Source organism: Pseudonocardia wallangbongensis, assembly GCF_054486945.1.
Window position 1 is genome coordinate 54,763 of sequence record NZ_JBRERS010000011.1, and the last position, 207,539, is coordinate 262,301.

Consider the following 207,539-nt stretch of genomic DNA (forward strand, 5'->3'; position numbering starts at 1 on the left):
CACCTCGTCGCCCACCACCTCCCGGGCCCACCGGACGGGCAGGTCGTCCTGGCCGAGGTGCAGGACGTCGGCGCCGGAGGCGAGGGCGATGTCGGCGCGGTCGTTCACGGCGAGCAGCGCCCCGTGGCGGGCGCACGCCTCGGCGAGCACCTCCAGCGCCGCGAGCTCGTCGCGGGCCTCCAGCGGCCCGTCGGGACCCTTGTCCCGCAGCTGGATGATGTCGACGCCACCGGCGAGGGCCGCGTCGGCGAACTCCGCGAGATCGCCGGTACGGCGGCGGGCCCCGGTGCAGAGGTAGAGGCGGGCGTCGTCCAGTCGCTTGCGCACGGTGGCGCCGTCGAGGGCAGGCACGGTGGCCGACGCTACGCGCCGACTGCGGGTCGGGGGAGCCGCAGCGGAGCGGAGGCAATCGATACGGCGTAGGGTGAATCGAAGGTGACGCACGGGAGCCCGTACTGCGGGCTGAGAGGGGATCCAACAGATCCCGACCGTCGAACCTGATCCGGGTCATGCCGGCGCAGGGAGCGGAGATGATGTCGAACTCAGTCACGGTGATCGGGGCAGGCGTGATCGGCCTGTCGTGTGCCTGGCGCGCGGCCGAGGCCGGCGTGGCGGTCACGGTGCTGGATCCGGCACCGGCGTCCGGGGCGTCGTGGGTGGCGGGCGGCATGCTCGCGCCCGTCACGGAGGCGTGGCCGGGCGAGGAGGCGTTGCTGGAGCTCGGCGAAGCGGCGGTGCGGCGCTGGCCCGCGTTCGTCGCCGAGCTGGAGGCCGTGGCGGGGCGCCCCGCCGGGCTGCGGAGCGACGGCACGGTCGTCGCGGCCACCGGCTCCGGCGACCGCGCCGAGCTGGAGTCGCTGGCGAACTTCCTGAGTCGCCTCGGCCGCGACGTCGAGCGGCTCTCGGGCCGGGAGCTGCGGCGCCTCGAACCCGCGCTCGGGCCGGACGTGCGCGGCGGCCTGTCCGTGCCCGGCGACCTCGCCGTCGACAACCGCGTGCTGCTCACCGCCCTGCGCGCCGCCGCCGAGCGGGCCGGCGTCACGGTCGTGGAACGCCCCGCCCGGGCCGTCCTCGACGACGGCGAGCGGGTCACCGGCGTGCGCACGGACGGCGGTGACGTCGATGCCGGCGTCGTGCTCGTGGCCGCCGGCGCGCACTCGGCTTCCCTGCACCCGGCGCTCGACGGGCTGGTGCGCCCGGTCAAGGGCGAGATCCTGCGGATCGCGCACCGCGCGGGCGCGTTCCCGCCGCCGCGGCGCACGGTGCGCGCGCTCGTGGACGGCCGCCCCGTCTACGTCGTCCCCCGCGACGACGGCGGCCTCGTCATCGGGGCCACCCAGGCGGAGCTGGGCTTCGACACCGAGGTCACGGTCGGCGGGGTGCGCGACCTGCTGCGCGACGCCGAGCGGATCCTGCCGGGCATCGCCGAGTACGCGCTGCTGGAGAGCGCCGCGGCGCTGCGGCCCGGCAGCCCGGACAACCTGCCGCTGATCGGCGCGCTCGGCCCCGACGGCCTGCTCGTGGCCACCGGCCACCACCGCAACGGCATGCTGCTCGCGCCCGTCACCGCCGACGCCGTGCTGGCCCTGCTGCGCGGCGACCCCGTCCCCGACCCGGTGCGCGCCGCTGACCCCGCCCGGCACCGAGTGGCAAGGAGGTAGCACGTGCAGGTGTGGATCAACGGAGAGGAGCGCGAGCTCGCGGACGGCGCGTCCGTCCGCGACGCGCTCACCGTGCTCGGGGCTCCCGGGAACGGGATCGCGGTCGCGGTGGACGGTGAGGTCGTGCCGCGAGCCGACTGGCCGTCCGTCGCGCTCGCCGACGGGGCGCGCGTCGAGGTGCTGACGGCGGTGCAGGGAGGATGACCATGGACGAGTCGCTGCTGGTGGGGGACCGCAAGATCCCGTCCCGGCTGATCATGGGGACGGGCGGGGCCTCGAACCTGGAGATCCTCGAGCGCGCCCTGGTGGCCTCCGGCACCGCGCTCACCACCGTCGCGATGCGCCGGATCGACGCGGTCACCGGCACCGGCGTGATCGACCTGCTGCGGCGCCTCGGCATCGAGGTCCTGCCCAACACCGCGGGCTGCCGCACGGCCGCCGAGGCCGTCCTCACCGCCCGGCTCGCGCGGGAGGCGCTGGAGACCGACCTCGTCAAGCTCGAGGTGGTGGCCGACGAGCGCACCCTGCTGCCCGACCCGATCGAGCTGATCGACGCCGCCGAACAGCTGGTGGACGACGGGTTCACCGTGCTGCCCTACACCAACGACGACCCGGTGCTCGCGCGCAAGCTCGAAGCTGTCGGGTGCGCGGCGGTCATGCCGCTCGGCTCGCCGATCGGCACCGGTCTGGGCATCCGCAACCCGCACAACATCGAGATGATCGTCGAGCAGGCCGGCGTGCCGGTGGTGCTGGACGCCGGCATCGGTACGGCGTCCGAGGCCGCCCAGGCGATGGAGCTGGGGTGTGACGCGGTGCTGCTCGCCACCGCCGTCACGCGCGCGGGCGATCCGGAGCGGATGGCCCACGCGATGCGCCTCGCGGTGGACGCGGGCCGGGCGGCCCGCCTCGCAGGCCGCATCCCCCGCCGGTACTGGGCGCAGGCCTCGTCCCCCGCGCTCGACACCTGAGCCCGTCCCCCGTCCGACGAACGGCACTCTCGTCGCGTACGTGCCGACGGACGTGCCGTCCGTCGCGGCCCAGGGCACCCGAGTGGGTTCGGCGTGCCGACCGGATGCCACGACCCGGACGCGGGAACCTGCGCTCCGAGGGGGTGGTCGGATGGCTCGGCGACAGGGGTGGGCGCTCGTCCTCCTGGTGCTGCTCGTGAGCGGGTGCGGCGGGTCGACACCCGGGCACGTGGTGCCGTCGGCCGGTACGCCGGCCACCGCCGCGGACCCCACCGCCGCCACGCCGGCGCCGCAACCCACGCCGCAACCCACCCCGCAACCCACGCCGGCACCGGCACGCTCGGCCGAGCCGGACCGCGGGGAGCGGGTCGCGGTGCCCGTGTACTACGTCGCGGACACCCCGGCGGGCCCGCGGCTGCAGCGGGAGTTCCACTCCGTGGTCACGAGCGACCCGGCGAGCACCGCCGTGCGCGAGATGCTCGCGACGCCCACCGGCACCGACCCCGACTACCGCAGCCACTGGCCGCGCGGCACCACTCTGCGGGAGCCCGTCCACCGCGACGGCGGGGCCATCGTCGTCGACCTCGCCGGGATCGGGTCCGCGCAGGTGGGCGGGGAGCTCGCCGAGCTGACCGTGCAGCAGCTGGTGTACACGGTGCAGGGGGCGATGGGGTCGACGGACCCGGTCCGGGTCGTCGTGGACGGAGCGACCGAGTCCGACCTGTGGGGCGCCGTGAACACGTCCGTCCCCGTCCCCCGCGGCGACCCGTACTCGCTGCGCTCACTCGTGCAGATCGACTCGCCTGCCGACGGCACGCAGGTCGGCCGGCAGGTCGAGGTGCGCGGCGAGGCGGCGGTGTTCGAGGCCACCGTGCTCTGGGAGGTGCTGCGCGACGGTGCGACCGTCCGGAAGGGGTTCACGAGCACGGCGGAAGGCCAGCGGTTCGCGCCGTTCGCCTTCACCGTGGCCCTCGAACCCGGCGACTACACCGTGCGCATCCGCGAGACCGACCCGTCGGACGGAGAGGGTCGCCCGCCCCTGTCCGACGACAAGCGGATCACGGTGGCGGGCTGAGGCCAAAGTTCAGGAAAGCCACATTCCTGTCCTGCAGGTTCAGGAATGTGGCTTTCCTGAACCCCTACCGCCCTCAGTCCGGGGGCGTCCGCGGCGCCCGTAGGCCCAGGCTGCGCAGTTCAAGGGCCGCGAGGCCGTGCACCACGGTCCGCTCGTCCCGCCGCCACGCCGCCGCCGGGTCCGGCGAGACCTCCAGCAGCGAGCGCACCGGCCGGCGGGTGATGGCGCGCAGCGCGAGCAGGTCGGAGTCGACGGCGCGGGCCGTGACGGCGGAGCGCGCCAGCCGCGCGTATCGCAGCCGCAGCGGCAGCCAGAGGAACAGCACCGGCATCGCGCCGAGCAGCACGGTGGCGACGGTGGTCCCGAAGGCGACGCGGGCGATCGCCGCGATCTGTTCCTGTCCCGCGGCGACCAGCGAGTCACCGGCCCCGGTCCCGGTGCCCAGCGCCCGTGCGAGGTCCTCGCCGACGAACGGCACCGTCGAGGCGGTGCGCGCCGCGTTGTCGAACGCGCTGCGGACGGACTCGCCCGCTCCGGCCAGCGTCCGGGCCGGTCCTTGCAGCGCGAGCACGAAGTCGTGGACGATGCGCGCGACGAACACGGTGAGCCAGATCCACCCGACGGCCAGCAGGTCGGCCAGCAGTTGGAGGCAGGCCCGGCCCGGCCGCTCGGCGTAGAACCGCATGCGACCGGAGCGTACGGCTAGGGCCGAAGATCGTGACATTCCTTCGGGTCCCGCCGCTGGTTGGGGGTCAGGGCGGCCGCCTTCGGCGCTGGGGCTGCCGGGCCGGTTGACCAGGGCCTTCGCTGGCTGGCGCCGGTTGACGAGGGGCCTTCGGTGGCGCCGCGCATCGTGCGGGGCCGCCCCTCACGCGTCAAGGGCGCCTTCGGCGTCGCTTCGCGATCGCGGCGCGACCCTTGACCCGCGAGCCTCTGCGGCCCCTCTCGGGCAGCACGACACGGGCAGGCCACGGGCCTGCCCTTCGGGCGCGCGGTGCCACCGAAGGCGGTCCCGCCGACCCGATCGAGGCTTCGGTGCAAACCGGGCGGGTTTGCGCTGATCAAGGGCAGATGGTCGCTAGTTGATCTCTCGGGGCGACCATCTGCCCTTGGTCAACAAGCGGGAGCGCGTCGAGGCCACCATGATCGGCGCGAGATGCACCTCAGGGTCCTCGTGCGGGCGGTGGTGCGCTTCTCGGAATGATCTCCGCAGCTCACGCGCCCCGGAATCCGGACCGCGAGCACCAAACTTGACTCGATCACGCCGGGCTCTTCGGCCCTATCAAGCTAGGCGTCCTCGGCGTGCTGCGTGGCGGGATCCCAGGACAGCCCGGGCACACCCCAGCCGTTGCGCTTGAGCGCCTTCTTCGCGGCCCGCTGGTTGCGGCCCACGAGGCGGTCGACGTACAGCAGGCCGTCGAGGTGGTCGGTCTCGTGTTGGAGGCAGCGGGCGAGGAACCCCCGGCCCTCCACCTCCACCGGCTTGCCGTCGGCGTCGACACCCGTGACGCGCGCCCAGTCGGCGCGTCCGGTGGGGAACTGCTCGCCGGGCACCGAGAGGCAGCCCTCGTCGTCGTCCTCGGGGTCCGGCATGGATTCGGGCCGCTCGGACGTCTCGAGCACCGGGTTGACGACGACACCGCGCACGCGTGTCCGGGTCTCCTCGTCCGGGCAGTCGTAGACGAACAGCCGCAGGTCGACCCCGATCTGGTTCGCGGCGAGCCCGACCCCGTCGGCGGCGGCCATGGTCTCGAACATGTCCTCGACCAGCGTCTTCAGTGCGTCGTCGAACGTGTCGACGGGGCGGGTCGGCCGGTGCAGGACGGGATCGCCGATGATGCGGATGGGGCGGACGGGCACCATGCGACCTTACGTGGTCGCCGCGTCTCCCGATCGGGCAGCGCGTGCCTCCCCGGTTTCCGTCCGGTTCCCGTGGTTCAATGGCCGACGCGAATGACAGGCGTGTCATTCGCGCGAGCGAGGCCATCGAGGAGCGTGATGGAGTCGGCCACGGAACCCAGCGGGCGTGCTCCCGCCGGCCGCGCGGCAGGCGCACTGGACCGCAGGGAGCGCGAGATGCTCGCCTTCGAGGCCCAGTGGTGGAAGTACGCGGGTGCCAAGGAACAGGCGGTCCGTGAGCTCTTCGACATGTCCGCAACTCGCTACTACCAGGTGCTCAACGCCCTCATCGACAAGCCCGAGGCGATTGCCGTCGACCCACTGCTCGTGAAGCGGCTCCGCCGGTTGCGCGCCAGCCGGCAACGCACCCGTGCGGCGCGCCGCCTGGGAATCGAGCCGTGGTGACGGCAGCATGATCGACCACCGGTTCACCCCGGCGACCAGTCACTGACGGAACACCCACGCACTCGGAGGCCAGCGTGATCGAGCCCGCGACCGTCGTCGAGGTCCGGTCATGACCACGCCAGGTGGGGGTGGCGGTCCCTCCCCGTTGCGGCTCGGTGGACTCGGGCTGATCGGCGTCGCGGTGATCGCTGCGATCATCGGTCTGGCCAGCATGGCCACCAACGGCGGCCCGTCCACGGCGGTGTCCCCGTCGGCCGACGCGTCGAGGGCCACCACGCCGTCCGTCACGGTGCCACCGCCCGCGCTGCCACCGGCGGAGCCCGTACCGACCGACGCGGCCGGCGTGCCGATCCCGTCGTTCACCGAGCCGGCGCCCGGGGTGCCCGCGCCGGGCGCGGTTCCGCCCGGTGAGGCGGCGCCCGCGCCGGGGGCACCCGGAGCCGAGGCACCGCCCGGGGCGCCGGCCCCGGCTCCGCAGGCCGCACCGGAGCCCGGGGCACCGGCCCCGCAGGCCGCACCGGAGCCCGGAGCCCCGGCCCCGCAGGCCGCACCGGCACCGGGCGCTCCGGCACCCGATGCATCCGCGCCGGGTGGGCCTGCGCAGGAGCCCGCCCCGGCCCCCGGCCCGGCTCCGGAACCGCAGGCAGCGGCCCCGCCTCGGGCCCCATCGGCCGGGGGCAACGAGCCCAGGGCCGCGGCGCCCGCGCCGAGCGGCGGCGGCAGTGGCGCCCGCACCGGTGACACCGGCGACACGCGGGCCGGGCGGAGCGGCGGCGGAGGCGGAGGCGGAGGCTCGACCGTCGCGCACATCCCCCTGCGCGTCTACAACAACAGCACGATCAGCGGTCTGGCCACGCGCGCCGCGGAGGACTTCCGCAGCGCGGGCTGGCCGATCGACGAGATCGGCAACTACCCGCAGGGCGTCATCCCGACCACCACGGTCTACTACCGGCCGGGCACCGAGGAGGAGGCGGCCGCGAAGGCGCTGGCCGAGCGGTTCGGGATGCGGGCCAACCCCCGCTTCGAGGGGATCCAGCACGCCTCGCCGGGCATCATCGTGATCGTCACGAACGACTACGGGCAGCGCTGACGCCGTCGTCCCGGCGGTGCGGCAGGACTACGACCGGCGGCGGTCCGCGTAGGCCTGCAGCTCGGCGAGCTGCAGCGGGTCGAGCGACGGCGGCACCGCGGCCCGGGCCGCCGCGATGTGGGCGGCCGTCACCTCGGTCGCTTCCAGGGACTCCCGCATCGCCGTGAGCGCGGCCTCGCGCAGCACGGCGGCGCAGTCGGCGGCGGAGTAGCCGTCCAGCTCGGCGCCGAGCGCCCCGAGGTCGACGTCGGGAGCCAGCGGTGTGTGCCGGCCCGCCGCCCGCAGGATCTCGGTGCGGGCCGCGCCGTCCGGCGGCGGCACGTACACGAGCCGCTCCAGCCGGCCCGGGCGCAGCAGCGCGGGGTCGATCAGCTCGGGCCGGTTGGTGGCGCCGACCACGATGACGTCGCGCCGGGGCTCGGCGCCGTCGAGCTCGGTGAGCAGCGCGGCGACCACGCGGTCGGCCACCCCCGAGTCGGACGACTGCCCGCGGCGCGGCGCCAGCGCGTCCACCTCGTCGAGGAAGACGAGCGCCGGTGCGGCGTCGGCGGCCTTGCGGAAGAGCTCCCGGACCGCGCGCTCGGACTCGCCGACGTACTTGTCGAGGAGCTCGGCCCCCTTCACGGCGAAGACGTTGAGCTGCCCGGTGCCGGCGAGCGCGCGCAGCAGGAACGTCTTGCCGCACCCGGGCGGGCCGTAGACGAGCACGCCGCGCGGGGCGGCGACGCCGAGCCGGGCGAACGAGTCGGGGTACTGCAGCGGCCACAGCACCGACTCGGTGAGCGCCTGCTTGACCTCGGCCATGTCGCCGACCTGGTCGAGCGTGATGCCCCCGGTCTGCAGCGTGTCCGACGAGGACATCGAGATCGGGCGGACCGAGCCGACGGCGTCGAGCAGGTCCTCCTGCGTGATCCGCGGTTCGCCGTCTCCCGCGTGCCGCAATGCGGCCTGCACGGCCGCTTCCCGCCGCACCGCGACGAGGTCGGCGGCCACGAACCCGGGGGCCCGCTCGGCCACCGCCTTGAGATCCGCGTCGTCGGCGAGCGGGACGGCGGCCAGCAGGCGGCGCAGCAGCTCGGCGCGGGTGCGCAGGTCGGGAAGGGCGAGCCCGAGCTCGCGGTCGACGAGGTCGGGCGCCCGCAGCCGCGGATCGACCGACTCCGGCGCCGATGTGGTCGCGACGAGCGCGAGCCCCGGCGTGGCCAGCGCGGCACGGAGCGCGTCCAGCACGACCGTGGCGAGCGGCGGCGGGGACGTCGCCGGCAGCAGCGCCTCGACGTCGGTGAGGACGAGGACCGTGCGGTTGCCGGCACGGGCCTTGCCGATGGTCTCGTGCACCCGCTGGGACGCCGTGGCTGCTTCGAGCGCGGCCACGCCCGGTGCGGAGAGCTCGACCGTGGTGGCCGCGACGGCGGCGGCCGTGCTGCGTGCGAGCGTCAGCTTCCCGACGCCCTCCGGCCCGACGAGCAGCACCCCGAGGCGCGCGGCGCCGCCGAGGCGGGTGAGCAGTTCGGGGCGGTCGAGGGTGAGCTCGAGCCATTCCACCAGCTTCCGCGCGGCATCGGTGTGGCCGACGAGCTCCTCGACGGGCACGGCCGGCTCCGCCGGCGGGCTCGTCGAGGCGGCGCTCGCGGGTGCGGCGGCGCTCGCGGTGGGCCGGGGTGCCTGGGTGAGGGCCGCGCCGGTGGCTGCGCCGCCCTCCCAGCCCACCACGGTGCTCGGCCGCACCGCGACGGCGCCTGCCGGCTCGACGGACGCGACGGTGAGCAGCTCCGTCGTCCACGCGCTCCCCAGCGCTCCGGCGACCCGCTGCCGGGCGGCGGGTGCGTCCAGCCCCGGGGCCGGTTCGATGTCCTGGGGCAGCAGGGACACCGCGTCGCCGCCCGCCACGACCTTGCCCACCAGTGCCAGCCGGATCGTCTCCGGGGTGAGTGCGGCCCGGGCCAGCCGCGACCCGGTGAGCAGGACCCGCCGTGCGGGCTCCACGTTGGCCGGCGCCACGACGACGGCGGCGCCGTCGGAGAGCCCGGCGTTGGAGAGCGTCACGTCGTCGAGGGTGGCCTGGCCCGCCGGCCCGTCCGCGGGTGCGACGAGGGCGGTGGTCACCCGCGCCCCCGTCAGCGTCACCGCGCTCCAGGAGCGCAGGCCGAGCGCGTCGATGACCTCGGGGTGCAGCCGGACGACGCCGCGCCGCGCGTCCGCCGCCGAGGCGGCGAGCCGGGCGACCAGGGTGATGGAGGGAGCCACGCCGAAGACGCTATAGGGGAAGGGGAGCACGGTCCCGCACCCGGCCACCACCCTCGCTCACACACCAACCTCGGCGCTCGCACACCAACTGCAGTTCGTGTGTCGGCACCAAAGTTGGTGTGTGACCGGCTTCGGAACGCGGGGTCAGCGGCGGCGGGCGCGGCGGAGGCCCAGGCGGAGGCGGTTGCGCGCGGACTGGGCCGCGGGTCCGGGCGCCCGGCCGTTGCCGGGGCGGGCGGCCCGCTGCATGACGCCCGCCGGGTCGTCCCCGAACCGGCGGACGGCGCGGGCGACCGCGCTGGCCCGCCCGGCAACGCGGTGGCGCAGTGGCGACCGGAGCCCGAGCCGCTGGGCCGAGCGCGCCGCCCTCGCGATCGCCCGCCGCTCCCGGACCGGCACGCCCCAGGCCTCCGGGTGCTGGGTGAGCCAGCGGTGCCGGTGCACCGTGTAGGGGACCGAGCCGAGGTAGACGAGCGCGACGATGCCCAGCCCGAGGAACGGCACCGTGATGAGCACGGCCGCGGCGATGGCGACGAGCACGAGCAGCGGCGCGATGTAGTTCGGCGACACGCGCACGCTCTTGAACGACAGCGAGGGCAGCCGGCTCACCATGAGTGCCGCCACGACCAGCGCCCACCCGGCGACCAGCGGTGGTGCCGACCACCAGCCGGGCCCGAAGTGCAGCGTGGCGTAGAGCGGGATACCGGCCGACATCGCGGCCGCGGGGGCGGGCACACCGACGAAGAACTCCCCGGCGAACGGGAACTCGTCGACCTCGTCGAGGAGGGTGTTGAAGCGGGCGAGCCGCAGCATCATGCAGACGGCGAAGACGAGCGCGACGATCCAGCCGTACCGGCTGCCCTCCAGCGCCCAGATGTAGAGGACGAGCGCGGGGGCGACGCCGAAGGAGACGAGGTCGGCGAGCGAGTCGAGCTCGGCCCCGATCCGCGTGGTGGCGTCGAGGAGGCGGGCGAGCCTGCCGTCCAGTGCGTCGCACAGCGCCGCCGCCCCGACGGCCGCGACGCACAGCTCGAACCGCCCGCCGATCGCGAAGTACACCGCCGAGAGGCCGGAGCACAGCGCGAGGACGGTGACGGCGTTCGGCAGCAGCCGCACTCCGGCGCGATAGTTGGGGGCGGTCATCAGGTGCTCCTGGGGAGTTCGGCCAGCACCGTCTCGCCGCCGATCGTGCGCTGCCCCGGCGCGACCGTGACGCGCGACCCGGGCGGTAGGTAGACGTCGACGCGCGAGCCGAAGCGGATGAGCCCGAACGTCTCGCCCGCGGCGACCTCGTCGCCGGGTGCGATGTCGCAGACGATGCGGCGGGCCAGCAGCCCGGCGATCTGGACGACGCCGAGCCGGGTGCCGTCGGCCGTCTCGAACAGCACGGCGTTGCGCTCGTTGTCCTCGCTGGCCTTGTCGAGGTCGGCGGAGAGGAAGGTGCCCGGGCGGTAGGCGACGTCGAGGACGCGGCCGTCGACCGGCACCCGTTGCACGTGCACGTCGAGCACGGACAGGAACACGCTGATGCGGGGGGCCGGTTCGCGCGGGAGGTCCAGCTCGGCGGGCGGTACGACGTCGGAGACGGTGGCCACCGTGCCGTCGGCCGCAGCGAGCGCGACGCCGGTGAGCGGGGGACGCACCCGGCGGGGGTTGCGGAAGAACAACGCCGTGGCGGCCGTGGCGAGTACCCCGGCGACGCCGCCGCGACCGGTGGCGACCCGGACGACGGCGGCCGCGCCGGCGACGGCCGCGACGAGCGGGCGGCCCCCGGGGTGCATCGGCGGGACGGCGGCCCGGATCAGCCCGGCGACGTGCGGCAGGGACAGGCCCGGGGCCGGCCGGTCGGTCGCTGGTGGCGGCGGGTCGTGCATGGAAGCGGATCGGCTCCTCCGGCGTGGCGACCCGGTCGGGCCGCAGTGGCGGCGGTTACGGTACGCCAAGGAGGGCGGCTGCCCGCTGTTGTGGTCACGTAGTGCCACGTTTGGCCGGGGGACGGAAGGGCCGACGGAGGAGGCCCGGGGTGGGTGCACACAGTGATGACGTCGGAACGACCCGCGCATACGCAAAGGGCCGGGGCCGCCATCCCCCGAGACGACGACCCCGGCCGTGGAACCGCTCGTCCGCTCCCCAGCGACGGGCGGTAGGTCCAGTGCGATGTGGCCCGGTTACCCGCTCCACTCCGAAAGTATCCCCGAGCCCCCGTTCGATCGTCCAGGTCACAGGGTGAGGAACCCCGTGATGTGCACCGATCGGCCGAACGCTCACCAGTAAGACGCTCCGAGATCTCTGATCGTTGCCTGCTTTGATTGTGATCTCGACCACAATCTACTGGACCGGTCACCCATCGAGCAACCACGTCTCGACGCGCGCTCCCTCCGGCAGCTCGGTGACGTCCTCCGGAACGACGACGAAGCAGTCGGCCTGAGCGAGCGCGCCGAGCAGGTGCGACGCCGGTCCGCCGAGCTCCCGGACGGTGCCGGAGACCGCGTCGAGGACGCCGCGGCGGAACTGGCGGCGTCCCGGTGGGGAGCTCCAGCGCTCACCGAGCGTGGCGGTCACGACCGGACGGTCGGGTTGCGGATGCCCGAGCGCGGCGCGCAGCGCGGGCCGGACGAAGACCTCGAACGACACGTGCGAGCTCACCGGGTTTCCGGGCAGCGTCACGACGCCGATGTCACCCAGCTCGGCGACGCGACCGGCGCCCTGGGGGCCACCGGGCTGCATCGCGACCTTGACGAACTCGACGCCGCGGCCGGTGAAGGCGTCCTTCACCACCTCGTACGCACCGGCGCTCACGCCGCCCGAGGTGACGAGCAGGTCCACGGCGCCCCCGGCGATCCGCTCGCGCAGCCGCCCGAGGAACTGTTCGACGTCGTCGGGGACGAAGCGCAGCAGCTCCGCACTGCCACCGGCGTCCTCGACGGCGGCGGCGAGCATCGGGCCGTTCGACTCGTAGATCTGGCCGGGGTGCAGCGGCGTGCCGGGCGCCACCAGCTCCGACCCGGTGGAGAGGACGAGCACGCGGGGCTTGCGCCGGACGGGGAGGGTGGCGGAGCCGACCGCGGACGCCACACCGATCTGCGGTGCCGACAGCACGGTGCCGGCGCGGAGCACGACGTCGCCGACGCGCACGTCCTCGCCGGCGCGCCGGATGTGCTCGCCCGGGGCGGGTGCCGTCGAGAGTCGTACACGGCCGAGGCCGCCGTCGGTCCGCTCCACGGGCACCACGGCATCGGCGCCGGCCGGCACCGCCGCCCCGGTCATGATCCGGTGTGCCGAGCCGGGCAGCAGCGGGGGGACGTCGGTGCGGCCCGCCGGGATGTCCGCCTCGACGGGCAGCTCGACGGGGGCGTCCGCCACATCGGCGGCCCGCACGGCGTAGCCGTCCATCGCGGAGTTGTCGAAGGAGGGGAGCGCGACCCCGGCGATGACGTCGGCCGCGAGCACGCGCCCTCGTGCCTGCATGACCGGGACGTCCTCGGCGGGCATCGGGCCCAGTAGCGCGGCCACGACCGCACGGTGCTCGTCGACGTTTCTCGGGGAGCTCGTCACGGGGGCAATCCTGCCGGACGGCGCTGCTTCGTCCCGGACGAGAGGGTGGATCTGGGGTAGCGTCGGCGAGGTCAGATCAGCACGATGCGCAAGCGCAACATTGCAACATGGAGGTGCCGTGGCCCAGGGCACGGTCAAGTGGTTCAACGCGGAGAAGGGCTTCGGCTTCATCGCCACCGATGGCGGGCCGGACGTCTTCGTCCACTACAGCGCGATCCAGTCCGAGGGTTTCCGCACCCTGGACGAGGGCGACCGCGTCGAGTTCGAGACGACGGCGGGCCGCGACGGCCGTAGCCAGGCCGACGCCGTTCGTCGCCTCGGGTAGGCGACGCTCCAGCAGCGCGGGGGGGCCGGCGGCCGGCCGGTCCCCCCGACTCGTTCGTGCACCGCCGGTCGCCTTGCACTCGCATGCGGTGAGTGCTAGAACCGGGGCTGGCACTCGGCACGGTAGAGTGCCAATAGTCGGGCCGGTGAGATCGGCGCAGGGTTGTCGGTCGTCCGTCGCGGGCGCCGCGTTCGACACGAGACTTCAGGGTCATCCCAATCGGAGGACTACACCCCCATGGCGAAGCAGATCGCGTTCGACGAGGAGGCGCGCCGCGGGCTCGAGCGTGGCATGAACACCCTCGCCGACGCCGTCAAGGTGACGCTCGGCCCGCGTGGCCGCAACGTCGTGTTGGAGAAGAAGTGGGGCGCTCCCACCATCACGAATGATGGTGTGTCGATCGCCAAGGAGATCGAGCTCGAGGACCCGTGGGAGAAGATCGGGGCGGAGCTGGTCAAGGAGGTCGCGAAGAAGACCGACGACATCGCGGGTGACGGCACCACGACCGCCACCGTGCTCGCGCAGGCGCTGGTTCGTGAGGGGCTGCGCAATGTCGCGGCCGGTGCGAACCCGATGGGGTTGAAGCGGGGTATCGAGAAGGCCACCGAGGCGGTCTCGGAGGCGCTGCTCAAGAGCGCCAAGGAGGTCGAGACCAAGGAGCAGATCGCGGCCACGGCGTCGATCTCGGCTGCGGACTCGACGATCGGTGATCTGATCGCCGAGGCGATGGACAAGGTCGGCAAGGAAGGCGTGATCACGGTCGAGGAGTCCCAGACCTTCGGTCTGGAGCTCGAGCTGACCGAGGGCATGCGCTTCGACAAGGGCTACATCTCGCCCTACTTCGTCACCGACGCCGAGCGCATGGAGGCCGAGCTCGAGGACCCGTACGTCCTCCTCGTCTCCTCCAAGATCTCGACGGTCAAGGACCTGCTCCCGCTGCTGGAGAAGGTCATGCAGGGTGGCAAGCCGCTGGCGATCATCGCCGAGGACGTCGAGGGCGAGGCCCTGGCCACCCTGGTCGTCAACAAGATCCGCGGCACCTTCAAGTCCATCGCCGTCAAGGCCCCGGGCTTCGGTGACCGTCGTGAGGCGATGCTGGCCGACATGGCCATCCTCACCGGTGGTGAGGTCATCTCGGAGAAGGTCGGCCTCAAGCTGGAGAACGCCGACCTGGCCCTGCTCGGGCGCGCCCGCAAGGTCGTGGTCACCAAGGACGAGACCACGATCGTCGACGGTGCCGGCGATGCGGACCAGATCGCGGGGCGGGTCAACCAGATCCGTTCGGAGATCGACCGCACCGACTCCGACTACGACCGGGAGAAGCTGCAGGAGCGCCTGGCCAAGCTGGCCGGCGGGGTTGCGGTCATCAAGGCGGGTGCGGCCACCGAGGTGGAGCTCAAGGAGCGCAAGCACCGCATCGAGGACGCGGTGCGCAACGCCAAGGCCGCGGTCGAGGAGGGCATCGTCGCCGGTGGTGGCGTCGCGCTGATCCAGGCCGGTGCCGGGCTGTTCGAGGGCCTCGGGCTGGACGGTGACGAGGCCACCGGCGCGAACATCGTGAAGGTGGCGCTGGAGGCCCCGCTCAAGCAGATCGCGATCAACGCGGGTCTCGAGGGCGGTGTGGTGGCGGAGAAGGTCCGCGGCCTCAACGCCGGCGAGGGCCTGGACGCTGCGACGGGTGAGTACAAGGACCTGATCAAGGCCGGGATCATCGACCCGGCCAAGGTCACCCGCTCGGCGCTGCAGAACGCGGCGTCGATCGCGGCGCTGTTCCTGACCACCGAGGCCGTCATCGCCGACAAGCCGGAGAAGAACCCGGCCCCGGCCGGCGGTGACCCGACCGGCGGCATGGGCGGCATGGACTTCTGAGTCCAGCCACTCGCAGTACCGCACGTCCCGCAGGGGCGGCACCCGCACCGGGTGCCGCCCCTGCGGCGTTCCGACCGCGACCGCCACCCCTCGAGGACGGCCGCCGCCCGGTGGAGACGGCGAGGACGGTGGGGAGGCGACCCGGGAGGGCTCCCGGGCTCGGTCAGCCGTACCGGGCGGCGGTGGCGGCCGCGCGCTCGGCCAGCGCCACGCGCAGCGGCTGCGGGCTCACCACCTCCGCGTCGGGGCCCAGTGCCCAGGTCATGGCCAGCGCGTGGTCGAAGCCGCCGAAGTCGATCTCGACGAGCAGCCATCCGGGCTCGTCCGGGCGTTCGGAGTGCACCCGCCGTGCACGGGCGACCAACCTCGCGCGCACCGCCTCCCGCACCCGGACGACGGCGGCGAATTCCGGGAAGCCCGCCGAGAAGCGGGCGCGCCGCTCCTCCCACACCCGTTCCAGGTCGACGCCCGCAGGCCGGTCGGCCTGCTCCGGCAGCTCCTCGACCTCCTGCATCCGCGAGACGCGGTAGGTGCGGTCGGCTCCCTCGCGGGTGGCGAGCAGGTACCACTGGCCCCGAGCGCTCACGAGCCCGATCGGGTCGACCGTGCGCCACCTCGGCTCCGTGTCGCCCGCCGCGTACCGGATGCGCAGCCTGCGCCCGGCGAAGACGGCCTGCCGCACGACGCCGAGCAGCGCGCACTCGTCCTGGGCGTCCGCCCGCTGCTGGACCATGCCTTCGGGGCGCACCAGGATGCGGCCCGCCGCTTCCGTGGCGCTGTCGCGCTGCCGCTCCGGCAGTGCCGCCACGACCTTGCGCATCGCGGACGCGAGCGCCGGGGCCATCCCGGGGGCCGATGCCTTGGCCCGGGACCCGGCGACGACCAGGGCGAGCGCCTCCTCGGAGGTGAGCCCCGTGAGGTCCGTGCTGTAGCCGGGCAGGAGCGCGAAGCCGCCGTGCCGGCCGCGCTCGGCGTACACCGGCACGCCCGCGGTGGACAGCGCCTCCACGTCGCGCAGCACCGTGCGCGTGGAGACCTCGAGCTCGCGGGCCAGCTCCGTGGCCGACATCCGCCCACGGTGCTGCAGCAGCAGGACCAGCGACAGCAGGCGATCGGCGCGCACATGCCGAGAATGCCAGAGATACACGACAGCTGATGTCGTGAATCGACGGCAGGGTTACCGGCATGACGACCACCGAGACCACCGACCCCCGCCCCCGCTACGACGGCGCTCTCACCTGGGCGCTCGGCCTGGTGCGCGGCGTCCGACCCGATCAGCTCACCCTGCCCACCCCCTGCTCCGAGCTGGACGTGCGGGCGCTGCTCGCCCACCTCGTCGCCACCGTGCACCGCGCCGCCGCCGTCGGGAAGGGTGTCGACGCCACCACCGTGCCGTGGAGCGTGCCCCAGGTTCCGGGCGACGACTGGGGGAGCGCCTACGCGGAGGCGATCGACGCGGTGTGGGCGGTCTGGCGCGACGGCACCGACCGGCTCGACCGGCCCGTCCGCGCGCCGTTCGGTGAGGTGCCCGGGCGCGCCGCGCTGATGGCGTACACGTCGGAGACGCTCGTGCACGGCTGGGACCTCGCCGTCGCCACCGGGCAGGACGCCGAGGCCGACCCCGCCCTCGCCGCCCCCGTCCTCGCGGTGATGGAGCGGTTCCTGCCCGCGGATCCCCGCGGCGGGCACGTGCCGTTCGCGGCGCCCGTCCCGCCGAGGGCCGGGGCCGGACCGACGGAGCGCCTCGCCAACTGGTGCGGCCGCTCCTGCCCGTGACCACCGTCTCCCTTGACTCCGTGCACGGCGGCGATGAAGGTCGGAAAGCGCATGCCAGCGCCCGTGTGCGGAGGTGGACCGGGACGCGGACGGCCGACACCGCACCAGAGGAGTCCCATGCCCGACGGTACGAACCCCCACCGCGTCGCGATCGTCGGCGCGGGCGGCATCGCCGGGCACCGCCACGTGCCCGCCATCCGCGCCCAGGGCGACCGGGTCGAGGTGGTGGCGGTCGTCGACGTCGACGGCGATCGGGCCGCGGCGTTCGCCGCCGAGCACGGCGTCGCCCACCACCACACCGACCTCGACGCGATGCTCGCCGCCGACCGGCCGGACCTGGTGGTCGTCTGCACGCCCCCGATCGCGCACCGCGCCGGGGTGCGGGCGTGCCTGGAGGCGGGGGCCTGGGTGTGGTGCGAGAAGCCGCCGGTGCTCTCGCTCGCCGAGTACGACGAGCTCGCGGCGCTGGAGCGGGACGGCGGCCCGTACGCCGGGTACGTGTTCCAGCACCGCTTCGGTTCGGCCGCGCGGACGCTGCGGCGCCAGATCGCCGACGGCACGCTCGGTCGGCCGCTCGTCGGTGTCTGCCACACGCTCTGGTACCGCGACCACGCCTACTTCGAGGTGCCGTGGCGCGGGAAGTGGGCCACCGAGGGCGGCGGGCCGACGATGGGCCACGGCATCCACCAGATGGACCTGATGCTGTCGCTGCTCGGCGACTGGCGGGAGGTCCGCGCCATGATGGGCACCCTCGACCGGCGCGTCGAGACCGAGGACGTGTCGCTCGCGGCCGTGCAGTTCGAGTCGGGGGCGCTCGTCTCCGTCGTCAACAGCGTGCTGTCCCCGCGCGAGGAGAGCTACCTGCGCTTCGACTTCACCGACGCCACCGTCGAGGTCTCGCACCTCTACGGCTACGGCAACTCCGACTGGCGGTGGACGCCCCGCAAGGGCGTGGTCGACTCGGGCTGGCTGCCCACCGACGACGTCGACAGCTCGCACACCGCCCAGCTCACCCATTACCTCGACGCCATGGACCGGCGCGAGCGCCCACCGGCGAGCGGCGCGGACGGGCGCCGCGCCATGGAGCTGATCACGGGGCTGTACCAGTCGGCGATCACCGGCCGCCCGCTGCTGCGCTCCGAGCTGGCACCCGGCAACCCGTTCTACGACCGGCTCGCGGGTGCACCCGAGACCGCGGAGGCGGCCCGATGAACGCCCTGACCGTCACCCACGAGCACGGCCTGCGCATCGGCATCGCCGTCGGCTCCGTCGAGATCGCCGCCTACGTCTACGGCGAGGACATCCCCGCCTTCGAGTCGTCGAAGCCCTACCTGCACCCGATGCGGACGCTGTCCGGCGCGCTCGTCTCCGCCTACCGGCCGCACGACCACCGCTGGCACAAGGGCCTGCAGATGACGTGGTCGCACGTGTCGGGGCAGAACTTCTGGGGTGGCAACACCTACGTCCACGGGCAGGGCTACACGCCGAAGGACAACGTCGGCGCGATGCGGCACAACGCGTTCGACGTCGTCGACCTCACCGGGGACGAGCTCACGCTCGCGGAGCGGCTCACCTGGGTGGCCTCCACCGGGGAGGAGTGGGTGTCCGAGCACCGCAGGCTGCGCTTCCACGGCGTCGACCCCGGCCGCGGCACCTGGATGCTCGACTTCGCCACGGAACTGACCAACATCCGCGGCGAGGCCCTCGAACTGGGCAGCCCCACCACGCACGGCCGGGACAACGCCGGCTACACCGGGTTCTTCTGGCGCGGCCCGCGCGGCTTCACCGGCGGCGAGATCATCACGGCCGACGGCGGTGGCGGCCCGGAGACGATGGGCACCTCCGCGTCGCCGTGGCTGGCCTACACCGGCAGGAACGACGAGGTCGACGGCGGCGCCACGGTGCTGGCGTTCGCCGGCTCCACCAGCCGGGGCGAGAACACCTGGTTCGTGCGCAACGACCCGTTCCCGGCGATCAACCCGTCGCCCGCGTTCCACGAGGAGATCACGCTCGACGACGGCGACTCGCTCGCGCTGGAGCACCGGGTGGTCGTCGCCGACCGGATCTGGACGCGGGAGGAGATCGAGGCGTTCGCCGCGGAGCACGCGCCGTGACCGGCGTGCCCGAGCTCCCGGGCGCCGTCGGCATCACGGCGCTGCGGGTCTACGACTGGGAGGCCGCCGACGGGCTGTGCGGCGGATCCCCGCACATGCACCTGACGCGCTCGCGGCGGGCGATCACGGCTACCTCCGCGATGCCACGGTGGCCCGGATGGAGCGGCCCGCGCCGGACATCCTCGGCATGTGCGGGCGCCTGTCGCCGTACGATCCGGCGAGGCTCGCCCTCGGCCCGTAGCGGAAGGGCAGGACCATGCGGGGGAATGCGCATTCCTGCAGGACTGCGGCGGGGTAGGCTCGCTCGACGCGAACCGGGCCCACCCGGGTGCCCTGGGAGGGAGGTCCGAGATGAGCGAGCGCGGCGAGCGGCCTCCCGGTGGGTCCGTCACCCTGCTCGACGTGGCCAAGGCCGCGGGCGTGTCCCTCGCGACGGCATCGAGAGCCCTCAACGGCAGCACCCGCCGGGTGCGTCCCGACCTGCACGAGCGCGTGCTCGCCGCCGCGGAGTCGCTGCACTACTCGGCCAACGCCCAGGCGCAGGCCATGGCGCGGGGCCGCACCAACATCGTGGGGCTCGTGCTCAGCGACGTGGCCGATCCCTACTTCTCCTCGATCGCGGCCGGTGCCATCCGGGCCGCCGAGGACGAGCAGCTCGTGGTCACGATGGCCTGCACGTTCGGGCGCGAGGAGCGTGAGCTCGAGTACCTCGCGGCGCTGCGCGGCCAGCGTGCCCGGGCGGTGATCGTCGTCGGGAGCCGGGTGCAGGACCGCGGCCTGATCGACCGGCTGGGTGCCGAGGTGCGGGCGTTCGAGCAGGTCGGCGGCCGGGTGGCGTTCGTCAGCCAGCGCAAGATCCCCGCCGACACGGTGGTCGTGGAGAACCGGGGTGGCGCCCGGGCACTGGCCGAGGCGCTCTGCGGGCTGGGCCACCGGCGCTTCGCGGTGCTCGCCGGCCGGTCCGAGCTCCTCACCGCCCGCGACCGCAGCGCCGGGTTCCGCGAGGGTGCCGCTCGCGCCGGTGTGCGGATCGACCCCGGCGACGTCGTGTACGGCGGTTTCACCCGCGACGGCGGCTACGCCGCGATGGACGAGCTGCTCGACCGCGGCACCGGCGCCACCTGCGTGTTCGCCGTCAACGACGTGATGGCCGTGGGTGCCATGGCGGCGCTGCGCGACCGCGGGGTGGCGCTGCCGTCCGGGATGGCCGTGGCCGGGTTCGACGACATCGCCACCCTGCGCGACGTCACGCCCGCCCTCACCACGGTGCGGCTGCCGCTGGAGGAGCTCGGAGCGGGCGCGTTGGCGATGGTCGTGCAGGAGCCGGCCGAGCATCCGCGCGTCCGCCGGGTGCGCGGGGAGGTCGTGCTGCGGGAGAGCACCCCGCCGCTCGCGTAGACGTCGAAAGCTGCGCCATCAGCACTATGGATCCGTACTGCTGTTCTCACGGCCTGCAGATCGCGTTATGGCTCCACAACGCTCCCTCGGCGTAGCGACCCGGTGTCGTCCCCACCAGGCGGGTGAAGTGGCGGTGCAGGTGCGCCTGGTCGTGGAACCCGACGCCCGCGGCCACCTGCGCGGGTGGCTCGCCGGTGAGCAGGCGCCTGCGCGCCGCCTCCACCCGCCGGCCGGTGAGGTAGCGGTGCGGCGGCAGCCCGTACGCCCGGGTGAAGGAGCGCACCAGGTGGGCGGGATGGCTGTGCAGCAGTGCGGCGGCCTCGCGCAGGGCCAGCCCGTCCACCAGGCGGGCGTCGAGCAGGTCGCGCAGGTCGGCGGCCAGCCGGTCGGGCGCGGGCGGCGGTGCGGGCCCGCGCAGGTGCCGGCGGATCCGGTCGCCGATCAGGGCGAGCCTGCTCTCGGCCTCCAGGCCGGCGTCGAAGGTCTCGAGGACGCGGTGCAGCTGGTGGACGCGCGTGCGCAGCAGGGGGTCCGCGAGGGCGGGTGCGTCGACCGACGGGCCGATGAGCGCGGTGTCGAGCACGTCGGCGTCGAGGTAGAGCACCCGCTTGCGGAACCCGTGCGGGGTGGCGGATCGCCCGGTGTGGGAGACGTGCGGTGGTAGCAGCGTGACGCCGGGGCGCAGCGCGCCGTGCTCGTGCCGGTCGAGGTCGTAGCGGATCGCGCCCTCGTCGACGACGAGCAACGTCCAGGTGTCGTGGGTGTGCTCGGGGTACGCGTGGTCGGTGAACCACGCGTGGAAGACCTCGGCGATCCCGGGCACCCGCGGCGCCCACGCCCGCACGGCAGGCACGTGAAGAACGTACAAGACCGGGGGCGTCCCGCGCGGGCATGCTCGCCGGGTGCGTTTCGACACCAAGATCGCTGTGCTGCTGCGCGACGACCTGCAGGTCTGGCAGCGGTTGAACGTCACCGCGTTCCTGGCCAGCGGGATCGCGGCGAACACCGAGCTGCTCGGCGAGCCGTACACCGATGCGGACGGCACGCTCTACACGCCGATGTTCCGCCAGCCCGTCCTCGTCTTCATCGGCGACTCGGACCTGATGGCAGCGGCCCACGAGCGGGCCGTGCGCCGCGGGCTGCCGGCGGCCGTCTACACCGAGGAGATGTTCACGACCGGTCACGACGAGGCGAACCGGGAGGTCGTCCGGGCGGTGGCCCGCGACGACCTCAAGCTGGTCGGGCTCGCCGTGCACGGGCCCCGCAACGCCGTGGACAAGGTGCTCAAGGGCGCGACGCTGCACCCCTGAACGCGACCGCCTCGCGTACGGCCGGGACGATCTCCCGCCCCCAGCGGGCGAGCGAGCCGGTGTCCGGCGTGCCGCCGCTCGGCGAGAACAGCATGAAGCCCGCCGCGCCGTGCTCCAGCACGGCGCCGGCCAGCTCGTCGACCCACTGCCGCGGCGAGCCGCCGACCCAGCGGCCGTCGCGGTCGCGGGTGGCGGCCAGCGGGCGGTCGGTGATGCGGCCGGGGAAGTTGAAGATCGTGCGGATCTCCCGCGGGTCGCGGCCCGCGGCCGCGGCCGCGTCGTCGATGATCGGCCGCGACGTGCGGTAGCGCTCGCTCAGCCAGTCGGCCGCGTGGCCGGGGAGCCAGCCGTCGGCGACGCGTCCGGTGGCGGCGAGCGACTTGCGCCCGACCGATCCGGTCCACACCGGCGGCGCGGCCACGGGGGCCGGCTCGATCCGGCGCACCCGGTGGTGGCTTCCCTCGAAGGTGACCGGAGGGCCGCCGCCCGACAGCTCCTTCACCAGGACGATCGCCTCCTCGAAGGCGCGCACGGCCTCGTCGGGCGAGACCCGCGGCACGCCCATGTCGGTGATCCGGTCCCACAGCCCGCCGGCGCCCATGCCGAGCACGACCCGGCCGCCGGAGAGCGCCGACAGGGACGTGACCGTCCGCGCCAGCATCGGAGCGGGCCGGGTCGGCAGGTTGGTGACGTTGGCGAAGCCCGAGATCCGCTGCGTGCGCCCGAGGACGAACCCGACGGCGGCGTACGCGTCCAGGCGCTCGCCGATGTAGGGGTGGTCGGACAGCGAGAAGAGGTCGAGGCCGTCCCGGTCGGCCTGCTCGGCCATCCGCAGCAGCTCCGGCCCGTCGGCGATGCCGCTGTGGGCGCCGAACCCGAAGACGGCGTCGTGCTCATGCATCGACCTTCTCCTTCCCCGCGGTGCCGAACAGCTCGGCGTACCTGCCGATGCCCAGGTCGGCGCCCTTGTACTCGGAGACCGTCGCCGCCGGCGCCGCGACCGGCCCGTCCGGCGAGGGGAACTGGCCGACCCCGCCGCGCGGCCCGAGCGGGAGCAGGATCACCGGGTCGGGAGAGGGCAGGTAGGTGGCGGTGGGCCGTTCGCCACGCAGCTGCGCCCCGATGTTCCGGGCGACGACCTCGGCGTGCTGCGTCGCGTAGAGCGCCATCTTGGCCTCGGCGACGTCGGTGAGGTCGCCGATCGCGTAGACGTGGTCGTACCCGTCGACGGCGAGGGTCTCGGTGACGCGGACCTGCCCGCGCGGCGTGCGGGCCGTCAGCCGGCCGTCCGCGAGGTAGTCGCTGTTGACGCGCACGCCGTGGGCGCGGAACCAGATGTCGGCGGTGATGTCCGCGCCGTCGGCGGTGCGGACGGTGAACGTCCCGACCCGGCCGGGCTCGGTCGGCGGCGGCGCGGTGAGCCGGCTGCCCAGCCGCAGCCGGATGCCCAGATCGTCGAGCTGGCGGTGCAGGTCCTCGCGCACGTCCGCGCGGAACCCGGGCAGCAGCCGGTCCCGGGGGTCGAGCACGGTCACCGGCTTGTGCGGCCAGGCATCCTTGATCTCCCCGGCCAGCTCGAGGCCGACCGGCCCGGCGCCGGTGATCAGCACGTGCTCGGCGCCGGCCAGCTCCACGTGGGTCCGGCGGATGTCGTCGAGCGCCTCGCTGCGCGCGTCGGCGGCGGGCTTGCCCGGGTACGAGTAGCTGGAGCCGGTGGCGAGGACCAGGTGGTCGGCCTCCACCCGCCGGCCCGAGGCCAGGGTGACGCCGCCGGGGTCGGCCGAGACCGCGCGGTCGCGGACCACCGTGCCCCTGGTCAGCAGCGTGTCGTAGGGGAAGAAGATGTTGCCCGCCCAGTCCGGCTGCGCGAGCGCGCGCAGCGACCCGGCCGAGTGGACGAACGCGTCCCGCGGGTCGACGAGTACCACGTCGGCCTCGGCGTCCAGCGCCTTGGCGACCGCCGAGCCCCCGTACCCCCCGCCGATGACGACGACGGTGCGACTCATGTTCCACACTCCATCGGTTGAAGTTCGTGCCACGAACTGTATTAGTTCGTGGCACGAACTTCAGCGTGATGCGGGCCACTAACGCGATTCGGGTGGCTCCAGGAAGACCATCGGGGCCTCGTTGTCCAGGACGATGCGGCCGAGCAGCGCGGCGAGCGCGCCGCGCTCCTCGGCGCTCAGCTCTCCCGGGAGCCCCGCGACCCGCCGGCAGGTCTCGACGTAGAACTCCTCGGCGAGCCGGGCCCCTTCGGCCGTGAGCGCGACCCGCACCGCCCGCATGTCCTGCGGATCCGGCTCGCGCCGGACCAGGCCGTTGCGCTCGCTGCGGTCGATGAGGCCGGTGAGGCTCGACTTGGCCAGCCGGAGCGTGGCGCCCAGCTCGCCCATGCCGTACGGCCTGCCCATCAGCACGCACAGCAGCTGCCCCTGCTGCGGCGTGATCCCGTACTCCCGGGCCGACTCGGCGTACACGGCATTCACCAGGAACGCGGACCGCACGAGCGCGCTCACGACGCCGATCTCATCACCCGGTACGACCACGAGGCCATTTTACCGACAGTTCGTGGGACGAACTGCCCCGCTTCGAGCGATCCGGGTGGTGGCTCGGCCCCCGCTGGTGCACGATCTGCCGCATGAGCCCATCCCGTCGTGGACGGCGCCTCGAGGCCGTCGCCGAACGCGACACGGCGACACCGCTCGAGCTGTTCTTCGACCTGGTGTTCGTGTTCGCCCTCACGCAGGTCACGGAGTTCATGTCCGAGCACGTGAGCGCCGTCGACGTCCTGCGCGGCGTGCTGGTGATCACCGTGATGTGGTGGTGCTGGATCGCCTACGCGTGGCTCTGCAACGTGCTCCGGGCCGAGCAGGGGATCATGCGCGTCGGGTTGTTCGCCGCGATGGCGGCCGTGTTCGTGCAGGCGATCACGATCCCGGAAGCGTTCGAGGACCTGCCGGGCGGCCTGCACGGGCCGATGGTCTTCGCGATCTGCTACTTCGTGGTGCGGGCCGTGCACATCGTGATGTTCTGGCTGGCCAGCGTGGAGGACCCGCAGCTGCGCGGTCAGGTCCTGCGCTTCCTGCCCTCGATGCTCGCCGGCACGATCCTGCTGCTGATCGCCTCGCAGACCACCGGCGCCACCCAGACCTGGCTCTGGTTCGCCGCGATCGCGGCCGACTACCTCGGCACGCTCCTGGCGGGCAGCAAGTGGCGGATGCGTTCGGCGAGCCACTTCGCCGAACGGCACGGTCTGATCATCATCGTGGCGCTCGGCGAGTCGATCGTGGCGATCGGCGTGGGCGTCGCCCACCTCCCGATCTCCTGGCCGATCATCGCGGCCTCCGCGTTGGGGCTCGTCGTGGCGGGCGCGATGTGGTGGGCGTACTTCGACGTCACCGCGCTGGTCATCGAGCGTGCGCTCGCCGCGGCCGACGGCGAGCGGCAGATCAAGCTCGGCCGGGGCGGCTACACGTTCCTGCACCTGCCGATGATCGCCGGCATCATCCTCATGTCCCTCGGGCTGAAGAAGGTGCTGGGCTACGTCGGCGGCGAGGAGGGCCACACGGTGGCGGACCCGATCTACGGCCTCCCGCTGGCCGCGCTGTACGGCGGCGCGGCGCTGTACCTGCTGGGACACGTCGGTTTCAAGTGGTACCTCACCAGGTCCGTGAACCTGGAACGGCTCGTCGTCGCGGTGGTGCTGCTCGTGCTGATCCCGCTGGTGTCGATGCTGCCGGCGCTCGTCTCCCTCGCCGTGCTCGCGGCCGTGCTCACCGCGCTGATCGGCTTCGAGACCTTCCGCTATGCCGAGCAGCGCCGCGAGATCCGCGGCGCCGCGCACGAGCACTGAGCGCGGATCACGGCTCGTCGGTCTCCGGGGCCAGCATCCAGACCGCGGCGTAGAGCACGATCCCCATCCCGAAGCCGAGCACGGTCAGGGTCACGAGGCCGATGCGGATCACCGCCGCGTCCACGCCGAGGCTCTCGGCGAGCCCGCCGCAGACCCCGGCGATCATGCGGTCGTCGCGGCTGCGGCGGAGCCGGAACTTCGGCCGGTCCGCGGGCTCGGGGGCCGGACCCGGCTGGGGCGGCAGGTCGCTGGACGGGGCCGTGCCGGCGTCGGTTGTCAGGCGGGTGGTCGCTTCGGTGCTCGAGTCCATGCCGTAGAGCCTGCCGCCCGAGGCCACCCCGGACCTCCGGGTCCGCCCTGGCCCCACCCTGATCCGGCCCCTGAAGTACCCGCGGCCGAAATCCTGTCGGCGAGCGGCCTGGTGGCGCTCAGGCCCCCTGCTGGTGCGGGGCCTTGTACGAGTCGGCCTCCGGCGCCGTGAACGGCTCGACGACCTGGCGCAGCCCACCCTCCTGGCTCGGGTCGGCCTGGGCGATGTAGACGGAACGGCTCGGCGGCGACCCGGCCTGCGAGAAGTCGAGCTCGCTCGCGACGAGGTCGTCGGTGGTGATGTTCCGGCTGGCCAGGAAGGCGTCGTGCACGCCCTTGCGGGTGAGGTCGCCGTTGTCGCAGGCCTGGGTGAGGATCTGCTCCCAGATCAGCCCGCCCGCGTAGCCGTAGGGCACGCCGTAGTTCTTCGAGGCGTCCGGGAACTTCGCCTCGAACGCCTGCGTCACCTCCTTGGCCTTCGGCAGGTCCGCGGAGTACGGGACGCTGCTGGCCACCACGTACAGGTTGCCGACGGACGCGGCCGCGGGGCCCGCGAGGTTGGTGGCCGGGTCGAACACCGGGTTGTTCCCGACGACCGGCACGTCCAGGCCGAGCGCGCTCGCCGCGTTGAGGGCGGAGGCGGTCTGGGCGGGCGTGGTGGTCAGCAGGATCGCCTTGACGCCGGCGCCCTGGAAGCCGGTGACGATGTTCGTCATGTCGGTGTCGGCGGCGGCGATCTTCGCCGGTTGCAGGGTCATCCCGTGCTGCTGCGCGTAGTACTGGGCGCCGAGGAACCCGTTGTCGCCGTACTCGCCGCCGATGTAGATGTGGCCGAGTGTGTCGCCGTCGGCGATCAGGCCCTGCTGCTGCAGGTAGGCGAGCCCGTTGATCATCTCCAGGTCGTACGTGGTGCCGGGGATGATCTGGTACGGGTTGTCGAGGATGAACGACGACCAGGACAGGGCCAGCGAGGTCACCTCGTCGGTCTCCAGGTTGCCGCGCAGCGCCGCATTGATCGGGGAGCCGAGCAGCTGGAGGTAGCCGAGCACGCCCGGCTGTTGCTGCCGGTACACCGTGGTGGCCGTGTCGGCCTTGTAGCCGCTGTCGGCGATCTCCAGCTGGACCTGCCGCCCGCAGATGCCGCCACGGGCGTTCAGCTCGTCGGCCCACAGCTGGTTGCCCTGCGTGATACCGGTTCCGAGGTTGCGGAACGGCCCCGACGTGTCGGTGAGCACCCCGAGCGTGATGGCCTCCGCGTCCACGCCGACGTCGGTGGCCACCTCGCCACCCCCGCCGCCCGTTCCCGGCTCGGGGGCCTGTGTGGTGCAGCCCGCGAGCGCCAGGGCCGCGACGATCGCCGCAGCGCCGCCCGCGCGGCGCCAAGTCCGCCGAAGGGTCATGATCGGTCCTCTCCTGGGGGTGCCGGCCGCGGCGCCGTTGCCGCGGTCGCGTCGGTACGGCGCCGCGCGAACCCGGCGATCCGGCGGCCGATCGCCGCCAGCCCGCCCGGCTCGAACAGCACGACGAGGATCACGGCGATGCCGTAGACGTAGAGGCTGATCACCGTGGGGGAGAGCCCGGCGAGGGTGTCGCCGAGGCCGAGCTCGTCGGCGAACAGCGTGAGCACCTGCGGGGTGCCGTAGACGACCAGCGCGCCGACGACGGCGCCCGGGATCGAGCCGAGCCCACCGATGATCGCCATCGCGAGGAAGGCGATCGAGGTGTTGAGGCCGTACGTGCCGAACTCGCTCTCGTCCGGCTTGAGCAACCCCAGCCAGAGCGTCACCATCACGCCGGCCAGCCCGGCGTAGGCGGCGCTCACCGCGAACGCCCCGGCCTTGGCCCCCAGCACGTTGACGCCCATCACCGCCGCAGCGGCCTCGTTGTCGCGGACCGCCCGCCACGACCGGCCCACCCTGCTGCGCACGGCGCCGCGGGCCAGCAGGAACGCGATGGCGGTGAACGCCAGGAACAGGTACCAGAGCCGTTCGGGCTGCCGGAACGGTACGCCCAGCACCGCGAGGTAGCCCTCGTTGGTGAACGGGAATCCGAACAGCGCGAACGGTTCGGGGTTGCGCCCGCTCGCCGCCCCGCCGGTGAGCGCGGGCAGCGCCTGGCCGAGGTAGAAGCCGAGGAACACCAGTGCCAGCGAGGCGACGCCCAGGTAGATGCCCTTGAGCCGGCCGGCGACCGGCGCGAACGCGAACCCGGCCAGCGCGGAGATCAGCACCGCTCCGACGAGCGCGAGCAGCGGGGGCAGGCCGAGCCCCACGATGTGCTCACTGCCGGCCTGCTCGGTCTCGCCTGCCAGCACCGCGTAGGCCGTGCCGCCGACGAGCAGGAAGAACGCGTGCGCCAGGGAGAGCTGTCCGGCCTGGCCGATCACCAGCGTGAGCCCGATCGCCCCGACAGCGCCGACCATCACGTACTGGCCCGCGGAGAGCAGGCCCGGCCCGACGTAGAGCGGCAGCGCGAGCAGGGCCAGCAGCAGCGCCACCCACGCGAGGCCGCGCAGCAGCGTTCCGGTCCGCGGCCGGCGGGCGGGCGGCGCGGGCGTCCGCCCGGGCGTGAGCACGTCAGACACGGCTCATCTCCCTCGTGCCGAAGAGCCCGGACGGCCGCACGACCAGCACCAGGAGCATCACCAGGAAGACGGCCACCTTCGCGAACGGGATGGACACGTACACCTCGGTGAGCGCCTGCGTCAGGCCCACGATCAGGCCGCCCACCACGGCGCCGGCCGTCGAGTCGAGCCCGCCGATGATCGCGGCGGGGAACGCCGCGAACGCGATCGCGTGGGTGGTGCGCGAGAGGCCGGTGCCGGAGAAGTCCTGGGTGACGATGAACATCACGGCCACCCCCGCGAGCACCCCCGCCACCAGCCACGCGCTCGCCGTCACCCGGGAGCTGCGGATGCCCATCAGCGCCGCCGCCTCGCGGTTCTCCGCCTGCGCTCGCATCGCGATGCCCCAGTTCGTGAACCGGAACGCCAGGAAGAACGCCGTGATCAGCACCAGCCCGACGACCAGGGCCACCAGGTGCGTGCTGAACAGCGTGACGCCGCCGAGCTGGATCGGCCGGGCGTCCCACGGCGCGCCGAGGTAGGGCACGGTCGTGCCGAGCCGTCGGAAGATGTCCTCGACGACCACCACGTCCACGCCGATCGTCAGCAGCGCGAGGCTGTCCGGGCTCGCGAACCGGCTGCGTGAGAGCAGCAGCCGCTCCATCAGCAGCGCCGCGAGGCCCGCGCCGAGGACCCCGAGCGTCGCGGCGAGCGGGAAGCCGAGCGTGTCGACGGTGACCGAGATGAGGTAGCCGCCGATCAGCGCGAGCGACCCGTGCGCGAAGTTGATCACTTCGGTGGCCTTGTAGATGACCACGAAGCCGAGCGCGAGGAGCGCGTACACGGCGCCCTTGCCCAGGCCGTTCACCAGGAGCTGGACGAACGTGCTCATCGCTCGGCCCCGCTGCGCTCGGCCGGCGCTTCGCGCAGGCGCAGTGACACTGGTTCCCTCGCAAGCTCGCTCACCGCTCGGCCCCGCTGCGCTCGGCCGGCGCTTCGCGCAGGCGCAGTGACACTGGTTCCCTCGCAAGCTCGCTCACCGCTCGGCCGGCGCTTCGCACAGGCGCAGTGACACTGGTTCGCTCGCAAGCTCGCTCACCGCGTCTCCTCCTCGTCGGCCGCACCCAGGTACGCGCGGACGACCTCCGGGTCGCGCTGCACGGCCGCCGGCTCGCCGTCGGCGATGAGCCGGCCGAAGTCGAGCACGCTGACCCGGTCGGCGATGCCCATGACCAGCCCCATGTCGTGCTCGACCAGGAGCACCGAGATGCCCAGCGCGTCGCGCAGCGCGCGGATCGTGCTCGCCATCACCGCGGTCTCCACCGCGTTGAGCCCGGCGGCCGGCTCGTCGAGCAAAAGCACACGTGGTTCGACGGCCAGCGCGCGGGCCACGTCCACGAGCTTCGCCACGCCGTACGGGAGGGCCGACACGGGCGTGTGCAGCCGATCGGCGATGCCGAGGAACTCGCAGATCGCCTCCACCCGCCGGGTGTGCACGCGTTCCTGCCGGACGGCCCACGGCAAGCGCAGGCCGCCCGACAGGAATCCGCCGCGGGTGAGCACATGGCGTCCCAGCAGGACGTTGTCCAGCACCGTCGAATGCTCCGAGAGCGCGATGTTCTGGAACGAGCGGCCGACGCCGAGCCGGGCGAGCCGGTGCGGCCGCATCCCGGTCAGGACGGTGTCACCGAGCCGGACCCGTCCCGCCGTCGGCCGGTAGACGCCGCAGATCACGTTGAAGCAGCTCGACTTGCCCGCACCGTTCGGCCCGATGAGCGCGTGGACGGTGCCCGGGCGCACCGTGAACGACACGTCGTCGAGGGCACTGACGCCGGCGAAGCGCAGGCCCACCCCCTCGACCCGCAGCTCCGGGACGCCGGCGCTGTCGTTCCGGGCATCGGCGCCTGCCCGGGCGGTCTCGGCCGTCATGGCGCCGCCTCCAGGGCCCGCGAGCCCGCCGGAGCGGAGCGGAGGCAATCAGACACTGCTCCACCTCGCCAGCGTCCGACCGCTCAGCTGCCGCTCCGCCGCGCGCGCCTCGGCGGCGGCCTGCTCCGCGGACTCGGCGTGCCCGCCCAGGTAGAGCCGCTGCACCTCGTCGCTCGCCGCGAGCTCCGAGGCCGGCCCGGCGAGCGCGACGCGGCCCACCTCGAGCGCCACGGCGTGGTCGGCCACCTGCAGGGCCATCGTCGCGTTCTGCTCCACGAGCACGACCGCGGTGCCCTGGCCGTGGATCTCGCGGATGATCGCCGCGATCCGCCCGACCATCTGCGGCGCGAGGCCCAGCGACGGCTCGTCGAGCAGGAGCAGCCGGGGCCCGGACATCAAGGCCCTGCCGATCGCCAGCATCTGCTGCTCGCCGCCGGACAGCAGGCCCGCGCGCTGGCGCGCCCGGTCCACGAGCACGGGGAAGAGCTCGTGCACGCGTTCCCGCGCGGCCGCCCGCGCCGTCGCCGACCGGGCGCCGAGGCCACCGGCCCGCAGGTTCTCCTCCACCGTCATCCGGCTGAAGACCTGCCTGCCCTCCGGCACCGCGACGACCCCGCGGCGCACCACGGCGGCCGGGTCCATGCGGTCGACGCGGGCGCCGTCGACGAGGACCTGTCCGGCGGTGACGGCGCCCCCGTGCATCCGGACGGTGCCGGAAACGGTCCGCAGCAGGGTCGACTTCCCGGCCCCGTTGCCACCCAGCACCGCGAGTACACCCTCGCCGACCTCGACGTCGACGTCCTCCAGCGCTCGCACCGAGCGCCCGTAGCGCACGGACAACCCGCGCACGCTCAGCATCGCGACCACGACGGTCGCGCGTGTGCCGTACCTCGTCGTACCGCCACCAAGGCCCCTTCGCCTCTCGCCGCCCCATGGCGGCCGCCACATCGTGGTGGGGGCGATCCGGGCGAACCACCCCCACGTGGAGAGGGGTGGCCGGATGTTGACGGCCCCGTTATCGAGGTATCGCGCACCGTGCGCGATGTGCCACGCACAGTCGTGGATCGTGCCGTTCCCGGCTGGCCGGTTCTGCGCCGCGCCCGGGCCCCGCGCGGAAGTCGGCCGGGATCGCCACCAGCCTCCGACGGTCTGGCACGCCCGTTCTCGATGGGACCCGCCCTCGGGTGCCACGCAACTGGCTGTGGTGACGTACCCGAGCCTTTGGGCATCACCTGGCCGTTCATGATCAGCGTAGCCGGGACACGAGCTGCACCCCTGCAGCTGATGTCCCGTTCCCACTGATCAGGACCTGGCTGTTGGTCGGGCGGTCACAGTGCTGGGAAGCCATGGGGTGCGGGGCGGATCGGGACCACAGCCGGTGGAGTGGGCACCCAACGGGGACGGTCTCGTCCAGACCGGCGTGCCAGACAGACCCCATTAGTCGGGGACGGCCGCCGGAGCGACCACCGGGTTCGGTAGTTGTGCCCACCCGGCCACCGCACACACGGGCAGGAGCGAGGGAAGACCGGTGACCGCACGCGGGACCGGGTCGAGGTTGCGGGGCAGCCGGTCACCGGCCGGGTACGGCGCGCCCACCGCAACGTTTCATGGTCACATCGACACCTCGCGTTTCCGATCAAGGAGGGTGTTGCCGAATCGGCCGCGCCGGCGTCCGGCGATCAAGGCGAAATGGTCGTTAATCGATCTTCAACAGCGACCATCAGCCCTTGATCGACGCCCTGGCCTGCTGTTATCGGGTGCGCATCGTCGTTGCTACGACCATGGACGACCGATACCGCCGATCACGGGCCGGCGCCCGGCGGCTGGATCGGGTCAGCCTCCATTCGCGGCGCTGGAACCGCACCCGGCGATCATCGGAGGGACGGCCGGGTTGACTCAACTCATCTCGGAACCGGGGCGGGGCTCACAGCAGACCCGCCTCGCTCGCCTTGCCGATGGCCTCCACGCGGTTGCGGGCGCCCAGCTTGTGCAGGGCCGACTGCAGGTAGGTCTTCACCGTGTTGCGCGCCAGGCCGGTGGTCTCGGCGATCTCCGGGTTCGTCCGGCCCTGTGCGGCGAGGCGCAGCACCTCGTACTCGCGACGGGTCAGCCCGCTGCGGGCGAGGGCGGAGCGACCGGGCGCCTCGTCCGGCGCCATCCGCGGATCGCGCACCCGCTCGCCGCGCAGCACGCGGCGCAGCGCGGCCACGAGGTCGGTGACGGCGGCGTCCTTGAGCAGCGCGCCGTGCGCGCCCGCGTCGAGCGCGGCCTGCACGCCGTGGTGGTCGCCGTGGGCGGTGAAGACGACCACCCGCGCGGCCGGCACCACGGCGCGCAGCCCGGACACCACCTCGGGCGCGAGCATGTCGGGCAGTCGCAGGTCGAGCAGCACCAGGTCGGGACGCAACGCCGCCGCCCGTTCGAGCGCCGCCCGCCCGCTCTCCGCCGATCCGACGACGACCAGCGCCGGCTCGTTCCGCAGCAGCAGCGCCACGCCGTCGCGGACGACCGGGTGGTCGTCCACCACCATGACCCGGGCCGGGGTCATCTGGGCGGACCCGGCACCAGCAGCCGGAGGGTCGTGCCGCCGTCCTCGTCGTGCACGAGGCTGGCCCGGCCGCCGAGCCGGGAGGCCTTCTCCGCGAGCAGCCGGACGCCCAGCCCGCTGCCGTCGCCGGGCTCGTCGTCGTCGGACCGGTGCGCGCCGCCGTCGTCGGCCACCGCGACCTGCACCCCGCCGTCCACCTCACCGAGGCTGACGACGACGGCGGCGGCGTCGGCGTGCTTCTCGACGTTGAGCAGGCCTTCCCGCACCGCGCTGATCAGTAAGGTCGTGCGCTCGGCGTCCAGCGGTGGTACCCGCCCGAGCTGTACGAACCGCGCCGGCACCCTGGTGCGCGCCTCGAAGCTGCGGCAGTGCTCGGCGATCTCGATCGGAAGGGCTCGCTCCGGGCTCGACTCGGACAGGGCGAGCAGCGCCTCGCGCAGGGCGAGCGAGGCCGCCGAGATGTCGGACTCCAGCCGGCCCAGCCGCGACCGCAGGACGGGGTTGTCCGGCAGCGTCGAGCGCAGGTCGCGGACCTGCGCACCGATCGAGAACAGCATGGCGCCGACCGAGTCGTGCAGCGCAGCCTGCATCCGCTGGCGTTCCGCGGCCACCGCGGTGGCCCGGCCGAGGGTGGCCCGGTCCGCGAGGCGCAACGCGCGGGCCGTGTCGGCGGCCACCCGCTCGACCGCCCGCACCGAGTCGTCGCCGAACCGGCCGGGCCCGCGCAGGGCGGCGTAGGCCACGGCGAGGGTCCGGGTGCCGCCGGTCCGGTCCTCGAGGACCGGGACCGCGATCATGGCCGACATGTCCTCGCGGCTCACCAGCCCGTCGAACTGGTGGGTGATGCTGCGGGCGGTGACGTAGTCGCTCACCCGGACGGGCCGGCCCAGCGCCAGCACCCGCCCGCCGACGCCCTGGCCGCTGGGCACCGCGAGGTCCTGCAACGAGTTCGTGCGGTTGCCGGCCAGCCACCTGATGACCGCTTGGGACGCACCATCGACCTCGGCGACGAACCCGGCATCGGCGCCCGCGGCCTCGCGGATCAGCCGTGCGGTGCCGTGCAGCGCCAGCACCCGGTCGAGCACCGACAGCAGCCCGTCGCGCTCGGCCAGCAGCGTGTTGAGCAGGTGCTCCTGCCCGAGGGCCCGCTGCGCCGCGGCCTCCTCACTCGACGCCATCCGCGGACGATGGCACAGGTCGCGGGCGTGCGACAGCCCCGGATGCAGAGGGTGCACCGGGCGCCGTCACGAGCGTCGCTGCCGGCCCCAGCCGGGCACGCGGTGCCTCGGGACGTCCTTCTCCCGGCCGGTCGCCGTCGGCGGATCGGGGGCCGGGGGCACCTGGCGGTCGCGTTCCCGGATCATCCGGCCGACGAGCACGCCGACGACCGCGGCGACGACCACCCAGGCCGCCGCTACCACGATGATCCAAGCGATGGTGCTGATGACCGCTCCCTGGTCGCGGGCGCCGCCAGTGTCCTACCTGCCTCGGACTCCTGCACAGCAAGGACACCGGGACGGGTGACCGAAATACATGGAGTCCGCCCGTTCAGCTCACGTCGGGCACAGCGGGTCCGAGCAAATCGTCGGCGTCGACGATCCGGTAGGCGTAACCCTGCTCCGCGAGGAATCGCTGCCGATGCGCCGCGTAGTCGGTGTCGAGGGTGTCGCGCGAGACGATGGAGTAGAAATGCGCCTGCCGGCCGTCGGTCTTGGGCCGCAAGAGCCTGCCGAGTCGCTGTGCCTCCTCCTGCCGCGACCCGAATGTGCCGGACACCTGAATGGCGACGCTCGCCTCCGGCAGGTCGATGGAGAAGTTGGCCACCTTGCTCACCACGAGTACCGGCACTTCGCCGCGCCGGAACGAGTCGTACAGCGCCTCCCGCTCGCGGTTCTTCGTCGAGCCCTGGATGATGGGCGCGTCGAGCGCCTCCCCCAGCTCCTCCAGCTGCTCCAGGTAAGCCCCGATGACGAGCGCGGGCTCGCCCGGGTGCCGCGCGAGGACCCCCTTCACGACGGCGAGCTTCGTGTGGGCCGTGGACGCGACGCGGTAGCGCTCCTCGGGTTCGGCGACCGCGTAGCCCATCCGCTCGCTGTCGGTGAGCGTGACCCGCACCTCGGTGCACTCGGCCGGGGCGATCCAGCCCTGCTGCTCGATGTCGCGCCACGGCGCGTCGTAGCGCTTCGGGCCGATGAGGGAGAAGACGTCGCCCTCGCGGCCGTCCTCGCGCACGAGCGTGGCCGTGAGGCCGAGGCGGCGGCGCGACTGCAGGTCGGCCGTCATCCGGAAGACCGGCGCCGGGAGCAGGTGGACCTCGTCGTAGATGACCAGGCCCCAGTCCCGGGAGTCGAACAGGTCGAGGTGCTTGTACTCGCCCTTGCTCTTGCGCGTCATCACCTGGTAAGTCGCGATCGTGACCGGGCGGATCTCCTTGCGCTCGCCGGAGTACTCGCCGATCTCGTCCTCCGTGAGGCTGGTGCGCGCCACGAGCTCGCGCTTCCACTGCCGGCCCGCCACCGTGTTGGTCACCAGGATGAGCGTGGTGGCCTGGGCCTGCGCCATCGCGGCCGCGCCCACGAGCGTCTTGCCGGCCCCGCAGGGCAGCACCACCACGCCGGAACCGCCGGCCCAGAAGCCCTCGACGGCCTCCCGCTGGTAGCTGCGCAGCGACCAGCCGTCCTCGGCCAGTGCGATGGCGTGGGCCTCCCCGTCGACGTAGCCCGCGAGGTCCTCGGCGGGCCAGCCGATCTTGAGCAGCGCCTGCTTGAGGTGGCCGCGCTCAGAGGGGTGCACGACCACGGTGTCTTCGTCGATGCGGGCGCCCAGCAGCGGGGCGATCTTCTTCTGGCGGAGCACCTCCTCCAGGACCGCGCGGTCGAGCGCGACCATGACCAGCCCGTCGACCGGGGAGTTGGTGAGGCGCAGGCGCCCGTAGCGGCCCATGGTGTCGACGACGTCGACGAGCAGCGGCTGCGGCACGGCGTAGCGGGAGTAGCGGACGAGCGCGTCGACCACCTGCTCGGCGTCGTGGCCCGCGGCGCGGGCGTTCCAGAGCGCCAGCGGGGTGACCCGGTAGGTGTGGACGTGTTCCGGCGCGCGTTCGAGCTCGGCGAACGGCGCGATCGCGGCCCGCGCGGCCGGGGCGTCGGCGTGGTCGACCTCGAGCAGCAGCGTCTTGTCGGATTGGACGATGAGCGGCCCGTCGGTCATGAGCGGATCTACTCCTTGCAGGCGAATGGTGCCATGAGGGACGCTACACAGCGTGATTCGTAGGTCCATTCGGGGGAACGAATCCGCAATGGCGGACCTCGGCGGATGGGGGCCCTCTGAGCACGGGCTATACTTCCCGGGCTCTGTCCGAGAGCGCACGTGTGCCACCGCGATCGTACCGGGTCCGGGAGGCCAACGTCCTTCCCCAGAGGGCGCGTGTCGGATCGGAGCGCGCACGATGCGGGCCGGGACACCCGACCGGTTCGCCCCCGACAGAAGGCGCGACGGATCGACCCGATGCTCTTGTCACCCGGGCATCAAGCCCGAACCCGGCCACCCACCGACCAGGGGCCGCAGCTCGTCCGGCCCGCACTCGCAAAAGGTTGCGTGTGCGTGCCAGAGTGCGGCAGATCGTCGCCGGCAATCCTCAGGGGGACGTTGACGTGACCAGCACCGAGGCCAGGCAATCCTGGTCCGAGCGGCTGAACCCGCGTAACTGGACGCTGACGGTCAAGCTGGTGGTGGTCGGGATAGTTCCCGCCCTGCTGGCTCTGGTCCTCGGCGTCCTGCGTGTCTCCGATCAGGCGGGCGCGGCGGCCGAGCTCGGCCAGAGCACCCAGCTGCTCGAGGTACAGGAGCAGGTCGCCGGCGCCGCCGACGCCCTGCGCCAGGAGCGGGACGAGGCCACCCTCTACGTGGCGAGCGGGCGCGCGGGTGACCGCGGCGTCCTCGAGATCGGCTTCAACCAGAGCGAGGCCGACGCCGAGGAGATGCTCACCGCGCTGGAGGGCGCCGAGGGGCTCGAGCCCACGAGCGTCGCCGCCGTGGCGCAGACCAAGGGGCAGATCGGCCAGCTGCAGAACCTGCGCGCCGACGTCACCGACAACCCCGGCATCGGCGCCCCGCAGATCCTCAGCCGCTACAGCGAGGTGGTCGCGAGCCTCGACGTCCTCGACCGCGCCCTGCTGCGCCAGCTCCGCACGCCGGAGGTCTCGGGACTGTCGGACGCCCTGTCCGCCTCCACGAGCGCGGCGGAGCAGCTCGCCGTGCAGCACACGATCCTCGGCGCCGGCATCCGCGCAGGCTCGCTGCAGCCCGGCGACGCCAACGCCGTCGTGGCCACCGACGATCGCCTCCGGGCGGAGTTGGCCGAGTACCAGGTGTCGCTCACGCCGCAGCAGCTCATCCGCTTCGGCAACTTCCTCGACGACGCCGCCAACTCCGGGCGCGAGCGGCTCAAGGCGGCGATCCTCGCCACCCCGCAGGACCAGCCGATCGCCATCCCGTCCTACGAGTGGGACACGGCCTACAACGGTTCGCGTGCAGCCGTGGACCGTTCGGCCGACCTGCTGCGCAACGAGCTCGTCTCCACCAGCCAGGCCCGGGAGGAGCAGGCGAGCAACCTCGCAGGCGTCAACGCCGTCGTCCTGATGCTGGGCCTCCTGGCCGGCATCGCGGTGGCCGTTCTCCTCGCCCGCGCCCTGATCCGGTCGCTGCGCGTGCTGCGTTCCTCCGCGCTCGACGTGGCCGACCGGCGCCTCCCCGACGCGGTCGAGCGCATGCGCGCCGGGCACACCCCGGACGTCGCGGTCGACCCGGTGCCCCTCATCGGCCGCGACGAGGTCGGCCAGGTGGCCCGCGCGTTCGACGCGGTGCACGGGCAGGCCGTCCGCCTCGCGGCCGAGCAGGCCGCCCTGCAGGCGGGCGTCAGCGCGATGTTCGTCAACCTGTCCCGCCGCAGCCAGGCGCTCGTCGAACGCCAGCTGCAGCTGATCGAGCAGCTGGAGAGCAACGAGCAGGACGCCGACCAGCTGGCCAACCTCTTCCAGCTCGACCACCTCGCCACCCGTATGCGGCGCAACAGCGAGAACCTGCTGGTCCTCGCGGGCACCGACCTGGCCAAGCGCAACATCGCGCCGGTGCCGATGGTCGACGTGCTGCGGGCCGCGGTCTCGGAGGTCGAGTCCTACCAGCGGATCGTCGTGCAGACCCCGCCCACGGCCACGGTCGCCGGGCGTGCGGCCTCCGACGTCGTGCACCTGCTCGCCGAGCTGCTGGACAACGCCACCAACTTCTCCCCGCCCGACTCCCAGGTGGTCATGAGCACCGCCCGGGCCGGCGACGGGTCGGTCGTGGTCGAGATCGCCGACCGCGGCGTCGGCATGGCCGAGCACGAGCTGGCCGACGCCAACACCCGCCTGGGCGGGCCGTCGTCGGTCGACGTGTCGGCGTCGCGGCGGATGGGTCTGTTCGTGGTCGGTCGCCTCGCGGCCCGGCACGGCATCAACGTCCGCCTGACCTCCTCGGCGGGCGGCCACGGGGCGGGTCTCACCGCCTCCGTCACCGTTCCGGCGCACCTCATCCCGTCCATCGAGCCGGTCGAGGTGAGCCGCACCGCGAGCCTCCCGCTCGTCACGGGCGCCGGTCGTCCCACGGTGCCGCCGCAGCGCGGTGTCAACGGTGCTGCGCGGAGCGGTGGTCTCTCTGCGCTGATCGCCGGGAACGACGGCACCGCCAACCCCACCAACGTCTTCGATTCGCCGTTGGGCGGCGACGGGCAGCTGTTCACCCCGCCCGCTGGTCCGGCAGGCCCGCCACCGCCCGCCCTGCCCAGCAGGCGACCGGGCTCCAGCCTCCGGCCGGGTGGCCCGCCCGGGCCCCCTGAGGAGGGTGGCGACGGTCCCGAGCAGGGCGGTGCCGACCCCGCGGAGGAGCAGGCCCGCGAGGTCGCCGCGCAAGCCCGTCGCGACCAGGAGGCCGCGGCACGCGCTGCGGCCGCGCGAGCCGACGAGGCCGCCGGCGAAGCCCGCAACGGTCATGCCGTCGGCTTCGCCGGTGGCCCGGACCAGCAGGGCACGGACCAGCAGGGCACGGACCCGCAGGGTCCCGGCGGCGAGGGCGACGCGCAGGCCGCGCCGCCGTCCAACAACGGCCGGGTCACGCCCGCCGGTCCGCCGAACACCGCGTCCGGCCTGCCACGGCGCACGCCGGGCCGGCTCGGGATGCCGCCGAAGGCGGAGCAGACCCCGCAGCCGGCCGCCGAGCCGGGCCCCTCGCTCTGGGAGGAGTCCCAGCCGAGGCAGCGGCCCGCCGACCGGGTCGAGCCGGCGCAGCAGGAGCCGGAGCAGACGGAGCAGCCGCCGGGTCCCGAGCAGAGCATCGCCGACGCGGCCACCGCGGTGTCGCCGCCCACGATGCCGATGCCCGCGGTGCGGCGCACGCCCGCGGAGGCGCCGCGGCAGCCCGACGCCCAGCCGGCCGAGCCGCAGCAGGCGGCGGCACCCGAGCCGGAGGCCCGGCAGGCGCCGCAGCCGTCCGTGCCGGATCCGGCACCACAGGAGCCGGACACCGCGCAGCCCGCGGCCCAGGAGCCGGCTCCGCGTCCCACCCCGCGTCCCTCCCCGCGGCCGTTCCCGCTCGCGGGCGCCGCGCCGGCCGCCGAGCAGGCCCAGCCGGAACGCCGGCCGGAGCCACCGTCCGATGCCGACACGCTGTTCGCGCCGAACGTGCCGGTGATCTCCGAACCCACCGCCGGTCGTGGGATCGGTAGCCGTCCGGCCAGCGGGTTCGACCTCGGTGAGACCACACCGATCTTCGAGGAGATCGCGTCGGCCTGGTTCCGTTCGAACCGGCAGATCCCGGTCGACTACGAGACGGGGCAGCGGAACGGCGCCTCCAAGCCCGACGCGGGCCCGGGCGCACCACCGGCGGCCCCACCGGCCGCGGCTCGGCAGCCCACCCCGCAGCCCAAGCCGACGCCCCGGCCTGCGCCGTCCCCGCGGCCCAGCCCGGTCCCGGCATCGCCGCCCACCGCGGAGATCCCGATCACGCCGGCGCCGCGGCCCACGCCGCAGCCGCCCACGCCGCAGCCGGAGCCGGAGCCCGCGCCGGTCGAGCAGGAATTCGCGAGCATGGCGGACGAGGGTTGGCGTGCCGCGAGCGCGGTCGAGGAGCGTCAGGACGAGCTCACGGCGGCCGGGCTGCCCAAGCGCCGTCCACGTGCGCGGCTGGTTCCCGGCAGTGCAGGATCGTCCGTACTGGCAGCGCCGACTGGTTCCACGCGAAGCGCGGAGAGCATCCGCGGCAGGCTCGCGAGCTATCAGCAGGGCGTTCGCCAGGGCCGCGAGAGCAGGGTTCACAGCCCTCAGCAGCACAATGGTGGTACGGATCCCGCCAACGCGGGTGGTAATCACGACGAGGAGTCCTCATGACGGCGCCACAGGTCCAGCCGAGCCGGTTCGGATGGCTGGTCACGAACTTCGCGGAGCGGGTGCCCGGCGTGGCCCACGCCATCGTCGTGTCCGCAGACGGCCTGCTGCTCACCGCATCGGACCGGCTCCCGCGCGACCGGGCCGACCAGCTCGCCGCGGTCGCGTCGGGTCTGGTCAGCCTCACCCAGGGTGCGGCGCGGTGCTTCGACGCCGGCGGTGTGGTCCAGACGGTGGTCGAGATGGACCGCGGCATCGTGCTCCTGATGTCGATCAGCGACGGTTCCTGCCTCGCGGTGCTGGCGTCACCGAGCTGTGACATCGGCCTGATCGGATACGAGATGACGCTGCTGGTCGACCGGGTCGGCCAGCTGCTCACGCCCGAGTTGCGCGCCGAACTGCAGGGTACGTTCGGCCGCTGAACGGTCACTGCCTGACCACCACTTACCGCAGCCACCGATCGGCAGGAAGCAGGTGAATGTCTCCGTGAGCGAGCTTGCGAACGAACCAACGTCACTGCGCCTGCGCGAGGCGATGGCCGAGCGAAGCGAGGCCATGCGATGAGCGAGCTTGCGAGCGAATCATCGACACAGCGCCCGCGCGAAGCGCCGGCCGAGCGAAGCGAGGCCGTGCGATGAGCGAGCTTGCGAGCGAATCATCGACACAGCGCCCGCGCGAAGCGCCGGCCGAGCGAAGCGAGGCCGTGCGATGAGCTCCGGTCCCGACGACGAGCGCCGGCAGGCCGCCGAGCCGACTTTCGCCGACGTCATGAACGGCTTCAGCTTCGACGCCGGTCGTTCGTCGCGTCGCCGGCGGTGGGGGCGCAGGCGGGGAGCCGAGGCCGAGGGTCCGCCCGAGAGCGTCGACGCCCCTGCACCGATGCCGGCGCCTCCGCCCGCACCGGCGCCGCAGGCGCCGCCGGGTCCTCCGGCACCCACCTCGCCGCTCGACCTGCGCGGCGTACCGGCGGACCAGGGCGGGGTGGAGTCCGGCGCTTCGGCCGTGCGGCCGTACGCGTGGACCCGTGGACGCACGAAGTCGGGCCTCGACCTGGCCATCGAGGCGCTCGTCTCCACGAGCCAACGCGCCAAGGACCAGATGGGTCTGCTGCAGGTGGAGCACCGGGCCGTCGCCGAGCTCTGCGAGCAGACACGATCGGTCGCCGAGGTGGCGGCCCTCCTGTCGATCCCGCTCGGGGTGGCCCGAGTGGTGCTGGGTGACATGGTGGGGCTCAACCTGGTGACCGTGCACCAGACAGCGAGCAGTACCGGCAAGGAGCCGGATCTCGCATTGATGGAAAGGGTGTTGAGTGGACTCCGTCGGCTCTAGTTACCCCGGCCGGCCTCCGGCGGTCGCCACCGCGGCCACGATCTCCGCCAAGATCGTGGTGGCCGGCGGCTTCGGTGTCGGCAAGACGACGTTCGTCGGGTCGGTGTCCGAGATCATGCCGCTCACCACCGAGGCCGTGATGACCGAGGCCAGCGCGGGCGTGGACGACCTCGCTGCCACGCCGAACAAGCAGACCACCACGGTGGCGATGGACTTCGGCCGGGTGTCGCTCGACGCCGACCTGATCCTGTACCTGTTCGGCACCCCCGGGCAGCACCGCTTCTGGTTCATGTGGGACGACCTGGTGCGCGGGGCGATCGGTGCGGTCGTGCTGGTGGACACCCGCCGGCTCGCCGACTCGTTCGCGGCGATCGACTTCTTCGAGGACCGCGGGCTGCCGTACATCGTCGGGCTGAACTGCTTCGACGGGCTGCTGCAGCACCGCATCGAGGACGTGCGCGAGGCGATGTCGATCGACCCGAACATCCCGATCATCAGCTGCGACGCGCGCAACCGGCAGTCCACCAAGCAGACCCTGATCGCGTTGGTGGAGCACGCCATGCACCACCGCATGACCGCCGGGGCGCGTTGAGTTAGATCGGCTCTCGTAATCGAGAGCACTGCTCTTGACCGGCGACACTGGATGGGCCACACTGCTCTCATTCGAGAGCGTCGCTCTCCTTTGCGTCGGAGGAATTCGCATGACCGTCCCCGCAACCGTCGACCGCCGGCCCGCGACCGCACGGGCCGCATGGTCCTTCGCCGTCGCGGGGGCTCTGCTGGTGCTCTACCCGGCACTGCGTCCGTGGTCCGACACAACCCCGGAGGGGGCGCCTGCCGCGTTCACCTCGCCCGCCTGGATCCCGGCCCACCTCTCGGCCGTCGCCGCGTTCGTCCTCGTCGCCTTCGGCCTCCTCGGCCTCCGCGACGCGCTGGTGCGTACCGGCGGCGCACGGCCGGCGCGGGTCGCCGCGCTGCTCTGGGCCGTCGGCGCCGCGCTCGTGCTCCCCTACTACGGGGCGGAGGCGTTCGCGCTGCCCGTCATCGGCGAGCGCATCCTCCAGACCGGTGACACCAGCCTGCTCGAGGTGGTCGAGGCGTTCCGGATGGGAGTCTGGCCCGCCACCATCTTCGCGGCGGGCCTGGTGCTCTTCGCCGTCGCAGGGGTGCTGGCGGCCGTGGCGGTGGCGCGGTCGGGCGTGCTCCCGGGCTGGGCAGGCGTCACGTTCGCGGTCGGCTTCGCGCTGTACCTCCCGCAGTTCTTCGGGCCGCCGGCACTGCGGATCGCGCACGGCGTCCTCGTTGCGGCCGGTTGCCTGGTGCTCGCGGCCGCGGTGCGCGGCTCAGGCGTCCTCCACCAGCGCGATGCTGGTGATCCGGTGTAGCGGCACGCGATGCACGTCGCCGTTGACGGTGTCCTGGCCCTCCACGACGCCACCGCCCACGGAGCGCGGCGCCAGCACGCGCTCACCCGCCACGCCGTGGGCGTCCACGAACCCGATCCAGACGCTGCGGTTGGCCGCGGCGGCCGAGCGGAGCATGTCGAGCGTGGAACCGTTCGCCGTGACCGGGGCGGCCGCCCCGCGCCGGACCCCGGCCATCGCGTCGCCCGCGCGCATGCGTGACACGAGCGCGGCGAGCTGCGCGGCGTCCTGCTCGGGAGGGCCGCTGCGGGTGGCGTTGCGGCGGCGGGGGGACGTGCGGCGGCCGCGGTCGGACAGGTCGAGCACGGCCCCGCCGGTGTCCTCCGCGGCCGGGGTGAAGCCCGCCGTCCGCAGCCCGTTCAGCACCTCGACGAGCGGCAGCGGGGAGACGAGCACGGTGGGGGCGATGCGCCGCAACTCGAGCGCGGCGGTGCCGGGGTGGGCGAGCACCTCGGCGACGAGCACCTCGTCGTCGGAGCGCAGGAACGAGGCCGCGACGCCGCCGCGCAGCTGCCCGTGCCGGCGCGCCACGTCGTCGACGAGATAGGTGAGCCCCTGCGGGACGGGGGTGGCCGAGCGCTTCGCGAAGAGCTCGTGCAGGTCGGTGGCCGAGCGCCCGGCGTCGAGCGCCCGGCGGACCGTGGCCTCGGTGAAGCGGTACACGGTGGCCCCGCCTGCGGACTCGACGTCGGCCACCAGGTCCAGCTCGCGGGCCAGCGCGGTCTCCAGCGGGCCCGGAGCCACCGCGGTGAGGTCGGCCTGCAGGAGCACGTGGTCGACCGGCTCCGGCAGCGTGACGCGGAGGGCGGCCACGATCCGGTCCGGGTCCGTGAGCAGCGCGTGCCCCGGCCCGGTGAGGGCGTCGAGGGCCACCACGCCCAGCACGGTGGCCTCCGCGAGCACCCAGGTGACGAGCTCGTCGCGCAGCCGCCCGCCGCGTCGCGGGGCGCGCCAGGCGAGGAGGTCGGCGAGAGTCGCGGCCGACGCGGGGGCGGTGCCGGCCGGCAGCTCCGCGAGACCGGCCAGCACCCGTCGCCGGTCCCGCGGCGCGAGGGGGCGGCGGACGCCGTCGGAGAGCGCGGAGATCGGGCGGCCGGCGTCGTCCTTGCGGCCGATGAGGCCGGGCAGGCGGGGCAGGTCGAGCCATGCGCGCGCGATCGTGGTCCAGCGGATCTCCGGTCCGCCGGCCGCCCACACGTCCGCGGTGGTGGTGGGCACCCAGTCCGGCACCACGCCGTCGCTCTCGGCCACGAGGTCGGCGGCGAGGGCGAGCTCGACGAGCAGGGCGCCGGTGGCCTCGTCGGTGTCCATCTCCCGCGCCGCCCGGCGCAGCTCGCGGACGCCGAGGCCGCCGGAACGCAGCACCGGCGGCGGGGTGTGGGCCCAGAACGCGATGAGCAGGTCGAGGCGGCGCAGCACCTCGAGCGCGGCGCCACCGGCCGTCCGGTCGACGGCCCCCGAGCCGCGGTCCACCGCCCCGACGTCCGGCGGCGCGACCGGGACGTTGCCCATCGGCCGGTCGCCGCGCAGCGCGAGGCCGACCTGGCGGGGCAGCTCGACGGTCTCGGAGTCGACGCGCAGCAGGAGCCCGCGGGCGAGCAGGCGCCCGACGGGGCTGTCCGGATCGGCCCCGGAGCGGCTGCGCCCGATCGGCGGACCCGCGGCCAGGGCCTCGAGGACGCGGCGCTCCTCGGGCGTGGCGGCGGCGAGCAGTTCCGGCAGCGCGGACGAGCCGGCCGGGCCGGTGGCCGGTCGGCCGAGCCCGCCGGGGTGCCGAGGCACCACGTCGCGGGCGGCCGGTACGAGCGAGAGCGCGTCGTCGGCGCCCCAGAGCAGGGCTCGGTCCCGCAGGGCCCGAAGCGTCGTGTCGAGGGTGCCGGCCGGCAGGTCCGGTCCGAGGAGCCGGGCCAGCTCGGTGACGGCGACGGGTGCGGTGTCGGCGTCGGCGACGACGGCGGCCTCCAGCACGGCGAGCGTGACGCTGTCGAGGTCGTCGCAGGCACGGTGCACGGAGGCGCGGACGCCCGCCCGGGTGGCCAGCACGACGAGATCCGCCGGCGGCGGCACGCCCAGGTCGGGGCGCAGCCGCAGCAGCGTGGCGAGCATCTCGTCGTCCTGGGCGCGGAGCCAGTCGATGAGTGTCCCGCCCGGCGGAACTGGTGCGTTCATCGGCGGATCCGGCCGTCCGCTGGCAAGGCGGAGGGACACCCTCGTACCGGGCGTACCCGGGCGCCCCGACGACGCAGCCAGCGGGCGGCTGGGCGGTCGAGGGACGTTCCGAGTCCCGCCGGGCGGGACACTGACGGAGTCGGCATCGCTTCCACGGTAGCCCGCGACGTCGCGCCGGCCCGTGCGGGATACTGCTGGTGACCACCGAGAACGAGGAGGACATCGTGGCCGAGCGCTCCCGCCGGATCGACCCGACGTGGCCGGACCTTCCCGACGGCGAGCACCCCGTCACCGAGCTCGCGAGCCCGGTACAGGGCTCGCTCTCCCCGTTCGGGGACGTGGAGTTCCCGGTCGACGAGGTGCCTTACGTCCACCCCACCACGGAGATCAACCGATAGCCCCCGCGGGACTGCTGCTCGCGGCCGGCGCCGGCAGGCGGATGGGCCGGCCCAAGGCGCTCGTGCGGTTCGACGGCGAGCCGTTGGTGCGGCGGGCCGTCCGGGTGCTCGCCGACGGCGGCTGCGCGCCGCTCGTGGTCGTCGTCGGTGCGGCGGCGGAGGAGGTCGAGCCGCTGCTGCCGGCCGGCGTGCGGGCCGTCGTGGCCGACGACTGGAACGAGGGCATGGGCGCGTCGCTACGCGCCGGGTTGGCCGCGCTCGACGGGCTGGATCCGGTTCCGGACGCCGCGCTCGTGCACCTGGTGGATCTGCCGGGGGTCACCGCCGCGGCAGTCGCCCGCCTCGCGGCGCTGGCGTCCCCCCATGTCCTCGCCCGGGCGGCGTACGACGCCCACCCGGCCCATCCGGTTCTGCTCGGGCGGGCTCACTGGCCCGGTGTGCGCGCGGCGGCCGCCGGCGACGCCGGCGCACGCGCCTACCTGTCGGGCCACCCCGACCTGGAGCTGGTCGAATGCGGCGACCTGGCTGTACCGGACGACGTGGACACCCCGGAGCAGCTGGCGCGCTTCCACCACCCCTAGTCGCACGAACGGCACTCTCGTACGCATCTAGCGTGCGAAAGTGCCGTTCGTACCGCGGGACGGGGTCAGAGAGTGAGGCGCTGGCCCACCTTGAGGGAGTCCGGGTTGCTCTTCAGCGCCGGGTTCTTCTCGACCAGAGCCTTCCAGCCGCCGGAGATGTTGTTGGCGGAGGCGATCCGGCCGAGCGTGTCGCCGCCCTTCACCACGTAGTCGCCGCTCGTGCTGGTCTCCTGCGCGGCCAGGCGCACCTGGTCGCCGGAGCTGCCCGACTTGCGTTCCGGGGCGTCACGCTGGGTGGAGGACTCGCCGCGGACGCCCGTCTTGCGCGAGCAGACCGGCCAGGCGTTCCAGCCCTGCTTGGCGAGCACCCGCTCGGCGACGACGATCTGCTCCGCACGGCTGGCCTTGTAGGCCACGGAGGCGAACTCCTTGCCGCCGAAGCCGGACCACGTCGTCGGCGTGAACTGCAGGCCACCGTGGAAGCCGTTGCCGGTGTTGATGTCCCACCGGCCTCCGCTCTCGCACTTGGCGAGCTTGTCCCACGCCGAGTCGGGGGCGGCGTTGGCGGGGACCGCGATGAGCAGTGGGGCGCCTGCCACGGCACCCGCGACGGCGGTACGGGCAATGGTCCGACCGGTCCTGCTCGGGGCACGGTGACGGCCGCGATAGCGGGCCATGGGGGCAACTCCGCGCGCTGCGCATCCGGACGACGACCGCCGGGGAGCTGGCGGTGCGGCCCGGTCGGGCCGCGGTCCGTTCCTGTCCCGCACTTCGTGAGGGGGCGGGGGCCGGGAACGCCGGACAGGGGAGCGCTGCGATTCCCGGGGTCCTTCCGGATCTGGGGCACCCGGTCGGACCGAGGAGGGACGCTACGGCCGGATCGGTCGATCGGGAACCCCTGCCGCTCGGGGCGCAACCCCCGGCGCCGCGTGCGCGCGGCTTCTCGGTGCCCGATTCGCGCAGCTCAGTGCGACGTCGGACCCAACGATCAAGATTACTTTCAGGTTGCTAAGTAGTGACTCAGATCACGTTTCGAACGCGTCGCGGAACCCCGTACGCCGAGGTCGTAGGGTTTCCCCGTGGAGCTGACCCACGTCGACGACGCCGGCGCGGCCCGCATGGTCGACGTCACCGGCAAGGACGCCACCGCGCGCACCGCGGTGGCCACTGGACGATTGCGCACCACCGCCGAGGTGGTGGACCTGTTGCACCGGGACGGGCTGCCCAAGGGCGATGCGCTCGCCACGGCCCGGATCGCCGGGATCATGGGCGCCAAGCGCACGCCCGACCTCGTTCCGCTGTGCCACCCGATCGCGCTGAGCGGCGTCGTGGTCGATCTCGACGCCGAGGGTGACGAGATCCGGATCCGAGCCACGGTGCGCACCACCGATCGCACGGGCGTGGAGATGGAGGCGCTCACCGCGGTCGCGGTCGCCGGGCTCACGCTGCACGACATGGTGAAGGCCGTCGACCCGGCCGCCGTGCTCGAGGAGGTGCGCGTGGAGCGCAAGGAGGGCGGCAAGTCCGGTACCTGGACGCGCCCCGAGGACCGTTCATGAGCGAGCGTCGGGCCAGGGTGGTCACGGCCTCGAACCGCGCCGCGGCGGGTGTCTACGCCGACCGCGGCGGACCCATCATCGTGGGTTGGCTGCGCGATCGCGGGTACACCACGCCCGACCCCACGGTCGTGCCGGACGGCGAGCCGGTGGGTGCGGCGCTGCGGGCGGCGGTCGCCGACGGCGTCGACGTCGCGATCACGACCGGCGGCACCGGCATCTCGCCGACCGATGCCACCCCCGAGGTCACCCGGGGCGTGCTCGACTACGAGGTGCCCGGCCTGGCCGACGCGATCCGTGCCGCGGGTGCGCCGACCGTGCCGACGGCGGTGCTGTCGCGCGGCCTGAGCGGCGTCGCCGGGCGCACACTGGTCGTGAACCTGCCCGGATCGACAGGTGGAGTTCGAGACGGTCTGGCCGTGCTGGCCGACGTCCTCGATCACGCCGTCGACCAGCTGCGAGGAGGGGACCACCGATGATCGGAACGGGAACCGGTGCCGCCGTGCTGCGCGCCGAGGTCGGCAAGACTCCACTCGACGTCGCGGAGCACGCCGCGCTCGTGGACCACGCCGCCGCGGGCGCGGTGGTCACGTTCGCGGGGGTCGTTCGAGACCACGATGGCGGTCGAGCCGTGCGCGGTCTCGAGTACAGCGCCCACCCGACCGCGGAGAAGATCGTGGCCGAGGTCGCGGCGGACGTCGCGGCCAGGGCCACCGGGGTGCGGGCGATCGCGGTGAGCCACCGGATCGGCCCGCTCGGGATCGGCGACGTGGCGCTGGCCTGCGCCGTCGCCGCCGATCACCGGAAGGAGGCCTTCGCGGCCTGTGCCGAGCTGGTGGACGAGGTCAAGCGGTTGCTGCCCGTCTGGAAGCACCAGCTGTTCGCCGACGGCTCCGACGAGTGGGTCGGCTCCGCCTGATCGGCACCGGGACGTGATCAGTCGCGGCCGAGGCCCAGCTTCTTCGAGCAGGACGGCCAGGCCTTCCAGCCCTGGTTCGCCTGGATGCGCTCCGCGACCTTGATCTGCTGCGCCTTGCTGGCCTGGTGGGGCATGCCCTTGCCGCCGTGGGCGCGCCAGGTGCGCGGGCTGAACTGCAGGCCACCGTAGTAGCCGTTACCCGTGTTGGTCTTCCAGTTACCGCCGCTCTCGCACTTGGCGAGCTTGTCCCAGGTCGAGGTCGAGGCCGCGTCAGCGGTCCCGGCGACGGCGAAGGGGGCGCCGACCGCAACTGCACCGACGATAGCCAGGCGCACCAGCTTTCGGCCCAGGTGGGAATCCGGTCGTGAAGTCATTTCGGTGTCTCCTGATCGCACCGGCGAGGCGAACGTGCTCGTCAGCGGGCCGTGAAGGGCCGGGCGAACACGTTCAGGCGATCATGAATGGCCCGGGGGTAAGGACCGCCATGAATGCCGCACTCGACCCAGTCCCGTCTTCTGCTCGACGGACCGGAACCGCGGGACTGGGGATGGTGCGACGGTTCCGGATGCATTTCGGTCGAACCTTCTGGCGCGACCGGACGTTGACGCTACGAGTCGTATCGGGCGAATCGTCAAACTAGGCTGACGTGAGCAACGTCACGTTAACGACGCGATTGACTTGGAGGTAAGCGGATACGCCCAGGTCAGGAGTCTCGTGATCACATTCTGATCACGAGGAAAGTAATATCTTCAAACCGGAAGTATTACCGATTGTGACGCGTTCTGAAGATAACGCACAGTGATAGGTCCGTCGCTCGACGTACATGACGGGGCTCACCAGTAGTGGCTGGCCGGCTTCCGGTCCGTCATGCTGGAACCGTGACAGAACGCCCCTCGAATGCCGCGGGGTCGCCCGCGGAGCTGGCGGCGGCCCTCCGCTCCACCGGCTACCTCGCCGACGACGGACTCACCACCGCCGCCTACCTCGCGATGGAGATGAACCGTCCCCTGTTCTGCGAGGGCGAACCGGGCACCGGCAAGACGGCGCTGGCGCAGGCGCTCGCCCAGGTGCTGGGTGCCGAGCTGATCCGGCTGCAGTGCCACGACGGCATCGACGCCTCCCAGGCGCTCTACGACTGGGACTTCCCCCGGCAACTGCTGCACCTGCGTGCCCTGGAGGCGGCGGCGTCCGCCACCGGGGAGACCCTCGACGCCGTCGCGGTCGAAGCCTCGCTCTACGACCCCCGCTTCCTGCTCGCCCGCCCCATCCTGCGCGCTCTGCAGACGAGCCCGAGCGTGCTGCTGATCGACGAGGTCGACCGCGCCGACGACGAGTTCGAGGCGTTCCTCCTCGAGGTCCTCACCGAGCACGCCGTCTCGATCCCGGAGATCGGCGAGATCAGGGCGAAGGAGCCGCCGGTCGTGGTCCTGACCTCCAACCGCACCCGTGAGGTCCACGACGCGCTCAAGCGGCGCTGCCTCTACCTCTGGCTGGACCACCCGGACCTGCAGCGGGAGATCGAGATCCTGCACTCGCGGCTGCCCGGCATCCCCGAGCGGCTCGCCGCCCAGGTCGCGGGGGCGGTGCGGAAGCTGCGGCAGTCGGACCTGCTCAAGCCGCCCGGCGTCGCCGAGACGATCGACTGGGCCCGGGCGTTGCAGCTGGTCGGCGCGCGGCACCTCGACGTCGGCGCCGCGGCCGCCACGCTGGGTGCCGTCCTCAAGTACCGCGAGGACGCCGATCGGATCCGCGCCCAGCTGGACACCCTCCTCGCCTCCTGACGCCGGATGGGACCGACGCTCACGCCGCCGACCACGGACCCGATCCCCGGGCTCGTGGGGTTCACGGTCGTGCTCCGCAACGCGGGGCTCGCCATCACCACCGACCGGGTGGCGGCCTTCCTCTCGGCGCTCGACGCGCTCGACGTCACCGACCGCACGCAGACCTACTGGGCCGGCCGGCTCACGCTCTGCTCCGACCCCGACGACCTGCCGCGCTACGACCAGGCGTTCGCCGGGTGGTTCGAGCCGGGCCAGGGTGGCGGCACCCAGGTGCGCGACGAGCGGCCGCCACCGCCACCGCGGCTCGCCGCGCTCACCCCGGCGGATGCGGAGGGCGGTGAGGACGACGACTCGGACTCCCCGCAGATCCACGCGCGGGCGAGCGGCACCGAGATCCTGCGCCACCGCGACCTCGGCGAGCTCACCCCGGTCGAGCGGGAACACCTGCGCCGGCTGATGGCCCTGCTGCGCCCCGAGCTGCCCACCCGGGTGTCCCGGCGGCTGCGCCCGTCCACACACGGTGGCACCGACCCCGGGCGAACGTTGCGGGCGGCCCTGCGCAACCACGGTGAGCTGCGCGAGCTGCTCAGGCGTGACCGGTCCCGGCGGCCTCGCCGGGTGGTGCTGCTGGTCGACGTCTCCGGTTCGATGGAGCCGTACGCCGACGCCCTCCTGCGGTTCGCGCACGTCGTGGTCCGCCGGTCGCCGGGAGCGGTGGAGGCGTTCACCCTCGGCACCCGCCTCACCCGCGTCACCCGCGAGCTGCGGATGCGCGACCCGGAGCGCGCGCTCACGGCCGCGGCCAAGGCGATCCCGGACTGGTCGGGTGGCACCCGGCTGGGCGAGGTGCTGCGCGCGTTCGTCGACCGGTGGGGACAACGCGGCGCCGCCAGGCAGGCCGTGATCGTCGTGTTCTCGGACGGCTGGGAGCGCGGCGAGACCGACGTGCTGCGCGAACAGATGAGCCGGCTGCGCCGACTGGCCCACCGCGTGGTCTGGGTGAACCCGCACGTCGGCAAGGACGGCTACGCGCCCGTGCAGGGTGGAATAGTCGCGGCCCTCCCGTTCTTGGACGACCTGTTGGCCGGCCACAGCCTGGCCACGCTGGAACGACTGCTCGAGGTGGTGCGCGATGCGTGATGTTGTCGATCAGCTCGAGGGCTGGTGGAAGAACGGGCAGACCGCCGCCCTCGCCACGGTGGTCGGAACCTACAGCTCCGCGCCGCGCCAGCCCGGCGCGTCGATGCTCGTCGGACCGGGCGGCGAGGCCGTCGGGAGCGTGTCCGGCGGGTGCGTCGAGGGAGCGGTGTACGAGCTCGGGCAGCAGGTGCTCGCCGCCGACCGGCCGGTGTTCCAGCGCTACGGCGTGTCCGACGACGACGCGTTCGCCGTGGGCCTCACCTGCGGCGGCATCATCGACATCTTCGTCGAGAAGGTCGACCAGGCCACCTACGAGCAGCTCGGCACCGTGACGGACGCGATCCGCTCCGGTTCGCCGGTGGCGGTCGCCACCGTCGTCGCCGGGCCCGTCGAGCGCCTCGGGAAGCGGCTGGTGATCTGGCCGGACCGCGTCGACGGCGGCACCGGCTCCAGCCGCCTCGACGACGCCGTGCGCGACGACGCCCGTGGCCTGCTCGACGCGGGCCGCAACGCGATGCTGCACTACGGGGTCGACGGCCAGCGCCGAGGCGAGGGGCTCGACGTGTTCGTCGAGTCGTTCGCGCCGCCACCCCGGATGATCGTGTTCGGCGCCATCGACTTCGCCGCCGCCGTGGCCAAGATCGGCAGCTTCCTCGGGTTCCGGGTCACCGTGTGCGACGCCCGCCCGGTCTTCGCCACGGCGACCCGCTTCCCCGGCGCCAACGAGGTGGTCGTCGAGTGGCCGCACCGGTACCTCGCGGCCGAGGCCGAGGCGGGCCGGATCGACCGGCGCACCGCCCTGTGCGTGCTCACCCACGACCCGAAGTTCGACGTCCCGCTGCTGGAGGTCGCGCTGCGGCTGCCCCAGGTGGGCTACATCGGGGCGATGGGCTCGCGCCGCACCCATGACGACCGGATCGAGCGGTTGCGCGAGGTCGGGGTCACGGAGGCGGAGATCGCGCGGATGTCCTCCCCGATCGGCCTCGACCTCGGTGCCCGCACCCCGGAGGAGACGGCCGTCTCGATCGCCGCCGAGATGATCGCGCTGCACTGGGGTGGCGAGGGTTCGCGGCTCGCCGAGCGCGAGGGCCCCATCCACACCGGCTGAGGTTCAGCCGAATTCGTCCCCGACCCCAACCAGGACCGGGTGGCGTGAGTCTCTCGGAGTGTCACGGACATCTCCAACCACGGAGGCTCATCATGAACCCGATCCCGCTCATGATCGTGGGGGTCCTGCTCGCCGTCGTCATCGCGGTGCCGATCGGCCTGGCCGTGCGGGTGTGGGGCGGCAAACGGGCCCTGGGCGAGGGTGGTTGGACAAGCGGGCAGCAGACGGCACGGACGCTGCGCCCGCGTGATCGGTGGACGGTTCACTGGGCGAACACGCGGGGCCTGCCGGTGCGCGATCCGCGGCTGGCCGCGTTCGCCGTCCGCCGCGGTGAGAGCGTCTCCGCCACCACCGCACGCATGATGAACGGGCTGCGCTGGCTGTTCTGGCTCGGCGCCGCCCTCAGCCTCGCCGTCGCCGTCACGCCCCCCATGACGACGACGGCCGTCCTCTCCTTCTTCTACGTCGTGCAGGCCTGCCTGCTCGCCTTCATGCCGGCCTGGATCCAGGCGGGTGGGCGGATGGCGAAGCGCAGTGCCGACGCGACCCGCGCCTTCCTCGCCGAGCACGGGGGCTCCATCCACACCGGCTGACCGGGACAGCGGTTCACCCGCGGCCGACCGTGACGTCGCCGCCGTCGGACGCCACCCGGATCGGCACCCCGGCGGGATCCTGCGGAACGTCGACGGTGGCCTCGCCGTCGTGCGACTCGGCGGACACGGCGTAGCCGGTGTCGCCGGCCGGGACGGTGACGGTGATGTCGCCGTCGTTCGACCGCAGGTCCACCGCGCCGCGGGTGTCCTGCGCGGTCAGGGAGCCGTTGTCGTTCGCCGCCGCACCGACGTGCCGTACGGCACCCGGATCTCGTAGGTGGCGTGGCACGTCGGCGTCCCGACGGCCAGCGTGTCGGGGCAGCTCGCGGTGATCATCAGGGTGTCGCCCGCCTGCTCGATGCGCTCCTCGGGGCGGTCGCCGTCGGTGTACTCCATCGTGCGGTCCACCTGCACCCCCTCCCGGTCGCCGCCGAGGACGCGCACGTCGATGGCGGCGGACGTGCTGCCGACCCGCCACGCGCCGGTGTCGTCGAGGTCGAGCACCACGTTCGTCACCGCGCTGCGCCAGGTCGTCGACGGCGGTGCCGTGGTCGACCCCGAGGTGGTGCGGCGGCTCCTGCGCCGCCACCACGACCCGCAGTCCCGGCTGTCCGCCAAGGAACGTGAGGTGCTCGCCCTCGTCGCCGAAGGCCACTCCAACGCCGCCATCGCCAGGAGGCTCGTCGTCTCCGAGCCCGCGGTGGGCAAGCACGTCGGCAACATCCTCACCAAGCTCGACCTCCCGCCGCACGACGACACCAACCGCAGGGTGCTGGCGGTGCTCGCGTTCCTCGGGAGCGGTTGATCCGGCCGCACACCTTCGCGGTCGGTGATGCACGTCGAGCTGTGGAGCGATCGGTGCCCTCGGCGCCGTGGCCGTCCGGGCATCAGGAACACCTGTGTCGAGATCGACGTTCTTCATCTGTAACGCTGTAATCGCGAGGAGGTCGTCATGGACGAGCTCGACTCCTACTCCCGCACCGTGAGCGCCGTGGCGGCCGAGCTCACCGGGCGCGTCGCCGCCGTCCGCACCTGTCGCGGCGGCGGGTCGGCCGTGGTGGTGCCGGTCGACGGGATCCTCGTCACGAACGCCCATGTCGTCGGCGAGGCGCGTACCGGCCGCGCCGAGTTCGTCGACGGCACCCAGACCGGCGTCACCGTCGTCGGCACCGACCCGCTCTCCGACCTGGCCGTCCTCCGCGCCGACCGGGCGGGCGACCTGCCGCCGCCGGTCGGGCTGGGCGACGCCGACGCGCTCGTGGTGGGCCAGCTCGTCGTGGCCGTCGGCAATCCGCTCGGCCTCGCCGGCTCGGTGACGGCCGGGGTCGTGAGCGCGCTGGGCAGGGCGCTGCCCACCCGCAGCGGCCGCGCGGGACGGGTCGTCGAGGACGTGATCCAGACCGACGCCGCGCTGAACCCCGGCAACTCCGGCGGCGCGCTGGCCGACTCGCACGCCCGGGTGGTGGGCATCAACACCGCCGTGGCGGGGATCGGGCTGGGCCTCGCGGTCCCGGTCAACGCCACCACCCGCCGGATCGTGGAGACGCTGCTCGCCGACGGCCGGGTGCGACGGGCCTACCTCGGCGTGGTCGGGAGCCCGGCGCCGGTGCCCGCGGTCGTCGCGGAGAAGTACGGGCGCAAGAACGGGCTGCGGCTCGCCGAGGTGATCGGCGGGAGCCCCGCGGCGCGGGCCGGCCTGCGTGCGGGCGACCTCCTGCTCGACGTCGGCCGCAGGCCCGTGCAGGACGCCCAGGGCATCCAGCGCCAGCTGTTCGGCGACGCGATCGGCGTGCCCCTCCCGGTCACGGTGCTGCGCAACGGGGCGATGGTCGACGTCGTCGCGGTGCCGACGGAGCTCGGTTGAAGCGGCCGTATCTCAGAGGTCGAACTCGCCCGCCGTCGTGCCGTGGAGGAAGGCCCTCCACTCGGCGCGGGTGAAGGTCAGGATCGGGCCGACCGGGTCCTTGCTGTCGCGGACGAGCACGACCCCGCGTTCGCCCAAGAGGTCGTCGGCGACCTCGACGCAGTTGCCACCGTTCCCGCTGTAGCTGCTCTTGCGCCATGCGACGCGGCTGCGGTCAGGTACCACGGAAATCCTCCATAGCTTTGGTGATCACCTCTCGCGACTTGACCTTGTCGAGCGCCCGCCGCTCCAGATCAGCCCAGACCAGGCGGTATGCGCTCACCTCGTCAGCCTTGTTCAGGTACATCGCGCCGGTCAGCGTGTCGACGTACACGAGGGGCGGCTCCATCGGCTCCCTGGCCAGAGGGTCTTCCGGGAAGTCAAGCAGCGCGAACGAGTTCGCTGCTCCCAGTCCACCGTGCGCGCCAGCGGCCCAGGGCAGGATGCGGACCGATACCCCGGCCTGCTGGGTGACCGCGAGCAGGTGGCCCAGTTGCTCCGCCATCACCGAGGCGCCACCGACCGGGCGCCGGAGCACTGCCTCATTGAGGATGGTGATCAGGTGCGGCGCCCGCGGGCGAGTCAGGAGAGTCTGTCGTTCCAGACGTACTTCGACGCGCCGTTGGATCTCGTCGTCATCGGTGTAGCCCGGCGGCATGCTGTTGATCTGTTCGGCATAGGCCCGGGTCTGCAGCAGGCCGGGGACCAGCTCCGACTCGTACTGAGAGATCGTCCGGGCCGAGTCTTCCAATGACACGAAGAGCCCGAACCACGTGGGCAGGGCGCTCTCCGTGTAGTCGTGCCACCAGGACTTCTTCCGGCCGTTGCGGGTCTCCGCGGTGAGAGCCATGAGCATCTTGCTCTCCTCGGGCCCCGCACCGTAGAGCTCCAGCATCGCCCGGACATCGACGTCGCGGAACCGTACGCGCTCGTCGCCGTCCTCGATGCGGCCGAGAGTCGCCCGCGCGCGCTGGAGCTCGATCGCGGCCTGCTCCTGCGTGATCCCGGCCTGCGTGCGCAGTGCGACGAAGCGCCTGCCGATGTGGCGACGGATCAACGCCGACCCGACCATGTCGGTCACTCGACCACCTCCGGTCCCTGGGCGGTGTGTCGCCCAAATTTAGCAGTCATCGGTAAGACACCGATGAGCGCATCAAGACATCTATAAGACAGTACACATGGTTCTGTTGTTCTTTAGTCCGACTCATAGTTCACTGATCTGCGTCGTCACAGCCCATCACCGATGAGGGGGCAATTCACCGTGAGTACGTGGCCCTGGGGGCGGTCGACCGCCGTACGCATCGTCGTGACCGCCACCGGCATCGACGGCTCCGTCAGCCGCTGGTACCCGGAGATACGGCAGGGGCAGGGGGCCCAGACGATCGCGCTTCCCGCCTACACGCGGAGTGTCACGATCGAGCGGCCCCGCCGCGTCCGGGTCCACCTCGGACAGCTCCGAGCCGCTCAGCGGCCCCGATGAACGACACCCTCGCCCTGATCGTCGCGCTCCTCCGGGACAACCCGGCAAGGATGGAGAAGCTCCTCGCCGAGCACGTCGACGACGGCACCGGCCACTGCCGCCGCTGCACCCTCCCCGGCCAGCGTGGGTTCGAGTCCTGGCCGTGCCTGCACCACACCGCCGCCACCCTCGCGCGGCGCCCGGCAGACGGATGAACTGTCGGTGCCCGTCCGTAGCGTCCCACCCATGCCGGATGGTCCCGATCAGCCCGGCTCGCCGAGTGGAGCCGTCGCGCAGCCGCACGACGCGTTGTTCAAGTTCGTGTTCGGCAAGCCCGTGCACGCGGCCTCGGAACTCCGCGCGGTCCTCCCCACGGCGCTGATCGACCGGCTGGATCTGGCGAACCTGCACCCGGTCAACGGCAGCTTCATCGACGAGGAACTCCACAACCGGCACTGCGACGTGCTCATGCGCACCCGCCTGGACGGCCGCCCGGCCTACGTCTACGTGCTGATCGAACACCAGAGCAGCCCGGACCCGATGATGCCCCTGCGGATGCTGCGCTATCTGATGCGGATCTGGGACCGCCACCTGGAACAGCACCCCAAGACCAGACGACTTCCGATGATCATTCCGCTGGTGGTCTACCAGGGCCCGCGACCCTGGACCCACCCCGCCGAGCTGAGCGAGCTGCTCTACCTCGACCCGCAGACCCGCGACCTGGCCTGCGAGTTCCTGCCACGGTTCCGATTCCTGCTCGACGACCTCACGAAGCTGGACCAGCCGGCGTTGCGGGCCCGCCCTGTCACCGCCCCGGTCCGGCTCACCATGCGGCTGCTGCGGATCGTGCCCACCCACACCGGCGACGCCGTCGCCGGGATCGACCCCTACGACCTGGCCGACTTCCGGGACCTGCTGCGGCGTTATCCCGATTGGCCCGAGTTGATGGGCGCCTTGCTGAAGTACATTCAAGTAGCCAGTGAGACACCACCCCACCGGCTCGCCTGGCTGGCGGCGCAGATCGGTCCCGAGGCCGAGGAGGTTTACATGACCACCGCAGACATGCTCCGTGCCGAGGGTGAGGCCAAGGGACTGGCCAAGGGTGAGGCCAAGGGCCGGGCCGAGCATGCGGCCGGAGTGCTCGTTCGACTGCTCACTCGCAAGTTCGGGACGATTCCCGGAGAGGTGTACACGCGGATCGACGCTGCCTCGCTGGAGCAGCTCGACCTCTGGACCGAGCGGGTGCTCGACGCCGCGACGCCTGCTGACGTGTTCCGCTGACCCGTCAGCGCACCTGGCCGTGCTCCCACGCCCACGCGGCGATCTCGACGCGGTTGCGGGCCGAGAGCTTGGTCTGGATGTTCGTGAGGTGCGTCTTCACCGTCGAGAGGGAGACGAACAGCTCCGCGGCGATCTCGGCGTTGGTGCGGCCGCGGGCCACGGCGCGGACGACCTCCAGCTCGCGCGGCGAGAGCGGGTCGGGCAGCTGTGGCGTGCGCGCGACCGGGCGTGCGGCCAGGTGCTCGAGCAGCCGCACCGTGACCGACGGGGAGACGAGCGCGTCGCCCGCCGCCGCGGCGCGCACGGCCTCGACGAGCAGCCGCGGGCCCGCGTCCTTCAGCAGGAAGCCGCACGCCCCCGCGCGGAGCGCGCCGTAGACGTACTCGTCGAGGTCGAACGTCGTGACGACGACGATGCGCGGCGGCTCCGGGTCGGCGGTCAGCACGCGCGTGGCCTCCAGGCCGTCGAGCTGGGGCATCCGGATGTCCATCAGCACGACGTCGGGGCGCAGCTCGCGGGCGAGGGTGACGGCGTCGACGCCCGTGCCGGCCTCGCCCACGACGTCGACGCCCGGCTCGGCGGAGAGGATCAGCCGGAAGCCGGTCCGCACCATCTCCTGGTCGTCGGCGAGCAGTACCCGGATCATCGGGTGCCCCGCAGCGGGAGCCGGGCCGACACCGTCCACACCCCGGGCGCGGTCGGGCCTGCGGCGAGCATGCCGTCCAGCGCGGTCACCCGCTCGCCCATCCCCACGAGGCCGAACCCGCCTCCCGCTCGCGCGCCCACGGGGGCCGTGGGAACGCCGTCGTTGCGCACCGACACCAGCAGGGCCTCCTCGCGGATCCGGACGTCCACCTCGACCGCGGTGACGTGCGGCGCGTGCCGGCGGACGTTGGTGAGAGCTTCCTGCACCACCCGGTAGCCGGTTGCGGCCACCCCCGGTGGAAGCACGGCGTGCTCCAGTCCCGGGTCCCCGGTGAGCCGCACGAGGCGGGCGTCGGGGTCGAACCGATGCACGAGGGTGGTCACCTCGGCCAGCTCCGCGCCGGGGGTGCGGGCGCCCTCGGTGTCCTGCCCGCGCAGGACGCCGACCATCCGCCGCATCGCGGTGAGGGCGTCGGTGCCGGCGGTCTCGATGGCGGCGAGCGCGCGGTCGACGTCGTCCGGGGACGTGCGGGCGACGACGGCGGCGGCCTGGGCGGCCACGACGATGCCCGTGACGTGGTGGGCCACGACGTCGTGCAGCTCGCGGGCGAGCTCCATCCGCTCGGCGGATCGGGTGTCGTCCACCGCGGCGCGCCTGCGGGTGTCGATCTCGCGCAGCACGAGCCCGATCGCAACGGCGCCGCCCCAGCCGAGAGCCGACAGGACGCTGAAATCGCTCCCATCGGGGTCGGGCATCCGCATGATCGGTGAGCCGACGATGGCCACCGCGGCGGCCGCGGTGAGCGCGAGCGCCGGGCGCAGCGGGCGGCGGTGCAGCACCGTGACGACGACGACGGCGAGCGCGAGCTGCTCGGTGAACGCCATCCCCGACATCGGCGTCACCGGGAGCACCGCCGTCCGCACCGTCGCGAACGCCGAGATCGCGACGGACAGGCCGATGGCTGCGGCGGCGGTCGGCACCAGCCGGTCACCCGGCCGCCTGCGCAGCAGCACGACCAGCGGGATGGCCACAGCGGGTACGAGGGTCGCGAGCGAACCGGTGGATGCGGCCATGGCGAGGTCGACCAGCAGCCAGAAGCCGTACGCGGCCAGCTCGGCCACCAGTCCCAGGTGCCGCCGGACCCAGCGGAGCAGGCCGATCACGGCACGAGCCTATGTGCGGACGCCGGTGATCTCCCTCGGCCGGAAGTACGAGCCACCCGTGCGTGGTTCCGCCCTGCGGCCGAGGCGGACGAGCGTGCCGTCCCGGGATCGTGGTCGGCATGGCACAGATGATCGTGGCGTTCCTCGGAACGGCGGCGTGGATCGCCGGGGTGCTCCTCCTCGTGGTGATGGCGGCGGTCCCGTTCCTCGAGCACCTCGCCGACGCGGATCACCGGTGACGGTCGGCCCCCCGGCGCTGCGGGGTATCGGTCTGGAGCACTGGTTCGGTGCCACACCGGTGCTGCGTGGCGCCGGCCTCGTGGTGCACCGCGGCGAGGCCGTGGCCGTGACCGGCCCGTCCGGATCCGGCAAGTCGACCCTCCTGCACTGCCTGGCCGGGATCCTGCGCCCGGACGATGGCGAGGTGTGGCTGGGCGCGGACCGGATCGACGGGTGGTCGGAGGCGCGCCGCACGGCCCTGCGGGGGTCACGCCTTGGCTTCGTGTTCCAGTTCGGGCAGCTCCTACCCGAACTGCCGGCCGTCGAGAACGTGGCGCTGCCGCTGATGCTCGCCGGGGTGCGCCGCGCGACGGCGGTGGCGCGGGCGGCGTCCTGGTTCCCCGCGCTCGGCCTCGACGGGCTCGAGCACCGCAGGCCGGGCCAGCTGTCCGGCGGCCAGGAGCAGCGGGTGGCGATCGCCCGGGCGCTCGTGGCCGAGCCGGACGTCGTGTTCGCCGACGAGCCGACGGGGGCGCTCGACACCGACACGGGGCGCAGGCTGACCGACCTCCTCACCGGGCTCGCCGCGCGCACCGGCATCGGGCTGGTGATCGTCACCCACGACGCCGACGTCGCCGCCCGGTGCCACCGGGTGATCGTCCTGCGGGACGGTCGCACCGACCCGGTGGGTGCTCCCGCGGTCGCGCACGGCGGTCCGCGATGATCGCTTCGACCACGGCCCTGTCCCTACGGCTGCTCCGGCTGGGCGGACGCCGTGCGGCCACGTCGGCGGCCCTGGTCGGGACCGGGATCGCGATCGGCACCGCACTGCTCGCCGTCGCGCTCGGTGCCGTGCACGGCTGGGACGCCCGCGAGGATCGTGCGGGGTGGCGCAGCGGAGACGTCGTGGCCGCCGCGGGCACGCCCGTCGCGCTGGTGCGGACGAGCGTCGACTCGGCGGCCGGCCAGGTCGTGCACCGCGTGGACGTCGCGGCCGTGGTTCCGGACGCACCGGCCCCGCCGGGTCTGCTCCGGATGCCCGCGCCGGGCGAGGTGTGGCTCTCGCCCGCGCTCGGCGCACTGGCCCGCGACCTCCCGCCGGGCGAGCTCGCGGACCGGTTCCCGGCGCCGGTGGGGATCATCGGTGACGACGGCCTGACGGGGCCCGGCGAGCTGGTCGTCGTGGTCGGCCACGTACCGGCGGAGATGCCGGACGCCGTGCCCGTCGCCGGGTTCGACGCGGGCACGCCCGACCTCCTGATGATCTACCGCCAGCTCACGTACGTCGCGGCGGCGCTGCTCGTCTTCCCGGTGGCGAGCCTGCTGGGTGCTTCGGCCCGGTTGACGGCGGCGCGGCGGGCCGAGCGGCTGGCGACGCTGCGCCTGCTGGGCGCGTCCACGGGGCAGGTCACGGTGGCGGCGGTCGCCGAGGTCACGCTGGTCGCCGTAGCCGCGGCGGCGGCGGGTGTCGCGCTCCAATGGACGATTGCGCCCGCCCTCGCCGCGATCGAACTCGGGGGGAGCGCGTGGTTCGCGGCCGACCTGCGTCCCGGACCGGCGACGGCCACCGGGATCGTGGCCGGCGTGTCGGTCCTCGCGATGCTGTCCGCGCTGGGCGGCATGCGCGAGGCCGTGATCGGGCCGCTCGGCGTCGCGCGCCGGCAGCGGGCCGGTTCGGCGCGACTCCTGCGGTTGCTCGGCCTCGCCTGCGGCGTCGTCGTCTTCGCGGCCGCGAACGGTGCGCGTCAGGTGGCGCCCGCAGCGGTCGTCGGGCTCGTCTTCGGCGTCGGTGTCCTCGCGATGTTCGGTGCGGTCTCGCTGATCGGGCCGCTCGTGGTGCGGCTGCTGGGCTCCGGGATGGCGCGCTCCGCGCGCACGCCGGCCGCGCTCCTCGCGGGCCGCAGGCTGCTCGACGACCCGCGCGGTGCCTTCCGGCCGCTCGCCGGTCTCACGCTGGCGGTCTTCGTGGCCGGGTTCCTCGCGCCGCTGACGGCAGCGGTGCCGGAAGCGGCCTACGGGGACGACACGGCCCTGCGCGTCGTCTCGCCGGGACCGGTCGCCGACCTCGAGAGCGCGGTTCGCGAGCGGCTCGCCGAACGCCGGATCGGCGCCGAGGTCGCGCTGGCCGACGTGCACGGGGAGCTGGGCCTCGCCGTCACACCGACGCTCGCCGCCGAGCGAGACGTCGTGCGGACGGCGCTGGCGCCGATCGCGGACGGGCCGGTGCTGACCGAGCGCGAGTCGGATGCCGAGGGCGCGCAGCTCGTGGCCGATCTGCGGACGGGCGCGCTCGTCGTGCTCGTCGGCACGTTCCTCATCGCGGCCACGGCCACCGGCACCACCGCGGCCGCCCGCGTGCTCGACGACCGCCGCACACTGCGTCTGCTCCGACTCGCCGGCACCCCGCTCGCGGTGCTCGACGCCGCCCGCCGGACGGAGACGCTGCGCCCGCTGCTCGTGCTCGGAGCCATCGGGCTCGCGATGGGCCTGCTCTGCGCTTCCCCGTTCGCGGCCGCGACGGGCGTACTGGATCCGTCCGGGCTCGCCGTGCTCGCCGGCACGCTCGCCGGGGGTGTCGGGCTCGTGCTCGCGGCGTCGGCCCTGACCCGGCCGCTGCTACGGACAGTGACGGCCGACGGTGCGCGGGAGGATTGATCAGTCGCGGTCGCGGCGGCTCTCGCCCGCCATCCGGCCGATCGCGAAGAACCACGAGCGGTCGTCCGCGTGGGCCAGATCGGTGAAGAGGGCCTCGGTCTCCGGATGCCCCCGGCCGAGGAGCGCGGCCGCATCGGTGGCGGCCCGCTGGAGCTCGGCGGTGGCGTCCGCCGGCCGCCCGAGGAGCGCGAGGCAGCCCGCCAGGTTCGCGCGCAGGGCGATGACGTGTTCGTGGCGCGGACCGTGCATCTGCTCCGCGTCACCCAACGCCGCGCCGAGAAGGGCGAGCGCCGCCTCGATGTCCCCGAACGCCGCGCGCGCCAGCGCCGCCCCGAGCCGTGAGGTCAAGGTGTCGGAATGGCCCGGACCGAGCGTCCGCGAGCGCTCGGCCGCCACCCGCTCCGAAAGCGCGACCGCCTCGTCGATCCGGCCGACGAGCCGGTAGGCCGTGGCGAGGGCGTCGACGGCCGTCAACGTGCGGGGGTCGGACGGGCCGAACACGCGCGTGCGGTCGGCGACGCTCGCCGACAGCAGATCGAGGCCCTGCTGCCACGCGCCCGCGGTGAAGCAGACCACGCCGAGGTTCCCGGCCACCGCCAGCGTCGTGGGGTCGTCGTGGCCCAGTTCCGCGTCGCAGCCCGACAGCGCCTCCTCGAGCAGATGCACCGCATCTTCGGCGCGTCCCGCATGCCAGAGATCGATGCCGGCGGCGTGGAGCGCGGCGAAATCCCGGGCGGCTTCGCGCGCCCGGCCTGCGCCTCGGCGACTGCGCGTCCACTGCGGCATCCGTCGTCCTCCTCTCCTATGCACCCGATCACGCCCCGAACGTCCGCGCAACGTCGGAGGGTATCCGTTCACCATTCTTCGAAGGGCGTTCGGCGGGATCGGGTATCCGGCCCGGAGACGGCGGACGTTCACCGGTTCTTCGCCATCCCGCCGACCCCGCATCGCCGCCCGCCCTCGTCCCTCCCGTACCGCGTCGCCTTCGATGATCACCGCCGCGGGCCGGCGATCAGGTGCCGGGCCGGCCTGACGAGCGTGCCGCCGGCGGCGTCGAGCCCGCCGTGGCCGGCGGATCGCGGGGGCATCGGCGGCGAAGTCAAGACTGGGTCTCGACGAAGTTGATGAACGTCTGGTAGCGTCCGCATGGCTTCCTCCTATGGGGGAGGTTGCGATCCAAGGTCTGCTGGTTGCTGAAGTGGCGCGACGGGCAGGGGCGGGTTCGCAGGACTGCTGGGTGTGAGTTCACCGCCTGGCTGTGGGTCGCTGCCGCAGGCGCGACGCGCGTGATTTGGTCTGTTTCGCATTTCCTCTCCGATTCGTGGCCTCGTGTCATCGGGCCCGGGTCGTTCCGGTAGTCATCCACCCCGATCCGTGGGAGTTGCAGCTCATGTCCCGGTACTTCGCGTATGACGGTGAGGCCGCCGGCCTCTCCGCGTGCGCTGGTGCCGTGCGGTTGCGGCTGTCGGCGATGGATCGCCTGCTGTGGGTGATCCGGTGGGTGTTCGGGTTGGCCGGTGCTGTGGTGGTGCTGTGGGTCGGGGCGGCGTTCCTGGCGACGCCTGCGTCCGCGGCGGCTGTGGTGCCGGCGGCGGCCGTTCAGCAGAGCCTGATGAAGGGGGGTGCAAGCAGCAGGCAGAGCGGTGACGGCGGCGGGGACTCGGGCGACGGGGACTCGGGCGGGGACGACGGCGGCTCGGACAAGAAGGAGAAGAAGTCCGAGAAGAAAGAAAAGAAGTCGGACAAGAAGAAGGACAAGAAGTCCGATAAGAAGGATAAGAAGGATAAGAAGGAAGACAAGTCCGACAAGAAGGAGAAGAAGTCCGAGAAGAAGTCGGAGAAGAAGTCCGAGAAGAAGGACCACGAGGACTCCGACGACTCGGACGACCGGGAGAAGAAGACGCGGGAGCGGCACGCCCGGGAGAGCGACGACAGCGCCGACGAGAGCGAGAAGAGCCGCGAGCGGGACGACGCGGACGATCGCGAGCAGGCGAAGCACGACGAGCGCGGTGACCGCGAATCCGTGCGGCGCGAGTCCGGGCAGCGTGAGTCCGAGGGGAGTGACTCCGCGCGGGACGACTCCGATGGCGAGCGCGCTGAGACACGGCGGGCCGCTCGCGGCGACAAGGCCGACGAGCGCGGCTCGAAGGACGACTCGGACGACTCGGCTCGCGAGGACGGCGACGGCAAGCGGGTGCGCGACGCCGTTCGGGAGCGGGTGCGCGACGCGCTGGGCGAGGCGCGGGAGCGCACGAAGCATGCCCGGGACGCGGCGGAGGATGCCGACGAAGGCGGGGACGACGACCGGCGGGCCCCGCGTGCGGACGGGACGCAGGCGCGCACCGCGGACCGGGACGACGACGGCAAGAAGGACGACGCCCACGACAAGAAGAAGGGCGCGCGCGACGCTGCCGCGAAGTCGGTCGAGGACGGTGACGTCGAGGGTGACGTGCGCCGCTGGGCGAAGGAGTTGGCCGACGAGGCCGATGGCGCTCGGTCGGAGCGGAACGACGACGGGAAGCGCTCCCGCAAGAAGAGCGACAGCGACAGCGACCTACGGAGAGTAGTCGACAAGCTGTCCGAGCGGGCCGAAGGGAAGCGGTCCGAGCGCGAGGACGACGACGGGAAGACCGGGCGTCGCGCGTTGGCCGAGCGCGTGGCCGATGCCGTCGACTCCGCGGATCGGGAGGACGGCTCCAACAAGAAGCTGGCGAAGCTGGCCGATCGGGTGTCCGGGGAGCGGTCGGACGAGAAGACGCAGGACAAGAAGACGGGGTCCGACTCGGGCGAGCATGCGAAGTCGTGGGCGAAGCTGGCCCGTGACATCGCCGAGGCCGTCGGGTCGCGGGAGCGGGACGAGGACTCCGGCGAGAAGGAGAAGGGCCGGTCCGGGGACGTCCGGAAGCTGGTCGAGCGGGCCGGCGAGATCGTGCGGGATGTGTCGGACGGCAAGGTCGACGGGGATGTCGGCAAGTCCGTGAAGGGTCTGGTCCGGGATGCCGCCCGGGTGGCCGGCGAGCACGGGGACGTCTCGAAGGAGGACGTCGAGCGGGTCAGGGGTGAGGTCCGCAAGGCGGTCGGCCGGGACAAGAAGAAGTCGGCGGCCAAGGATGAGAAGGCGCTCGCCAAGCTGCTCTCCGCCGGTAAGGGCGGCAAGTCGGCGAAGCTGGGCGGGCTGGACCGCGGGGATCGTGAGCGGTTGTGCGGTGACGGTGGTTGTTCCGGGCTGAGTTCGGATGAGGTCTCGGCGTTGTCGTCGCGGGAGTTCTCGGATGCGCGGTCTCGTGGGCCGCCGCGTGGCGGGGATGGCGACGAGGACGACGACGAGGACGAGGACGGGTCCGAGGATTCGTCGGAGCAGACGGAGAAGGTGCTCGAGGGCCGGATCAGCGTCGACAAGAGTGAGAAGAAGCTGGCGCAGGCGAAGAAGGATGTTGCGTCGGGTAAGGCCACCAAGGCCGAGTACGACAAGCAGGTGAGCGCGCACAAGAAGCTCGAGACGCGGTACGAGGCGGATCGGGCGGAGCTGTCGCAGGACCGGGCCGGGTTGGTCGATGAGGTTGTCGACGGGCACGAGAAGCTCGACAAGAGCGAGAAGAAGCTGGCGGCGGAGGAGAAGAGGGTCTCCTCCGGTGCGGTGACCGCGGCCGCGCACAGGAAGAACGTGAAGGCGTTCGAGGAGCAGCGTGATGAGGTCTACGAGGCTACCGACGAGTTGATGGATGTGACCGACCGGCACGTGGAGACGGTGTCGGAGGACGATCTGGATGGTGAGGGTTCGGCGGCCGGGTGTGGTTCGGATGGGGCGTTCACGGGGTGTGGGTCGGCGTCGGAGTCTGCGGATGGGGAGCGGGACTCGGAGCGGTCGTTGTGTCTGTCGGGGGTGTCGTCGGGGTGTGGTGCGTCCTCTGAGGCTGGGGGTTCGAAGGCCGAGGCGTCGTGTGACGGTTCGGGTTGTGGGAGTAGTGCGTCCAGTCGTGGTCGCGATGGTGGGGTGACGAAGGCCTCCGCGAGATGTGATGGCAGTGGGTGTGATCAGTCCAGTCGGGCCGATCGGGAGGGTGCGTCGGCCGAGTGCGAGTCCGGCGGCGGAGGTTGTCGCACGGATTCGTCCGGGCCGAGCCGGGATGGCGCGCCACCGGGCGGGGCGGACCGGAAGACGGCCGCGCAGGCGGCGTGCACCGGGGCGTGCGGCACCGACTCGGCCGCCGACCGGGAGGGTGCGGAGGCCGGCTGCGACACCGACGGCGGGGCCTGCGACAGCAGCAGCACCGGGTCGGGCAGCGAGCGTCCGGCGACGCGGCTGGCGAGCACCTCCGGGGCGGGCGACGCCACCGGGGCGGACGGCGGCCAGACGCGCCGGCAGGGCAGCAGCACCGCGCACTGCGAGGGCGCCGGCGGGTGCGGCACCTCCAGCCGGGTGGACCTGGGCGACGAGGACTCGGCCGACGAGGTCGTCGCCGACGCCGATGTCGACTGCGCCGCCACGTGCACGGGTTCGGCGAGCAGCGGCACGAACGCCGGCCACAAGGCGAGCACCGACGCGGCGGGTGCCGCGAAGGCGCCCGCGGGTGGGCCGGAGTCGGCCACCAACGGCAAGGCGGCGTGCACGGTCTCCGGTGGCGGGTGCTCGACCCGCAGCCAGTCCGGTGCCGACGACGAGGACGCGGCCGGCAGCGGCGGCAGCAGCGACGCGGTCGTCGAGGTCGACTGCGGCGCAGGCTGCACGGGCACCGGCACCACGAGCACCGCCGGCAGCGGCCGTGGCGTCACCGCGGCGGAGCGCAAGAGCAACGGCCAGGCCTCGTGCGAGTCCGCGGGCAGCGGCTGCCAGGCCTACAGCAGCACCCGGGTCGACAGCCAGGTCGACGACCGGTGGGCCGCCCTGTCGGGCGACGGCGTCGTCCGGCCCGCATCGCTGACGGACGGGGACACCACCGCGTCCAGCTCGGCGGGCGCGAACGTGGACTGCGACGCCGCACTGTGCGGTGGGAAGGCGTCCAGCGCCACCACCGGCGCCGCAACCGGCAGCCCGGCGAAGGCAGGTGCGGCCGCGCCGGTGCGCACCACCAAGGCATCCTCGCGGTGCGAGGCGAACGCCGGCGGCTGCGGGGCGCAGTCCGACTCGCAGGTGTCCGACCGGGCGGCGGAGCCGTCCTGGGACGAGCGGGTGACGGCGGTGGCAACCGGCAGGACGCTCGCCACCCGTGAGCTGTCGGCCTCCAGCACCGCCGGCACCGAGGTCGAGTGCGCGACCGCCGGCTGCGTGGCTTCCGGGTCGAGCACCACCTCCGGCGGTGCCTCCGGCGACGTCAAGGGGGTTCGCGACAGCACCGGCACCTCCAGCTGCTCCGCGCACGGCGCCGGCGGCGGCTGCACGACCGCGGCCGACACCACGGTGGCCGACCGCGACGCAGCCGAGAACCCGGCGGCGACCGGGGTGGCGGCGGTGTCCGGCCCGGTCAGCGTGTCGCACGCGACGGGCTCGGTGGAGTGCTCGGGTGCGTCGACCGAGTGCGGAGGCCGCGCCACCAGCTCGACCAGCGCGCGCGACACCGGGGTGTCCCCGCACGCCCGGGGCACGTCGGCCACCACCGAGTGCACGGTGACCGGCGGCGGCTGCTCGGGTGAGACCAGCTCGTCCGCCTCCAGCGCGCCGGACTTCCTGGCCACCGACCCGAACACGGGGCTGCCGCTGGCCGGCCAGTCGCTGGCGGGCCCGTCGTCGACATCGACGTCGTCGGCGAGCCTCGCCTGCGAGGCGGGCACCGCCTGCTCCGGCTCGGTGCGCACCTCCACCACCGCGTGGGACGGCGCGATCGCGAACGGCACGCCGCGCACCTCCGAGGGCACGGCGTCCTGCACGGGCGGCACCGGTGGGTGCGAGGTGCAGTCGACCTCGACCGCGTCCACCGGTCCGGGTTCGGCGCTCGCGCTGTCCGGCCCGCAGGCGGAGGGGCAGGCCCAGCAGGTCAACGCGGCGCGGCTGGTTGCCGGCCCGTCGGCGGCCTCGGCGGCCGGCGCGACGCTGGTCTGCGCGGGCGAGGCGGCCTGCACCGGCAAGGTCACCAGCTCCGCCACGGCCACCGACCCCTCGGTCTCCCCAGAGCCGCGTGGTTCCCGCAGCGAGGGCTCCTGCGAGGGGGTCTCGGGTGGGGTGTGCCAGGCGGTCACCAACTCCGGCGCCTCGAGCGAGCCGAACGCGAACATCATCAGCCCGCTGGTGCAGGAGCGGTCGACGGCGAACGCGACCGTCGCCTCCGAGACCACCGGCGATGCGCCGGCTGACGAGCAGCAGCAGGCCCCGGCCGACGGCCAGGACCAGCCCGCGGTGCCGCCGGCGCCGACCGCGCCGGGGTCGTCCGCGAACTCGGGTGGCCCGACGGTGCCGGGCGCGTCCAGCTGGACGATGGCCTCGGCCACGATGGACTGCGCAGGCGGCAGCGTCTGCTCCGGCACCGCGCGGACGTCGGCCACCGGGAACGACGGGCCGAGCGCGATGAACGGTGAAGGTGGGGCGCGTGGTCCTCCGGGGACCGGAACGTCCACTTCCAGCGGTAGCTGCGCCAGCTCCGAGAGCGGCTGCCATGCCCAGACCGATTCTTCGGCGGGGTCCGGCCAGGTCGTGGCCGACATCGTCGCCGAGCAGCAGAACAGCCAGGCCGAGCAGGCTGAGCAGCAGGCCGATGAGGCCGAGCAGCTCGCCGCGAAGGCAGCGAAGGTCGCCGCTCGCAAGGGTGCGACCGCAGCACAACGCAAGGCCGCCACCGACGCCGCAGCCACGGCGAAGGAAGCGCGCAAGACCGCAGGCGAGGCCGCCGAGCTGGCCGCGAAGCCGGTCACCGATGCGCCTGCCACCCTTTCGCAGTCGAACGCGATCGGGCAGTGCGCCGGTGCGGGCTGCACCGCCACGACGACGGGCAGCACGAGCGGTACGCCCGGCCGGGCGGAGACGACGGCCGGCTGCACAGCCGCCGCGAGCGGGTGCACGGTGGCCAGCGACGTGGTCGCGTCCACCGAGCGCGACTCCGGCCAGACCACAGGCAAGGGCGAGAAGGCCGAGCGGATCCCCGGCTACTCCGGCAGTGCGCAGGCCAGCTCACAGATCGACTGCCCCGAGGCCGGGTGCACCGGCCGGCTCACCGGCGATGTCAAGGCGACGGCAGGGCCGGACGGCCGGCGCAGCACCAGTACCGCCACCGGTTCGACCGGCTGTGACGGCACGACCGCGTGCAGGGCGCAGATCAGCGCGAACACCTCGACCGCCGCCACCGCCGAGGACGTCCCGGCCGAGCAGCGGTTCGCCACCACCACCGCGTCGGTGAGCGCCGCGTGCGAGAACGGCACCAAGGCGGGCTGTGCCACCCGCGCCTCCTCCGAGTCGAACGCCGTCGGCGCGCCCGAAGTGAAGGGGCACGCCACCGCCACCTGCGCGGCCGCCGGTGGCTGCCAGGCGGGGACCGGCGGGTTCGCCTCCGAGGACATCGCCGAGGTGACCGGCAACTGCACCGGCACCGGCTGCCGCACCCACACCGACGGCGCCGCCCGTGCCGCCGCGCCCGGCGGGGTGAACAAGGCGGCGTCCCGCACCGACTGCACAGCCGGGGCGAACGGCCAGTGCGCGGGGTCGAGCCGGGTGGGCGCGAACGAGGGCGGAACCCAGGTCTCCGCGGCCTGCCAGGCCGGCGACGGCTCGACCTGCCGGCACAGCTTCTCGGCGAGCAGCGAGGCGCAGTCGGCTGCCGGCGGCAACCGCGCGACCGCGAGCGCCTCCTGCGGATCGAGTGGCGGCGCGGGCGGTGGCTGGTGCGGCACGAGCGCCGCCGCCAAGGCGACCTCCGAGTACGCGATGGCCGGAGCCTCCTGCCAGGGCAGCAAGGGTTCGGGGTGCCGCTACTCCTACCGGGCGGAGAGCCACGCATCCGCTCCCGGCGCCGAGGCCGACGCGGTCGGCTTCGGCAAGGGCACCACCGGTACCGGTCAGGTCCAGACCACGGCCGCCGCCTCCGGCGACGCGAGCTCGGCGCAGGCCTCGGCGTCCTGCGCGGGCAGCGACGGCACGCACTGCAGTCACTCGTACTCCGCGTCCCGGTCCGCCTCGGCCAGCGACCCCGCGACCGGGTCGTCCGCATGGGCGCGCGCGTCCGGCTCCGGCGGCGGCGGCATGGGCGGCGGTGGCGTCGCGGTGTCGGTGAGCGCGAGCGCGACGGGCAACCACGCGTCGGCGTCGGCCAGCTGCACGGGGGCGGCGAACTGCGATGCACCCTTCTCCGCGACGGCCAAGGACTCCAAGAAGGGCGAGGAGAAGTCGGCCACCTGGCACGAGGACGGCGGCTACCACACGGCGTGGAAGACGGCCACCTGCTCGGGCAACAACGGGGGCTGCGGCGTCACCGCCATCGCAATCCCGGGCCAGAAGGACGGCGGCGACGCCTTCTGCAGCGGGTACTGCGCCAAGTTCACGCAGGACGGTGCCAGCAAGTGGCACAAGACGGCCGACGCCGGCTGGAAGCGCGCCCAGGCCGCGGGCGTCGAGATCGACCCCAAGACCCACGAGCCGGTCATCGACCCGAAGACGGGCCGGCCGAAGATGCGCGGGATCGGCAACAACAAGTACGGCGCCGAGTTCGAGTGCAAGGGCGACGAGTGCAGGTACCGGTACCGCAACCTGGGCGAGAAGAAGGACGGTGACTGGAAGAGCTGCACCAAGACCGACTGCGTCGAGAAGGCCGGCGTCGGTCCGAGCGGGCAGAAGCTCACCGTCGGCGGCAACGGCGATCTCGTCGTCAACAACCCGACGGCGCCCGGCGGCAGCAAGTACGACACGGCCACCGACCCGAAGGGGGCCGGCAGCTACCGGGACGACAAGGGGCACGGCCAGGGCTGGGCGGCGACGACCGGTTCGATCAAGGACGCCTTCACCGGCAGCACCGTCTCGGCCAGGGGCAGCGGTGGCGTCACCGCGAGCTACGGGGACAAGGACGGCAACGCGTTCGCGGTCGCCTGCCCGACCGGCTGCCACGGCACGCTGATGAACGGCAAGACCAAGAACGGCAAGCCGGTCGCCGACAAGTTCGACGTCGGTGGCCCGAAGGGCACGAAGGGCGCGGACGCCTGGTTCGTCGCCCGGGACGGGTTCGGCAACTCGGCGGCGGGTGCCTGGAACGGGCAGGGCGAGTTCACCTCGTTCGAGGGCGTCAAGATGGTCGCCAAGGGTGACGGCCCGCTCCACCTCGGCGACGGTCCGGGCGAGGTGGGCAAGTGGAAGCCCAACACGGCGTTCGTGGTGACGGCCGGCCGGGGCAACCCCCACGGGCGGTTCGAGATGTACGGCCAGTCCGGCTACGTGGAGCTCGCGGACGGCCGCAGGATCGAGAACACCTACGGCAAGGTGCCCGGTTGCAGGACCGACCAGTGCGCCAAGGCCGTGAAGGGTGAGCCGACCGCCGCCGACCGGCTGATCGCGATCACGCCGGACGCCGAGGGCAAGGGCGGCAGCTTCGACTGCGTGGGCCGGTGCGCCGAGACGGTGCCGGGCAACTCCAAGGTGCAGTGGACCGTCGGCACGGCCGACTCCATGTGCTCGAACCGCTGCACGCACAGCGGGCTGTTCTACACCGACCCGACCCTGCGGGTGTGCTCGGCGCGGTGCGGGATGCACGACGAGTTCGCCGGCAACGAGGACAGCAAGACGCCCAACGGCTACTTCCAGGTCGACATGCTCGAGGACGGCGACGTCGCCAGCTACACCCCGCAGGGCGACGCGCAGTACTGCACGGGCAAGGGCTGCGGCTTCGTCCAGGGCTACCGGGACTCCAAGGGCAACGGCGGCTTCGGCGTCTGCTACGGCAGCGGCACCTGCCTGGGCGTCACCAGCGGTCGCGACGGGATGCCCCGTGAGCTGCAATGCGACAAGGGCAGCTGCAAGCCGACGGTGCTGCTCTACCCGAACCGGACCGACATCGACAAGTACGGCCCGAACGACGGGTGGTACTGCGGCAAGGGGGCCAGCGCCAACGGCTGTGCCGGTGGTGACCCGGACACGATGGTCATGGGTCGCGGCGAGGCGGAGCCGAGCTGGATGCCGCTGTTCGACCCGGACTACAAGCGTCCGGCGATGGACACCAAGGTCGACAAGCAGCTGGCGAAGGATCTGGCGAAGTTCGGGGTCAAGGAGGGTGACCCGCTGCCGCCGCTGAGCCCGGCCGCCTACAACTCCCTGTCCAAGGAGGAGAAGGCGCGCTACGACGCCAAGCTGCCGAAGCTGACCACCGTCGAGAAGGCCTTCACCGAGGCCCGCGCGGCCGCGGCCGAGTCCAACGCGCAGTACGTCAAGGACCAGGGCAAGAAGGAGCTGCCCGGGCTGGAGCGGGTCCTCGACGAGATCAGCCGCACCGGTGGCACCTCGACGCTGAGCCCGCACGAGAAGCACCTCTTCGCGACCGCCCAGAAGCGGTTCCCGCTCCTGGACGTGGACCGGGGGATCGTCAACGGGCTGGACTCGATCCAGGCCCAGGAGCTGTACATCGATCGGCAGGCCCGCGGCGCCGGCGCCGGCACCCCCGACCCCGACGGCGTCCGGAAGGACCTCCAGGAGCGGCTGCACGTCGACTCCAAGGGCCGGCCGCTCGACGCCGCGGGACGGATCATCGTCTCGTCGGACGCCGAGGCGGCTCAGCTGGCGATCGAGGGCAAGACCGCGGGTAGAGACTTCATCCAGCTCACCGCGGGCCAGCAGGCGCAGTCCAACGCGCGGGCGATCACCGAGATGGCCATGGTCGGCCACAAGGAGGACCTGCGCCTGCGCACGAACGCGTACGAGGAGCAGTCCACCGCGTACGACGCGGCCAAGAAGGCCTACAACGAGAAGCTGGCGAGGGGCGACGTCACCCAGGCCGACGCCGACCGGCTCAACGCGGAGGCCGACCGGCTCAACGGGCTGCGCAAGGGGATCCTGGGCGACTGGGACAAGATCGACGCGACGAAGACCCTCCTCGAGGATCAGGCGAAGGAGTCGCCGCTGCCGTTCCAGGCGCCCGCGTCGGACCTGCGCGACTTCGACATCCGCCTGGCTCGCGAGAACGGCGAGCCCGACATGGCGGACCAGATGACGGCCTGGGACAAGTTCCAGGGCAAGGCGGCGAACGTCGCGAATGACCTGATGAAGGCGGGGAAGAAGGATCTCGCGGTCCAGGTCATGCGGTTGTCCACCACGGCTGGGCTGAACTACGAGACGGTGGCGCGGGACTACGGCTCACGGTCGGAGGACTCGAAGCTCTTCGCGTACGCCGTGGACCCGGAGACCGGCGGCCCGGACAAGTCGAACCGCCGGGTGATCCAGCTGCCGTCCACCGGGCGTGCGGACATGCTCTTCGTGCTCAACTCGGTGGTCAACTCGCCCGAGTACAAGGACTTCGAGGGTCCCGACGGCAAGGTGTTCTCCACGTTCGACGAGGACGCCATCGCGCACATGGCCTCCCGGTCGACCGCGGGGGAGCAGGCGGGCCAGCTCGCCGCGCTGCACAAGTCCACCAGCCGCGACGATCTGAAGAAGCTGTTCGAGAACGCGAACAAGGACCCGGACACGGGCGAGGTCGACGACGAGAATGTGAATCGCGCCCTGAAGGTCGTCGACGACATGCTGGGCGAGAGCTGGAAGGACGGCAAGGAAGAGGTTGCCGTCATCAACGGCTATGCCATCGACACGAACGACAGCTCCAAGGTCGGCCAGATGGTCCTGTTCCGGGTCACGGACGCCGACGGCAAGGTCAAGCTGGTCGACGCCACCGGCGCGACCTTCGACGACTACGGGGACTACAAGGAGCACAACGAGCTCGCCGACGACCAGGTCCTGATCCTCCCCGACGACTTCATGTCGGTGAAGGTGGGCGCACCCGGCCGGTTCGAAGAGGTCGACGGGCACCAGGACCCCGGCTGGAAGACGACCCTGAAGTGGGTCGGTCGAGGCGCCCTCATCATCGGCGGTGCGGCGCTGATCGTCTCCGGTGTCGGCTCGGCCTTCGGCGCGGGTGCGATCGCGACCGCGGTGGCCAGTACCGCGGGAACGGTGGCGTCGGTGGCCTTCGTGTCGAGCGGGGTGGCATTCGGCATCTCCGCCGGGATCGACCAGTACCAGCGGTCGGAGCACAACCAGAGCCTCACCGACGGCGTCGGCCTGCAGAACTGGATCACGATCGGGTCCGCGGGGCTGATCGGGGTGGGCTCCGTCGTCAGAGCCGTCGGCGGGGTGGGGCGAATAGCCGCCGCCGCGCCCAGGACGGCGGCCGGCATGCGGGTCGCCGGCACCGGGGGCAGCCTGGCCGGTGGTGCGGGGTTCGCCTACCAGATGACCAGCTCCACGATCGACGCGATCAGCAACTGGGACGAGATGAGCCCGGCGCAGCGCGACGAGTTCTGGACCGATGCCAAGATCGGCGCCTTCACGCTCGGCGCGGGTGCGCTCAGGGGTGTGGGTCGCACGATCGGCAGCATCCGGCAGGGCAACGGCATCCGTGGTGCCTGGGCGACGTCGCCCTTCAACGTGCGGGCCCAGTGGAACGTCATCCGCAACGACGTGTCGATCATGCGGGGCCGTGGTCCGGACGTGGGTCCGTTGGTCGCACCGCCCCCCGCGGTCGGGGACGTCGACGGGGTGCCTGCCCGCAACACCGTCCGAACGCCACCGGTGCGCTCCGGTACCACCCGGCAGGGGGCGCCGACCCCGCCGCGTCGCGCCGCGCAGGGCGAGGCACCGCGGCCCGGCCGGCAGACCCCGCGGCCGCCGCGGACCCAGCGGATCGGGGAGAACAAGACGCAGCGCGTCCAGGAGAACCGGACGCAGCGTGGCGCCACGCAGAACCGCGTGCAGCGGACGGTGCAGCGGGTCGCGGAGTCGGTGCAGCGGACGGTGCAGCGGGTCGCGCAGTCGGTGCAGCGGACGGTGCAGCGGGTCGCGCAGTCGGTGCAGCGGACGGCGCAGCGGGTCGCGCAGTCGGTGCAGCGGACGGCGCAGCGGGTCGCGCAGTCGATGCAGCGCACCTACCAGCGCATCGCGCCGCAGTCGGTGCAGCGGTCCGTGCAGCGGGCTGCGGAGTCGGTGCAGCGGTTGGCCCGGTCGGCCCAGCGGTCGGTGCAGCGGGCGGCGGGAGCGGTTCAGCGGATCCTGCCGACGCAGCTGCGGACCCAGCAGCAGACCCCCGGTGGCCAGCTCCAGCGCGGTGCCCAGACGCAGAACACGCAGACGCAGGCGCCGGGCAGCCAGGTCAGCCGCGGCAGCCTGGCCCAGCGGATCCTGGACCGGCTGTTCGGCGGCGGACGCCAGCGCACCGGGTCGCAGGGCCAGGGTGGCGGCCAGCTCCAGCGCGGCAACCCGATGCAGAACGGCCAGAACGGCAACGGCGCACCGGGCGGCGGTGGCCAGGGTGCCGGTTCGCAGGGCGGCGGAGGTTCACAGGTCGGGGGCTCGCAGGGCGGGGGCTCGCGCGGCGCCGGCTCGGAAGCCGGCGGCCAGCGCGGCGGCACCGGGGAGGGCCCGATCCGCGGTCAGGGCGGACACCAGTCCGATCGGAACGGGTCGCAGCAGAACGGGTCGCGGCAGTCCGAACCGAGCGGTCCCCAGCGCGGTCCGGCGCGCGGCAGCTCGGACGGCCTGCTCCCGGGCCAGAACCGCGGGGTGCAGGCCAACCGCGGTAACGACCGGGGTACCGGCGGCGGCGACCCCCCCGGGAGCGGGCCGGACCCGAAGAACACCGATCCCCGCGCGTACGTCGATCAGACCGGCGTCAAGTCGGATCCGGACGGGACACCCGAGTACGCCCCGGGCGACCCGCGGGGTCCTCCGGGCCAGCGGAACACCTCGACCTCCGACAGCGGTGCGCACGGCGCCGATGTCGATGCCGGCACCACCAGCGTGCCGGAGCACGGCGAGTCCACCCCGCAGGTGGGTGCCGCCGTTGACGGAACGAGCACGGCCAAGCAGGAGGGCGTTCGGGGAACCGAGCAGCGCCCGGAGACCGAGCAGAAGGAGAACGGCGGACCGCAACCCGTCCGTACCGAGCCCGACCAGAACGCGAAGGAGGACCCGCAAGGCACAGGACCCGACACCGATGGATCTCTCGACCGCAACCCCGAGGGGGGAACGGCACACCCGGCGGGTGAGCAGAAGCTCGCCGGTACCCAGGTAGGCAAGACCGAATCCGGTCACGAGCGCTCGTCGGATGCCGAGGCGTCCGGTCAGCCGAGCGAGCAGGGCGGCTGGTTGAGCCGGCTCCGCGCCAAGGTCGGCGCGAAGTTCGGTCGAGTGCCCGGAGGCAACTGCGCTGCGGTCGCATGCGCCCGCGAGCAGGCCGAGCACCCGGAGCAGGTCGACCCGAGCCAGATCAAGGCCACGCGCAAGTGGCAGCGATCGAAGTGGGTCCACCGGGCGTTCGAGCGCTGGCACCGCACTCGGTTCGTGCCGACGAACGATGTGTGGCTCGCGCGCGACACGGACCTCGCCGCGACCGGTGCCGAGGTGTTCGTCTGGACATGGGCGAAGGACGGCAAGTCCTCGCACATGCTGTACGGCGTCAAGACCAAGGAGGGGATGCGCTACTACGACAACCGACGCAGCGGACATCTGACGGACGCAGAGGCGGCGGCTGCACTCAAGGACGCCAAGGCGGTCATGTTCATCGGTGCCGGCAAGGGCACCAAGGCCGCGGTGGCGCCCCCGCACCGTGTCGGCGCCACGTCGGCACAGCCGCACACGAGCGATCCGGGTGATCGGCCCGGCGTCGTCACACCGCGCCCGGATGCGGAGGGCGGCACCTCCACCGACACCTCGGTCGGCGGCGGGCAGAGCACGCCCACCGGCAAGGACCGGACCCGGCGAGCGGCACCCGAGACCACCTCGGACCAGCTCGAGGACATGGTCGCGCGGGCCGAGGAGCTCCACGCCGCCGAGCTGCAGCACATGAACCTCGAGCGGCTGAGGGAGTGGCTGCGCGAGGCGGAGAAGCCGGACTCGCCGTACAGCGCGGAGGTCGCCGGGCTCGCGGTGACCAAGCAGAACATCATCCTGCACGACGTCGCGGTCGGACGGGACACGGTCCGGAGCCTGCGAGCGAGCCAGATGGCGACCGGCGCTGCGGCATCCCGGGAGATGATCGTCGGGCTGCCGCCGAGCGGGGGCAAGAGCCTCGCGCTCGAGGCTGCGGCGCTGATCGAGCTCATCCGGCAGGCCCGGTCGGGCAAGCACGACGGCGTCGAGGTGTGGACGCACACGGCGGACGCGGCGCTGCGGGACAGCGCCGCGGCGGCGAAGAGGCTGGAGCGGCTCGGCAAGTCGGTCGGTCACGACTACGCCGGCCTGACGGAGGCGAAGGGCAAGCGCGCGGAGTACGACGCCGCGGTCACCTACGTCCACTACGTGGAGGCCGGGCACAACGTCCTGCGCGACCGCACCGGGACGGTGGACACGCGGGTCCGCGGGGACCGTGACCCGCTCACGCTCGTCGACGAGGCCGACAAGATCGTCGCCCAGCGCGCGCGGGAGCCGCTGAAGCTGAGCCGGTCCGGGCGTGGCGTGTGGAAGCACGACCAGAACATGCGCCGGTTGCGCAAGGTGGCGTTCGAGCTGCGGCGCGACGAGGGCCAGGCCGATCCGCATGTGAAGGTCGTGGAGGGGGAGTACGCGGAGGTCACCCCGGCCGGCCGGGAGCGGGTCAAGGAGCTGACCGGCGGTCGCATCGATCTGACCGGCCGCAAGGGCAAGCGGGACGAGGCCCTGCTGAACGCGGTGCTGACCGCGGAGTACGCGATGCGGCCCAAGCACGACTACCGGCCCGGCGTCGACGAGATCCACCCGTTGGACGGGGACGACACGGTGCGCCCGGGCACGCACTACGACACGTTGCTGGACAACGCGCTGCGGATCAAGCACGGCATGAAGACGCGGCCGACGTCCCGGACCATCGACCAGAGCAGCCCGTTCGAGATCCTGGCCGGACGCCGGTTCGGCGGTGTCACCGGGACCCTGGACGCGACGGCCTTCGAGCGGCTCTACGGCAAGAAGAGCCTGGAGGTCACGCCAGAGGTCGAGTCCCAGCTGAAGCGGAACGAGACGCTGCGGACCGAGACCGTCGCGGAGCGCGACGAGCTCGGCGTGCAAGCGGCGGCCGAGGGCGCGAAGAAGGGCCGGCCTCAGCAGATCTTCGGGGACTCGGAGGCGACGCTCGAGGAGGCGGCCGCCCACCTGCCCGAGGGCACCGAGTACCTGATGCTGCACTCCGGCACCCCGGACGCGGACGTCCCGCTGATCATGGCAAAGGCCGGCAGGCGCGGGGCGATCATCTTCATCTCGCCGCGCGGTACCCGGGCGTTCAACTACCGCCTCGGTGGCCAGCCGGACGTGCTGGCCGCCGCCGAGATCAGCCGTCGCGGGCTCGCGGAGGACAGCCCCGAGGCCCAGATCATCCGGAAGGCCTTCGAGAAGCGTGCCGCCCAGGAACGCAAGGAGATCATCGCGCAGGGCGGGTTCCAGCAGTGGCGGCTGGGCAAGCGCGGGCACCCGAACGACGATGTGCAGGAACAGCTGCGGGTGGCCCGCAACGGGGAGCCCGGCGAGACGACCGACGTGCTGTCCAACGCCGATCCGCTGCTGCGCAAGGGGCAGCCGACGGTCTACACCTCGACCGAGGCGACTACGACGCACCGCGGTGAGCTGACCGCCGAGCGGGGCAACACCACGATGCACGACCTCGCGCAGCAGCGGATCGTGCGACGCGCGCTGGCGGCTCTCATGACCGGCACGACGGCGGACCCCGAGCAGGACCTCCCGGCCGGCTCCGAGATCCCCGCCGACGCGACGGGGAAGGTCGACGTCGACGGCGAGTTCGTCGATCAGTTCGACATCCCGTCGCTGGCCACCCTGCGCCTCGGCCAGAACCCGGGCATCAGCGAGGAGGACTTCGAGAAGGCGAAGCTCGTCGCGGGCCTGCCGGTGGAGCACTACCGCGACGCGGCGAAGATCCTCGAGGCCGCCGGCGCGATGCCCGACGGCCAGAAGACGGCCTACGTCCAGAAGGTGGTCGACGCCGGTGTCCTGCTGGCGAAGGTGATCCCCGCTCGGAACCTGCGGCCGCGGGAGCTCACCGCCGAGGACTTCGCCAAGGTGGCCGAACGGCAGCGGGCGTTCGAGGCCGAGCTGCGCGCGTTCGAGGAGCGCGACGCCGAGATGCGCGGCCGGCTGGAGATGGACGATGCCGACTTCGACGCGACGGTCGCCGTGGTTGCCGTGCTCGTCGAGGAGCAGCGGAAGAAGGAAGCGGCAGAGAAGAAGGCGGCCGAGGAGAAGGCAGCCGGGGGCAAGGCCGATGGCGCCCCGGCCACCGTTGTCGACGGCACCGTCGACGGTGCCGAGGGCGAGGTCGCCGAGAGGGAGCCGGCCGCGACGCCGGGACCGGGGCTCGCCGAGATCCCCGTCGACCAGCTCGCGATCTTCCTCGCTTACCTGCGCGGCGCCACGGCCGAGGACATCGCCGCCGATGCGAGGTTCTCGGCCACCGGGGCCGACGCGGTCAGGGACGTCGTCGAGCAGGTCGTCGAGCAGCTGCGGCAGCTCCCCGACGCCGCCGACCCGACAGGCGTGCTCACCGAGGCCGAGGCCCGCAACGCGATCATCGATCTGTTCCTCGAGTTGAACGGCTCGAACACCTACGGGATGTGGAACCACGTCCGGGACGAGCTGCGCGGCGTGCGGAAGAACGGGGTGACCGCCGCCGAGCGCACGACCTCGTGGAACGAGGAGTCCGACTGGATCGAGACGTTCATCGGGCAGCTGCCGGACCGGGCCGCCGACCGCGTCTACCGGGCACTGCTCGATGCGGAGATCACCTCCATCTCCCAGCTCGCCGGCCTGTCCCGGATCGAGCTCGCCGGCCTCGGGCTGCCGGCGCGAACGACGCGTCTCATCCGCCGGAAGCTGGCGGCGATGGACACGGCGTCCCGCCCGGGTGCGGACGTGCGCGGCGCGGCCGCGGAGCTCGCCGCGCAGCCCGACTGGACCCACGACGACCTGCTGGCCGCCCTGCGGCTCGCGCTCGGCATGCGCCCGGACCGGACGACCCCGGCCACCGAGGCGGAGCTCGAGGCCTGGCTGTCGCTGCACGGGCTCACCGAGCTGGGCGCGCTCGCCGACGTGATGGCGATCGACGACATCACGCTGCTGGCTCGTGCTCGTGCCGGGGAGCTCACCGGCACCGAGGTGCTGGGTGTGCTGGCCGCACACGCAGCCGGACACCTGCGCCGGCCCACCGACGGTGTCCACGCCCAGCGGGTGGCGCTGCTGGTGATGGCCGCCCACGTCGAGGCGGTACGGGGGCATGCGCCCCCGGCCCGGTCCGCGCCGTCGCGGGGCCGCGGCCGCATGGTCCGGGTGGCGGTCGTCGGTGCCGTCGGTATCGGCGGTGGCCTCGCCGTTCTGGCCGGGGTCGGCGCTCTCACGTCGGCGGCCGGTGCGATCGGAGCGCTGGCGGCGGTCGGCGTCGTGGCCCAGACGGTCCGGATCATCCGCAACCGCGGTCCGCCGGCCGCCGCGAGCACTCCTCTCGCCGGTCGCGCCGCAGAGCGCAACCGGATCGCCCGGATGCTCATCCAGGCGCCCCTTCTCACCGTCCCGGTGCGGTCGCGTCCCGCCGCGGTGGTGCTGGTCGGTGCCGCGGCCCTCGGTACCGCGCTCGTCGCACTCGCGGTGCCCGTCGCGCCGCTGGCGGCGACCGGTGCGGCGGCTGCTGCCGCGGTCCTGCTGTTCGGTGACGCGCTGCGGCCCGTCATAGCGCGCTCCTCCAGGGTGGCCAAGACGGGACTGGGCCTGCCCCGAGGCCAGGACGAGAAGCTGGCCCGCGCAGGCGTGATCGGCGTGCTGGCCACGGCGCGCCCGGCGCTGGGTCTGATCGGGCTCACGGCCTGGTTCGGGACCGGGATCGTCGGTGCCCTGCCCTTCGCGGGCGGCATCCTGCTCGCGGCGACCGCCGTGCAGGCCCTTGCCCGGCGGTCGGAGCCCGAGCTGCGTACGCGCGCTGATCTGGTGGCGACCACCGCACTCGGGCTCGGGCTCGCCGCCGCCCCGGTCGGAGCGGGCGCGGCCCTCGTCGTGGCGGGCGCGATCGTCGTCGCTGCGATCGTGGTCACCGCGCTGCGTGCCGGGAACCGGCCCGGGTTCGCCCGCGTGCTGGGGCGGACGGCGCTCGTGCTCGGTGGAGCCGCAGTCCTGGTGTTCCTCGGTGCCATACCCGCCGCAGCCGTCGGCGGCGGCACCGGAGGCGCGATGTCGGCCACCCAGTGGATCTTCAGCTCGGCCGGGCTGACGATCGCGGGCGTGGTCGGGGCTGCGTTGGCGGCGATCGGGATCTGGCGCGTGGGTGCCCAGGCCCGCGCGCATCTCGTCCGGCACGTCGCCCGCCTGGGCGGCCTGGCGTTGATCGGTGCGGCGGTGGCGGGCGTGCTACTCGGCGCCACCGCCCTCGTCGACGTGGTCTTCGGTGTCGGTCTGCTGCCGGTGTCGTGGGGCCTGCACATGACGTTCTGGGGTGGGTTGCTCCTGAAGGCCACCGGCGGGCTGGTGGCGCTCAACGTGCTGCTGTGGACCGCGCGGAAGCTCGCGGCCCGGCGCGGCGCAGCGCGGGACGAGCTGATGGCCGGCCACCGGTGGGTGGTGCTGGAGCGACTGGCCGCCGGCCTGGGCTCCGATGACGGGCGCGCCGCCGTCGACCAGCTGGTGGCGGCCGAGGCGTTGGTGCGCGACCTGGAGGCCTCGGCGGGGCCGGCGGCTACGGTCGATGCCGCGAAGCACGGGCGGGGCGCGGCCCGCCGGGCCGTCGACGACCTCGTCGGTGGCGCGCTGATGGACGCGGCGCGGCTGGGCCTGTCCGACCGGGCGGTGGCGCGGGTGCTGCGCCGACCGGTCGGGGTCGCCGGACTGTTGCTCTCCCCCGCACGGGCGGTGTGGGGCTCGGCTTCCGGCCTGAACGGGGTGGTGGAGGAGCTGGCCCGGCGCCGGACCCGGTTCGGCGCGGCGGACGCCGCGGTCGGGGAGCTGCTGTCGACCGGGGTGCGGTGGCTGCTCAACCCGGTCGACGGTGCGGCGCTGCCGACGAACGCGATCTTCCGGATCGCTGCGACGTTGGACCTGCCGGACGCGCAGATCGTGTCGTGGGGCATGGACGAGGACGTCTCCACAGACGTGCCGGTGGCGGTCGGTGCGGATCCGGACCTGCGGATCGACCGGTTCGGCGACTTCGACACGCGCCTGGCGCTGGTGCGTGCCGCCCTGGACGACCTGATCGCCTCCAGGGCCGTGGCCGACGCTGCCGTGACGGAGGCGTTCGAGATGCTGGACGCCGCGACCGGTGGGGTGGCGTCGGCGGGTGCGGCGGCCTCGGGCGGGTCGGCGGGGGATCTCGCCGGCCGTGCACCGGTGCCGTCGCCGGTGTCGCTGGGTGTGCGGGCGACGGTCCGGGTCGCGGGCTCACTGCGCAGCGTGTGGGGCGGCGTGATCCGTGGCCCGCCCGGTCTGGGCTACGCCGGCTGGGTCGCCGGCCGGCACGGCGCCGGGCGTCGGCTGCGGCTGACCGCCGGGCTGCACACCCCCACCCGCAACCGGCGGGTGCGGGAGGCCGCTGCGGCGCTGGGCGCGAACCGGGCCGCGCGGGAGCAGGCGGTCCGCGCCGCCGGTGGTCTGATGGCGGTCTTGGCAGCAGGACGCAACGCGCCCGGGTTCCACGCGCTCGCCGCCGCCAACCTGCGTGCGCAGACGCTCGTGGTCGATCGGGACGACGCGCTGGTGACCTACGAGCAGGACGTGTCGAAGGCGGTCGAGGACGCGGAGCGGGCCGGGGTGCCCCTGCTGAGGATCGTGCAGCTGTCCGGGCTGACGTGGGAGCAGGTCAGCGGGATCACCCGCCGGTTCGCTCCGGACCCCGGCGAGCGCACGCGGTGGGTCGACCCGCTGACCGAGTGGTGGATCGGCTTCTGGGGCCGGCGGCACCCCGTGAAGGAGAAGCTGACGCTGGCGAACGGTGACGAGGTCACCGTGGCGGAACTGCGTCGGAGGCTCGAGGAGATCGACCGGGGTCGTGGTGGTTACCAGCTGAAGATGCTCGTCGATGGCCGGGTGGCGGGCATGATCGGCCGGGAGCGGATGGCGCTCTACGACCTGTCGGACGGGCATTTCCACCACATCGGTTACGACGATCCGCGCAACACGAGGCTGGAGGGTTTCCTGCAGAAGCTGCGGGATGCCGGGCACCAGGGTGTGATCACGTTCCACCCGATCCCGCAGCGCGGTATGGGCCTGGCGACGTTGGGCGGGGCGTTCTACTACGGCCTGGCGAACGTGCTGACCCTGGGGTTGTTGTTCGAGCAGCCGATGTTGCAGATGTGGGGCAAGTTCCCCGATGTCCGGTTGCTGGACGCGGCGCGGGCGTTGCCGGCGGAGCTGCGGTGGCGGGCCGTGGTCGGTGTGGTGGGCGCTCGGATGGACGTGCCGGGTGCGCTCGGTTACCTGCGGGCGTTGGCCCTGTTGAACCCGGACGAGGCGGCGATGGTCGGGGAGACGACGATCGCGAAGGAGGCGGTCACCGACCTGCTGGGCGACCAGGCGATCCACACCATCAACCCGCAGTGGGCCAACCTGGTGCAGCGGCTGGTCGCCGCACTGGGCCTGCTGCGCCAGGAGTGGGCCGCCGGCAGCCTGGCCCCGGCTCGGCTGGCCGGGCTGCCCGGTGAGCTGACCGACCTGGTCAAGACCGACCCCGGCGACCCGACGGGGACCGCGGCCCGCCTGGTCGACGTCCTCGTGGGCAACATCGGTGCGATCGCGGATCTGCTGGGTGCGGCGGGGCATCCGAGGGCGTCGGCGGAGTTGCACACGGCGCAGCGGCAGGTCGATTCGGGTTTGTTGCCGATGTACAACCCGTACCTGCGGGAGTTGTTGCAGGCGTCGGCGGAGGTCGGTTACCTGGTGGTGTTGCACAACGACTTCGGGTTGGCGCGGGTGGCGGGGAATGGCCGGTTCGCGGATGTGACTCCGGATGAGCGGTTCGGTGCTCCGTTGTTGGGGTTGTTGGCGCAGTACCCGGAGGCGAAGGTCATTTTGGCGCATCTGGGTGTCGGGAAGTTCACGACGATGTCGGTGGGGCACCTGGATCTGATCGACGAGATCCTTTCGAACCGTCGGTTCGACCATGTGAGTTTCGACGTCTCGTGGAACGAGGTGACGCGGCACCTGCTGGCGAAGGAGCAGGACGGGTCGACGCCGATCCTGGACCGGTTCATGGAGATGGTCGCGAAGGACGATGCCGGCGGGTACGGGGTGCGGGGTCGGTTCGTGTTCGGTTCGGATGCGGTGAAGCCGGAGTCGAACGGTCAGTACTTCCGTCAGCATCGCGATTTTGAGCCGATCTTCGAGCGGATCCGGGCGGAGGTGGGTCAGCGGGCGTTCGAGAACATTCGGTACCGGGCGTTGGAGTCGCGGTTGGGTGATGCGCGGCGGGATGTGCGGCAGTGGGTGTTCAACGAGCTGTCGGATCCGACGAGCCGGGCGCAGTGGGACGAGCTGCTCGGTGCGATGACCGCCGAGCGGCGGCGGATCCCGCTGGAGTGGTTCGAGACGCAGCAGCGGCTCGGCAAGCTCGCGGTGACCCGGCCGGGCGCCGGCCCGGACTACCAGCTGCCCGACGACACGGTGGTCGACGGGTCGCCGATGATGCACTGGCGCAGCAACCGGCAGGTGCAGAGCCTGATCCGCTGGCACAACGCCGTCAACCAGGCCGTCGTCTCCGGGCGCAGGCTCTCGATCCGGCTGATCGTCTCCGCGTTGAAGGCGTCCTGGGTCGACCTCCAGAACGAGCGCGACGACCGGCGTGCCGCCGGCGCGGCCCGCAAGCGCGCACGCGCGTTCGAACTGGACGCCGCGACCGACACCGGCGCGCTGGGCCTGCTGGACGCCGGGGGCACGCCGTACACGGTGCAGGCGCTCATCGCGGCCGGCCAGACCGGCCGGGCGACGTCCCCGGCGTGGGCGCGCCGCGTGCTGGAGCTGACCCAGGAGTCGGAGCTGCGCCGCGTCGACGACACCACCGAGCGCCGCGGTACCCGCACCCGGCTGCTGCTGCACACCGGCATCGCCGCCGCCGTGTTCGCCGGGGTGGTGGCCGTCGGCGGTTGGGCGATGTGGCCGCTGCTGACCACGACCACCGCGGGGTACATCCAGTTCGCGATCCGCGGCGGGCTGGGTCTGCACCGGGGTGCCTACAGCCAGCAGATGCGGGTGCTGGTGGAGTCCATCCTGGAGCGCGGGCAGTTCAACGTGTCGACGGTCCGGCGGTTGATCGGGACGATGCGCAAGTACGCGATCTTCGATCGGGCGACGCCGCGGCAGATCGAGAACTTCGACCGAATCGCGAACGAGTTCCTGGTCATCGCGCAGGTGCTCGAGCACGCGCCGCTGCGACCGGGCGACGGCGAGACGGCCCGGATCCGGCACGAGACGGCGTTGGAGCTGTTCTCGATCTTCCTGGACAAGGCGGGCAACGCGCTCGGGACCCAGGCCCAGTCCTTCCACGGGTTGAACCCGCACGGCGGTCTGCTGGGCCGGGTGTTGAACACCGCGCTGGCGTTGACGTTCGTGATCAACGCGTTCGGTCACGTCAACGGGGTGTTCACGCTGGGTGGGTTCGTGTTGGCGGTGAACGCGGCGTACGCGGTGGCGGATCTGTTGTTCCTGGGGCAGGCCGGCCCGTCGGCCGTCACCGGGCTGGCCGGTTGGGACGTGGGTGGGCATCCGTTGGTGCGCAAGCTGGTGCACCGGTTGGCGTTGCCGATGATCACGGTGGCGAACGTGTTGTTGACGTTGCAGTTGGCGTTCATCGACGACTCGGCGATGGTGGTCCCGGCGTTGGCGCTGACGTTGTCGTCGGGTTACCTGACGGTCCTGGGTTTGATCAGTGAGGGCAAGCTGGGTCGGTTGGCGCCGCGGCGGGGTGCGTTGGCGAACGGGGTGCTCAACGGCGCTCTGATGGCGTTCGGGGTCTTCACCCTGCTGCCGGGTGGCTGGCTCCCGCTGACCCTGGCCGCCGTCGGGGCGCCGTTGCTGCTCACCGGCATTTCGAAGATCGACCTGTGGCTGTCCCGGCGTACCCGCGCTCCGCCCGCCGATGTCGTGCGGCTCTCCGAGCTGGCGGCGCTGATCAGTGCGGCGCGGGTCCAGCTCGAGAAAACGCCCCGATTCGCCCGGAACCACAACCAGCGGCTGTTGGAAGGCGACCTCGCCGAGGTCGAGGTCCGCCTCGCCGGCCTGGATCGGGCCGCGGAGACCGGACCGGTTCCGGCGCACCAGCTCGAGCGCGCCGCACGGCACGCGGCCGAGGTCGTCGAGCGGCAGTCCGCCCTCGCCGGCGGTGGCGGGGCGCTGGCGGTCGAGCCGCTCGGTGCGGCCCGGGACGGCTACGAGGCCGCGCTGCGGGCCGTCCGGCCGACCGGGGTCGTGCCCGGTGCCGGTGGAGCCGGTGCTCTGGTCGTTCCGGCGGCGGAGCTGCGCGCGCTCGGTGTCAGCGACCGGACGCTGCGCAACGTGATCGCCTACACCCTCGACGGACGGGTGTTCGTGACCGACGAGCAGCTGGCCCGGATCCGCGGGCTGCAGGCCGCGGGCGAGCTGCCGGCCGGGTGGCTGGAGCGGGTGCTCGAGCACGAGCACACCTACCGCGTCAACCGTCCTCGCGCCGCAACGGAGCTGGAGGCGTGGCGGGAGCAGCGCCGGCACAACGCCCGCGGGCTGATCACCGAGTGGTCGGCCGCGCTCGGTGCCGAGCGCGCGTCGGAACCGGCGGCCGGGGCGCAGCCGGCCACGCTGCGGCGCGTGCTGGCCCGGGTGGCGGCGGTGCTCGGGCTCCCCGCGTTCTCGGTGTTCGGGGTGGCAACTCCCGCCGCGGCGGCCGGCCCCACGTTCGAGGTGACGGGTGCCGGGTCGGTGCTGCAGTGGCTGGGCACCCCGGTCGGCGCGGTCGTCGCGGCCGTCGTCGCGGTCGGGCTGGTCGGCGTCGTGCTCTGGCGTGCCGGTCCCCAGGCGCGGGCCCGCGTCGCCCAGTTCGTGCTCCGGGTGACCGGCGTGGCCGTGCTCGGGGTCGCCGCAGGCGGGATGTTGCTCGCGGTCGCCGCTCTCGCCCAGGTGACGACCGGTGCCGCGCTGCTGCCGTCGGCGTGGGGTCTGCACATGACGGCCTGGGGCGGGCTGTTGCTGAAGGCCGCGGGCGGGTTGGTGGCCTTCAACGTGGTGCTGTGGACCGGACGCAAGGTGGCCGGCCGGCGCGCCGCCGCCCGCGGCCGGCTGGCGGCGGCGCACCGGTGGGCGGCGCTGGAGCGGTTGACCGCCGGGCTGGGCTCGGGCCAGGGCCGGGCCGCGGTGGACGAGCTCGTGGCCGCCGAGGCCCGGCTGCGTGATCTGGTGGCCTCGGGTGCGCCGGCCGGTGCGCTCACCGCCGCCGAGCGGGATCGGGCCACGGCGCAGCGGGCGGTCGAGGAGTTCGCGGGTGGCGCGCTGGTCGACGCGGCGCGCCTGGGTGTGCCGGATCGGGCGGTCGCGCGGGTGCTGCGCCGGCCGGTCGGAGTGGCCGGGATGTTGCTGGCCCCCGCGCGGGCGGCGTGGGGCTCGGCGGCCGGCCCGGACGGGGCGTGGGAGGAGCTCGCCCGGCGGCGGTCGCGGTTCGCCGCGGCGGACACGGCGGTCGCCGAGCTCCTGTCCACCGGTGCGCGGTGGCTGTTGAACCCGGTCGACGGGTCGGCGTTGCCGCCGAACGCCCTGGGTCGGATCGCCGACGTGCTGGACGTGCCGGAGGCGCTGGTCGGGTCGTGGGCCCTGGACGCGGACGTCTCCACGGATGTGCCGGTCGCGGTCGGTGCGGACCCGGATCTGCGGATCGATCGGTTCGGAGACTTCGAGACCCGACTGGGGCTGGTCCGCTCCGCTCTCGACGACCTGAGGGCCACCCGTGCGGTCGCCGAGGCATCGGTGACGGAGGCGTTCGAGGCGTTCGACGCCGGAACCGGCGGTCTGGCGTCGGGGAACCCGTCGAGGCCGGGCGGCTCGACGCTCGACCTGACCGGGCGGGTGCCGTTCCGGTCGCCGGTGTCGCTGGGCGTGCGGGCATCGGTCTCGTTCGCAGGGCTGCTGCGGCGGACGTGGACCGGCGTCAAGCGGGGCCCGCCGGGGCTGGGCTACGCGGGTTGGCTCGCCGGCCGGTACGGCGCCGGGCGGGCGCTGCGGCGGACCACCGGGCTGTACGGCCCGGTCCGCGATCGGCACGAGGGGGTCGCCGAGAAGGCGCTGGCCGGGAACCGGGCGGCGCGGGATCGGGCGATCGCCGCGGCCGGCGGCCTCGCCGGGGTGCTGGCGGCCGGGTCGGGTGCGACCGGGTTCGGTGAGCTGGCAGCGGACAACACCGCCACGCAGGCGGCGCGCACCCGACGCGACGACGCGTTGCGGAACTACGCCGACTGGGCGACGCCCGCGGTCGAGCGTGCAGCGGATGCCGGCCTGCCGTTGCGCAGGATCGTGCAGCTGTCCGGGCTGACCTGGGAGCAGGTCAGCGGGATCACCCGCCGGTTCGCTCCGGACCCCGGCGAGCGCACGCGTTGGGTCGACCCGCTGACCGAGCGGTGGATCGGCTTCTGGGGCCGGCGGCACCCGGCGAAGGACAAGCTGATGACGCTGGCCAACGGCGACCAGGTCACCGCGCACGAGCTGCGGGCGATCCTCGAGGACATCGACGGGGGCCGGGGTGGCTACCAGCTGGCGATGCTGGTGGGCGGCCGGGTCGCGGGCATGATCGGCCGGGAGCGGATGGCGCTCTACGACCTGTCGGACGGGCATTTCCACCACGTCGGCTACGACGATCCCCGTAACAACGGCATCGGGAAGTTCCTGGAGAAGCTGCGCGACGCGGGGCACCAGGGTGTGATCACGTTCCACCCGATCCCGCAGCGCGGCATGGGCCTGGCGACGTTGGGGGCGACGTTCTACTACGGCATCGCCGGCGTGCTGACGCTCGGGCTGCTGTTCAACCAGCCGATGTTGCAGATGTGGGGCAAGTTCCCCGATGTCCGGCTGCTGGACGCGGTGCGGGCGTTGCCCGAGGAGTTGCGGTGGCGGGCCGTGGTCGGTGTGGTGGGCGCCCGGATGGACGTGCCGGGTGCGCTGGGCTACCTGCGGCTGCTCGCGTTGCTGAACCCGGACGAGGCGATGTTGGTCGGGGAGACGACGATCGCGAAGGAGGCGGTCACCGATCTGCTCGGTGACCAGGCCATCCACACGGTCAACCCGGACTGGGCGAACCTGGTGCAGCGGCTGGTGGCGGGCGTCGGGCTGCTGCGTGAGGCGTGGACCGCCGGTGCGCTCGCCCCGGAGCGGTTGGACGGGCTGCAGCAACAGCTGGTCGACCTGATCACGCTGGATGCTCACGCCGACCCGGTGGGCGTAGCCGCCGGGCTGGCCGATCTGCTGATCGACAACATCGGTGCGATCGCGGACCTGCTGGGTGCGGCGGGGCATCCGAGGGCGTCGGCGGAGTTGCACACGGCGCAGCGGCAGGTCGATTCGGGTTTGTTGCCGATGTACAACCCGTACCTGCGGGAGTTGTTGCAGGCCTCGGCGGAGGTCGGCTACCTGGTGGTGTTGCACAACGACTTCGGGTTGGCGCGGGTGGCGGGGAACGGCCGGTTCGCGGATGTGACTCCGGACGAGCGGTTCGGTGCTCCGTTGTTGGGGTTGTTGGCGCAGTACCCGGAGGCGAAGATCATTTTGGCGCATCTGGGTGTCGGGAAGTTCACGACGATGTCGGTGGGGCACCTGGATCTGATCGGGCAGGTGTTGTCGGACCCGCGGTATGACCACGTGAGTTTCGACATCTCGTGGAACGAAGTGACGCGGCACCTGCTGGCCGTGGAGCCGGACGGGTCGACCCCGATCCTCGACCGGTTCGTCGAGCTCGTGGCGCAGCACCCGGATCGGTTCGTGTTCGGTTCGGATGCGGTGAAGCCGGAGTCGAACGGCCAGTACTTCCGCCAGCACCACGATCTCGAGCCGATCTTCGAGCGGATCCGGGACGAGGTCGGGGCGGCGGCGCTGGCGAACGTCCGGTACCGGGTGCTGGAGTCGCGGTTGGCGGATGCGCGGCGGGATGTGCAGCAGTGGGTGTTCAACGAGCTGTCGGATCGCACCAGCCGGACGCAGTGGGACCCGGTGCTGCGGGCGATGAGCCCCGAGCGTCGCCGGATCCCACTGGAGTGGTTCGAGACGCAGCAGCGGCTCGGCAAGCTCGCGGTGACCGGGCGGGGCGTCGGCCCGGACTACCGGCTGCCGGACAAGACGGTGGTCGACGGGTCGCCGATGATGCACTGGCGCAACAACCGGCAGGTGCAGAGCCTGATCCGCTGGCACAATGCGGTCACACCGGCGGTGGTGGAGGGCCGCAGGCTGTCCCTGCGACTGATCGTGTCCGCGTTGAAGGCGTCCTGGGTCGACCTCCAGAACGAGCGCGACGACCGGCGTGCCGCCCGCGCGGCCCGCAAGCAGGCCAAGCACTTCGAGCTGGACGCCGCCACGCACACCGGCGAGCTCGGGCTGCTGGACGCCGAGGGCACGCCGTACACGGTGCAGGCGCTCATCTCCGCCGGCCAGACCGGCCGGGCGACGTCCCCGGCGTGGGCGCGCCGCGTGCTGGAGCTGACCCAGGAGTCGGAGCTGCGCCGCGTCGACGACACCGCGGAGCGCGGCCGCACGGCGCGCCGGATGCTGGTGCACACGGGTATCGCCGCGGTGGTGTTCGCCGCCGTGGTCGCGGTGGGCGGCTGGGCGATGTGGCCGCTGTTGACCACGACCACCGCGGGGTACGTCCAGTTCGCGATCCGGGGCGGGCTCGGGCTGCAGCGGGGTGGTTACAGCCAGCAGATGCGGGTGCTGGTGGAGTCGATCCTGGAGCGGGGCCAGTTCAACGTGTCGACGGTCCGGCGGCTGATCGTCACGATGCGCAAGTACGCGATCTTCGATCGGGCGACGCCGCGGCAGATCGCCAACTTCGACCGGGTCGCCAACGAGTTCCTGGTGATCGCCCACGCGTTGGAGCGGAAGATCCAGTCTGCGGACGGGGAGACCGCCCGGATCCGGCACGAGACCGCGTTGGAGCTGTTCTCGATCTTCCTGGACAAGGCCGGTAACGCGTTGGGGGCGCAGGCACAGTCGTTCCACGGGCTCAACCCGCACGGCGGGTTGCTGGGCCGGATGCTCAACACCGCGCTCGCGCTGACCTTCGTGATCAACGCGTTCGGTCACATCAACGGGGTGTTCACGCTCGGCGGGTTCGTGCTGGCGGTGAACGCCGCGTACGCGGTGGCGGACCTGCTGTTCCTCGGCCAGGCGGCTCCCTCGGCCGTCACGGGGTGGGCCGGTTGGGACGTGGGTGGCCACTCGCTGGTGCGCAAGCTGGTGCACCGGTTGGCCCTGCCGGTGATCACGGTGGCGAACGTGTTGTTGACGTTGCAGTTGGCGTTCATCGACAACTCGATGATGGTGATCCCGGCGTTGGCGCTGACGTTGTCGTCGGGTTACCTGACGATCCTGGGGCTGATCAGTGAGGGCAAGCTGGGCAGGCTCGCGCCGCGGCGGGGTGCGCTCGCGAACGCGGTGCTCAACGGCAGCCTGATGGCGTTCGGGGTGTTCACGCTGCTGCCCGGTGGCTGGCTCCCGCTGATCCTGGCCGCGATCGGGGCGCCACTGCTCGTCGCCGCCATCTCCAAGATCGACCTGTGGCTGTCCCTGCGCACCCGCGCTCCGCCCCCCGACGTCGTGCGGCTGTCGGAGCTGGCGAGCGGGCTGGCCGGGGCGCGTGCCCGCTTGGCGGCGACGCCGCAGTTCCGCTGGGACGCGGTGCGCATCCGCGAGCGCAACCGGCTGCTGCCGCAGCTCGACCGCATCGATGCCCGGGTTGCCGCACTGCAGCGCGCGAGCGAGACGGGACCGGTCCCGAGCCACCAGCTCGAGCGCGCGACCGGCCACGTCGACCGGGTCGTCGAGGAGCTGGAGGCCCTGCTCGCCGGCGCGCCCGCAGGCGGCCCGGCCCGGCTGTCCGGCCAGGGCATGCCCGGCGACCCACGCGCGGCGATCGCCCGCAGCCCGGTGCGTGCGACCGTCGCCGCCGAGGCGCTGGCCGTGTTCGGGGCCGGTGTCGGCCTGCCGCGCAGCGAGTTCGTCGCCGCGGGCCTGCCGGTGCTGGTCGTCCGGGACGGCCTCAACCGCAACGTCGCAGCCGACACCGGCATCGACGACCTCGTCCTCTACTCCGACGGCGCCCTGCACGTCGACCCGCGGACGTGGGCAGTGCTGAAGGCGCTCGCCCGCACGCACCCGGACGTTGTGCGCATGCTGCTCGCGCACGAGCTGACCCACCTGCGTCACCCGGACCGGTCCGAGGAGCAGGTGCTGGCGGTGGCGCCGCTACCGCAGCGTTGGCCCTCCGAGCTGCGCGCGGCCGTCGAAGCGGCCGGCCGGCCCTACTCGCTGTCGGAGCTGCTCGGCCAGATCGTGGACGAGCCGGGGATCAGCTCGGTCGTGCTGACCCGGCGATCCCCGCACGGCGGCACGGCGATGAACCGGAAGCTGGGGTGGCTGGTCGGCGAAGGCCTCGTGGCGGTGCGCAGGGACGGCCGGACGAACGCCTACACCCCGGCCCCCGGGATCGCGGAGCTGCTCGCCGGGCAGACTGCCCGGGCACAGGCGGCCCGGGCTGTGCTCGAGCCCTGGTTGACCGTCGACCCCGGGCTGTCGGCGTCGCAGGCCACCCGCGAGCTCGAGCAGGCGCTGGCGCACGCCCGCCGCGTCTCCGACGGCCTGCTGGGAGAGCGTCCGGCCGCACCGGGAACCTCGACGGAGAGCCATCCGCACTCGGCCGCTGCGATGCTGGACGCGATCGGCTCCCGGCCGGACGGGATCAAACTGGACGAGCTGGCGCGGGCGCTGGGGCTGTCGTACGCGACGGTGCGGGACCGGATGTCCCGCATGGAGTCGCCGTGGGGGCTGGTCACGGTGATCCGCCCGCAGGGCCGGGGGAAGAACCGGTACGAGCTGAGCCCGACCGGGTTGGAGCTGCTGGCGGACCTGGTCGGACTCGGCCAGATCACCGTCGGGCCGGAGACGGGGCGGCGGCTGACCGAGCTGGACCGCGCCCCGGTCACCAGTCCTGTTCGCGGGGCCGTGCTGGAACGGTTGGCTTCCGCGCTGCGGCCGGACCTGGGTGCCGGGCCCGGAGCGAGCCGCGACATCACACACGCCCTCGAACAGCTGGACGTGCCGCGCGTCGAGCGCGACCACGCGCCGCGCGTCCAGGGACCGCGGGCCGCTCCGGCGCCCAGCCCTGCGCCCGCCGCCCCGCGGGCGCCGATCCGGCCGAGCGGTGTCCCGGCCGGCTTCGGCGAGGTCGTCGCGGAGTGGCGGTTCCTGAAGTCGCGGGACAACGGGCTGGTCCGTTCGCAGCGCCGGGTCCGGTTCACCCGGCTCAGCGCGGAGCTGACCAGGAGGCTCAGCGCGGTGCCGCCCGCCGAACGCGGATCCGTCGTCGGTGCCCTGCAGCAGGTGGCACCGGGCATCACCCAGCTCGTCGGGCCGCTGCGCGGCGACGCGGGCCCCGCCGCGACCGGGCCGCAGGAACCGGGTAGGCGGTCCCCGTCGACCGGGCCGGGAACGACCCGCACGGGCGGCCGGGAGCGCGACCCGAAGCGGTACCCGGGCCAGGCGCGCGAACCCCCGGCGTCGCACGCGTTCGCCGTGACGCGTGACGGTGCGCAGGCCGAGCTCGGTGATCTCGAGTCGGCGGTGCTGGCCGACCTGCGCCGGATGGGCGCGGTGCGGCCGGCGGACGCCGAGGAGCTCGATGTGGCGAGCCCGGGTCGGTCGTGGTCGGGAGCGCAGATGTCGCTGCACCTGGTCGACGGCCTCCACCAGCGGCTGGCCGAGGCCGGGTCGCGGCTGCTGGTCGTCTACGTCGTCGACCGCTCCACCCGGGAAGTCTTCGTCGACGCCGCCTTCTTCGAGGACCGGCTGCGGTCGCTGTCGCCGGACACGCGCCGGTTCATGGAGGACCACGAGCTCGCGCACGTCACCCACCCCGACCCGACCCACCACGAGCGCGACGTCTGGGGTGGCTACCCGCGTCCGGTGCGCCGCGAGCTCGCGGCCGTGGCGCGACAGGTGCTGGGCGGCCGGCCGCGGTGGCAGGAGACGATCTCGACACTGGCCGGCTCGGTCCGCCGCATCACCATGCTCGAGCCGGGCCGTCCGCAGAGCCTGCGCGCAGTGCTGGACGAGGTGGCCGCGCATTCCGGTGGAACCGTCGACCAGTTCGACGTCGGGTTGTCGGCGCGCGACGCCCGCGCCTGGCTCCACGCGCTCGCCGGGTCCGGCCTGGTCACGGTCGATGTCACGGGGCGTACGCCGCGCTTCGCCGTGAGCGCGGAGGGCGTCGCGCTGCTCAAGCGGCTGGACCGGCGCGACGCCGTGGCCGACCCGGCCAGGCGCGACCGGTTGAATCGGGTGGCGGAGCTGCTGGACGCCGCCCCGCCCGCCGGGCCCACGCAGATCGTCGACACGCTCTCCCCCCTGCTCGCCGGGGTGGGCACCGCGCAGGCGGCGACCGCCCGGTGGTGGCGCGCCCTCAGCCCGGTCACCCGGGTCGAGGAGCAGATCAGGCGTCCCGCCGAGTTCGGGAACCTGGACGGGATTCCGGCGTTCGACCGGCACCTGGTCAACGTGCAGGAGCTGCGGCGCGACGAGCGGACGCTGGAGCAGCAGCTCCTGCTCGTCCAGACGGGCCTGCTCAACGTGCTGCGCACCCGCAGGGCGACGACGATCCTGCGCGCCAAGCTCGCGGGTGTCCGCACGCTGCTGGCCGAGCTGGAGGCGGACCGGTCCCTGCTGCTGCTCGGCTACGACATCAGCCAGACGCGGGGTCACGCGACCATCGCGGTCGGCAACCCCGACCTCGCCGACCATGTGGCGGTGTTCGTGCCGGGGATGCGCTACCGCTTCGCCAGGATCGACGTCCCGCTGACGCGGGCGAGGGCCATGCACCGTGCCGCGGTCGACGCGGGTGCGCACACCCCGTCCGTCATCGTCTGGGGCCACCTGCACGACTGGCCGCAGACCATCCCCGACGCCGGCCGGGAAGCGGCCGCCCACCGCGCCGCGCCGCGGCTGCACAGCTTCCTGGAGGGGTTGCACGCCACCCACCAGGGCCTCCCGCCCCACGTGACGCTGGTGGCGCACAGCTACGGCACGGTGCTCGCCGGCATCACGGCCGCCGCGTTCGGCCTGCCGATCGACGACCTGGTGCTGCTGGGCAGCCCCGGCACCACACTCGACGTGGCCGCGCACTTCCACCTGCCCGAGGGCCACGTCTGGGCCGGCACCGCCACCAGGGACCCGATCTTGACCACCCCCCGGCGCTGGCACAACCTGCTGCCCACCGACCCGCGGTTCGGCGCGACGGTGTTCGACGCCGGCAGTGGCGGCAGCTACGGCCTGATGGGGCCGCACGCCAGCTACTGGGAGGCGGACTCGCCCGCGCTGCGCAACACCGGGTTCGTCATCGCCGCCCGGCCGGACGAGGTCGTGCTCGCGCCGATCAAACCCGCGGGCGGCAAGCGGGCGAACGGCGAGGAGGGCCCCGGCCCGAACAACGGGGCGCTGGCGGTCCACGCGCACAACATCGGCGATGCGGAAGGTCGGCAGCTGGAGAAGGCGGTGCGGCGTGCGCGCAAGGCACGCGGTCCGCTCCAGCCGCTGCCCCCGACGTCGGCGCGGGTGCAGGTCGTCGACCAGCACAGCGTCATCCGGAACGTCAGCCAGCGGGCGCACCTGATCTCCAGCGCCGCCGAGGTGGTGGACCTCGTCATCGCCTACACCGTGGATGGGACGGTGTACATCACCGACCAGCGGCTCGCCGAGATCGCCGCGCACGTCGATGCCGGCCTGCTGCCGCCGGACTTCCTCCAGCGGGTGCTGGAGTACGAGGTGGTCTTCCGGGTCAACGGCCTCCCGACGCTGGACGGGCGCACCCGGAAGGAGGTCGAGGCCGAGCTCGCAAGGCTCTTCGACCGGGCCCGCATCGCGGCGGAGGCCGGCATCGGCGCAGACCCCGGCGACGTCCTGAGCGCTGCGGCCCAGCGCACCGCACCGGCGTCCACAGCGGCCATCGAGGGGCTGCCGGCCGCGGCCCGGCGGCCCGGCATCCGGGTGATCTCGACCGACGACCTGGCCATCCAGCTGCAGGCGCACTGGTTGCACCGCGCGGGGATCGACGCCTACGGCACCGCAGACCCCGACCACATGCCCGGCCGGTTCAAAGACCGGATCCTCCGCAACAACAACCGGACCTATGCCTCCTACCGGGTTGCCGGGATCGTCCGCACCGCTCGGGCGAAGGCGGCCGAGCTGGCCCGCCGGGCGGACCCCGTCACGGTCACGGGGGACGACGGCACCGCTGCCGTGTACGTCACGGACCGGCGGATGGCGGAGTTCGCCGCGCACATCGCGTCCGGCCGGCTCGACGCGGGGTGGCCGGTCGAGCTGGGCGGCGCGCCGGACGCGCGGGCCCACGAGGTCACGGAACCGCTGGCCCTGGCCCGCAGACTGACCGGCGACGCCATCGTCGCGGCCATGTTCCGCGGCGGTCCCGAGGAGTCAGCGACCGATGTGCTCGACACGACGATCGTGGTCCAGCAACTGCTCCCGCCCGGTGCCCCCGACACCGTCCGCGACGGCACGCGCATCGCGGTGGAGGACGAGGTGCGTCGATCGGACTCGCTGTTGTTCGGTGCGGACGAGGAGCAGATCGCGCTCGTCCACCCGGAGTGGACGGGCCGGACCGGGGCGCGGGGCGCCTTCGCCGGTGACGGCATCGCGCTCGAACTACCGTGGAGCAAGGCCCGAAGCCGCGTGCGCATCAGCGGGAGGTTCCTGGAGGGCGACTCGCGACACACCCCGCTCAGCGCCAAGATGCGGCTGCTCACGGACGCGGTCGAGCACTGGTACGGGCATCCGGTCGGCGAGGAGCGGTTGCTGACCGCGCTGGCCACCGCGTTGGCCGAGCAGCGGGATGCATGGGTGGCCGGTGTGGAGGGCGAGTACCGCCGGGAGGCGGTGGAGCTGCACCGGACGGTGCTTTCCGGCCTGTCGCCGGACGGGGCGGACATCGAGTGGGAGCTGGTCGTCCACCGGGAGCGCGGCGACGGCTACGGCACCTACGGCGACGGGGAGCTGCTCAACCTCTACCCGGTCCTCGCGGGCTCCGACGGGACGGTGAGCCACGCCGACCTGAGGCGGGCGGCGGAGCGTCACGGGCTCCTGCGCACCGACGAGCAGGAGCGGCCGACGGCCAGTTTCCGGTTCGACACGCGGGCCGACCTCACCGTGGGTGACCCCGCCGAGGTGAAGCACGCGGACGGGAGGCACGCGAGCGTCTGGATCGCACCTTCCGAGGGCGGTGACGGCGGTTGGGTGGTCACCGAGGACGCGGACTCGAGCCCGGATGCCGTCCGGGTGTCGGCGGTGCGCTGGACGTCGGTGGGAGAGTCGAGGGATACGATCACGACCCGGGCGGCGCTGGCCGAGACGGTGCGACCGAACCAGCGCGTGTGGATGCGGGTCTTCCACCCCGCGCCGAACCGGCGGGGCGGGCGCAGCGGGAGGTACCGTGCGATCTGGGTGCCCGGCCTGGTCCAGGAGGTCCGCGGCGCCGAGGTGCTCGTCGGGTTCGCGGGCGTGACCAGCCCCCTCGGTGCGTTCGTGGTCACCGAGGACGGCGAGCTGGTCGGGGTGGTCACCGGTGACGCGGACCCGTGGACCGGCCAGACGGCCACCCGCGTGCTGGCGCCCGAGCCGCTGCGGCATGCGCTGGCCCACCTGGTGGGCATGGTGGGCATGAAGCCGCTGCGTGCCGCGCTGGCCGGCCTGGCGGATCGGGCGGGGCTGACGTCGGTGCACCGCAAGCTGGAGCGACCGGCCCTGGCACCGGTGCCCGGCCGGGTCCTGCCGTACCTCGCCGTCGGAACGCTCACCGACACGCAGGAGGCCCTGCTGCAGCGGGTCCTGCCCGAGACCGAGCAGGGTCAGGACCTGCTGCCTCCGGAGTGGCAGGCGTTGGAGCGCGACTCGAAGGTCGAGTCCGCCTGGGCCCTCGACCTCGTCGAACGGCTCGTCGCGGCGGGCATGGACGGCGACGAGGCCCGGAACGTCGCCCACCGCCTGGTCTTCTACCCGATCGGAACCACCTTCTACATCACAGACCAGCGGCTGCACGAGATGGCGGGCCACGTCGCCGCCGGTCGGCTCACCGGCGACTGGCCCCTCGCAGTACTGTCCCTGCTGCGCAACCCCCAGCACCGCCGCGAGGGCCTGCTCGGCGACCGGATGGACGAGTTGGAGCAGGCACAGGACTGGGCCGCCGAGCAGATCGTCACGATCATGGCGGAGCAGCGCGGCGTCGAGACGATGACCGTCGACGCCCTCGCCGACGAGCTGGTCGCGCTCACCGAGGTCCCGTCCGACGAGACGGCCCGCCACGCGCGCCGGGTCCACATGCACTCGGTCCTGCGGGCGGCGGTGCACGGCGCGGCGACCCTGGTCGCGGGCGACAGCTACCCCGCCCAGGTCGGGCTGGTCCACCCGTCGTGGTTGCGCGGCGGGCACGCCCACGCGAGGTTCGACGGCCGCGAGCTGATCCTGGAGCTGCCCGGTGCGCCGGACGACGCGGCCGTCATCAGCGGAGCGGGGCAGACCGGCCGCAACCGGCTGTCGTCCGCCGTGCGGTCACTGGCCCGGGCGGCCGAGGCCGCGATCGGCGCGCCGGTCGGCGACGAGCTCCTCCTGCGCGCACTGGCCAACCGAACCCTGCTGTCCCGCCAGGAGCAGCTCCCCGGCACCGGGGTCCGGGTGGACCGGGTCACGATGCCCGACCTCCGGCCGGGCACGACGTTCGAGCTCACCTTCGTCCGCGGGTCGGCCGACCGGTGGACGCTGGTGGGCCTGCACGAGCCCGGCCCGGGTCCCGTCGCCGCTCCGACGGCGTTCGACGCGCCCCTCGAGCGCGTCGTCACCGTCACCACCGCCGACGGACAGGTGCTCGGCACCGGCTACGTCGTGGACTTCGACACCGGCCTCGTCCTCACCTCCGCTCCGGGCGCGACCCTGCACCTGGCCGAGGAGCTGCGGGTGCGGCGGGAGGCCGCTGTCGTCGAGGTCACCGAGCTGGCCGCGCCGACCTGGGCCGACGTGGCCGGGACCGGCACGGCCACCGCACCGGTCGGCGTGGTGGCGCTGTACGCCCCGGGCCTGCACTATCTGGCCGGCACCGGCACCCCTTCGGCCGCGCGCCTGGCCGGGCCGGCCTCACCGGGCGACCGGCTGTGGCCCGTGAGCCGGCTCGAACCCGGCCAGGATCCCGCCATCGGGGTGGGGACCGTAGCCGACGTGGCACCCACCGAACTCACGCTCACCACCACGGGCACCGGCGAGGCCGGGCCGGTCCTGATCACCGACTCCGGGGAGCTCGGAGGGCTCGGGAACGGCGTCCTCACCGGGCCCCGGCAACGCGCCCACCCGTCCGAGCTGCTCCGCGGCGTGCTGCGCTGGCTCGGCGGGGGAGCGGCGGGCCGGACGTCCGACGGCGCCGGCGGGCTCGTTGCGATCGGGCGGCAGGAGCCGGCTCGGCGCGCGATGTCGGACGCGGCGCAGGCGCTGTACGACGCGGCCGTGCCGGTCGACCGGGAACGGTTCCCGCACCTGCCGCGCGGCCCGCCCGGCGTCACGGTCTTGGTGGTACCGGCCGGCCTGCGCCCCCCGGGGGCGGAGGGCGTGGTCGCGTTCGGTTGGCAGGAGCACGGCGGTGTCGTGCTCGTCTTCGAGGAGAGCCTCGCCGAGATCGACGCGCACATCGCCGCCGGCCGGCTGCCGGCGAGCTGGTGGATGTCGTTGTTGGCGCACGAGCACGGCTTCCACCTGGCCGGTGACCGGCACACCGGGTTCGCGCACGACCTGCACGCCGCACGGGTGGTCGCCGGGTTGCTGTGGGCGCGGATCAAGGCGTGGGCGGCCGGCCGGCTGCCGGGACTGCGCAGGCTGGTGGTCGCGTCGGGCGTGGCCGTGGTGCTCGGACTGAGCATCCCCGTGGCGGCGGCCGCAGAGCCCGGCCCGAGCGCTGCCGCGGCCCAGGTCACGGCCGCGGCGAACCCGCCGTCCGCCGTGGAGCCGGTTCGGCCCGACCCGTCCGCACCGGCCGTCGCCGACGGCCGGGACGTGGTGTCGCGCCGGGGTGACTCCGTGGCGCGGTTGGCGGAGGGTCTCGGCACCACGCCCGCCGCGGTGCGGGCGGCCCTGCAGGCGCGCAACCCCGACCTGGAGCTGCCGGCCGACGACGACACGCCGCTGCCGGCGGGGACCGGGTTCGCGGCCCCGGCCGGGACCGGTTCGACCTGGACGGTCCTGCCGGAGTCCCGGTACGGCACGTCGGACAACCTTGCCCGGATCGCGGCCCGCTTCGGCCTGGACGGCTGGACCGTCGTCGAGGACGCCAACCAGGAGCTGCTGGCCGGCCGGGACCCGAACCTGGTCCACCCCGGTGAGACCTTCACCATCCCCGGCGGCCGCCACGTGCCCGGTGACGAGGGCAAGCCGGGCGAGGGCAAGCCGGGCGAGGGCAAGCCGGGCGAGGGCAAGCCGGGCGAGGGCAAGCCGGGCGAGGGCAAGCCGGGCGAGGGCAAGCCGGGCGAGGGCAAGCCGGGCGAGGGCAAGCCGGGTACGCCGACCTCGACGCCGACCTCGACTCCGACGCCCACCCAGCCGGCCCCGACCACGACCGCGCCGTCGAGCCCGGCCCCGGGCACGCCGGCGCCGAGCACGACGACGCCGGTCCCCTCGCTGTCGCCGGGTACGTCCGCTCCGGAGGAGCAGCCCGACACGTCGACGAGCTCGCCGTCGTCGGGCCTGCGGATGACGTTGTGGGGCGGGCTGCTACTGGCCGGGCTCGGCAGCGTCGTCGCCTGGGCTGCGGTGCTGTGGGTGGCGCGCTGGATCAAGGCCGTGTTGAAGGCCGGCCGGGAGGAGCTCGCCCCGCGACGCGGCCGGGTCGTGCTCGCGCGACTGGCGGCGACCCTCGGCTCGCCGGCCGGCCGGGCGGCGGTGCAGGAGCTGGTCAGCGCCGAGGCGCAGGTGCGTGAGTCGGCGACGGGTGTGCCGGCGGGTGCGGTGGCGGCTCGGGACGCGGCGCGGGCGCGGGTCGACGAGCTCGCCGGCGATGTCCTCGTGGATGCGGCGCGGCTGGGGCTGTCCGACCGGGCGGTGGCGCGGGTGCTGCGCGTGTCGGTGGCGGTCGCCGGCTTGTTGCTCGGCCCGGCGCGGGCGGTGTGGGCCTCGGCGGACGGCCTGGGCGGGCTGTGGGAGGAGCTGCAGCGCCGCCGGAAGCGGTTCGTGGAGGCGGACGCTGCGGTCGGTGAACTGCTGTCGACCGGGGTGCGGTGGTTGGTGAACCCGGTGGACGGTGCGGCGCTGCCGACGGATGCGGTGGCGCGGATCGCCGAGGAGCTGGACGTGCCGCCGTCGCTGGTCCTGTCGTGGGCCGTGGACGAGGACGTGTTCGTGGACGTGCCGGTGGCGGTCGGTTCGGACGTCGATCTGTGGTCGGACCGGTTCGGGTCGTTCGACACGCGGTTGGAGCTGGTCCGGATCGCGCTGGGCAACGTGCGGGCGGCGCGGTCGGTCGCCGAGGCCGCGATGACCGAGGCGTTCGAGGCGTTCGACGCCGCTACCGGTGGGGTGGCGTCGGCCGGGTCGCCCGCGTCGGGTGGGTCGGCGTCGGATCTGGCGGGCCGGGCTCCGTTGCCGTCGCCGGTGGCGTGGGGTGTGCGGGGCGCGGTGTGGTTCGCGACGTTGCTGCGACGGGTCTGGTCGGGTCTGGTCCGGGGCCCGCCGGGGCTGGGTTACGCAACCTGGTGGGCCGGCCGGCATGGAGCGGGCAGGCGGTTGCGGCTGACGGTCGGGCTGCACCTCGCGGTTCGCGACCGGCGGGTGGACGAGGCGCGGGCCGCTATCGCCGCGAACCGCGCGACGCGGGAACAGGCGATCGCTGCGGCCGGTGGTCTGGTGGCAGTGCTGGCGGCCGGCCGGAACGCCACCGGCTTCGACGCGCTGGCTGCGGCCAATCTGCGGACGAAGACCGCGGTCAGCGGGCGGGATGTTGCGCTGGCGGACTACGTCCATGCCGTGACACCTGCGGTGGAGCGCGCGGCCCGCGCCGGCCTGCCGCTGCGCGTGGTCGTGCAGCTGACGGCCCTGACGTGGGAGCAGGTCAGCGCGATCACACGCCGGTTCGTCCCGGATCCGGGGGAGCGGACGCGTTGGGTGGATCCGTTGACGGAGTGGTGGATCGGCTTCTGGGGCCGGCGGCACCCGGTGAAGGAGTCGTTGACGCTGGCGAACGGTGACGAGGTCACCGTGGCGGAACTGCGTCGGAGGCTCGAGGAGATCGACCGGGGTCGTGGTGGTTACCAGCTGAAGATGCTCGTCGATGGCCGGGTGGCGGGCATGATCGGCCGGGAGCGGATGGCGCTCTACGACCTGTCGGACGGGCATTTCCACCACATCGGTTACGACGATCCGCGCAACACGAGGCTGGAGGGTTTCCTGCAGAAGCTGCGGGATGCCGGGCACCAGGGTGTGATCACGTTCCACCCGATCCCGCAGCGCGGTATGGGCCTGGCGACGTTGGGGGCGACGTTCTACTACGGCATCGCTTCGGTGTTGACGCTCGGGTTGCTCTTCCAGCAGCCGATGTTGCAGATGTGGGGCAAGTTTCCCGATGTCCGGTTGCTGGACGCGGTGCGGGCGTTGCCGGCGGAGTTGCGGTGGCGGGCCGTGGTCGGGGTGGTGGGCGCTCGGATGGATGTGCCGGGTGCGCTCGGTTACCTGCGGGCGTTGGCGGTCCTGAACCCGGATCTGGCGACGATGGTCGGGGAGACGACGATCGCGAAGGAGGCGGTCACCGACCTACTGGGCGACCAGGCGATCCACACGGTCAACCCGGACTGGGCGAACCTGGTGCAGCGGCTGGTGTCGGCGGTCGGGCTGCTGCGTCAGGCGCTGCGTGACGGCGACCTGGCCGCCGCGCGTCTGGTCGGGTTGCCCGGCGAGCTGACCGAGCTGATCACCGCGGACGCCCACACCGATCCGGTCGGGGTGGCAGCCGGGCTGGTCGACGTGCTGGTGGGCAACATCGGTGCGATTGCGGACCTGCTGGGTGCGGCCCGGCACCCGAGGGCAGCGGCGGAGCTGTACACGGCGCGGAAGCGGATCGATTCGGGTTTGTTGCCGATGTACAACCCGTACCTGCGGGAGTTGTTGCAGGCGTCGGCGGAGGTCGGTTACCTGGTGGTGTTGCACAACGACTTCGGGTTGGCGCGGGTGGCGGGGAACGGCCGGTTCGCGGATGTGACTCCGGATGAGCGGTTCGGTGCTCCGTTGTTGGGGTTGTTGGCGCAGTACCCGGAGGCGAAGGTCATTTTGGCGCATCTGGGTGTCGGGAAGTTCACGACGATGTCGGTGGGGCACCTGGATCTGATCGACGAGATCCTTTCGAACCGTCGGTTCGACCATGTGAGTTTCGACGTCTCGTGGAACGAGGTGACGCGGCACCTGCTGGCGAAGGAGCAGGACGGGTCGACGCCGATCCTGGACCGGTTCATGGAGATGGTCGCGAAGGACGATGCCGGCGGGTATGGGGTGCGGGGTCGGTTCGTGTTCGGTTCGGATGCGGTGAAGCCGGAGTCGAACGGTCAGTACTTCCGTCAGCATCGCGATTTTGAGCCGATCTTCGAGCGGATCCGGGCGGAGGTGGGTCAGCGGGCGTTCGAGAACATTCGGTACCGGGCGTTGGAGTCGCGGTTGGGTGATGCGCGGCGGGATGTGCGGCAGTGGGTGTTCAACGAGCTGTCGGATCCGACGAGCCGGGCCCAGTGGAACCAGCTGTTGCGGATGATGTCGGACGAGCGGAAGCGGATTCCGCTGGAGTGGTTCGAGACGCAGCAGCGCCTCGGGAAGCTCGCGGTCACGGCACCGGGCGTCGGTCCGGACTACCAGCTGCCGGACAGGACGCTGCTGAACGGGTCGCCGTCGATGCACTGGCGCAGCAACCGGCAGGTGCAGAGCCTGATCCGCTGGCACAACGCGGTCACCACGGCCGTGGTGACCGGTCGGCGGCTCTCGGTGCGGTTGATCCTGTCGGCGCTGCGTGCGTCCTGGGTGGACCACCAGAACGAGCGGGACGACCGGCGCGCGGCATGGACCGCCCACAAGCAGGGGAAGCGGTTCGAGCTGGAGGTGGCCCAGCACACGGGCGCCCTCGGCCTCCTGGACGCCGAGGGTGACCCGTTCACCGTGCAGGCGCTCATCGCCGCCGGCCAGACCGGGCGGGCCGTCGACCGGCAGTGGGCACGGCGGGTGCTCGCGCTGACCCAGGAGTCCGAACTCCGCCAGATCGACGACCGGGCCGAGCGGCGGCACACGGCCCGGCGGCTCCTGGTGCACACGGTGATCGCCGGTGCGGCCTTGGCCGGGGTGGTGGCCGTCGGCGGTTGGGCGATGTGGCCGCTGCTGACGACGACCACGGCGGGGTATGTCCAGTTCGCGATCCGGGGTGGGCTGGGTCTGCACCGGGGTGCCTACAGCCAGCAGATGCGGGTGTTGGTGGAGTCGATCCTGGAGCGTGGGCAGTTCAACGTGTCGACGGTGCGGCGGTTGATCGGGACGATGCGCAAGTACGCGATCTTCGATCGGGCGGCGCCGCGGCAGATCGAGAACTTCGACCGGGTGGCGAACGAGTTCCTGGTGATCGCGTACGTGTTGGAGCGGGACCTGCAGGTCGCGAACGGGGAGACGGCGCGGATCCGGCACGAGACGGCGTTGGAGCTGTTCTCGATCTTCCTGGACAAGGCCGGTAACGCGTTGGGGGCGCAGGCCCAGTCGTTCCACGGGTTGAACCCGCATGGCGGTCTGTTGGGCCGGGTGTTGAACACGACGTTGGCGTTGACGTTCGTGGTCAACGCGTTCGGTCACGTCAACGGGGTGTTCACGCTGGGTGGGTTCGTGTTGGCGGTGAACGCGGCGTACGCGGTGGCGGATCTGTTGTTCCTGGGGCAGGCCGGCCCGTCGGCGGTGACGGGGCTGGCTGGTTGGGACGTGGGTGGGCATCCGTTGGTGCGCAAGTTGGTGCACCGGTTGGCGTTGCCGATGATCACGGTGGCGAACGTGTTGTTGACGTTGCAGTTGGCGTTCATCGACGACTCGGCGATGGTGGTCCCGGCGTTGGCGCTGACGTTGTCGTCGGGTTACCTGACGGTCCTGGGTTTGATCAGTGAGGGCAAGCTGGGTCGGTTGGCGCCGCGGCGGGGTGCGTTGGCGAACGGGGTGCTCAACGGCGCTCTGATGGCGTTCGGGGTGTTCACCCTGCTGCCGGACCACTGGCTGCAGCTGGGTATCGGGCTAGGCGCGGCGATCTTGGGGCTCCTCGGCGTCTCCAAGATCGACCTGCGGCTCTCGCGGCGCACCAGGGCCCCGCCGGCGGACGTCCGGCGGCTCACGGAGCTGGACGGACTGCTGGCCGACGCACGTGCGCGGTTGGCCTCGGCGCCGCAGTTCCGCCGGGACGCGGTGCGCAACCGCTTGCTGCCCGAGCTCGACCGGGCCGAGACCCTGGTCGCGCAGCTCCGGGACGCGAGCGAGACCGGGCCCGTCCCGAACCACCGGCTCGAGCGCGCCGGCCGCCGGGTCGACGGCGTGGTCGAGACGCTCGACCGCCTACTCACCGCGGCCGGCTCCGGCGGACTGGTGGCGTTGGGCCCGCAGGAACGCGCCCGGCAGGCGATGCTCGGCGCGGCGGGACGGCTGCATTCGGTCTCCGTGGAGCTGGACCGCGAGCGGTTCCGGCACCTGCCCCGGGGCCCGCCCGGCGTGGAGGTCCGGGTGATCGCCGCCAACGACCGTCCGGCCGGTGCGGAAGGCGTGATCGCGTTCGGCTGGGGTCAGCGCAGGGTGGTGCTGGTCTTCGAGGACACGGTTGCCGAGATCGACGCGCACATCGCCGCGGGCCGGCTGCCCGCCCGGTGGTGGCAGGCGCTGCTGGCCCACGAGCGCGACTTCCACCTGGACTCCGGCCGGCACACGGGGGTGCGGCACGCGCTGCACGCGGCCCGGCCGCTCGCAGCCCTGTTGCGGGCCCGGGCGTCGGCCTGGCTGGCGCGGGTTCGGGCGGCGAATCCGGTGACCTGGCTGCTGGCCGGGCGCGGCCTGATGCCGGACAGCGGCCGGATCGCGGTCGCCGAGGCGCTGGTGGGATGGGTGCGGCAGGCGCCCGGTGCCGCGGCGGACCGGCGCGCCGTGCGGCTGTACGAGGCGACGGTGGCTGTGGCTCCGGTCATCGAACGGGTCCGGGCGGGTGCGGACACGCTCGATGCGCCGGCGCTGGCCCGGTTGCACGCTGCCCTGGCCGGCATCGCCGAGCTGCGGCCCCGGTACGGCGACGGCACCGCGCGGTGGTCCTGGCTGCCCGCGGTCTTCGGACCGTTGCTCGGGCCGGGCGTGCTCGCCGCCGTCGGGATGGCTGCCGGTACGGGCCTCGCAGCGCTCGGTGTCGGCTGGGTCGCGGTCGTGGCCGGGGCGGCGGTCGCAGCGGGGGCCGAGGCCCTGCGGGGAGTCGCTTCGGCGACGAGCCCGAGAACGGCCGCGCCGCTGCGGGGCCGGACCCGTGCTCTGCTGCGGTGGGCGGGCAGCGAGCGCGGCCGGGCCGTGCTGCTGCGGGTTGCTGCCGGTGCCGCGGGCGTCGCGCTCGGCGCGGCCTTCGTGGCGGCGGCGCTCACCGCGGTCGGAGGGCTCGCCGTGGCGTTGCCGCCGACCGGTGGGTTCGCGCGTCCCGGCGGCGACGGGCCCCGCGCTGCCGGGCCGCGCGGCGAGCTGCTCCCGGAGGCCGGGGCCGACGCCGGCGTGCTCGCGCCGATCCCCGGGATCGGGATGCGGTCGAGCAGCGGGCGCGGGCCCGAGGGTGGGCTGCTCACGTACGGCCGGTGGGACGACGGGGCCATGCCGCAGCTGCCCGGCGACGCTCCCGCCCCGGTACTGGAGTGGGTCGGGCTGTGGCGCGCGGCCACCGACGAGCTGCTCGCCGGGCGGACCGACGGCCCGGCTGTCGTCGAGCTGCTGGAGCGGGCCGGCCGGACCGTGGCCGACCTGCCGGTGCTGGTCCGGCACTACGCCGACAACGAGTTGGTCAGCGACCAGTTCAAGTACTTGGGCGCGGTGGGCGAATACCGGGTGGAGGTCGCACCCGACGGTGCGCGCACCCTGAACCTCTTCGGGGCGAACGACGATTTCGAGGTCTACGCACTGGTCGCCAGCCATTTCGCGGCGTGGGCGGGGTTCAGCCCGGCCCAGGTGCCGTGGGTGGCGCGGCTGGCGGTCAGCGGCGGCGCGAGCTCGGGGTGGATCTCCTCGGCGTGGGTGCCGCTGCGGGTCCTGGCCGGCGTCCGGATGGCCGTCGGCCCGCTCGTGGACCGGTTGATCGAGGAATTCGACGCCGACTCCGGCGCGACCGTCGCGCGGATCCGGGAGGCCTTCGGCTACTCGCGCACCGAGCTCCAGGACGCGTTCCTGCGGGCGGCGCTCGACTACGCCGCCGAGTTCCGCGTCAAGGCCGACGAGGTGCGGCGCGCGCCGACGGAGCCGGAGCAGCCGGTCGAGCTGGTCGAGGGCACGGTGCTGGCCTTCCACCGCAGGGGTGAGACCGACGAGGAGGCCTTCCGCGGCGCGCCCGGCGTCGGCCAGTACCGGGTGGCCGAGATCGACGCGCTGGCGGCGGTGCTGCCCACGCTCGGACCGCTGCGGTCGCGCCGCCTGCTGCGGCTGCTCCCGAAGGAGGACACCGATCTGGTCGTGGTGTCCGAACGAGACCTGGCCCGCGCCCTCGAGGAGTCCGGGCTGGCGGAGGTGCCCGGGCTGCTGTACCGGCTGACGGTCATCGAGGTCGCCGGGCGCCGCTACACGACCGACGCGAGGGTCGACGAGCGCCGGCGGCTCGTCGAGAAGGACCGGTGGTCCCGGTACGGGTTCGAGGTCGGCCGGTTCACCGGATGGCGCGACACCCGGCGCGAGCCCGACGGCACGTGGAAGGAGGCGCGGCAGGCAGCGTCCGGCGATTGGCGGTGGCTCGCCCGGCAGGGGTGGGTGCGGGTGCCACACGGTGCCCGTCGCGGGGCGTCGGGATCCGACCGGCTGCGGGACCCCGACCTGGTGGCCGGCCTGCGCGGTGCGGAGCTGACCGACCCCGGCGCCGTCGCAGAGCTGGCCGCGAGGATGCGTGGGGCGCGCGGGTTCTCCCTGCCGGCACTGCTGGCCCGCGCCACCGCCGACCTGCTGGAAGGCCGCTACCGCGGTCCGGCGGTGTTGGTGCTGCGGGCCCGTGCGGCCTGGCGTTCCGGGCTGCGGCCGCTGCCCGCGATCCGGTTCCACCTCGGCGACGGTGCTGTCGTCGAGCCGGACACCGGGCTGCCGATCGACGCCGGAGCGCGGTGGAACCCGGCCACCGGTGCGCTGGAGATCTACGGCGCCGACGCATCGGGTCTGGCCGGGACGACGGCGATGCTGCTGCTGATGCACTGGTTCGGCATCGCACCCGGGTACGCGGCGTCGCTGGCGTTGCCGACCGAGGCCGCGCTGGATCCGGCCGGTGTCCCGACCCGGGCCCGCCGGGAGATCGACGCCCTGGTCGCGGGTGGTCACCACGCGGGGCTGGCAGCCCTGTACTCATGGGCGGGTCTGGAGTCGCGGTACCGCTTCTCCCAGATCCACCACTCGGAGCACCGGCAGTTCGCCGTGCGCCCCCTGAGCGCGCTGTGGGGCGACCTGATGGCGCGGGTGCGGCCGCACGCGCCGCTGGGGCGCCACCTCGGGCGCTACATCGGCAGCGTCAACGCCTACCTGCCCGCCGGCTTCGTCCAGGGGCGGGACGAGAACGGCGGCGAGGTGCTGCGGCTGCCGCAGCGGACCGAACCGTCCCGGGTGCTCACGGTGCGCCTGTCCTCGGCGGCGGTCGTCCTCGACGGCCGGCGCGCGTGGAACGCCCGCTCGGTGCGGGAGACCGGTGGGCTGCCATGGCGGTCGTGGCCCGCCGTCCGGCGCATCCGGCTGCTTCGGCTCGCCGAGGCCTGGCATGCCGCGGGTGCTCCCGCCGCGCGGGTCGACGGCCTGGAGGTCCACCAGGCGCCTGCGGGTGAGGGGCGCACGCTGCTGATGACCCGGCCCGGTGGCGAGCTCGTCGGGGTGGTCGCCATCGAGGCGCCGCCTGCGGAGCCCCGCGACCGGATGCGCGCGGGGATCCGGGTGTGGGGCAACCTCCTCGAACGGATCGCCGCCGCGCAGCGGGGGAACGAAGGCGGGCTGGCGTGGCTGTTCGACCGGCTGACGCTCACGATCGACGGGTTGGAGCGCCTGCCCGACGGCGGGGTGACGGCGAACGGCAGGCGCTGGATCACCGCCGAGGACCTCGAGCTGGTGCAACTGCTCGTACCGGATGCGTTGCGGTTGCTGGTGGCGGTGGTCGGGCCCGCCGGCGAGCAGAGCCGGGCCGTCGAGCACGCCCGGACGCTGGTCACCCGGTGGGCCGACGGGCCCGATGGCGCCGAGGTGGGCCGGGAGCAGCGTGCTCACGTCGAGGCGGCGCTGGCCGGCACCGGGAGGATCGCCCTCGACGTCCTGTCGGTGCCGCTGCTGTCGGACGCGCTGGCGACGGTGGTGGCGGAGCTCCTCGACGCGGCCGGGCGCCGGCTCGAGAGCGCCTACCCGGACTTCGAGCTGGTCAGCCGGCAGCTCGAGCTCGCCGGTGCCGTGGAGGAGCTGACGGGGGGCCACCCCGGCGAGCGCACCGAGCGCGCGCGGTTCCACACGGCGCTGGCCCGGCTGTACCGGATGCTCGACGTCGAGCACCCCGACGCCGAGCACCGGGTACGGCTGGCGGAAACCCTGGGCGAGCTCGCCGGAACTTCGGCCGAGAACCGGGACGGGCTGGACCGCGCCGCGTTCGGCAGGCTCGTCGACGCGGTGGGCGACCCGGCGGTCGACCGGGAAGCGGCGGGCTCCCTCCCCGTCCCGCCGCCGTGGCTCGGTGACCTCCTCGCGGGGGCGACCCCCGATGGAGCCGTTCCGGGCTGGCTGGCCGGGTACTGGCAGCAGGCGTCCCCCCGGCGTCGGCTGCTGCTGCTGATCCTGGCCGCGATGGCCGGACCCCGGGTCCCGCCGGGTCTCGCCGAGGACCCCCGGGATCACGCTCCCGCCGCGCAGGTGAACGGCTTCCTCGTGCACCACGTGCAGCTCGGCGACCAACAGGTCCTCCAGCTCACCCGCGAGGACGGCGAGCTGGTCAAGGTCGTGCTCGACGACGTCGTCGAGCACGCCGGACGTCCGCGCACACCGGAGCCGCTCGTCGAGCAGCTGCGCTCGGGGGTGTCCGCGTTGCGGGACGCGTTCCGTTCCGGGGCGGCGGGGCCCGGGCCGGCGTGGCTCCTGGACCGGCTCGCGCTGATGCTCGACGAGCTGGAGCGCACGCTCGCCCACGTCGAACCGTCCCCCGGGGGCGCCGACCGGCGTGCGCAGAGGTCGGTGCGGCGCACGCTGCGGCTGCTGGTCACCGTGGCTGCCTACCGGGACGCCGCGATGCTGCTGGCCGCGGAGTCCGGGATCGACGTTCCGGGGACCGGGCTGCCCGACCCGTTCGACCCGGGCACCGCCGCCGGGCCCGGCTCGGCGAGCCTGCTGGAGCACGTGCTGGCCCAGGATCCCGCCGGTCGGCGCGCACGCACGTGGGACCGCCACCACACGATGCGGTCGGTGCTCGCCCAGAGCCGGGCGGGCGACCGACCCGCCCCGGGCGCCACCGGTCTGCCCGATCACCTCGCCGATGTGCGCCACACCCGTCCGCGTACGGCGGCGGGGCTGTCGGCGGGCTGGTGGCCGTGGGTCGAACGCCACGTGGGCCTGCGGGACGCGCTCCAGCAGTTCCGCAGGGAGAACCGTGCCGTCCAGGCGTACCTCCGGCGGCTCAAGTGGTGGGGGGCCGATCTCCCCGCGGAGGAGCGGTCCGAGCGGTTCGACGGCCAGGTCGTCGGCGTGCAGAGCGCGCTGCTCCTCGCGGGGCGCGGCCCCGTCCAGCGGGTGTCGCGGGGCATGGGGTGGAGCGCCGCCCTGCCTCCCCTGCCGTCCGACCCGGCGGCTGCGGCCACGATCGTCGTCGAGAGCGAGTCGACGAGGGCGGCCCCGTTCGCGCCGGGCGACGTCCTGGAGAACTCGACGATCGAGTTCGTGACCAACGAGCCCGACACCGCGGCGTCCTACGCGAGGACGAGCTGGGGGACCCAGCGGATCGTCATCGACTACATCACGACCGCCCCCGTCTGGCTGGGGGCCAGCGGCTACTACCCGGCGAGCGAGGCACTGCTGCCGTTCGGGCACCGGGCGGTGGTCGTCGACGTCGTCCGGGCGCCGTCCGAGGGGATCGACTACCTGGTCGTCGCCGTCGAGGAGCACCTGATGGACCCCTCGGCGCAGCCCGCGCACGGGCTGGGCCTCGCCGAGCGGTTCGACCCGGTCGACACCGACGACTGGATCCGGGTCGGGCCGGCGATGGGGCACGGTCGGGGTGGCACCTTCCTCAGCCCCGACGGTGGGCTCCACTACCTCAAGCACCAGCCGAGCCCGGACCACGCCAAGGTCGAGGTGCTGGGCGGCTGGTTCTACGCGCTGGCCGGGATCGCCGCCGGCGAGCTCCGGCTCGTGATGCACGAGGGAGCCCTCGCGACCGCGTCGAGGATCGTCCCGGGCGCCACCACGGACCTGCTCGGCAGGCTGGCCGACACCGAGCTCCTGGCCGAGATCCAGGACGGGTTCGCGGTCGACGCCTGGCTGGCGAACCGGGACGTGGTCGGAGAGGCCTGGGCCAACATCCTCGTCACCCACGGGGAGCCGGGCGCCGACCGCCGTGGCGCGGTGCGCATCGACCAGGGCGGGACGCTGATGTTCCGCGCCCGCGGTGAGTCGAAGGGCGCCGAGTTCGGCGACTCGGTGACCGAGTGGGAGACCCTGCGCAGCCCGGAGGACAACGAGGAGACGGCAGCGGTCTTCGGCGCCATGACCGACGAGCAGCTCAGGGCGTCGGGTGAGCGCGTCGCCGGCATCACGACCGACCAGGTCGCCGCCGCCGTCGCCGCCGCCGGGTTCGCACCGGAGACGGCGCACATGCTCAGGACCCGGCTGGCGGGGCGCCGCCGCGACATCGCCCGCCGGGCCGGCATCACGCTCCCGTCGGAGGCGCCGAGCGCGGCGGTGCCGGCCGAACCGGACTTCTCCGCGGTACCGGACGTGGACGTCGCCGAGCCGCCTCTGCCGTCCGAGGGATCGATCTCGGCCGGGATCGTGGTCGTCGAGCGGGGCCGCCTGTGGCTGATCGAGCCGAAGGGCCACTACGGCGGCTACCGCTTCACCTTCCCCAAGGGGCGGGTCGACGCCGGGCTCACGGCCCAGCAGAACGCCCACCGCGAGGTGTGGGAGGAGACGGGGCTCCGCGCGCAGATCGTCGGGTACCTCGGCGACCACCGCGGCAACAGCACGACCACCCGGTACTACCTGGGTGTCCGCACCGGTGGCACCGCGCTGCCGCCCGACCCCAGTCCCTACGTGCAGGGAGGGCGGGAGACGGCGTCGGTCCGGCTCGTCAGCCCCGCCGAGGCGGCGCAGATGCTCGACCGGGACCGGGATCGGCGCGTTCTCGCCGAGGCCGAGGCCGCGATGCAAGCCGGTCACGGTGACGGCGGTCTGGTGGCGCTGAACCCGTTCGGCGGGGCCCGGCGCGTGATGCAGGACGCGGCGCAACGGCTGTACGAGGCCGCTGCGGCGCTGGACCGGGAGCGGTTCCCGCACCTGCCCCGCGGGCCGCCGGGGGTGCGGGTCATGGTGGTACCGGGCGGGTTGCGACCCGCGGGGGCCGAGGGCGTCATCGCGTTCGGGTGGGGCGCGCACGGCGGAGTGGTGCTGGTGTTCGAGGACACCGTGGCCGAGATCGACGCGCACATCGCCGCCGGCCGGCTGGATGCGCGGTGGTGGCTGGGGCTGCTGGCCCACGAGCACGGGTTCCACCTGGTCGGCGACCGGCACACCGGCCTGTGGCACGACCTGCACGCAGCGTGGGTGGCTGCCGCACTGCTGTGGGCGCGGGCGCGGATCGCCGGCCTGGGGGCGGCGACCTCCCTGCACGCAGGCCCGGCGGGTGCCACGAGGCGCGACGGCGCGGCGATGCGGCACGGATTCCTGTTCGGTGAGGAGTCCTCGCTGAACGAGGCGCTGCGAACGGCGCTCCGGAGGGGGCCGGCCGAGACGGTCGACCCGTTCGAGCTGCCCGGGGCACCGCCGGCCCGGGTCGTGCGCGTACCCGGCGAGTACCTGCGGGCCGCGGGTCTCGGCCGCGTCGTGGACCGCCTCGGGGCCTACACCCTGCACACCCCCGACGGTCCGGTGATCGTCTTCACCGACGAGATGTTCGCGCGGCTGCGCGCTGCCGGGCTCCTCAGGGGCATCCTGAGGATCGAGATCGAGGACCGGGTGCTCCCGGGGACCGCCACCGAGGCGGCCCACCAGCTCCGGGTGGACGCGGTGATGGACCGGTTGCCACCGCCGCCCGGTTTCGTCCAGGTGGTCGACGGGCACGGCCGGCAGGCGTGGCAGGCCCCTGAGCTGGGGGACCAGGCACCCGCCCTCCTCGACCGGGCCGTCCGGATCACCACGCGCACGATGAGCGCGTTCGGGAGCTCGCTCGGCCGGGGATCGGGGACGATCCTGTGGACGGACGGTCAGGTCGCGTACGTCCTGACGAACCAGCACGTCGTCGAGGGATCGCATGTCCTCGCCGTCGAGGTGTCCGCCCCGTCCGGCGGGGTCACCGCCGCAGGCGACGTCCTGCCGCGGCCGTCGCCGGACGCCATCGTCCACCAGCTGGTGGCGGCGGGCGCCACGCAGGGGCTCGACCGGGCCTGGCTCCGCGCCGCGGTCGGTGCCGTCGATCTCGCCGTCGTGCGCATCGAGCACCCCGCCCTCGCCCGGCTCCGGCTCGCCCCGATCCGCTTCCGCGGCCGGTCCGGATCGCCGGCCCGGGTGCGGGTGCTGGGATACCCGGACAGGACGATCCCGGTCGGCGTCGGCGCCGATCCGGCGCCCCGGGGAGACGCCCTGGTGGTCGGCGGCGGCCGCACGCTGGCGCGTCGACAGGGTCTCGATCTGGTCATCGTGGAGCAGGGGACCGCCGACCACGGCAGCTCTGGCGGTCCGGTCGTCGCGGAGGGCGAGGACGCCCTGGAGGGCGTTGTCCGCGGCGGCGCCGAGGACGTCAGCGGGGTGGTCGTCGCCGTCGGCGGCGACATCGCCGGCGCGTTCGTGCGTGCCAACGGGCTGCCTGAACCGGCGTCGGTGGGCGCGGCATCGGCGGTGTTGCACCGGAGCGACGGCGGTGAGATCCCACTGGTGCCCGGGCAGCGGGTGCGTATCGGACGGGGGCGGGACAACGATGTCCGCTTCGCGGGACGCGTGGTGGCGGACCGGCACGCCGAGATCCGCTACGACGCGCACCGGGGTGTGTGGATCATCCGTGACCTCGGTACGGATGGCGGCACGTACGTCAGAGGCGAGCGGTCGGGGTCTCGGCTCGGTGGCGGTGAGAGGCAGCTGCGTGACGGCGACTTCATCGGTCTCGGCCGGTTGGGGGGCCAGGACCTGCGGTTCGTCGAGAGCGCCGCCCGCTCCCCCCGGCGGGGTTGGCCGGGCACGGCGCTGACGGTCATCGGGATCGCCCTCGCCGGGATGCTGTTCCCCGAGGTGTGGGGTGGGGCGGGCACCGCGCACGCCGCGACCCGCACCGGTCACGCCGCCGCCGAGCCGGGCGGAGTCTGGGCGCTGCTGGGCACGGGGCACCTCGGCGTGGTCGTGCTGGCGGTGGCGGGGCTCGGCCTGCCGCTGGCCGCCGACGCGTGGGCGGCCCGTGCCGGGATCGGTCCGCGCGGGCCGCCGGTCGTGCGCTGGGCCCGGATGGCCACCGGCGAGGCGCTCGGCCCGGAGGTCTCCGACACCCGGTCGCCCGGCCGGCACGCCCTGGGGCGGGCGAAGGCCCGGGTCGTCGAGCGCGGGCCCGCGGTGCGCGCGCTCCTCGCGGCCTCGGGCGTCGCGGTGGTGCTCGGGCTGGTTGCGCCGGTGGCCGCTGCCCAGCCCGGCGAGGCCGGCGAACCGGTCGCCCACAGCCAGGTCGCCGCCCAGGGCCCGGTGGACCAACGGGTTCGGCTCCAGCTGCCGCCGCCGGTCGGAACCGGGCGGCAGGTCCGGACCCAGCCGGCGGACACGGTCGCGCGGCTGGCGGACGGGCTGGGCACGGCCCCGGCCGCCGTGCGCTCGGCGCTGCAGGCGGCGAACCCCGGCCTGGTGCTGCCGCCGAGCGACGAAACGCCGCTGCCGGTCCACACCGCGTTCGAGGCTCCGGAGGGAACCGGCACGACGTGGCGGACCCAGCCCGAGCTGGATGGCGTCCACGACAGCCTGTCCCGGATCGCTGCCCGCTTCGAGCTGCGCGACTGGATCGACGTCGCCGATCACAACCGCGAGGAGCTGACCGGTCGGGACCCGAACCTGATCCGCCCGGGCGAGACGTTCGCCGTCCCCGGGACGCCCGCTGCGCCGCCGACGGAGCCGCGGCCGACGGAGCCGCGGCCGACCGAGCAGCAGCCGACCGAGCAGCAGCCGACCGAGCGGCCCACGGAGCCGCAGCCCGGCCGCACCGACGAGCCCAGCCCGTCGGCCTCGACCGCGCCGCACGCGCGTACCTCGCCGCTGGTCCTGGTGGCGGCGTGGTCGGCCGCCGCCGTGGCGGTGCTGGTCGCCGGGTTCGGGGCGCTCGCCTGGTGGCGCCATCGGTACCCGCCGGCCGATCCGAGGGGTCCCGCAGGCCCGTCCGGTCCACCGGGCGGCGGCCCGGCCGACGGGGGTGCGGCGGCACCCGGTTCCACCGGTCCGCGGGCCCGGATCGGGATCGGGATCGGGATCGGGATCGGGAGGACGGTGCTCGGCCTGCTCGCCCTGGCCGGCGGGGTGGCCGTGGCAGCGGTCGGGGCGAACGTTCTCGGGTTGGCCGCCGGGCTCGTGGTCGGGCTGGTGACGGGCGTGTTCGGGGCCGGGGGCGCGCTGGTCGCGATCCCCACCCTGACCGGCCCCTTCCACCTGGCCGCGGATCCGGCGTCCGCGGCGAGCCTGGTGATCGTCGGGGCGACCGCATTGATCAACACCTTGCACGGGCTGCTCCGGAAGGAGAAGGACCTCGACCGTCGCACCGGCCTCGCGCTCGGCGCGGCCGGGTTCCCGCTGTCGTTGCTCGGCGGCGTCGTCGCAGGTCTGGTCGGCCCGCACCCGCTGGCGCTGGTGCTGGCCGGGCTGATGGTCCTCGCCGCGGTGCGGACGTGGCGCGGGGACGCCGGCAGCGATGTCACCGCGGTGGCCGGGTGGAGGCGATGGGTCGCCATCGGTGCCATCGGACTCGGAGCCGGTTTCCTCACCGGCCTGCTCGGCATCGGCGGGGCGTTCCTGCTGATCCCGGCGCTCGTGCTGGCGAAGGTCACCGACTTCGGAACGGCCAAGGCGACCGTCGTCATGGTCACCGCGATGAACTCCGTCGCCGGCCTGGTGGTGCGCCACGGCGAGCTGGCGGCGCTGGACTGGGGGCTGATCACCCCGTTCGCCGCCGCGGCGGTCGTCGCCGGCCTGGTGGGCAAGCAGCTCATGGCCAACAAGAAGATCAAGGCGAAGCTGGGTGCCCACGGTCTGCAGCGCGCCTTCGCCGTGGGCTTGATCGGCCTGGCCGGCTCCACCGGCTACGGCGCGCTCGCCGCGCTCACCGGATCCACCACGGTCTCCGCCGCGGTCGCCGCGCTGCTGGTCGCCGGGTTGACCGCCGCTGCCCTGCTGGGGCCGCGCGCGGTGAGGTGGCTGCGCGACCGGCGGAGCCCCGCCAACGGCGTGGCCGGTTGGGCGCGGGCGCACCAGGGCCTGCTCGTGGGCGCGCACCAGGGCGTCGGGATGACCGCCGCGATGGTGGCCACCTACGCCACGTTCGCGATCGCTCAGACCTACGGGGTGCCGGCGGCGTCGACGCTGCTGCTCGCGTTCGCCGGGTGGGGTGTGGGCGGGGCGGCGCTGCTGCTGGTGAACGCGCTCTTCGGCAAGCGGCTGGGCCCCTCCGCGGGGCTGGCCGCCGGACTGGCCTCCTCGGTGGCGCTGGCGTCGGTCGCGGTGGCGCCGCCGGTGTTCGGGGTGCTGGTCGTGCTCTACGGGCTGTCCGGCGTGCTGATCTCCGCATCCGCGATCTTCCAGGCCGGCATGGCGCACCACCCGCTGCCCAGGGAGGCCGACGCCGCCCGGACGACCACGTCCCAGACGTGGGCGGCGATCTCCCGGGCCTGGCTGCCGCTGGCGGTGGCCGGAGCGGTGGCCGCGTTCGGCTGGAGGGGGGCGACGGTCGCGCTGGGCGTGGCCTTCGCCGGCCTGACCGCGCTTACCTGGATGGCGCTGCGCGGCGGCGAGCGACCCGCGGCCACGACCGGTTCGGTCCGGCGCTCGGTGACGGCCGCCGCCCGGCGGGCGGCGGCGTCGCCGAAGGCGCTGATGCGGTTCGTCATGGCGGCCCCGCTGCTCGGGTTCCTGCTCGGCTTCCCGATCGGCTGGATGCTCGGAGCGCTGTCGTCGTTGCTGAAGGTGCACCTGCCGTGGCTCGCCCCGGAGCACGTCGTGTGGGCCTCCGCGCTCGTCACCTTCGTGCACCGCTACGCGGCGGCGTGGGCGAACGCGCGCTGGGCGAAGGCGGCGGGCACGAGGCGCTGGATGAACACGCCGGTGGCGACGACCGCCACCATGTTCTCGGTTCCGCCGCTGGTCGGCGTGCTGCTCCTGTGGCCGCACGCGGCCCCGCTGGTGCTGATGCTGGTGGCGGTCAGCGTCGCGTTCCAGCTGCCGATGGCCCCGGCCATGGCCCGCACGCGGGGCGTCGGCGGCGTCAGCCGGTTCTTCGTCGGAACCCAGCTCGGCGCCGCCGCGGGGGTGGGCCTCGCCCAGCTGGCCGTGCAGACCCTCGCGCCCGGTGGCCTGACCGCGGCCACGGCCGGCCCGGTCGAGCTGGCGCTCGGCATCGGCTACACCGTGGTCGCGGCGGCCGCCGTGGCCGTGGCGCACCTCGTCACGAGGATCAAGGGCCGCTCGCTCGGTGAGCTGGAGGCCACGCTCGCCCCCGAGGTCCGCGCCGAGATCATGGGCGCCCTCGAGGGCCACGGCATCCTCAACCTCGGCGACCTGATCGTCCACACCGCCGACGAGCTGCGGGCCCTCGGCCTGACCGGCGACCAGGTCGTGCTGATCGAGCGCGGCCTGGCCGAGCTCGGTCACACCCTGCGCGGCCCACCACCGTCCGATCCGGGCGCCCGTGCCCCGCTGCCGGTGCGTTCCCCGCTCCGGTCGGTGGCAGCGGCCGTCGATCGGCTGTTCGAACTGCGTTCCGGGTGGTTCACCGATCTCGCGGCCCTCGCGCTCCTCGTCGACCCGAGGGCGGTCCGCGGCGAGGACTGGCACACCGCCGTCGTCCAGCTGCGCAGCGCGCTGGAGCGGCTGTTCGCCGATCCCACCGCCGGCCCCGACGTCGCCGAGCTGCGGGCCGCCCACCTGCGGCTGCGCGATTCCCTGACCGACATTCCCGGGCTGGGCACCCCGACGCCGGCCGAGGAGGCCCTCCGGGACGCGATCAGCGAAGCCGTCACCGACGAGCTCGCCGCGGTGCGCGCGGCGGACGTCCCGGAGCCACTGGTCACGGTGACGATGGAGTTCCGCTTGAAGTGGCAGCTGTGGCTGATCGCCTACCAGGACCTGTACGACGTGAACATCGCCCAGTACCTGGGGCGCGACACCGATCAACTGATCGCGCGGTGGCGGGAGTACGAGACGGCGCTGAAGGAGGCGCTCGCCGATCCGGGCCCGCTCACCGAGCCGTGGCGATCCCTGCTGGGCCACGCCCGCCGGCAGCACGACGAGATGACCGCGCGCCAGCGTGCCGCGGGCGAGCGGATCGCCGTCGAGCTCGAGCGGGTGGTGAACCCGCGTCGGGGGCCGACGAGTGGCGCCGTGCTCGACGGCGAGTGGCGCACGGGGCAGGAGGATCGCTGGGAGGAGCTGCTGCCCCGGCTCGAGCACCTCGGGACCAGGCACGAGCACGATCCCGCGGACCCGCGCGCGCCGCCGGACGTGTTGGAGATCCCGCTGAACGTGGCGGTGTTCGACCTCCTGCAGGCGGCCGGACTGGCCGACCTGCCGGGGCGCCTGGTCGGCTATTACTGGGCGGACCGCGACGTGGTCGTCGTCTTCGCGCCCACGTTGTACCGGCTGGGCGTGACCGGGCTGCTCGGGCGGTTGCTGGCGCACGAGGACTTCTTCCACCGCCAGGGCCGGATCGCTGAGCGCAATGAGGCCGGCCTGACCCACGACGAGGACGAAGCCGAGATCATCGAGCTGTTGGCCGAGCAGTTCCCGCTGGTCGACGCGGCCGCCTACGACCGGACCGGACGCCGGGTCGCCCTGACCCCGCTCCAGGTGGAGCTGGTGCGCGCGGCGCTCGCCGAGCGGGCCGCGGCGAACGCCGTCGAGCGGCGCACCGACGAGATGACGCTGCACACCGCGAGCCCGGTCGACCGCCCGGCCGAGGGGACCACGCTGGCGCTGGTCGACCAGCTGAACGAGCGGCTGTCCGAGATGCTCGCCGCCGCCGGTGCGGAACAGGTCGCGGTCCTCTACCTGTCCTTCGGCGGATCGGAGGTCGTCACCGACCGGGCGCTGTTCCTCGACCGGATCATGAACCTGCCCGCCGAGGTCCGCCAGGCTCTGTGGGCGGGCGATCCGCTGGTCGAGCTCGACGAAGGGCTGTCCGCGGTCGTGCGGGAGATCCCCGGCGCGATCGAGCGCTCCCTGCGGGTGCGGCGGCTGATCCGGTCCGCGGTGGCGCGGGTCGAGTCGGCGGCCGCGTCGTGGGAGCTCGGCAGGATCGACCGCGCCCTGGCCCTGATGACGCCGGCGGGTGACGCGTTCGCCGCGGCCCGCGCGGGGCTGGCCGAGCCCGCGGCCTGGCCGCTGCGGGCCGACGACCGGGCCGCCCGCGCGCTGGACGATGCCGAGGGGCGGGCCGCGGAGCTGCTCGCCGAGATGGGCACCCCGGCCGCGCTGCACCGGCTCGGGCAGCGCGCCTTCGACGTGATGGACCGCGACGGCGCCGAGAGGCGCCTGACGGCACTGGCCGCCCAGGTCCGCGCGCCTGCCGAGCTGGTGCGTGCCGGGGTGGCGGCCCATCCCGGCCTGTCGATCGGCGACCACGACCTGGTGAGCATCGGTGCCCCGCGGGGCGTGCCGTCCGCGCCGCGTACGCCGGCCGGGATCGGGCTGGAGGTGCCGGGCGCACTCGCTCCGGGCGGCGCGCTGACCACGCTGGCCGGGGAATGGCTGGTCGGTACTTACCGCCCGCTCACCCCGTTCGAACGCGCGAGCTGGCTGATCGCGCTGATCGCCGAGGCATGGCAGGCCTCGCCCGGCCCCGTCGCGGTGGTCGGCCGGTTGGAGGTCCACCGGGTGCCGGTCGCCGTCCCGGACGGGCTGCGGCTGCTCGGCCGGGACGCCACCGACGCCACCGGGCTGGTGCTCGTGGTCCGGCGGATCCGCGGCGGCAGGCGGCGGGTGGTCAACGCCTTCCCCGCGGGCGCCGACGACGTGGCGGTCCGAGCGCCACGCCTGGCGGACTCCGTACTGCCCGTCCGCGCCGGCCGCGAGCTCCTCGGCACGGGGTGGGCGATCGCACCGGACCTCGTCCTCGTGCCGTTGCACCTGTTCGGTGATCGGGAGCTGTGGGACGTCACGGTCGGCGGGGTGGCTCCGGACGCCGTGATCGCGGTCGCCCCGGAGTCGTTCGGGGTGGCCTCCCCGCTCGCGGAGCGGGCCCGCCGGCTCGGGCGGATGCTCTTCGACGTCGATCCGGGAACCGCCGACGTGGCGGTGCTGCACGTCCCGGGGCTGCACGCCGATCCGCTGACCGTCGGCACCGAGCCGATCGCGATCGGCCGGCCGCTGCTGGTCGCGGGCCAGGACGCCGGAGGGGTGCTGCGGCTGACCCTCGCCCCGGTCGTCGCCGCGGGCCCGGCGACCGTCACCCTGGCCGCCCCGCTCGACCCGGCCGCGCTCGGCGGCCCGGTGCTCGCAGGCGACGGCCGGGTCGTCGGGATGGTCGTCCACGTCGACCGCGCCGGGCGGGCCACCGCGCTCGTCGCGCCGCTGCTGGTCGCCGCGGGAACGGCGGGCCGGGCCGAGGCCCGCGCCGCGGGCGAGACCCCGGACCGGTTGCTCGACCACGTCGAGTTGCGGCTGGAGCTGGCTCGAACGGTGCACGCCACCGGCCGGCGTCACGAGGCCCACCGCCACCTGCGCAAGGCCGAGATCGCCCTGGACCACGTCGCGGCCGAGCTCGGCCGCCGCCGGGACAGCGCCCTCGCCGACGCCGAGTTCACCGCGGCGTTCGCGCGGCTCGTGCGGCTCGCCCGGCAGTGGTGGAAGCTGCTGCACGAGGCGCGGGGCCCGCCGGCCGACATCGCCGCGGCCGATGTCGCGCTCGGCCACGCAGCGGTGCTGTTCGCCGCCGAGAGCGTGCGGGGGCCGCAGCAGGGCGCCGAGGGTGCCCGGATCGCTGCCGCCGCCCTCGCCCTCGGGCAGCCGGCGGCCTGGCGCCTGCACGTGCAGTACCGGGTGCACCGCGCGAGCATCGCGGTGCTCCGGCGCGCGCTCGCCCCGACCTCGCCCGGCCACCGGCCCACCCGTGGCGACCTCGAGCGGGCGCACGACGCCGTGGCTGTGCTCATCGACCAGCTCCCGGCCGGCGTCGGTGACCCGCCGGCCGCGCTGCTGGCGCGCTGGGCGATCCCCGGTGAGCCGCCCGCCGGACTGCCCGCCTACCTCGAAGGCGAGCTGCCCGAGCACGTCCCCGGACTGGCCGGTGCCGCCCTGGCCGCCGCTCGCTACCACCTGCGGCAGGCCCGGCCCGGCACCGGACGGACCGGCGGGTTCGGCGCCGGGCCCGCCTTGGCGATCGTCGGGGCCGGCACCGCCGCGTGGTGGGGGCTGGCGACGGTGCTCGGTGGGGCCAGAGCCGAGGCAGCGCCCTCGCACGACGCCGCACCGGTCGACGCCGGTTCGGACCCCACCGTCCTGAAGGCGCTCGTGCTCCTCGTCGCCGCGTACGTCGGCTACCGCTTGCTGCGGGCGGCGGGCCGGTGGGTCGGGCGCGCGCTCCGGTCGATCGGCGAGGCGATCGTCAGCGCGCTGCGGCGGCCGCTGGACGCCGCCCTCGCCTGGGTCGGTGCGCGGCTGGTCCGGCTGCGGTGGGTGCTGCTGGGCACGGCGATCGGCTGGGTGGCGTCGGCGGGCGGGCACAGCCTGCCCACGGCGGGCGCCGGTCTGCTGCTCGTCGCGGTGGTGCCCGGGCTCGCGGGGCTGTTCCTCGTGGGGCTCGCCACGCTGCTCGGGCGCCCGACCACCGGGCTGATGCGCGACGTCGCAACGGCCTGGTACCGCGCCCGGCCGCCCTGGCAGGTGGGCGCGGGCCTCCTCCTCGGCGTCGCGCTGTGGGTGTTCGTGGGCGGCGACGCCGGTGCCGCGGCGATGGCGGCGGTGATCCCGGGCCCGGCCGGCGGCTCCGGGCGGATGGGGGCGCCCGAACCCCGCGCCGTGATGATCGCCGAATCGGACCGCGGACTCGTCCTCGTCACCGATCCGGCGGCGGTCGCGAGTGCACTGGCGGAGCTCCCCGGGCTGTGGGACCGCGGCGGGATCACCCAAGGCGACCGGGAGGGGCTCAGCCCGAGCGGGTTGTGGGAGGCGGTCCACCTCTGGCCGTTCCTGGCCGATGACCTCGACGCGGCGGACGGGGTCGCGGTCCCCGGCCTGCGTCAGGTCCGCGTCCTCTACGTGCTCGACGTCGCGCGCAGCGCGGTGGTCGTGCCGCGCACCGCTTTCGACGCCGTGATCAGCGGGCTCGACGCCCGGACGAGGACGGCGCTGGAGCACGACGTCGTTCGAGGGCTGTACGGCGGGAACGCCGGGCCCGGATGGCGGCCCGTGGCGGAGGACGTCGACCCGCCGGCGGGGCGGCTGCCGGCTGCGGGCCCGCCGCCGCTGCCCGCCGTCGAGTACGTGGGGACGTTGGGTCAGAAGCGCGGCCGGGCGACCGCCGTGCTGGTGGGCGCCGGTCGGGACTGGCTGGTGGTGCACCCGCGCGGCGACGACCTGGATCGCACCCTCGACACCGCCGCCGCGTACCGGGTACTGGGAGCGCCGTCGATGTCCACGTGGCCGGCCGTCGTGGCCGAGGACGTGCGGGCCGGCAACGAGAAGGTTGTACTGCGTGCAGGCGAGCGGGTCGAGGTCGCTCGCTACCGCGGGGGCCGGCAGGTCGACCTCGACGACCCGGTCCAGCGGGCCCAGGTGGCGCGCCTCCTCGCGGCTGCCGCAGTGCTCGGGGACATCGACGTCCGCGGCGTGAAGGTGGCCAACCTCGTTCGGGATCGCGCCGGGAACGTCGGGCTGGTCGACTTCGACGCCGGCATGAGGCTGGACTCCCTCCCCGCCGAAGCCCAGTTCCGGATCGTCATCGACGGGGCGCCGCACGAGACGCTGGCGGCGCGGAAGGTGTTCGGCGCGCTCACCGAGGCCGACCTGCTCGCCGGGTACCGGTACGTCGTCGAGCGGCGTGCCGAGCTGCTCGCGGTGATCGGTGACCCGGTGCGGCGCCTGGTGATCGGAGCCCGGCTGGACTGGTTGGGCGAGGTCGTGCGGGACGGGCGGCTACCGGACTGGTTGCGTGAGGAGCTCGAAGAAGCCCGGCGGGTCGCGGCCCGGGCACATCCCGGCGAGCGGCTGCCCGACCACGCCTACCGGCTGGGTTTCAGCCCGGAGCAGACGGTCCTGGTTTCGGGTGGGTTGGCCCGGATCCTGCAGGAGAACCCGGCGCCACGGCCGGACGGTTCCGCCGGCAACCGGGACCCGCCGGTGGAGGGCCTGCGCGAAGGCGAGACGTTGCTGGTCTTCCGCAGGGAGCGGCTGGTCGCCGAACTGGGCGGCCACCTGCCGGACGGGGAGGCGGCGGACGTCGTCGAGCGGCTGGTGACGTTCGCGTTCCACCACGCGGACGGCCTGGTCGTCGCGATCGAGGAGGAACGGCTCGCCGAGCTGGTCCGGCTGGGCGCGCTCGTGCAGGTGATCGACGGTGCGCGCAGCCGTGCGTCGCGGATCCCGCCGTCGGAGCTGCTGGAGCGCCCGCGCTCCCCGGCCCGGCCGAGACCTGGAACGAACCGATGAGGGAGTTCCTCGGGAGGTTCGCTTGACGATTTCTCATTCACCGAAAGGAGAGGTGGCACCGATGATGGTCGAGATCACGCGGCCCGTGGAGGAACCCGGGACGGAACGCGTGCTGCGCGTCGAGCCGGAGGAGATCCCGGAGCAGCGGCTCCCGCACCTGCGCACGGTGCTGTGGTGGGTCTGGCCCGCCACCGCGATGCTCACGGGCAGCTGGATCGCGGCGATGGTGCTGGTCGCCGCCTGGAGGACGGCCGACCCCGCCGCGGTGATCACGTGCGGCGTGGCGACCGCCGTGGCGGTCTTCGGCGGGATGGGCCTGTTCGAGCGGCTGGTCGGCACGCCGGGCGCCGCGCTGGGGGCGGGCGTCACCGTCCAGCTGATCCTCTCGCCGTTCGTGGAGAACGGCGTGGTCCCGGGGTGGTCGGCGTCGGCGGGCTGGGTCCTCACCGCGCTCGTGACGGGAGTGCTGATCTGGCGGGCTCACACGCGCCGACCGCCGCTGATACGCACGGCCGACGCCGTGGTGACCTCGTGGGACGCGCTGGCCGAGCTGGCGGGCGCCGCGCGTCCGAGCGGGTCGGGCCCGCTCACCGTCTCCGGGAGGTTCCGGCTGTCGGGGTGGCCGCGCACGGCGCTGCAGGCGGTGGAGCTGCCTGCGAACCCGCCGACCGCGATCGACGCCGTGGTGAGCGTCGAGACCCGGGCGAGCCGGGGCAGCGCGTTCCTGATCCGCAACGACGGCCGGCACGCCGACCTGGTCACCAACGACCACGTCATCGGCACGGCCCGGTCGGCGCGGGTCAGCATCGCCGGCACGGTCCGCAGCGCCCGCCTGCTGCCGCGCCCGGACCCCGACCGGTTCGCCCGGCTCCTCGGCGAGCACGTCCCGCACCTCGACGACGCGCAGCGGCGACGGTTGGCCGAGCAGGCGGATCTGCGCGTCCTCCGGATCGACTCCTCGGGGCTCCACGTGGCGCCGCTCGAGATCTCGACGGCCGGCACACGCGACGCGCTCGCGCTCTCCGTGGGCTACCCGCACGGCGGCGTGCCCCGGTTCGTGTGGCCGGCCAGCCCGGTGCCGCTCCCGGCCATCGGGGTCGGCCGCCTCGTCCTGCGGCACGGGACCGCCGAGCTGTGGACGCCGTGGCGGGTGCAGAGCGGCAACTCCGGCGGACCGGTGCTCGTCCGGGAGGGTGGCCGGCTGCGCGTCGCGGCCGTCACGTACGTGCAGCACGACGGGCGCCGGTCCCTGGGGAACTCGTCCCACATCCCGGCGCCCGTGCTGCGGGCCTACGTCGCTGCCGTCGACGGGTACGAGCCGTGACGGGTTCAGGCCGCGACCGGCTCCAGCACGAAGACCGGGATCTGCCGGGTGGTCTTCTTCTGGTAGTCGGCGTAGTCCGGGTAGGCCGCGACGGCCCGTTCCCACCAGACCGCCTTCTCCTCGCCGGTGACCTCACGGGCGCGGAAGTCCTTCGTCTCCGTGCCGTCCTGGAGCTCGACGTGCGGCTCGGCCCGGACGTTGTGGTACCAGACCGGGTTCTTCGGCGCCCCGCCCAGGGAGGCGACGATGGCGTAGCGGCCCTCGTGCTCGACGCGCATCAGCGGCACCTTGCGCAGCTTGCCGCTCTTGACGCCGCGCGTGGTCAGCAACACGACGGAGCGGCCCTTGATGTCGACGCTCTTCGTCGTCCCGGTCTCGAAGATCTTCTCGGTCTGGTCCCGAACCCATCCGGTCGGGCTGATCTCGTACTCACCGTCGAGTGGCATGCCTGCGCCAACACCGGCGTGGCGACGGATCTTCCCCTCGTCGGCCCGAAAGGGTTACGGTCGGGGGCGACGGGAGCTCGCAGCAGCGGGCTGAGAGGGCGGCTACGGCGCCGCCGACCGCACGAACCTGTCCGGGTAATGCCGGCGTAGGGAGGAAAACATGGCCGAGCCCACGGTGGGCACCACACCCCCGACCGTCATGACGATCGCGGGCACCGACTCCGGCGGCGGGGCCGGCGTCGCGGCCGACCTGCGGGCCATGGCTGCCTGTGGGACGCACGGCTGCGTGGCCGTCACGGCGGTCACGGTGCAGAACACGCTGGGCGTCACCGGCGTCCACCGGATCCCGCCGGAGACGGTGGCCGCGCAGATCGAGTCCGTGGCCACGGACATCGCGCTGGGTGCGGTGAAGACCGGCATGCTGGCCGACACGCCGATCATCGAGGCGATCGTCGACGCGTGCGACCGCGTGGGGATCGGCGGCGCCGGCGTCCCGCTGGTGATCGACCCGGTCGCGGCGTCGATGCACGGCGACCCGCTGCTCGCCGACACCGCCCTCGACTCCTACCGCACCCTGCTCTTCCCCCGGGCCGCGCTGGCCACGCCCAACCTCGACGAGGTGCGGCTGCTCGCGGGCGTCGACGTGCACGACCGCGCGGCCCAGTACGAGGCGGCCAAGGTGATGCACGCCTACGGCCCGCAGTACGTGCTGGTCAAGGGCGGGCACCTGCGCGAGGACACCGACGTGTGCATCGACCTGCTCTACGACGGCCACACCTTCACCGAGCTGCCGGGGCCCCGCTTCGCCACCGGGAACACCCACGGCGGCGGGGACAACATGGCATCGGCCATCGCTTCCGGGCTCGCCCGTGGCATGGCCGTGCCCGAGGCCGTCGCGTTCGGCAAGCGCTACGTGGTCGAGGCCGTGCGGCACTCGTACCCGCTCGGCGGGGGCCACGGCCCGATCTCGCCGCTGTGGACGGTCCGGCCCTGGTGGGAGCAGACCGTCTGAAATCCCGAGAACACAACTGAACACACCGCGGGAGCTCGTGCGCAACGGGCTGAGAGGGCATGTGCAGCCGACCGCAGAACCTGTCCGGGTAATGCCGACGTAGGGAGAAGATCAGCGATGAGCGCTGTCGCGCCGTCCGTCACGACCGGGCCCATCCGGGGCTCGCGCAAGGCGTATCTCGAGGGACCGGACGGGCTGCGGGTCCCGGTCCGCCGCATCGAGCTGTCCACCGGCGAGCACCACGACGTCTACGACACGTCCGGCCCCTACACCGACGACACCGTCGCGGTCGATCTCGCGGCCGGCCTGCCCCGGCTGCGCGAGCCGTGGATCGCCACCCGGGAGCCGGGCACCCAGCTGTCGTACGCGCGGGCAGGCGTGATCACGCCGGAGATGCGCTTCGCGGCCATCCGCGAAGGTGTCGACGCGGAGCTGGTGCGGTCCGAGGTCGCCGCGGGCCGTGCTGTGATCCCGGCCAACCGGCGGCACCCGGAGTCCGAGCCGATGGTGATCGGCAAGAGGTTCCTGGTGAAGGTCAACGCCAACATCGGCAACTCGGCCGTGACCTCGTCCGTCGAGGAGGAGGTGGAGAAGATGGTGTGGGCGACCCGGTGGGGTGCCGACACCGTCATGGACCTCTCCACCGGACGGCGCATCTCCGAGACGCGGGAGCAGATCCTGCGCAACTCGCCGGTGCCGATCGGCACCGTGCCCATCTACCAGGCGCTGGAGAAGGCCGGGGGCGACCCGACCGCCCTGTCCTGGGACCTCTACCGCCGCACCGTGATCGAACAGTGCGAGCAGGGCGTCGACTACATGACGGTGCACGCCGGGGTGCTGCTGCGCTACGTGCCGCTCACGGCGAAGCGCGTCACCGGGATCGTGTCGCGAGGTGGGTCGATCATGGCGGCCTGGTGCCTGGCGCACCACCGCGAGTCGTTCCTCCACACGCACTTCGAGGAGCTGTGCGACATCCTGCGCTCCTACGACGTCACGTTCTCCCTCGGCGACGGGCTGCGGCCCGGTTCGATCGCCGACGCCAACGACGAGGCGCAGCTCGCCGAGCTGCGGATGCTCGGCGAGCTCACCGCGATCGCCCGGGCGAAGGACGTCCAGGTGATGATCGAGGGGCCGGGGCACGTGCCGCTGCACAAGGTCGACGAGAACGTGCGGCTCGAGGAGGAGTGGTGCGGCGGGGCGCCGTTCTACACGCTCGGCCCGCTCGCCACCGACATCGCGCCCGGCTACGACCACATCACGAGCGCGATCGGTGCGGCGCGCATCGCGCAGGTCGGCACGGCGATGCTCTGTTACGTCACGCCCAAGGAACACCTCGGCCTGCCGGACCGTGACGACGTGAAGACCGGCGTGATCACGTACAAGATCGCTGCGCACGCCGCCGACCTGGCCAAGGAGCACCCACGGGCCCAGGCCCGCGACGACGCGCTCTCCGCGGCCCGGTTCGAGTTCCGCTGGCTCGACCAGTTCCACCTGTCCCTCGACCCGGACACCGCGCTCGCCTTCCACGACCAGACCCTGCCCGCCGAACCGGCCAAGACCGCCCACTTCTGCTCCATGTGCGGGCCCAAGTTCTGCTCGATGCGCATCACGCAGGACGTCCGCGACTACGCCGAGGCCCACGGCCTGACGACCGTGGCCGCCATCGAGGCCGGCATGGCGGAGAAGGCGACGGAGTTCACCGAGGGGGGCGGGAGGATCAACCTGCCGCTGGCCTGAGCCGGCGCAACGGGTCAGGCGTAGATGTCGGCCGGTGACACGAGGGGCCACGTTCGGTGGTTTGCCGGGCGCCCTCTTCGTGATCAGGTGTGGCTGGGCGCCCTCGGGTGGGCGCTGCGGCGAATCTCGGACCGATCATGACGGGTTGATCGTTGCGAGATCCCGCTAATGGTCCTCCCGGGGGCGGTCGCAGGCATGTGATCAAGGGGAACCGCTACCCGCGCGGGTGCACCCACCGGCTGATCAAGCGCCCGCGGCCCGCCGACCATGATCGGCCGCCTGGCGTGGAAGCGGCCACATACGGCCGTGGATGCACCGATCCGCGGATCGAACCCCGGCGGCCGGACCGGGGTGCGTCGGGTGCCCCGGTGTGCGTCCGTGCGTGAGCGCCCCGGCGCGGGGGGTGAGCAGCTGGGTGACCGGGACTTCCGCCGTGTGATTGCCGTGCGCGCGGTCGCGGGAATCGCGAGCTAGCATCCCGGTCGATGAGCGAGCCTGCTAGCGAATCAATGTCACAGCGCCTGCGCGGAGCGCCGGCTGAGCGGAGCGAGGCCGAACGATGAGCATCATGGGTACCCGGGTGGTCCGCACAGAGGACCCGGTGTTCCTCTCCCGGGGCGCGACCTACACCGACGACCTGACCGACGAACGGCTGACCGGTGCGCTGCACGTGACGTTCGTGCGGTCCCCGCTGGCCCACGGCCGGATCACCGGGATCGACGTCGAGGCGGCCAAGGCCGCGCCCGGCGTCGTCGGGGTGTTCACCGGCGCCGACCTCGACCTCCCGCCCACGCTGATGTTCCCGGCGGCGAACAGGGCGATGGTCCGGCCGTTCCTCGCCACCGACCGGGTGCGCTTCGTGGGCGAGCCGGTCGCGGCCGTTCTCGCCGAGGACCCGTACCAGGGGCAGGACGCGGCCGACCTCGTGGAGGTCGACTACGACCCGTTGCCGGCGGTGATCGGGCTGAAGGAGTCGCTCGCCGGCGGGACCGTCCTGTTCGAGGATGCGGGCACCAACCTCGCCCTGGCCTTCGACGACCAGGAGTTCGACGAGCACGTGTTCGACGGCTGCGACGTCGTGGTGACGCGCGAGATCGTCAACCAGCGCCTGGCGGCGTCCCCGCTGGAGACGCGCGCCGCCGCGGCCGCCTGGGGCGACGACGGGCGGCTCACGCTGTTCGCGTCCTCGCAGAACGCGCAGATGGCCCGGGACGAGGTGGCGGGCTGGCTCGGCATCGAGGCGGCGAACGTCCACGTGATCCTTCCGGACGTCGGCGGCGGGTTCGGCGCGAAGATCGGTGGCGACCCGATGTTCGCGGTGGTCGCCTGGCTCGCGAAGCGGGTCGGCCGGCCGGTCCGCTGGGCCGAGACCCGCTCGGAGAACATGACGGGGATGCTGCAGGGCCGCGCCCAGCTGCAGACCGTCACGATCGGCGGTCGCCGCGACGGCACCGTCCTCGCCTACCGCCTGGACGTGCTCGCGGACACCGGTGCCTACCCGGCGATCGGCACGTTCCTCCCGTTCTTCACGCGGCAGATGGCGCCGGGCGTCTACGACATCCCGAACGTCGAGTCGCGCGCCCGGATGCTCGTCACCACCACCACGCCCACCGGCGCCTACCGTGGCGCCGGCCGCCCGGAGGCCACCGCGGCGATCGAGCGGGCGATGGACCTGTTCGCCGCCGAGATCGACATGGACCCGGCCGAGGTGCGCAAGCGCAACGTCGTGCCGCCCGACAAGTTCCCGTTCACCACCAAGGGCGGGGGCGGCGGGGCCGTCTACGACACCGGCGAGTACGCGAAGGCGATCGACCGCGTGCTGGAGGCGGGCGGGTACGCCGACCTGCGGGCCGAGCAGGCCGCGCGGCGCGAGCGCGGCGACGCCGTGCAGCTCGGGATCGGCATCTCCTCGTACGTCGAGATCACCGGGGGCGGGGAGTTCCGCGAGGACGCCGCGGTCGAGGTGCACCCCGACGGCACGGTGACCGTCCTCACCGGCACCTCGCCACACGGTCAGGGTCACGCGACGGCGTGGGCGATGCTGGCGAGCGAGCACCTCGGCATCCCGATCGCGAAGATCACCGTCAAGCACGGCGACACCGACCTGATCCCGCGGGGTGTCGGCACGATGGGTTCGCGGAGCCTGCAGACCGGCGGAGTCGCCGTCTACCAGGCGGCGGGCGAGCTGGTGGAGCTGGCCAAGCAGCGCGCGGCCGATCTGCTGGAAGCGAGTGTCGAGGACCTCGAGGTCGCGGAGGGTCGCGTCACCGTGAAGGGCACCGGCGCGGGCATCGACCTCGCCGAGCTGGCCGAGAAGGAGCAGTTGCGGGTCGACACCGCGTTCGACAGCGGGGCGGCCTCGTTCCCGTTCGGCGCGCACCTGGCCGTGGTCGAGGTCGACGTCGAGTCGGGCAAGGCGGTCGTCGACCGGATCATCACGGTCGACGACGCCGGTCCGGTGCTCAACCCGCTCCTCGCCGAGGGGCAGCGCCACGGCGGCATCGCGCAGGGCATCTCGCAGGCCATGCTCGAGGAGGTCGCCTACGACGCCGACGGCAACCCGCTCACGGCCACGTTCGCCGACTACGGGTTCCCGTCCGCGGCGGAGCTGCCGAGCTTCACGCTGCTCGACATGGAGACGCCCACCCCGCTGAACCCGATCGGGGCGAAGGGCATCGGCGAGGCCGGCACCATCGGCGCCACGCCCGCGGTGCAGAGCGCCGTCGTCGACGCCGTGTCGTACCTCGGCGTCCGACACATCGACATGCCGACCACCCCGCTGCGGGTCTGGGAGGCCATCCAGGCCGCCGGAGGCGCGAATGAGTGAGAAGGTCCAGATCACCGTCAACGGTCGGCCGACCACCGCGGAGGTCGAGCCGCGACTGTTGCTCGTGCACTACCTGCGCGACGTGGTCGGGCTCAAGGCCACGAACATCGGCTGCGACACGACGTCCTGCGGTGCGTGCACCGTGCTGCTCGACGGCGAGTCGGTGAAGGCGTGCACGGTGCTTGCGGTGCAGGCCGACCAGCAGTCGGTCACCACGATGGAAGGGCTCTCGCCCGACCCGGAGCACCTGCACCCGGTGCCGGCGGCGTTCCACGCCGAGCACGGGCTGCAGTGCGGTTTCTGCACGCCGGGCATGGTGATGGCCGCGGTCGGGCTGCTGCAGGAGAACCCGCGTCCCACCGAGCGGGAGGTGCGCGAGGGCCTGGAGGGCAACCTCTGCCGCTGCACCGGCTACCACAACATCGTCCGGGCCGTCCTGGCCGCGGCGGGGAAGGACCCGGCCGAGGCCGAGGACTCACCCGCCGAGCTCGCCGCGCCCGGCTTCTCCACCGGGAGCCCCGCATGATCCCCGTCGGGTTCGAATACGCGCGCCCCGAGTCCGTGAACGCCGCGCTCGCCCTCCTGGAGGAGCACGGCGAGGACGCCACCGTGCTCGCGGGCGGCCACTCGCTGCTCCCGGTGATGAAGCTGCGGCTGGCGGCGCCCGAGCTGGTGATCGACATCGGCAAGATCGGCGAGCTGCAGTACATCCGCGTCGACGGCGACGAGGTCGCGATCGGTGCGGGCACGCGGCACCGCACGGTCGAGGTGTCCGACGTGCTGGCCACCGAGTGCCCGCTGCTGCCCGCGGTCGCGCGCACGGTGGGCGACCCGCAGGTGCGTCACCGCGGCACGCTCGGCGGCTCGCTCGCCCACGCCGACCCGGCCTCCGACCTCCCCGCGGCCGTGCTCGCGCTCGGCGGCACGGTGGTGCTGCGCAGCCCGCGCGGCGAGCGGCAGGTGCCGATCACCGGCTTCTACACGGGCGTGTTCTCGTCGGTGAAGGAGCCGGACGAGCTGATCGTCGAGATCCGGGTGCCGCGCACCCGTGCGGTCGGTTGGGCGTACGAGAAGTTCACGCGGCGCGCCAACGACTGGGCGATCGTCGGCGTTGCCGTGATCGACGGCCGGGTCGGGCTGGTGAACATGGGGTCCACACCGCTGCGCGCCTCGCAGACGGAGGCCGCGCTCGCCGACGGCGCCTCCATCGAGGAGGCCGCCGCGCTCGCCGACGACCGCACCGAGCCGCCCACCGATCTCGCCGCCACCGCCGACTACCGGCGCCACTTGGCGCGTGTACTCACCCGCCGGGCGCTCAGCACTGCCGCCAACGGGTGACGCACATCCGGGTCCAAGTTTTCCGGATCCGTGCGTAGCTGCCCCGTACGGGGGAAAGACTTCGGTATGGCCCCCGACGAGGCTGTTGCGCTCGGCGACGTCCCCCGTGTCGTCGCCGGCCGCTATGAGCTCGGGGCGGTGCTCGGCGCCGGCTCGTCCGCCGTCGTGCACCGCGCCCGTGACCTGCGGCGTGGTGTCGAGGTAGCGATCAAGTGTTTCCGGCCGGGTGCGTCGGAGCGCGATCTGAGGCAGCAACGCCAGGAGATGGCGCTGCTCGCACGTCTGGACCATCCGGGTCTCGTCCGGCTGCACGACGGCGGGCTCGTGGACGACTGCCCGTTCGTCGTCACCGACCTGGTCGAGGGGCCCACGCTCGCCGAGCGGATCGCCACCGGCGCGCCGCTCGCCCCGGGCGCGGTGCGCCGGCTCGGCGCCCACCTCGCCGACGCGCTGGCCTACGTGCACGCCGCCGGCATCGTGCACCGCGACGTCAAGCCGGCGAACGTCCTGCTCGGCATCGCCGGGCGCCCGCGCCTCGCCGACTTCGGCATCGCCCGCACCGTCGAGGCCACCGCGGCCACGGCCGACGGCTGCGTCGTCGGCACCGCCGCCTACCTCGCGCCCGAGCAGGTGCGCGGGGAGGACGTGGCCCCGGCCACCGACGTCTACGCGCTGGGCCTGGTGTTGTTGGAGGCCGTGACGGGGCAGCGGGAGTACCCGGGCGCCGCGGTCGAGTCCGCCACCGCCCGGCTGTACCGCTCGCCGGTGGTGCCCCCGGGGCTGCCCGCCGGGCTCGGCACCGTCCTGACCTCGATGACCCAGGACGACCCGCGTCGCCGCCCGCCGGCGGCCGCCGTGGCGGTCGCGCTCGCCGCGGACCCGGCCTCGCCCGCCGCCGCGCTGGGGCTCGTGTCGTCGGTGCGCTCCCGGGTCGTGCGCCACGGGCGGCACCGGCTGGGCCGCCCCGGGACGCGGCCCATGTCCCGCATCGCGCTCGCGGCCCTCACCGCGATCGTCGCGATGCTCTCCGTCGCCGCCGCGCCCGCGAACCCGCCGACCCCCGCCACAACCGTCGCCGACGTCAACGACCGGCTGGAGCTCTCCGCGCGGCTGCGCTGACGCCGCGGACGGGACGGCCCACCTGCTCTACTCCACCAGCCCCGCGTCCTGCGCCGCGATCGCCGCCTGCACGCGGGAGCGCAGGCCGAGCTTGGTGAGCACGCGGGAGACGTGCGTCTTCGTGGTGGCCTCGGTGATCACCAGCTCCGTCGAGATCTCCGCGTTGGACAGGCCGCGGCCCAGGCAGGCGAGCACGTCGGTCTCGCGCGGGGTGAGGTCGTCGAGGCCGGGCGGACGGACCGGTCTGCGGGCGGGGGCGCCGAGCCGGGCGATGACCCGCCGGGTGATCTCGGGGGCGAGCACACCGTCGCCGCGGGCCACCGCGCGCACCGCGGAGAGCAGCGCCGGTGCATCCACGGATTTGAGCAGGAAGCCCGCGGCGCCGGCGGCGAGCGCGGAGTCCACGTACTCGTCCAGGTCGAAGGTGGTGAGCACGAGCACGTCGCAGACCGACCCGCCCACGAGCCTGCGGGTGGCCTCGATGCCGTCGATGCCGGGCATGCGGATGTCCATCAGCACGACGTCCGGTTCGCGGTCCCGGGCCATTCTGACCGCGGCGAGCCCGTCGGCGGCCTCCCCGACCACCGTGATGTCCGGGGCCGAGTCGAGGATCATCACGAGGCCCGTGCGGATCGCGGCCTGGTCGTCGGCCACCACCACGCGCACCGGCTCGGTCACCGCGACGCTCCGGCCGGCGCGGGCACCGGCAGCACGGCGCGCACGCGCCAGCGGCCGCCGTCCGGCCCCGCGGTGACGGTGCCGCCCACGGCGTCCACGCGCTCGTGCACGCCCAGCAGCCCGGTGCCGGTGCCCCCGCCGGGTGGCGCGCCGGGCACGAGGTCGTTCTCGATCTCGATCACCAGTTCTCCGTCGTGGTCGTCCAGGTGCAGGCGGACCCGGCCGCCCGGCGCGTGCTTGGCGGCGTTCGTCAACGACTCCTGCACGATGCGGAACGCCGCCAGGTCGACCGCGGCCGGTAGCTCGGCCGCGCCGCGTGCGTCGTCCACGTCGACCCGGAGGCCGGCGCCCGCGGCGGACCCGAGGAGCGCGTCGAGCCGCTCGAGGCCGGCAGGAGCGGTGCGCGGGTCGCCGTCGCCCGCGCCGTCCGCCCGCAGCAGGCCGATCATCGTGCGCATCTCGGCCAGCGACGCCACGCTGTCGCGGCGCACGGACTGCAGCACCCGCCGCAGCACGGCCGGGTCCGGATCCGGCAGGTTGAGCACCGCCTCGGACTGGATCGCGATGCCCGACAGCTGCCCCGCGATCACGTCGTGCAGGTCGCGGGCCATCCGGGCCCGTTCGGCCGCCACCGCGGCGGTGCGGTCCAGATCGGCCATCCGTGCCGCCTGCTCGGCACGCTCCCGTTCGGTGTCGGCCCGCCCGCGGTGCAGGCGCACCTCCCGCCCCCACAGCACCGGCACGGCGAGCACGAGCCCGAGGTTGAGGATGACGAGCACGGCCGCGCGGCCGCCCTCGAAGGCGAGGCTGACGAGCGCGGCGCCCCCGGCGACGGCCGCGGTGGCGCCGGCCACCGTCCAGCTGAGCCGCTCCGACGTGTAGAGGACCGCGCAGTAGAGCAGGTCGCCGATGATCATCATCATGGCGAGCGGCACGGTTCCCAGCTGCACCATCCCGACGAGCACGAGGCAGCCGACCGCGAGCCCGAGCACGGGCCGGGGGCGGCGCTGCGTGTGGCCGAGCGCGGCGACCGCGAGCAGGCCCAGCAGGGCCCATGCCGGCGGTTCCGCGTCGTTCAGGCGGAGGGCGACGTCGGGGACGGTCAGGTACAGCAGCACCCCGAGCGCGAAGAAGCCGGCGACGTAGAACCCGTCCTCCAGCCGCTCGCGGTCCGCAGGCCAACCCGTCACCCGGCCATTGAACACGCGCCGGCCGGGTGTTCGCGTCGATCGAAGGTGGTACGTCCGACCAGGAGGTGCAGGGCCACCGCGATCGCGGTCGCCACCGCGAGGGTCACGAGCTCGGCGGACGTCGATGTGGACGGGAAGAGCCCGGACGCGCCGTTGTACGCGGCGTGCACCGCCACGGCCGCCGCGACGCCGCCGCGCAGCCGCTCCGACACGACCCAGATGGTGTAGCTCAGCGGCACGAACGTCGCGAAGAACAGCAGTGCCTGCACGCTGAACAGGCCGATCTCGGACTGCGTCGTCCCGGTGACCAGGAACAGCGGGACGTGCCACACCGCCCAGGCGAGGCCGAGCAGGACCGCCGTGGGCACCGGCGCGAGCAGGCGGCGGAGCCGGGGCTGCGCGTAGCCCCGCCAGCCGAACTCCTCCGCCAGCGGGCCGGCGACGAGCACGTACCCGACCACCGCCAGCGGCCCGCCGACCGTGGCCGCCCGTGCGCTCGCGACCGCGGGGTCGAGCGTGCCGTCGACGAGGGCACCCGCGACCGTCGGTGCGGCGCCCAGCAACAGCGCCGCCGGCAGCCAGCGACCGACGGTGCGGAACGGGTTGTCCCCGCGCGGGCGGCGTCGCCCGCAGCACCACAGGAGGAGCGCGACCGCCGTCGGCCCGAACGTGCCGATGACGAACAGGAGTTGCGGCAGCGGCTGGGCGACGTCGCCCCCGGCGAGGAGGGCCGCGCCCCACAGCAACCAGCTGCCCGCGAACGTTCCGACGAAGAACAGCAGCAGATCCCGCCGCGATGTGTCGACCATGGGAAGAACGCTATGGACGCCCGGTCTCCGCGTCCCTGGCGAATGCCCCCGCGCTGCCGGTGGGGCATACCCGAGTCGTTCCAAGGTTGTAGGCGGGATCGATCCCTCGCCCGACGACGCGGGCGCCGCCACCGGTGATCCTCTTCTCCCATGACCGTGACGACCGGGCGGATCGACGCCCTCGACGTGCTCCGGGGCGTCGCGATCCTCGGCACCCTCGGCACGAACGTGTGGCTGTTCGCCGACCCGGGAGGGCCCCTGGCGTGGTTCTCCCAGGCGTTCACCGCCGCCGGCCCGCTCGAGACCGCCCTGCGGACGGTCACCAACGGCAAGTTCCTCGCGCTGCTCACGCTGCTGTTCGGGGTGGGGCTCGAGCTGCAGTACCGCTCGGCCGTGCGCCGGGGGAACCCGTGGCCCGGCCGGTACCCGGTGCGCGCCGCGATCCTGTTCGTCGAGGGCCTCGTGCACTACGTCCTGGTGTTCGAGTTCGACGTCCTGATGGGCTACGCGATCGCGTCCTTCCTCGTCGCGTACCTGGTGGGCCGCAGCGACCGGGTCGTCAGGGCCTGGGCCGGCACCGTCGGGGCGGTCTACGTCGCGGTGCTGCTCGCGGTCACCGCGCTGCTGCTGATGACGCCCGACGTGGCGCCGTCCGGCTCGGCGTCCGACCCGGCCCTCACGGCGAGCTGGCCGCACCAGGTGCTGCTGCGAATCGAGCACGCCGCGCTGCTGCGGGCCGAGATCGTGCTGATCGTCCCGTCGGCGGTCGTGCTGTTCCTGGTGGGCTCCCGCCTGGTGCGGGCCGGCGCGTTCACCGAGGCGGGCGGGAGGCTCCGCCGCCGGCTCACGGTTCTCGGGCTGGGCGCCGGCGTCCCGCTGAACGCCCTCGCGGCTGCCGGTGGCCCGGACTGGTTACTCGTGGACCGGTACCTAGTGCCGCCGCTGGTCGCGGTCGGCCTGCTCGGGCTCGGCACGACCCTGGTGCAGCGCGCCCGCCGGGAGGCCGGCCGGATCCGGCGCGGCCTGACGGCAGTCGGCCGCACCGCGCTCTCGTGCTACATGCTGCAGAACGCGCTCGCCGCGGTGCTCTGCTACGGCTGGGGATTCGGGCTGGCGGAGCGGTTCGCCGGCTCCGGCCCGTGGTTCGTGCTCGCGCTCTGGGCGGGCATCTCCGCGGTCCTGCTCGCCGCCGCGCCGGTGTGGTTGCGCCACGCCGACCGGGGGCCACTGGAGCTGCTGATGCACCGGATGCACGGCGCACGCGGTCTTCCCCGGCACGTTCGCGGAGCTGGTTGCGGTGGCCGGGGCGAGCCGGTCGACGTGGCGGAGGCGGCGGGAGCGTTCAGCCGGCCCAGGTGACGATCAGCTGGTCGACGCGTTGTTGATCGTCGAGGACGAGGTAGGTGATCATCCCGAGTCCGCCGAACGGGAGCTGGCGCACGGGACCGTCCGGATTGGAGTCGTTGACCGGCAGCCCGTTCCACGGGACCAGCTCCACGACGGTGAGCGCTTCCACGAGCGCGGTGAGTGCAGCTTGCGGAAGCGCCGCGATCTGCTGGTCGGCCAGTGGGTCGATGTCCAGCGAGTAGCTCACTCCGGTAGCCCGAGCTCCGCCTTCGGCTGGCTCCACGGCGTGGCCTCGGGGTGGCGTTCCCCGGTGGTGTATCGGTGTTCGGCGCTGGCGAGCACGGCTCGATAGCGATCCGGTCCGGTAGCGGTGGTCACCCATGCCACCCGCCGCCAGGTGTTCAGCGTCCGGTGGACCTCGGTGAGATCGAGGTCGCGGGTGGCGCGGGCCATGACGTCCTGCCACTGGCGGTGGAACTCGGCCGCGTCCTCAGGGAGGAGAGCGGCGCGCACCTGTGCGGGGGATGCGTCGGCAAAGGGAGGCCGATCGGGTGCCGGAGCGGACGCGGCGGCGGTCATGACGGCACGATAGCCGGGGCCGACGACATCGGAGGTCGATTCGCGGCTGCGGGTCGCCCGCGCCCGCCGGCGGTCTGCGCACGCGACTCCGCCCCCGTCGGAACGGGTTGAGCTCAGCGGGGCAGATCGGGTGCGGGGAAGCTGCCGTCCGGGCCCGGGCGGTAGGGCACGACCGTCAGCACCGCCGCCGCCGGGACCGGACCGTAGGCGTGTGGGAAGCGCATCGACTCGGGGTCGCCGGGCACCCCCGGCTCCCAGCGGACCTCGACGCCGATGCGGGCCGGGTCGATCACCAGCAGCAGGATGTCGGACCGGCCGTGGTAGAGCCGGTTCGCCGGGAGCGTGATCTGCTCGGGTGTCGAGAGGTGCACGAACCCGGCCTCGGCCAGCGACGGCGGCGCCACTACGCCGGATGCGCGTGCCCGGTCCCATTCGGTCGCGGTGCTGAGGTGCAAGAGGACGTTCGACTCCATCGCAACAGTCTCCCGGGCCTTGTCTTTGGCACGACGTGTCAATTAGCGTCGGTCCCGCCCCAGCCACCGTCGTCAGGAGGAAGCACATGCCGCCCACCAGCGAGTCCCAGGCCCCCGCCGAGGAGCCCGTGGTCGAGGAGACCCTCGTCGAGGAGGTCTCCATCGACGGCATGTGCGGCGTCTACTGACCGTGACCGCGGACGCCCCGGTCTTCGACCCGGCGCGGCCCCACCGCTGCAGCCCGCGGGTGGCGGTGCGCCCCGAGCCGTTCGGGGCGCTCGTCTACCACTTCGGCACCCGCAGGCTGTCGTTCCTGAAGACCCCCCAGCTCGTCGAGGTCGTCTCCGGGCTGGAGCAGCACGCCGACGTGCACGCAGCGCTCGACGCGGCCGGCGTCGAGGAGGCCCAGCGCCCCGCGTACCTGCGGGCGCTGGCCGGGCTGGCCGCCAACGGAACCATCGAGGAGCGACCTTGAAGCTGGTCGACCACTTCCAGTACGGCCTGAACTCCCCGATCTGCCTCACCTGGGAGCTCACCTACGCCTGCAACCTCGCCTGCGTGCACTGCCTGTCGTCGTCGGGACGGCGGGACCCGCGGGAGCTGTCCACCGCCGAGGCGAAGGCGGTGATCGACGAGCTGCAGCGGATGCAGGTCTTCTACGTCAACATCGGCGGCGGCGAGCCCACCGTGCGCCCCGACTTCTGGGAGCTGCTCGACCACGCCGTCACCCACGACGTCGGCGTCAAGTTCTCCACCAACGGGATCAAGCTCGACAAGGCGCGGGCCGCGCAGCTCGCGGCCACGGACTACGTCGACGTGCAGATCTCGCTCGACGGCGCCACCGCCGAGATCAACGACCACGTGCGCGGCGCCGGCTCCTACGCCACCGCGATCAGGGCGCTGGAGAACCTGGCCGAGGCCGGGTTCGGCCAGCCCAAGATCAGCGTCGTCATGACGAGGCAGAACGTCGACCAGCTCGACGAGTTCAAGGCGATCGCCGACAAGTTCGGCGCGCAGCTGCGGATCACCCGCCTGCGGCCCTCGGGCCGCGGCGCCGACGTCTGGGACGAGCTGCACCCCACGCCCGCGCAGCAGCGGCAGCTCTACGACTGGCTGGTGGCTCGCGGCGAGAACGTGCTCACGGGCGACTCGTTCTTCCACCTCTCCGCGTACGGCGAGGCGCTGCCCGGGCTCAACCTGTGCGGTGCCGGCCGGGTGGTCTGCCTGATCGACCCGGTCGGCGACGTCTACGCGTGCCCCTTCGCGATCCACGACAACTTCCTCGCGGGCAACGTCCGTTCGCCGGGCGGGTTCGAGGAGGTGTGGCGCGGCTCGGAGCTGTTCGCCGAGCTGCGGCAGCCCCAGACCGGCGGCGCCTGCCGAAGCTGCGGGTTCTACGACTCCTGCCAGGGCGGCTGCATGGCCGCCAAGTTCTTCACCGGCCTCCCGCTCGACGGTCCCGACCCGGAGTGCGTGCGCGGCCTGGGCGAGCAGGCCCTCGCCGCGCGTGACGCGTCCACGGTGGTCCCGCGCTCGGATGTCGACCATTCGAGGTCGGCGCCCCGCAACTCCCGCGGCCCGGTCCCGGTGACGATCGGGACGCGCCCGGACCGCGCGTGCGACGAGAGCCCGCTCGCCGGCCTGCAGGCCCCGGTGGCGGGAAGCTGAACCCCGAGCCCGTTGGACGAGCGGCACGTCCGTCCAGCTCTATCGGGCGAACGTGCCGCTCGTGCAGGGGTGGAGGCCTGTGAACCTCGGTGACCGCGTGTGGCCGGACGTGCCGGCGGCCACGCTCCTGGTGCCGATCGGGGCGTGCGAGCAGCACGGGCCGCACCTCCCGCTCGACACCGACACCCGGATCGCCACCGCCGTCGCCCGGCGCGCCGCGGGCGACGACCCGGCGCTGCTGGTCGCGCCGCCGCTGGCCTACGGCGCGTCCGGCGAGCACGAGGGCTTCCCCGGCACGCTGTCGATCGGGCACGACGCGCTGCTGACCGTGCTCGTGGAGCTGGGGCGGTCGGCGACGCGGTGGACGCCCCGGCTGGTGTTCGTGAACGGCCACGGCGGCAACCTCCCCACGGTTCCGGACGCCGTGGTGCGGCTGCGTGTCGAGGGCCGTGACGCCGCCTGGTCGCCGTGCGTCGCGGCCGGCGGGGACCTGCACGCCGGGCACACCGAGACGTCGATCCTGCTGGCGCTCGACCCCGCCGCGGTCCGCACCGCCGCCGCGGCGCCCGGTGCCACCGCCCCGCTCGACGAGCTGCTCCCGGCGATGCGTTCCGGCGGCGTGGCCGCGGTCAGCCCGAACGGCGTGCTGGGCGACCCGACCGGCGCGACGGCGGAGGAGGGCGAGCACCTGCTGGCGGAGATGACCGAGGTCCTCCGGACGCGCCTGAGCCGCTGGCACCCGGACCCAACCGGCCGCCTGACCTGATCGGAAGCGTCACACACCAACATTGGTCCTCGCACACCAACTGCAGTTGCTGTGCGAGCGCCGATGTTGGTGTGTGAGCACCCTGAGGCGAGCTCAGCCCCAGGTCAGAAACCTGTAGTGCAGTCCCGTCGACGACTCCCGCCACGTCCCCACCTCGTCCGGAGGGCGACCCACGTCCGGCGCGTACGTGTCGCCGTCGAAGGGCTCGCGGATCTCGGTGACCTCGATGCGGTCCGCCAACGGCAGCGCCGCCCGGTACACCGCCGCGCCGCCGATCACCCACACGTCCCCGGTCACCGCGGCGAGTGCCGTCCGCAGGTCGGGGAACGTCTCTGCGCCCTCCCGTGGGCCCGACTGCGGCGTGCGGGACAGCACGAGGTTGCGCCTGCCCGGCAGCGGGCGAAACCGCGGTGGCAGCGACTCCCACGTCCGGCGGCCCATGAGCACGGTCGCGCCCGCGGTCAGGGAGCGGAACCGCTTCATGTCCTCCGGCAGCCGCCACGGCAGCGTGCCGTCGCGGCCGATGACCCCGTTCGCCGACTGCGCCCAGACGAGCCCGATCACACCGCGACCGGCGCCTTGATGGCGGGGTGCGGGTCGTAGCCGTCGAGCGCGAGGTGCTCGTAGGTGTAGTCGAACAGGCTGTCCGCGGGCTTCAGGCGGAGCGTGGGGAACGGCCGCGCCTCGCGCGCGAGCTGCGTTCCGACCTGGTCCTCGTGGTTGTCGTAGATGTGGCAGTCGCCCCCGGTCCAGATGAAGTCACCGACGCCGAGACCCACCTGCTCGGCGATCATGTGCGTCAGCAGCGCGTAGCTCGCGATGTTGAACGGCACCCCGAGGAACAGGTCCGCGCTGCGCTGGTACAGCTGGCAGGAGAGCTCGCCGTCGGCGACGTAGAACTGGAAGAACGCGTGGCAGGGCGGCAGCGCCATCCGGGGGATGTCGGCGACGTTCCACGCGGACACGATGATCCGCCGGGAGTCCGGGTTCTCCCGCAGCGCGCGCAGCACCTCGCCGATCTGGTCGACGTGCCCGCCGTCCGGGGTCGGCCACGACCGCCACTGCACCCCGTAGACCGGGCCGAGGTCACCGTCCGGTGCCGCCCACTCGTCCCAGATCGTGACGCCGTGCTCCCGCAGCCACGTGACGTTCGGGTCGCCGCGCAGGAACCACAGCAGCTCGTAGGCGACCGAGCGGAAGTGGACCTTCTTCGTCGTGATCAGGGGGAAGCCGTCCGACAGCCGGTAGCGCAGCTGGTGGCCGAAGACCGACCGCGTGCCCGTGCCGGTGCGGTCCGCCTTGCGGGCGCCCGTGTCGAGCACGTGGCGGAGCAGGCCCTCGTACTGGGTGTCCGGCACGCCGGCCAGCCTAGTGCGGGTCGGTGGCTACCTCCGGGACGGCGGCCACCCAGCTGCATGTCGTGCGCGCGCCGTCGGCCCAGGTGACGGTGACCTCCGTGCCGTCGACCCCGATCTCCGGTGCGGGGGTCGCGGGCGCCGAGGTGAGCGCCGAGGCGGTGACCAGCAGCTCGCCCGGCGCGACGGTGCCGCGCAGGGCCGGCACCAGCGCCCACGCGCCGTAGGCCGTGCCCTGCGGGGCCCGCTCGACGTGGGCCGTGTCGAAGCCGTGGCCGCCGACGAGCCGGGTGGCGGTCTCCTTCGTGCTCAGCGCGACGGCCACGCCGTCGACCTGCTCGTCGAGCTCCTGCGGGGTCGCGGCCGCGAGCGCCCATCCCGTCACCGTGACGGGAGTTCCGGCAGGCACGGCGCGCAGCCGGTGGATGTGCACCTCCCACGCGCCGCGCGCGCCGACGAGGCTCTCGATGCGGCCCTGGGGGAGCACGGGTCCGGGTGCGCCGGGGAACTGGGGCTGGTGCCACGACGCCACCCAGTCCGGTCCGCTGCCGATCGGGTGGATCCGCCGCCGCACGCTCTCCCGGCCGCGTACGTGCAGGGCGACGTGGTTGTCGGCGGCGTTGCGGGCGGCGGTGGGGCCGGTGCGCGTGGAGTAGGCGAGCCGGGCGTAGAGCGGGTCGGGCTCGCCGCCGTCGGCGTCCCACGGGTTGATGTGGTCGCTGCCGTGGTTGTGGACGCGGACCAGGCCGTCGCCCTGCGTGGTCTGCACCAGCCAGCCGACCGAGGGGATGACGACGGTCCGGTCGGGCCCGGCCGACGGCGGCGGTTCCTCGACCGCCGTCCACAGCGGCGCCGACCCGGGCAGCAGCAGCCCGACGAAGCCCTTGCTGGCCCAGTACGGCGAGGCCGGGCCGGAGTAGGTCTGCAGGGTCGCGGGGTGCGGGCCGTGCCAGCCGCGGGAGAAGATCCCGTCGGTGAGCGCGCCGCGGTCGAGGAAGTAGCGCAGCCCGGCCGACAGGATCCGCCGGGTCTGGCCGGGCCGCAGCGGCGTGCGGCCGACCACCTCGCCCAGCGCCACGGCCGCCAGAGCCGCCGGGCGGTAGGTGAGCGATCGGCCCTGGTGCAGCGGGGAGCCGTCGGCGTCGAAGGTGGCGGCGAACGAGCCGAGGAACTCGTGCAGCCGCGGGCCGAGGTGGTCCAGCTGCGCGGTGTCGCCGCGCAGGTGCGCGACCAGCACCGGGTACAGGTGCATCGCCCAGCCGATGTAGTGGTCGAAGGCGCGGCCGTCGCCGTCGCTGTACCAGCCGTCGCCGCGGTACCAGCCCTCCAGCAGGTCGAGCGCGCGGTCGACGGCGCGGGCGGTCTCGGCGTCGCCGCGGCCGACCTCGTCGAGGAAGGCGGCCACGGTCATCGGGAACAGGTACCAGTTGTTCGGCGCCGGCTCGTTGCGCAGCGCCCCGCGCAGCCACTCCTCCAGGCGGTCCTGCTCCCGGTCGGCGAGCCGGTCCCAGGTCCACGTCCGCGCCGTCAGCAGGCCGAGCGCCACCGACGCGGACTCCACCATCGGCTGCCCGCCGGGCCCGTGCGAGCCGATCGTCGGCCACCGGTCCGCATCGCCGCCGGCCGGCCCGCTGACGAGCCCGTCCAGGTAGGGCTCGACGGGCCTGCCGTCCGCGTCGCCCGCGGCGCGGAACGCCGCGAGCAGGAAGGTGCGGGCGAAGCCCTCCAGGCCGTCCGAGACGACGCCCGCCTTGGCGGGTGCGCCGGGCAGGTCGATCCGGCCGCCGCGGGGCGAGCGGAACCGCTGCACGGAGGCGAGCAGGTCGTCGGCGACGGCGGTCCAGTGCCGGCGCGTCCAGCCGGTGTCCGGGCTGAGGTCGAAGTCGTCGGGGGGGATGAGGACCTCCTCTGTCATGCGGTGAGCGGCAGGAGCTCGCGCCGTACGGGGTGGGCGAACGGCCGGCCCGCAGCCCACCGCTGCACCTCCGCGGCGGCGGCGTCGGCGAGCCGGTGCAGCTCGTTGCTCTTGGACCCGGCGACGTGCGGTGTGAGCAGCACGCCGTCGCACTCCCAGAGCGGCGAGCCGGGCGGCAGCGGCTCCGGCGAGGTCACGTCGAGCACCGCCCGCAACCGCCCGGACAGCAGCTCGCGTTCCAGGGCGGCGTGGTCGACGAGCCCGCCGCGGGCGGTGTTGAGCAGCGTGGTGCCGTCGCGCATGAGCGCGAGCAGCCGGGCGTCGACCATGCCGGTGGTCGCGGGCAGCAGCGGCGCGTGCAGCGACACCACGCCGGATCGGGCGAACAGGTCGTCGAGGCCCACCGGCTCGGCGCCGAGCGCCCGCACCTCGGCGCCGGCGACGTACGGGTCGTGCAGGAGGACCTCGAGGTCGAACGGGCGCAGCAGATCGGCGACCCGCCGCCCGATCAGCGAGGCCCCGAGCAGCCCGACGGTGGCGCCGTAGTTGCCGGCGTCCGGGTACCGGTCATTCCAGTCCCGCTGAGCCCGCGCCGCGCGGAACTCCCGCGCGATGTCGGGCACGCGCTTGCCGGCCAGCAGGATCATCGCGACGGCGTACTCCGCCACCGGCACGGCGTTGGCCGCGGCGGCCGAGCTGACCACGATGCCCCGCTCCCAGCACGCGTCGGTGACGTGGTGGCGCACGGTGCCCGCCGTGTGGACGACCGCGCGCAGCCGCGGCGCGGCGGCGAGGACGTCCGCCGTGATCGGCGCGCAGCCCCAGCCGGTGATCAGCAGCTCGACGCCGGCGAGCTCGGCGCGGGCGAACCCGTCGAGCACGACGTCCGGGTCGATGTCGACCGCGGCCGTGATGCGCTCGACGGCGGCGGGGTGGAGCAGCTGGCGAGCGGTCCTCGCGGCCATCGCGAGGGCCGCACGTGGACGTGACGGCACTACTTCACACTCCCGGCCGTGAGGCCCGACCGCCAGTACCGCTGCAACATCAGGAACGCCACGATGAGCGGGACCAGCGCGAGCAGCGAGCCGACCACGACGAGCGGGTAGTACTCGGGCGTGATCGTCGCCTGGCTGTTCCACGAGTAGAGTCCGAGGCTGAGCGGGTAGAGCTTCTCGTCGGACAGCATCACGAGCGGCAGGAAGAAGTTGTTCCAGATCGAGGTGAGCTGGAACAGGAACACGGTGACGAAACCGGGTCCCAGCATCCGCAGCCCGATGCGGAAGAAGATGTGCAGCTCCGACGCGCCGTCCACCCGTGCGGCCTCCAGCACCTCGCCGGGGACGTAGCCGGTGGCGAAGATCCGCGCGAGGTAGACGCCGAACGGGTTGAACAGCACCGTGATGAAGACCGCCCACATCGTGTTGGCGAGCTCGAGCCGCGACGCGATGAGGTACATCGGCAGCGCCAGCACCGTGCCCGGGATCATCACGCTGATCAGCACCAGCGCGTAGAGCTGCCGCTTGCCGCGGAAGGAGTACTTGTCGAACACGTAGCCCGCCGCCGTGCTGATCACCGCGCCGAGCCCGGCGCCGATCACCGCGTACAGGATGCTGTTGGCGTACCAGCGCAGGTAGAGCCCGTCGTCCTCGTCGAGCAGCGCGCGGATGTTGCCGGCGAGGTCGAAGTTGGCCAGGTCGAGCAGGTTGCTGCTGAACAGGGCCTCGGCGTCCTTGGTGGCCGCGAGCAGCAGCCACAGCAACGGCAGCAGGGCGTAGAGCGTGCCCGCCGCGATCACGACGTTGGTCGTGATCGTGCCCGCGCGGGAGCCCCGCCGGACCCGGCCCCCCGGTTCCGTCGTCGTCATGTCCGCGCTCCCCGCGAGCTGTAGCGCGCCACCGCGTAGGACAGCAGGCAGCACAGGACGAGCAGCAGCACCGACGCCGCCGAGGCGAGGCCGTAGTTGCTGCGGTTGAAGGCCGCGTCGAAGATGTACATGTTCGGCGTAAAGCGGTCGCCGATCAGCGGCGTGGAGTCCTGGAGCAGCTTCGGTTCCGTGAACAGCTGCAGCGTCCCCACCAGCGTGAACATGGTGACGGTCACCACCGAGGCGCGCACCATCGGCACCTTCACCCGCAACGCGGTGCGGATCGCGCCCGCGCCGTCCACCGCGGCGGCCTCCATCACCTCGCGGGGCACGGCCTGCAGCGCGGTGTAGAAGATCACCGTGTTGTAGCCGAGCCCGCCCCACAGCGCGATGTTGACCAGGGACGGGATGAGCAGCGTCTGGCCCAGCAGGTCGACCTGGATGTCCAGGCCGTACAGGAGGTCGAGCACCGGGCTGATGCCCGGCGTGTAGAGGTACAGCCAGATGACCGTGGCGATGATGCCCGGCACCGCGTGCGGCAGGAACAGCGCGGTCTGCGCGAACTGCCGGGCCCTGGCGAGGCCGGAGTCGAACAGCAGCGCGAGCGCCAGCGAGCCGGCCACCAGGATCGGGATCAGCAGCACGACGTAGGCGAGCGTCACGCCGATGCTGCGCAGGAAGCTCGGGTCGGTGAGCACCACGGCGAAGTTGTGGAGGCCGACGAACACCGTGCGGCCGTTGCCGAACCCCAGGCCGGAGTGCTGCTGCGAGAAGACGCTCAGGTAGAGACTTCGCCGATCCCGGCACCACGCTTCGGCGGCGCCACGGTCGTCAGCTCCAGCCCGCCGAGGCCCGCGATGACGTCGTCGTAGGCCACCACTGAGACGTCGTCCGGGACCCGCAGGCCCGCGGTGTGCAGCTGCTGCACCATGTTCAGCGCGTCGACGTCGCTGTGCGCGACCACGGCCGTGGCGCCGGTCGCGCGGACCACCGCGGGCACGTGGGGCACGGGCGTGTCCGGATCCGGACCCGCGCCGGCCGAGCTGAGCAGCGGTTCGGTGAGCTGCGGCAGGCCGAGCCCGGCGAGGTGCGCGGCGAACGCCGTCCTGATCGTTCGAGCGGTCGGGCTGTCGTTGCGCGCGACGAGCAGGATCCTCGCGTGCCCCCGTTCGCGCAGGTGGCGCAGCGCCAGCAGCACGCCGCGGGAGTGGTCGGTGCGCACGGCGTCCAGGTCGGCGAGCACGCTCCCCACGGGCGCGAACCGCTCCACGAGCACCGCCGGCGCGCCGGGGGACGGCTCGTCGTCCTCGGCCTCGACCGCCTCCGTGGTGCGCCAGCGCGGGAAGACCAGCGTGCCGAGCGCCGCGGGCACGGCCGCGGCCCGGCGCACGGCGGAACCCGCCGTCTCCCGCTCGCCGATGCCCTCCAGGTGCCAGTGCAGGCCCAGCTCCTCGACGGCCTGCCGCGCGCCCTCGACGATCTGCGCCAGGTACGCGCTGCGCGGCGGGGCCATCACCACCACGACCCCGGTCGCGGGACGCTCGCGGTCGTCACGCCGGCTCGACGGCAACCGGACGATGCCGTGCCCGCGCACGACGTGCTCCCGGCGGGCGAGCGCCTCGACGTCGCGGCGGAGCGTGATCGGCGAGACGTCGAACTCGCGGGCCAGCTCGGCCACCCGCGCCGGACCGCGCGATCGCAGGATCGCGAGGATCCGCTCCTGCCGGGCGGACGGCTTGGTCACGGGCGGGGACGCTACCGGCGACGCCGGCCCGGGGGCGTCAGGCCACGAGCTCCAGGCGCCCGGCCGTGGTGATCACTGCCGGGAGTCGCTGGCCGACGGCGCCCTCGGCCGCGGGGGCGATCAGGCCCGCGCGCACGAGCTTGTGCACCGCGCCCTGGTCGCAGCAGAAGCGTCCGTCGAGGTAGAGGTCGGGCTCGGAGCCCCAGACGAGCTCGGCACGTCCGCACGCCACGGCGCGCAGGATGGCCCGGTCACGGACGCTCAGCTCGACGTCGACGACGAGCTCCATTGCGATCCCCCCGTTCAGCAGATCAGACCAGGGTGAGGGCATCGTGGACCGCGCTGCCACAGAATTGAGGAACATCTGAGGTTGACGACACGGTGTGTCCCGGGAGTTCACCCGGTTGGGGCCGGCCCGGCGACCAGGAGTGGCACGAGCTGCTCGTCGGCCGTGAGGGAGCCGTGCTGACCCGGCATCCGCGAGATGAACCGCTCCATCCGGGACCGGATCACGGCCGTGCCCCCGCGCGCCGCGACCACGACGTCGCCGATGCGGTCCCGGGCGTGCGGCGCCACCGGGAGCCCGAACCAGCCGTCGGCCACCGCCTGCGCACCGGGCACGACCCACGCGCCGTCCCCCAGCACCCCTCGCCAGGTGGCGAGCACGTCCTCGAGAGCACCGGGACGCACGTGGACGTGCCGGGCCCGCGGGTCGCCGGACAGCTGCGCGACGCCGTCGGCGAGGACCGGGTCGGTGTCCGCGTCGTAGCGCCGGTCGACCGCGACCATGCCGTGGTCGCCCGTGATCGCGAGCACCGCGTCCGGCGGCAGGCGCTCGGCGACGACCTCGGCGAGCCGGTCGACCTGGGCGAGCTGCAGCCGCCACGGCAGCGAACCGGGGCCGTGGAGGTGCCCCATCGCGTCGAGGTCGCGGTGGTAGCCGTAGCAGAGCTGCCTCCCGGGGCCGGTGACCGCGGCGAGGACACCCGCGGCCAGGTCGCCGAGCGCGTACGTGCCGTGGAAGCGGCCGCCGCGCAGCGCCGCCCGGGTGAGCCCGGAGCCGTCGAACTCCCCCAAGGTCACGACGGAGACCGCGACGCCGGCGGCCTCGGCCCGCTCCAGCACGGTGGGCACCGGCTGGATCTCCTCCGGCACCAGCCGCTCGCGCAGGTCGGTGCGGCCGCCCTGCGCGGTCCAGCGCAGCGTGTCCAGCAGCTCCCCGTCGGCCAGCAGCGACAGCCCGAGCAGGCCGTGCGAGCCCGGCGGCACACCGGTGCCGAGCGAGGCGAGGCCGATCGACGTGCTCGACGGGAAGCCGGACGTCAGCGGTCCCGCGTCGGGAAGGCTCGCGAGGAACGGTGCGTCGGCGGCGTGCCGGCGCAGCAGCTCGCTGCCCAGCCCGTCCACCAGCAGGAGTGCCGCCGCGCGGGCCGGCGGCACCGTCAACGCGGGCGCGGGGCCGGGTACGCCGATGGCGGCGATCAGTGCGGGTAGCACCTCGGCGAGCGAACGGCGCCCGTACTCGGGCAGCAGCGGTGCGGTCACCCCACGAGCATCCCAGCGTCGGTCGATCACGGCCTAGGCTCGGAGCCGTGGAGGAGGCGCTGCCGTACGGGATGCGGGTCGCGCTCGACCGGCACGCGCTCGTGGTGGACGGCGGCACGGTCCTGTTCGGGGGCGCCCCGCCGCGGATGCTGCGCCTGTCCGCCGCGGCGGCGCGCCGGCTGCGCGACGGGGCGGTCGAGGTGTGCGACCCGACGTCGGCCGCGCTCGCCCGCAGGTTGCTCGACGCGGGCATCGCGCATCCGGTGGCCGTGCCGGCGGCCGCGGTCCCGCCCGCCTCGGACGTCACGGTCGTCGTGCCGGTGAAGGACCGCGTGGACGGGCTCGCCCGGCTGCTCGCCGCGCTGCCGGCCGGCCTCGGCGCCACGATCGTCGTCGACGACGGCTCCGCCGACGCCGCGGGCATCCGCCGCGTCGCCGAGGGGGCGGGCGCCGTGCTCCTGCGCCACGCGGAGGCGAGGGGCCCGGCGGCGGCGCGCAACGCGGGGCTCGCGGCCGCGCGGACCCCGCTCGTCGCGTTCCTCGACTCCGACGTCGTGCCGCAGCCCGGGTGGCTCGGCCCGCTGCTCGCCCGCTTCGCCGATCCGGCCGTGGCGCTGGCGGCTCCGCGCATCGTCGCGCTGGCGGGGCGGGGCTGGCTCGGCGGCTACGAGTCGGTGCGCTCCTCGCTGGACCTGGGCGCCGATCCGGCGCTGGTCGTACCGAAGAGCCGGGTGGCCTACGTCCCGAGCGCCGCGCTGGTGGTGCGCCGCGCGGCCGTCGGCGCGGGCTTCGACGACCGGATGCACGTGGCCGAGGACGTCGACCTCGTGCTGCGGCTGCACGAGTCGGGTTGGCGCCTGCGCTACGAGCCCGCGTCCCGGGTCGCGCACGACCACCGGACGGGCCTCGCGGCGTGGTGGCTGCGCAAGGCCTACTACGGCACGGGCGCCGCCCCGCTGTCGCTGCGGCACCCCGGATCGGTGCCGCCGATGGTGCTCAACACCTGGTCCGCGGCGGTCTCGGTGCTGCTGCTGCGCGGGCGGCCGTGGAGCGTTCTCGCCGCGCTCGCCGTGGCGGCCGGTGCCACCGAGCAGCTCGCCCGCAAGCTGCCCGTCCGCGAGCCGCGCCGGACCGCTGCCCGGCTGATCGGGCTCGGCGCCGTCGGCACGGTGATGCAGACCGCCGACGCCGTCACCCGGCACTACTGGCCGCTGTCGCTGGTCGCGGTCCTGGTGTCGCGCCGCGCCCGGCGCACCGTCGCCGTGATCGCCGTGGCCGAAGGGGTGCTCGACTGGTGGCGCAGACGCCACGACCCGGCCCGGCCCGGCCTCCCCGGATACCTGCTCGCGCGCAGGCTCGACGACCTCGCCTACGGCGGCGGGCTGTGGTGGGGGGCGTTGCGGCACCGCACGTTGGCCCCGTTGCGCCCGGTGGGCACCGGCCCGGACGGGCCCGCCGGGAGTCGATCACCGTCGGGTGATCTTCACCGCCCCGTCCGGCTTGGTACGGACAGGTGAACCTGGTCGGGGATAGCTTCCGTTTCTGCGGATCATCACGCCGCTCTCGAGCCGATTTTGCGGATTGTGCTCTGCTCCGTCTCGGTCAAGCCCGTGTCCTGCGGAGAAGTGCGATTCGTCGCCCTTGCATGCGTGAATGATCGGCGGTCTGATTGTGGGCGCCGCCACAGCGTCGTGTGCGGCACCCGGGCGCGGCTGGGTTGCGTCCGGTGCGTCCAGTGTCGCTCTGTGTGGCGGCACCGCGCTCGTGGTGAGGAGAGGTCACATGGCACAGGTTCGGGTCACCGTCGACGGCGTGGAGTACGTCGACGACGTCGAACCCCGCATGCTGTTGGTGTACTACCTGAGGGAGCGCCTGGGAAAGACCGGCACGGTCATCGGCTGCGACACCAGCAACTGTGGTGCCTGCACGGTGCACCTGAACGGTCAGAGCGTGAAGTCCTGCTCCGTGCTCGCGGTGCAGGCCGACGGCGCGGAGATCACGACCATCGAAGGGCTCGCCCGCGACGGCGAGCTGCACCCGGTGCAGAAGGCGTTCAACGAATGCCATGCGCTGCAGTGCGGGTACTGCACGCCGGGCATGATCATGCAGGCGGTCGACCTGCTGGGCGACAACCCCGACCCCGACGAGCACGCCGTGCGCGAGGGCCTCGAGGGCAACCTCTGCCGCTGCACCGGCTACCAGAACATCGTCCGGGCCGTGCAGAGCGCGGCGCAGGCGATGAAACCCGGCGCCACGGCGCCGGTCGACACCCCCAGCCCGGTGGCGGGAGGGCAGTGACGTGACGACGACCGCCGAACCCACCACACCCGGCGAGATCGGTCGTGCCCGGGTCCGCAAGGAGGACGCACGCCTGATCACCGGCCGCACCCGGTACACCGATGCGATCACTCCGGCCGGCACGCTGCACATCGCCGTCCTCCGCTCGACGTTCGCGCACGCGCGGGTCAACGGGATCGACACGGCTGCCGCCAAAGCGGCCCCCGGTGTCGTCGGCGTCTACACCGCGGCGGATCTCGGGGTCGAGAGCGTCGGCCTGCCCAACGCGTGGCCGATCACCCCCGAGCAGAAGACGCCGCAGCGCCCGCTGCTCGCCGGCAACGCCGTGCACTTTGCCGGCGAGGGCGTGGCGGTCGTCGTCGCCCGGTCGGCCGCTGAGGCCAAGGACGCCACCGAGCTCGTCGACGTCGACTACGAGCCGCTCGACCCGGTGCTCGACATGGAGGCCGCCCTCGCTGACGGCGCCACGCTCGTGCACCCCGACCTCGGCACGAACGAGAGCGCCACCTGGGTGTTCGACTCCGCCGAGGCGGGCAGCGGCAGCAGCGTCGCCGATGCGATCTCCGCTGCCGAGGCCGACCCGGACTCCGTCGTGGTGCGCCGCCGGTTCATCCAGCAGCGGCTCATCCCGGCGTTCATGGAGCCGCGTTCGGTGGTCGTCGACCCGACCGGCGAGCAGATCACCTTCTACTCGTCCACCCAGGTCCCGCACATCCTGCGCACGATGACGTCGGTCACGCTCGGCGTTCCGGAGAGCAAGCTGCGGGTCATCGCCCCCGACGTGGGTGGCGGGTTCGGCGGCAAGATCGGGGTGCTCCCCGAGGAGATGCTCTGCGTGGCGCTCGCGCAGAAGCTGGGCAAGCCGGTCAAGTGGACCGAGACGCGCTCCGAGTCGCTGCTCACCGCCCACCACGGCCGCGACCAGATCCAGGACCTCGTGATCACGGCGAAGAAGGACGGCACGGTCACCGGCCTCGACGTCAAGCTGCTCGCCGACATGGGCGCCTACCTCGGCCTCGTCGGCGGGGGCGTGCCGATCCTGGGCGCGTTCATGTTCAACGCGATCTACAAGATCCCGGCCTACAAGTTCACCTGCACCAACGTCTTCACCACCAAGACGTTGACCGACGCCTACCGCGGCGCGGGCCGGCCGGAGGCCACGTTCGCGATCGAGCGGATCATGGACGAGCTGGCCGTCGAGCTCGGCCGCGACCCGATGGAGCTGCGCGAACAGAACTGGATCAAGCACGAGGAGTTCCCGTTCACCACGGTGGCCGGGCTGACCTACGACTCCGGCAACTACGAGCAGGCCACCCGGCAGGCGATGGACCTGTTCGACTACGCGGGCCTTCGCCGTGAGCAGGAGGAGCGGCGGCGCTCCGGCGACCCGGTGCAGCTGGGCATCGGCATCTCGACGTTCACCGAGATGTGCGGGCTGGCCCCGTCCCGGGTGCTCGGTTCGCTCGCGTACGGGGCGGGCGGCTGGGAGGCCGCGAGCATCCGGATGCTCGCCACCGGCAAGGTCGAGGTCATCACCGGTGCCTCGGCGCACGGGCAGGGGCACGAGACGGCGTTCAGCCAGATCGTCGCCGACCAGCTCGGCGTGCCGTTCGAGGACGTCGAGGTCCTGCACGGCGACACGCAGATCTCGCCGAAGGGACTCGACACCTACGGGTCGCGCTCGCTCGCCGTCGGCGGCATCGCGATCGTCGACGCCGCGCAGAAGGTGATCGGGAAGGCCAGGAGGCTCGCGGCCCACATGCTCGAGGCGGACGAGAAGGACCTCGAGTTCGCGAACGGCACGTTCACCGTGCGCGGCACCGATCAGGGCAAGGCCATCCAGGAGATCGCGTTCGCCGCGTTCATGGCGCACGACCTCCCGGAGGGGATGGAGCCCTCGCTCGACGCCGACGCCGTGTACGACCCGGAGAACTTCTCCTTCCCGCACGGCACGCACCTCGCGGCGATCGAGGTCGACACCGAGACCGGGCACGTCGACGTGCGCAAGTACGTCTGCGTCGACGACATCGGCACGGTGGTCAACCCGCTCATCGTCGAGGGGCAGGTCCACGGCGGGCTCGCGCAGGGCATCGCGCAGGCGCTGTTCGAGGAGGCCAACTACGACGACCAGGGCACGCTGGTCAACGGCACGTTCGTCGACTACACCCTGCCCTCGTCCGCCGACCTGCCCAGCTTCGACACACACGTCGTGAGCACGCCGGCCACCTCCAACCCGCTGGGCGTCAAGGGAGTCGGGGAGGCCGGGACCATCGCGTCCACCCCGGCGATCGTCAACGGCGTGATCGACGCCGTGCGCCACCTCGGTGTCACGGAGGTCGAGATGCCGTGCACCTCGCAGCGCGTGTGGCGGGCCGTCCAGGACGCGAAGGGCCGCTCCACGCAGGAGACGCCCGTCGACACCCATTCCCCGGGCGCGGGCCTCGGCTCGATCGACCCGAACAACCCCCAGGGAGAGATCCAGTGATCCCCGCCCAGTTCGACTACGTCAAGCCGTCGTCGGTCGACGAGGCGATCCAGGCCCTGCGGGAGGCCGGCGACGACGCCAAGATCCTCGCGGGCGGGCAGAGCCTGCTCCCGGTGCTGCGGCTGCGCCTCGCGGCCCCCACGCTGCTCGTGGACCTCGGCGGCATCGCCGAGCTGCGCGGGATCCGCGACGAGGGTGACCGGGTCGCGGTCGGCGCCATGACGTCGTACTACGACATCATCCGCGACGAGTCCGTGCAGCGGCACGTCGCGCTGCTCGGGCAGGCCACCGAGACCGTCGCCGACAACCAGGTCCGCCACCGCGGCACCCTCGGCGGGTCGCTCGCCCACGCCGACCCGGCAGGCGACCTCGGAGCCGTCGCGCTCGCCCTGGACGCCGAGCTCGTGATCGCCGGCTCGTCCGGTCGCCGCACGGTGCCGGCGTCCGAGTTCTTCGTGGACTACTTCACCACCGCGCTCGGCGAGGGCGAGGTCCTCACCGAGATCCGGTTCCCGAAGTTCACGGGCTGGGGCAGCCACTACGAGAAGTTCAACCGCACGGCGCAGGCCTGGTCGATGGTCGCGATCGCGGCCGCCGTCCGGGTCGAGGGCGGATCGATCGCGGAGGCGAGGGTCGGGCTCACCAACATGGGCAGCACGCCGATCCGCGCCACCGGCGTCGAGCAGGCGCTCGTGGGGCAGCCGGCCACCGCCGACGCGGTGCGGGCGGCAGCCGAACGGGTCACCGAGGGCACCGCTGCGCCGAGTGACGCGGATGCCGCCGCGGACTACCGTGAACATCTGGCCAAGGTGCTCACGGGCCGCGCGGTGCTGGCGGCCGCAGGCTGACGCTCGTTCCGCAGGACGCCTGCTCTGGTCATCCGGGGCGGGCGTCCTGCGGCTTTGTGGAGGAGACAGAGAAGATGCAGCTGGAGAACAAGTTCACGATCGACGCGCCGATCGACAAGGCGTGGGAGGCGCTGAACACGCCGGAGACGGTGGCTCCCTGCTTCCCGGGCGCCACCCTGACGGAGTACGAGGGCGACTCGTTCACCGGCACCGTCAAGGTGAAGCTCGGGCCGATCTCGCTCACCTACAAGGGCAAGGGCACGTACGTCACCCGCGACGACGCGAACCACAAGGTCGTCATCGAGGCGAACGGGCGGGACTCCCGCGGCAACGGCACCGCGAGCGCCACCGTCACCGGCACGATGACGGCCGACGGGCCCGACCGCACCGCCGTCACGATGGTCACCGACATGACCATCACCGGCCGGCCCGCGCAGTTCGGCCGCGGTGTCATCTCCGACGTCGCAGACAAGATCATCGGCCAGTTCTCGGCCTGCGTGGCCAGCAAGCTCGCCCCGGCCGCCGAGGAGCCCGCCGCCGAGGAGAAGAAGGCGTCGTCCACGCCTTCCACGCCGTCCCCGGGCCCGGGTGCGGCGAGCGCCGGTGGCGCGTCGTCGTCGCCGTCGCCGTCGCCGTCCGGCGGATCGGTGGCCGCGCCGGCCACCGGCGGCAACACCAACGGCAGCGGATCCGCGCAGGCCGCGGCCGCCGCGAAGGGCCCGGTGCTCGCGGCCGCACCGAAGTCGACCGGCCCGTTGCGCAGCGAGGTCGACGCGATCGACCTGCTCGACACCGCGGGCGCCCCGGTGCTCAAGCGCCTGGCCCCGGTGGCAGCGGGTGCGCTGCTCCTGCTGGTCATCTTCCTGATCCGCCGGGCTCGTCGCTGAGCGTCCGCCGACTGCAGCAAAGCCACTTTCATGCAGCGGGATGGCATGGAAGTGGCTTTGCTGCAACGGGGCGCGCTGCCCCGAGGCGGGCCAGCAGGAGGACGGTCACGCCGATGGTGATGGGGCCGGTGGTGACCGCGACGACCGTGCTGAGCGTGTCCTCCATGTGCAGCACCGCCGCGAGGACGACGAACAGCGTGTGGGCGACGAGCGCTCCTCCGGCCAGCCAGATGCGGTGCCGGTCGGTCATCTCCGGCGAGAGTGACCAGCGCCGGATCAGCAGGAGGATCCCGACGGCCAGCCCGGCCGCGACGGTCATGGGCAGGTAGACGAACGCTCCCTCGCCGACGGCCGGCCCGGCCGGCGGGTGGCCTGCGGGCATCAGGAGCCCGAGGTACGCCAGCGTCACCATTCCGGCGACCGTGCCGGCGACCCCCGGCGCCGGCACGGAGCCGGTCCGGGCGGCGCGGTCGACGTGCCCTCGTCCCGCACGGGCGTACCTCGGCAGGATCCGCAGGGCGACGACGCCCAGGGCCACGGTCGCCACCACCAGCCCCACGACGACGGGTAACGGGGCCCGGTACCCGGGGTCCTCGGAGGCGGCGAACGTCAGCCGCAGCATCGCGATCCCGGCCACCGCCGTGACGGCGACGAAAAACGTGCCGCGGCGCCGCAGGTAGGGCGCCTGCCGCAGCTCCGGGAACACCAGGTTGGTGAGCAGGATCGGGATCAGCACGCTGAACACGATGTGGTAGCCGACCTGGCTCTCCCAGTAGGTCAGGTTGAGGCCCAGGACCCGAGGTCCCCATGCGGAGGCGTTGTACATCGTCGGGCTGGTGAGGGCCTGCAGCCCGAGACCGTCCTCGACGAGCTCGTACGCCAGCCCCATGACGACCAGGCTCGGCCAGCCGCCGCCCGCCCGCACCGTCAGCTCCCGGATCAGCAGCACCCCGGCCCCGTACATCGGGACCAGGAACGGGAATGCGATCCACATGATCGGCATGCCCACGGCCGAGAACGTCAGCTCGCCGCAGACCGGGGCGAGTAGGACCAGGACCCAGGCCGCTCTGCTCCCGCGGTGCCGAGGTGTCGGATTCTCCACGTTGCTCACCTCCCCGTTCCTGCCTCGGCCTCGCGGGCCGACACCGGATCGACGCCGGCGACGGTCAGCAGCGCGTCGGTGAGCTGGCGTGCGGACGGCGCGCGGTCCGGGTCGACGAGCCACTGCACCATCACGCCGGTCAGCAGCGCGTGGTGCAGCGAGCCGACGGCGTGCGCCCGTTCGGCGTCGAAGCCGGCATCCGCGCACCGTGCCATCGATGCCAGCACGCCGCGCGACTCCTGGATGCCGTCGGCGATCGCCTGCCGGAGCTGCGGTATCCGGTCGAGCTGGCCGGCGATCTCGAGCCAGGACGCCCACATCCCGCGGCTCGCCGTGAACGACTCGATCACCCGGGACCAGTAGGCCTCGAACCGCTCCAGCGGGCGGGCCTGCGGGTCCACGTCGCCGGCGAGGGCGCTCCCGATCTCCTCCGACCACTCGTCGGCCAGCTCGAACATGGCCGTGTTCAGCAGCGTCTCGGTGGACCCGAAGTGGTAGCCGATGGACGCCAGGCTCGTGCCGGCCGCGGCCGTGATGTCGCGTGCGGTCGTGCGCGCATAGCCCCGCTCCCGCAGGCACCGCTTCGCGCCTGCGATCAGGTCCTCCCGGTTCCCCATGGCCGCACCGTATCAGGTTGCTGCACAGACGTCTGAGACAAGCTTGCTAGACATATGTCTCAGACGCCGTTATGGTCCCACCTCGACACCGGGTGACGGGTCGTCGATCCGGCGGCAGCACGCGGCACGAGCAGGGGGAACCAGTGAAGAAGCCGACAATCCTCATCTCCGGCGCCGGCATCGCCGGGCCCGCCCTGGCGTTCTGGCTGCGCCGGTCCGGGTTCGAACCGACGGTCCTGGAACGTGCTTCCGGGCCGCGCGCCGGCGGCAACGCGGTCGACCTGCGCGGCACCGCCCGGGAGGTCGCCGACCGCATGGGCATCACGCGGCGGGTTCGCGAGGCGCACACCGGCGCCCGGGGCATGGCGTTCGTGGACCGGAACAGCAAGCACGTCGCGACGCTGAGCACCGAGGTCTTCGGTGACTCCGGCGGGCCGATCGCGGAGCTGGCGATCCTGCGCACCGACCTGGCACGCATCCTCTACGACGTCACCCGCGACGACGTCGAGTACCTGTTCGACGACTCGATCGCCGCTGTCGTGCAGGACGACGACGGCGTCCAGGTCCGGTTCCGGCACGGCGGCTCGCGCCGCTTCGACCTCCTGGTCGGCGCCGACGGCGTGCACTCGAACGTCCGGCGCCTGGTCTTCGGCCCGGAGCAGGAGTACCTGCGCGACCTCGGCTGCTACGTGTCGCTGTTCACCACCACCACGCCGCTCCGGCTGAACGGGTGGGACCTGATGTACACGATGCCGGGCGGGGGCGGGCGGCCCGGTCGAACGGCGGGCCTCTACCCGCTGAACTCCGACGGCAAGGCGCTGGCCGGGTTCTTCTTCGCCTCCGAGCCGCTGCAGTACGACCGGCGCGACGTCGACGAGCAGAAGCGGATCGTGCTGCGCGAGTTCGAGGGGGAGGGGTGGGAGATCCCCCGCATCCTCGCCACGATCCACGACGCGCCCGACTTCTACTTCGACCGGGTCGGTCAGATCCAGATGGACCGCTGGTCCCGCGGCCGGACGGTGCTCCTCGGTGACTCCGCGTTCTGCGCGTCGCCGATGTCCGGCATCGGCACGAGCCTCGCCATGGTCGGGGCCTACATCCTGGCCGGCGAGCTCACCGCCGCAGGCGGCGACCACCACGCGGGCTTCGCCAACTACGAGCGCGAGATGCGTGAGTTCGTCGCGCGCGCCCACCGCTTCGCCCGCGAGTCCAGCGGCAGCGGTCTCATGCCGCCGTCGCGGAGGCACATGTGGATGCGCAACAACTCCGTGAAGCTGCTGCCCTTCCTCCCGAAGCGCCTGGTCGGACGCGGGATGGACACGGTGGCGAACACGGTCACGCTCAAGAGCTACGCAGCCTGAACACCCCGTTCCCCAACCCCTGAGAACGACGGAGGACAAGCACGATGGACATCGCAACTTTCCTGTGGTTCGACGGCCACGCCGAAGAGGCGGCCGAGTTCTACACCGGCGTCTTCCCGGGCTCCCGGATCCTCTCGGTCCACCGGACCCACGCGGACGGGCCGGTCATGACCGTCGCCTTCGAGCTGCGCGGGCAGCGTTTCGTCGCCTTCAACGGCGGCCCGCAGTTCACCTTCACCCCCGGGCTCTCGCTGTACGTCGCCTGCGAAACGCAGGCCGAGCTGGATGCCGTGTGGGCCCGGCTCGTCGACGGCGGCCACGAGGGCCCCGGCGGCTCGCTGACCGACCGGTTCGGGGTGACCTGGCAGGTCATGCCCACCGTGCTGGACGAGCTGCTGCAGAAGGCGGACGCGGTCGTGGCCGACCGCCTCCTGTCCCTGGTGCACGCCGCCTCCACGAAGCTCGACATCCAGGAGCTGGTCGACGCCGGGGCGCGTCCCGCATGACCAGCGCCGAGACGACCCGTCCGATCGCCATCCCGGCGCGGGACCGGGGCCCCGGCGCTCAGCCCGTGCTCGCCGGGAACCGCCCCCGGCACGAGAGCCTGCTGGTCTACGCCTTCACGCTGGTCCCGATGCTGGCCCTGGCCGCGGCCGTGCCGATGGCGTGGGGCTGGGGGCTGGGCTGGATCGACGTCGCGCTCTTCGTCTACTTCTACCTGATCTCCGGGTTCGGCGTGACAGTCGGGTTCCACCGCCTCTTCACCCACCGCTCCTTCCGGGCGAGCCGGCGCCTGCGGATCGGGCTGGCGATCGCCGGGAGCCTGTCGCTGCAGGGTGACGTCATCACGTGGGTCGCGGACCACCGGCGCCACCACGCCTTCTCCGACAAGGTGGGCGACCCGCACTCGCCGTGGCAGTTCGGGACGACCCCGCTCGCGCTGGCGAAGGGCTTCTTCCACGCCCACCTCGGCTGGCTCTACCGCACCGAGCGCACGAACCTCGCCCGCTTCGCCCCCGACCTGCTGGCCGACCGCGACATCGTCCGCATCGGCCGGGCGTTCCCCCTCTGGACCGTGGTCAGCCTGGTCGCCCCCGCCCTGTACGGCGGAATGCTCACCATGTCGCTCTCGGGTGCGCTCACCGCGTTCTTCTGGGCCGGCCTGGTGCGGATCTCCGTCCTGCACCACGTCACCTGGTCGATCAACTCGATCTGTCACATGATCGGCGACCGCCCGTTCGACGCGCAGGGCAAGGCGACGAACTTCTGGCCGCTCGCGATCCTGTCGATGGGCGAGTCGTGGCACAACCTGCACCACGCCGACCCCACGTGCGCGCGCCACGGCGTCGAGCCGGGGCAGATCGACATGTCCGCCCGCGTCATCCGGGCCTTCGAGAAGCTCGGATGGGCCACCCACGTCCGCTGGCCCACCGCACGGCGGCTCGCACGGCTGCGGGGCCTCCTCGACGACGGAGCTACAGGCCCGAGACGCGCAGCGTGATGTTCAGCCGGCCCGCCGCGAGGCCGGTGTCCGGCACGTCGTGGGCCGGCAGCAGCTTCGGGACGCCGTGGTAGGCGAGGCGGCTCTCGTCGCCGAAGACCACCGCGTCACCGGAATGCAGCTCCACGTCGGTCCACGGCCGGCCACGGTTCTCCGTGTTGCCGAACCGGAACACGCACGCCGCCCCGATGCTGAACGACACCACCGGGTCGGGGGCGCGCTCGTCGCTGTCGCGGTGCAGGCCCATGCGTGCGTCGGTGGTGTAGTGGTTGATCAGGGCGATGTCGGGTCGGTACGAGTGGGCGCGGCCGGGGTCGCCGTACGCGGCGGCGAGCGCTTCGCGGCCCAGGTCGCCGAGCCATTCCGGGAACGGCGTCACCGGCGACCCGTCCTGGTCGTCGCGGGTGCGGGAGTAGCGGTAGGGGTACCAGTGCCAGCCCAGGCACACGCTGCGCACCGACATCTGACCGCCGTTGGGCAGCACGGCGGCGCGGATGCCGGGACCCTCGCTCGCCCACTCCCGGCACGCCCGAACGAGCATGCGCTGCCGCTCGAGGTCGAGCCAGTCGGGTACGTGCACGGCGCCGGGTGCGAGCACCCGGCGCCCCCGCGGCACCAGCTCGAACGTCATCCCCGGATTCTTCACCGCGCGTTGTGGAAGATGATCCCCAGCACGTGCCGGCTCCCGCTGTGCACGGCGCTCACCCCGTGCCGCACCTGCACGCGGTGGAACCCGCGGGACCCGTGCCGGGGCCGGTGGTGAACGGGGAACACCACGGCCTCCCCCTGCCGGGGCCGCAGCACGATCGGCCGGGACTGCTGGCGCGGCCGCTGCTCCACGAACACGCTCTCGCCGCCGGTGAAGTCCTCGTCGGGGCGGCTGAGCATCACGAGGAACTGGAGCGGGAAGGTCAGCTCTCCGTAGACGTCCTGGTGCAGGCAGTTGTAGCCGCCCGGCCCGTACCGCAGCACGAGCGGCGTGGGCCGGTGTTGCCCGGCCGCGGCGCACTCGGCCAGCAGCGTGTCCAGCCCGGTCGGGAACGTCCGCTCGCCCAGGCGTTCCGCCCACGTGTTGGCGATCTCCGCCAGCGGCGGGTACAGCTGCTCCCGCAGTTCCTGGACCAGGGGCGGGAGTGGGTCGGCGAAGTACCGGTAGCTGCCCTCGCCGAACGCGTGGCGGGCCATCACCACGGTGCTCCGGAAGCGCTCGTCCTCGTCGAACATCGCGACCACGTCCGCGCACTGCTCGGGTGTGAGCAGCGGCGGGGTGCTCGCGACGCCGTCGGTGTCGAGGCGCTTCGCCAGGGCGGGGGTGTCCAGGCGGTCCAGCACGGCTGTCATGACTCCACCCTGGCGCGGGTCCGCCAGGCCTGCTGGCGGGAATCGGCCACCTGGATGATGACCGGATGCGCCCCGGACCGCACAACGCCCTGACCGACGTCCCCGGCCTGCGCGTGGGCCACGCCTCGCTGGAGGGACCCGGCGCCCTGAGCGGCACGACGGTCGTGCTGGCCCCGGAGGGTGGCATGGTGGCGGGGGCGGACGTCCGGGGTGCCGCACCCGGCACCCGCGAGACCGACCTGCTGCACCCGGGCGCCACCGTGCAGCGCGTCCACGCCGTGGTCCTGAGCGGCGGCAGCGCCTTCGGGCTCGCCGCCGCGGACGGGGTGATGGCACGGCTGGAGGCGGCCGGCATCGGTTTCCCGGTCCCGCGGGCCGTCGTCCCGATCGTGCCGGCGGCGGTGGTGTTCGACCTCGGCCGCGGCGGCGACGTGCACGCCCGCCCCGGCGCCGCCACCGGTGCCGCGGCCTACGACGCGGCCGGCGCCGGACCCGTCCCGCAGGGCGTGGTCGGGGCCGGCACGGGAGCCCAGGCCGGCGGGCTCAAGGGCGGGGTCGGCACGGCCAGCGCGGTGCTCGACGGCGGCGCCGTCGTCGCGGCGCTCGCGGTGGTGAACGCCGCCGGCTCGCCCGTCGACCCGGCCACCGGCCTGCTGCACGGAACACGCGCGGGTCTGCCCTGCGAGTTCCCGGCGGCCGAGGTCGGGCCGGACGCGCTGGAGGAGCTGCGCGGCGCGCCCCGCCCGCCCGGGCTCGGCACGGCGACGACGCTGGCGGTCGTGGCCACGGACGTCACGCTCGACAAGGCGGGCTGCGGGCGGCTGGCCACGATGGGCCACGACGGGCTCGCCCGCGCGATCGCGCCGGCCCACACGGCCACCGACGGCGACGCCGTCTTCGGGCTGTCGACGGCCGCCCGGCCGGCACCCGACCTGGCCGGCCTCGTCGCGCTGCACGCGGCGGCGGCCGACGTCGTCAGCAGGGCGATCGCGCACGGGATGCTCGCGGCGGAGACGGTGACGACACCGGCGGGCACCTGGCGGGGCTACCGGGACGTCGTCGGCCTGCGCTGACCCGCCGAGTGGTGCTCTACTGCCGTATGGCCAAGGAAATCTTCGTGGCATTCGGCATCGACGTCGACGCGGTCGGGGGCTGGCTGGGCTCGTACGGCGGGGAGGGGTCGCCGGGCGACATCTCCCGGGGCGTGTTCGCCGGCGAGGTCGGGGTGCCGCGGATCAACCGCATGCTCGCCCGCTACGACCTGCCGGCCACGTGGTTCTGGCCGGGGCACTCGATCGAGACCTTCCCCGGGCAGTTCGACGAGATCGTCGCCGCCGGGCACGAGATCGGCGTGCACGGCTACAGCCACGAGAACCCGATCGCGATGAGCCGCGACCAGGAGTCGGACATCCTCGACCACTGCATCGAGCTCATCACCGAGCGCGCCGGCCGCCGACCCACCGGCTACGTCGCGCCGTGGTGGGAGTTCTCGCGGGTGACGAACGAGCTGCTGGTCGAGCGGGGCATCACCTACGACCACTCGCTGATGCACCGCGACTTCGAGCCGTACTACGTGCGGGTCGGCGACTCGTGGACCCCGATCGACTACGACAAGCCGGCGCGGGAGTGGATGAAGCCGCTGGTGCGCGGCGAGGAGACCGACCTCGTGGAGATCCCGGCGAGCTGGTACCTCGACGACCTGCCGCCGATGATGTTCATCAAGACCAGCCCCAACAGCCACGGGTTCGTCAACCCGCGCCACGTCGAGGAGCTGTGGCGCGACCAGTTCGACTGGGTGTACCGCGAGCTCGACTACGCGGTGTTCACGTTCACGATCCACCCCGACGTCTCCGGCCGGCCACAGGTGCTGCTCATGCTGGAGCGGCTGATCGAGCACATCTCCGGGCACGACGGGGTGCGCTGGTCGAGCTTCGACGCGATCGCCCGGGACTTCCTGCAACGCCGCCCTCGTACTGCGGCCTGACGCGCCGGCGCGATCCGGCCGGTCAGCCGCCGGCGAACGGGGGCAGCACGTCGATCGCGGCCCCTGCCGGCACCACGGCCGACCGGTCGCGCACCGCGATCTCGTCGAGCAGGAAGCTGCAGCGGTCGAGCACCCGGCCCAGCTCGGCGCCGTGGCGTTCGCGGATGGCCCGGATCGCGTCGTCGACGGTGCCGGACAGCTCGAACGACTCGGTCTCGACACCCGCGGCCGCGCGTGCAGCCGCGAAGTAGCGCACGGTGAGGGTGCTGGTCGTAGCAGTCGTCATGTCATCCGCCGATCGCGCTCATGGGCCGGTCGGGCTGCAGGAAGCCGGGGTCGTCGATGCCGTGGCCCGCGAGCTTGCCCCACATCGCGTGCCGCCACGTGTCGGCGATCTCGGCGTCGGACACGCCGCCCCGCAGCAGCCCGCGCAGGTCGGTCTCGGTGCGCGCGAACAGGCACGAGCGGATCTGGCCGTCGGCGGTGAGCCGGGTGCGGTCGCATGCGCCGCAGAACGGCCGCGTGACCGACGCGATCACGCCGACCACGGCCGGGCCACCGTCGACGAGCCAGCGCTCGGCGGGCGCGCCCCCGCGCTCGGCCTGGTCGGGGGTGAGCGTGAAGCTCTCGCGCAGCTTCTCCATCACCTCACCGGCGGTGATCATCTCCGAGCGCTCCCAGCCGTGCTGGGCGTCGAGCGGCATCTGCTCGATGAAGCGCTGCTCGAAGCCCTGCTCGAGGGCGAACCGCAGCAGCGGCACGGCCTCGTCGTCGTTCACGTCGCGCAGGAGCACGGTGTTGATCTTAATCGGGTCGAGGCCCGCGGCCCGGGCCGCGGTGAGCCCCTCCAGGACGTCCGCGAGGCGGTCGCGCCGGGTGATCGTGGCGAAGCGGTCCGGCCGCAGCGTGTCCATCGAGACGTTGAGCCGGTTGACGCCCGCCGCGGCGAGCGCCTCCGCCCGGCGGGCGAGGCCGATCCCGTTGGTGGTGAGCGAGATGTCGGGCCGCGGCTGCAGCGCGGCCGACGCGGCGATGAGGTCCTCCAGCCCGCGGCGCAGCAACGGCTCACCGCCGGTGAACCGCAGCTCGTGCACCCCGAGGTCGCGTACCGCGATGGTGATCAGCCGGATCAGTTCGTCGTCGGTGAGCTGCTCGTCGCGGGGCATCCAGTCCAGCCCTTCGGCCGGCATGCAGTACGAGCAGCGCAGGTTGCAGCGGTCGGTGAGGGAGATCCGCAAGTCGGTGGCGACCCTGCCGAACGAGTCGACGAGCCGCGGGTCGGCGGGCCGCGCCGGATCGCGGGGGGCCGTTCCCCGCACCGCCGGAAGTCCGAGCTCTGTTGCCGTCACGCCACGAGCGTAATAGCCCGAAATCGGACGTGTGGAGGTCGTGGATCACGTACTTCGCGCAGTTCCGCAGCTGCGACTGCAGGCCCGAATTGGATCCGCATTTGCAGCTCCGACGGCTGTCCGAAAGACGGGTGAATCCGTCAGTCGTGGCGACCCAGTTCCTGGCGGGCGACCGAACGCAGGTGCACCTCGTCGGGGCCGTCGGCGAGGCGTAGGGCGCGGGCCCAGACGTAGAAGGCCGCCAGCGGCACGTCGTCGCTCATCCCGGCCCCGCCGTGCACCTGGAGGGCCCGGTCGATCACCGTGCAGGCCATGCGGGGGCAGAGGGCCTTGATCGCGGCGATCTCGGTGGCCGCGCCCTTCGAGCCGTACCGGTCGATGAGCCAGGCGGTCTTGAGGACGAGGAGGCGGGCCTGCTCCACCTCGATCCGCGAGTGGGCGATCTGCTCGCGCACCACGCCCTGGTCGGCGAGCGGCCGACCGAACGCCGTGCGGGAGCGGGCCCGGCGCACCATGAGGTCGATCGCGCGCTCGGCCATGCCGATCAGGCGCATGCAGTGGTGGATCCGGCCGGGCCCGAGCCGGGCCTGCGCGATCGCAAAACCGCCGCCCTCCTCGCCGAGCAGGTTCGACACCGGCACGCGCACGTCGTGGAACGCCAGTTCGGAGTGCCCGTGCTGGTCCTGGTAGCCGAACGTGGGCAGGTGCCGCTTGATCTCCAACCCCGGGGTGTCGCGCGGCACCAGCACCATCGACTGCTGCCGGTGCTTCGCGGCGTCGGGATCGGTCTTGCCCATGACGATGAAGATCTTGCAGCGGGGGTCGGCGGTGCCGGAGATCCACCACTTGCGCCCGTTGATCACATACTGGTCGCCCTCGCGGCGGACCCGGGTCTGGACGTTCGTGGCGTCGGAGGACGCGACGTCGGGCTCCGTCATCGCGAACCCCGAGCGGATCTCGCCCTCCAGCAGCGGGTCGAGCCACTGCTGCTTCTGCTCGGGGGTCGCGAACAGGTGCAGGGTCTCCATGTTGCCGGTGTCCGGTGCCTGGCAGTTGATGGCCTCCGGCGCGATCGTCGGTGACCAGCCGGAGACCTCCGCGACCGGCGCGTACTCGAGGTTGGACAACCCCGAGATGCTGGGGAGGAAGAGGTTCCACAGACCGCGGGCCCGGGCCTCCGCCTTCAGCTCCTCGACCACGGGGGGCAGGTCCCACTCCTGCGGGGTGCCCCGCCGCTCGGACCGGAACGCCTCGTACCCGGCCTCCGCAGGGAGGATCTTCTCCTCGAGGAACGCTCGCATCCTCTTGGTGTGGTCGGCCGCCGCGCTGCTGGGTTCGAAGTCCACAGCCTGCACCCAACCACACGAGGGGCACCACCTGGCCCTGGTCGCATCCGCGGATCTATTGTCCTGGTCGTGCCGCAGTTCAGGATCGCCGACGCCGCCCGGTTGCTCGGCGTCAGCGACGACACCGTGCGCCGCTGGGTCGACGCGGGCACGCTGCCCGTGCAGGCCGACGCGTCGAACCGCAAGGTCATCGACGGGGCCGCGCTCGCCGCGTTCGCCCGCGACCACGCGTCGGCGCCCCCCGACCCGTCCGCCGTGCAGAGCTCGGCGCGCAACCGGCTCGTGGGCCTCGTCACCTCGGTGGTCACCGACCGCGTGATGGCGCAGGTGGAGGTGCAGTGCGGCCCGCACCGCATCGTCTCGTTGATGTCGAGCGAGGCGGTGCGGGAGATGGGCCTCGAGCCGGGAGCACTCGCCGTGGCCGTGATCAAGTCGACGACGGTGGTCGTGGAGACCCCGGGATCGAGCTCGTGAGTCCTCGCCCGGCGGCTGCGGCCGAGCCGGCGATGCTGCTCGCGGGCTGCGCGGGCGGGACGGGTGCCGAGGGGTCGGCCGCCCCGCCCGCGCCGGAGGCGAGGACGCTCACCGTGTACGCCGCGGCGTCGCGCACCGAGGTGGTCGGCGAGGGGTGCGCCGGGCCGGGGTCGGCGGGCTTCGGAAGCCCGTGACACAACCGACGGCCCGCCGATCCGACGACCACGACACGGGCGTCGGGCTGCCCCGGCTGCTCTGGGTCCCGGCCACGCTGGCGTTCGCGCTGATCGCGCTGCCGGTCGTGGGGCTCGCGTTGCGCGCGGACTGGCCGCGGCTTCCCGCGCTGCTGCTCAGCGCATCCGCCCTCGACGCGCTGCGCCTCTCCCTCCTGACGGCCGCGATCTCGACCGCTCTGTGCATCGTGTTCGGCGGGCCGCTCGCCGTGGTGCTCGCCAGGGGCCGCCTGCGCGGCCTGCGCCTGTTGCGCTCGGTCGTGCTGTTGCCGCTGGTGCTGCCGCCCGTGGTCGGCGGGCTCGCGCTGCTCTTCCTGCTGGGGCGCACCGGGCTGGTGGGCCGGGGGTTGGACCTCGCGTTCGGGATCACGGTGCCGTTCACGACGGCGTCGGTGGTGCTGGCGCAGACGTTCGTGGCCCTGCCGTTCCTGGTGGTGAGCTTGGAGGGGGCGCTGCGCACGGCGGGCCGCCGCTACGAGGCGGTGGCCGCCACCCTCGGCGCGGCCCCCTGGCTGGCGTTCCGCCGCGTGACCGTGCCGTTGGTGCTGCCCGGTCTCGCGTCGGGCGCGGTGCTGGCGTTCGCCCGGTGCCTCGGGGAGTTCGGCGCGACGATCGCCTTCGCCGGCAGCCTGCAGGGCACCACCCGCACGCTCCCGCTGCTGGTCTACCTGGAGCGGGAGACGGACGTGGACGCGGCGGTGGCGCTGGCGTTGCTGCTGGTGGTGGTGGCGGTGGTCGTCATCGCGGTCGCGCGGCCCCGCACGGTCGAGGGCGTCCGATGACGGCCCTCGACGCGCACGTCATCGTCCGGCGGGGAACGTTCACCCTGGACGTCGAGCTGCAGGCGGCCTCGGGTGAGGTGCTCGCGGTCCTCGGCCCGAACGGCGCCGGCAAGTCCACGCTGCTCGGCGTGCTGGCCGGGCTGCTGCGCCCGGACGAGGGGCACGTCCGGCTCGGGGAGACCGCGGTGGCCGACCCGGCCGCCGGCGTCCACGTGCCCCCGCACCGGCGCGGCGTCGGCCTGCTCGCGCAGGAAGCGTTGCTGTTCCCGCACCTCACCGCACTCGGCAACGTCGCGTTCGGGCCTCGGGCCCAGGGCGTCGCGCGCAGGGAGGCCGAGCAGCGGGCGCGCGAGCTGCTCACCGCCGTGGACGCCGGTGAGCTCGCCGACCGCCGGCCCGCCCGCATGTCGGGCGGGCAGCAGCAGCGGGTCGCCCTGGCCCGCGCGCTGGCGCCCCGCCCGGACCTCCTCCTGCTGGACGAGCCCCTCGCGGCGCTGGACGTCGACGCGACGCCGGCCATGCGCGCGCTGCTGCGGCGGGTGGTGCGCGCGTCCGGCCAGACGGCCGTGCTGGTCACGCACTCCGCCCTCGACGCGCTGGTGCTCGCCGATCAGGTCGTCGTGCTGACCGGGGGGCAGGTGGTGGAGCACGGGCCGACCCGGGAGGTGCTGGCCCGCCCACGCAGCCCGTTCACGGCGCGGATCGCCGGCCTCGACCTCGTGCCCGGCACGGCCTGCGCCGACGGCCTGCGCACCTCCGACGACGCCCTCGTGACGGGCCGGGACGGTGGCCTCGTCGACGGCGAACCGGCGGTCGCGGTGTTCCCGCCGTCGGCCGTCGCGGTGTTCGCCGAGCGGCCGCACGGCAGCCCCCGCAACGTGTGGCCCGTGCAGGTGGCCGCGATCGAGCCCCACGGCGACGTCGTACGGCTGCGGGCCACGGCGACACCCGACGGCCCCACGTGGGTGGACGGCCTCGCCGCCGACGTCACCCCGGCCGCCGTGGCGGAGCTGGCCGCGGAGCCGGGTTCGCACCTGTGGTTCGCGGTCAAGGCCACCGAGGTGGCGATCCACTCGGCGGGCGTCAGGGCGACGTGATCGCAGCCCACGACGCCACCCACCGGTCCGGGCGCCCTGTGCCGTACCCCACAGCGGCGACGGCGGAACCGTCCGTCACCCCATAGATCACATCTGTCACACCAGCCACTATCGTGTCTCTGTTCCCACCCGTGCATGATCCGTAGCGTCGCCGACCGTGACGCGGTTCCTCCTGCGCATCGCCCCCGTGGTGATCGTGCTGCAGCTGGTCGTCGCGATCACCCTGCCCGGGAGCGCCGAAGCCCGGGACGACCTCGGTGATCTGATGGCCTACGTCGTGCACGCCCGCACCACCGCCGACGCCGGGGCCGCGGCCGCCGACGTCGGCGTCCGGCCGACGCTGACCTTCGACCAGGCCTTCGCCGGCTTCGCGGCCCGGTTGAACAAGACCCAGGTGGACCGGCTGCGGGCGCGGTCGGGGGTGCTCGGCGTGGAGGAGGACCGCCGGATCGTCCCGCTCGACCCCAACCGCGAGCCGGACCTGACCGAGGGCGACCAGCCCGAGCCGCCGAACTGGGGTCTCGACCGCATCGACCAGCGCAACCTCCCCCTCGACCACAGCTACACGACGAAGGCGACCGGGCAGGGCGTCACCGTCTGGGTACTGGACACCGGCGTCGACGTCACGCACCCGCAGTTCGAGGGGCGGGCCAAGTGGGAGCGGAACACCGTGGACGGGGAGGACCGCGACTGCGACGGCCACGGCACCGTCGTCGCCGGCATCGCGGCGTCGCGGGACTACGGCGTGGCGAAGCAGGCGCAGGTCCGCGCCGTGAAGGTGCTCGACTGCACCGGCGCCGGCACGCTCTCGTCACTGCTGGCCGGGCTCGACTACGTCGCGACCACCGCCCAGCCGCCATCGGTGGCGGTGATGTCGTGGAGCTACGGGCCGTCGGAGGTGCTGCTCTCGGCGGTGGCCGGGCTCGTCGGCAAGGGCGTGTTCGTCGCCTCGTCCGCCGGCAACTCCGGGGCGGACGACTGCACGGTGGCGCCCCGCGCCTTCCCCGGAGTGCTCGTCGTCGCCAACTCGACGATCGAGGACCAGCGCGCCGAAAGCTCGTCCACCGGCCCGTGCGTCGACATCTACGCGCCCGGCACGAGCATCCGCTCGACGGTGCCGGGCGGCGGTATCGCCTCGTACACGGGCACGTCGATGGCCGCGCCGCACGCCGCGGGCGTGGCCGCGCTGTACAAGCAGACCTACGGCGACGCCCCGAGCGGCGTGATCGAGAAATGGATCATCGACCACGCCACCCCCGGCGTGGTGGGCGGCGGCGAGTTCGGCGGCACGCCCAACCGGCTGCTCAACACGGGCGGGCTCTGACGGGTCAGTCGTCCCGGTCGACGTCGGTCCGGGTGACGGCGCCACCAGGTCGGGTGTCGACAACGCTCCCGGCCCTATCAGCACTATGGAGCCGTAGTGCTGTTCCAACGGCCTGCAGATCGCGTTATGGCACCATAACGCGCCCGGGCGGGCCGAGAGTCGCACGGCTGCGAGCGGCACGTTGGGTCGCACCTGGCGTGCGAGAGTGCCGTTCACTCCACCTGGGGCGGTGCGTGCGCTCGGTGCGCCGGGCCTCCACGGCGGGACCGGCATCAGGCCGGCGTGAGCACCTCGAAGCCCGTGTACGGCACCAGCGCCTCCGGCAGCCGGACCGAGCCGTCGGCCTGCTGGCCCTGCTCCAGCACCGCGACGAGGGTGCGCCCGATCGGCAGCCCGGAGCCGTTGAGGGTGGCGGCGAAGCCCCGCCTGCCGTCCTTGGCCTTCGTGCGGATGCCGGCGCGACGGGCCTGGAACACGCCGAAGTCGGACACCGAGCTGATCTCCCGGTAGGCGTTCTGCCCGGGCAGCCACACCTCGATGTCGTAGGTGAACTCGGCGGAGAACCCGATGTCACCCGCCGCCAGCTTCACCACGCGGTAGGCCAGGCCGAGGCCCTGCATCGCGGCCTCGGCGTGCCCGAGCAGCACCTCCAGCTCGTCGCGCGAGCGCTCGGCGTCGGCGATGCGCACGAGCTCGACCTTGGAGAACTCGTGCAGCCGGATGAGGCCGCGGGTGTCGCGCCCGTACGAGCCGGCCTCCGAGCGGAAGCACGGCGTGTGGGCGGTGTAGGCGAGGGGGAGCTGCTCGAGGTCGAGCGTCTCCTTCGCGTGCAGGTTGGTGAGCGGTACCTCGGCGGTGGGGATGAGGTACAGCTCGCGGTCGGCGACACCGGTCTTGAACAGGTCGTGCTCGAACTTCGGCAGCTGGCCGGTTCCCGTCATCGTGACGCGGTTGACGAGGGTGGGTACCGAGAACTCGGTGTAGCCGTGCTGCTCGGTCGCCACGTCGAGCAGGTAGCGCGCGATCGCCCGCTCCAGCGCCGCCCCCTTGCCGCGCAGCACCGCGAAGCGCGGGCCGGCGAGCTTGGTGGCGCGGGGCAGGTCGAGGATGCCGAGCAACTCGGCGATGTCGACGTGGTCGAGCGGGGCGAAGTCGAACTCCGGCCGCTCGCCCCACGTGCGCACGAGCTCGGCGTCCTCGTCGCTCGCGCCGTCGGGCAGCTCGTCGGCGGGCAGGTTGGGGATGCCGAGCAGGAGGTCCTGCAGCTCGGCCTCCGCCGCCCGGTGCTCCTCCTCGGCCGCCGAGACGACGCCCTTGAGCTCACGCGCACGGGCGACCAGCGCCTCGCGCTCCCCGGGCGCGGCGCCCTTGACGGCGGTGGCGACCCGCTTCGACTCGGCACGCGCCTCGTCCCCGCGCTGGATCGCGGAGTTGCGGGCGGCCAGCAGCTTCTCCAGGGACGCGACGTCCAGCGCGTAGCCCCGGCGGGCGAGCTTGCGGACGGCGTCGGTGGCAGGGTCGAGAAGCACCCGCGGATCGTGCATCTACCGAGGGTATCGGCCCACCGCGAGCGGGTTTCCTCCCCATCCGGAGGTGGCGACAGCGGATCAACCGTCGCAGTATGAGCGGGACCTGCCGTCGATGACGTCGAAAGGACCCATCGCCGTGTCCGCTGCTGCACCTGCCGTTCCGTCCTACGCCTCGGGGACCTCCGACGTCCCGTTGCTCGGGGACACCATCGGCGACAACTTCGACCGCATCGCCACCGCCCAGCCCGCCGCCGAGGCACTCGTCGACGTGCCGAGCGGGCGCCGGTGGACCTACGGGCAGCTGCGGGCCGACGTCGACACGCTCGCCCTCGGCCTGCTCGCGGCCGGGGTCGTGAAGGGCGACCGCGTCGGGATCTGGGCGCCGAACCTCCCCGAGTGGACGCTCGTGCAGTACGCCACCGCCAAGATCGGGGCGGTCCTCGTCAACATCAACCCGGCGTACCGCACGCACGAGCTGGAGTACGTGCTGAACCAGGCCGGGATCTCGATGATCGTGGCTGCGCCGAGCTTCAAGACCTCGGACTACGAGGCCATGATCAAGGAGGTGCAGCCGAGCTGCCCCGCGCTGCGGCAGGTCATCCTGATCGGGCGGCCGAACTGGGACGAGCTGCTGGCAGACGGCCGCGGCGGCGACCGCGCCGAGCTCGCCCGGCTGCAGGCGGAGCTCAGCCCCGACGACCCGATCAACATCCAGTACACGTCCGGGACCACGGGCTTCCCGAAGGGCGCCACGCTGTCCCACCACAACATCCTCAACAACGGCTACTTCGTGGGGCGCCTCTGCGGCTACACCCCCGACGACCGCGTGTGCATCCCGGTGCCCTTCTACCACTGCTTCGGCATGGTGATGGGCAACCTCGGCTCCACGACCAACGGTTCGACGATGGTGATCCCCGGCCCGGGCTTCGACCCGAAGGCGACCCTGCAGGCCGTCGCGCAGGAGCGCTGCACGTCGCTGTACGGGGTGCCGACGATGTTCATCGCGGAGCTGAACGATCCCGACTTCGCCTCCTACGACCTCTCGTCGCTGCGCACCGGGATCATGGCGGGCTCGCCGTGCCCGGTGGAGGTGATGAAGCAGGTCGTGGACCGGATGGGCATGACCGAGGTGACGATCTGCTACGGCATGACCGAGACGTCACCCGTCTCCGTCCAGACCCGCGCGGACGACTCGCTCGAGCGGCGGGTGTCGACCGTCGGGCGGGTGCACCCGCACGTCGAGGTCAAGGTCGTCGACCCCGAGACCGGCCTGACCCTGCCCCGCGGCGAGCCGGGCGAGCTGTGCACCCGCGGCTACTCCGTGATGCTCGGGTACTGGGAGGAGCCGGACAAGACGGCCGAGGCGATCGACCGCGCCCGCTGGATGCACACCGGCGACCTCGGCGTGATGGACTCCGACGGCTACGTCAACATCACCGGCCGGATCAAGGACATGGTGATCCGCGGCGGGGAGAACATCTACCCACGCGAGATCGAGGAGTTCCTCTACACCCATCCGGACATCCTCGACGCGCAGGTCATCGGCGTACCCGACGCCCGGTACGGCGAGGAGCTGTGCGCCTGGGTGACCCTGCGCGAGGGTGTCCCGGAGCTCACGGCCGACGCCGTGCGGGAGTTCGCCACCGGCAGGCTCGCGCACTACAAGATCCCGCGGTACGTGCTGGTGGTCGACTCCTTCCCGATGACCGTCACCGGCAAGGTCCGGAAGGTGGAGATGCGGGCGAAGAGCGTGGAGCTGCTGGACCTGGGGGAGGCGGCGACGGTCCGCAACGCCTGACGGTCGTCGGGCGCCGGGCGGACCCCGGTGACCTTTGCTCCGGTGGCGAGGGGGAATGCCCTTCGCTAGGCTCCCGGGCCAGCCTGAGATCGGCAAATTGATTTCAGGCAGACCGAAGACCACGGTCGGATTCAGCTGAATCCGCAGGAGGGGGGGTCATGGCTTCCGAGTCGACCGAGGCCGCGGAGAATCCGCCGGCACCTGATGTACCACCGAACGTACTGCGGCGCGCCGTTGCCGCATCCTCGTTGGGGAACGCGACCGAGTGGTTCGACTACGGCGTGTACGCCTACGTCGCCACCGAGATCGGCGAGAACTTCTTCCCGGGCGAGTACTCCACCCTCGGCGCGCTGCTGGTCTTCGCCGTCTCCTTCGTCCTGCGCCCGCTCGGTGGGATCGTCTGGGGCCCGCTCGGCGACCGGCTGGGCCGCTCCACGATCCTGGCCACGACGATCCTGCTGATGTGCGTGGCCACGTTCCTGGTCGGCGTGATCCCGAGCTACGACTCGATCGGCATCTGGGCGCCGATCCTGCTGGTCCTGCTCCGCGTGGTGCAGGGCTTCTCCACCGGCGGCGAGTACGGCGGCGCCGCCACATTCATGGCCGAGTACTCGCCGAACAACAAGCGGGGGTTCTGGGGGAGCTTCCTCGAGTTCGGCACGCTCGGCGGATTCACCGCGGCCGTCGTCGTGGTGTTCGTCGTCGAGGCGATCGTCGGCGACGCGGCGATGACGGAATGGGGCTGGCGCATTCCGTTCCTGCTCTCGCTCCCGCTCGGCGGCATCGGTCTTTACCTCCGCTTGAAGATGGAGGACACGCCGGTGTTCAAGGAGCTGGAGGAATCCGGCGAAACGGACTCCGGGGCCGTCGTCGCGCTCAAAGACCTGCTGGTGCACTACTGGCAGCCGGTCCTGCAGCTGTTCGGCCTGGTCATCGCGCTGAACGTCATCAACTACACGCTGCTGGCATATATGCCGACCTACCTGCAAGAGACGATCGGCATGTCCTCGGAGAGCACGGACCTGCTGGTCATCATCGGCCAGGTGTGCATGATGGCGGTGATCCCGTTCGCCGGCGCGCTGTCGGACCGCATCGGTCGCAAGCCGTGCTGGTGGATCTCGCTGATCGGCACCTTCGTGCTGGCGATCCCGATGTTCTGGCTGATGAGCCAGGGGCTGGCGGCGGCCATCATCGGTTTCACCGTGCTCGGCCTGGTCTACGTGTTGCAGCTCGGCACGATCTCGGCGACGTTCCCGGCGATGTTCCCGACGCAGGTCCGCTACTCCGGGATGGCCATCTCCTACAACGTGGCCACCGCGGCGTTCGGTGGCACGGCGCTCGCCGTCAACGAAGGGCTGATCGCCGCCACCGGCAGCAACCTCGTCCCGGCGATCTACATGATGGGGTCCTGCGTCGTCGGCATGATCGCGCTGTACTTCGTCGTGGAGACGAAGGGTGCGTCGCTGCACGGCCGCGGTGTCCCCGGGGTCATCTCCCGGCCGTCCGGGCGGCGGCCGGGCGGAGGCCGGGCGGTTCACGAGTAGCCGGCGCACATCCCCGGGGGCGGCACCCGTTCCACTTCCGGAGAACCGAGATCATCGACACCTGAACGGGTGGGCAGCGGGGGACGTTGCGGGCTAGGGTGGTGCGCACGCGTCCCGGTGTCGCTCGATGGGCCGACCAAGTGGCGGCCCGGCATCTCGGGGCGCGTTCGTCATGCGGTCCGCCGTGGCGCCGCATGACGTCGGGTTCGATCGAGGACGGGTGAGCAGGGGTGCCGACCGGCAGGGTCAAGTGGTACGACGCCGACAAGGGCTTCGGGTTCCTCGCTCAGGACGGCGGCGAGGACGTCTACGTCCGCAAGGCCGCGCTGCCGGCCGGGGTGGAGGCGCTCAAGGCCGGCCAACGGGTCGAGTTCGGGATGGCGGAAGGCAGGCGCGGGCCGCAGGCGCTCTCCGTGCGGCTCGTGGACAAGCCGCCGTCCGTCGTCGAGGCCGCGCGGCGCCCGGCCGAGGACCTGCACAGCCTCATCGAGGACATGATCCGGCTGCTCGAGACGAAGGTGCAGCCGGACCTGCGCCGCGGCCGCTACCCGGACCGGCGCGCCTGCAAGCTCGCGGCGGAGGTCGTGCGCGCGGTGGCCCGCGATCTCGACGGCTAGGAGCGTCTAGCCCGCGTTCAGCACCCAGCTCGCCCGGATCGGGAACTCCATCTCCCCGGTCTGCGGGTTCGGCTGCGGCGGCGGACCGTACTGCTGCACCTCCGCGGTGAGCAGGCGGTTCTCCGGCGCGCCGAGGTCCAGCGTCCAGTCGCTGCGGGCGTCGGGGGCGAACACCGGGCTGCGCTCGTCGGTCGGGGTGCCGGCGGCGTCCGCGTAGCTGAACACCACCTGCCACGGTGTCTGCGCGATCTCGGGCGGCACCGTGACCTGTACCGGGGTGCCCTGCGGTACGGCGAGTCGCACCGGTGCGGCGACGTCGGTGAGGCACTGCGTGAGCTCGACGTCGCAGTACTGGGCGGGGCGGGCGACGGCGCTGGCGGCGCCGGCCGTGAACGTCACCTGAGGGGGCGGTGGCGGGTCCGCGCCCCCGCAGCCGGCGAGCAGCAGCAGCGCGGCGACGGGGACGGCAAGCAGGCGGCGCGGCACGCCGACAACGGTACGGAAGCGCAGTTCAGGCGGGCCCCTGCGCCCCGGCGCGCCGCGCGCGGTGCCCGAGGAACGGCAGCAGGCTGCGGCCGCGCGCGACCAGCGCCGACTGCGCCCCGGCCAGTGCGATCACCCCGGACACCACCGTGAAGCCGAGCCAGAACGTGTCGTGCGGCAGCAGGACGCCCAGCGCGCCGCCGAGCACCCAGGCGAGGGCCAGCACGGTCTCGGAACGGCCGAACGCGGACGCCCGGGACTCCTCCGGGAGGTCGCGCTGGATCACCGCGTCGAGGCAGACCTTCGCGAGCGCGCTCGCCGCAGCGCCGATCAGGCCGACGAGGGCCGCGGTGGCGATGCCGGGCAGCAGCGCGGCCACCCCGCTGACCACGACGGCCGCGGCGACGCAGGACATGATCACCGCGTCGGACTTGAGGAACTGCCGGCGCGAGCCTGCCGCGTTGCCGGTGAACGATCCGATGCCGGCCGCGGCGCCGACGATGCCGATGAGGAAGAGCTGCCGCGTCGGGTCGGTCTGCGACTGCTCACGCACGACGAACGCGACGAACAGCGTGAGGAACCCGGTGAGGATCCGGATCGCGCCGTTGCCCCACAGCGCGACCGTGACGTGGCGCCCCATCGGCGTGCGCCGGCCGCGCGCGGTGGTGCGCAGCGTGGCTGCCACCTCACCGATGGTGGACTCGACCCACCGCGGGATCCGCAGGCACATGACGGTGCCGACCACGCCGAGCAGGGCCGTGAAGATCAGCGCACCCGGCGAGTCCCACAGGGCGGCGACGCCCGCCGCGACCGCACCCGAAATCCCGGCCGCGACGAGCCCGAACGTCGTGAGCCGCGAGTTCGTGGTGACCAGGGTGATGGCGCTCGGCAGGACCCGCGGTGTGACGGCCGCCTTCAGCACCGAGAACGACTTGCTCAGCACCATCGCGCCGAGCGCGGCCGGGTAGAGCAGCCAGGTGTCGTAGTTGAACGCCATCACGACGGCGAGTACCGCCCGCCCGGCGAACGAGATGGCGAGCGCGGCCCGGCGGCCCCGCTGCAGCCGGTCGAGCATCGGCCCGATCACCGGTGCCACCACCGCGAACGGCGCGACCGTGATGATCAGGTAGAGCGCGACGTTCGTCTTGCTCTCCGCCGTGGCGGCGGCGAAGAACAGCGTGTTGGCCAGCGCGACGGCCACGGCGGCGTCGACCGCGTAGGTCATCATCGTGGCGTAGGTGAGCGCCGTGAGACCCGAGCGATCGGCCCCGTCGGCCGTGGTGGCGCGGTGGAACGCGCGGATGCCGCCCTGGGTCAGCTCGCGGCTGCGCAGCGCGGCCACCCGGGTGACGGTGAGCTTCCGCGGCATCCGCCGGGTGGGCGGCTCGGCGGTCTCCTCCGCGGGTGCCGAGGGCTCCTCCTCGTCGGGGGGCGGCGGGGTCCACGCCCGCGGCGGGGGAGTGCGGCGGTGGGCGGCCGGGTCGTAGTCGGGGTCGTCGTGCCAGGGGTAGCGCCTGCGGGGCACGTAGCGGTCGGTGTCCGGCTCGTCGGCCGCGGCCCGGCGGCCGTCGTCGACCGTGACCCAGCTGCGGCGGCCGCGGTGGCCGCGGCGGGGCTGGGGTGGGTCGGGACGGGCCACGGCTCCATTCTGGCCCATCGGGGCGTGCTGTTGGGCTCGTTCCAGATCTTCGGCCGTGTCTACCCGGGTGTGAAGCGCACCCGGAACGCCGCCGGCCAGAGCTTGCCCGTCACCAGGTACTCGCCGCCGCCCAGCGCGGCGATGCCGTTGAGCACGTCCGCACCCGCGCGGCGCCCGTCGTCGAGCAGACCTGCTGCGTCCACCACCGCGGTGACGCGGCCGTCGGCCGGGTCGATCCGGACGATCCGGTCGGTCTGCCAGATGTTCGCCCAGACCTGCCCGTCGACGCACTCGAGCTCGTTGATCTCGGTGACCGGTTCACCGTCGAGGGTGACGTTCACCGACCCGGTCTCGGCGAACGAGTCCGGGTCGTGGAAGCGCAGCCGGTCGGAGCCGTCGCTGCGCACCAGCCGGTCGCCGTCCCGGCACAGACCCCAGCCCTCGCCGTCGACCGGCACCTGGCGCAGCAGCGTCAGATCGGCGCGGTTCCACTCGAGCGCCACGCCGTCCTTCCAGGTGAGCTGCCAGATCCGGTCGTCGACCACGGTGATGCCCTCGCCGAACAACCTGCCGGGCAGCGGCACCGCCCGCCGGACCTCGCCCGTGGCGGGGTCCAGCTCCCGCAGCTGCGAGTGGCCGGCCAGACCGGTGCCCTCGTAGAGCGTGCCGTCCGATGCGAGCTCGAGGCCCTGCGTGAACGCGTCGGCGTCGTGCGGCAGCTCGGCGAGCACGGTGGGACGCAGCCGCTCCACGACGGGGGCCGGAGCCGCGGCCGGGGCGGCGGCGGCACACCCCGCGACGGCGAGCGTCAGCGCCCCGAGGAGTGCACGCCCGAAGGTCATGGCGGAGAGGGTGGCACAATCCGTCTGGTGAACGCCGTACCGACCCTCGACCCGCCCGCCCGGCTAGTGGACGCGGTGGAGCAGGCGCGGGCCGCGGCGGTCGATGAGGCCGCGGCGGACCTCGGGCCGCAGACCGCCGAAGAAGCCGTCGGCGAGCACCTGGACGCCGTCGCCGAGGGCGCCGCCGCCGTGAGCCACCACTTCGCCGCCACCCAGGGCGGCTACAAGGGCTGGCGCTGGTCCGTCACGCTGGCCGCCGCGGGCGACGACGTGCCCCTCACCGTCAGCGAGGTCGTCCTCGTCCCCGGCCCCGACGCGCTGGTGGCGCCCGTCTGGGTGCCGTGGGAGGAGCGCGTGCGGCCCGGTGACCTCGGTGTGGGCGACCTGCTGCCCGCCCCGCAGGACGACCCGCGGCTCGTCCCGGGCTACCTCGCCTCCGACGACCCGGCCGTCGAGGAGGTCGCCGTCGAGGTGGGCCTCGGCCGGCGCCTCGTGCCCTCGCGGCACGGGCGCGACGAGGCCGCCCGGCGCTGGCACGAAGGCCCGCACGGCTCGGCTTCCGACATGGCCCGTGCCGCCCCCGCCACGTGTGGCACCTGCGGCTTCTTCTTCCCGCTCGCCGGTGCGCTGCGGGGGGCGTTCGGGGTGTGCGGCAACGAGTACTCACCGGCCGACGGCGCCGCCGTCGACGTCGGCTTCGGCTGCGGCGCCCACTCCGACGTCCAACCCGACTCGACGCCGGCGGTGACCGTGGCCGAGCTCGTCTACGACGACGGCGTCGACCTGGAGCCGGTCGGCCCGTAGTGGCAGACCCCTTCGGCACGGCGGAGCTGCGGGCCGCCGTCCTCGCCGCATGGGCGGACTCGCCCACCCGCTTCCGCGAGGACGCCAACGCCGAGGAGGACCTGCGGCTCGGCGGGTACGCCGACGCGTGGTTCGTCGAGCTCGCCCAGAACGCCGCCGATGCCGCGCGGGCCGCGGGGGTGCCGGGACGGCTCCGCGTGGAGCTGAGCGACGGCGAGCTCGCCATCGCCAACACCGGTGCGCCCCTGAGCGCGGCCGGTGTCGCCGCGCTCGCGTCGTTGCGGGCGTCGGCGAAGCGGGACGACCCCGGCTCGGTGGGCCGGTTCGGGGTCGGGTTCGCGGCCGTGCTGGCGGTCTCGACCGCCCCGCGGGTGCTGAGCAGCGGCGGCGGCGTGGCGTTCTCCGCGGAGCGGACGGCCGCCGAGGTCGCCGCGTTCCCCGGCCCGGCCGCCGAGCTGGCGCGGCGGGACGGGCCCCCGGTCCTGCGGCTCGCCTGGCCCGTCGACGAGCGCCCGCCCGCCGGGTACGACACCGAGGTCCGGCTGCCGCCGCGACCCGGGGTCGACGACCCGGCCGCGCTGCTCGCGGGCGCCCGGGACGGCGCCGCCGACCTGCTGCTCGCGCTGCCCGACCTCGTCGAGATCGCCGTCGGTGAGCAGGTCGTGACCCGCACCGACGGGCCCGGGCCCGGCGAGGTGACGATCGGCGGGCGCCGCTGGCTGCTGGCCCGAGGCACCGGCCGCATCGACGACGTCGCGGCGCGGGCGGAGGCCGTCGAGCAGCGGGAGCGGCGGGACTGGTCGGTGTGCTGGGCGCTGCCGCTCACCGCCGGCGGAGACCCGGACCCGCTGGGGAGCGACGTGCTGCACGCCCCGACGGCCACCGAGGAGCGGCTCTCGCTCCCCGCGCGGCTGATCGCCACCGTGCCGCTCGAGCCGGACCGCCGTCGGGTGCGGACCGGACCGGCCACCGACTCGGTGCTGGCCGGCGCGGCGGTGGCCTACCTCGACCTGGTGCGGGCCGTCGCGCCCGAGGCCCGGCTCGCCCTCGCGCCCGAGCCGGGCTTCCCCCGCTCCGAGCCGGACGGGCGGCTGCGGGAGCTGCTGCCCGACGCCCTGCGCGGCGCGGCGTGGCTGCCCGCCGTCACCGGCGCGGAGCTCACCCCCGGGCGCGCGGAATGGCTCGACCTCCCGGCGCTGGACGGGCCGGCCGCGGCGCTTCCCGGGCTGCTCGCCGACGCCGGGTTCGACAGGCTACTGGCACCGGTTCCGCCGGGCACCAACCCGGCCGTGCTGGCCGAGCTCGGTGTGCACCGGATGCCGCTCACCGAGCTGGTGCAGCGCCTGTTCGGGGTGGAACGGCCGCCGGGGTGGTGGCGGTCGCTGTACGCCGCTCTGGAGCCGCTCGCCGACACCGTGCCCGGCGCGGTGGACGAGCTTCGCGCCCTGCCGGTCCCGCTGTCGGACGGCCGGACGGCGGCCGGGCCGTCGACGGTCTTGCTGCCGCCGCCGCCCGCTCCCGAACCGCAGCAAGGTGGCTTTGCTCCGGGTCAGCCGGCGCAAAGCCACCTTGCTGCGGAACGCGACGGGGCCGTGGACCGCGTCGCCGCGCTCGGGCTGCCGGGGCTGCACATCGCGCATCCCGAGGCCGCGCACCCGTTGCTGGAGCGGTTGGGAGCGGGGGTCGCCGACGCGGCCGCCTTGCTGGAGCACCCGGCCCTCGTCGACGCCGTCGAGCGCTCCGTGGACGACGCCGAGGCCGGGCTGGACGTGCGGCCGCTCGCCGAGGCCGTGCTGGCGCTCGTCGCCGACACCGGGAACGCGCCCGGGGCGCTCGCGGCGCTGGCCCTCCCGGACGCCGGGGGGCGCCCGGCGCGCGCCGACGAGCTCATGCTCCCGGACGCCGCGGTGCGGCCCCTGCTCGCCGCGGACGCCCCCCTCGACGCCCTCGACCGGGAGTTCGCCGCGCGCGTGCCGCGCTCCGCGCTGCTCGCCCTCGGCGTCGTCGACGGGTTCTCGGTGCTGGTGGACGAGGAGCCGGCGGCCCCCGACCACGACCTCGACGACGAGGAGCGCTGGTGGGACGGGCTGGAGGAGCCCCCGGCCCGCCTGGTGGCGGTGCGCGACCTGGACCTCGTGGCGGACGACGCGTGGCCGGCCGCGCTCTCGCTGCTCGCGGCCGATCGGGACACCCGCGCCGCGCTCACCGCGCCCGGCTCGTACCCGGCGTGGTGGCTCGGGCGGCACGCCCGGCTCGGCGGACGCCGCCCGGCCCACTGGCGGCTCCCGACCGCCACCGAACTGGCCCCGCTCTACGACCCGCCGCCCGTCGACGGCCTCCCGGACGAGGACGTGCTCGCCGCGATCGGGGTGCGTGCGGACCTGCGCGTCCCCGACACCTCGACGGCCGCCGACCTGCTGGCGCGGCTGGCCGACCCGGACCGCACCCCGGACGTCGCACTCGCCGCGGAGGCGTACGCCGAGCTGGCCGACGCCGTGGCCGACGGCCGGGTCGACCCGGCCGACCTCGAGCTCCCCGAGCAGGTCCGGGCGCTGGACGGGACCGTCGCGGACGTCGACGTCGCGGTGGTGCTGGACCGGCCGTGGCTCGCGGCCGTGTTGCCCGCGGGCGAGCTGGCGACCGGTGGCGACCCGGGTGCGCTGGCCGACCTGCTCGACCTGCCGCTCGCCTCGGACGTGGTCGTGGCCGACGTCGAGGGCGACGGGAAGAGCGTGCGGTGGACCGAGCTCGCCGAGATCGTCGTGGCGTGCCACACGCTGGAGGTCCCCGTGCCCGACGGTGATCTCACCCTCCACGACGAGCTGTGGGTGCAGCTGCGACGACCCGGTTCCGGCCGGTTCCGGGTCCCGACCTGGCGGGACCCATCCGGGCGGTGGCACGCGAGCGACGCCGTGCACGCTCTGCTCGGGGTGATCGCGGAGGAGATCAACGGGGCCGACTCGTCCGGCTGAGCAGACCGGTCGCGTGCTACACAGGGTCGTGACCTCCGCCCGCACCGGCGCACCGCGGCGACCCGACCGGGTGTGCCTGCTGTCCGTCCACACCTCACCGCTGGCGCAGCCCGGCACGGGCGATGCGGGCGGCATGAACGTCTACATCGTGGAGACCGCCACCCGGATGGCCCGTCGCGGCGTCGCGGTCGAGGTGTTCACCCGCGCCACCTCGTCGGATCTCCCGCCGGTGGCGCAGCTCGCGCCGGGCGTGCTCGTGCGGCACGTCGTCGCCGGGCCGCTCGAGGGCCTCGGCAAGCAGGACCTCCCGAGCCAGCTCTGCGCGTTCACCGCGGGCGTGCTGCGCACGGAGGCGCGCCACGAACCCGGCTACTACGACGTCGTCCACTCCCACTACTGGCTTTCCGGTCAGGTCGGTTGGCTGGCCCGCGACCGCTGGGGCGTGCCGCTCGTGCACAGCGCCCACACCCTCGCCCGGGTCAAGAACGCGGCGCTGGCCACGGGTGACTCCCCGGAGCCGATGACGCGGGTGATCGGCGAGGACCAGGTCGTGGCCGAGGCCGACCGGCTGATCGGCAACACGGATGAGGAGACCCGCCAGCTCGTCGAGCTCTACGGTGCCGACCCGCGCCGCACGGTCGCGATCCCACCCGGCGTCGACCTGGCCCGCTTCACCCCCGGCGACCGGGCCGCCGCGCGCCGGGCGCTCGACGTCGCACCCGACGCCGTCGTGCTGGCGTTCGCCGGGCGGATCCAGCCCCTCAAGGCCCCGCACGTGCTGCTGCGCGCCGCGGCCGAGCTGTTGCACCGCGACCCGGCCCTGCGGTCCCGGCTCGTCGTGCTCGTCGCGGGCGGACCGTCGGGCAGCGGCCTCGCCGAGCCCACGGCCCTGCAGGGGCTCGGGGAGAGCCTCGGCATCACCGACGTGCTGCGGTTCCTGCCGCCCCAGACCCGGGACGGCCTGGTGGACGTCTACCGGGCCGCGGACGTGGTGGCCGTGCCGAGCTACAACGAGTCGTTCGGTCTGGTGGCGCTGGAGGCGCAGGCCTGCGGCACCCCCGTGGTGGCGGCGCGGGTGGGCGGGCTGCCGGTCGCGGTCGCCGACGGCGTCTCCGGCCTGCTCGTCGACGGCCACGGTGCCGAGCCGTGGGCCGACGCGCTGGGCGCGGTGGCGCTCGTGCCGGGACGCCGCCGCGAGCTGGCCGCGCGCACGGTGGAGCACGCCCACCGGTTCTCCTGGGACCGCACGACCGATGCCCTGCTGGACACCTACGCCGGCGCCGCGGCCGAGTTCGCCGACCGGCAGCGGCAGGCCATGCGGGCCGGCCTGGCGGCCGGGATGATCGAGGGGTGACCGCAGCGGACCCGTCGGCCGTCGACGCGACCGTCGAGGCGGCGCTGACCGGCCTCGACGTCGACCACCACCGCCGCGAGCCCGGCCAGTTCCTCGTCACGCTCCCCGGCACCAACCGGCTGCAGACCCACTGCTGGCTGCTCGTGCGGGAGCACGCGCTCTTCGTGCAGGCGTTCGTCTGCCGGCAGCCGGACGAGGCCCACGACGCCGTCTACCGGTTCCTGCTGCAGCGCAACGCGCGCCTCTACGGCGTGCACTACGCGCTCGACCGCGTCGGCGACATCCACCTGATCGGCCGGATCGGCCTGCACGCCGTCACGGCCGAGGAGTTGGACCGCGTGCTCGGTCAGGTGCTGGAGGCCGCCGACGGCGACTTCAACCCGATCCTGGAGCTCGGCTTCGCCACCTCGATCCGCCGAGAGCACGCCTGGCGCCTCGACCGCGGCGAGAGCCTGGCCAACCTCCGCGCCTTCGAGCACCTCTTCACCTGACCCGCGAGGAGCTCGTGACGGGATCGTGACCCGCCGCGGCCAACCGACGTTCCCCGGCCCTCCGTCCTGACGGCGGAACCAGGGCGAGGAGGCGGTGGCGGTGAAGGTGTCGGCGAGACCGGGGCGCCGGGTGGTGCTGATCGGGTCGGGAGTCGTGCTCGCGGTGCTGGTGGCCGCGCTGGCGGTCGTGCAGGGCGGGTCCGGTGGGAACGCGAGCGACGTCATGGCCGTCGCCCCGGCGCGTCCCGCGCCCGCGATCGGTGGCGGCACGTCGGCGAAGGAGAGCACGGGCGCCGGGGAGGTGGCTCCCGACGCCGGTGGGAGCGACACGCGGGCATCGGGCGTCCCGCTCGGCGGCGTGCAGCGGCAGTTGGTGCGCACCGCGCAGCTCACGGTCGAGGTGGGCGACCCGGTGCCGGCGGTCCGGCAGGTCCGCACCGCCGTGGCGGGCGCAGGGGGCTTCGTCACGGAGGAGCGGTCGGAGGACACCGGCAGCTGGCTGGTGCTGCGGGTCCCGGCCGACGCGCTCGACCGGCTCATCGACGAGGTCGCCGGGTACGGCCACGTGGTGGACCGAAGCGCTCAGGTGCTGGACGCCACGGAGGAGGTCGTGGACCTCGACGCGCGGGTGGCCAGCCAGACCGCGAGCGTGGCGCGGGTCCGCGGGCTCCTCGCCGAGGCGTCGAACATCGGCGACGTGATCTCGATAGAGTCCGAGCTCGCCCGCCGGGAGGCCGATCTCGACTCCCTCACCCACCGGCTCGCCGCGCTGAAGGACCAGGTGGCGCTGTCGACCCTGACCGTCGACCTGCGTGGCCCGATCGCCGTGCCGCCGCCGGACCCGCAACCGGCACCCGGCTTCCTCGCCGGCCTCACCGCGGGCTGGGACGGACTGCGCGCGATCGGCTCGGCCACGGCCGCGGTGGTCGGGTTCCTGCTGCCGTTCCTGCCGGTGCTCGCCGTGCTCGCCGGGTTCTGGCTGCTCGCCCGCCGGATCGTCCGCGCCCGGCGCACACCCGCAGCAGCGGGAGGGGGTGGGCGGAGCGGCCCGGGATCTGAGGGGGAGTCATGAACTCGGGCCACTCCGCTGGAACCGCCACGTCGGCCGCGCGATCGGGGGCACCGCACGCCGGTGGCAACCGGGGTGGCGAGGGGACGCCGCTCCGGTCCGGCCGGACGAGTGGGGCTCGCCAAGGCCAGCGCGCTCACCCTGGCAGGCGCTGACGATCAAGACAACCCTTCCGAGTTAGGCCATTCGAGTGAAAGCCGCCGGTCGGAGCGCCTTTCCGGTCTGGACCATTGAGCCCTACTGGTGGGTAGAGTCCCGCTACTGCCACCCGCGAAGGAGCGCCGCATGCCCGTCCGCAGCCCGTATCCGGATGTCGAGATCCCCGACGTGTCACTCTTCGACTTCCTCTTCACCGGCTTCGGTGAGCGGGCGGGCGCGCCGGCGGTGATCGACGGCGCGTCGGGTGCGACGATCACCTTCGCCGAGCTGGAGGGCATGGTCGGCAAGATCGCTGCGGGCCTGGCGGAGCGGGGCATCGGCGCGGGTGACGTCGTGGCGCTGTTCGCCCCGAACACACCGCACTACGTGGCCGTCTTCCACGGCATCCTGCGCGCGAACGCCATCGTCACCAGCATCAACTCGCTCTACACCCCCGGTGAGCTCGCCCACCAGCTCGCCGACTCGGGCGCGAAGCTCGTGTTCACCGTGTCGCCGTTCCTCGACCGGGTCAGGGCGGCGATCGCCGAGGTCGGCCTGCCGGCGGACGCGATCGTCGTCCTCGACGGGGCTCCATCGACTCCTGGGGGCCACTCGAGCCTGCGCGACCTGCTCGGCACCACCGCGGAGCCGCCGGTCCAGACCGTGACGGGTGCCGACACGGCAGTGCTCCCCTACTCGTCGGGCACCACGGGGCGGGCGAAGGGCGTGGTGCTCACCCATCGCAACCTGGTGGCCAACCTCCAGCAGATCGCGTCGATGGGCGACGTCGACAGCGACACGAAGATCCTTGCGGTGCTGCCGTTCTTCCACATCTACGGCATGACCGTGATGATGAACCAGGGCCTGCACCGCCGGGCCACGGTCGTCACGATGCCGCGCTTCGACTTGCAGGAGTTCCTCCGGGTCATCTCCGAGTACCGGGTGGGGCGGGTGTACATCGCGCCGCCGGTGGCGGTGGCGCTGGCCAAGCACCCGATCGTCGACCGGTACGACCTCTCCTGCATCGACGTGATCTTCTCCGGGGCCGCCCCGCTCGACGCCGAGCTCGGCCACGCCGTCGCCAAGCGCCTCGGGTGCACCGTCCTGCAGGGCTACGGGATGACCGAGCTCTCCCCGGTCAGCCACTGCATGCCGGACGACCGCCCCGACCTGGACCTCGACAGCTGCGGCTACGCCATCCCCAACGTCGTGTCCAAGCTCGTGGACCCGGAGACCGGCCAGGAGGTCGGGCCCGGCGGGCGCGGCGAGCTCTGGGTCAAGGGCCCGAACGTCATGTCCGGCTACCTCAACAACCCGGAGGCCACGGCCATCACCCTCGACGCCGAGGGCTACCTGCACACCGGCGACGTCGCCACGGTCACCGAGGAGGGCGTGTTCACGATCGTCGACCGGGTCAAGGAGCTGATCAAGTACAAGGGCTACCAGGTGCCACCGGCCGAGCTCGAGGCGCTGCTCCTGACGCACGACAAGATCGCCGACGCGGCGGTCATCGGGGTACGCGATGCCGCGGGCGAGGAGGTGCCGAAGGCGTACGTCGTGCGCCAGGCGGACGGCACCGACCTCACCGCCGACGAGGTGATGGCGTTCGTCGCGGAGCGGATCGCCCCGCACAAGAAGGTGCGGGTGGTCGAGTTCATCGACCAGATCCCGAAGTCGGCGTCGGGCAAGATCCTTCGCAAGGACCTGCGGGCCCGGGAGGCGGCGCCCAGCTGAGCGCCGGCCGGCCGCTCACGTGACGTTCGGTCGATCCAGGATCCAGCGCCACGTGCCATCGGGCTGCCGCCGCGCCACCTCCGCCGTGGCGCCGGCGCCCCCGGGCAGCCGGGTGGAGGTGAGGGCCAGCTCTCCGATCCGCAACGCCGGGTGCTGCTCGCCCGGGGTGAACCGTGGTGCCGACGCGACGAGGGCGGCGTAGAACCGGCGGATCCCGGCCTCACCGCGCACCACGCCGCCCTCGGGTGTGGCCAGCACCGCGTCGCTCTCGTACAGCGCCACCAGGCCCTCGACGTCATGGGCGTTGACCCGCTCCACGAACAGCCGGCTCAGCTCCTCCGGCTCCCTGGCCGAATCCCTGTTCTCGGACACGGTGTACGTACTACCGGCGGGCACCGACAGATCCGCACACATGAACATCACGCCTGCCCCCGGAAGCCCAGCCGCCACAGCGCGATCGTCTCCCGGCTGCGCAGGTGGGCGAGCGGGTCGTCGTCGGGTAGGCGCAGGGTCGTCGGCGGCGCCGCGAGTCGTTCCCGTACCGCCAGCCCTGCGGCCGAGACGAGTGCCGGCAGCGTGCCGGGATCGCGGAGGCCGAGCAGCTCGGCCAGGTCCGACACGACGAGCCACGCCTCGCCCCGCTCCGTCAGGTGGTCGGGCAGCCCGCGGACGAACGCGGAGAGCATCGTGCCGCGCCGGTCGTAGACGCCCGCCTCGAGCGACGACGTCGGAGTGCCCGGTATCCAGGGCGGATTGCACACAACGAGGTCCGCGCGGCCGGGCGGGAACGGGGTGCGCCGCAGCACGGTCGAGCGCCCGGCGAACCCGAGGCGGTTCAGGTTCTCCTGGGCGCATGCGACCGCGCGCGGCTCCACGTCGGTGGCCACCACCGTCGGCACCCCCCGGTGCAGCAGGAGCGCGGCCAGCACACCCGTGCCGGTGCCGATGTCGAACGCCGTCCGCACCGGACGGAGGGGGGCCTGCGCGACCAGGTCGACGTAGTCGGTGCGGGTGGGCGCGAAGACGCCGTGATGCGGGTGGATGCGCGCCCCGAGCGCCGGCACCGGGATGCCCGTGCGGCGCCACTCATGGGCGCTCCGCACACCGATCAGCTCGCGCAACGCCAGCACCGCCGTCCCGTCGGACGGCCCGAAGACCTCCCCGCAGGCCGCGGCCACGTCGGGTGCCCTGCGGAGGCCGAGGACGTGGCCGGCGGCGAGCTCGACCAGGACGGAGCCCAGCAGCCGGGCGCGGTGCGCGCGGTGCTGCCGCTGCCGGTGGAACTCCGCGGCGGGCGGCAGTGGTCGGCGCCGGTCCACGGCGCGGTCGATGCGGCGCGCCATCGCGTCGAGCAGGGCGCGCGCGTTGTGGAAGTCGCCGCGCCACAGCAGGCCGGCGCCGTCGGCGGCGAGCCGGCAGGCGCGGTCGGCGGTCAGGTCGTCCCCGACGACGTGGACGGAGGTGGGCGGTCGGCGGTCGTCGGCGGTGAGCCAACGCGCTCGCCGCAGGACGCCACCGTCCCGCCACGAGACGGAAGGGGTGTTCTCGTGCACTGGAGGGATCCCGGGTTCCGGGAGCGGCCTCCGGCCGGCGGGCAGATCAACCGTCCGGAGACGGCTCCGCATCTGAGGAGGGGCAGGGCCGTCAGGCGGACGGCCCGCGCCACCTGACTCTTCCGGCGATCACCGGTTCACCCTACCGCTTGTGCCGGGGTGTGACCGGGCGCACAGTGGGTCATGGCCCGGTTCAGTGTGGCGTCCCGCGCCTCGTTCCGATCGGAGCGGGTGCGCGCGTCGGCGCGGATCTCGATCTCGGTGACGGTCCGCGCGCTCGGCCGCCCGGCGGGCGCGCCCGACGACCGGCTCGTGGCCGAGCTGAGCCGGTACTCGAGCCACGCGGAGCTGGTCGACCTCGGGGCCACCCTCGACCGGTACGCCGACGAGGACACCGCGGAGATCCGCGAGATCCTGGCCGCTCGTTCCCTCAGGTAGTCGGGAGGACGCGGAACTCGCCGCCTTCGCGGTCGGTCAGCACCACCCGGTCGTCGACCTCCGCCAGCACGCGGGCGCCGAGCCCGACGAGACGTTCCGCCTCGGCCGCGACGTCGGCGGTGCGCAGGTCGAGGTGCACGCGGTTCTTCACCGTCTTCGGCTCGGGCACGCGGGTGAAGAACAGCCTCGGCCCGCTGCCCGCGAGCGGCTCCACCAGCACCGACGGGTCGTCCTCCGGGTCGTCGACGCCCATCGTCAGCAGCCGCGTCAGCTCCGCCTCGCCGTACGGGGCGACCCGGTAGCCGTCGAGAGCGGCCGCCCAGAACCGCGCGAGCGATGCCGGATGCCGGCAGTCGAACACCACGTCGCCGACCGCGCCCATCCGGACAGGATCACCGCCGGTGCGGTCCGCGGCACCCGCTTTCCGGAGACCTACCCCCGGCGGCCGGCGCGGAGGGCGACGACCGCCGCGGCGACCGCGACCAACCGGACGCGGTTGACGCGGTGCCAGTGCCCGACGAGCCGCCGCCGTTCCGCCGGATCCGCGGGCCGGCGAGCCGCGTCGAGCAACGGGAGGTTCACCGACCGCACCAGATGACCGGTCAGGACCGCACCCGTCGCGGTCAGCAGGGCGGCGGCCGTGAGGGCGGGACGGTCGGCGCGCCGGTGCCACCCGGTGGCGACGCAGGCGAGCGTCGTCGCGAGGGTGACGGGCGCCGCCGGGACGTAGTAGCGGACCGGGCTGCCCGGCGCGAAGGCGCCGCCGGTGGGCGGCTGGTCGGCGATGCGTGCCGGCATCCGCACCACCTCCTCGTACAGGTTGCCGAAGAACCAGTGCGCGAGGCCGAGCTCGGCCGCGGTCCGCAGGTCGACGTGCGGTCGTCTCTGCATGCCGCGATCCTGCCGCAGGGGAACTGGCCGACCCGCCGGTCGTGCGGCTGGAGGTGCCCCGGTGAGGAGTCCTACGGTGTGCGGATGGCGCAGGCGGGACCGGTGCGGTCGACCCCACTCGACGAGCAGCTGTGCTTCGCCCTCTACGCCGCGTCCCGGGCGATGACGAGCTGCTACCGCCCGATGCTCGAAGCCCTCGATCTCACCTATCCCCAGTACCTCGTGCTGCTCGTGCTGTGGGAGCGGGGCGAGTCCACGGTCACCGGGATCGGGCAGGCGCTGCAGCTGGAGACCGGCACGCTCTCACCGTTGCTGAAGCGGCTGGAGGCCGCCGGGCTGATCACCCGCACCCGGCAGGTCGGGGACGAGCGCTCGGTGCTCGTCTCGCTCACCGCGGCGGGCCGTGAGCTGGAGGCGCGGGTCGCGCAGGCGCAGGTGAACGTCGGTGCCGCCGTCGGCCTCAGCCGCATCGAGGTCGTCGAGCTGCGCGAGACCCTCCAGCAGCTGTCCCACCGGCTCCGCGCGGCGGCCGGGGACCGCTAGCTGCGCCACACGTGGTTGCTCCCCGCCGGTGGCTCTGGTGCACTGGCTGCATGGTCGGTGAGCTCCTCCCGCAGCGGCGCGCGTTCCGCGTCTGCCTGATCGGGGCCGACCAGCTCTCGGTCGACGACCGCCGGTGTCGCCCGCACCCGGCCTGCTGACGCCGCGCTCTCGCGGCCCGCTGCAGGCGAGATGCGCCCACCGCAGCACCGGACCGACGGGAGCTCCCCACCGATGACCGCCAGCATCCTCGACCGACTCGCCGTCGAGCCGCTCTGGGCGCAGCTGCTCGCCGACCTGCGCCGCCGGCTCGACCAGGACGACTTCGCCGCCAGCTTCCCGGGCGAGCTGGCCCTGGTCGCCGAGTACGGCGTGAGCCGCCACACCGTGCGCGAGGCGGTGCGCAGGCTGCGCGACGAGGGGCTGGTCATCGCCGGTCGCGGGCGTACCCCGCGCCGTGCCGAGCCCGCGGAGATCGAGCAGCCGCTCGGGGAGATCTTCAGCCTCTTCTCGGCCGTGGAGGCGGCCGGGCAGGTACAGCGCAGCGTGGTGCGCACGCTCGACGTCCGCGCCGACGGCGTGGTGGCGGCGAAGCTCGGCCTGGAGGAGTCCACGCCGCTGGTGCACCTGGAGCGGTTGCGCCTCGCCGACGCGGAGCCGCTCGCCGTCGACCGGGTCTGGTTGCCGGAGATGCTCGCCGCCCCGCTGCTGGACGTCGACTTCGGGAGGACCGCCCTCTACACGGTCTACGAGTCCCGCTGCGGCGTGTACGTCACCGGTGGGAGCGAGCGGGTTCGGGCGGTCCTGCCCGGCGAGGCCGAGCGCGAGCTCCTCGCGATCCCCGACGGCGTCGCGGCGTTCGCGATCGACCGGCTGGGCTGCGCCGGGGACCGGCCCGTCGAGTGGCGCCAGACGCTCGTGCGGGCCGACCGCTTCAGCGTCACGGCTCGCTTCTCCGCCCGCGAGGGCTACCGGATGGACATCTCCGCCTAGACGCTCCTCGTACGGGGTGTCGGGCCAACCGATACTCGCGATCTTCCCCGCCAAGATACGAAGTATCGGGCGTCCATGGTCGTGGGGACAGCCATGGGCAACCGAGACTTCGGATCATGGCCGTGCATCGAGGGGCATCTAGACGGAAACGCCGACGCCGCCGCGGGTCCGTTCGCCGTACTCCGCGATCGCCGCGTCGAGGTCGAGCGGGGCGGTCTTCGCCTCCACGTCGGGCCCGATCCGGTCGGCGGGCACCAGCCAGCACACCTCGAACTCGAGACCGTCCGGGTCGTGGGCGTACAGCGCCTTCGTGGTGCCGTGGTCGGACGCGCCGACGAGCGCCCCGTGTTCCTTCAGGACGCCGGCGAGGCGCCTGAGCTCGGCGAGCGTGTCGACCTCCCAGGCGAGGTGGTAGAGCCCCACCGTCGAGCGCCCCGCCGCGGAGTCGCCGGCGTCGGCACCGATCGCGAAGAGGGCGAGGTCGTGGTCGTTCGTGGAGCCGGCCGCCTGCAGGAACGCGCCGCGGCCCGGCATCGAGTGAACGACGCGGAAGCCCATGGCTCCTGTGTAGAACGCGACGCTGCGGTCGACGTCGCGGACGTACAGGACGGCGTGGTTGAGCCGTTGGACCGGCATGGCCCCTCCAGTGGTTGAGAGTTCAACCGTAGGATAGACATCGACTCATGAATGTTCAAGTTTCGGTTATCCTTGGGTCGTGAGTGGTGACGAGACCCGGTGGCTTGAACCCGATGAGCTGGAGACATGGCTCTCCTACGTCGCGGCCACCACCCTCCTGGAGGGAGCGCTGGACCGCCAGCTCCAGCGCGACGCCGGGATGCCGCACGCCTACTACCAGATCCTGGCCATGCTGTCCGACGCGCCGGACCGCACTCTGCGGATGAGCGAGCTCGCGGCCATCACCCAGAGCTCGCAGAGCCGGCTCTCGCACGCGGTCGCCCGGCTGGAGTGCAAGGGCTGGGTGCGGCGCAAGCCGTGTCCCGACGACCGGCGCAGCACGTTCGCGCAGCTCACCGAGGAAGGCTTCGCCGCGCTCGCCGCCGCGGCCCCCGGCCACGTGCGCACGGTCCGCCGGCACGTCTTCGACCGGCTGACCCCCGAGCAGGTGGAGCAGCTGCGTGAGATCACCCGGGCGGTGCTCAGCGGACTGGGTGTTGCCGGGGGCGACCCGCGCGACCTCCTGCCAGGCTGACCACGGCGGCCCCTCGAGGGAGACGGCATGGGTGTCCGGGCGATCGGTGTCGCGGCCGTGCTGGCCGGCGTGGTGAGCGTGGCGGCGTGCACCGTCGCGGTGCCGGGTGCGCCCGCCGCGGACCCTGCCGCCACCGCCCACCCGTCCCCGCGCCCGCCCGGCCCCGCGTTCCGCGACGCGCTGAGCCGCTTCGACGTCGTCCCCCCGCCGGGTTGGACGGTGGACACGAGCGGGGTGCAGGGCACCGCCGTGGTCTTCGCCGACCCGCTGGTGTCGCAGGCAGCCGGTGGACGGTTCCGCGCGAACATCAACGTGATCGTCGTGCCGGCGAGCACCGACCTTCCGGGCATCGTCGGCGCTGCGCGGCAGGAGGTGCGCGCGCTCGCGGGCTACCTGCCCACCGCGGACGAGCCCGTGACGCTGCCCGACGGCTCGGCCGCGCACCTGCTCGGCGGCACCTACCAGGACCCGAGGACCGGCCTCGCACTGCGCAACCTGCAGCTGATGGCCCTGCACGGCGGCGGCGAGACCGTCGTGGTCACCGGCACCGCGCTCGCGGACACGTGGGACGGGTACGGGCCCGTGTTCGAGTCGTCGCTGCGCAGCCTGACGGTGCCCAGCTGACGGGGCCGGCCGACGGCCGCACCCCGCCTGGCAGAGTTGGGTGCATGGGAACACTGGTGCTGCTGCGGCACGGGCAGAGCGTGTGGAACGCGGAGAACCTGTTCACCGGGTGGGTGGACGTGCCGCTGTCCGAGACCGGGGAGCAGGAGGCCCGCCGCGGTGGCGAGCTGATGGGCGAAGCCGGCCTGCTGCCCGACGTCGTGCACACGTCCGTGCTCAGGCGCGCGATCTCCACCGCGAACCTCGCCCTGGACGCGTGCGACCGGCACTGGATCCCCGTCCGGCGGGACTGGCGGCTCAACGAGCGGCACTACGGCGCGCTGCAGGGCAAGGACAAGAAGCAGACGCTCGAGGAGTTCGGCGAGGCGCAGTTCATGCAGTGGCGCCGCTCGTACGACGTGCCGCCGCCGCCCATCGGGACCGGATCGGAGTACGACCAGGAGGGCGACCCCCGCTACGCGGCCGGTGAGGTGCCGCGCACGGAGTGCCTCGCCGACGTCGTCGCGCGGTTCCTGCCGTACTGGGAGTCGGCGATCGTGCCCGACCTGCGCTCCGGCAGCACCGTGCTGCTCGCCGCGCACGGCAACTCGCTGCGTGCGCTGGTGAAGCACCTCGACCGGATCTCCGACGAGGAGATCGTCGGCCTGAACATCCCCACCGGGATCCCGCTGCTCTACGAGCTGGACGACGAGCTGCGGCCGACGGTGCCGGGCGGGCGGTACCTCGACCCGGAGGCGGCGGTGGCCGCCGCGGCGGCAGTGGCGGCCCAGGGGCGGTAGTTCTGCCCCGCTCCGCCCCGGCGAGCCCTGCGGGCCGACGGCGTGCAGCGGGGCGTCTCCTCACCCGCCCGGGTGAACGGGGCGTGAACGGCCGGGGAATTCACCCGTTCTGAGACGTCAGGCACGTCACGACGGGCCTCTCGAGCTGGCCTTGTCGGTGGTCGGCCTGCCTACCATGCGCTCGTGGACGCGCTGCTCTGCGTGGCGATCGCGGCTGGTGCGCTCGCACTCGGCCTCCTGCTCGGGCTCCGTTGGGGGCGCCGGCGGGAGGAACCCGTCCCGGCGCCGCCCGCCCCCGCGCCCGGCCCCCCGTTCGCCGACCTGTTGGAGCGGGTCTTCCGGTCCACGAACGAGGGTCTCGCCGTGCTCGACAGCGGCGGCGACGTCGTGCTGCACAACCCCCGCGCGGCCGATCTCGGCGTGGTGCACGGTGGCCTCCCCGACGCGCGCGCGGCCACGGCCAGCCAGCAGGTGCTCCACGGGGGCACCACCGTGGACGTCGACCTCTCCCCGCTCGACCACCGCGGCCGCCAGCCCGCGGCCGTGCTCGCCCACGTGCGCCCGCTGGGCGGCGGCTACAGCATGGTCGAGGCGGCCGACACGTCCGAGGCGGTGCGGCTGGAGGCCACCCGGCGCGACTTCGTCGCGAACGTCAGCCACGAGCTGAAGACACCCGTGGGCGCCGTCGGGTTGCTCGCCGAGGCCGTGCTCGACGCGGCCGACGACCCGGCCGAGGTCCGCCGGTTCGGCACGAAGATCCTCAACGAGGCCAGCCGGCTGGGCAACCTCGTCACCGAGCTGATCGCGCTCTCCCGGCTGACCGGCGCGGAACGCCTGCCGGAGCTGCAGGTCGTGGACGTCGACGAGGTCGTGCAGGAGGCGCTGGCCCGGTCGCGGCTCTCGGCGGAATCGGCCGGCATCGAGATCATCGTGGACCGGCCCACCGGGCTCGAGGTCGACGGTGACCTGACGTTGCTGGTCACCGCCCTGTCCAACCTGGTCGAGAACGCCATCGCGTACTCGCCGGCCGACTCGGCGGTGTCGGTGTCGCGCCGGCGCTGCGGTACCTGGGTGGAGATCGCCGTCACGGACCGGGGGATCGGTATCGCGCCGGAGCACCAGAAGCGCGTGTTCGAGCGCTTCTTCCGCGTCGACCCGGCCCGTTCCCGCGCCACCGGCGGCACCGGCCTCGGCCTGGCGATCGTCAAGCACGTGCTCGCGAACCACGGCGGCGAGGTGCGGCTGTGGAGCAGCCCCGGCACCGGCTCGACGTTCACGATGCGCCTGCCCGTGCACGTCGAGCCGGGCACGGAACTCGCAGACCCCGCGCCGGCCCCGGCGTCCGACCACGGGCAGGCCGCCCCCACGAGCCGGCCCGCCGACGTACCCGACCGCGTCGGGTGAGGTGAGGAGATCCATGACAAGGGTGCTCATCGTCGAGGACGAGGAGTCCTTCGCCGACCCGCTCGCTTTCCTGCTGCGCAAGGAGGGCTTCACCACGGCCGTCGCCGCCACCGGGCAGGACGCGCTCGAGGAGTTCGACCGCAACGGTGCCGACATCGTGCTGCTCGACCTCATGCTCCCCGGCATGAGCGGCACCGACGTCTGCAAGGCCCTCCGCACCCGCTCCGCCGTCCCGGTGATCATGGTGACGGCCCGGGACAGCGAGATCGACAAGGTGGTCGGCCTAGAACTGGGCGCCGACGACTACGTGACGAAGCCGTACTCGGCCCGCGAGCTCATCGCGCGCGTCCGCGCGGTGCTGCGTCGCGGCGGTGAGGCCGGAGCGGAGACCGACGGCCAGCCCGGCGTGCTCGAGGCGGGCCCGGTGCGGATGGACGTCGAGCGGCACGTCGTCTCGGTGAGCGGCGCCGACGTCGCGTTGCCGCTCAAGGAGTTCGACCTGCTGGAGTACCTGCTGCGCAACGTCGGCCGCGTGCTCACCCGCGGGCAGCTGATCGACCGCGTGTGGGGCGCCGACTACGTGGGCGACACGAAGACCCTCGACGTTCACGTCAAGCGGCTGCGCTCGAAGGTCGAATCCGACCCGTCCGCCCCGCGCCACCTCGTGACGGTGCGCGGCCTGGGGTACAAGTTCGAGTCGTAGCGCCCGGGCGCTGGACTCGCTCGAGCGCGGCACCACCTCGTACCTGGAACGAACACGGTGACCCACGTCCGGCGTGGCGCGCTGGTGACGGCTCCTTCGGTGGCGCATGCTCCTCGTCGGCTGACTGCCTCTTTCCCGGTCAGCTGCGCGGCTTTTCGGGGAGCCGCTCCAGCACCTGCCCGACCATCTGCGTGAGCGTGCGGAGCTGGGTATCGACCGACCCGAACCGACCCCCATGTTCTTGCAGCTCCAGCCCGTGCTGGTGGATCCGGCCATCGATCGCGTCGAACCGGGCGTTCTGCTCGGCGCGCATCGTCCGGAGCTCCTGGCGGATCTCCTTGGCATCGTCGTCCAGGCGGAGCGCGAGCCAGCGCGTCTCGGCGTGGTCGATCGCCAGCTTCCGCACCGTGCGCTCGAGCTCTTCGTCCCCGGCCATGCGGCAATCGTCCCAGACGCCGCGCCCTCGCGGGCCGATCGCGCCGATCCTGTGGACAACGGTGTGGGCATGTGGACAACTCGTGGATCGAGGCAGGTCGGGACGGTCCTGCCGCACGTCACAACCGGCTAGGTCACAGGAGCGTCACGTGCACGCAGTAGCCTGATCGCGTGCGCCTCGGTGTGCTCGACGTCGGTTCCAACACCGTCCACCTGCTCGTGGTGGACGCGCATCGGGGTGGCCACCCCACGCCCATGACGTCCGACAAGACGGAGCTGCGGCTCACGGAGCACCTCGACGCCACCGGCGCGCTCACCGCCGCCGGGTCGGACGCCCTCGTCCGGGCCGTCCAGCGGGCCGGCACGGCCGCCGCGGCCGCCGGGTGCGACGACCTGATCGCGTTCGCCACCTCGGCGCTGCGCGACGCCACCAACTCGGCGGCCGTGCTGGAGCGCGTGCGGGCGCGTACCGGGGTCGCCCTGGAGGTGCTGCCGGGCGAGGACGAGGCCCGCTACACCTTCCTGGCGGTGCGCCGCTGGTACGGGTGGTCGGCCGGGCGGCTGCTCGTGCTCGACATCGGCGGCGGCTCGCTGGAACTGGCCGCCGGGCTCGACGAGCAACCGGCCGTCGCCGCGTCCCTGCCACTGGGCGCGGCCCGGCTCACCCGCGAACGCTTCAGGTCCGACCCGCCCGCACGCCGGGAGATCGAGGAGCTGCGCGAGCGCCTCGACGCCGAGCTGGCCCCGGTGGGCCGCGAGCTGCGCCGGTCGGGCCCGCCCGACCTCGCCGTCGGCACCTCGAAGACGTTCCGGTCCCTCGCCCGTCTCACCGGGGCTGCGCCGTCCGGTGCGGGGCCGCGGGTCCGGCGCACCCTCACCGACGTCGGCCTCCGGCAGCTGGCCGCGTTCGTCACCCGGATGTCGTCGGCGGACCTCGCCGAGCTGGAGGGCGTCAGCGCGAGCCGCGCCCACCAGCTCGCCGCCGGCGCGCTCGTCGCGGAGGCCGCGATGCGGGCGCTGCGGGTGCCGCAGCTCGAGATCTGCCCGTGGGCCCTGCGGGAAGGAGTGATCCTGAGAAGGCTCGACACGCTCGATGGGACGGCCCAGATCGACCGCTCGGCGCAGGACGCGCCCGAACGGCTTGGACGCTTGACGACGTACGAGGCACGGTGTACTGGATGAGCTCCGAGACCGACCACCCACGTCAGCGCACTGTCGCCGAGCTGCTCGCCGCGCACGGCGACGGCAGTGTGTCCGGCGCTCGTCGGCGGCGCCGGCGGGAAGCCGACGAGCCGGACGAGGAGGGCTACGCCCCTCCGGCCGCCGAGCCCTCGGAGTGGCCGTCGGAGCCACCCCGGGAGCCGCGCCGCACCGCACCGGAGCCCCCGCTTCCACCCCCGCCCCCGCCGGTGCAGCGGGAGCCCGGAGGCAGGCGCCGGGCGGGCGGCGAGCCCGACTGGGCCGCCGAGCAGCGGGCGCCCGAGCGGAGAGCACCCGAGCAGCGGGCGCCCGATCCCTGGGGCGCGGACGAGCCCGGGTCCGACGACTGGGCGGCCGAGCGCTGGGACGGCGGGCAGTGGGACGACCAGGGCTCGTGGGACGGCGGGCGGCGCGACGCGCCGGGTCGGGACGCACGTCCGGCGCAGGAGCAGTGGGACCCCGGGCCCGCACGCGAGGCCCGCTACGCTGAGCCCGAGCCGCGCTACGCCGAGCCGGAACCCCGGTACCCGGAGCCCGACTCGCGGTACGCCGACCCGGAACCCCGCTACGCCGACCCCGATCCGCGCTACGCCGACCCCGATCCGCGCTACGCCGACCCGGAGCCGCGCGAGGCGCCGCCGCGACGTGCTGCACGGCGGGCGCCCGAGGAGCGGGGGGAGGCGCCCTGGGAGGCCCGTGAGGCCGCCCCGGCGTGGGAGGCCCGTGAGGAGCCGCCCCGCCGGTCCCGGGAGCGGGAGGCACCCGCGTGGGACCCCCGCGGCGCCGAGCCGCCCCCGAACGGCCGTGAACCCCGGGGCCGGGAGCCACGTTCCCGGGCGCCGCGGTCGTGGGACGCGCCGGAGCCCGAGGCCGCGCCGGGCGGCGGGCCCGACGAGCAGCTCGCCACCGAGCAGATGCCCCACGTCCGCCGCGGCCGGAACGCCGATCCGGCCGCCACCAGCCGCATCCAGCAGCGCAGGCGGCCGGAACCGGAGCCGGACGATCTCGACGACGACGCCGGCCCGTCCACGATGGTCGGTGCGGCGCCGGTCGGCGCGGAGGACTGGCACCAGAACCGCGTCCAGGGCAGGCGTCGCCCGCTCGAGCCGGACGACGAGCTCGAGCCGGACGACGGCCGGCCCACGATGATCGGTGGCCCACCCGCCGGTGCGGATGCGTGGCGCCAGAACCGCGCGGACGGCATGCGCCGCGGCGACGACGGCGGTCCGGCCACCCAGGCCGCGGCGCCGATGTCCTTCGACGACGAGGACGACGAGGACGACGACTACTACCGGGCCGACTACCCGGCCGGGCTCGACCGCAACGGGGTCGAGGAGCCCACCGGCTTCTTCGCCCCCGGTGACGACGACGAGGTGCCCACCCGCCGCCGCTCCGCCCAGACCGAGGAGAAGGAGCAGGCTGGCGGGGGGCCGGCGTGGGCTGCCGTGATCGCGCAGTGGATCGCGGGCGCGATCGGCGGCGCCGCGCTGTGGGTCGGGTTCCGCTTCCTCTGGCGGGACCTGCCGGTGGTGGCGCTGGCCGCGGCCGTGCTCGTCACCGTCGGCCTCGTCGTGGTGGTCCGGGCGTTGCTGCGTAGCAGTGATCTGCGCACCACGCTGTTCGCCGTGCTCGTGGGCCTGCTCCTCACCGTCTCCCCGGCCATCCTCGTGTTGCTCGGGAGATGACCCCGGTGCCGCCCGGGCAGTCACCGGCTCCGCCGGTCGCGCTCTCCACCGCCTCGGTCTACCCCGAGTCGGCCCGGGTGGCGTTCGAGCTCGCCGCCGAGCTGGGGTACGACGGCGTCGAGCTGATGGTCTGGACCGACCCGATCAGCCAGGACGTCGCTGCGGTCGCGCGGCTCGCGGAGCGGTTCGGGATACCGGTGCTGGCCATCCACGCGCCCTGCCTGGCCGTCACGCAGCGGGTGTGGAGTGCCGACCCGATCGGCCGGATCCGGCGCTCGGTCGCGGCCGCCGCCACGCTCGACTGCCGCACGGTGGTGCTGCACCCGCCGTTCCGCTGGCAGCGCCGGTACGCCGCGCAGTTCTCCGACGAGGTCGCGCGGGCGGGTGAGCACGCCGGGGTCGCGCTCGCCGTGGAGAACATGTTCCCGATCACGCGGTCCGGGGTGCGCACCGTGCCGTACAGCCCCGGGTTCGACCCCACCGAGGTCGGCCACGCGCACTACACGCTCGACCTCTCGCACACCGCGGCCTCGGGTGTCGACGCGCTCGCCATGCTCGACCGCATGGGCGCGGCGCTCACGCACGTCCACCTGGCCGACGGCAGCGGCGCCCCACGCGACGAGCACCTCGTGCCGGGACGTGGTGGGCAGCCGTGCGCCGAGGTCTGCGAGCGCCTCACAGCGTCCGGTTACGGGGGCGTCGTGGTCGTCGAGATCAGCACGCGACGCTGCCGCACCCGGCCGGAACGCGCGGCGTTGCTCGCCGAGTCGTTGCTGTTCGCCCGGCTGCACCTGCAGCCCACGGCCCACCCGCCCGCGCTGCCCGTGCGGTAGACGCCGATCACACCGGCCGCGCGCGACGGCGTGCTGGGTGATACGTCTGTTCCGTGCTCCCATCCGCCGCTACCGCCGACGCCGAGACACCGTTCCGGGACGCGATCGGCCTGACCGCGCTCGGCGACGGCCGCTTCGCCGCCGAGCTGGGTAGCCGATTCACGGTCGGCTCCAAGGCACATGGGGGGCTGCTGATGGTGCTGCTCGCCCGCGCGGGCCTGGCCCGCATCGACGCCGAGGCGCCCGGTGCGGCGCCCGACCCGCTCGCCGTCTCCGCCGACTACCTCCGCGCGCCCGACCTGGGGCCGGTGGAGCTGGAGACCGAGGTGCTCAAGCGCGGCCGGACGGTGTCGGTGGTGTCGGTGCGGCTGCGGCAGGACGAACGGCTCATGCTCGCCGCGACGCTGACGGCCGGCCGGCTCACCGACGACGGGGTGCGGTGGAGCGACCTGCCCGACGTGCCGGCCGAACCGACGCCCGGGGCGACCGACCCGCGCACCCAGGGCGTCGCCCTCGGTGTCGCGAACGCCTGCGAGCTGCGCTACGACACCCCGACGTTCGCCTTCGCCCGGGGGGAGCAGGGGACGCCGGTGTTGCGCGGCTGGGCCCGCCCGCGCGGGGAGCCGACGGACGTCCTGTTCGCCCTGCTCGCCGGGGACATCCTGGCTCCCACCGTGTTCAACCTCGGCGGGCGCATCGGCTGGGCGCCCACCGTGCAGCTGACCGCCCTGCTGCGGGGCCGGCCCGCGCCGGGCTGGCTCCGGATCGAGGCGCGGTCCGCGGCGGTGGCCGGCGACTGGTTCGACGAGGACGTCACGGTCGTCGACGCGGCCGGCCGGCTGGTCTGCCAGGCTCGCCAACTGGCCCTGTCCCCGCTCTCGCCCCCCGGGGGCGACTACCGTTCCCAGCCATGACACGGATCGCTGTGCTCGGGGCGGGGAAGATCGGTGAGGCGCTGCTGGCCGGGCTGCTCGCCGGCGGGCGCGCCGCCGACGACCTCGTGTTCACCGAGCGGCACCCGGAGCGGGCCGCCGAGCTGACCTCCCGGCTCGGGGTCGAGTCGGTCGACGTGGCGACGGCGGCCGGGCGTTCCGACATGGTCGTGCTGGCCGTCAAGCCGCAGGACATCGCGCCGATCCTCACCGAGCTCGCACCGGCGCTGCGTCCCGGCACCCTCGTGGTGTCGCTCTGCGCGGGGCTCCCGACGGCCCTGTTCGAGGGCGCCCTCCCGGCCGGCACACCCGTCGTACGGGTGATGCCGAACACGCCGATGCTGGTGGGTGAGGCGATGAGCGCGGTCTCGCCGGGCACGCACGCCACCGACGAGCAGCTGACCGCCGTGGAGAAGATGCTGTCCTCGGTGGGGCGGGTCGTGCGGCTTCCGGAGTCGCAGCAGGACGCGGTGACGGCGCTGTCCGGGTCCGGGCCGGCGTACTTCTTCTTCCTCGTCGAGGCGATGATCGACGCGGGGATACTGCTCGGCCTGCCCCGCGCCGTCGCCGCCGACCTCATCGTGCAGTCGGCGTTCGGGGCGGCGAGGATGCTGCGCGAGTCCACCGACCACCCGGTGATCCTGCGCGAGGCGGTCACCTCGCCCGCCGGCACCACGATCGCGGCCATCCGCGAGCTCGAGCGCCACGGGGTGCGGGCCGCCCTGATCGCGGCGATCGAGGCGGCTCGCGACCGGTCGGTCGAGCTGGGTAAAGCGGCCCGCTGACGGGGGCTGCCCCGAACGGGGCAGCGGAATCACCCGGACGCGCCGCCTCCGGCCACTCTCCTGCGCAGCACTCCCCTCGATCACGTCACATCCGCACCGCTAAGCTCATTCGGAACATCGACGCCGTCCCGGGCACGGGAGCCCGGACGGCCGATGCGACCACGGAAGCGGTGATCGGATGCAGTCCGAGCCTTCGGAGATTCACCTCTCGCAGGTGCAGTTCCTGACGGTCGCCGAGGTCGCGGCCACGATGCGGGTGTCGAAGATGACCGTGTACCGGCTCGTCCACGGCGGGGAGCTGCCCGCCGCCCGGGTCGGGCGTTCGTTCCGCGTACCGAAGAACGCGGTGGAGGAGTACCTCCGTAGCGCCTACTTCGACGCCGGCTGAGGTCGGTGCCGGCTGTCGTAGAACCCCGGGGGCGCTCCCGGCCCGAGAACCCCCGGTAGAGTAGGTCCTCGGTCATCGCCCGGCCGCGCACGCCCGTCGCGCTGCGCCCGGCCGGCCGCGCCTCCACCGCACGATCAGTGGCCCGCCCCCGGGCCGCGTCCCGACAGGAAGGGCCGCCACGTATGGGCTCCGTCATCAAGAAGCGCCGCAAGCGGATGTCGAAGAAGAAGCACCGCAAGCTCCTCCGCCGCACCCGCGTGCAGCGGCGCAAGCTCGGCAAGTGACCACGCGTCCCGGGCGCAGCGTGACGGCGCGCCCGGGACTGCGTTTACCTGCGGTGCGTCCGCTCACTCCGGCGAACTCGTAGCCGCACTCCCGCCGCGGGCGGTCTACCATCGGTCACTCGCCGCATCCATTTGCGTTCCTGGGGTAGGGCCGTGCCGCCATCCGTCGTGCTCGTCACCGGGGTCAGCCGGTTCCTCGGTGGCCATCTCGCCGCTCGACTCGCGCAGAACCCGGACATCGACCGGGTGCTCGGGGTGGACACCGTGCCGCCCCCGCGGGATCTGCTCCGCCGCATGGGGCGGGCCGAGTTCGTCCGCGCCGACATCCGCAACCCGCTGATCTCGAAGGTCATCTCCACCGCGTCGGTCGACACCGTCGTCCACGCCTCGCTCTCCGCCAACCCGGGCTCGTCCGGGGGCCGGGTGGCGATGAAGGAGATGAACGTCATCGGCACGATGCAGCTGCTCGCCGCGTGCCAGAAGGCGCCGTCGGTGCGGCGCATGGTGCTCAAGTCCACCACGGCGGTGTACGGGTCGAGCTCGCGCGACCCGGCGCTGTTCGACGAGACCATGACACCGAAAGACCTGCCTTCCGGCGGGTACGCCAAGGACGCGGTCGAGATCGAGGGCTACCTGCGCGGCTTCGCGCGCAGGCGCCCCGACGTGTCGGTCACCACGCTGCGGTTCTCGAACTTCATCGGTCCGCGTATCGACACCGTCTTCACCCGGTACTTCGCGCTGCCCGCCGTCCCGATCGTGCTCGGTTACGACGCGCGCGTGCAGCTGTTGCACGAGGAGGACGGGCTCGCGGTGCTCGAACGCGCGGCCAGCGAGGACGTCCCGGGCGTCTTCAACGTCGCCGCGGACGGCGTGCTGCTGCTCTCGCAGGCGATCCGCCGGGCGGGCCGGGTGCCGATCCCGGTACCGAGCCCCATCGTCGGCCCGGTGAGCAGGTTGTTCCGTGGCGCCCGGCTCGTCGACTTCTCACCGGAGCAGATGCGGCTGCTCAACTTCGGTCGCGTGGTGGACAACCGCAGGCTGCGCCGGCAGTTCGGCTTCACCCCGCGCTGGACCACGGTGCAGGCCTTCGACGACTACGTCCGCGGGCGGGGGCTGCGTCCCGTGGTGGACCCAGAGCGGTTCGCCACGCTCGAGCGGGGCGTGCTCGCCGCCGCGAGGGCGCTGCGGTGACGAGGAACCAGGGATGAGGATGCTGCGATGACGCCCCGCCGCCGCGCCGCGCACAGCACCACCGGCCCTCGCGCCGAGGAGGAGCGAGCCCCGATGGCCGAAGCCCGGGTGATCCCACTGCGCGCCGATGATCGTCGGCGGACGTGGGGTGATGCCGACGAGGTGCCGCGCGAGGCGGAACCCGAGAACGCCTGGGAGGAGGCGCTCGCCGAGTCGCTCGCCTTCCTGCGGAGGCGGTTGGAGGGCGACTACGCCGTCGACGAGTTCGGGTTCGACCTCGACCTCACCGAACACGTCATCCTGCCCGCGCTGCGGCCGCTGTACCGCAGCTGGTTCCGCGTGGAGACGATCGGCATGGACCACGTGCCGGATGTCGGTGGCGCGCTGGTGGTGGCCAACCACTCGGGCACGCTCCCGCTGGACTCCCTGATGACCGCCGTGGCCCTGCACGACGACCACCCCGCAGAGCGGAACCTGCGGATGCTCGGCGCCGACCTGATGTTCCAGCTCCCCGTGGTGGGTGCGCTGGCGCGCAAGCAGGGCAGCACCCTCGCGTGCACCGCGGACGCGGAGCGGCTCATGTCGTCCGGCGAGCTCGTGGGTGTGTGGCCGGAAGGGTTCAAGGGGATCGGCAAGCCGTTCCGCGACCGGTACAAGCTGCAGCGGTTCGGCCGTGGCGGTTTCGTCTCGGCCGCCCTGCGCTGCGGGGTGCCGATCATCCCGTGCTCGATCGTCGGTGCGGAGGAGATCTATCCGAAGATCGGCGACATCAAGCCGCTCGCCCGGCTGTTCGGGGCGCCGTACTTCCCGATCACCCCGCTCTTCCCGCTGTTCGGGCCGCTCGGGCTCGTCCCGCTGCCGTCGAAGTGGTACATCGAGTTCGGCGAGCCGATCCGCACCGACTCGATCGACCCCGCCGAGGCGGACGACCCGATGACGGTGTTCAACCTGACCGACCAGGTGCGCGAGACCATCCAGCACACCCTCTACCGGCTGCTCAGCCAGCGCCGGAGCGCCTTCTTCAGCTAGTGTCCTGAGCCGTTAGTCGGCTTAAGAAGCCGTTGGCAGTAGGCGCCGATCGAGTCGAGGATCTGTTCGGCGGTTTTGGTCCAGACGTAGGGGCGGGGGTTGTCGTTCCAGTGCTGGATCCAGGTGCGGATGTCGGCTTCGAGTTCGGCGACGCTGCGGTGCACGCCGCGGCGCAGCATTCGGGTGGTGAGTTCGGCGAAGAGGCGTTCGACGAGGTTGAGCCAGGAGCTGCTGGTCGGGGTGAAGTGCAGGTGGAAGCGGGGGTGGCGGGCGAGCCAGCGGCGGATCTCGGGGGTCTTGTGGGTGGCGTAGTTGTCCAGGATGAGGTGCACGTCGAGCTCGGCCGGGACCTCGCGGTCGAGCTGGGCGAGGAACTTTTTGAACTCCGCGGCGCGGTGGCGCCGGTGCAGGCTGGCGTGGACGTGGCCGGTGACCACGTCGAGTGCGGCGAACAGGCTGGTGGTGCCGTATCGATCTGCGGGGCGGATGTAGGTGTGGGTCTGCCGCTGCGGGACGGCGGGCATCATCGGTAGCACCGGCGCGGACCGGTCCAGGGCCTGGACCTGGCTCTTCTCGTCCACGCACAGCACCACAGCGCGCTCGG

At 73.5% G+C, this 207,539-nt stretch carries 152 protein-coding genes, 1 pseudogene and 1 riboswitch (1 of these 154 running past the window's edge); of the genes and pseudogenes, 87 read left to right on the top strand and 66 right to left on the bottom strand.

The features are described 5' to 3' along the window. Positions 1–351: the start of a thiamine phosphate synthase gene (thiE, locus tag ACU436_RS31960; protein WP_459030747.1), read on the bottom strand. The gene continues 351 nt to the left of window position 1, outside the view; only the first 351 of its 702 coding nucleotides appear in the window; its start codon is at positions 349–351; its stop codon lies beyond the left edge, outside the window. 81 nt (positions 352–432) lie between these two features. Beyond that, a riboswitch (TPP riboswitch) is annotated at positions 433–541 on the top strand. Here thiE and thiO point away from each other — a divergent pair. The 4 genes from thiO (at position 531) to ACU436_RS31980 (ending at position 3,704) form a co-directional block, all read left to right on the top strand. After that, the gene (gene thiO / locus ACU436_RS31965; RefSeq protein ID WP_459030748.1) at positions 531–1,661 is read left to right on the top strand and encodes a glycine oxidase ThiO; all 1,131 of its coding nucleotides are present in this window, start codon (positions 531–533) and stop codon (positions 1,659–1,661) included. Its footprint overlaps the riboswitch before it by 11 nt. A 3-nt stretch (positions 1,662–1,664) precedes the next feature. Continuing rightward, the gene (gene thiS, locus ACU436_RS31970; RefSeq protein ID WP_459030749.1) at positions 1,665–1,865 is read left to right on the top strand and encodes a sulfur carrier protein ThiS; all 201 of its coding nucleotides are present in this window, start codon (positions 1,665–1,667) and stop codon (positions 1,863–1,865) included. After that, the gene (gene thiG, locus ACU436_RS31975) at positions 1,862–2,629 is read left to right on the top strand and encodes a thiazole synthase (protein WP_459030750.1); all 768 of its coding nucleotides are present in this window, start codon (positions 1,862–1,864) and stop codon (positions 2,627–2,629) included. The genes thiS and thiG overlap by 4 nt, the downstream gene beginning before the upstream one ends. A gap of 151 nt (positions 2,630–2,780) precedes the next feature. Further along, positions 2,781–3,704 (top strand): Gmad2 immunoglobulin-like domain-containing protein, encoded by a 924-nt coding sequence (locus ACU436_RS31980; RefSeq protein WP_459030751.1) that lies wholly within the window; start codon positions 2,781–2,783, stop codon positions 3,702–3,704. Positions 3,705–3,777: 73 nt separating this feature from the next. Here the strand turns inward: ACU436_RS31980 and ACU436_RS31985 are convergent, their stop codons facing one another. Both ACU436_RS31985 and ACU436_RS31990 read right to left on the bottom strand, forming a co-directional pair. Then, entirely contained in the window at positions 3,778–4,389 is a 612-nt protein-coding gene (locus ACU436_RS31985) for a hypothetical protein (RefSeq protein ID WP_459030752.1), read from the bottom strand. A gap of 602 nt (positions 4,390–4,991) precedes the next feature. Next, positions 4,992–5,564 carry a peptide deformylase gene (locus ACU436_RS31990; protein WP_459030753.1) on the bottom strand — a complete coding sequence of 191 codons (573 nt, stop codon included), beginning with the start codon at positions 5,562–5,564 and terminating at the stop codon, positions 4,992–4,994. Positions 5,565–5,702: 138 nt separating this feature from the next. Here ACU436_RS31990 and ACU436_RS31995 point away from each other — a divergent pair, with 138 nt between their 5' ends. Further along, on the top strand, positions 5,703–6,008 hold the full coding sequence (locus ACU436_RS31995; RefSeq protein WP_459030754.1) for a DUF3263 domain-containing protein: 306 nt from the start codon (positions 5,703–5,705) through the stop codon (positions 6,006–6,008). Between the two features lie 109 nt (positions 6,009–6,117). Continuing rightward, a complete protein-coding gene (locus tag ACU436_RS32000) occupies positions 6,118–7,098 on the top strand; it encodes a LytR C-terminal domain-containing protein (protein WP_459030755.1) in 981 nt (326 codons plus the stop codon). Positions 7,099–7,125: 27 nt separating this feature from the next. On the opposite strand, the gene ACU436_RS32005 is transcribed toward ACU436_RS32000, so the two are convergent. The 4 genes from ACU436_RS32005 to moeA all read right to left on the bottom strand — a co-directional run bounded on the left by ACU436_RS32005 (position 7,126) and on the right by moeA (position 12,909). Beyond that, entirely contained in the window at positions 7,126–9,345 is a 2,220-nt protein-coding gene (locus ACU436_RS32005; RefSeq protein WP_459030756.1) for an AAA family ATPase, read from the bottom strand. 144 nt (positions 9,346–9,489) lie between these two features. Beyond that, complete coding sequence (locus ACU436_RS32010) at positions 9,490–10,488, bottom strand: CDP-alcohol phosphatidyltransferase family protein (protein WP_459030757.1); 999 nt, start codon at positions 10,486–10,488, stop codon at positions 9,490–9,492. Beyond that, positions 10,488–11,219 carry a phosphatidylserine decarboxylase gene (locus tag ACU436_RS32015; protein WP_459030758.1) on the bottom strand — a complete coding sequence of 244 codons (732 nt, stop codon included), beginning with the start codon at positions 11,217–11,219 and terminating at the stop codon, positions 10,488–10,490. Before ACU436_RS32015 ends, ACU436_RS32010 begins: the two co-directional genes overlap by 1 nt. A gap of 466 nt (positions 11,220–11,685) precedes the next feature. Continuing rightward, complete coding sequence (gene moeA / locus ACU436_RS32020; protein ID WP_459030900.1) at positions 11,686–12,909, bottom strand: molybdopterin molybdotransferase MoeA; 1,224 nt, start codon at positions 12,907–12,909, stop codon at positions 11,686–11,688. 109 nt (positions 12,910–13,018) lie between these two features. On the opposite strand from moeA, the gene ACU436_RS32025 reads away from it, so the two are divergent. Both ACU436_RS32025 and groL read left to right on the top strand, forming a co-directional pair. Beyond that, on the top strand, positions 13,019–13,225 hold the full coding sequence (locus ACU436_RS32025; protein ID WP_459030759.1) for a cold-shock protein: 207 nt from the start codon (positions 13,019–13,021) through the stop codon (positions 13,223–13,225). Positions 13,226–13,462: 237 nt separating this feature from the next. After that, positions 13,463–15,094 (top strand): chaperonin GroEL, encoded by a 1,632-nt coding sequence (groL, locus tag ACU436_RS32030; RefSeq protein ID WP_459030760.1) that lies wholly within the window; start codon positions 13,463–13,465, stop codon positions 15,092–15,094. 163 nt (positions 15,095–15,257) lie between these two features. Here the strand turns inward: groL and ACU436_RS32035 are convergent, their stop codons facing one another. Continuing rightward, entirely contained in the window at positions 15,258–16,217 is a 960-nt protein-coding gene (locus ACU436_RS32035) for a helix-turn-helix transcriptional regulator (RefSeq protein WP_459030761.1), read from the bottom strand. A gap of 62 nt (positions 16,218–16,279) precedes the next feature. On the opposite strand from ACU436_RS32035, the gene ACU436_RS32040 reads away from it, so the two are divergent. The 4 genes from ACU436_RS32040 to ACU436_RS32055 all read left to right on the top strand — a co-directional run bounded on the left by ACU436_RS32040 (position 16,280) and on the right by ACU436_RS32055 (position 20,382). Then, positions 16,280–16,870, top strand: coding sequence for a TIGR03086 family metal-binding protein (locus ACU436_RS32040; RefSeq protein WP_459030762.1), 591 nt, complete (start codon positions 16,280–16,282; stop codon positions 16,868–16,870). 117 nt (positions 16,871–16,987) lie between these two features. Further along, positions 16,988–18,082 (top strand): Gfo/Idh/MocA family protein, encoded by a 1,095-nt coding sequence (locus tag ACU436_RS32045; RefSeq protein WP_459030763.1) that lies wholly within the window; start codon positions 16,988–16,990, stop codon positions 18,080–18,082. Then, positions 18,079–18,984, top strand: coding sequence for a DUF6807 domain-containing protein (locus ACU436_RS32050; RefSeq protein WP_459030764.1), 906 nt, complete (start codon positions 18,079–18,081; stop codon positions 18,982–18,984). The genes ACU436_RS32045 and ACU436_RS32050 overlap by 4 nt, the downstream gene beginning before the upstream one ends. 351 nt (positions 18,985–19,335) lie before the next feature. Further along, positions 19,336–20,382: a LacI family DNA-binding transcriptional regulator gene (locus ACU436_RS32055; protein ID WP_459030765.1), complete on the top strand. Its 1,047-nt coding sequence runs from the start codon at positions 19,336–19,338 to the stop codon at positions 20,380–20,382. A gap of 46 nt (positions 20,383–20,428) precedes the next feature. On the opposite strand, the gene ACU436_RS32060 is transcribed toward ACU436_RS32055, so the two are convergent. Continuing rightward, positions 20,429–21,235 carry an AraC family transcriptional regulator gene (locus tag ACU436_RS32060; protein ID WP_459030766.1) on the bottom strand — a complete coding sequence of 269 codons (807 nt, stop codon included), beginning with the start codon at positions 21,233–21,235 and terminating at the stop codon, positions 20,429–20,431. 49 nt (positions 21,236–21,284) lie between these two features. On the opposite strand from ACU436_RS32060, the gene ACU436_RS32065 reads away from it, so the two are divergent. Next, positions 21,285–21,692 carry a DUF2000 family protein gene (locus tag ACU436_RS32065; RefSeq protein ID WP_459030767.1) on the top strand — a complete coding sequence of 136 codons (408 nt, stop codon included), beginning with the start codon at positions 21,285–21,287 and terminating at the stop codon, positions 21,690–21,692. On the opposite strand, the gene ACU436_RS32070 is transcribed toward ACU436_RS32065, so the two are convergent. The 3 genes from ACU436_RS32070 to ACU436_RS32080 all read right to left on the bottom strand — a co-directional run bounded on the left by ACU436_RS32070 (position 21,667) and on the right by ACU436_RS32080 (position 24,238). Next, entirely contained in the window at positions 21,667–22,593 is a 927-nt protein-coding gene (locus tag ACU436_RS32070) for an LLM class flavin-dependent oxidoreductase (protein WP_459030768.1), read from the bottom strand. The two genes, ACU436_RS32065 and ACU436_RS32070, sit on opposite strands and share 26 nt — an antisense overlap. After that, positions 22,586–23,698 (bottom strand): NAD(P)/FAD-dependent oxidoreductase, encoded by a 1,113-nt coding sequence (locus ACU436_RS32075; protein ID WP_459030769.1) that lies wholly within the window; start codon positions 23,696–23,698, stop codon positions 22,586–22,588. Before ACU436_RS32075 ends, ACU436_RS32070 begins: the two co-directional genes overlap by 8 nt. A 78-nt stretch (positions 23,699–23,776) precedes the next feature. Further along, positions 23,777–24,238 carry a MarR family winged helix-turn-helix transcriptional regulator gene (locus tag ACU436_RS32080; protein ID WP_459030770.1) on the bottom strand — a complete coding sequence of 154 codons (462 nt, stop codon included), beginning with the start codon at positions 24,236–24,238 and terminating at the stop codon, positions 23,777–23,779. A 92-nt stretch (positions 24,239–24,330) separates the two neighbouring features. Here ACU436_RS32080 and ACU436_RS32085 point away from each other — a divergent pair, with 92 nt between their 5' ends. Continuing rightward, positions 24,331–25,545: a low temperature requirement protein A gene (locus ACU436_RS32085; protein WP_459030771.1), complete on the top strand. Its 1,215-nt coding sequence runs from the start codon at positions 24,331–24,333 to the stop codon at positions 25,543–25,545. 7 nt (positions 25,546–25,552) lie between these two features. On the opposite strand, the gene ACU436_RS32090 is transcribed toward ACU436_RS32085, so the two are convergent. From ACU436_RS32090 to ACU436_RS32135, 10 genes are all read right to left on the bottom strand, one after another. After that, positions 25,553–25,855 carry a PspC domain-containing protein gene (locus tag ACU436_RS32090; RefSeq protein WP_459030772.1) on the bottom strand — a complete coding sequence of 101 codons (303 nt, stop codon included), beginning with the start codon at positions 25,853–25,855 and terminating at the stop codon, positions 25,553–25,555. Between the two features lie 118 nt (positions 25,856–25,973). Then, positions 25,974–27,254, bottom strand: a complete 1,281-nt coding sequence (locus tag ACU436_RS32095; protein ID WP_459030773.1) for an ABC transporter substrate-binding protein — start codon at positions 27,252–27,254, stop codon at positions 25,974–25,976. Then, positions 27,251–28,438, bottom strand: a complete 1,188-nt coding sequence (locus ACU436_RS32100; protein WP_459030774.1) for a branched-chain amino acid ABC transporter permease — start codon at positions 28,436–28,438, stop codon at positions 27,251–27,253. The genes ACU436_RS32095 and ACU436_RS32100 overlap by 4 nt, the downstream gene beginning before the upstream one ends. Beyond that, positions 28,431–29,309, bottom strand: a complete 879-nt coding sequence (locus tag ACU436_RS32105; protein ID WP_459030776.1) for a branched-chain amino acid ABC transporter permease — start codon at positions 29,307–29,309, stop codon at positions 28,431–28,433. Before ACU436_RS32105 ends, ACU436_RS32100 begins: the two co-directional genes overlap by 8 nt. A 203-nt stretch (positions 29,310–29,512) precedes the next feature. Beyond that, a complete protein-coding gene (locus ACU436_RS32110; RefSeq protein WP_459030777.1) occupies positions 29,513–30,346 on the bottom strand; it encodes an ABC transporter ATP-binding protein in 834 nt (277 codons plus the stop codon). Between the two features lie 48 nt (positions 30,347–30,394). Further along, positions 30,395–31,204, bottom strand: coding sequence for an ABC transporter ATP-binding protein (locus ACU436_RS32115; protein ID WP_459030778.1), 810 nt, complete (start codon positions 31,202–31,204; stop codon positions 30,395–30,397). Between the two features lie 1,066 nt (positions 31,205–32,270). Then, a complete protein-coding gene (locus ACU436_RS32120) occupies positions 32,271–32,894 on the bottom strand; it encodes a response regulator (protein WP_459030779.1) in 624 nt (207 codons plus the stop codon). Continuing rightward, positions 32,891–34,072 (bottom strand): GAF domain-containing sensor histidine kinase, encoded by a 1,182-nt coding sequence (locus ACU436_RS32125; protein ID WP_459030780.1) that lies wholly within the window; start codon positions 34,070–34,072, stop codon positions 32,891–32,893. The genes ACU436_RS32120 and ACU436_RS32125 overlap by 4 nt, the downstream gene beginning before the upstream one ends. 66 nt (positions 34,073–34,138) lie before the next feature. Beyond that, entirely contained in the window at positions 34,139–34,315 is a 177-nt protein-coding gene (locus tag ACU436_RS32130) for a hypothetical protein (RefSeq protein WP_459030781.1), read from the bottom strand. Positions 34,316–34,442: 127 nt separating this feature from the next. Then, positions 34,443–36,104 (bottom strand): DNA repair helicase XPB, encoded by a 1,662-nt coding sequence (locus ACU436_RS32135; protein WP_459030782.1) that lies wholly within the window; start codon positions 36,102–36,104, stop codon positions 34,443–34,445. A gap of 443 nt (positions 36,105–36,547) precedes the next feature. On the opposite strand from ACU436_RS32135, the gene ACU436_RS32140 reads away from it, so the two are divergent. From ACU436_RS32140 to ACU436_RS32160, 5 genes are all read left to right on the top strand, one after another. After that, on the top strand, positions 36,548–40,315 hold the full coding sequence (locus tag ACU436_RS32140; protein ID WP_459030783.1) for a sensor histidine kinase: 3,768 nt from the start codon (positions 36,548–36,550) through the stop codon (positions 40,313–40,315). Further along, entirely contained in the window at positions 40,312–40,734 is a 423-nt protein-coding gene (locus ACU436_RS32145; protein WP_142052004.1) for a roadblock/LC7 domain-containing protein, read from the top strand. Before ACU436_RS32140 ends, ACU436_RS32145 begins: the two co-directional genes overlap by 4 nt. Positions 40,735–41,020: 286 nt before the next feature. Then, entirely contained in the window at positions 41,021–41,641 is a 621-nt protein-coding gene (locus tag ACU436_RS32150) for a DUF742 domain-containing protein (protein ID WP_459030785.1), read from the top strand. Further along, positions 41,622–42,233, top strand: a complete 612-nt coding sequence (locus ACU436_RS32155) for a GTP-binding protein (RefSeq protein ID WP_459030786.1) — start codon at positions 41,622–41,624, stop codon at positions 42,231–42,233. The genes ACU436_RS32150 and ACU436_RS32155 overlap by 20 nt, the downstream gene beginning before the upstream one ends. A 109-nt stretch (positions 42,234–42,342) precedes the next feature. Beyond that, positions 42,343–43,026 carry a hypothetical protein gene (locus tag ACU436_RS32160; RefSeq protein ID WP_459030787.1) on the top strand — a complete coding sequence of 228 codons (684 nt, stop codon included), beginning with the start codon at positions 42,343–42,345 and terminating at the stop codon, positions 43,024–43,026. Here the strand turns inward: ACU436_RS32160 and ACU436_RS32165 are convergent. Then, positions 42,985–45,234 carry a helicase-associated domain-containing protein gene (locus tag ACU436_RS32165; RefSeq protein WP_459030788.1) on the bottom strand — a complete coding sequence of 750 codons (2,250 nt, stop codon included), beginning with the start codon at positions 45,232–45,234 and terminating at the stop codon, positions 42,985–42,987. The genes ACU436_RS32160 and ACU436_RS32165 overlap by 42 nt on opposite strands. Before the next feature lie 197 nt (positions 45,235–45,431). Here ACU436_RS32165 and ACU436_RS32170 point away from each other — a divergent pair, with 197 nt between their 5' ends. Both ACU436_RS32170 and ACU436_RS32175 read left to right on the top strand, forming a co-directional pair. Beyond that, positions 45,432–45,632 carry a hypothetical protein gene (locus tag ACU436_RS32170; protein ID WP_459030789.1) on the top strand — a complete coding sequence of 67 codons (201 nt, stop codon included), beginning with the start codon at positions 45,432–45,434 and terminating at the stop codon, positions 45,630–45,632. Further along, positions 45,629–46,213, top strand: a complete 585-nt coding sequence (locus tag ACU436_RS32175; protein ID WP_459030901.1) for a nucleotidyltransferase family protein — start codon at positions 45,629–45,631, stop codon at positions 46,211–46,213. Before ACU436_RS32170 ends, ACU436_RS32175 begins: the two co-directional genes overlap by 4 nt. Positions 46,214–46,278: 65 nt before the next feature. On the opposite strand, the gene ACU436_RS32180 is transcribed toward ACU436_RS32175, so the two are convergent. Beyond that, positions 46,279–46,812: a LysM peptidoglycan-binding domain-containing protein gene (locus ACU436_RS32180; RefSeq protein ID WP_459030790.1), complete on the bottom strand. Its 534-nt coding sequence runs from the start codon at positions 46,810–46,812 to the stop codon at positions 46,279–46,281. Positions 46,813–47,292: 480 nt separating this feature from the next. Here ACU436_RS32180 and moaC point away from each other — a divergent pair, with 480 nt between their 5' ends. Together moaC and ACU436_RS32190 are read left to right on the top strand one after the other, a co-directional pair. Further along, positions 47,293–47,772, top strand: coding sequence for a cyclic pyranopterin monophosphate synthase MoaC (moaC, locus tag ACU436_RS32185; protein ID WP_459030791.1), 480 nt, complete (start codon positions 47,293–47,295; stop codon positions 47,770–47,772). Next, positions 47,769–48,688: pseudogene (locus ACU436_RS32190) on the top strand (molybdenum cofactor biosynthesis protein MoaE). The gene moaC and the pseudogene ACU436_RS32190 overlap by 4 nt, the downstream one beginning before the upstream one ends. Positions 48,689–48,705: 17 nt before the next feature. Here ACU436_RS32190 and ACU436_RS32195 read toward each other — a convergent pair. Further along, positions 48,706–49,062, bottom strand: a complete 357-nt coding sequence (locus ACU436_RS32195; protein ID WP_459030792.1) for a transglycosylase family protein — start codon at positions 49,060–49,062, stop codon at positions 48,706–48,708. A gap of 504 nt (positions 49,063–49,566) precedes the next feature. Between ACU436_RS32195 and ACU436_RS32200 the strand changes: the two genes are divergently transcribed. From ACU436_RS32200 to ACU436_RS32215, 4 genes are all read left to right on the top strand, one after another. Then, entirely contained in the window at positions 49,567–50,469 is a 903-nt protein-coding gene (locus ACU436_RS32200) for an AAA family ATPase (RefSeq protein ID WP_459030793.1), read from the top strand. A gap of 6 nt (positions 50,470–50,475) precedes the next feature. Continuing rightward, positions 50,476–51,609: a vWA domain-containing protein gene (locus ACU436_RS32205; RefSeq protein ID WP_459030794.1), complete on the top strand. Its 1,134-nt coding sequence runs from the start codon at positions 50,476–50,478 to the stop codon at positions 51,607–51,609. Next, positions 51,602–52,717, top strand: a complete 1,116-nt coding sequence (locus ACU436_RS32210; RefSeq protein WP_459030795.1) for an XdhC family protein — start codon at positions 51,602–51,604, stop codon at positions 52,715–52,717. The genes ACU436_RS32205 and ACU436_RS32210 overlap by 8 nt, the downstream gene beginning before the upstream one ends. 92 nt (positions 52,718–52,809) lie before the next feature. Continuing rightward, entirely contained in the window at positions 52,810–53,310 is a 501-nt protein-coding gene (locus ACU436_RS32215) for a hypothetical protein (RefSeq protein WP_459030796.1), read from the top strand. A gap of 13 nt (positions 53,311–53,323) precedes the next feature. Here the strand turns inward: ACU436_RS32215 and ACU436_RS32220 are convergent, their stop codons facing one another. Continuing rightward, positions 53,324–53,503: a hypothetical protein gene (locus ACU436_RS32220; protein WP_459030797.1), complete on the bottom strand. Its 180-nt coding sequence runs from the start codon at positions 53,501–53,503 to the stop codon at positions 53,324–53,326. A 23-nt stretch (positions 53,504–53,526) separates the two neighbouring features. Continuing rightward, on the bottom strand, positions 53,527–53,817 hold the full coding sequence (locus ACU436_RS32225) for a hypothetical protein (RefSeq protein ID WP_459030798.1): 291 nt from the start codon (positions 53,815–53,817) through the stop codon (positions 53,527–53,529). Between ACU436_RS32225 and ACU436_RS32230 the strand changes: the two genes are divergently transcribed. Together ACU436_RS32230 and ACU436_RS32235 are read left to right on the top strand one after the other, a co-directional pair. After that, on the top strand, positions 53,795–54,115 hold the full coding sequence (locus ACU436_RS32230) for a response regulator transcription factor (RefSeq protein ID WP_459030799.1): 321 nt from the start codon (positions 53,795–53,797) through the stop codon (positions 54,113–54,115). The genes ACU436_RS32225 and ACU436_RS32230 overlap by 23 nt on opposite strands. A gap of 147 nt (positions 54,116–54,262) precedes the next feature. Next, positions 54,263–55,174: a S1C family serine protease gene (locus ACU436_RS32235; protein ID WP_459030800.1), complete on the top strand. Its 912-nt coding sequence runs from the start codon at positions 54,263–54,265 to the stop codon at positions 55,172–55,174. A gap of 12 nt (positions 55,175–55,186) precedes the next feature. Here the strand turns inward: ACU436_RS32235 and ACU436_RS32240 are convergent, their stop codons facing one another. Next, positions 55,187–55,399, bottom strand: coding sequence for a DUF397 domain-containing protein (locus ACU436_RS32240; protein ID WP_459030801.1), 213 nt, complete (start codon positions 55,397–55,399; stop codon positions 55,187–55,189). Beyond that, on the bottom strand, positions 55,389–56,285 hold the full coding sequence (locus ACU436_RS32245) for a helix-turn-helix domain-containing protein (protein ID WP_459030902.1): 897 nt from the start codon (positions 56,283–56,285) through the stop codon (positions 55,389–55,391). The genes ACU436_RS32240 and ACU436_RS32245 overlap by 11 nt, the downstream gene beginning before the upstream one ends. A 404-nt stretch (positions 56,286–56,689) precedes the next feature. Here ACU436_RS32245 and ACU436_RS32250 point away from each other — a divergent pair, with 404 nt between their 5' ends. Both ACU436_RS32250 and ACU436_RS32255 read left to right on the top strand, forming a co-directional pair. Further along, positions 56,690–56,887 (top strand): hypothetical protein, encoded by a 198-nt coding sequence (locus ACU436_RS32250; protein WP_459030802.1) that lies wholly within the window; start codon positions 56,690–56,692, stop codon positions 56,885–56,887. Positions 56,888–56,918: 31 nt separating this feature from the next. Next, entirely contained in the window at positions 56,919–57,953 is a 1,035-nt protein-coding gene (locus ACU436_RS32255; RefSeq protein ID WP_459030803.1) for an Rpn family recombination-promoting nuclease/putative transposase, read from the top strand. Between the two features lie 4 nt (positions 57,954–57,957). Here ACU436_RS32255 and ACU436_RS32260 read toward each other — a convergent pair whose 3' ends face one another. Next, positions 57,958–58,599, bottom strand: coding sequence for a response regulator (locus ACU436_RS32260; RefSeq protein WP_459030804.1), 642 nt, complete (start codon positions 58,597–58,599; stop codon positions 57,958–57,960). Next, entirely contained in the window at positions 58,596–59,762 is a 1,167-nt protein-coding gene (locus tag ACU436_RS32265; protein ID WP_459030805.1) for a sensor histidine kinase, read from the bottom strand. Before ACU436_RS32265 ends, ACU436_RS32260 begins: the two co-directional genes overlap by 4 nt. Positions 59,763–59,997: 235 nt before the next feature. On the opposite strand from ACU436_RS32265, the gene ACU436_RS32270 reads away from it, so the two are divergent. Further along, the gene (locus ACU436_RS32270; protein ID WP_459030806.1) at positions 59,998–60,705 is read left to right on the top strand and encodes an ABC transporter ATP-binding protein; all 708 of its coding nucleotides are present in this window, start codon (positions 59,998–60,000) and stop codon (positions 60,703–60,705) included. Further along, complete coding sequence (locus ACU436_RS32275) at positions 60,702–62,636, top strand: hypothetical protein (RefSeq protein WP_459030807.1); 1,935 nt, start codon at positions 60,702–60,704, stop codon at positions 62,634–62,636. The genes ACU436_RS32270 and ACU436_RS32275 overlap by 4 nt, the downstream gene beginning before the upstream one ends. On the opposite strand, the gene ACU436_RS32280 is transcribed toward ACU436_RS32275, so the two are convergent. Then, on the bottom strand, positions 62,637–63,584 hold the full coding sequence (locus ACU436_RS32280) for a tetratricopeptide repeat protein (protein WP_459030808.1): 948 nt from the start codon (positions 63,582–63,584) through the stop codon (positions 62,637–62,639). Positions 63,585–64,026: 442 nt separating this feature from the next. On the opposite strand from ACU436_RS32280, the gene ACU436_RS32285 reads away from it, so the two are divergent. Next, positions 64,027–125,259, top strand: coding sequence for an NUDIX domain-containing protein (locus ACU436_RS32285; RefSeq protein WP_459030809.1), 61,233 nt, complete (start codon positions 64,027–64,029; stop codon positions 125,257–125,259). A 61-nt stretch (positions 125,260–125,320) separates the two neighbouring features. Further along, on the top strand, positions 125,321–126,583 hold the full coding sequence (locus ACU436_RS32290) for a trypsin-like peptidase domain-containing protein (protein ID WP_459030810.1): 1,263 nt from the start codon (positions 125,321–125,323) through the stop codon (positions 126,581–126,583). 5 nt (positions 126,584–126,588) lie between these two features. Here ACU436_RS32290 and ACU436_RS32295 read toward each other — a convergent pair whose 3' ends face one another. After that, a complete protein-coding gene (locus tag ACU436_RS32295; RefSeq protein ID WP_459030811.1) occupies positions 126,589–127,029 on the bottom strand; it encodes a nitroreductase family deazaflavin-dependent oxidoreductase in 441 nt (146 codons plus the stop codon). 160 nt (positions 127,030–127,189) lie between these two features. Here ACU436_RS32295 and thiD point away from each other — a divergent pair, with 160 nt between their 5' ends. From thiD to ACU436_RS32325, 6 genes are all read left to right on the top strand, one after another. After that, a complete protein-coding gene (gene thiD / locus ACU436_RS32300) occupies positions 127,190–128,041 on the top strand; it encodes a bifunctional hydroxymethylpyrimidine kinase/phosphomethylpyrimidine kinase (protein WP_459030812.1) in 852 nt (283 codons plus the stop codon). A 117-nt stretch (positions 128,042–128,158) separates the two neighbouring features. After that, the gene (gene thiC / locus ACU436_RS32305; protein ID WP_459030813.1) at positions 128,159–129,778 is read left to right on the top strand and encodes a phosphomethylpyrimidine synthase ThiC; all 1,620 of its coding nucleotides are present in this window, start codon (positions 128,159–128,161) and stop codon (positions 129,776–129,778) included. A 559-nt stretch (positions 129,779–130,337) separates the two neighbouring features. Beyond that, on the top strand, positions 130,338–132,605 hold the full coding sequence (locus ACU436_RS32310; protein WP_459030814.1) for a xanthine dehydrogenase family protein molybdopterin-binding subunit: 2,268 nt from the start codon (positions 130,338–130,340) through the stop codon (positions 132,603–132,605). Continuing rightward, complete coding sequence (locus ACU436_RS32315) at positions 132,598–133,131, top strand: (2Fe-2S)-binding protein (protein ID WP_459030815.1); 534 nt, start codon at positions 132,598–132,600, stop codon at positions 133,129–133,131. The genes ACU436_RS32310 and ACU436_RS32315 overlap by 8 nt, the downstream gene beginning before the upstream one ends. Continuing rightward, positions 133,128–133,943: an FAD binding domain-containing protein gene (locus ACU436_RS32320; RefSeq protein ID WP_459030816.1), complete on the top strand. Its 816-nt coding sequence runs from the start codon at positions 133,128–133,130 to the stop codon at positions 133,941–133,943. Before ACU436_RS32315 ends, ACU436_RS32320 begins: the two co-directional genes overlap by 4 nt. A 66-nt stretch (positions 133,944–134,009) precedes the next feature. Then, positions 134,010–135,062: a serine/threonine-protein kinase gene (locus tag ACU436_RS32325; RefSeq protein WP_459030817.1), complete on the top strand. Its 1,053-nt coding sequence runs from the start codon at positions 134,010–134,012 to the stop codon at positions 135,060–135,062. Positions 135,063–135,089: 27 nt separating this feature from the next. On the opposite strand, the gene ACU436_RS32330 is transcribed toward ACU436_RS32325, so the two are convergent. The 3 genes from ACU436_RS32330 to ACU436_RS32340 are packed head-to-tail and all read right to left on the bottom strand — an operon-like array spanning position 135,090 to position 137,739. Then, positions 135,090–135,740 (bottom strand): response regulator, encoded by a 651-nt coding sequence (locus ACU436_RS32330; protein ID WP_459030818.1) that lies wholly within the window; start codon positions 135,738–135,740, stop codon positions 135,090–135,092. Next, the gene (locus ACU436_RS32335) at positions 135,737–136,930 is read right to left on the bottom strand and encodes a sensor histidine kinase (RefSeq protein ID WP_459030819.1); all 1,194 of its coding nucleotides are present in this window, start codon (positions 136,928–136,930) and stop codon (positions 135,737–135,739) included. The genes ACU436_RS32330 and ACU436_RS32335 overlap by 4 nt, the downstream gene beginning before the upstream one ends. After that, the gene (locus tag ACU436_RS32340) at positions 136,927–137,739 is read right to left on the bottom strand and encodes a CPBP family intramembrane glutamic endopeptidase (RefSeq protein ID WP_459030820.1); all 813 of its coding nucleotides are present in this window, start codon (positions 137,737–137,739) and stop codon (positions 136,927–136,929) included. The genes ACU436_RS32335 and ACU436_RS32340 overlap by 4 nt, the downstream gene beginning before the upstream one ends. Before the next feature lie 150 nt (positions 137,740–137,889). Between ACU436_RS32340 and ACU436_RS32345 the strand changes: the two genes are divergently transcribed. Beyond that, on the top strand, positions 137,890–139,098 hold the full coding sequence (locus ACU436_RS32345; protein WP_459030821.1) for a DUF418 domain-containing protein: 1,209 nt from the start codon (positions 137,890–137,892) through the stop codon (positions 139,096–139,098). Here the strand turns inward: ACU436_RS32345 and ACU436_RS32350 are convergent. The 3 genes from ACU436_RS32350 to ACU436_RS32360 all read right to left on the bottom strand — a co-directional run bounded on the left by ACU436_RS32350 (position 139,082) and on the right by ACU436_RS32360 (position 140,138). Further along, on the bottom strand, positions 139,082–139,333 hold the full coding sequence (locus ACU436_RS32350) for a hypothetical protein (protein ID WP_459030822.1): 252 nt from the start codon (positions 139,331–139,333) through the stop codon (positions 139,082–139,084). The two genes, ACU436_RS32345 and ACU436_RS32350, sit on opposite strands and share 17 nt — an antisense overlap. Beyond that, complete coding sequence (locus ACU436_RS32355) at positions 139,330–139,665, bottom strand: DUF6247 family protein (protein ID WP_459030823.1); 336 nt, start codon at positions 139,663–139,665, stop codon at positions 139,330–139,332. The genes ACU436_RS32350 and ACU436_RS32355 overlap by 4 nt, the downstream gene beginning before the upstream one ends. A gap of 113 nt (positions 139,666–139,778) precedes the next feature. Next, positions 139,779–140,138: a DUF952 domain-containing protein gene (locus ACU436_RS32360; RefSeq protein ID WP_459030824.1), complete on the bottom strand. Its 360-nt coding sequence runs from the start codon at positions 140,136–140,138 to the stop codon at positions 139,779–139,781. Between the two features lie 86 nt (positions 140,139–140,224). Between ACU436_RS32360 and mftA the strand changes: the two genes are divergently transcribed. The 4 genes from mftA (at position 140,225) to mftE (ending at position 142,572) form a co-directional block, all read left to right on the top strand. Further along, entirely contained in the window at positions 140,225–140,326 is a 102-nt protein-coding gene (gene mftA, locus ACU436_RS32365) for a mycofactocin precursor MftA (protein WP_459030825.1), read from the top strand. After that, the gene (mftB, locus tag ACU436_RS32370; RefSeq protein ID WP_459030826.1) at positions 140,311–140,613 is read left to right on the top strand and encodes a mycofactocin biosynthesis chaperone MftB; all 303 of its coding nucleotides are present in this window, start codon (positions 140,311–140,313) and stop codon (positions 140,611–140,613) included. Before mftA ends, mftB begins: the two co-directional genes overlap by 16 nt. Then, entirely contained in the window at positions 140,610–141,806 is a 1,197-nt protein-coding gene (gene mftC, locus ACU436_RS32375) for a mycofactocin radical SAM maturase (RefSeq protein WP_459030827.1), read from the top strand. Before mftB ends, mftC begins: the two co-directional genes overlap by 4 nt. A gap of 79 nt (positions 141,807–141,885) precedes the next feature. After that, positions 141,886–142,572 (top strand): mycofactocin biosynthesis peptidyl-dipeptidase MftE, encoded by a 687-nt coding sequence (gene mftE, locus ACU436_RS32380; RefSeq protein WP_459030828.1) that lies wholly within the window; start codon positions 141,886–141,888, stop codon positions 142,570–142,572. 93 nt (positions 142,573–142,665) lie between these two features. Here the strand turns inward: mftE and ACU436_RS32385 are convergent, their stop codons facing one another. From ACU436_RS32385 to ACU436_RS32425, 9 genes are all read right to left on the bottom strand, one after another. Beyond that, positions 142,666–143,136, bottom strand: coding sequence for a dihydrofolate reductase (locus ACU436_RS32385; RefSeq protein WP_459030829.1), 471 nt, complete (start codon positions 143,134–143,136; stop codon positions 142,666–142,668). Continuing rightward, on the bottom strand, positions 143,133–143,930 hold the full coding sequence (locus ACU436_RS32390) for a thymidylate synthase (RefSeq protein WP_459030830.1): 798 nt from the start codon (positions 143,928–143,930) through the stop codon (positions 143,133–143,135). The genes ACU436_RS32385 and ACU436_RS32390 overlap by 4 nt, the downstream gene beginning before the upstream one ends. 10 nt (positions 143,931–143,940) lie before the next feature. After that, entirely contained in the window at positions 143,941–145,842 is a 1,902-nt protein-coding gene (locus ACU436_RS32395) for a DUF2264 domain-containing protein (protein ID WP_459030831.1), read from the bottom strand. After that, positions 145,839–146,807: a hydroxyacid dehydrogenase gene (locus ACU436_RS32400; protein ID WP_459030832.1), complete on the bottom strand. Its 969-nt coding sequence runs from the start codon at positions 146,805–146,807 to the stop codon at positions 145,839–145,841. Before ACU436_RS32400 ends, ACU436_RS32395 begins: the two co-directional genes overlap by 4 nt. Before the next feature lie 29 nt (positions 146,808–146,836). Beyond that, on the bottom strand, positions 146,837–147,706 hold the full coding sequence (locus ACU436_RS32405) for a carbohydrate ABC transporter permease (RefSeq protein WP_459030833.1): 870 nt from the start codon (positions 147,704–147,706) through the stop codon (positions 146,837–146,839). Continuing rightward, positions 147,703–148,434, bottom strand: coding sequence for a carbohydrate ABC transporter permease (locus ACU436_RS32410; protein ID WP_459030834.1), 732 nt, complete (start codon positions 148,432–148,434; stop codon positions 147,703–147,705). The genes ACU436_RS32405 and ACU436_RS32410 overlap by 4 nt, the downstream gene beginning before the upstream one ends. Positions 148,435–148,484: 50 nt before the next feature. Next, a complete protein-coding gene (locus tag ACU436_RS32415; protein ID WP_459030835.1) occupies positions 148,485–149,450 on the bottom strand; it encodes a substrate-binding domain-containing protein in 966 nt (321 codons plus the stop codon). Positions 149,451–149,487: 37 nt separating this feature from the next. Continuing rightward, positions 149,488–149,739, bottom strand: coding sequence for a hypothetical protein (locus tag ACU436_RS32420; RefSeq protein WP_459030836.1), 252 nt, complete (start codon positions 149,737–149,739; stop codon positions 149,488–149,490). Positions 149,740–149,846: 107 nt separating this feature from the next. After that, a complete protein-coding gene (locus ACU436_RS32425; RefSeq protein WP_459030837.1) occupies positions 149,847–150,995 on the bottom strand; it encodes an alkaline phosphatase family protein in 1,149 nt (382 codons plus the stop codon). 47 nt (positions 150,996–151,042) lie between these two features. On the opposite strand from ACU436_RS32425, the gene mftF reads away from it, so the two are divergent. The 5 genes from mftF to ACU436_RS32450 all read left to right on the top strand — a co-directional run bounded on the left by mftF (position 151,043) and on the right by ACU436_RS32450 (position 157,513). Continuing rightward, positions 151,043–152,512 (top strand): mycofactocin biosynthesis glycosyltransferase MftF, encoded by a 1,470-nt coding sequence (gene mftF / locus ACU436_RS32430; protein ID WP_459030838.1) that lies wholly within the window; start codon positions 151,043–151,045, stop codon positions 152,510–152,512. 265 nt (positions 152,513–152,777) lie between these two features. Further along, complete coding sequence (locus ACU436_RS32435) at positions 152,778–153,293, top strand: (2Fe-2S)-binding protein (protein ID WP_459030839.1); 516 nt, start codon at positions 152,778–152,780, stop codon at positions 153,291–153,293. 1 nt (position 153,294) lies between these two features. Next, positions 153,295–155,778, top strand: coding sequence for a xanthine dehydrogenase family protein molybdopterin-binding subunit (locus ACU436_RS32440; RefSeq protein ID WP_459030840.1), 2,484 nt, complete (start codon positions 153,295–153,297; stop codon positions 155,776–155,778). Further along, positions 155,775–156,626, top strand: a complete 852-nt coding sequence (locus ACU436_RS32445) for an FAD binding domain-containing protein (RefSeq protein ID WP_459030841.1) — start codon at positions 155,775–155,777, stop codon at positions 156,624–156,626. The genes ACU436_RS32440 and ACU436_RS32445 overlap by 4 nt, the downstream gene beginning before the upstream one ends. Positions 156,627–156,700: 74 nt before the next feature. After that, positions 156,701–157,513, top strand: a complete 813-nt coding sequence (locus tag ACU436_RS32450; RefSeq protein WP_459030842.1) for an SRPBCC family protein — start codon at positions 156,701–156,703, stop codon at positions 157,511–157,513. Positions 157,514–157,541: 28 nt separating this feature from the next. Here ACU436_RS32450 and ACU436_RS32455 read toward each other — a convergent pair whose 3' ends face one another. After that, a complete protein-coding gene (locus tag ACU436_RS32455) occupies positions 157,542–158,615 on the bottom strand; it encodes a hypothetical protein (RefSeq protein WP_459030843.1) in 1,074 nt (357 codons plus the stop codon). Positions 158,616–158,620: 5 nt separating this feature from the next. After that, on the bottom strand, positions 158,621–159,232 hold the full coding sequence (locus ACU436_RS32460; RefSeq protein WP_459030844.1) for a TetR/AcrR family transcriptional regulator: 612 nt from the start codon (positions 159,230–159,232) through the stop codon (positions 158,621–158,623). A gap of 143 nt (positions 159,233–159,375) precedes the next feature. On the opposite strand from ACU436_RS32460, the gene ACU436_RS32465 reads away from it, so the two are divergent. From ACU436_RS32465 to ACU436_RS32475, 3 genes are read left to right on the top strand one after another with little or no spacing between them, the layout of a single operon-like run. After that, on the top strand, positions 159,376–160,593 hold the full coding sequence (locus ACU436_RS32465) for an FAD-dependent monooxygenase (RefSeq protein WP_459030845.1): 1,218 nt from the start codon (positions 159,376–159,378) through the stop codon (positions 160,591–160,593). Positions 160,594–160,637: 44 nt separating this feature from the next. Beyond that, complete coding sequence (locus tag ACU436_RS32470; protein WP_459030846.1) at positions 160,638–161,099, top strand: VOC family protein; 462 nt, start codon at positions 160,638–160,640, stop codon at positions 161,097–161,099. Next, on the top strand, positions 161,096–162,094 hold the full coding sequence (locus ACU436_RS32475) for an acyl-CoA desaturase (RefSeq protein WP_459030847.1): 999 nt from the start codon (positions 161,096–161,098) through the stop codon (positions 162,092–162,094). The genes ACU436_RS32470 and ACU436_RS32475 overlap by 4 nt, the downstream gene beginning before the upstream one ends. Here ACU436_RS32475 and ACU436_RS32480 read toward each other — a convergent pair. Together ACU436_RS32480 and ACU436_RS32485 are read right to left on the bottom strand one after the other, a co-directional pair. Next, positions 162,069–162,725, bottom strand: a complete 657-nt coding sequence (locus tag ACU436_RS32480) for an alpha-ketoglutarate-dependent dioxygenase AlkB family protein (RefSeq protein WP_459030848.1) — start codon at positions 162,723–162,725, stop codon at positions 162,069–162,071. The genes ACU436_RS32475 and ACU436_RS32480 overlap by 26 nt on opposite strands. A gap of 11 nt (positions 162,726–162,736) precedes the next feature. Then, positions 162,737–163,435, bottom strand: coding sequence for a 2OG-Fe(II) oxygenase (locus tag ACU436_RS32485; protein ID WP_459030849.1), 699 nt, complete (start codon positions 163,433–163,435; stop codon positions 162,737–162,739). 65 nt (positions 163,436–163,500) lie between these two features. On the opposite strand from ACU436_RS32485, the gene ACU436_RS32490 reads away from it, so the two are divergent. Continuing rightward, positions 163,501–164,508 carry a P1 family peptidase gene (locus ACU436_RS32490; RefSeq protein ID WP_459030850.1) on the top strand — a complete coding sequence of 336 codons (1,008 nt, stop codon included), beginning with the start codon at positions 163,501–163,503 and terminating at the stop codon, positions 164,506–164,508. 44 nt (positions 164,509–164,552) lie between these two features. Next, the gene (locus tag ACU436_RS32495; RefSeq protein ID WP_459030851.1) at positions 164,553–165,419 is read left to right on the top strand and encodes a polysaccharide deacetylase family protein; all 867 of its coding nucleotides are present in this window, start codon (positions 164,553–164,555) and stop codon (positions 165,417–165,419) included. Positions 165,420–165,441: 22 nt separating this feature from the next. Here the strand turns inward: ACU436_RS32495 and ACU436_RS32500 are convergent, their stop codons facing one another. The 3 genes from ACU436_RS32500 to ACU436_RS32510 all read right to left on the bottom strand — a co-directional run bounded on the left by ACU436_RS32500 (position 165,442) and on the right by ACU436_RS32510 (position 168,114). After that, positions 165,442–165,705, bottom strand: a complete 264-nt coding sequence (locus ACU436_RS32500) for a MoaD/ThiS family protein (protein ID WP_459030852.1) — start codon at positions 165,703–165,705, stop codon at positions 165,442–165,444. A 1-nt stretch (position 165,706) separates the two neighbouring features. Further along, positions 165,707–166,768, bottom strand: a complete 1,062-nt coding sequence (moaA, locus tag ACU436_RS32505; RefSeq protein WP_459030853.1) for a GTP 3',8-cyclase MoaA — start codon at positions 166,766–166,768, stop codon at positions 165,707–165,709. A 140-nt stretch (positions 166,769–166,908) separates the two neighbouring features. Next, a complete protein-coding gene (locus ACU436_RS32510; RefSeq protein WP_459030854.1) occupies positions 166,909–168,114 on the bottom strand; it encodes an acyl-CoA dehydrogenase family protein in 1,206 nt (401 codons plus the stop codon). A gap of 69 nt (positions 168,115–168,183) precedes the next feature. Here ACU436_RS32510 and ACU436_RS32515 point away from each other — a divergent pair, with 69 nt between their 5' ends. From ACU436_RS32515 to ACU436_RS32535, 5 genes are all read left to right on the top strand, one after another. After that, positions 168,184–168,588 (top strand): TOBE domain-containing protein, encoded by a 405-nt coding sequence (locus ACU436_RS32515; protein ID WP_459030855.1) that lies wholly within the window; start codon positions 168,184–168,186, stop codon positions 168,586–168,588. After that, positions 168,585–168,782 carry a hypothetical protein gene (locus ACU436_RS32520; protein WP_459030856.1) on the top strand — a complete coding sequence of 66 codons (198 nt, stop codon included), beginning with the start codon at positions 168,585–168,587 and terminating at the stop codon, positions 168,780–168,782. The genes ACU436_RS32515 and ACU436_RS32520 overlap by 4 nt, the downstream gene beginning before the upstream one ends. Beyond that, complete coding sequence (locus tag ACU436_RS32525; protein ID WP_459030857.1) at positions 168,779–169,603, top strand: ABC transporter permease; 825 nt, start codon at positions 168,779–168,781, stop codon at positions 169,601–169,603. Before ACU436_RS32520 ends, ACU436_RS32525 begins: the two co-directional genes overlap by 4 nt. Beyond that, positions 169,600–170,700, top strand: coding sequence for a sulfate/molybdate ABC transporter ATP-binding protein (locus ACU436_RS32530; RefSeq protein WP_459030859.1), 1,101 nt, complete (start codon positions 169,600–169,602; stop codon positions 170,698–170,700). The genes ACU436_RS32525 and ACU436_RS32530 overlap by 4 nt, the downstream gene beginning before the upstream one ends. Before the next feature lie 157 nt (positions 170,701–170,857). Further along, positions 170,858–172,024 carry a S8 family peptidase gene (locus ACU436_RS32535; protein WP_459030860.1) on the top strand — a complete coding sequence of 389 codons (1,167 nt, stop codon included), beginning with the start codon at positions 170,858–170,860 and terminating at the stop codon, positions 172,022–172,024. A gap of 272 nt (positions 172,025–172,296) precedes the next feature. Here the strand turns inward: ACU436_RS32535 and serS are convergent, their stop codons facing one another. Beyond that, positions 172,297–173,568, bottom strand: a complete 1,272-nt coding sequence (gene serS, locus ACU436_RS32540; protein ID WP_459030861.1) for a serine--tRNA ligase — start codon at positions 173,566–173,568, stop codon at positions 172,297–172,299. Between the two features lie 121 nt (positions 173,569–173,689). On the opposite strand from serS, the gene ACU436_RS32545 reads away from it, so the two are divergent. From ACU436_RS32545 to ACU436_RS32555, 3 genes are all read left to right on the top strand, one after another. Continuing rightward, complete coding sequence (locus tag ACU436_RS32545) at positions 173,690–175,351, top strand: AMP-binding protein (protein WP_459030862.1); 1,662 nt, start codon at positions 173,690–173,692, stop codon at positions 175,349–175,351. A gap of 248 nt (positions 175,352–175,599) precedes the next feature. Continuing rightward, on the top strand, positions 175,600–176,895 hold the full coding sequence (locus ACU436_RS32550; RefSeq protein ID WP_459030863.1) for an MFS transporter: 1,296 nt from the start codon (positions 175,600–175,602) through the stop codon (positions 176,893–176,895). 230 nt (positions 176,896–177,125) lie between these two features. Continuing rightward, a complete protein-coding gene (locus ACU436_RS32555; RefSeq protein WP_459030864.1) occupies positions 177,126–177,512 on the top strand; it encodes a cold-shock protein in 387 nt (128 codons plus the stop codon). 6 nt (positions 177,513–177,518) lie between these two features. Here the strand turns inward: ACU436_RS32555 and ACU436_RS32560 are convergent, their stop codons facing one another. From ACU436_RS32560 to ACU436_RS32570, 3 genes are read right to left on the bottom strand one after another with little or no spacing between them, the layout of a single operon-like run. After that, positions 177,519–177,998, bottom strand: coding sequence for a DUF2771 family protein (locus tag ACU436_RS32560; protein WP_459030865.1), 480 nt, complete (start codon positions 177,996–177,998; stop codon positions 177,519–177,521). Between the two features lie 25 nt (positions 177,999–178,023). Next, the gene (locus tag ACU436_RS32565; RefSeq protein WP_459030866.1) at positions 178,024–179,634 is read right to left on the bottom strand and encodes an MFS transporter; all 1,611 of its coding nucleotides are present in this window, start codon (positions 179,632–179,634) and stop codon (positions 178,024–178,026) included. A gap of 59 nt (positions 179,635–179,693) precedes the next feature. Beyond that, complete coding sequence (locus ACU436_RS32570; RefSeq protein WP_459030867.1) at positions 179,694–180,476, bottom strand: glutaminyl-peptide cyclotransferase; 783 nt, start codon at positions 180,474–180,476, stop codon at positions 179,694–179,696. Positions 180,477–180,503: 27 nt separating this feature from the next. On the opposite strand from ACU436_RS32570, the gene ACU436_RS32575 reads away from it, so the two are divergent. From ACU436_RS32575 to ACU436_RS32600, 6 genes are all read left to right on the top strand, one after another. Continuing rightward, on the top strand, positions 180,504–181,280 hold the full coding sequence (locus ACU436_RS32575) for a DUF3027 domain-containing protein (RefSeq protein ID WP_459030868.1): 777 nt from the start codon (positions 180,504–180,506) through the stop codon (positions 181,278–181,280). After that, positions 181,280–184,252 (top strand): sacsin N-terminal ATP-binding-like domain-containing protein, encoded by a 2,973-nt coding sequence (locus ACU436_RS32580; protein ID WP_459030869.1) that lies wholly within the window; start codon positions 181,280–181,282, stop codon positions 184,250–184,252. Before ACU436_RS32575 ends, ACU436_RS32580 begins: the two co-directional genes overlap by 1 nt. A 28-nt stretch (positions 184,253–184,280) precedes the next feature. Next, positions 184,281–185,606, top strand: a complete 1,326-nt coding sequence (gene mshA / locus ACU436_RS32585) for a D-inositol-3-phosphate glycosyltransferase (protein ID WP_459030870.1) — start codon at positions 184,281–184,283, stop codon at positions 185,604–185,606. Continuing rightward, positions 185,603–186,097, top strand: coding sequence for a type III secretion system chaperone family protein (locus ACU436_RS32590; protein ID WP_459030871.1), 495 nt, complete (start codon positions 185,603–185,605; stop codon positions 186,095–186,097). Before mshA ends, ACU436_RS32590 begins: the two co-directional genes overlap by 4 nt. A gap of 100 nt (positions 186,098–186,197) precedes the next feature. Continuing rightward, positions 186,198–187,169: a DUF4349 domain-containing protein gene (locus ACU436_RS32595; protein WP_459030872.1), complete on the top strand. Its 972-nt coding sequence runs from the start codon at positions 186,198–186,200 to the stop codon at positions 187,167–187,169. Between the two features lie 282 nt (positions 187,170–187,451). Continuing rightward, a complete protein-coding gene (locus ACU436_RS32600; RefSeq protein WP_459030873.1) occupies positions 187,452–189,038 on the top strand; it encodes an AMP-binding protein in 1,587 nt (528 codons plus the stop codon). Positions 189,039–189,053: 15 nt separating this feature from the next. On the opposite strand, the gene ACU436_RS32605 is transcribed toward ACU436_RS32600, so the two are convergent. Beyond that, complete coding sequence (locus ACU436_RS32605; RefSeq protein WP_459030874.1) at positions 189,054–189,410, bottom strand: YybH family protein; 357 nt, start codon at positions 189,408–189,410, stop codon at positions 189,054–189,056. 47 nt (positions 189,411–189,457) lie between these two features. After that, positions 189,458–190,591, bottom strand: a complete 1,134-nt coding sequence (locus ACU436_RS32610; RefSeq protein ID WP_459030875.1) for a methyltransferase — start codon at positions 190,589–190,591, stop codon at positions 189,458–189,460. A gap of 183 nt (positions 190,592–190,774) precedes the next feature. Here ACU436_RS32610 and ACU436_RS32615 point away from each other — a divergent pair, with 183 nt between their 5' ends. Beyond that, a complete protein-coding gene (locus tag ACU436_RS32615; protein WP_459030876.1) occupies positions 190,775–191,029 on the top strand; it encodes a hypothetical protein in 255 nt (84 codons plus the stop codon). Here the strand turns inward: ACU436_RS32615 and ACU436_RS32620 are convergent. Both ACU436_RS32620 and ACU436_RS32625 read right to left on the bottom strand, forming a co-directional pair. Continuing rightward, positions 191,022–191,411 (bottom strand): VOC family protein, encoded by a 390-nt coding sequence (locus tag ACU436_RS32620; protein ID WP_459030877.1) that lies wholly within the window; start codon positions 191,409–191,411, stop codon positions 191,022–191,024. The two genes, ACU436_RS32615 and ACU436_RS32620, sit on opposite strands and share 8 nt — an antisense overlap. 50 nt (positions 191,412–191,461) lie before the next feature. Next, positions 191,462–191,920: an anthrone oxygenase family protein gene (locus ACU436_RS32625; protein ID WP_459030878.1), complete on the bottom strand. Its 459-nt coding sequence runs from the start codon at positions 191,918–191,920 to the stop codon at positions 191,462–191,464. An 84-nt stretch (positions 191,921–192,004) separates the two neighbouring features. Here ACU436_RS32625 and ACU436_RS32630 point away from each other — a divergent pair, with 84 nt between their 5' ends. Further along, positions 192,005–192,463 carry a MarR family winged helix-turn-helix transcriptional regulator gene (locus ACU436_RS32630; protein ID WP_459030879.1) on the top strand — a complete coding sequence of 153 codons (459 nt, stop codon included), beginning with the start codon at positions 192,005–192,007 and terminating at the stop codon, positions 192,461–192,463. A 231-nt stretch (positions 192,464–192,694) separates the two neighbouring features. Further along, complete coding sequence (locus ACU436_RS32635; RefSeq protein WP_459030880.1) at positions 192,695–193,453, top strand: GntR family transcriptional regulator; 759 nt, start codon at positions 192,695–192,697, stop codon at positions 193,451–193,453. Positions 193,454–193,591: 138 nt separating this feature from the next. Here ACU436_RS32635 and ACU436_RS32640 read toward each other — a convergent pair whose 3' ends face one another. Then, on the bottom strand, positions 193,592–194,089 hold the full coding sequence (locus ACU436_RS32640; protein WP_459030881.1) for a VOC family protein: 498 nt from the start codon (positions 194,087–194,089) through the stop codon (positions 193,592–193,594). Between the two features lie 79 nt (positions 194,090–194,168). Between ACU436_RS32640 and ACU436_RS32645 the strand changes: the two genes are divergently transcribed. From ACU436_RS32645 to ACU436_RS32665, 5 genes are all read left to right on the top strand, one after another. Beyond that, complete coding sequence (locus ACU436_RS32645; protein WP_459030882.1) at positions 194,169–194,663, top strand: MarR family winged helix-turn-helix transcriptional regulator; 495 nt, start codon at positions 194,169–194,171, stop codon at positions 194,661–194,663. Positions 194,664–194,690: 27 nt separating this feature from the next. Further along, on the top strand, positions 194,691–195,287 hold the full coding sequence (locus tag ACU436_RS32650) for a hypothetical protein (RefSeq protein WP_459030883.1): 597 nt from the start codon (positions 194,691–194,693) through the stop codon (positions 195,285–195,287). A 44-nt stretch (positions 195,288–195,331) separates the two neighbouring features. Continuing rightward, positions 195,332–196,066: a phosphoglyceromutase gene (locus tag ACU436_RS32655; RefSeq protein ID WP_459030884.1), complete on the top strand. Its 735-nt coding sequence runs from the start codon at positions 195,332–195,334 to the stop codon at positions 196,064–196,066. 183 nt (positions 196,067–196,249) lie between these two features. Further along, positions 196,250–197,470 carry an ATP-binding protein gene (locus ACU436_RS32660; protein WP_459030885.1) on the top strand — a complete coding sequence of 407 codons (1,221 nt, stop codon included), beginning with the start codon at positions 196,250–196,252 and terminating at the stop codon, positions 197,468–197,470. A 13-nt stretch (positions 197,471–197,483) separates the two neighbouring features. Next, on the top strand, positions 197,484–198,173 hold the full coding sequence (locus tag ACU436_RS32665) for a response regulator (RefSeq protein WP_459030886.1): 690 nt from the start codon (positions 197,484–197,486) through the stop codon (positions 198,171–198,173). Positions 198,174–198,312: 139 nt separating this feature from the next. On the opposite strand, the gene ACU436_RS32670 is transcribed toward ACU436_RS32665, so the two are convergent. Next, positions 198,313–198,609, bottom strand: a complete 297-nt coding sequence (locus ACU436_RS32670) for a hypothetical protein (protein WP_459030887.1) — start codon at positions 198,607–198,609, stop codon at positions 198,313–198,315. A gap of 170 nt (positions 198,610–198,779) precedes the next feature. Between ACU436_RS32670 and ACU436_RS32675 the strand changes: the two genes are divergently transcribed. The 9 genes from ACU436_RS32675 to ACU436_RS32715 all read left to right on the top strand — a co-directional run bounded on the left by ACU436_RS32675 (position 198,780) and on the right by ACU436_RS32715 (position 206,935). Further along, positions 198,780–199,790 carry a Ppx/GppA family phosphatase gene (locus ACU436_RS32675; protein WP_459030888.1) on the top strand — a complete coding sequence of 337 codons (1,011 nt, stop codon included), beginning with the start codon at positions 198,780–198,782 and terminating at the stop codon, positions 199,788–199,790. Then, positions 199,787–201,493, top strand: coding sequence for a hypothetical protein (locus tag ACU436_RS32680; protein ID WP_459030889.1), 1,707 nt, complete (start codon positions 199,787–199,789; stop codon positions 201,491–201,493). The genes ACU436_RS32675 and ACU436_RS32680 overlap by 4 nt, the downstream gene beginning before the upstream one ends. Continuing rightward, entirely contained in the window at positions 201,490–202,326 is an 837-nt protein-coding gene (locus ACU436_RS32685) for a sugar phosphate isomerase/epimerase family protein (RefSeq protein WP_459030890.1), read from the top strand. The genes ACU436_RS32680 and ACU436_RS32685 overlap by 4 nt, the downstream gene beginning before the upstream one ends. 53 nt (positions 202,327–202,379) lie before the next feature. Further along, positions 202,380–203,240, top strand: coding sequence for a thioesterase family protein (locus ACU436_RS32690; protein WP_459030891.1), 861 nt, complete (start codon positions 202,380–202,382; stop codon positions 203,238–203,240). Continuing rightward, complete coding sequence (gene proC / locus ACU436_RS32695; protein WP_459030892.1) at positions 203,237–204,043, top strand: pyrroline-5-carboxylate reductase; 807 nt, start codon at positions 203,237–203,239, stop codon at positions 204,041–204,043. Before ACU436_RS32690 ends, proC begins: the two co-directional genes overlap by 4 nt. Positions 204,044–204,221: 178 nt before the next feature. Next, entirely contained in the window at positions 204,222–204,431 is a 210-nt protein-coding gene (locus tag ACU436_RS32700; RefSeq protein WP_459030893.1) for a helix-turn-helix domain-containing protein, read from the top strand. A gap of 182 nt (positions 204,432–204,613) precedes the next feature. After that, entirely contained in the window at positions 204,614–204,715 is a 102-nt protein-coding gene (locus tag ACU436_RS32705; RefSeq protein WP_003402602.1) for a 30S ribosomal protein bS22, read from the top strand. Between the two features lie 153 nt (positions 204,716–204,868). Next, positions 204,869–205,906 (top strand): NAD-dependent epimerase/dehydratase family protein, encoded by a 1,038-nt coding sequence (locus ACU436_RS32710; RefSeq protein WP_459030894.1) that lies wholly within the window; start codon positions 204,869–204,871, stop codon positions 205,904–205,906. 93 nt (positions 205,907–205,999) lie between these two features. Then, positions 206,000–206,935, top strand: coding sequence for a lysophospholipid acyltransferase family protein (locus ACU436_RS32715; RefSeq protein ID WP_459030903.1), 936 nt, complete (start codon positions 206,000–206,002; stop codon positions 206,933–206,935). Here ACU436_RS32715 and ACU436_RS32720 read toward each other — a convergent pair. Next, a partial coding sequence (locus tag ACU436_RS32720; RefSeq protein WP_459030895.1) for an IS630 family transposase occupies positions 206,932–207,539 on the bottom strand: 608 nt, incomplete at its 5' end. The genes ACU436_RS32715 and ACU436_RS32720 overlap by 4 nt on opposite strands.

Coding starts and splice junctions, on each gene's coding strand:
- thiO (WP_459030748.1), top strand. CDS start 531: ATGATGTCGAACTCAGTCACGGTGATCGGGGCAGGCGTGATCGGCCTG.
- thiG (WP_459030750.1), top strand. CDS start 1,862: ATGACCATGGACGAGTCGCTGCTGGTGGGGGACCGCAAGATCCCGTCC.
- ACU436_RS31980 (WP_459030751.1), top strand. CDS start 2,781: ATGGCTCGGCGACAGGGGTGGGCGCTCGTCCTCCTGGTGCTGCTCGTG.
- ACU436_RS31985 (WP_459030752.1), bottom strand. CDS start 4,389: ATGCGGTTCTACGCCGAGCGGCCGGGCCGGGCCTGCCTCCAACTGCTG.
- ACU436_RS31995 (WP_459030754.1), top strand. CDS start 5,703: ATGGAGTCGGCCACGGAACCCAGCGGGCGTGCTCCCGCCGGCCGCGCG.
- ACU436_RS32000 (WP_459030755.1), top strand. CDS start 6,118: ATGACCACGCCAGGTGGGGGTGGCGGTCCCTCCCCGTTGCGGCTCGGT.
- ACU436_RS32010 (WP_459030757.1), bottom strand. CDS start 10,488: ATGACCGCCCCCAACTATCGCGCCGGAGTGCGGCTGCTGCCGAACGCC.
- ACU436_RS32015 (WP_459030758.1), bottom strand. CDS start 11,219: ATGCACGACCCGCCGCCACCAGCGACCGACCGGCCGGCCCCGGGCCTG.
- groL (WP_459030760.1), top strand. CDS start 13,463: ATGGCGAAGCAGATCGCGTTCGACGAGGAGGCGCGCCGCGGGCTCGAG.
- ACU436_RS32040 (WP_459030762.1), top strand. CDS start 16,280: ATGACGACCACCGAGACCACCGACCCCCGCCCCCGCTACGACGGCGCT.
- ACU436_RS32045 (WP_459030763.1), top strand. CDS start 16,988: ATGCCCGACGGTACGAACCCCCACCGCGTCGCGATCGTCGGCGCGGGC.
- ACU436_RS32050 (WP_459030764.1), top strand. CDS start 18,079: ATGAACGCCCTGACCGTCACCCACGAGCACGGCCTGCGCATCGGCATC.
- ACU436_RS32055 (WP_459030765.1), top strand. CDS start 19,336: ATGAGCGAGCGCGGCGAGCGGCCTCCCGGTGGGTCCGTCACCCTGCTC.
- ACU436_RS32070 (WP_459030768.1), bottom strand. CDS start 22,593: ATGCATGAGCACGACGCCGTCTTCGGGTTCGGCGCCCACAGCGGCATC.
- ACU436_RS32075 (WP_459030769.1), bottom strand. CDS start 23,698: ATGAGTCGCACCGTCGTCGTCATCGGCGGGGGGTACGGGGGCTCGGCG.
- ACU436_RS32085 (WP_459030771.1), top strand. CDS start 24,331: ATGAGCCCATCCCGTCGTGGACGGCGCCTCGAGGCCGTCGCCGAACGC.
- ACU436_RS32090 (WP_459030772.1), bottom strand. CDS start 25,855: ATGGACTCGAGCACCGAAGCGACCACCCGCCTGACAACCGACGCCGGC.
- ACU436_RS32095 (WP_459030773.1), bottom strand. CDS start 27,254: ATGACCCTTCGGCGGACTTGGCGCCGCGCGGGCGGCGCTGCGGCGATC.
- ACU436_RS32105 (WP_459030776.1), bottom strand. CDS start 29,309: ATGAGCACGTTCGTCCAGCTCCTGGTGAACGGCCTGGGCAAGGGCGCC.
- ACU436_RS32110 (WP_459030777.1), bottom strand. CDS start 30,346: ATGACGGCCGAGACCGCCCGGGCAGGCGCCGATGCCCGGAACGACAGC.
- ACU436_RS32115 (WP_459030778.1), bottom strand. CDS start 31,204: ATGCTGAGCGTGCGCGGGTTGTCCGTGCGCTACGGGCGCTCGGTGCGA.
- ACU436_RS32120 (WP_459030779.1), bottom strand. CDS start 32,894: ATGACCCCGGCCCGGGTCATGGTGGTGGACGACCACCCGGTCGTCCGC.
- ACU436_RS32125 (WP_459030780.1), bottom strand. CDS start 34,072: ATGGCGTCGAGTGAGGAGGCCGCGGCGCAGCGGGCCCTCGGGCAGGAG.
- ACU436_RS32135 (WP_459030782.1), bottom strand. CDS start 36,104: ATGACCGACGGGCCGCTCATCGTCCAATCCGACAAGACGCTGCTGCTC.
- ACU436_RS32145 (WP_142052004.1), top strand. CDS start 40,312: ATGACGGCGCCACAGGTCCAGCCGAGCCGGTTCGGATGGCTGGTCACG.
- ACU436_RS32150 (WP_459030785.1), top strand. CDS start 41,021: ATGAGCTCCGGTCCCGACGACGAGCGCCGGCAGGCCGCCGAGCCGACT.
- ACU436_RS32160 (WP_459030787.1), top strand. CDS start 42,343: ATGACCGTCCCCGCAACCGTCGACCGCCGGCCCGCGACCGCACGGGCC.
- ACU436_RS32165 (WP_459030788.1), bottom strand. CDS start 45,234: ATGAACGCACCAGTTCCGCCGGGCGGGACACTCATCGACTGGCTCCGC.
- ACU436_RS32195 (WP_459030792.1), bottom strand. CDS start 49,062: ATGACTTCACGACCGGATTCCCACCTGGGCCGAAAGCTGGTGCGCCTG.
- ACU436_RS32205 (WP_459030794.1), top strand. CDS start 50,476: ATGGGACCGACGCTCACGCCGCCGACCACGGACCCGATCCCCGGGCTC.
- ACU436_RS32210 (WP_459030795.1), top strand. CDS start 51,602: ATGCGTGATGTTGTCGATCAGCTCGAGGGCTGGTGGAAGAACGGGCAG.
- ACU436_RS32215 (WP_459030796.1), top strand. CDS start 52,810: ATGAACCCGATCCCGCTCATGATCGTGGGGGTCCTGCTCGCCGTCGTC.
- ACU436_RS32235 (WP_459030800.1), top strand. CDS start 54,263: ATGGACGAGCTCGACTCCTACTCCCGCACCGTGAGCGCCGTGGCGGCC.
- ACU436_RS32245 (WP_459030902.1), bottom strand. CDS start 56,285: ATGGTCGGGTCGGCGTTGATCCGTCGCCACATCGGCAGGCGCTTCGTC.
- ACU436_RS32250 (WP_459030802.1), top strand. CDS start 56,690: ATGAACGACACCCTCGCCCTGATCGTCGCGCTCCTCCGGGACAACCCG.
- ACU436_RS32255 (WP_459030803.1), top strand. CDS start 56,919: ATGCCGGATGGTCCCGATCAGCCCGGCTCGCCGAGTGGAGCCGTCGCG.
- ACU436_RS32260 (WP_459030804.1), bottom strand. CDS start 58,599: ATGATCCGGGTACTGCTCGCCGACGACCAGGAGATGGTGCGGACCGGC.
- ACU436_RS32275 (WP_459030807.1), top strand. CDS start 60,702: ATGATCGCTTCGACCACGGCCCTGTCCCTACGGCTGCTCCGGCTGGGC.
- ACU436_RS32280 (WP_459030808.1), bottom strand. CDS start 63,584: ATGCGGGGTCGGCGGGATGGCGAAGAACCGGTGAACGTCCGCCGTCTC.
- ACU436_RS32285 (WP_459030809.1), top strand. CDS start 64,027: ATGTCCCGGTACTTCGCGTATGACGGTGAGGCCGCCGGCCTCTCCGCG.
- ACU436_RS32290 (WP_459030810.1), top strand. CDS start 125,321: ATGATGGTCGAGATCACGCGGCCCGTGGAGGAACCCGGGACGGAACGC.
- ACU436_RS32295 (WP_459030811.1), bottom strand. CDS start 127,029: ATGCCACTCGACGGTGAGTACGAGATCAGCCCGACCGGATGGGTTCGG.
- thiD (WP_459030812.1), top strand. CDS start 127,190: ATGGCCGAGCCCACGGTGGGCACCACACCCCCGACCGTCATGACGATC.
- thiC (WP_459030813.1), top strand. CDS start 128,159: ATGAGCGCTGTCGCGCCGTCCGTCACGACCGGGCCCATCCGGGGCTCG.
- ACU436_RS32310 (WP_459030814.1), top strand. CDS start 130,338: ATGAGCATCATGGGTACCCGGGTGGTCCGCACAGAGGACCCGGTGTTC.
- ACU436_RS32315 (WP_459030815.1), top strand. CDS start 132,598: ATGAGTGAGAAGGTCCAGATCACCGTCAACGGTCGGCCGACCACCGCG.
- ACU436_RS32320 (WP_459030816.1), top strand. CDS start 133,128: ATGATCCCCGTCGGGTTCGAATACGCGCGCCCCGAGTCCGTGAACGCC.
- ACU436_RS32325 (WP_459030817.1), top strand. CDS start 134,010: ATGGCCCCCGACGAGGCTGTTGCGCTCGGCGACGTCCCCCGTGTCGTC.
- ACU436_RS32340 (WP_459030820.1), bottom strand. CDS start 137,739: ATGGTCGACACATCGCGGCGGGATCTGCTGCTGTTCTTCGTCGGAACG.
- ACU436_RS32345 (WP_459030821.1), top strand. CDS start 137,890: ATGACCGTGACGACCGGGCGGATCGACGCCCTCGACGTGCTCCGGGGC.
- ACU436_RS32355 (WP_459030823.1), bottom strand. CDS start 139,665: ATGACCGCCGCCGCGTCCGCTCCGGCACCCGATCGGCCTCCCTTTGCC.
- ACU436_RS32360 (WP_459030824.1), bottom strand. CDS start 140,138: ATGGAGTCGAACGTCCTCTTGCACCTCAGCACCGCGACCGAATGGGAC.
- mftA (WP_459030825.1), top strand. CDS start 140,225: ATGCCGCCCACCAGCGAGTCCCAGGCCCCCGCCGAGGAGCCCGTGGTC.
- ACU436_RS32395 (WP_459030831.1), bottom strand. CDS start 145,842: ATGACAGAGGAGGTCCTCATCCCCCCCGACGACTTCGACCTCAGCCCG.
- ACU436_RS32400 (WP_459030832.1), bottom strand. CDS start 146,807: ATGGCCGCGAGGACCGCTCGCCAGCTGCTCCACCCCGCCGCCGTCGAG.
- ACU436_RS32405 (WP_459030833.1), bottom strand. CDS start 147,706: ATGACGACGACGGAACCGGGGGGCCGGGTCCGGCGGGGCTCCCGCGCG.
- ACU436_RS32420 (WP_459030836.1), bottom strand. CDS start 149,739: ATGGAGCTCGTCGTCGACGTCGAGCTGAGCGTCCGTGACCGGGCCATC.
- ACU436_RS32435 (WP_459030839.1), top strand. CDS start 152,778: ATGGCACAGGTTCGGGTCACCGTCGACGGCGTGGAGTACGTCGACGAC.
- ACU436_RS32450 (WP_459030842.1), top strand. CDS start 156,701: ATGCAGCTGGAGAACAAGTTCACGATCGACGCGCCGATCGACAAGGCG.
- ACU436_RS32460 (WP_459030844.1), bottom strand. CDS start 159,232: ATGGGGAACCGGGAGGACCTGATCGCAGGCGCGAAGCGGTGCCTGCGG.
- ACU436_RS32470 (WP_459030846.1), top strand. CDS start 160,638: ATGGACATCGCAACTTTCCTGTGGTTCGACGGCCACGCCGAAGAGGCG.
- ACU436_RS32475 (WP_459030847.1), top strand. CDS start 161,096: ATGACCAGCGCCGAGACGACCCGTCCGATCGCCATCCCGGCGCGGGAC.
- ACU436_RS32480 (WP_459030848.1), bottom strand. CDS start 162,725: ATGACGTTCGAGCTGGTGCCGCGGGGGCGCCGGGTGCTCGCACCCGGC.
- ACU436_RS32485 (WP_459030849.1), bottom strand. CDS start 163,435: ATGACAGCCGTGCTGGACCGCCTGGACACCCCCGCCCTGGCGAAGCGC.
- ACU436_RS32490 (WP_459030850.1), top strand. CDS start 163,501: ATGCGCCCCGGACCGCACAACGCCCTGACCGACGTCCCCGGCCTGCGC.
- ACU436_RS32500 (WP_459030852.1), bottom strand. CDS start 165,705: ATGACGACTGCTACGACCAGCACCCTCACCGTGCGCTACTTCGCGGCT.
- ACU436_RS32530 (WP_459030859.1), top strand. CDS start 169,600: ATGACGGCCCTCGACGCGCACGTCATCGTCCGGCGGGGAACGTTCACC.
- serS (WP_459030861.1), bottom strand. CDS start 173,568: ATGCACGATCCGCGGGTGCTTCTCGACCCTGCCACCGACGCCGTCCGC.
- ACU436_RS32570 (WP_459030867.1), bottom strand. CDS start 180,476: ATGACCTTCGGGCGTGCACTCCTCGGGGCGCTGACGCTCGCCGTCGCG.
- ACU436_RS32600 (WP_459030873.1), top strand. CDS start 187,452: ATGCCCGTCCGCAGCCCGTATCCGGATGTCGAGATCCCCGACGTGTCA.
- ACU436_RS32615 (WP_459030876.1), top strand. CDS start 190,775: ATGGCCCGGTTCAGTGTGGCGTCCCGCGCCTCGTTCCGATCGGAGCGG.
- ACU436_RS32620 (WP_459030877.1), bottom strand. CDS start 191,411: ATGGGCGCGGTCGGCGACGTGGTGTTCGACTGCCGGCATCCGGCATCG.
- ACU436_RS32625 (WP_459030878.1), bottom strand. CDS start 191,920: ATGCAGAGACGACCGCACGTCGACCTGCGGACCGCGGCCGAGCTCGGC.
- ACU436_RS32630 (WP_459030879.1), top strand. CDS start 192,005: ATGGCGCAGGCGGGACCGGTGCGGTCGACCCCACTCGACGAGCAGCTG.
- ACU436_RS32635 (WP_459030880.1), top strand. CDS start 192,695: ATGACCGCCAGCATCCTCGACCGACTCGCCGTCGAGCCGCTCTGGGCG.
- ACU436_RS32640 (WP_459030881.1), bottom strand. CDS start 194,089: ATGCCGGTCCAACGGCTCAACCACGCCGTCCTGTACGTCCGCGACGTC.
- ACU436_RS32650 (WP_459030883.1), top strand. CDS start 194,691: ATGGGTGTCCGGGCGATCGGTGTCGCGGCCGTGCTGGCCGGCGTGGTG.
- ACU436_RS32655 (WP_459030884.1), top strand. CDS start 195,332: ATGGGAACACTGGTGCTGCTGCGGCACGGGCAGAGCGTGTGGAACGCG.
- ACU436_RS32665 (WP_459030886.1), top strand. CDS start 197,484: ATGACAAGGGTGCTCATCGTCGAGGACGAGGAGTCCTTCGCCGACCCG.
- ACU436_RS32670 (WP_459030887.1), bottom strand. CDS start 198,609: ATGGCCGGGGACGAAGAGCTCGAGCGCACGGTGCGGAAGCTGGCGATC.
- ACU436_RS32680 (WP_459030889.1), top strand. CDS start 199,787: ATGAGCTCCGAGACCGACCACCCACGTCAGCGCACTGTCGCCGAGCTG.
- ACU436_RS32685 (WP_459030890.1), top strand. CDS start 201,490: ATGACCCCGGTGCCGCCCGGGCAGTCACCGGCTCCGCCGGTCGCGCTC.
- proC (WP_459030892.1), top strand. CDS start 203,237: ATGACACGGATCGCTGTGCTCGGGGCGGGGAAGATCGGTGAGGCGCTG.
- ACU436_RS32700 (WP_459030893.1), top strand. CDS start 204,222: ATGCAGTCCGAGCCTTCGGAGATTCACCTCTCGCAGGTGCAGTTCCTG.
- ACU436_RS32705 (WP_003402602.1), top strand. CDS start 204,614: ATGGGCTCCGTCATCAAGAAGCGCCGCAAGCGGATGTCGAAGAAGAAG.
- ACU436_RS32715 (WP_459030903.1), top strand. CDS start 206,000: ATGGCCGAAGCCCGGGTGATCCCACTGCGCGCCGATGATCGTCGGCGG.